This window comes from Microbacterium halotolerans, assembly GCF_003569805.1.
Lineage (GTDB): Bacteria > Actinomycetota > Actinomycetes > Actinomycetales > Microbacteriaceae > Microbacterium > Microbacterium halotolerans.
On sequence record NZ_KZ984051.1, the window covers coordinates 1,029,277 to 1,259,962 of the forward strand.

At 67.5% G+C, this 230,686-nt stretch carries 209 protein-coding genes, 1 tRNA gene and 1 other annotated feature (2 of these 211 running past the window's edge); of the genes, 147 read left to right on the forward strand and 63 right to left on the reverse strand.

Features of this window, described 5'->3' with window-relative positions; translation table 11 throughout:
* The 6 genes from DZG09_RS04615 to DZG09_RS04640 form a co-directional block, all read left to right on the forward strand.
* A protein-coding gene (locus DZG09_RS04615) for a PQQ-dependent sugar dehydrogenase (RefSeq protein ID WP_240423693.1) crosses the window boundary here: on the forward strand, positions 1–752 show its 3' portion. The gene continues 3,115 nt to the left of window position 1, outside the view; the window shows 752 of its 3,867 coding nt (coding positions 3,116–3,867); the start codon falls outside the window, past its left edge; the stop codon is at positions 750–752.
* A 117-nt stretch (positions 753–869) separates the two neighbouring features.
* The gene (locus DZG09_RS04620) at positions 870–2,087 is read left to right on the forward strand and encodes an amino acid ABC transporter substrate-binding protein (protein ID WP_205529059.1); all 1,218 of its coding nucleotides are present in this window, start codon (positions 870–872) and stop codon (positions 2,085–2,087) included.
* A 3-nt stretch (positions 2,088–2,090) separates the two neighbouring features.
* The gene (locus DZG09_RS04625) at positions 2,091–2,975 is read left to right on the forward strand and encodes a branched-chain amino acid ABC transporter permease (protein WP_119696495.1); all 885 of its coding nucleotides are present in this window, start codon (positions 2,091–2,093) and stop codon (positions 2,973–2,975) included.
* 16 nt (positions 2,976–2,991) lie between these two features.
* On the forward strand, positions 2,992–4,110 hold the full coding sequence (locus tag DZG09_RS04630) for a branched-chain amino acid ABC transporter permease (protein WP_240423695.1): 1,119 nt from the start codon (positions 2,992–2,994) through the stop codon (positions 4,108–4,110).
* On the forward strand, positions 4,103–4,846 hold the full coding sequence (locus tag DZG09_RS04635) for an ABC transporter ATP-binding protein (protein ID WP_240423697.1): 744 nt from the start codon (positions 4,103–4,105) through the stop codon (positions 4,844–4,846). The genes DZG09_RS04630 and DZG09_RS04635 overlap by 8 nt, the downstream gene beginning before the upstream one ends.
* Positions 4,836–5,570 carry an ABC transporter ATP-binding protein gene (locus DZG09_RS04640; protein ID WP_240423699.1) on the forward strand — a complete coding sequence of 245 codons (735 nt, stop codon included), beginning with the start codon at positions 4,836–4,838 and terminating at the stop codon, positions 5,568–5,570. The genes DZG09_RS04635 and DZG09_RS04640 overlap by 11 nt, the downstream gene beginning before the upstream one ends.
* A 240-nt stretch (positions 5,571–5,810) precedes the next feature.
* Here DZG09_RS04640 and pgm read toward each other — a convergent pair whose 3' ends face one another.
* Entirely contained in the window at positions 5,811–7,451 is a 1,641-nt protein-coding gene (gene pgm / locus DZG09_RS04645; protein ID WP_119697396.1) for a phosphoglucomutase (alpha-D-glucose-1,6-bisphosphate-dependent), read from the reverse strand.
* Positions 7,452–7,736: 285 nt separating this feature from the next.
* On the opposite strand from pgm, the gene pheA reads away from it, so the two are divergent.
* Complete coding sequence (gene pheA, locus DZG09_RS04650; protein WP_119696497.1) at positions 7,737–8,693, forward strand: prephenate dehydratase; 957 nt, start codon at positions 7,737–7,739, stop codon at positions 8,691–8,693.
* Between the two features lie 18 nt (positions 8,694–8,711).
* Here the strand turns inward: pheA and DZG09_RS04655 are convergent, their stop codons facing one another.
* Both DZG09_RS04655 and DZG09_RS04660 read right to left on the reverse strand, forming a co-directional pair.
* The gene (locus DZG09_RS04655; RefSeq protein WP_119696498.1) at positions 8,712–9,575 is read right to left on the reverse strand and encodes a hypothetical protein; all 864 of its coding nucleotides are present in this window, start codon (positions 9,573–9,575) and stop codon (positions 8,712–8,714) included.
* On the reverse strand, positions 9,560–10,060 hold the full coding sequence (locus DZG09_RS04660; protein ID WP_162893156.1) for a hypothetical protein: 501 nt from the start codon (positions 10,058–10,060) through the stop codon (positions 9,560–9,562). Before DZG09_RS04660 ends, DZG09_RS04655 begins: the two co-directional genes overlap by 16 nt.
* 318 nt (positions 10,061–10,378) lie before the next feature.
* On the opposite strand from DZG09_RS04660, the gene DZG09_RS04665 reads away from it, so the two are divergent.
* On the forward strand, positions 10,379–11,521 hold the full coding sequence (locus DZG09_RS04665; protein WP_119696500.1) for a hypothetical protein: 1,143 nt from the start codon (positions 10,379–10,381) through the stop codon (positions 11,519–11,521).
* Between the two features lie 44 nt (positions 11,522–11,565).
* Here the strand turns inward: DZG09_RS04665 and DZG09_RS04670 are convergent, their stop codons facing one another.
* Both DZG09_RS04670 and DZG09_RS04675 read right to left on the reverse strand, forming a co-directional pair.
* Positions 11,566–12,615, reverse strand: a complete 1,050-nt coding sequence (locus tag DZG09_RS04670; RefSeq protein ID WP_119696501.1) for an LLM class flavin-dependent oxidoreductase — start codon at positions 12,613–12,615, stop codon at positions 11,566–11,568.
* A 130-nt stretch (positions 12,616–12,745) separates the two neighbouring features.
* Complete coding sequence (locus DZG09_RS04675) at positions 12,746–13,108, reverse strand: hypothetical protein (RefSeq protein ID WP_119696502.1); 363 nt, start codon at positions 13,106–13,108, stop codon at positions 12,746–12,748.
* Between the two features lie 379 nt (positions 13,109–13,487).
* On the opposite strand from DZG09_RS04675, the gene DZG09_RS04680 reads away from it, so the two are divergent.
* Positions 13,488–15,296, forward strand: a complete 1,809-nt coding sequence (locus DZG09_RS04680) for a cation:proton antiporter (RefSeq protein WP_119696503.1) — start codon at positions 13,488–13,490, stop codon at positions 15,294–15,296.
* A gap of 84 nt (positions 15,297–15,380) precedes the next feature.
* Here DZG09_RS04680 and DZG09_RS04685 read toward each other — a convergent pair whose 3' ends face one another.
* A complete protein-coding gene (locus DZG09_RS04685; protein WP_119696504.1) occupies positions 15,381–16,157 on the reverse strand; it encodes an SDR family NAD(P)-dependent oxidoreductase in 777 nt (258 codons plus the stop codon).
* Between the two features lie 62 nt (positions 16,158–16,219).
* On the opposite strand from DZG09_RS04685, the gene DZG09_RS04690 reads away from it, so the two are divergent.
* Together DZG09_RS04690 and DZG09_RS16515 are read left to right on the forward strand one after the other, a co-directional pair.
* On the forward strand, positions 16,220–16,366 hold the full coding sequence (locus DZG09_RS04690; RefSeq protein WP_119696505.1) for a TetR family transcriptional regulator: 147 nt from the start codon (positions 16,220–16,222) through the stop codon (positions 16,364–16,366).
* Complete coding sequence (locus DZG09_RS16515) at positions 16,350–16,502, forward strand: hypothetical protein (protein WP_162893157.1); 153 nt, start codon at positions 16,350–16,352, stop codon at positions 16,500–16,502. Before DZG09_RS04690 ends, DZG09_RS16515 begins: the two co-directional genes overlap by 17 nt.
* A gap of 12 nt (positions 16,503–16,514) precedes the next feature.
* Here DZG09_RS16515 and DZG09_RS04695 read toward each other — a convergent pair whose 3' ends face one another.
* A complete protein-coding gene (locus DZG09_RS04695; RefSeq protein ID WP_119696506.1) occupies positions 16,515–20,243 on the reverse strand; it encodes a phosphodiester glycosidase family protein in 3,729 nt (1,242 codons plus the stop codon).
* Between the two features lie 247 nt (positions 20,244–20,490).
* Complete coding sequence (locus DZG09_RS04700) at positions 20,491–21,924, reverse strand: dicarboxylate/amino acid:cation symporter (RefSeq protein WP_205529060.1); 1,434 nt, start codon at positions 21,922–21,924, stop codon at positions 20,491–20,493.
* A 201-nt stretch (positions 21,925–22,125) separates the two neighbouring features.
* Here DZG09_RS04700 and DZG09_RS04705 point away from each other — a divergent pair, with 201 nt between their 5' ends.
* The 6 genes from DZG09_RS04705 to DZG09_RS04730 all read left to right on the forward strand — a co-directional run bounded on the left by DZG09_RS04705 (position 22,126) and on the right by DZG09_RS04730 (position 27,476).
* Complete coding sequence (locus DZG09_RS04705; protein ID WP_205529061.1) at positions 22,126–23,124, forward strand: ABC transporter substrate-binding protein; 999 nt, start codon at positions 22,126–22,128, stop codon at positions 23,122–23,124.
* On the forward strand, positions 23,121–23,942 hold the full coding sequence (locus DZG09_RS04710) for a class I SAM-dependent methyltransferase (RefSeq protein ID WP_119696509.1): 822 nt from the start codon (positions 23,121–23,123) through the stop codon (positions 23,940–23,942). Before DZG09_RS04705 ends, DZG09_RS04710 begins: the two co-directional genes overlap by 4 nt.
* A gap of 11 nt (positions 23,943–23,953) precedes the next feature.
* Positions 23,954–25,015, forward strand: coding sequence for a FecCD family ABC transporter permease (locus tag DZG09_RS04715; RefSeq protein WP_119696510.1), 1,062 nt, complete (start codon positions 23,954–23,956; stop codon positions 25,013–25,015).
* Positions 25,012–25,806 carry an ABC transporter ATP-binding protein gene (locus tag DZG09_RS04720; RefSeq protein WP_119696511.1) on the forward strand — a complete coding sequence of 265 codons (795 nt, stop codon included), beginning with the start codon at positions 25,012–25,014 and terminating at the stop codon, positions 25,804–25,806. Before DZG09_RS04715 ends, DZG09_RS04720 begins: the two co-directional genes overlap by 4 nt.
* Positions 25,807–26,020: 214 nt before the next feature.
* Positions 26,021–26,290 (forward strand): helix-turn-helix domain-containing protein, encoded by a 270-nt coding sequence (locus tag DZG09_RS04725; protein WP_240423700.1) that lies wholly within the window; start codon positions 26,021–26,023, stop codon positions 26,288–26,290.
* Positions 26,291–26,294: 4 nt separating this feature from the next.
* The gene (locus DZG09_RS04730; RefSeq protein ID WP_119696513.1) at positions 26,295–27,476 is read left to right on the forward strand and encodes a tyrosine-type recombinase/integrase; all 1,182 of its coding nucleotides are present in this window, start codon (positions 26,295–26,297) and stop codon (positions 27,474–27,476) included.
* Between the two features lie 92 nt (positions 27,477–27,568).
* Here the strand turns inward: DZG09_RS04730 and DZG09_RS16520 are convergent, their stop codons facing one another.
* The 3 genes from DZG09_RS16520 to DZG09_RS04740 all read right to left on the reverse strand — a co-directional run bounded on the left by DZG09_RS16520 (position 27,569) and on the right by DZG09_RS04740 (position 29,208).
* Entirely contained in the window at positions 27,569–27,784 is a 216-nt protein-coding gene (locus DZG09_RS16520) for a hypothetical protein (protein ID WP_162893158.1), read from the reverse strand.
* A gap of 221 nt (positions 27,785–28,005) precedes the next feature.
* Positions 28,006–28,539, reverse strand: coding sequence for a serine integrase family protein (locus tag DZG09_RS04735; RefSeq protein WP_119696514.1), 534 nt, complete (start codon positions 28,537–28,539; stop codon positions 28,006–28,008).
* A gap of 465 nt (positions 28,540–29,004) precedes the next feature.
* Positions 29,005–29,208, reverse strand: a complete 204-nt coding sequence (locus DZG09_RS04740) for a hypothetical protein (RefSeq protein WP_119696515.1) — start codon at positions 29,206–29,208, stop codon at positions 29,005–29,007.
* A gap of 87 nt (positions 29,209–29,295) precedes the next feature.
* On the opposite strand from DZG09_RS04740, the gene DZG09_RS04745 reads away from it, so the two are divergent.
* Positions 29,296–33,960 (forward strand): hypothetical protein, encoded by a 4,665-nt coding sequence (locus DZG09_RS04745; protein WP_162893159.1) that lies wholly within the window; start codon positions 29,296–29,298, stop codon positions 33,958–33,960.
* 390 nt (positions 33,961–34,350) lie between these two features.
* Here DZG09_RS04745 and DZG09_RS04750 read toward each other — a convergent pair whose 3' ends face one another.
* Positions 34,351–35,787 (reverse strand): P-loop ATPase, Sll1717 family, encoded by a 1,437-nt coding sequence (locus DZG09_RS04750; RefSeq protein WP_119696517.1) that lies wholly within the window; start codon positions 35,785–35,787, stop codon positions 34,351–34,353.
* A gap of 293 nt (positions 35,788–36,080) precedes the next feature.
* On the opposite strand from DZG09_RS04750, the gene DZG09_RS04755 reads away from it, so the two are divergent.
* Positions 36,081–37,345, forward strand: a protein-coding gene (locus tag DZG09_RS04755; RefSeq protein WP_240423702.1) for an IS3 family transposase whose coding sequence is annotated in 2 segments (ribosomal slippage) — positions 36,081–36,372 and positions 36,372–37,345 — 1,266 coding nt in all. Because the reading frame shifts where the segments join, the coding sequence is not laid out codon by codon here.
* Positions 36,365–36,493, forward strand: a sequence feature (AL1L pseudoknot). Its footprint overlaps the gene before it by 129 nt.
* Before the next feature lie 56 nt (positions 37,346–37,401).
* Here DZG09_RS04755 and DZG09_RS04760 read toward each other — a convergent pair.
* Positions 37,402–39,549, reverse strand: a complete 2,148-nt coding sequence (locus DZG09_RS04760; protein ID WP_119696518.1) for an acyltransferase family protein — start codon at positions 39,547–39,549, stop codon at positions 37,402–37,404.
* A gap of 223 nt (positions 39,550–39,772) precedes the next feature.
* Here DZG09_RS04760 and DZG09_RS04765 point away from each other — a divergent pair, with 223 nt between their 5' ends.
* The gene (locus DZG09_RS04765) at positions 39,773–41,053 is read left to right on the forward strand and encodes an ATP-binding protein (protein ID WP_119696519.1); all 1,281 of its coding nucleotides are present in this window, start codon (positions 39,773–39,775) and stop codon (positions 41,051–41,053) included.
* Between the two features lie 166 nt (positions 41,054–41,219).
* Positions 41,220–41,486 (forward strand): ribbon-helix-helix domain-containing protein, encoded by a 267-nt coding sequence (locus DZG09_RS04770; RefSeq protein WP_162893160.1) that lies wholly within the window; start codon positions 41,220–41,222, stop codon positions 41,484–41,486.
* Between the two features lie 154 nt (positions 41,487–41,640).
* Here DZG09_RS04770 and DZG09_RS04775 read toward each other — a convergent pair whose 3' ends face one another.
* Positions 41,641–41,925: a helix-turn-helix domain-containing protein gene (locus tag DZG09_RS04775; protein ID WP_119696521.1), complete on the reverse strand. Its 285-nt coding sequence runs from the start codon at positions 41,923–41,925 to the stop codon at positions 41,641–41,643.
* A gap of 94 nt (positions 41,926–42,019) precedes the next feature.
* On the opposite strand from DZG09_RS04775, the gene DZG09_RS04780 reads away from it, so the two are divergent.
* Genes DZG09_RS04780 through DZG09_RS04795 form a run of 4 tightly spaced genes read left to right on the forward strand, consistent with a single transcriptional unit; the run spans position 42,020 to position 47,782 of the window.
* Positions 42,020–42,646 carry an N-6 DNA methylase gene (locus tag DZG09_RS04780; protein WP_119696522.1) on the forward strand — a complete coding sequence of 209 codons (627 nt, stop codon included), beginning with the start codon at positions 42,020–42,022 and terminating at the stop codon, positions 42,644–42,646.
* Positions 42,643–44,310, forward strand: coding sequence for an Eco57I restriction-modification methylase domain-containing protein (locus DZG09_RS04785; protein WP_119696523.1), 1,668 nt, complete (start codon positions 42,643–42,645; stop codon positions 44,308–44,310). The genes DZG09_RS04780 and DZG09_RS04785 overlap by 4 nt, the downstream gene beginning before the upstream one ends.
* Positions 44,303–46,852 (forward strand): GIY-YIG nuclease family protein, encoded by a 2,550-nt coding sequence (locus tag DZG09_RS04790; RefSeq protein WP_240423703.1) that lies wholly within the window; start codon positions 44,303–44,305, stop codon positions 46,850–46,852. Before DZG09_RS04785 ends, DZG09_RS04790 begins: the two co-directional genes overlap by 8 nt.
* A 48-nt stretch (positions 46,853–46,900) precedes the next feature.
* Entirely contained in the window at positions 46,901–47,782 is an 882-nt protein-coding gene (locus DZG09_RS04795) for an FRG domain-containing protein (protein ID WP_119696525.1), read from the forward strand.
* Between the two features lie 106 nt (positions 47,783–47,888).
* Here the strand turns inward: DZG09_RS04795 and DZG09_RS04800 are convergent, their stop codons facing one another.
* Together DZG09_RS04800 and DZG09_RS04805 are read right to left on the reverse strand one after the other, a co-directional pair.
* Positions 47,889–48,185, reverse strand: coding sequence for a HigA family addiction module antitoxin (locus DZG09_RS04800; RefSeq protein WP_119696526.1), 297 nt, complete (start codon positions 48,183–48,185; stop codon positions 47,889–47,891).
* A gap of 10 nt (positions 48,186–48,195) precedes the next feature.
* Positions 48,196–48,477, reverse strand: a complete 282-nt coding sequence (locus DZG09_RS04805; RefSeq protein ID WP_119696527.1) for a type II toxin-antitoxin system RelE/ParE family toxin — start codon at positions 48,475–48,477, stop codon at positions 48,196–48,198.
* A gap of 84 nt (positions 48,478–48,561) precedes the next feature.
* Here DZG09_RS04805 and DZG09_RS04810 point away from each other — a divergent pair, with 84 nt between their 5' ends.
* Together DZG09_RS04810 and DZG09_RS04815 are read left to right on the forward strand one after the other, a co-directional pair.
* Entirely contained in the window at positions 48,562–48,888 is a 327-nt protein-coding gene (locus DZG09_RS04810) for a nucleotide pyrophosphohydrolase (protein WP_119696528.1), read from the forward strand.
* Positions 48,875–50,659 (forward strand): DUF2075 domain-containing protein, encoded by a 1,785-nt coding sequence (locus tag DZG09_RS04815; RefSeq protein ID WP_119696529.1) that lies wholly within the window; start codon positions 48,875–48,877, stop codon positions 50,657–50,659. Before DZG09_RS04810 ends, DZG09_RS04815 begins: the two co-directional genes overlap by 14 nt.
* Before the next feature lie 54 nt (positions 50,660–50,713).
* On the opposite strand, the gene DZG09_RS04820 is transcribed toward DZG09_RS04815, so the two are convergent.
* Positions 50,714–51,850 (reverse strand): ROK family transcriptional regulator, encoded by a 1,137-nt coding sequence (locus tag DZG09_RS04820; protein WP_119696530.1) that lies wholly within the window; start codon positions 51,848–51,850, stop codon positions 50,714–50,716.
* Positions 51,851–52,023: 173 nt separating this feature from the next.
* Here DZG09_RS04820 and DZG09_RS04825 point away from each other — a divergent pair, with 173 nt between their 5' ends.
* Genes DZG09_RS04825 through DZG09_RS04855 form a run of 7 tightly spaced genes read left to right on the forward strand, consistent with a single transcriptional unit; the run spans position 52,024 to position 60,540 of the window.
* On the forward strand, positions 52,024–53,838 hold the full coding sequence (locus tag DZG09_RS04825) for a peptide ABC transporter substrate-binding protein (protein WP_119696531.1): 1,815 nt from the start codon (positions 52,024–52,026) through the stop codon (positions 53,836–53,838).
* A gap of 6 nt (positions 53,839–53,844) precedes the next feature.
* Positions 53,845–54,879 (forward strand): ABC transporter permease, encoded by a 1,035-nt coding sequence (locus DZG09_RS04830; protein WP_476738594.1) that lies wholly within the window; start codon positions 53,845–53,847, stop codon positions 54,877–54,879.
* 5 nt (positions 54,880–54,884) lie between these two features.
* Complete coding sequence (locus tag DZG09_RS04835) at positions 54,885–55,712, forward strand: ABC transporter permease (protein ID WP_119697397.1); 828 nt, start codon at positions 54,885–54,887, stop codon at positions 55,710–55,712.
* On the forward strand, positions 55,709–57,376 hold the full coding sequence (locus tag DZG09_RS04840; RefSeq protein ID WP_119696532.1) for a dipeptide ABC transporter ATP-binding protein: 1,668 nt from the start codon (positions 55,709–55,711) through the stop codon (positions 57,374–57,376). The genes DZG09_RS04835 and DZG09_RS04840 overlap by 4 nt, the downstream gene beginning before the upstream one ends.
* Before the next feature lies 1 nt (position 57,377).
* Positions 57,378–58,880 carry a M81 family metallopeptidase gene (locus DZG09_RS04845; RefSeq protein ID WP_119696533.1) on the forward strand — a complete coding sequence of 501 codons (1,503 nt, stop codon included), beginning with the start codon at positions 57,378–57,380 and terminating at the stop codon, positions 58,878–58,880.
* A 29-nt stretch (positions 58,881–58,909) separates the two neighbouring features.
* Positions 58,910–59,632: a copper homeostasis protein CutC gene (locus tag DZG09_RS04850; protein WP_162893161.1), complete on the forward strand. Its 723-nt coding sequence runs from the start codon at positions 58,910–58,912 to the stop codon at positions 59,630–59,632.
* Complete coding sequence (locus tag DZG09_RS04855) at positions 59,629–60,540, forward strand: ROK family protein (RefSeq protein ID WP_119696535.1); 912 nt, start codon at positions 59,629–59,631, stop codon at positions 60,538–60,540. The genes DZG09_RS04850 and DZG09_RS04855 overlap by 4 nt, the downstream gene beginning before the upstream one ends.
* Positions 60,541–60,887: 347 nt before the next feature.
* On the opposite strand, the gene DZG09_RS04860 is transcribed toward DZG09_RS04855, so the two are convergent.
* Positions 60,888–62,141 carry a low temperature requirement protein A gene (locus DZG09_RS04860; RefSeq protein ID WP_205529062.1) on the reverse strand — a complete coding sequence of 418 codons (1,254 nt, stop codon included), beginning with the start codon at positions 62,139–62,141 and terminating at the stop codon, positions 60,888–60,890.
* Positions 62,142–62,189: 48 nt separating this feature from the next.
* On the reverse strand, positions 62,190–62,813 hold the full coding sequence (locus tag DZG09_RS04865) for an NAD(P)H-dependent oxidoreductase (RefSeq protein WP_119696536.1): 624 nt from the start codon (positions 62,811–62,813) through the stop codon (positions 62,190–62,192).
* A gap of 70 nt (positions 62,814–62,883) precedes the next feature.
* Between DZG09_RS04865 and DZG09_RS04870 the strand changes: the two genes are divergently transcribed.
* A complete protein-coding gene (locus tag DZG09_RS04870; RefSeq protein WP_119696537.1) occupies positions 62,884–63,462 on the forward strand; it encodes a TetR/AcrR family transcriptional regulator in 579 nt (192 codons plus the stop codon).
* Positions 63,463–63,485: 23 nt separating this feature from the next.
* Here DZG09_RS04870 and DZG09_RS16970 read toward each other — a convergent pair whose 3' ends face one another.
* Together DZG09_RS16970 and DZG09_RS04880 are read right to left on the reverse strand one after the other, a co-directional pair.
* Positions 63,486–63,614, reverse strand: coding sequence for a macro domain-containing protein (locus DZG09_RS16970; protein WP_276116171.1), 129 nt, complete (start codon positions 63,612–63,614; stop codon positions 63,486–63,488).
* 27 nt (positions 63,615–63,641) lie between these two features.
* Positions 63,642–64,394 (reverse strand): GntR family transcriptional regulator, encoded by a 753-nt coding sequence (locus DZG09_RS04880; RefSeq protein ID WP_119696538.1) that lies wholly within the window; start codon positions 64,392–64,394, stop codon positions 63,642–63,644.
* A gap of 210 nt (positions 64,395–64,604) precedes the next feature.
* On the opposite strand from DZG09_RS04880, the gene DZG09_RS04885 reads away from it, so the two are divergent.
* From DZG09_RS04885 to DZG09_RS17060, 10 genes are all read left to right on the forward strand, one after another.
* Complete coding sequence (locus tag DZG09_RS04885; RefSeq protein WP_119696539.1) at positions 64,605–65,681, forward strand: substrate-binding domain-containing protein; 1,077 nt, start codon at positions 64,605–64,607, stop codon at positions 65,679–65,681.
* Between the two features lie 35 nt (positions 65,682–65,716).
* Positions 65,717–67,240, forward strand: coding sequence for an ATP-binding cassette domain-containing protein (locus DZG09_RS04890; protein WP_119696540.1), 1,524 nt, complete (start codon positions 65,717–65,719; stop codon positions 67,238–67,240).
* Positions 67,237–68,220, forward strand: a complete 984-nt coding sequence (locus tag DZG09_RS04895) for an ABC transporter permease (protein WP_119696541.1) — start codon at positions 67,237–67,239, stop codon at positions 68,218–68,220. The genes DZG09_RS04890 and DZG09_RS04895 overlap by 4 nt, the downstream gene beginning before the upstream one ends.
* Positions 68,217–69,263: an ABC transporter permease gene (locus DZG09_RS04900; protein ID WP_119696542.1), complete on the forward strand. Its 1,047-nt coding sequence runs from the start codon at positions 68,217–68,219 to the stop codon at positions 69,261–69,263. Before DZG09_RS04895 ends, DZG09_RS04900 begins: the two co-directional genes overlap by 4 nt.
* On the forward strand, positions 69,256–70,128 hold the full coding sequence (gene lsrF / locus DZG09_RS04905; protein ID WP_119696543.1) for a 3-hydroxy-5-phosphonooxypentane-2,4-dione thiolase: 873 nt from the start codon (positions 69,256–69,258) through the stop codon (positions 70,126–70,128). The genes DZG09_RS04900 and lsrF overlap by 8 nt, the downstream gene beginning before the upstream one ends.
* A 67-nt stretch (positions 70,129–70,195) precedes the next feature.
* Positions 70,196–71,836, forward strand: a complete 1,641-nt coding sequence (locus DZG09_RS04910) for a glycerol-3-phosphate dehydrogenase/oxidase (protein ID WP_119696544.1) — start codon at positions 70,196–70,198, stop codon at positions 71,834–71,836.
* A 14-nt stretch (positions 71,837–71,850) separates the two neighbouring features.
* Complete coding sequence (locus tag DZG09_RS04915; RefSeq protein WP_119696545.1) at positions 71,851–73,344, forward strand: FGGY-family carbohydrate kinase; 1,494 nt, start codon at positions 71,851–71,853, stop codon at positions 73,342–73,344.
* The gene (locus DZG09_RS04920) at positions 73,341–75,251 is read left to right on the forward strand and encodes an SDR family oxidoreductase (protein WP_119696546.1); all 1,911 of its coding nucleotides are present in this window, start codon (positions 73,341–73,343) and stop codon (positions 75,249–75,251) included. The genes DZG09_RS04915 and DZG09_RS04920 overlap by 4 nt, the downstream gene beginning before the upstream one ends.
* Positions 75,252–75,405: 154 nt before the next feature.
* Positions 75,406–75,933 (forward strand): SecDF P1 head subdomain-containing protein, encoded by a 528-nt coding sequence (locus tag DZG09_RS04925; protein WP_162893162.1) that lies wholly within the window; start codon positions 75,406–75,408, stop codon positions 75,931–75,933.
* Positions 75,930–76,055 carry a TetR family transcriptional regulator gene (locus DZG09_RS17060; protein ID WP_119697400.1) on the forward strand — a complete coding sequence of 42 codons (126 nt, stop codon included), beginning with the start codon at positions 75,930–75,932 and terminating at the stop codon, positions 76,053–76,055. Before DZG09_RS04925 ends, DZG09_RS17060 begins: the two co-directional genes overlap by 4 nt.
* 22 nt (positions 76,056–76,077) lie before the next feature.
* Here DZG09_RS17060 and DZG09_RS04935 read toward each other — a convergent pair whose 3' ends face one another.
* The 4 genes from DZG09_RS04935 to DZG09_RS04950 all read right to left on the reverse strand — a co-directional run bounded on the left by DZG09_RS04935 (position 76,078) and on the right by DZG09_RS04950 (position 78,666).
* Entirely contained in the window at positions 76,078–76,413 is a 336-nt protein-coding gene (locus DZG09_RS04935) for a hypothetical protein (RefSeq protein WP_119696548.1), read from the reverse strand.
* 151 nt (positions 76,414–76,564) lie between these two features.
* Positions 76,565–77,779 (reverse strand): Fic family protein, encoded by a 1,215-nt coding sequence (locus tag DZG09_RS04940; RefSeq protein ID WP_119696549.1) that lies wholly within the window; start codon positions 77,777–77,779, stop codon positions 76,565–76,567.
* A 75-nt stretch (positions 77,780–77,854) separates the two neighbouring features.
* Positions 77,855–78,085, reverse strand: a complete 231-nt coding sequence (locus DZG09_RS04945) for a helix-turn-helix domain-containing protein (RefSeq protein ID WP_119696550.1) — start codon at positions 78,083–78,085, stop codon at positions 77,855–77,857.
* On the reverse strand, positions 78,082–78,666 hold the full coding sequence (locus tag DZG09_RS04950; RefSeq protein ID WP_205529063.1) for a hypothetical protein: 585 nt from the start codon (positions 78,664–78,666) through the stop codon (positions 78,082–78,084). The genes DZG09_RS04945 and DZG09_RS04950 overlap by 4 nt, the downstream gene beginning before the upstream one ends.
* Positions 78,667–79,109: 443 nt before the next feature.
* Here DZG09_RS04950 and DZG09_RS04955 point away from each other — a divergent pair, with 443 nt between their 5' ends.
* The 4 genes from DZG09_RS04955 to DZG09_RS04970 all read left to right on the forward strand — a co-directional run bounded on the left by DZG09_RS04955 (position 79,110) and on the right by DZG09_RS04970 (position 84,506).
* Positions 79,110–81,632 (forward strand): ATP-dependent Clp protease ATP-binding subunit, encoded by a 2,523-nt coding sequence (locus DZG09_RS04955; protein WP_119696552.1) that lies wholly within the window; start codon positions 79,110–79,112, stop codon positions 81,630–81,632.
* 335 nt (positions 81,633–81,967) lie between these two features.
* A complete protein-coding gene (locus DZG09_RS04960; protein ID WP_119696553.1) occupies positions 81,968–82,519 on the forward strand; it encodes an RNA polymerase sigma factor in 552 nt (183 codons plus the stop codon).
* The gene (locus DZG09_RS04965; RefSeq protein WP_119696554.1) at positions 82,519–83,616 is read left to right on the forward strand and encodes a DUF4349 domain-containing protein; all 1,098 of its coding nucleotides are present in this window, start codon (positions 82,519–82,521) and stop codon (positions 83,614–83,616) included. The genes DZG09_RS04960 and DZG09_RS04965 overlap by 1 nt, the downstream gene beginning before the upstream one ends.
* A 143-nt stretch (positions 83,617–83,759) precedes the next feature.
* The gene (locus tag DZG09_RS04970; protein WP_119696555.1) at positions 83,760–84,506 is read left to right on the forward strand and encodes a hypothetical protein; all 747 of its coding nucleotides are present in this window, start codon (positions 83,760–83,762) and stop codon (positions 84,504–84,506) included.
* Between the two features lie 281 nt (positions 84,507–84,787).
* Here DZG09_RS04970 and DZG09_RS04975 read toward each other — a convergent pair whose 3' ends face one another.
* The 8 genes from DZG09_RS04975 to DZG09_RS05010 form a co-directional block, all read right to left on the reverse strand.
* A complete protein-coding gene (locus DZG09_RS04975) occupies positions 84,788–85,474 on the reverse strand; it encodes a response regulator (RefSeq protein ID WP_119696556.1) in 687 nt (228 codons plus the stop codon).
* On the reverse strand, positions 85,471–86,649 hold the full coding sequence (locus DZG09_RS04980) for a sensor histidine kinase (RefSeq protein WP_119696557.1): 1,179 nt from the start codon (positions 86,647–86,649) through the stop codon (positions 85,471–85,473). The genes DZG09_RS04975 and DZG09_RS04980 overlap by 4 nt, the downstream gene beginning before the upstream one ends.
* Before the next feature lie 22 nt (positions 86,650–86,671).
* Positions 86,672–87,484, reverse strand: coding sequence for an ABC transporter permease (locus tag DZG09_RS04985; RefSeq protein WP_119696558.1), 813 nt, complete (start codon positions 87,482–87,484; stop codon positions 86,672–86,674).
* Positions 87,481–88,398, reverse strand: coding sequence for an ABC transporter ATP-binding protein (locus DZG09_RS04990; RefSeq protein ID WP_119696559.1), 918 nt, complete (start codon positions 88,396–88,398; stop codon positions 87,481–87,483). Before DZG09_RS04990 ends, DZG09_RS04985 begins: the two co-directional genes overlap by 4 nt.
* Positions 88,399–88,631: 233 nt before the next feature.
* Positions 88,632–89,408: a hypothetical protein gene (locus tag DZG09_RS04995; protein ID WP_119696560.1), complete on the reverse strand. Its 777-nt coding sequence runs from the start codon at positions 89,406–89,408 to the stop codon at positions 88,632–88,634.
* An 85-nt stretch (positions 89,409–89,493) separates the two neighbouring features.
* Positions 89,494–89,877, reverse strand: a complete 384-nt coding sequence (locus DZG09_RS05000) for a RidA family protein (RefSeq protein WP_119696561.1) — start codon at positions 89,875–89,877, stop codon at positions 89,494–89,496.
* 28 nt (positions 89,878–89,905) lie between these two features.
* A complete protein-coding gene (locus tag DZG09_RS05005) occupies positions 89,906–91,390 on the reverse strand; it encodes an MFS transporter (protein WP_205529064.1) in 1,485 nt (494 codons plus the stop codon).
* Positions 91,387–92,670, reverse strand: coding sequence for a metal-dependent hydrolase family protein (locus DZG09_RS05010; RefSeq protein WP_119696562.1), 1,284 nt, complete (start codon positions 92,668–92,670; stop codon positions 91,387–91,389). Before DZG09_RS05010 ends, DZG09_RS05005 begins: the two co-directional genes overlap by 4 nt.
* A 122-nt stretch (positions 92,671–92,792) precedes the next feature.
* On the opposite strand from DZG09_RS05010, the gene DZG09_RS05015 reads away from it, so the two are divergent.
* Complete coding sequence (locus DZG09_RS05015) at positions 92,793–93,806, forward strand: Lrp/AsnC family transcriptional regulator (RefSeq protein WP_162893164.1); 1,014 nt, start codon at positions 92,793–92,795, stop codon at positions 93,804–93,806.
* On the opposite strand, the gene DZG09_RS05020 is transcribed toward DZG09_RS05015, so the two are convergent.
* Complete coding sequence (locus DZG09_RS05020) at positions 93,797–94,417, reverse strand: TetR/AcrR family transcriptional regulator (protein WP_119696564.1); 621 nt, start codon at positions 94,415–94,417, stop codon at positions 93,797–93,799. The genes DZG09_RS05015 and DZG09_RS05020 overlap by 10 nt on opposite strands.
* Positions 94,418–94,518: 101 nt before the next feature.
* Here DZG09_RS05020 and DZG09_RS05025 point away from each other — a divergent pair, with 101 nt between their 5' ends.
* The 8 genes from DZG09_RS05025 to DZG09_RS05060 all read left to right on the forward strand — a co-directional run bounded on the left by DZG09_RS05025 (position 94,519) and on the right by DZG09_RS05060 (position 102,209).
* Complete coding sequence (locus DZG09_RS05025; protein WP_119696565.1) at positions 94,519–95,373, forward strand: enoyl-CoA hydratase/isomerase family protein; 855 nt, start codon at positions 94,519–94,521, stop codon at positions 95,371–95,373.
* Between the two features lie 97 nt (positions 95,374–95,470).
* Positions 95,471–96,124 (forward strand): TetR/AcrR family transcriptional regulator, encoded by a 654-nt coding sequence (locus DZG09_RS05030; RefSeq protein ID WP_240423705.1) that lies wholly within the window; start codon positions 95,471–95,473, stop codon positions 96,122–96,124.
* A gap of 368 nt (positions 96,125–96,492) precedes the next feature.
* Complete coding sequence (locus DZG09_RS05035; protein ID WP_240423707.1) at positions 96,493–97,488, forward strand: threonine ammonia-lyase; 996 nt, start codon at positions 96,493–96,495, stop codon at positions 97,486–97,488.
* The gene (locus DZG09_RS05040; protein ID WP_119696566.1) at positions 97,485–98,018 is read left to right on the forward strand and encodes a thiamine pyrophosphate-binding protein; all 534 of its coding nucleotides are present in this window, start codon (positions 97,485–97,487) and stop codon (positions 98,016–98,018) included. Before DZG09_RS05035 ends, DZG09_RS05040 begins: the two co-directional genes overlap by 4 nt.
* Entirely contained in the window at positions 98,018–98,608 is a 591-nt protein-coding gene (locus DZG09_RS05045; protein WP_119696567.1) for a thiamine pyrophosphate-dependent enzyme, read from the forward strand. The genes DZG09_RS05040 and DZG09_RS05045 overlap by 1 nt, the downstream gene beginning before the upstream one ends.
* On the forward strand, positions 98,605–99,978 hold the full coding sequence (locus tag DZG09_RS05050) for an aldehyde dehydrogenase family protein (protein ID WP_119696568.1): 1,374 nt from the start codon (positions 98,605–98,607) through the stop codon (positions 99,976–99,978). The genes DZG09_RS05045 and DZG09_RS05050 overlap by 4 nt, the downstream gene beginning before the upstream one ends.
* Complete coding sequence (locus tag DZG09_RS05055) at positions 99,975–101,174, forward strand: pyridoxal phosphate-dependent aminotransferase (RefSeq protein ID WP_205529065.1); 1,200 nt, start codon at positions 99,975–99,977, stop codon at positions 101,172–101,174. The genes DZG09_RS05050 and DZG09_RS05055 overlap by 4 nt, the downstream gene beginning before the upstream one ends.
* Before the next feature lie 24 nt (positions 101,175–101,198).
* Complete coding sequence (locus DZG09_RS05060) at positions 101,199–102,209, forward strand: hypothetical protein (protein ID WP_205529066.1); 1,011 nt, start codon at positions 101,199–101,201, stop codon at positions 102,207–102,209.
* Positions 102,210–102,401: 192 nt separating this feature from the next.
* Here DZG09_RS05060 and DZG09_RS05065 read toward each other — a convergent pair whose 3' ends face one another.
* Positions 102,402–103,130 (reverse strand): SDR family oxidoreductase, encoded by a 729-nt coding sequence (locus DZG09_RS05065; protein WP_119696570.1) that lies wholly within the window; start codon positions 103,128–103,130, stop codon positions 102,402–102,404.
* A 142-nt stretch (positions 103,131–103,272) separates the two neighbouring features.
* Between DZG09_RS05065 and DZG09_RS05070 the strand changes: the two genes are divergently transcribed.
* Positions 103,273–103,665: a MerR family transcriptional regulator gene (locus DZG09_RS05070; protein ID WP_240423709.1), complete on the forward strand. Its 393-nt coding sequence runs from the start codon at positions 103,273–103,275 to the stop codon at positions 103,663–103,665.
* Positions 103,666–104,058: 393 nt separating this feature from the next.
* On the opposite strand, the gene DZG09_RS05075 is transcribed toward DZG09_RS05070, so the two are convergent.
* The 3 genes from DZG09_RS05075 to DZG09_RS05085 are packed head-to-tail and all read right to left on the reverse strand — an operon-like array spanning position 104,059 to position 105,874.
* A complete protein-coding gene (locus DZG09_RS05075) occupies positions 104,059–104,991 on the reverse strand; it encodes an NADP-dependent oxidoreductase (RefSeq protein WP_119696572.1) in 933 nt (310 codons plus the stop codon).
* The gene (locus DZG09_RS05080) at positions 104,988–105,464 is read right to left on the reverse strand and encodes a DUF6640 family protein (RefSeq protein ID WP_205529068.1); all 477 of its coding nucleotides are present in this window, start codon (positions 105,462–105,464) and stop codon (positions 104,988–104,990) included. Before DZG09_RS05080 ends, DZG09_RS05075 begins: the two co-directional genes overlap by 4 nt.
* Positions 105,464–105,874: a nuclear transport factor 2 family protein gene (locus tag DZG09_RS05085; RefSeq protein ID WP_119696573.1), complete on the reverse strand. Its 411-nt coding sequence runs from the start codon at positions 105,872–105,874 to the stop codon at positions 105,464–105,466. The genes DZG09_RS05080 and DZG09_RS05085 overlap by 1 nt, the downstream gene beginning before the upstream one ends.
* An 84-nt stretch (positions 105,875–105,958) precedes the next feature.
* Between DZG09_RS05085 and DZG09_RS05090 the strand changes: the two genes are divergently transcribed.
* From DZG09_RS05090 to DZG09_RS05100, 3 genes are all read left to right on the forward strand, one after another.
* Positions 105,959–106,612 (forward strand): TetR/AcrR family transcriptional regulator, encoded by a 654-nt coding sequence (locus tag DZG09_RS05090; RefSeq protein WP_205529069.1) that lies wholly within the window; start codon positions 105,959–105,961, stop codon positions 106,610–106,612.
* A 280-nt stretch (positions 106,613–106,892) separates the two neighbouring features.
* The gene (locus DZG09_RS05095) at positions 106,893–107,399 is read left to right on the forward strand and encodes an amino-acid N-acetyltransferase (protein WP_119696575.1); all 507 of its coding nucleotides are present in this window, start codon (positions 106,893–106,895) and stop codon (positions 107,397–107,399) included.
* Between the two features lie 182 nt (positions 107,400–107,581).
* Positions 107,582–108,376: a flagellar basal body-associated FliL family protein gene (locus DZG09_RS05100; RefSeq protein ID WP_119696576.1), complete on the forward strand. Its 795-nt coding sequence runs from the start codon at positions 107,582–107,584 to the stop codon at positions 108,374–108,376.
* Between the two features lie 192 nt (positions 108,377–108,568).
* Here DZG09_RS05100 and DZG09_RS05105 read toward each other — a convergent pair whose 3' ends face one another.
* Entirely contained in the window at positions 108,569–111,343 is a 2,775-nt protein-coding gene (locus DZG09_RS05105) for a vWA domain-containing protein (RefSeq protein WP_162893165.1), read from the reverse strand.
* Positions 111,344–111,466: 123 nt separating this feature from the next.
* On the opposite strand from DZG09_RS05105, the gene DZG09_RS05110 reads away from it, so the two are divergent.
* The 6 genes from DZG09_RS05110 (at position 111,467) to DZG09_RS05135 (ending at position 117,870) form a co-directional block, all read left to right on the forward strand.
* Complete coding sequence (locus DZG09_RS05110) at positions 111,467–112,135, forward strand: hypothetical protein (RefSeq protein WP_240423713.1); 669 nt, start codon at positions 111,467–111,469, stop codon at positions 112,133–112,135.
* Between the two features lie 142 nt (positions 112,136–112,277).
* A complete protein-coding gene (locus DZG09_RS05115) occupies positions 112,278–112,688 on the forward strand; it encodes an SseB family protein (RefSeq protein WP_119696578.1) in 411 nt (136 codons plus the stop codon).
* Between the two features lie 292 nt (positions 112,689–112,980).
* Positions 112,981–115,452, forward strand: a complete 2,472-nt coding sequence (locus DZG09_RS05120; protein WP_119696579.1) for a glycoside hydrolase family 3 C-terminal domain-containing protein — start codon at positions 112,981–112,983, stop codon at positions 115,450–115,452.
* A complete protein-coding gene (locus DZG09_RS05125) occupies positions 115,452–116,090 on the forward strand; it encodes a hypothetical protein (RefSeq protein WP_119696580.1) in 639 nt (212 codons plus the stop codon). The genes DZG09_RS05120 and DZG09_RS05125 overlap by 1 nt, the downstream gene beginning before the upstream one ends.
* Positions 116,091–116,094: 4 nt before the next feature.
* Positions 116,095–117,120: a glycosyltransferase family 2 protein gene (locus DZG09_RS05130; protein ID WP_119696581.1), complete on the forward strand. Its 1,026-nt coding sequence runs from the start codon at positions 116,095–116,097 to the stop codon at positions 117,118–117,120.
* Positions 117,121–117,543: 423 nt separating this feature from the next.
* Positions 117,544–117,870: a heavy-metal-associated domain-containing protein gene (locus DZG09_RS05135; RefSeq protein ID WP_119696582.1), complete on the forward strand. Its 327-nt coding sequence runs from the start codon at positions 117,544–117,546 to the stop codon at positions 117,868–117,870.
* Between the two features lie 123 nt (positions 117,871–117,993).
* On the opposite strand, the gene radA is transcribed toward DZG09_RS05135, so the two are convergent.
* Both radA and DZG09_RS05145 read right to left on the reverse strand, forming a co-directional pair.
* A complete protein-coding gene (radA, locus tag DZG09_RS05140; protein ID WP_119696583.1) occupies positions 117,994–119,361 on the reverse strand; it encodes a DNA repair protein RadA in 1,368 nt (455 codons plus the stop codon).
* A 50-nt stretch (positions 119,362–119,411) separates the two neighbouring features.
* Complete coding sequence (locus DZG09_RS05145) at positions 119,412–120,770, reverse strand: MFS transporter (protein ID WP_119696584.1); 1,359 nt, start codon at positions 120,768–120,770, stop codon at positions 119,412–119,414.
* A 179-nt stretch (positions 120,771–120,949) separates the two neighbouring features.
* Here DZG09_RS05145 and DZG09_RS05150 point away from each other — a divergent pair.
* From DZG09_RS05150 to DZG09_RS05195, 10 genes are all read left to right on the forward strand, one after another.
* A tRNA-Ser gene (locus DZG09_RS05150) sits at positions 120,950–121,040 on the forward strand.
* A 197-nt stretch (positions 121,041–121,237) separates the two neighbouring features.
* Positions 121,238–122,332 carry an MSMEG_0568 family radical SAM protein gene (locus DZG09_RS05155; RefSeq protein WP_119696585.1) on the forward strand — a complete coding sequence of 365 codons (1,095 nt, stop codon included), beginning with the start codon at positions 121,238–121,240 and terminating at the stop codon, positions 122,330–122,332.
* Between the two features lies 1 nt (position 122,333).
* Positions 122,334–123,755: an MSMEG_0567/sll0787 family protein gene (locus DZG09_RS05160; RefSeq protein WP_119696586.1), complete on the forward strand. Its 1,422-nt coding sequence runs from the start codon at positions 122,334–122,336 to the stop codon at positions 123,753–123,755.
* Between the two features lie 46 nt (positions 123,756–123,801).
* A complete protein-coding gene (locus DZG09_RS05165) occupies positions 123,802–124,329 on the forward strand; it encodes an MSMEG_0572/Sll0783 family nitrogen starvation response protein (protein WP_119696587.1) in 528 nt (175 codons plus the stop codon).
* A gap of 8 nt (positions 124,330–124,337) precedes the next feature.
* Positions 124,338–125,246, forward strand: coding sequence for a carbon-nitrogen hydrolase family protein (locus tag DZG09_RS05170; RefSeq protein ID WP_119696588.1), 909 nt, complete (start codon positions 124,338–124,340; stop codon positions 125,244–125,246).
* Positions 125,239–125,538, forward strand: a complete 300-nt coding sequence (locus tag DZG09_RS05175) for an MSMEG_0570 family nitrogen starvation response protein (protein WP_119696589.1) — start codon at positions 125,239–125,241, stop codon at positions 125,536–125,538. Before DZG09_RS05170 ends, DZG09_RS05175 begins: the two co-directional genes overlap by 8 nt.
* Positions 125,535–126,794 (forward strand): MSMEG_0569 family flavin-dependent oxidoreductase, encoded by a 1,260-nt coding sequence (locus DZG09_RS05180; RefSeq protein WP_119696590.1) that lies wholly within the window; start codon positions 125,535–125,537, stop codon positions 126,792–126,794. The genes DZG09_RS05175 and DZG09_RS05180 overlap by 4 nt, the downstream gene beginning before the upstream one ends.
* 33 nt (positions 126,795–126,827) lie before the next feature.
* The gene (locus tag DZG09_RS05185; RefSeq protein WP_119696591.1) at positions 126,828–127,682 is read left to right on the forward strand and encodes a carbon-nitrogen hydrolase family protein; all 855 of its coding nucleotides are present in this window, start codon (positions 126,828–126,830) and stop codon (positions 127,680–127,682) included.
* Between the two features lie 34 nt (positions 127,683–127,716).
* On the forward strand, positions 127,717–128,859 hold the full coding sequence (locus tag DZG09_RS05190) for an MSMEG_0565 family glycosyltransferase (RefSeq protein ID WP_119696592.1): 1,143 nt from the start codon (positions 127,717–127,719) through the stop codon (positions 128,857–128,859).
* Positions 128,828–130,249, forward strand: a complete 1,422-nt coding sequence (locus DZG09_RS05195) for a class I adenylate-forming enzyme family protein (RefSeq protein WP_162893166.1) — start codon at positions 128,828–128,830, stop codon at positions 130,247–130,249. The genes DZG09_RS05190 and DZG09_RS05195 overlap by 32 nt, the downstream gene beginning before the upstream one ends.
* 110 nt (positions 130,250–130,359) lie before the next feature.
* Here the strand turns inward: DZG09_RS05195 and DZG09_RS05200 are convergent, their stop codons facing one another.
* Positions 130,360–131,901 carry an amidohydrolase family protein gene (locus DZG09_RS05200; protein WP_119696594.1) on the reverse strand — a complete coding sequence of 514 codons (1,542 nt, stop codon included), beginning with the start codon at positions 131,899–131,901 and terminating at the stop codon, positions 130,360–130,362.
* Complete coding sequence (locus DZG09_RS05205) at positions 131,898–133,235, reverse strand: cytosine permease (RefSeq protein WP_119696595.1); 1,338 nt, start codon at positions 133,233–133,235, stop codon at positions 131,898–131,900. Before DZG09_RS05205 ends, DZG09_RS05200 begins: the two co-directional genes overlap by 4 nt.
* A gap of 171 nt (positions 133,236–133,406) precedes the next feature.
* On the opposite strand from DZG09_RS05205, the gene DZG09_RS05210 reads away from it, so the two are divergent.
* Positions 133,407–134,492, forward strand: coding sequence for a PucR family transcriptional regulator (locus tag DZG09_RS05210; RefSeq protein ID WP_119696596.1), 1,086 nt, complete (start codon positions 133,407–133,409; stop codon positions 134,490–134,492).
* A 315-nt stretch (positions 134,493–134,807) separates the two neighbouring features.
* Here DZG09_RS05210 and DZG09_RS05220 read toward each other — a convergent pair whose 3' ends face one another.
* The gene (locus DZG09_RS05220) at positions 134,808–135,632 is read right to left on the reverse strand and encodes a phosphoenolpyruvate hydrolase family protein (RefSeq protein WP_119696598.1); all 825 of its coding nucleotides are present in this window, start codon (positions 135,630–135,632) and stop codon (positions 134,808–134,810) included.
* A gap of 11 nt (positions 135,633–135,643) precedes the next feature.
* Entirely contained in the window at positions 135,644–136,879 is a 1,236-nt protein-coding gene (locus tag DZG09_RS05225) for a Tm-1-like ATP-binding domain-containing protein (RefSeq protein ID WP_119696599.1), read from the reverse strand.
* Between the two features lie 113 nt (positions 136,880–136,992).
* Here DZG09_RS05225 and DZG09_RS16525 point away from each other — a divergent pair, with 113 nt between their 5' ends.
* From DZG09_RS16525 to DZG09_RS05250, 4 genes are all read left to right on the forward strand, one after another.
* Positions 136,993–138,384, forward strand: coding sequence for an aminotransferase-like domain-containing protein (locus tag DZG09_RS16525; RefSeq protein WP_162893167.1), 1,392 nt, complete (start codon positions 136,993–136,995; stop codon positions 138,382–138,384).
* 115 nt (positions 138,385–138,499) lie between these two features.
* Positions 138,500–138,847 carry an ArsR/SmtB family transcription factor gene (locus DZG09_RS05240; RefSeq protein ID WP_119696601.1) on the forward strand — a complete coding sequence of 116 codons (348 nt, stop codon included), beginning with the start codon at positions 138,500–138,502 and terminating at the stop codon, positions 138,845–138,847.
* A gap of 63 nt (positions 138,848–138,910) precedes the next feature.
* A complete protein-coding gene (locus DZG09_RS05245; RefSeq protein WP_119696602.1) occupies positions 138,911–139,885 on the forward strand; it encodes an SRPBCC family protein in 975 nt (324 codons plus the stop codon).
* Positions 139,886–139,917: 32 nt separating this feature from the next.
* On the forward strand, positions 139,918–140,208 hold the full coding sequence (locus DZG09_RS05250) for a DUF4287 domain-containing protein (protein ID WP_119696603.1): 291 nt from the start codon (positions 139,918–139,920) through the stop codon (positions 140,206–140,208).
* A gap of 358 nt (positions 140,209–140,566) precedes the next feature.
* Here DZG09_RS05250 and DZG09_RS05255 read toward each other — a convergent pair whose 3' ends face one another.
* From DZG09_RS05255 to DZG09_RS05265, 3 genes are all read right to left on the reverse strand, one after another.
* Entirely contained in the window at positions 140,567–141,193 is a 627-nt protein-coding gene (locus DZG09_RS05255) for an arsenate reductase/protein-tyrosine-phosphatase family protein (RefSeq protein ID WP_119696604.1), read from the reverse strand.
* A 22-nt stretch (positions 141,194–141,215) separates the two neighbouring features.
* Complete coding sequence (locus DZG09_RS05260) at positions 141,216–141,617, reverse strand: arsenate reductase ArsC (protein WP_119696605.1); 402 nt, start codon at positions 141,615–141,617, stop codon at positions 141,216–141,218.
* An 81-nt stretch (positions 141,618–141,698) separates the two neighbouring features.
* Positions 141,699–142,988: an NAD(P)-binding domain-containing protein gene (locus tag DZG09_RS05265; RefSeq protein WP_119696606.1), complete on the reverse strand. Its 1,290-nt coding sequence runs from the start codon at positions 142,986–142,988 to the stop codon at positions 141,699–141,701.
* 85 nt (positions 142,989–143,073) lie between these two features.
* On the opposite strand from DZG09_RS05265, the gene DZG09_RS05270 reads away from it, so the two are divergent.
* The gene (locus tag DZG09_RS05270) at positions 143,074–143,475 is read left to right on the forward strand and encodes an ArsR/SmtB family transcription factor (RefSeq protein ID WP_119696607.1); all 402 of its coding nucleotides are present in this window, start codon (positions 143,074–143,076) and stop codon (positions 143,473–143,475) included.
* A 49-nt stretch (positions 143,476–143,524) separates the two neighbouring features.
* A complete protein-coding gene (gene arsB / locus DZG09_RS05275; protein ID WP_119696608.1) occupies positions 143,525–144,595 on the forward strand; it encodes an ACR3 family arsenite efflux transporter in 1,071 nt (356 codons plus the stop codon).
* 22 nt (positions 144,596–144,617) lie between these two features.
* Here the strand turns inward: arsB and DZG09_RS05280 are convergent, their stop codons facing one another.
* Positions 144,618–145,451 (reverse strand): hypothetical protein, encoded by an 834-nt coding sequence (locus DZG09_RS05280; RefSeq protein ID WP_119696609.1) that lies wholly within the window; start codon positions 145,449–145,451, stop codon positions 144,618–144,620.
* A gap of 234 nt (positions 145,452–145,685) precedes the next feature.
* On the opposite strand from DZG09_RS05280, the gene DZG09_RS05285 reads away from it, so the two are divergent.
* From DZG09_RS05285 to DZG09_RS05300, 4 genes are all read left to right on the forward strand, one after another.
* A complete protein-coding gene (locus tag DZG09_RS05285) occupies positions 145,686–146,414 on the forward strand; it encodes a GTP pyrophosphokinase (protein WP_119696610.1) in 729 nt (242 codons plus the stop codon).
* 141 nt (positions 146,415–146,555) lie between these two features.
* Positions 146,556–147,665 carry a 5-methyltetrahydropteroyltriglutamate--homocysteine S-methyltransferase gene (locus tag DZG09_RS05290; protein WP_240423717.1) on the forward strand — a complete coding sequence of 370 codons (1,110 nt, stop codon included), beginning with the start codon at positions 146,556–146,558 and terminating at the stop codon, positions 147,663–147,665.
* Between the two features lie 35 nt (positions 147,666–147,700).
* Complete coding sequence (locus DZG09_RS05295; protein WP_162893169.1) at positions 147,701–148,228, forward strand: glutaminase; 528 nt, start codon at positions 147,701–147,703, stop codon at positions 148,226–148,228.
* Between the two features lie 131 nt (positions 148,229–148,359).
* Positions 148,360–149,163: a LysR family substrate-binding domain-containing protein gene (locus tag DZG09_RS05300; protein ID WP_119696612.1), complete on the forward strand. Its 804-nt coding sequence runs from the start codon at positions 148,360–148,362 to the stop codon at positions 149,161–149,163.
* A 90-nt stretch (positions 149,164–149,253) separates the two neighbouring features.
* Here DZG09_RS05300 and DZG09_RS05305 read toward each other — a convergent pair whose 3' ends face one another.
* Complete coding sequence (locus DZG09_RS05305; RefSeq protein WP_119696613.1) at positions 149,254–149,661, reverse strand: transferase; 408 nt, start codon at positions 149,659–149,661, stop codon at positions 149,254–149,256.
* 105 nt (positions 149,662–149,766) lie between these two features.
* On the opposite strand from DZG09_RS05305, the gene DZG09_RS05310 reads away from it, so the two are divergent.
* A complete protein-coding gene (locus DZG09_RS05310) occupies positions 149,767–150,423 on the forward strand; it encodes a YitT family protein (RefSeq protein ID WP_240423718.1) in 657 nt (218 codons plus the stop codon).
* Between the two features lie 12 nt (positions 150,424–150,435).
* Here the strand turns inward: DZG09_RS05310 and DZG09_RS05315 are convergent, their stop codons facing one another.
* A complete protein-coding gene (locus DZG09_RS05315; RefSeq protein WP_119696615.1) occupies positions 150,436–155,106 on the reverse strand; it encodes an ATP-dependent helicase in 4,671 nt (1,556 codons plus the stop codon).
* Positions 155,107–155,155: 49 nt separating this feature from the next.
* Positions 155,156–156,037 (reverse strand): helix-turn-helix transcriptional regulator, encoded by an 882-nt coding sequence (locus DZG09_RS05320; protein ID WP_119696616.1) that lies wholly within the window; start codon positions 156,035–156,037, stop codon positions 155,156–155,158.
* 101 nt (positions 156,038–156,138) lie between these two features.
* Here DZG09_RS05320 and DZG09_RS05325 point away from each other — a divergent pair, with 101 nt between their 5' ends.
* Positions 156,139–157,548, forward strand: coding sequence for an MFS transporter (locus tag DZG09_RS05325; RefSeq protein ID WP_119696617.1), 1,410 nt, complete (start codon positions 156,139–156,141; stop codon positions 157,546–157,548).
* Between the two features lie 253 nt (positions 157,549–157,801).
* Here DZG09_RS05325 and DZG09_RS16860 read toward each other — a convergent pair whose 3' ends face one another.
* Both DZG09_RS16860 and DZG09_RS05340 read right to left on the reverse strand, forming a co-directional pair.
* The gene (locus DZG09_RS16860) at positions 157,802–159,832 is read right to left on the reverse strand and encodes an ATP-binding cassette domain-containing protein (RefSeq protein WP_240423720.1); all 2,031 of its coding nucleotides are present in this window, start codon (positions 159,830–159,832) and stop codon (positions 157,802–157,804) included.
* 369 nt (positions 159,833–160,201) lie between these two features.
* Positions 160,202–160,414 (reverse strand): hypothetical protein, encoded by a 213-nt coding sequence (locus tag DZG09_RS05340; protein ID WP_119696618.1) that lies wholly within the window; start codon positions 160,412–160,414, stop codon positions 160,202–160,204.
* Between the two features lie 45 nt (positions 160,415–160,459).
* Here DZG09_RS05340 and DZG09_RS05345 point away from each other — a divergent pair, with 45 nt between their 5' ends.
* The 4 genes from DZG09_RS05345 to DZG09_RS05360 all read left to right on the forward strand — a co-directional run bounded on the left by DZG09_RS05345 (position 160,460) and on the right by DZG09_RS05360 (position 163,206).
* The gene (locus DZG09_RS05345; protein WP_119696619.1) at positions 160,460–160,894 is read left to right on the forward strand and encodes a MarR family winged helix-turn-helix transcriptional regulator; all 435 of its coding nucleotides are present in this window, start codon (positions 160,460–160,462) and stop codon (positions 160,892–160,894) included.
* Between the two features lie 189 nt (positions 160,895–161,083).
* Entirely contained in the window at positions 161,084–161,302 is a 219-nt protein-coding gene (locus DZG09_RS05350) for a glycine zipper domain-containing protein (protein WP_119696620.1), read from the forward strand.
* 198 nt (positions 161,303–161,500) lie between these two features.
* Positions 161,501–163,066 (forward strand): sodium-dependent transporter, encoded by a 1,566-nt coding sequence (locus tag DZG09_RS05355; protein ID WP_119696621.1) that lies wholly within the window; start codon positions 161,501–161,503, stop codon positions 163,064–163,066.
* On the forward strand, positions 163,063–163,206 hold the full coding sequence (locus DZG09_RS05360; RefSeq protein ID WP_119696622.1) for a methionine/alanine import family NSS transporter small subunit: 144 nt from the start codon (positions 163,063–163,065) through the stop codon (positions 163,204–163,206). The genes DZG09_RS05355 and DZG09_RS05360 overlap by 4 nt, the downstream gene beginning before the upstream one ends.
* A gap of 73 nt (positions 163,207–163,279) precedes the next feature.
* Here the strand turns inward: DZG09_RS05360 and DZG09_RS05365 are convergent, their stop codons facing one another.
* Positions 163,280–163,936, reverse strand: coding sequence for an alpha/beta hydrolase (locus tag DZG09_RS05365; protein WP_119696623.1), 657 nt, complete (start codon positions 163,934–163,936; stop codon positions 163,280–163,282).
* A 138-nt stretch (positions 163,937–164,074) separates the two neighbouring features.
* Between DZG09_RS05365 and DZG09_RS05370 the strand changes: the two genes are divergently transcribed.
* The gene (locus tag DZG09_RS05370; protein ID WP_119696624.1) at positions 164,075–164,659 is read left to right on the forward strand and encodes an NUDIX hydrolase family protein; all 585 of its coding nucleotides are present in this window, start codon (positions 164,075–164,077) and stop codon (positions 164,657–164,659) included.
* Between the two features lie 61 nt (positions 164,660–164,720).
* Here DZG09_RS05370 and DZG09_RS05375 read toward each other — a convergent pair whose 3' ends face one another.
* Together DZG09_RS05375 and DZG09_RS05380 are read right to left on the reverse strand one after the other, a co-directional pair.
* Positions 164,721–165,788, reverse strand: a complete 1,068-nt coding sequence (locus DZG09_RS05375) for a threonine aldolase family protein (RefSeq protein ID WP_240423722.1) — start codon at positions 165,786–165,788, stop codon at positions 164,721–164,723.
* A gap of 144 nt (positions 165,789–165,932) precedes the next feature.
* Entirely contained in the window at positions 165,933–166,595 is a 663-nt protein-coding gene (locus DZG09_RS05380; RefSeq protein ID WP_119696626.1) for an SDR family oxidoreductase, read from the reverse strand.
* A 174-nt stretch (positions 166,596–166,769) separates the two neighbouring features.
* On the opposite strand from DZG09_RS05380, the gene DZG09_RS05385 reads away from it, so the two are divergent.
* From DZG09_RS05385 to DZG09_RS05405, 5 genes are all read left to right on the forward strand, one after another.
* Positions 166,770–168,035, forward strand: coding sequence for a sensor histidine kinase (locus DZG09_RS05385; RefSeq protein ID WP_119696627.1), 1,266 nt, complete (start codon positions 166,770–166,772; stop codon positions 168,033–168,035).
* Entirely contained in the window at positions 168,032–168,676 is a 645-nt protein-coding gene (locus DZG09_RS05390; protein WP_119696628.1) for a response regulator, read from the forward strand. The genes DZG09_RS05385 and DZG09_RS05390 overlap by 4 nt, the downstream gene beginning before the upstream one ends.
* Positions 168,677–168,820: 144 nt before the next feature.
* Positions 168,821–169,696 carry an ABC transporter ATP-binding protein gene (locus tag DZG09_RS05395; RefSeq protein WP_119696629.1) on the forward strand — a complete coding sequence of 292 codons (876 nt, stop codon included), beginning with the start codon at positions 168,821–168,823 and terminating at the stop codon, positions 169,694–169,696.
* Positions 169,693–171,183 carry an ABC transporter permease gene (locus tag DZG09_RS05400; protein ID WP_119696630.1) on the forward strand — a complete coding sequence of 497 codons (1,491 nt, stop codon included), beginning with the start codon at positions 169,693–169,695 and terminating at the stop codon, positions 171,181–171,183. Before DZG09_RS05395 ends, DZG09_RS05400 begins: the two co-directional genes overlap by 4 nt.
* 273 nt (positions 171,184–171,456) lie before the next feature.
* Positions 171,457–172,920, forward strand: a complete 1,464-nt coding sequence (locus tag DZG09_RS05405; protein WP_119696631.1) for an NAD-dependent succinate-semialdehyde dehydrogenase — start codon at positions 171,457–171,459, stop codon at positions 172,918–172,920.
* A gap of 63 nt (positions 172,921–172,983) precedes the next feature.
* Here DZG09_RS05405 and DZG09_RS05410 read toward each other — a convergent pair whose 3' ends face one another.
* The 4 genes from DZG09_RS05410 to DZG09_RS05425 all read right to left on the reverse strand — a co-directional run bounded on the left by DZG09_RS05410 (position 172,984) and on the right by DZG09_RS05425 (position 175,874).
* Positions 172,984–173,493: a hypothetical protein gene (locus DZG09_RS05410; protein WP_119697407.1), complete on the reverse strand. Its 510-nt coding sequence runs from the start codon at positions 173,491–173,493 to the stop codon at positions 172,984–172,986.
* Between the two features lie 166 nt (positions 173,494–173,659).
* Positions 173,660–174,148 (reverse strand): SprT-like domain-containing protein, encoded by a 489-nt coding sequence (locus DZG09_RS05415; protein ID WP_119696632.1) that lies wholly within the window; start codon positions 174,146–174,148, stop codon positions 173,660–173,662.
* Between the two features lie 185 nt (positions 174,149–174,333).
* Complete coding sequence (locus tag DZG09_RS05420; RefSeq protein WP_119696633.1) at positions 174,334–174,858, reverse strand: hypothetical protein; 525 nt, start codon at positions 174,856–174,858, stop codon at positions 174,334–174,336.
* Between the two features lie 155 nt (positions 174,859–175,013).
* Positions 175,014–175,874, reverse strand: a complete 861-nt coding sequence (locus DZG09_RS05425) for a spermidine synthase (RefSeq protein WP_119696634.1) — start codon at positions 175,872–175,874, stop codon at positions 175,014–175,016.
* Between the two features lie 348 nt (positions 175,875–176,222).
* Between DZG09_RS05425 and DZG09_RS05430 the strand changes: the two genes are divergently transcribed.
* The 13 genes from DZG09_RS05430 (at position 176,223) to DZG09_RS05500 (ending at position 201,708) form a co-directional block, all read left to right on the forward strand.
* Complete coding sequence (locus tag DZG09_RS05430; protein WP_119696635.1) at positions 176,223–179,429, forward strand: Ig-like domain-containing protein; 3,207 nt, start codon at positions 176,223–176,225, stop codon at positions 179,427–179,429.
* Positions 179,430–179,637: 208 nt separating this feature from the next.
* A complete protein-coding gene (gene rpoB, locus DZG09_RS05435; RefSeq protein WP_119697408.1) occupies positions 179,638–183,120 on the forward strand; it encodes a DNA-directed RNA polymerase subunit beta in 3,483 nt (1,160 codons plus the stop codon).
* Between the two features lie 42 nt (positions 183,121–183,162).
* Positions 183,163–187,041 (forward strand): DNA-directed RNA polymerase subunit beta', encoded by a 3,879-nt coding sequence (rpoC, locus tag DZG09_RS05440; protein WP_119696636.1) that lies wholly within the window; start codon positions 183,163–183,165, stop codon positions 187,039–187,041.
* Positions 187,042–187,305: 264 nt separating this feature from the next.
* A complete protein-coding gene (locus DZG09_RS16975; protein WP_162893170.1) occupies positions 187,306–189,483 on the forward strand; it encodes a DUF7507 domain-containing protein in 2,178 nt (725 codons plus the stop codon).
* Between the two features lie 303 nt (positions 189,484–189,786).
* Positions 189,787–192,699 (forward strand): hypothetical protein, encoded by a 2,913-nt coding sequence (locus DZG09_RS05460; RefSeq protein WP_162893171.1) that lies wholly within the window; start codon positions 189,787–189,789, stop codon positions 192,697–192,699.
* A gap of 185 nt (positions 192,700–192,884) precedes the next feature.
* Entirely contained in the window at positions 192,885–194,165 is a 1,281-nt protein-coding gene (locus DZG09_RS05465; RefSeq protein WP_119696638.1) for an MFS transporter, read from the forward strand.
* Positions 194,166–194,341: 176 nt separating this feature from the next.
* Positions 194,342–194,809, forward strand: coding sequence for a hypothetical protein (locus DZG09_RS05470; RefSeq protein ID WP_119696639.1), 468 nt, complete (start codon positions 194,342–194,344; stop codon positions 194,807–194,809).
* Positions 194,810–194,969: 160 nt separating this feature from the next.
* Positions 194,970–195,620 (forward strand): spermidine/putrescine ABC transporter substrate-binding protein, encoded by a 651-nt coding sequence (locus DZG09_RS05475; protein ID WP_119696640.1) that lies wholly within the window; start codon positions 194,970–194,972, stop codon positions 195,618–195,620.
* A gap of 278 nt (positions 195,621–195,898) precedes the next feature.
* The gene (rpsL, locus tag DZG09_RS05480; RefSeq protein WP_119696641.1) at positions 195,899–196,267 is read left to right on the forward strand and encodes a 30S ribosomal protein S12; all 369 of its coding nucleotides are present in this window, start codon (positions 195,899–195,901) and stop codon (positions 196,265–196,267) included.
* A 5-nt stretch (positions 196,268–196,272) separates the two neighbouring features.
* Positions 196,273–196,743, forward strand: coding sequence for a 30S ribosomal protein S7 (gene rpsG / locus DZG09_RS05485; protein WP_087054868.1), 471 nt, complete (start codon positions 196,273–196,275; stop codon positions 196,741–196,743).
* Positions 196,744–196,837: 94 nt separating this feature from the next.
* Positions 196,838–198,952, forward strand: a complete 2,115-nt coding sequence (gene fusA, locus DZG09_RS05490) for an elongation factor G (protein ID WP_119696642.1) — start codon at positions 196,838–196,840, stop codon at positions 198,950–198,952.
* Positions 198,953–199,109: 157 nt separating this feature from the next.
* Entirely contained in the window at positions 199,110–200,303 is a 1,194-nt protein-coding gene (gene tuf, locus DZG09_RS05495) for an elongation factor Tu (protein ID WP_119696643.1), read from the forward strand.
* Positions 200,304–200,496: 193 nt separating this feature from the next.
* The gene (locus DZG09_RS05500; protein ID WP_205529071.1) at positions 200,497–201,708 is read left to right on the forward strand and encodes an MFS transporter; all 1,212 of its coding nucleotides are present in this window, start codon (positions 200,497–200,499) and stop codon (positions 201,706–201,708) included.
* A gap of 190 nt (positions 201,709–201,898) precedes the next feature.
* Here DZG09_RS05500 and DZG09_RS05505 read toward each other — a convergent pair whose 3' ends face one another.
* Complete coding sequence (locus tag DZG09_RS05505) at positions 201,899–203,203, reverse strand: UDP-glucose dehydrogenase family protein (RefSeq protein ID WP_119696644.1); 1,305 nt, start codon at positions 203,201–203,203, stop codon at positions 201,899–201,901.
* 514 nt (positions 203,204–203,717) lie between these two features.
* Here DZG09_RS05505 and rpsJ point away from each other — a divergent pair.
* The 32 genes from rpsJ to DZG09_RS05665 all read left to right on the forward strand — a co-directional run bounded on the left by rpsJ (position 203,718) and on the right by DZG09_RS05665 (position 225,838).
* On the forward strand, positions 203,718–204,026 hold the full coding sequence (gene rpsJ / locus DZG09_RS05510) for a 30S ribosomal protein S10 (protein WP_087054872.1): 309 nt from the start codon (positions 203,718–203,720) through the stop codon (positions 204,024–204,026).
* A gap of 8 nt (positions 204,027–204,034) precedes the next feature.
* Positions 204,035–204,694, forward strand: coding sequence for a 50S ribosomal protein L3 (gene rplC, locus DZG09_RS05515; RefSeq protein WP_119696645.1), 660 nt, complete (start codon positions 204,035–204,037; stop codon positions 204,692–204,694).
* Between the two features lie 5 nt (positions 204,695–204,699).
* Positions 204,700–205,359 (forward strand): 50S ribosomal protein L4, encoded by a 660-nt coding sequence (gene rplD / locus DZG09_RS05520; protein ID WP_119696646.1) that lies wholly within the window; start codon positions 204,700–204,702, stop codon positions 205,357–205,359.
* Positions 205,356–205,655 carry a 50S ribosomal protein L23 gene (rplW, locus tag DZG09_RS05525; RefSeq protein WP_087054875.1) on the forward strand — a complete coding sequence of 100 codons (300 nt, stop codon included), beginning with the start codon at positions 205,356–205,358 and terminating at the stop codon, positions 205,653–205,655. Before rplD ends, rplW begins: the two co-directional genes overlap by 4 nt.
* A gap of 23 nt (positions 205,656–205,678) precedes the next feature.
* The gene (gene rplB, locus DZG09_RS05530) at positions 205,679–206,518 is read left to right on the forward strand and encodes a 50S ribosomal protein L2 (protein ID WP_119696647.1); all 840 of its coding nucleotides are present in this window, start codon (positions 205,679–205,681) and stop codon (positions 206,516–206,518) included.
* A gap of 11 nt (positions 206,519–206,529) precedes the next feature.
* Positions 206,530–206,811 (forward strand): 30S ribosomal protein S19, encoded by a 282-nt coding sequence (gene rpsS / locus DZG09_RS05535; protein WP_087054877.1) that lies wholly within the window; start codon positions 206,530–206,532, stop codon positions 206,809–206,811.
* Positions 206,812–206,835: 24 nt separating this feature from the next.
* Positions 206,836–207,234 carry a 50S ribosomal protein L22 gene (gene rplV, locus DZG09_RS05540; protein ID WP_119696648.1) on the forward strand — a complete coding sequence of 133 codons (399 nt, stop codon included), beginning with the start codon at positions 206,836–206,838 and terminating at the stop codon, positions 207,232–207,234.
* Complete coding sequence (rpsC, locus tag DZG09_RS05545; RefSeq protein WP_119696649.1) at positions 207,234–208,004, forward strand: 30S ribosomal protein S3; 771 nt, start codon at positions 207,234–207,236, stop codon at positions 208,002–208,004. Before rplV ends, rpsC begins: the two co-directional genes overlap by 1 nt.
* A complete protein-coding gene (gene rplP / locus DZG09_RS05550) occupies positions 208,004–208,423 on the forward strand; it encodes a 50S ribosomal protein L16 (protein ID WP_087054880.1) in 420 nt (139 codons plus the stop codon). Before rpsC ends, rplP begins: the two co-directional genes overlap by 1 nt.
* Positions 208,423–208,725 (forward strand): 50S ribosomal protein L29, encoded by a 303-nt coding sequence (gene rpmC / locus DZG09_RS05555; RefSeq protein ID WP_119696650.1) that lies wholly within the window; start codon positions 208,423–208,425, stop codon positions 208,723–208,725. The genes rplP and rpmC overlap by 1 nt, the downstream gene beginning before the upstream one ends.
* Complete coding sequence (gene rpsQ / locus DZG09_RS05560; protein WP_087054882.1) at positions 208,725–209,009, forward strand: 30S ribosomal protein S17; 285 nt, start codon at positions 208,725–208,727, stop codon at positions 209,007–209,009. Before rpmC ends, rpsQ begins: the two co-directional genes overlap by 1 nt.
* A gap of 3 nt (positions 209,010–209,012) precedes the next feature.
* On the forward strand, positions 209,013–209,381 hold the full coding sequence (gene rplN / locus DZG09_RS05565) for a 50S ribosomal protein L14 (RefSeq protein WP_087054883.1): 369 nt from the start codon (positions 209,013–209,015) through the stop codon (positions 209,379–209,381).
* A 3-nt stretch (positions 209,382–209,384) separates the two neighbouring features.
* Positions 209,385–209,744 carry a 50S ribosomal protein L24 gene (gene rplX / locus DZG09_RS05570; RefSeq protein ID WP_119696651.1) on the forward strand — a complete coding sequence of 120 codons (360 nt, stop codon included), beginning with the start codon at positions 209,385–209,387 and terminating at the stop codon, positions 209,742–209,744.
* Between the two features lie 2 nt (positions 209,745–209,746).
* Positions 209,747–210,337 (forward strand): 50S ribosomal protein L5, encoded by a 591-nt coding sequence (rplE, locus tag DZG09_RS05575; protein WP_119696652.1) that lies wholly within the window; start codon positions 209,747–209,749, stop codon positions 210,335–210,337.
* Between the two features lie 89 nt (positions 210,338–210,426).
* On the forward strand, positions 210,427–210,825 hold the full coding sequence (gene rpsH / locus DZG09_RS05580; protein ID WP_119696653.1) for a 30S ribosomal protein S8: 399 nt from the start codon (positions 210,427–210,429) through the stop codon (positions 210,823–210,825).
* A gap of 5 nt (positions 210,826–210,830) precedes the next feature.
* Positions 210,831–211,367 carry a 50S ribosomal protein L6 gene (rplF, locus tag DZG09_RS05585; RefSeq protein ID WP_119696654.1) on the forward strand — a complete coding sequence of 179 codons (537 nt, stop codon included), beginning with the start codon at positions 210,831–210,833 and terminating at the stop codon, positions 211,365–211,367.
* A 2-nt stretch (positions 211,368–211,369) separates the two neighbouring features.
* Complete coding sequence (gene rplR, locus DZG09_RS05590; protein ID WP_087054888.1) at positions 211,370–211,729, forward strand: 50S ribosomal protein L18; 360 nt, start codon at positions 211,370–211,372, stop codon at positions 211,727–211,729.
* Positions 211,726–212,421, forward strand: a complete 696-nt coding sequence (rpsE, locus tag DZG09_RS05595; protein WP_119696655.1) for a 30S ribosomal protein S5 — start codon at positions 211,726–211,728, stop codon at positions 212,419–212,421. Before rplR ends, rpsE begins: the two co-directional genes overlap by 4 nt.
* A complete protein-coding gene (rpmD, locus tag DZG09_RS05600; protein ID WP_119696656.1) occupies positions 212,421–212,606 on the forward strand; it encodes a 50S ribosomal protein L30 in 186 nt (61 codons plus the stop codon). The genes rpsE and rpmD overlap by 1 nt, the downstream gene beginning before the upstream one ends.
* Positions 212,606–213,070: a 50S ribosomal protein L15 gene (gene rplO / locus DZG09_RS05605; RefSeq protein ID WP_119696657.1), complete on the forward strand. Its 465-nt coding sequence runs from the start codon at positions 212,606–212,608 to the stop codon at positions 213,068–213,070. The genes rpmD and rplO overlap by 1 nt, the downstream gene beginning before the upstream one ends.
* 164 nt (positions 213,071–213,234) lie before the next feature.
* Positions 213,235–214,560 carry a preprotein translocase subunit SecY gene (gene secY, locus DZG09_RS05610; RefSeq protein WP_119696658.1) on the forward strand — a complete coding sequence of 442 codons (1,326 nt, stop codon included), beginning with the start codon at positions 213,235–213,237 and terminating at the stop codon, positions 214,558–214,560.
* The gene (locus DZG09_RS05615; protein ID WP_119696659.1) at positions 214,557–215,147 is read left to right on the forward strand and encodes an adenylate kinase; all 591 of its coding nucleotides are present in this window, start codon (positions 214,557–214,559) and stop codon (positions 215,145–215,147) included. Before secY ends, DZG09_RS05615 begins: the two co-directional genes overlap by 4 nt.
* Positions 215,148–215,165: 18 nt before the next feature.
* The gene (gene map, locus DZG09_RS05620; protein WP_119697411.1) at positions 215,166–215,999 is read left to right on the forward strand and encodes a type I methionyl aminopeptidase; all 834 of its coding nucleotides are present in this window, start codon (positions 215,166–215,168) and stop codon (positions 215,997–215,999) included.
* A 31-nt stretch (positions 216,000–216,030) separates the two neighbouring features.
* The gene (locus tag DZG09_RS05625; protein WP_119696660.1) at positions 216,031–216,711 is read left to right on the forward strand and encodes a DsbA family protein; all 681 of its coding nucleotides are present in this window, start codon (positions 216,031–216,033) and stop codon (positions 216,709–216,711) included.
* A 170-nt stretch (positions 216,712–216,881) separates the two neighbouring features.
* Entirely contained in the window at positions 216,882–217,100 is a 219-nt protein-coding gene (gene infA, locus DZG09_RS05630) for a translation initiation factor IF-1 (RefSeq protein WP_087054895.1), read from the forward strand.
* Between the two features lie 61 nt (positions 217,101–217,161).
* Complete coding sequence (gene rpmJ, locus DZG09_RS05635; protein WP_087054896.1) at positions 217,162–217,278, forward strand: 50S ribosomal protein L36; 117 nt, start codon at positions 217,162–217,164, stop codon at positions 217,276–217,278.
* A gap of 248 nt (positions 217,279–217,526) precedes the next feature.
* On the forward strand, positions 217,527–217,901 hold the full coding sequence (gene rpsM, locus DZG09_RS05640; protein ID WP_119696661.1) for a 30S ribosomal protein S13: 375 nt from the start codon (positions 217,527–217,529) through the stop codon (positions 217,899–217,901).
* 26 nt (positions 217,902–217,927) lie between these two features.
* Positions 217,928–218,326, forward strand: a complete 399-nt coding sequence (rpsK, locus tag DZG09_RS05645; RefSeq protein ID WP_087054898.1) for a 30S ribosomal protein S11 — start codon at positions 217,928–217,930, stop codon at positions 218,324–218,326.
* 135 nt (positions 218,327–218,461) lie between these two features.
* Positions 218,462–219,451, forward strand: a complete 990-nt coding sequence (locus tag DZG09_RS05650) for a DNA-directed RNA polymerase subunit alpha (protein ID WP_119696662.1) — start codon at positions 218,462–218,464, stop codon at positions 219,449–219,451.
* 38 nt (positions 219,452–219,489) lie between these two features.
* Complete coding sequence (gene rplQ, locus DZG09_RS05655) at positions 219,490–220,074, forward strand: 50S ribosomal protein L17 (RefSeq protein ID WP_119696663.1); 585 nt, start codon at positions 219,490–219,492, stop codon at positions 220,072–220,074.
* A gap of 548 nt (positions 220,075–220,622) precedes the next feature.
* Complete coding sequence (locus tag DZG09_RS05660; protein ID WP_119696664.1) at positions 220,623–224,765, forward strand: DUF5979 domain-containing protein; 4,143 nt, start codon at positions 220,623–220,625, stop codon at positions 224,763–224,765.
* A 257-nt stretch (positions 224,766–225,022) separates the two neighbouring features.
* Positions 225,023–225,838 carry a helix-turn-helix domain-containing protein gene (locus DZG09_RS05665; RefSeq protein WP_162893172.1) on the forward strand — a complete coding sequence of 272 codons (816 nt, stop codon included), beginning with the start codon at positions 225,023–225,025 and terminating at the stop codon, positions 225,836–225,838.
* A 52-nt stretch (positions 225,839–225,890) separates the two neighbouring features.
* On the opposite strand, the gene DZG09_RS05670 is transcribed toward DZG09_RS05665, so the two are convergent.
* The gene (locus DZG09_RS05670) at positions 225,891–226,853 is read right to left on the reverse strand and encodes an LLM class flavin-dependent oxidoreductase (RefSeq protein ID WP_119696666.1); all 963 of its coding nucleotides are present in this window, start codon (positions 226,851–226,853) and stop codon (positions 225,891–225,893) included.
* A 339-nt stretch (positions 226,854–227,192) separates the two neighbouring features.
* Between DZG09_RS05670 and DZG09_RS05675 the strand changes: the two genes are divergently transcribed.
* Positions 227,193–230,686, forward strand: the 5' portion of a protein-coding gene (locus tag DZG09_RS05675) for a DUF7507 domain-containing protein (RefSeq protein ID WP_162893173.1). 2,899 nt of this gene lie beyond the right edge of the window; 3,494 of the gene's 6,393 nt are visible here — the first part of the coding sequence; its start codon is at positions 227,193–227,195; the stop codon falls past the right edge of the window.

The window sequence follows — 230,686 nt, forward strand, 5'->3', positions numbered from 1 at the left end:
ACGACGGCATCCGCCGTCCGTTCGAGTACGCCCTGCTCGACCACGAGCCGTTCGGATCGGTGCAGATGGAGGCGGACGTTCGCCTCGACGCCCCCGCCACGGTGAACAACCGCGACGTCATCCTGGTCTTCGGGCACCAGTCGGACACCGAGTACTACTACGCCCACCTCTCGCAGGACAACACGATCTATGCGCACAACGGCATCTTCAAGGTGGACGGCGCCGACCGGGAGCGCATCGATGACCAGTACGACGGCAGCGTGGGAGCGCCGCCGGCGGTCACCGATGAGGAATGGCACGACGTACGACTCGTCCACTGTGCCGAGACCGGTGAGATCGCCGTCTGGGTGGACGGGCTGGACCGGCCGCTGCTGACGGCGACGGACACCGCATTCGCCGAGGGCCGGGTCGGATTCGGCTCCTTCGACAACACTGGACGGATGAGAGACCTGACGGTGTCGACGTCGGCGGACGAGCCGGTCGGCCCGGCCCTGGCGCTCAGCGACGAGTCGGTCAGGGCGCACTCCTCCGTGACGGCCACAGGCGCCGGGTTCGAACCGGGGGAGCACGTGTTCCTGCGGATCGACGGGCAGCCGGGCGTCGCCGCCCGCGTCTTCGCCGCCGACGACGGCGCATTCGAGGTGGAGATGCGGATCCGTCCGAACACCTCACCGGGCGCGCATGAGGTCGTGGCCACCGGGCGCAGCTCGGGCGCGGAGGCCCGCGTGACTCTGGAGGTGCTGCCCCGATAGAGCAGGCACCCGCAGCGCGGCGACGGACGAAACGAGGATCGTCGCCGCAGCACCGAACCACACGCGGCGCCGCACGGCGCACGTGAGCACAGTTCCCACATCAATGAGGAGGATGGGATGTCGAAGAGGAGAGTTGTCGGTTCTGCGGCCGTGACGGCCGTAGCAGCCATGGCGCTCGTCGCCTGCAGCGGAGGCGACGGAGGAGGCGACGCAGCGGATGATCCGATCGTCGTCGGCATATCGCTGCCGCTGACAGGTGACTTCGCCGAGCCCGGGCAGGGCGTGCAGGCGGGGTATGAAACGTGGGCGAAGGTGGTCAACGACGGCGGCGGCCTGCTGGGGCGCGAAGTGGAGCTGAAGATCCTGGATGATGCGTCGGATGCCGACCGCGTGGTGCAGGACTACGAGGCCCTGATCGCACAGGACCAGGTCGATCTCGTCGTCGGACCGTTCTCCACCCGCTTGGTCGTGCCGGCCTCCCGCGTCGCAAACGAGTACGGGATGCTGTTCGTGGAGCCGGCGGCTGCGGCGGTGGAGGTGTTCGAGAACGGCTTCGACAACATCTTCTACGCCGCTCCAGCCATCGCGCCCGACCACTACAACCACCTGGTGGAGTACATCCTCGCCCTGCCGGAGGACGAGCGCCCGCAGACGATGGGCGTCGCGGCGATGGACGACCCGTTCGCACAGGGAACCGCATACGGCCTGCGCGATCAGCTCGAAGAGGCCGGCGTGGAGGTGGTGGTGGATGAGGTCTACCCGCCCAACCACACCGACTTCTCCGGTGTCGCCGCGGCGATCGCCGACGCCGATCCGGATCTGATCGTCGGCGGCTCGCAGTACCAGGACGGTGTGAACCTGATTCTGGCGCTGCAGCAGCTCAACTATCAGCCCCGGATGGTGGCCTTCTCCGGCGCCCCGACGAACGCGGAGTTCAGCGAGGCGATCGGCGGCGGCGTCGACGGGATCCTCGCGCCGACAGGCTACGACAATCAGGCGCCGTGGCCCTCGAACGAGGAGTTCGTCGCGGCGCACGAGGCGCTGCACGGTGAGGCGCCCCAGGAGGACGAGGCCAACGCGTACACGGCCGGCCAGGTGGTGGCCGCTGCGGTGGAGGAGATCGGCTGCGCCGAACAGGGTGAGTGCCAGCAGCAGCTGATCGACTACCTGCACGGCGCCACGGTGGACACCGTCGTCGGTCCGCTCGCGTGGGACGACGCGGGCAGGCCGGATGGGGCGCACCTGATCCTGCAGTACGTGGACGGCGAGATCACCACGGTGCTGCCGGAGGACGTGGCTGAGACCGAGCTCGTGCACCCGAAGCCGAAGTGGTGACCGGTGACCGGCGCCCTTCTCTTCCAAAGCCTGATCCTGGGCATACTGCTGGGAGGGCTGTACGCCCTCCTGGCAGCGGGCCTGACGCTCTACTTCGGGGTCATGCGCGTGGTGATGCTCGCCCATGCGGCGTTCGTCATGCTCGCGGCGTACATCGCCTGGTTCTTGACCACTCGGACCGGGTTGGATCCGATGCTCTCGCTGGTGATCAGCGTGCCGCTGTTCTTCGTGCTCGGGTACGCGATCCAGCGATGGCTCATCTCGCGGCTGAAACCGGCGACGATGACGATGATGTCGGTCCTGATCACCTTCGCCCTCGCGCTGCTCATCGAGGGCGGCCTCGGCATGGCCTTCACCGGCACCCAGCGCCGGCTCGATCTGTCGTACGGCACCTCGAGCCTGAACCTGTTCGGGGCGTCGATTCCCATCGTGCAGATCATCTCGTTCGGGCTGGCCGCCCTCAGCCTGGCCAGCCTGTACCTGCTGATGAAGAAGTCGAAGTTCGGGCAGGCGCTGCGGGCCACGATCCAGCATCCGGAAGCGGCCCGCCTTGTCGGCATCGACACCGGCAGGGTCGCGGGCCTCGGCTTCGGACTCGGCCTGGCCACCGCGGCAGTGGGCGGCGTGGCGATGTCGCTGCAGTACACGATCTTCCCGTCTCTGCACTGGCACTGGATCGGCCCGCTGATGGCGATCATCGTGGTGGGCGGGCTCGGGTCGATACCCGGTGCGGCCATCGCCGCGATGCTGCTCGGCATCATCCGGGTCATGCTCGAGATTCCGCTCGGCCCCACGTGGGCCCAGACCATCTTCTACGTCGCGCTGTTCGTCACTCTGATGGTTCGGCCGCAAGGATTCTTTGGAGGTCGTCTTGCGCAACGCTTCTGATACCGGATCCCCTGCCGTGACCTCGCGACTGGCGTTCCTGACCGGCAACGGCACCAGCAGGTGGCGCCCGCTCGTCGCCATCGCCGTCGTGATCGCGATTCTCGCGCTGTGGCCGCTGGTCGCACCGAACCCGTACATGCTCAGTGTGGGCGTGATCGTGCTCTATCACGCGGTGCTGGCGACATCGTGGAACGTGATGGGCGGCTTCACCGGGTACATCTCCATCGGGCACGCGGCCTTCTTCGGGGTCGGCGCCTACGGCACCGGACTGCTGGTCATCCACACCGGGATGAACTTCCTGCTCGCGACGCTGATCGCCGCGATCGGCACGGCGATTCTGACCATCCCCGTCGGGATGGCGGCGCTGCGGGTGCGCGGCGCCTCGTTCGTGATCGTGACGATCGCTCTCGTGCTGGTGCTGCTGCTCGTCTTCCAGAGCATGGGGTCGGTGACCGGCGGGTCGGATGGCCTCGTCGTGCCGCGTCCGTTCCCGGATCTGCTGCGGCCGGAGCATCACAGGGTCTTTTTCTTCCTGTTCCTCGGCCTGCTGACGCTGTGCCTGCTGGTGTGGACGTTCATCGACAGGTCGCGGTTCGGCGCGGCGCTGAAATCGGTGCGCGAAGACGAGGACAAGGCCGAATCGCTCGGGTCGCCGACCGCGGCCCTGAAGCTGACGGCCTTCGTGATCTCTGCCGGGCTCACCGCGATCTGCGGCGGCTTCTACGCCGTCTGGTTCGGGGACCTCGATCCGGTGTTCCAGTTCGACATCGTGCTCTGCTCCACCATCGTGCTGATGGCGCTGTTCGGCGGCAACCGATATCTGTTCGGACCGCTGCTGGGAGCGATCGTCGTCAGCGGGGCGGAGGAGTACTTCGTGCTCAACTTCGGCGACACCCAGTTCCACCTCATCGCCCTCGGTCTGCTGCTGGCGATCGTGGTCCTGTTCCTGCCGGACGGCGTGCTCACCGGAATCGCACAGCTCATCGCGCGGCTGCGACCGCAGGCGGCGTCGATCAGCGAGCTCTCTGCGGGGGAGCTGGCGGATCAGCGCGCGGGGCGAGAAGCGGATGCTCCGGAAGGCGGCAGCGGTGCAGCCGATGCACGCGACGCGACGAAAGGGGCGCCCCGTGAGTGAGACTCCCGTCATCCTCCAGACCCGTGATCTGCGCAAGTCGTTCGGCGGTGTGCACGCTGTCGACGGCGCCACCACGACCTTCTACGAGGGCAAGATCAACGGCCTGATCGGGCCGAACGGTTCGGGCAAGACGACGTTCTTCAACTGCGTCACCGGCATGATCCGTCCCGATTCCGGCACGATCACGATGCACGGCCGCAACGTCACGGGCTGGGCGCCGCATCGCATCGCCAGGGCGGGTCTGGGGCGCAGCTTCCAGCTGTGCCGCGTCTTTCCCCGGATGACGGTGCTGGAGAACATGCTGGCGGCCGTGCAGCCGGCGTCGTTGCGCGAATACATCGGCAACGCTCATCATCGCCGTACGGTCGAGCGGGCCAGGGCCATGCTCGAACGCGTGGGAATCGACCATCTGGAGAACTCCGAGGCGCGCGACATCTCGTACGGGCAGCAGAAGCTGCTCGAACTCGGCTCCACGTTGATGACCGATCCGCCGTTCGTGATGCTGGACGAACCGGCGGGAGGCGTGAATCCGTCGCTGATCGAACGCATCGCGGTGCTGGTGCGCGAACTCAATTCCGAAGGCACGACGTTCCTGATCGTGGAGCACAACATGGATCTGATCATGAGCCTGTGCGATCAGATCGTGGTCTTCGACCGGGGTGCGCAGATCGCCGCCGGAACCCCGGATGTGGTCCAGTCCGATCCGAAGGTCTTGGAGGCATACCTTGGCGTCTGACGTTGTTCTCGAACTGTCCGATATCGAAGCCGGATACGGCAAAGCGGCGCTCGTGCTGCGCGGACTGTCGGTGAAGGTTCGCCGCAAGGAGGTGGTCTGCCTCGTCGGGCCGAACGGTGCGGGCAAGTCGACTGTGCTGAAGGTGGCCAGCGGCATGCTCAGGCCCCGCTCGGGACAGGTGCTGCTGAGCGGGGAGGATGTCACCGGTCAGGGGCCGCAGAAGCTCCTGCGCGGCGGCCTCTCGCACGTGCTGCAGGGGCACTCGGTGTTCAAGGAGATGACCGTCGAGGAGAACATCCGTCTCGGCGGCTACGCGCTGTCGGACCAGTCGGCCATCGCGGAGCGGATCGATTTCGTGCGAACCGTGTTCCCCGTGGTGGCGGAGCAGTGGAAGCAGAGCGCCGGGGCGCTCTCGGGTGGTCAGCAGAAGCAGGTGGAGTTCGCGCGGGCGATGATCGTGCAGCCGGACGTGGTGCTGCTGGACGAGCCGTCCATGGGGCTCGACCCCAAGCGCACCGCCACGATCTTCGAAGAGGTCGATCGCATGCGCCGGAACGGCGTGGCGGTGCTGATCGTGGAGCAGAACGCCCGCCGCGCCCTGCAGATGGCGGACGTCGGCTGCGTGCTCGACCTCGGCCGTGTGTTCGCCACGGGCCCGGCATCCGAGCTCCTCGCCGACCCCAAGCTCAGCGAGCTCTACCTCGGAGGCCGCGCCGCAACCTGACCCCGCTGCCGAGATGCGCACTTGTCGTCGAGATGCGCCGCTTTTGACGCCCGGATGTCGAAAAGGTGCGCATCTCGCGAGCGGTCCGTGCAGCAGCGGAGTCGCTCGTGCCTGATCATCCGGGGCGGTCGGGGCGGTCGGGGCAGTCGTGCCCATCGTGCGGAGACGGCGGCGCTGTTGGCGTGACGGCCGCGAAGAAGCAGCAGCAGGAGGATCGCGCTTCGGCGCGGGTGAGTCAGGTCAGGCGCCGAGCACCTGATCGATGACGTCCTTGGCTTCGAGCTGCACCTGGTGCAGGTGCTCAGGGCCCTCGAGGCTCTCGGCGTAGAGCTTGTAGACGTCTTCGGTGCCGGAAGGACGGGCCGCGAACCACGACGTGGCCGTCTGCACCTTGAGCCCGCCGATGGCCGCATCGTTCCCCGGCGCGCGCGTGAGCTTCGCGGTGATCGCATCTCCCGCGAGCACATCCGCCGTCACGTCGTCGGCGGACAGCTTCTTCAGCGCGGCCTTCTGCTCCGGGGTGGCGGGGGCATCGACGCGCGCGTAGGCCGACGAGCCGTGCTCCGCTTCGAGCTCGCGGTACCGCTGCGACGGCGTCTTGCCCGTCACTGCGATGATCTCGGCGGCGAGCAGGCAGAGCAGAATGCCGTCCTTGTCGGTGGTCCACACGGAGCCGTCCTTGCGCAGGAACGATGCTCCTGCCGACTCCTCGCCTCCGAAGCCGATCGAGCCGTCGAGCAGGCCGGGCACGAACCACTTGAACCCGACGGGCACCTCGACGAGCCTGCGGCCGAGGGAGGCGGCGACCCTGTCGATGATCATCGACGAGACGAGCGTCTTGCCGACGCCCGCGTCCAGCCGCCATCCCGGCCGGTTGGCGTAGAGATAGTCGATCGCGACGGCGAGGTAGTGGTTCGGGTTCATCAGCCCGGCGTCGGGCGTGACGATGCCATGCCGGTCGGCGTCGGCGTCGTTGCCGGTGAGCAGGTCGAACTCGGAGCGCCTCGCCACGAGCGATGCCATCGCGGACGGCGACGACGGGTCCATCCGGATCTTCTCATCCCAGTCCAGCGTCATGAAGCGCCACGTGGGGTCGACATCCGGGTTCACGACCGTCAGGTCGAGGCCGTAGACCTCGCTGATCAGCTGCCAGTACTCGACCGAGGCACCGCCCAGAGGGTCGGCGCCGATGCGCACGCCGGTGGACTTGATCGCTTCGACGTCGATGATGCTCGCCAGGTCGCGCACGTACACGTCGCGGTAGTCGTAGGTGGCGAGGGAATCGTGGTCGAGATCGGCGAACCGGAGGCGGCGGACCGCTTCGAGGTCGTCGGTCAGCAGGTCGTTGGCGCGGTTCGCGATCCATTCGGTCGCGTCCGTGTCGGCGGGCCCGCCGTGCGGCGGGTTGTACTTGAAACCGCCGTCGCTCGGGGGGTTGTGGCTCGGAGTGACGACGATGCCGTCCGCGCGATCTGGGTCGGTGGTATCGCGGCCGGCGTTGTACGTGAGGATGGCGTGGCTGAGCGCCGGGGTCGGCACGTACGAATCGCGCGAATCGATGCGCACGTCGACGCCGTTGGCGACCAGCACCTCGATGGCGCTGTGCTGGGCCGGGAGCGACAGGGCGTGGGTGTCGCGACCGAGGAACAGCGGGCCTGCGATGCCCTGCTCCATGCGGTAGTCGACGATCGCCTGGGTGGTCGCGAGGATGTGGTGCTCGTTGAAGCTCGACTTCAGGCTCGAACCGCGGTGACCGCTGGTGCCGAAGGCGACGCGCTGCGTGTCGAACTGCGGGTCGGGAACAAGGTCGTAGTACGCACCGATGAGCTCATCGATGTCGGTCAGATCGGATGCTTCCGCGGGCTGTCCTGCGCGACTCATGATCATATTCTGCCAGGCATCGTTACCTTTCGGTTATGCATCGGGTGTGCGAATCGGTCACGATCCGTTCTTCGAGGTCGATTCCGGAGCAGCCGGATGTCGGTTCGGAGCGGTCGGCGCACTGACCTCGGGTCGGGAGCTGTCCGGCGCCGGTTGCACAACGCAGTCAGATCGGGATGATCAGGGCGTGCTTTCGGCACGCTCGCGACGGCCATCACGGGGGCGACGCCCGGATCGACTGCGTTGTGTGCGGCGGACGGCGATGGCGGCGCTACGCTTTTGGGCATGACGAACGAAGCTGCCGCCCCGCGTACGTACAGCTACTTGGGGCCGGCCGGAACGTTCACGGAGTCGGCGCTGGAGCAGGTGCCGGAAGCGCGCGGGCAGAATTGGAAGCCGGTGAGCAACGTCGGCGAGGCGCTCGGCGATGTCGCGTCAGGGTCCAGTGACGCGGCGATGATCGCGATCGAGAACACCGTCGAGGGCGGAGTGTCGAGCGCGCAGGACGCGTTGGCGGATGTGCCGGGCCTGCGCATCGTGGGCGAGTATCTGGTGCCGGTGTCGTTCGTTCTCGTCTCACCGCGCGGCGTCACGCTCGATCAGGTGACGGATGTCGCAGCGCACCCGGTCGCGTATGCGCAGTGCCTGAAATGGCTGGGGCAGAACGTGCCTGGGCACACGCAGGTCATGGCGGGCAGCAACGTCGCCAGCGCGATCGGCGTGCTCGACGGCACGCTCCCGGCGCAGGCGGCGATCGCCGCTCCCGGTGTGGTCGGCCACTACGACGTCGACGTGCTCGCCGAGAACATCGGCGACAACCACGAGGCCGTCACCCGGTTCGTGCTCGTGACCCGCACGGGCGCGCCGCCCGAGCCCACGGGAGCGGACAAGACCTCGCTCATCGCCGAGCTGCCGAAGGAAGTCGCCGGCGCCCTCGTCGAGATGCTGGAGCAGTTCGCGACCAGGGGCATCAATCTGAGCCTTCTGCAGTCGCGGCCGATCGGCGACAAGCTCGGCCGGTACCGCTTCGTGATCGACGCCGATGGGCACATCACCGACGAGCGGATGGCTGACGCCCTGATGGGCCTCAAGCGCTTCAGCCCCAGGGTGATCTTCCTGGGCTCCTACCCGCGCGCCGACCGCCAGATCGTGCAGTACTCCGAGCGGTACAGCGACGCCTCGTTCGCCGAGGCCCGCGACTGGATCCGGGGGCTGCTCTCAGGTGAGCCCACGGGGGAGTAGACGCGGCGGGCGAGTCGGTCAGCATCCGGGGCCCGTGGGGTTCTCGGCGCACGTTCTGTCGACGAGGGCGGTGTCGGCGGTGACGGCGCGGACCGACGTTGTGGACGCGGGAGATGTGACCAGCCCGGTGACAGGCACGGTGCCGTACCGACCGAAGTCGACGTACGCGCTGGAGAGCACGCGTGCCGTGATCGTGTAGGTGCCGCGCTGCTGGTACGCATGGCTGGTGGGTGTGGCGGTGAACTCCGCCTGGCCGAGGGAATCCCAGGTCGCGCTCTCTGCGGTGACCTCGACCGACGTGCCGTCGCCGTAGTCGAGGGCGAGCAGCTCCGGCGTGAAGTGGACCGTCACGGGGAAGCCGAGCAGGTTGCCGCTCGAGCTGCCGCCGGCGACGGGCACCACGACATTCATCGGCATGCCGACGATCGCGACGCCGTCGGGCTCGCTCGCAACGGAAGGGGTCGGCGGCGCGAACGACAGCACCTGCGTCGCCGTGACGACGGTCGGCGGCTCCGGATCATCCTCGACGTCTTCGTCTTCGGTGTCGTCGTCCGTGTCGAAGCAGAAGTCGGGCCGCTGAACGCCGGGGTGCCACTCGCACCGGGGGTCGTAGACGACCTCGGTGTCGGTGTCGTCGCCGCCGGTGCCGTCGCCACCACCGCCGGTGCCGTCGTTGGTCGGCGGCGGGGGAGGCGGAGGATCGGGGGTGTCGACGGTGGTGTCGTGCGTGCCGTCGATGGTGACATCGGTGCCGGTGTTGTTTACGTCGCACGTGTCAGTTGGGCCGGTGATCGGACAGCCGGCAGAAAGGGAGATCCCGGGTGTCGGTGCGCCGAGAATCCCGTTTGCGATGGTGACAGCGATAGCTATGCCGAGTCGCACTTGGGCTCGCCCTCCCTGCCATCGAGCGATTGAATCGCGAGTTGTGTGGGCGTGGTGTCTGATGACACCAGGACCACGACAACCGGTTGCACAGGGAGGCGGTCCTCGGAGACGACTGACTCGCCGGAAGCATTGCGGATATCGACGTCAGAAACATCGACGCAGGAGTTGAGCGTCACAGTCGGAACATCCAGATCTACTTCAGCGGACTCAGGCAACGTCACAACAGCCGTCCCAGAACGTTCACGCTCCTCGGCGTGGGACGTTGTGACTGATTCGCGTTCGGACGCCAGCGCGTCGCCGGTCAGCCAGGCGTACACGGGCTCCGCGGATTCGGGATCGCTGAAGTCGACGTCGTTCGTGGCTTCCACGTAACTTTCGAACGTCTCCCGCGCCGCCTCAAGCGCCTCCTCCTCGGTCGCGAACCCCGTCGGTTCCGGGTCGGGCTCGGTCTCGGGGGCGCACGCGGCCACGAGGGCGAGCACTCCCAGCGCGCCGAGTGCGGCGGCGATTCTGCGGCGCCGGTTTCGCGAATCGAAGGTGGGCATGTCGTCACGCTAGCGATTCAGCGTGCCGCGGATGCGGTTATCCACAGGGCAATTCGGCAGAACGACAGTTGTCCCCAGTCGAGCGCAGGACGTCGACCGCTATGTCACGGAGCATCTGATATCGCTCTGCACCGGGGCCTCGGGGACAAGTTCTGCATCAGGACATCGGCGACGGTTCCGGGGCACCTGGCGGCGACGCCTCGGACGCCGAGATCGATGGTGAAGGACGTCGACGGCGGCGGATAGTGTGGGCCCGTGGCAGAAACCGACGGCTTGCGCGCAGCGATGATCGCGGGCGATGTCTCATCGCCTGACACCGCGCTGTCCACGGTGGAGCTGCCCGTCATCCGGGAGGAGACGACCTGGGTCTTCGGCGCCGCGATGCCTCCTGCTTGGCGACTCGCCGTCTGGCAGGGGCCGGGCGCCACGCTCTGGTGGGACGTCGCCGCGCCGGAGACGGACCTCGGCATCGTCGTCACCGACGCGACAAGCGCCCTGCCGTGGATCAGCGAGGTCTTCGGCGACGCCGTCAGCCGCTTGCTCCGCTCACCGGACGACCCATCGGCAGAAGCACTCGCATTCGTGCGTCAGACCCCGCTGGCGACAGCCGCTCGAGACGTCGCCCTTGCGCGCTGGCGCCAGGCGTGGTGGCCCGCCTCTCGCGAGAAGCTGGTCCCGCCGCTCGACCCCCGTCTGCTCGCGGCCGAACGCGCCGACGCCCTCGACCGGCTGCGCGAGGGCGCTACGTCGGTCGCACTCGCCGATACGGCGGCTCTCGACTCTGCGCGGCACGACCTCGCGGCCGCCGAACGTCGTTTCGGCCGGCTCGATGACCACGACTCGCACCCGCACCGCAGCATCGGCGCAGTCACGACCGGCGCCGAGCCGGCTCCGGTCGACGCATCCCCGAGCGATGCCGGCGTCGTGCCGTCCACCGGCGACCTCGCCCTGCACCGTGCGCCCGAGCGCAGGCGCGCCCCACTTTCCGGAACCTTTCCGATCGACGTCAGCCTCATTCCGCACGGCGTCGTCGACGCCGCGGCCGAGGCTCGCTGGCACATCGCGTTCCAGGGCGCGGTTCCCTGGATCAACCTCGAGATCCTGGCCGCGCCGCGCTTCGCGAACGAGGCGCCGCCCGAGCCCGACCTGCACGTGAGCTTCGCCGAGATCAACGCCGAGCTCACGCTCACCGATGGCGCTTGGCGTGCCGAGCAGCCCGTCCCGCTGCACGTGCTCACCGACCCGCCCAGCGACAGCACGCTCGTGCTCTACCTGCCGGGCCGCGAAACGCGCAGACCGGCGCCCGACGCCGCCGAACTCATCCGGATCGCCCGTGAACGCCTCGTCGCGCCGACGTCGCCCTCCGAGGGAGAGGCAGCCTCTCGCGCCATCGTGTGAACCGGTCCGCCGTGGGCACGAACGCACCCACGTGCACCCCAACCTCACATGGCCGCGGCGAGCAGCTCCAGCGTCTGCACGCGCCCGGCCGGCGACTCCGGCGCCTCGCTCTCGTACGAGCCGGACGACGCTCCGAGCATGATCTCCTCGACCTGGTGCTTCGCACCGAACTCGCGCAGCTGGCCGGCCACGGCATCCGGAGTGCCGATGAACCAGCGCTGCTTGTTCTGGTCGATGAGCGACTGCTCGAGGGCATCCGACGGGTTCGCGAGCACCTCGTCGATCGTCTCGATGGGGCGCATCGGCTTGTTCGAGCGCAGCCGGGCGAACTGGCGCAGCTGCGGCAGCGCCCGCTCGTGCGCCTCCTCATCCGTCGGCGCGACGACCACATTCGCGGTGACGAAGCTCCGCGGCGCAGGACGCGCCTCGCTCGCCGTGAACTGGTCGCGGTACAGCGCCATCGCACGCTCGAGGCCGTCGCCGGCGAAGTGGTTCGCGAACACGTACGGCAGGCCCAGCTGCGCGGCGAGCTGCGCCGAGTAGTCGCTCGATCCGAGCAGCCACACGTCGGGGCTGCTGCTCGCGGCGGGCGTCGCGTGCACGTTGTACTCGCCGCCGTTCACGAACCGGACGGTCGCGCCCACCGGGCTCGCAAGCGCCATGATGTCGGTGATGTGATCGGGGAAGCGCTCGACCTCGCTCGTCGCACCGGATCGCCGCAGCAGCTGCGAGATCACCTGGTCGCTGCCCGGCGCGCGCCCGATGCCGAGGTCGACGCGTCCTGGTGCCATCGCCTCGAGCGCTGCGAACTGCTCGGCCACGATGAGCGGCGCATGGTTCGGCAGCATGACGCCGCCGGACCCGACCCGGATGCGCTCGGTCACGCCGATCGCGGCGGCGATCAGCACGGCGGGCGTCGTCGATGCCACGGCAGGCATGTTGTGGTGCTCGGCGAACCAGTATCGCCGATACCCGAGCTCGTCCGCGCGGCGCGCCAGCGTCATCGACGCGGCGATCGCCTGCGAGCTGGTCTGCCCGGTGCGCACCGGCACCAGGTCGAGCACGGACAGGGCGGGGCTGGCAGTCTCGGTCACCCCAGTGGCAACGCGGGGTCAGGGCGGCGTATTCCCGCGTGAGCGTGCGGTGCGGAAGCGGACCACCTCGGCGCGGGGCGGTTCCCTGAACTCGAGAAGGGACGGTTGTGCGCCGGATGTCGCGGCGGGCTCAGAACGACAGCTCTGCCGCGGGCGGGAAATCGAGGACGGGCTCGTCGAGCGGCGCGAGCTCCAGATAGCTCAGCCTCCCGGCGTCGATGAAGAGCATGAGGTACGCAGAGTCGGTCGAGGCGCTGAGCACCACACGAGGCTCATCGTCCGTCGCGGGCCCGGATGCGTCGCCGAGCTCGATCGACGGACACTCGCTGCAGCCGCAGGACCCGTACGCCAGCGTGTCGTCGACCTGAGCGAGCCACGTCTCGCGCTCTGCGGCGTCCTGGGCGTGCGGGATGTCGTCGTCTCGCTCGCCGCGTTCGATCATCGCGGCGAGCACGTCGCGCTCGCGCTGAGTGAGGTTCCGCGGAGATGTCACCGCTCCATCATCCCAGCGCATCGGTGCCGTCCGCGCCGGGTCAGCGACCCGCCGCTGCGCATATCGCAGCAGTGCGCGGCCCCCTCCCGCGGCTCGCCACCCGCGGACTACAAACCGCAGAATCTAGGAGATCGAGCATTATCTAGGACGAAAACCTCGATTCGCATCCTAGAAAATGCTCGTTCTCCTAGCGTTCGCGCCGCCTCTCGCGGCCTCGACCTGCCGACCATGCCCGCATCCCGGATGTTCGCACAGCGAATTGCGCACAGATCATCCGGATGCTTGTCATAACCTGCGCATCTCGGTGAAATGTGCGCATCTCGGCAGCTGGGCGTGGGCGCCAGGACCGGTGCAGGATCCGGCCCGCTATTCTCGGCACATGGGTGCGGAACTGTTCTACGTGCTGGTCGGGGCCGTCGCCGTCGGAGGATTCGCGCGATGGCGCGGATGGCCCGCGCCGCTGCTCGTGACCGGTGTCGCCCTGGCCGTTTCGCTTCTCCCGTTCGTGCCGGAGATCGAGATCGACGGGCATCTGCTGCTCAACCTCGCGCTGCCGCCGCTGCTGTACTCGGCCGCCCTCGACGCATCGTTCATGAGCTTCCGCCGCTCGCTGCCGCACATCCGGCGCCTGGGTGTCGGCCTCGTGCTCGTCACTGCTGTGGTCGTCGGGGTGGTCGCGTGGCTGATCATGCCTCAGCTCACGTTCGCCGGGGCGCTCCTGCTGGGTGCGATCGTCGGCCCGCCCGACGCGGTCTCGGCCGCCGCGATCGGCCGCAAGCTCGGGCTGCCGCGCCGTGTGATGAACGTGATGAGCGGAGAGAGCCTCATCAACGACGCCACCTCGCTGACCCTGGTGCGCGTGTTCGCCGCCATCGTCGCGGGCGCCACGGTCACGGTGTGGCAGGGGCTGTGGGAGTTCGTCGTCGCGGTCGTGGTGGGCGTCGGGGTCGGCCTCATCGCCGGGCTCCTGCTGCACCTGCTCAGGATGATCTCGTCCGACACCGTCCTGAGTGCCGCATTCGGCCTGCTCATGCCGTTCGCAGCATATGCGCTCGCGGAGCATCTCCTCGGTTCCGGGGTGCTCGCCGTCGTCGCCATGGGGCTGTACGTCGGGTACCACGCGCCGAAGACGAACTATTCGACCCGTCAGCACGACAAGCCGATCTGGCAGTCCGTCGACTTCCTGCTCGAGAGCTTCGTGTTCGCCTACATCGGCCTGCAGCTGCCGACCGTACTCGACGAGATCGCCGGGTCGCACTCCTCCGTCGTCATCTGGCTGGCGCTGGCGGTCTTCGCGGCCGTCCTGATCATCCGGCCCCTGTTCGTCTTCGCGTCGTACTCGTGGGGACAGGCGCTGCAGCGCCTGCGCCTGCTGCGGTTCAAACACGCTGCCGAGGAACGGCGAAAGCATCCGGACGGCAGGTACGCCCGTGCGTGGGAGGAGAGGAAGTCCCGGATGCGCGCGCGGAACGGCGGTGCGGAACCCACCAAGGAGGCGATCAAGCGACGGGTTCTCGAGCCCGCGCTGTCGAGGCGCGAGCGCGTCGTGATCTCGTGGGCGGGCATGCGCGGCGTCGTCACGCTCGCGATGGCCGCCGCCCTTCCCGACCTCACCGGGGGCGAGATGCCGCTCGGCAACGTCGAGGTGATCATCGCGGTCGCCTTCGTCGTCACCGTCGGGACGCTGCTGCTGCAGGGGCTCACGCTGCCGTCGCTCATCCGAGGGCTCGGAGTGTCGGCGGATGCCGAACGGGCGACCGACGCGCGCGAGGTCGAGCGGGTGCGCAAGATCAGCCGCGACGCCGGGCTCGACTTCCTGCGCGAGCGCCAGGAGGCGTGGGTCCGTGAGCACGGCGAGGGCGCTCGCGATCACTTCAACAAGTTCTCGCGCGGGCTGCTCCGGATCCAGCGTGACACCGACCGCACCGAGCGTGAGGCCGAGACCACCGAGCTCGAGATCGTCGAGGCCGAGCGCGCCTCCCGCCGTGATGCGAAGGCGAAGGCCCGTCGCGCTGCGTTCGACGAGTTCGACGAGCTCTCCCGCGGGTGGATCGAGGTCCGCAGGCGAGTGCTGATGAGCGAGTGCCGCGCGGGCAACGTGAGCGAGGAGGTCATGCGCGACCTGTTCGTCGCGATGGACGCCGAGGAGCTCGCCCTCGACACCCGCGTCCGCTTCCGCGACGAGTGACGCACGCCCGTACCTGCCGTCTGTGGGCGACTTCCGCGGGCACAACAGGGCGCGCAGCGACGGATATCACTCACAACGGCTGGATCAGCGGACGACTCGCCCGACGATCGCGAGGGCGGCGGGGCGGGGGAGGAGCCGGGACGCCGTCGTCATGGCGACGTTGCGCCACCCGGAGACGACGCTCGCCGGGCGTGAGCGTGCGTCGAGGGCGCGCATCGTGCGGGTGACGACCTGCTCGGCGGTCTGGAAGCCGCCGACAGCGGCACCGTCGCCGACCACGTCGAAGAACTCCGTGCGCGTCGGCCCGGGGCTCACGGCCAGCACCCGCGCACCCGTGCCGCGCGCCTCGTACGCGAGCGCCTCGGTGAAGTTCAGCACGAAGGATTTGCTCGCCCCATAGGCGGCCATCGTCGGCAGCGGCTGGTGGGCGGCGACGCTGGCGATGTTCACGAGTGTGCCGCCGGCGTCGAGGATGTCGGGCAGGAACTCGCGGGTCAGCGCGACGAGTGCGTTGATGTTGAGCCGCAGCATCCTCTCGAGCCCTGCGGGGTCGCTGTCGACCACGGCGCCGTGCATGCCGAAACCGGCGTTGTTGACGAGACCGTCGATGCGCAGGCCCTCGGCGTCGAGACGTTCGCGCAGTGCGGCGGCCGCGCCGTCCTGTCCGAGGTCGAGCGCGATGACGTCGGCCCGGATGCCGTGCTCACGGGTGAGGCGATCGGCGAGCTCGCGCAGTCGGTCTTCGCGACGGGCGACGAGCACGACATCGCTGCCGCGGCGGGCGAACTGCGCGGCGAACTCGGCACCGATACCCGAGCTGGCGCCGGTGATGAGCGTGGTGCGGGGTGTGATGGATGCCATACCCGCAAATGTAGACACTGACAGGATTGTTGTCAACGTCTACTTCACGCTATCGTGGCCGGATGACCGAACGCGCCTACCATCAGGGCGACCTGCGCGCGGCGCTGCTCTCCCGTGCCGTCGAAGAGATCGACGACCGTGGTGTCGAAGGCCTGTCGCTGCGGGCCATCGCGCGCGATCTCGGGGTGAGCCATGCTCACCGTCGATGAGCTCCTCTTCGACGTACCGTGGGAGCAGGCCGCCGACGAGGTCGTGGGGTTCCTCACCGTGTCGCTGCGCGCCGAACCAGCCGAGCAGGCACGCCAAGGGGCGGCCCCGCGTCAGCGGGGCCGCCCCTTGGCGTGAGCGTGCGGACTGCTATGCCGCCTTGCCGCGGCGGATCAGGATGATGCCGCCGCCGATCAGCGTCGCCAGCAGCAGCGACAACGGAAGAAGCGCGCGACCGAAGTCGGAACCTGTCGCTGGCAGAGTGTCACTGGCGTCCGCCGCTGCGCCGCTGTCGGTGTCAGTTCCCGTGTCCGAGCTCGGAGCGTCTCCGGCGTCGGTGTCGGCGCCCGGTGTTCCCGGGCCTCCGTCCGAGCCGTCACTTGAGTCTCCGTCGCCTGCGTCGCCGTCTCCGGGGCCGCCATCCGGACCGTCGTCTCCAGGGTCGTCGCCCGATCCGTCGTCGCCCGATCCGTCGTCCTGGACTGTGATCTCCGACGTCGTCGTGACGCCGTTGACCGTGACCGACACGGTGGCGGTGCCCGGGGCGACCGCTGTCAGCGTGCCCGTAGCCGAGTTGAGTCGTACGACGTCGGCCTCCGCTTCCAGCGCTGTCACGTCCGACGCCGCTGCGAACGCCGCCGTCGATCCGTCCCGAACCGAACCCGCCATGACGCTTCCGTCATCCACGACGACGCCGTCGCCGCCCCAGGTGGCCGACATCGGCCAGGCGACGGGAACCTCGCGAGTGTCGTCCTGGGTCACGACTGCCGAGACGTCGGCGGTGGCGCCTACAGGAAGCGATTCGGGCAGCTCGGCGAGGGCGATCGAGTCGATGCGCGAGACGATCTCGGTGCGCATCCATGCCGTACGGTCGGCGACCGCGATCGGGTCGGCTCCGACGACACCGTGGGCCGGGTCGATGCCGACCATGGCCCATCCGGTGAAGCCGCCGCGCTCGACGGGGCCCGACGGGTTCTTGCCCGAGTTGCCCAGCGTGACGTAGCTCACGCCCGAGTCGCTGCGGGCGTCGAAGTTGCCGACGTGACCGTTCAGCACGGCGATGGACTTGCCAGACGTCGCGCGGAAGTCGGCGAACGTCTGCTCGAGCCGCCGTGCCTCGACGCGATCGGACAGCTGGCTGTGCGCGCCGACGAGGTGATCGCGCGTCGGATGGTGGAAGAACACTGTGACGCCAGTGATACTCGGATCGGCTGCCGCGCCCGCGAGCTGCTCGTCGAGGAACGCGAGCTGGTCGACGTTGCTGCCGCGCCCGCCGAGGGTGCCAGGGGCGGAGTTCAGCGTGATGACCCGGGTTCCCTTGAGATCCTGCGTCGTCCGGGTGTCGCCGAAGGCGTCTTCGAAGTTCGAGATCTCACCGCCCATGATCTCGTGATTGCCCGGCACGTACACGTACGGCACCGCGTCGTCGATCGACTCGTCGATGATCTCCTGCGCGAGCGCGAAGTCGGCAGGTGCGGCCTCGTCGGTGAAGTCACCGTTGATGACGATGAGATCGGGCTCTGCCGCCGTCATCTCTCGCAGCGTCTCGCGAGCCGCCTCGACGATCGGGCTGTTCGGGTTGCGGGCGACGAACTGCGCGTCGTTCATCGTCGCGATGCGCAGCGGATAGGCGTCGGCGGTGCCGTTGGAGATGACCGCCTGGTCGTCGACCGGCAGCGGCGCCGGCTGGTCGACCTCGGGCGCGTAGACGATGCCGAGATCGGAGAACAGCAGGTCGCCGTCGTACGTGGAGGTCGAGCGGGTCTCCATGATGCGGATGCGTTCGAAGGTGAGCGGGTAGGCCGTGCCTGCGGGCACTGTGAAGGTGACCTTTCGCCATCCCTCCCAGGTGATGGTCGGGCCGTCGATGTTGGTCGCCGAGCCGCCCGCTGGCCGCACCTGCAGGCGCGGCCAGGCGCCCGTTCCGTCACCGTTGATCCACATGGTCACCGCGCGCGGCTGCCCAGGCAGCTCAACGGGTTCGGGTGCGATGGCGTACGAGCCGCGCGTCGCCGTGCTGGTGGTGAAGTCGTGCATGAGGCGCAGGGCGTCCTGACCTTCAGGGCCCTCGCCTGGCGCGCTCGACACCGAGCCGGTCGCGCGCGCGGTCGCGTGGCTCCAGTCGTCGGCGTCGTCGAAGTCGACGATGATGTCCTCGGCCAGGCCGATCGTCACGGCCGCCTCGAAGCGGTGCGGGCCGACGTCGACGCGCAGCGTGGTGGCGCCTGATGCGACGGTCGGTCGCAGAGTGAAGGCGTCGATGCCGGTCTGCTCGACCGTGATCTCCTCGCCAGCGGCGATGGTGATGTCGGCCGCCTCGATCGGGGCGGCGTGGCCGTCGCCGTCGAAGCCTGTCACGCGGAACGTCGCCTGCTCGTCCTGCTCGATGAACGACACGACCCCTGTCGAACCCTCGATGCGTTCGAGATCGCCCAGTACGCGCAGCGATGCTGTAGCGACCGAACCGGCGTCGCTCGTGAACGTCGCGGTGGCCTTGCCTGGCGCGGTGCCCGTGACGACCGCCGATGCGTCGTCCTGCGACACGAGCGACAGTCCGCGCCCGGCTCCGAACGATCCGGTCGCGGCGACTGCGCCGAAGTTCGCGTCCAGCCCCGTCGCGGCGAGCGTGCGCTCGTAGCCGGGGAAGACCTTCGACCCGCCGTCGACGGCAGGTGCGAGGTGCGCACCGGTCTCGATCTCGGGCTCGGCCGAGGAGAAGAACGCGAGCGAGTTCGCGACCGCACGCTCTGAGCCGTCTGAGGGGCGAGCGAGGTGCTCCAGCTCGGACGAGCCCGCGGGGCGCGCGAGCATCGTCGTCGAACCGCCGCCGTCGAGGTTCACAGCATTGTGCGCGCCGAGGTCGATCATGAGCTGTGCAAGCTCCTGCACGGTCTGTCCGCGGCTGTCGGCCGCACGGCCGTCGATCGCGACGACGTACACCTCGGTGCCGTCGCGGTTCACGCCGATCGCTGTGCGCGAGGCCTCGACCTGGTCGGCCGTGCCCTTCTCGCCATCGATGACGAGGCGCTGGCTGCCCGCGACGGCGATGTCGACGTCCTGTGAAGGACCGACCTCGATGGCGACCTCGTCGCCGATCTGGAGGGCGCCGATCGCGTCGGCGCCCTCCTCACGCCCGAGCAGCACATGGCCGCCTTCGGGGATCTCGGGTGCGCCTGCTGCGTCGTCCGTTGCCGTCACGATGCCGTCGACCACGGTTGCGCGCGCGAGGTGGCCGGAGATGTTCGACGGCCCGCCGACGGGATTGTCGAGCGTGTACTCGCCCCAGGCGGCCGTGTATACGCCCACGCCGTCGCGCGGGATCGACGGTGAGTTGAAGGAGCGGATGTCGGTGACGCCGTCGGCTGTGGTGATCGTGCCCTGTGCCGTGAGCGCCTGAACGGCGGCGACGCCGTTCGACACGGTGAATGTCTGGCGTGCGTCCGCGCTGCCGGTGCGGATCCCGGAGCTGGTCACGTTCGTGCCGATCGGCGCGTTCGTGGCGTTCATATCGAAGTAGTCGCCGTTGATCGCCGCGACGGCGTCGAGGCCTTCGACCTGCTGGCTCACGGGCATCGCTGTCGAGACGGCGCCCGAGTCGACGACATCCATCGACAGGGTCGGGGTCGTGAGATCGGCGACGAGGACGTTTCCGGTGACCCAGCCGCCCGACTCGATGCGCGAGAAGTTCACATGATCGAGTCCCGGCGCGATCTGCTGTGACTCTGACTGGACCAGCGCGGAGTCACCGCCGGTGAGGTTCAGACCGAGGGTGTCATCGGATGCCGCGGATGCGGGGAGGGTGACGAGCAATGAGCCGGCGAGGGTGGCCGCCGCGACGCCGGCGAGCGTGGTTCGCCCGGCGTGTGTCGTTCGGAGCATGGTGATCCTTGGGTGGGGGACAGAACCCTAAGACCGTAGGTACACAGCGTGGACTGCAGGTGCGGAACCGAGACGCGCAGATGAACGGAACGTGCACGAGCCGCGCGCGTCCGGGTGAACCGGACGCGAACGGATCATTCGAACCGGCGGCGCTCTTCGGGGCGACGACCCCGTGGAACACCGCGGTGGCCGCGTCCTCTGGCAGGAGGGGACGCGGCCACCGCGTGAGAGACACCCGCGCGACGGGCTACCGCGTGATCTGCTCTGCGGCGCCTTCGCTGCGCGTCTCGAGCTCCGCGCTCGACTCGGCTGCGGCATCCGGGGTCTCGTCGTCCTCGTCTTGGAACGGCATTCCCTCGCGGGGTGCGTTGTACAGGTCGAGGTCGAGGATGCGCTCGCGCTTGGCGACGAGGGTCGGCACGAAGGCCTGGCCGGCGACGTTCACGGCGGTGCGACCCATGTCGAGGATCGGGTCGATCGCGAGCAGCAGGCCGACGCCCTCGAGCGGCAGGCCGACGGTCGAGAGGGTGAGCGTGAGCATCACCGTGGCGCCGGTGGTTCCGGCCGTGGCGGCTGAGCCGACGATCGACACCAGGGCGATCAGCGCGTACTGGATGATCGACAGCTGGATGTCGAAGAACTGCGCGACGAAGATCGCGGCGATGGCCGGGTAGATGGCCGCGCAGCCGTCCATCTTGGTGGTCGAGCCGAACGGCACGGCGAACGAGGCGTACTCGCGCGGCACGCCGAAGTTCCGCTCCGCGACGCGCTGCGTCAGCGGCAGGGTGCCCAGCGACGAGCGGCTCACGAATCCGAGCTGCACCGCCGGCCACACACCGGAGAAGAACTGTCGGATGGACAGGCCGTGCGCCTTCGCCAGCAGCGGGTAGACCACGAACAGCACGAGCACCAGGCCCGCGTAGACGGCGACGGTGAACCACACCAGCGAGGTGAGCTTCTCCCAGCCGTACTGGACCACGGCGTTGCCGATCAGGCCCAGGGTGCCGATGGGGGCGATCCGGATGATCCACCAGACCACGCGCTGGATGACCTTCAGCAGCGACTCGGTGAAGGCCAGGAACGGTTCGGCCTTGCGGCCGGCGCGCAGCGCGGCCAGGCCCACCACGACAGAGACGACGATGATCTGCAGGATGTTGAAGCTGATGCCGCCGGAGAACTCGCCGTTCTCGTCGAGGCCGCCGCTGACGCCGAGGCCGAGGAAGTTCTGCGGAACCAGGCCGGTGAGGAAGCCGACCCACGAGCCCTGCGAGCTGGGGGTGCCCTCTTCGAGGCCCTCGCCGGCGTTGGCGCCCGGCTGGATCACCAGGCCGAGCGTGATGCCGATCGCGACGGCGATGCCCGCGGTGATGGCGAACCACAGGATGGTCTGCCCGGCCAGGCGCGCGGCGTTCTGCACGCGGCGCAGGTTCGAGATGCTCGCGACGATGGCGGCGAACACCAGCGGCACGACCGCGGCGCGCAGGATCGTGACGTACGAGCCGCCGATCGTGCCGAGCGTCTCGGAGAGCGGGTTCGACACGTCGCTGTTGGCGCCGAGAGAACGAGCGAGGAGACCCAGTGCGATGCCGACGATCAGCGCCGCGATCACCTGGAACCCGAAGTTCGCGTAGAAGGGGCGCTTCTTCTTCTGCGCCCGCGCGGGCGTGGTGGTTGTGGACATGTTCATGTCTAACCCGCGGCGCGGGCGCGGCATTCCGCGGCGAGGCGAATGTGTCGGGGTGTTACGGGCAGGCGAACCGTGAGCGGATCCTTTCGTCGCGCAAGAAAGGGCCCGCTCACGGTTTCATCAGACGCGGGGTTCGCCGAGGCGGCGTGTATTATTCCAATAATGAAAAAGAGAATGGTTATCAATAGGTTGTTGGTGGCGTCCGCGACACTGGTGCTCGCGGGCTGTTCATCCGGGGTGCAGAGCGACACCGCCGATTCCGCCACCGCCGCCGGGGGCCACTACCCCCTCGAGTACAGCAACTGCGACACGGACGTGACTGTTCAGAGTCCACCGGAACGGGCCGTCTCGCTGAACCAGTCCGCGACCGAGATCATGGTCAGGCTGGGTCTGGCCGACCGGATGGTCGGAACGGCATACGAGACGGATCCGGTGCCGGATGACATCGTCGACGAGTACGAGTCGATCCCGCTGCTCACCGACGGACTGCTCGAGCACGAGACGCTGCTGCAGGCGCAGCCCGACTTCGTGTACTCGTCGTTCGCCTCCTTCCTCACCGCCGAGAATGCAGGCGAGCGCGGGGAACTGCACGACCTGGGCGTGCCGACGTACCTTACGGAGTTCGACTGCACATATCACGCGGCCGTGGAAGGGGGAGCGACGTTCGAGATGCTCTACGACGAGATCGCGCAGATCTCGGAGATCTTCGATGTGACGGCCGAGGGCGAAGATCTCGTGTCAGAGCAGCAGGCGACGGTGGCAGACGGGCTGGACACGGCCGATGCCATCTCCGGATCGCCTGAACTGGTCTGGTTCTACTCCACTGCGGCATCGTCGTCGACGCCGTCGGTCGCGGGCCCCGGCGGGCTGCCGCAGACCGTCACGGAGATGCTCGGGGCGACGAACGCCTTCAGCGACGCGAGCACCAAGTGGCCGGAGGTCAGCTGGGACGAAGTCGCCGCGCGTGAGCCGGATGTGATCGTGCTCGCCGACCTGACCCGCGGCTACCCGGGCGACACCGCGGAGGAGAAGATCGAGTTCCTCACCAACGACCCGCTCACGTCGAAGATGGAGGCCGTGCGCGAGAAGCGCTTCATCGTGGTTCCTGGTCAGTATATGGATCCCTCGGTCCACAGCGTGCAGGCGGTTCCGACCGTCGCGGACGGCCTGGTGGAACTGGGGTTCACCGGATGAGCGGCGCAGCGGAGAGCACGGACGTCGTGGCAGCGAGGGACGACGTCGAGCGGATCGTCGCGCGCTGGGACGATCAGCAGGCGGCGTACATCACCCACCGCGAGGAGCGGTTCGAAATCATGCTCGACGTGCTCGCGCATACGATGGCGAGCACCGAAGGCGTCGAGAGCGACGGCACCGGCTTCGTCGTGGTCGATCTGGCGTGCGGGCCGGGCAGTCTCTCCCGCCGCGTGCTCGACCGTTTTCCCGGGGTCAGCGTGATCGGCGTCGACTTCGATCCGGTGCTGCTCTCCATTGCGACGGCGTCGCTGGGCCACGCGCACGGGTCGCGCTTCGCCCCGGTCGACGCCGACCTCACGGACACGAAGTGGGCGACTCGTCTGCCTCGCACTCCGGTGCACGCCGCCGTCTCGTCCACGGCGCTGCACTGGCTGGAGCCGGGGCACCTCGTCGGACTGTACGGAGTGCTCGGGGCCCTGCTGCGCGAAGGCGGAGTGTTCCTGAACGCCGACCACCTGCGCTTCGACCCGATCGCCCAGCCGTTCCTCACCGAGATCTCACGCATCGACGATGAGCGCACCCAGCACGCCGCGCACGCGAACGGCGTGCCGACGTGGGACGAGTGGTGGGCGGAAGCCGTCGCCGTTCCGGCGTTCGGTCGACACCTGCTGGTGCGCGAGGGGCGGTTCGCGGATCGGTCGCCGACGCCTCACGCGCCGCTGGAGCTGCATCTGCAGGCTCTGCGCGCCGGCGGTTTCGCCGAGGCCGGCACGGTGTGGCGGCACTACGACGACGTCGTCGTGCTCGGCAGACGGTGAGCGCGACCCGGATGACGACGGAGGCGGTCGCCGAGCCGCGGCGGGTGAGAAGGCTCGGCGCCGCAGGGCTCGTCGGTGCGCTGGCGCTGGCGCTGGTGCTCTCGATCGTGCTGGCGACGCTGATCGGCACCGCAGGCGTCAACCCGGTCGATGTCGTCGCGATCGTGCTGCGGCACCTCGGCGCGGGGGCGTTCGTGCCCGGCGATCCGGCTCCGCCACTGATCGACGCGCTCGTGTGGGAGTCGCGCCTCCCGCGGGTGCTGCTTGCCGCGGTCGTGGGCGCCGCGCTTTCCGTCTCCGGTGCGGTGCTGCAGGCGGTGACCCGCAATCCGCTCGCCGAGCCGTACCTGCTCGGCGTCTCGTCAGGGGCGTCGGCCGGAGCAGTCTCGACCATGCTGCTCGGCATCGGAGCAGGTGCGGTGACGCTGTCGGCGGGTGCCTTCGTCGGAGCTCTGACCGCGTTCGGCATCGTGCTCCTGCTGCTCGGCGGCGGTAGGGCGTCCGACCCGTCGCGCGTCGTGCTGACCGGAGTGCTCGTCTCGCAGTTCTTCTCGGCCGTGTCGTCGCTCGTGCTGATGCTGTCGGCCGACGCCGATGCGACCCGCGGTTTCACGTACTGGCTGTTGGGCTCGCTCGGAGGCGCCCGATGGGATCCGCTGCTCGTGGCCGGTGCGGTGATCATCGCCGCCGGTGTGTGCTGCCTGTTCTTCTCGCCCGCGCTCGACGCGTTCACCTTCGGCTGGGACGCTGCGGCATCGGTGGGCATCAACGTCGCACGCTCCCGCGGCATCCTGATGGTGCTCGCGGCGCTGATGACGGCCGCCGCTGTTGCGGCATCCGGAGCCATCGGCTTCATCGGGCTTCTGGTGCCGCACACGGTGCGCCTGCTCGGCGTGCGCACGCATCGACTGCTGCTGCCGCTGTCGGCGCTGGGCGGAGCCGTGTTCCTGATCTGGGTGGACGCGTTCGCGCGGTCGGCGTTCGCGCCGCACGAGCTTCCCGTCGGCGTGATCACCGCGCTGATCGGTGCGCCGGCCTTCGCGATCGTGCTGCGAAGGGCGCGCCGAGCATGAACGCACGCAACCCCCGCGCGGCTCGCCTCGAGGCGAGCGGAGTCACATGGCCGGCCTCGGGCGCGGCCATCCTTGACGACGTGTCCATCGCCGCCGAGCCGGGCAGCGTTCTCGGATTGCTCGGCCCGAACGGTGCGGGCAAGAGCAGTCTGATCCGCATCCTGGCGGGAGTGCAGGGCGCGCATCGTGGGACCGTGCGGCTCGACGGCGTCTCGATGGCGGAGATCGAGCGCCGTTCGATCGCCAGACGCGTCGCGCTGGTGGAACAGGCGCCGGAGGCGCACGCCGAGGTCACCGTGGAGGAATCGGTCGACCTCGGGCGCATCCCGTTCCGCGGGGCGTTCGGTGCGCCGCGCTCCGCGGACAGAGAGGCGGTCGACTCCGCGCTCGAACTGACGGGGATGAGTCGGCTGCGCCACCGCCGCTGGCACAGCCTCTCAGGCGGTGAGCGGCAGCGCGCGCAGCTGGCCCGCGCCCTCGCGCAGCAACCGGATGTGCTGCTGCTCGACGAGCCGACCAATCACCTCGACGTGCGCTACCAGCTCGAGACGCTGCAGCTGGTGCGCGGCCTGGGTGTGACGGTGATCGCCGCGCTGCACGATCTCGATCTGGCGGCCCGCTTCTGCGATGCGCTCTGTGTTGTCGATGCCGGACGCGTCGTCGCTCAGGGCAGTCCGGAAGAGGTGGTCACCCCGGAACTGCTCAGGTCTGTGTACCGCGTGGAGGCCGTGGTGGAGCGCTCGCCGCACACTGGGCATCCGATGGCGACGTTTCTTGCGCCGGTGGGGTGATGGGGAGGTCGCGAGGCGGGCGGAGTGACAAGGGGTCGCAGGTTCAAATCCTGTCAGCCCGACCGAGAGGTCCCGGAAACTCAAGGGTTTCCGGGACTTTCTAGTTGGTGAGACGTGATCCGGTCATCGAAAACCCATCACTTTGGCCCCCTCGCGGCCCTCTCGGGCCGTCGTGCTCCGGTAGCCGGTCGACCGCTTTGGTTGTCTCCGGTTCGTGTGGGGGAGTGCAGCGCACCTGTTCGGTATGGACGCCGATCACAGCCCGGCGGGCAACCCCTGGGGCCTGAAGCCGCTGCTCGACGTCGGCGAGCTCGCCGCCTATCTGGGTGTGCCGGTCTCGACCGTCTACGACTGGCGGACCCGGGGCCTGGGTCCGCGTGCGTATCGCTTCGGCAAGCACCTGAAGTTCGCCGTGGCCGATGTTCGGGCCTGGGTCGAGCAGCAACGCGACCCCGACCCGCCTGCGTCTTCGGAGGGGAGGTGATTCGATGGGCTGCCAGCGTCTGACGATCGGCACCTTCGGCGAGATCGGCTACCTGCGCACCGCCGGCGGGCGGAGCGTCGCGCGGGCGCGCTACCGGGACTGGGACGGCAAGACCCGGCTCGTGCAGGCCATCGCCAAGACCCGCAAGGCCGCGGAGCGGGCGTTGAAGGCGAAGCTCGCCGACCGCAGTCTCTTCCAACCCTCCTCGTCGGGGCTCACCCCGGACAGCCGGTTCCCTGACCTCGTGGCGTACTGGTTGGACGACCTCGACCTGGAGGGCCGGCTCTCCACGCGCACCCGCCAGCTCTATGAGCGGAACATGCAGACGCTCGTCCTGCCCGTTTTCGAGAATCTGACTCTGCGGGAGATCGGGGTGGCCCGCTGCGACCACTTCCTCAAACAGCTCGCGAAGCAGAGCTACAGCCGCGCCAAGCAGGCCCGCGTGGTCCTCCGGCTCGCGCTCGGCCTGGCCGTGCGGCACGAGGTGCTGCCTCGGAACCCGATGGATCACGTCTCCCGGCTGCGCCGGCCCGCCTCGACCCCGAACGAGCTCACTCCCGCCGAGGTGAACGCGATCCGCGCCGCGATCACCTACTGGGAGGCCGGCAGCTCGCCCTCGGGGCCTCGGCCGGACGGGCAGCTCGGCGCGATCATCGAGGTCATGCTCGGTACCTCGGCACGAATCGGTGAAGTGCTCGCCATCCGAAGCCGAGACATCGACGTCACGAGCGCAACTCCGTCGATCCGGATCACCGGCACCATCGTCTCCCATCGAGGTGAGCCGACGACGCGTCAGGATCATCCGAAGACGGCGAGGTCCAGGCGAACGGTCGCGATCCCGTCATTCACCGCTGAAGCCGTGCGGCGCAGACTGACCCGGCTGGAGAATTCATCGCTGGACGCACTGCTGTTCTGCAGTCGCGAGGGGACGCCGCTGACGACGAACAACGTCCGCCGCCAGCTCCGGCACGTACTCGACCTCGCCGGCATCACCGGAATCACACCGCACATGTTCCGCCGCACGGTCGCGACTGCGATCAACGAGCAGGGCGGCGTGGAGCTTGCCGCGGAGTTGCTGGGGCATACTGATCCGAAGATCACGATCCAGCACTACATCCGCCGCAGCGAGATGGTGAATCCCGCCACGGCGGAGATGCTGGATCGGGTGTTCGCGGAGGATGAGTGAGCTTCAGTGGGGAGGGTGTCACTGGCCACTACTGGCACGGGCAATGACCGGCTTCTATCGGTCAGTCTCCTGAGGCGTCGTCCGGAGGGTCATCATCGAGCGGAGAGGTCGCCGCTGGACAGGCGTTGAAGGTCGACACCTTCTTCGACGAGTTCATCGGCGACGCGGTCGAGCGCTTCACGCAGTAGCGGATATCGCTCAGTGATGAACGCAAGGTATGCGGCCACGTCGTCCTTAGAGATGGGTCCCTGGAGGCGCACATCGACATCAGAAGGATCGGTAGCGCCCTGGTTTGCCAAGTGAGTCATGGTCGGCCTCCTGGCGAGTACGAATGGACTGGAATCGTGTTGGTCGCCTGAGAGGTGCGCGTCCTCAGCCGAACTTGCCGATGGATAAGCTCCCGCGATCGTGGCACCTCTGGTCGCGGGTTCGAATCTCGTTAGGTACCCCTCGAAGGGCCCTATGAGAACTCTGCGATGGCATGCAGGAGGTCAGGGGTTCGAATCCCTTTAGGTCCACCCAAAGTCGCTTATGCGAACACCGCCGCCGCGCCATCGAGGCCCAGGATCTCAGCGATCTCAGGCCGAAGCTCGACGCGGATCTCTTCGCCTGCTGGGCCGACGAGGACGCGGCTGAACAGCGCGTTGTTCACCTGCTTCCGCTCGTGCGGTACAGCAGTGAAGTAGCGCGCATGGGCGCCCTCAAGAAGGTCGAGCGCGTCTCGTGCTCGCTGCAAACGGAGGACGTCGTCTTCTCGCAAACGCTCTTGGTCCGCGACGATCCGGGACAGCGCCTCAGCCAGCTTCCGCTGCTCCCGCACAAGCACATCGCGAGCGATCCCGTCTCCGTAGTAGCGGTCAACGAACTCAGCGGCGATGAGCGCCCCTAGCCCGTATGCGTGTCGCTGGTTCGCATTGCGCTGGGCCGGGATGGAGAAGCCGTCCCGCGCGCCTCCGCGATCTGCCTGACGAGCAGTAGAGATGCGAATGTAGGAGATCGCGGAACGTGGTGTGAATGAGTCGAGATCGTCGGTTGGAAGCTGCAGGGAGATGCCGTGGTTCACTCCGACAACGCTGGTCAAGGGATAGGTGGGAAGTTCCTGGTCGAGGAACCGGAAAGCAGTAGGTAAAAGAGACTGACGACCTGGCCCGCGAGCTGTTTAGGAACGACGAGGATGAAGTCTCAAACACCTTTACCGTATATGTCCAGTAATTTTGGACATATACGGTAAAGTGTGCGCATGGCAACGGCAGGAGAGTCGCTCGAGGCGACACTCAGTGCGACCGAGTTCGGCGCTTTGAGGGTGCTTGCTGAGAGCACCGTCCCGCTGTCCGGCCGCAAAGTCGCGACCGCCTTGGGGGTGTCGCCGACGACAGCCAACGACGCGTTGTCCACGTTGTCGGAAGCGGGGTTCGCCACCTCACGGAAGTCGGGACGGGCAACCCTGTGGCAGCTCGCTGTCTCGAACCCTTCCATCAGTGCATGGTTGGCGGAAGCCGTACCCGGTGACCGGGGAACCTCGACTGGGTCAAGCCCGTACTCGACGGGCGGGGGCGGCGTCCGTCTGGAGCACTCGTACGCCGCCTGCCTCGTTGCTGGCCTCCTCGCGGGTGACGTACTTCCGGAACTCGGCGATGCCAAAGGGGTGGACTCGATTCGGCTCCAGGCCAGCGATCTGAGTGATGCTGACGACATCGTTATCGAAGGCCGAGATGCTCATGGTCAACGGCATCGAGCCTCTATAGCTGTGCGAAGAAACCCGCTCCTGACTGCGAGCGACGATGCGTCAGTCCCCCTAGTCCGAGATTTCTTAGCGATCGTGACGGACCAGTGGACCGAGGTGCGTTCGGGGAGGTGGCAACTCGTCCTTGCAGTGTCCACCAACGCCAACGCGGTTGCCCAGCTCGCAGAGTTGGCGGAGCTTGCTCTTGCGCTTCCGACATCGGCTGACCTGATTGCTCGCTTGGCGCAATCCGGAAGAACCAATGTCGCCGTCCGTGGTCGGTATGACCATTTGAAAAGCCTGGTGGAACGGGCATCAAAGGGTCTGCTCTCAGCCAAGGGGCTGGCTGCGGAGGAGCTCACGTGGCGGCTTCTCTCGCATCTCAGCACACGCAACCTTCGCCTCGAGCGAACGGATCGTGCCGACCGAACGGCAGCGGTCAGCGCGCTACAGCGGGTGCTCGTTGACGGTACCCCAGCGGCGGCGGATGCGCTGTTCTCTCGTCTCGAGGAGCTTGTCGGTGAATGGGCGCCGCAGGGGGCTGTGCTCACCCAAGCGCTGGTTCGACAAAGGCTGAGCAACTACCCGCTGATGAGGTCTGCGTCGTTCGCATCCGCTTGGGGATTGTTCGATCGGCTAGGGACCCGACTTCGTGAATCTGTTCGCCCAGTTCTTCGGTCGGGCCAGCAGGCGCTCGAGCTTGAGCGCCCCGGTGAAAGGTCGCGGCTCATCGACGCCATGCGGTCCGCAGGCGAGTCCGCTGGCGCCCTAGTGATCACCGGTGACCCGGACGTCGGGAAGTCGGCCTTGTCCCTGCGCGTCGTGGAGGCCCTCGAGAAGGACGGCGCGGCCATCGTCAGCCTCAGTCTGCGCGACCTCCCGGTCACCGTGATGGAACTCGAGGCTCAGCTGGGTGGTCACTCACTCAATGACGTCATGGGATCCGGGGCCGTGGGACCTGTGCGGCTTCTCCTCGTGGACGGCGCCGAGTCAGTTCTCGAAGGCAAGGGGCAAGTGTTCCGCGCGATCGCTGAAGCCGGCCTGCGGGCCGGCTTCGGAGTGGTCAGCGTCGCACGTACCGACGGCTCACGCCAAGTTGGTGAGGAGATGGCTCGAGCCCTCGAACTGGTGGGGTCAAGCCTTTTGCCGGGCGAGCACACGGTCGGGCCACTGACCAACGACGAGCGTCAGGCTCTTCCAAAGGCGTTCACAGTGCTAACACGCCTGGGCGTTGATGCGCGCGCCAGCTGGGTGCTTGGACGCCCGGGACTGGTCGATGCGCTTCTGCGGACCGGCACCGCTCTCGATCCTGGCGATCTGCTGTGCGAGGCGGATGTGTACTCCACTGTGTGGCGGAGTCTTATTCGCCGCGATGAGATCCACCCTCCAGGAGCGGCGTCCCCGGACGATCGCGATCAGGCCACGCTGAGTGTCGCCAGGCAGACCCTCGGCATCGCTGCGGGCCCTCTTCACGGCACCGGGGCCGCCGAGTTGCGCTCCGACGGAGTCCTCCGGGCACCCGTCAATCCCGCGATCGCTCCCGGGGATGAGTTCGCCACTGACCTGTTCCGCGATTTCGCTCTGTGCCGACTTTTTATCACGCAAGGGTGGGATGCTCTCAGCTCTGCTGGGGCCCCGCGCTGGTCCATCCGCGCCGCTCGCCTCGGGTGCCAGGCCGCGCTGCTTGGCCCCAACCGCCTAAACGCCTGGGCCAATCTCTCGGCGAGGTTGGGCGAGATTGCCAGCGCCCAGGGTGATCGATGGTTGGAAGTCCCCTACGAGGCCTTGCTCACTCTGGGGGATGCGGAGCCGGCCCTCCGCGAGCTGTGGGGGACCCTGACCGACAACGGCTCAGCTGGCCTCGGTATTCTGCTGCGCCTCGCCGAGGTGCGGTACGTCCACGGGACGATCGGCGACGCGTTTGCTCTTGCGCCCTTGGTGAAGGTTGCATTTTGTGAGCGGCCCAAGATTGGGCGTAGTCCGCAGTTCGGTCACCGGACCGTCCACGAGGTCATCCGTGATCTCGTCTTGGCTTGGCTACGCGGAATGGCGACAGTTATTCCGCAGCCGGACCTTCTTCGTCAAGAAGTCCGCGACGTTATCCTCGCTGGCAATCCGCCGCTCTACGATGACTTCGCCATAGAGGCTCTCGCTTGTCTGGGCACAGACATCGACGACAAGGCAGAGGCGTGGCTGCGGCAGGTTGGTAGCGACCGGCCGGGAGACTTGAATGCGGCTGTAGAGTCGTTCGCTGTCGTTGCAAGCATGTCGCAAGCACGGCCCAAGCTGCTGCTGGACCTTGCGGAGGCCTACTACATCGAGCTTCCCGACCCAGACGACCACTGGCGCGGGGGCAGCCTCGACGATGGCATTCGAGACTTCAAGCATGGACTCGGCGTCGGTTTCGGGATCCCGGGAGCTGCGTGGTACTACGGGCCCTTCTTCAGGTTGCTGAACACGATTCCCCGTGAGGCAATCGGCTTCATCAACCGAATGCTGGACCATGCGGCGAGAGTGCGCGTCGAGAAGACCTACGGTTTCGGCGACAAGCCGCAGGAGGCCGCCGAGCCCGACGGCAGCGAGCTGGACGTAGCTGGAACTGGAATGCGTCGTTACATCGGCGATAGCCACGTCTGGGCCTGGTATCGGGGATCGAGCGTTGGGCCGTACCCGTGCATGAGCGCGCTGCTTGCTCTTGAGCGATTCATTGACCACATGCTGGAGAGCTTGGACATCCCGGCACGAACCATCCTCGAACTGCTCCTGCGCGATTGCCACAACCTCGCCGTGCCGGGGCTTCTCGTCGGGTTCCTCACGAGACACCCCGACCAGGTCAGTGATCTCCTTGACGCCTTCTTCGAGCGCCCCGAGATCTGGCACCTTGAGACATCCCGTGTCGTGGGCGAGCACTTTTATGTGCGTGACCCGGACGCAGACAAGCTCGCGGGCCGCGACCGCCGATCGAATACCCCGCACCAGACCGTGGCTGGCATGGTGGTTAACGCGCAAGTCAATGGCGATGAAAAGCGTCTCGCCCGGCTTGTCGAGGTCGGGACTCGCCTCGTAGACAACGCCAGGGCAACTCTTACTGGCGCAGCGGGCGATGCGGAGTACATCGCCATGATCGAAGGCTGGGCTGCTGAATTCCGATTCAACAATTACCGCGCCAACTCGACTCCCGACGGACTTCTAATCGAGTTCGAACGCCCCGCTGAAATCGAACAAATCCTCGCTCCCAGCAACCAGGAGCTGCAGACGACCAACTTGATGTACACGCTCCAGAATCGCTACGGACGCTACAACGATGATCCCGAGAACTGGCCAGTCGAATACCTCGAGGAGGACCTTGCCGTCGCCCGACGGATGGACGACGAGGAGACAGCGCCGAAGAATTTCTACGGTCCTGAGAATGCCTTGGTTGCCGTCGCGGCGGCCGCAGTACACGGTCAAGCCATGGGCCTGGTCAACCTGGATCGGTCTGACCTCGCCTGGGCGGCGGGCGCTGTTATCTGGGCTGGCGAGAACCCACGGGTCGACGGGATGGAGTACAGCGGCTCGATGTTCTCGATGGGTGCAGACAGAGCAGCAGCCGCGTCTGTGCCGCTGCTCCTTCTCGCCCCGTTCGACGACCTGGGGCTGGACCGCCAGCAGATCGAGCGTTGCGTGCGCTCCCTTGGGACCAGTGTCTTCGACGAGGTAAGAGCAAACTACGTCAAAGGCACCCTTCCGGTTTGGGGTGCACCGTGCGATTTCGACGTGGATACCAACTCCTGTCGTCGGCACGCCCCGGCCTGGGCCGCAGGAACGGCAGGCCTGATCGACTGCCGGCTCGGATCATGGAATCGAGACCGACAGCGGCGAGAGCATGAGCCGCTGCCGCCACCATTCCACGACTCGCTACTCCTCGTTTCCGACAACGACCTACTGGTCAACCGGCTACGCATGCCGCTGGCCTGCATGATCGACGCCCGCAACGTCCCTTGCCTTCAGAACGAAGTAGCCGCACTCTGGGCCCCCTTGTGGGACGCCCACCGTAGAGGCCTCGCTCACTGGTGGAAGGAAGGGTATGACCACCACGCACACATCACGCACGAACCCATCGCTCGTCGGATGATCGAGGTCGCGCTGGATGGCGACCGCGACATTGTCGGGTCGTACATCAAGACCTTCGCAGCAAACTTAAACGCCCTGCATCTCCTCTTCGACGGGTTCGCGACAGTATTCACCTACGACGAGGGCCTTCGGGCACATTTGGCGGACTTCTGGTCCTGGGCACTCAGGATCGCCTTGGACACCATCGGGGATGGAACCGAGCTTCGATCGCAACGGCACTGGTTCGACTACATGGCAGCGGCCTTGCTCCCCACCCCCAGCCCAAGATCGGCAGACCCAGACATCGACGGCACGCTGGCCAGATGCCACGTGGCTTGGATTCAACCGGCCGCCCTCGGCGAGCTCCCTGACCGCTGGCTGCGTATCGCGCGCGGGCAGGCCAAAGCTGTCGACGCAGTCGTCAAGTTTGCCAAAGGCACTACCCTTGAGTGGCAGACGACTGTCGCGCTGACGTGGATCGAAACGATCATCGACGGCCGCTTCGACCTCATCGCGAACCACCTTTGGCTTCTTGAAAAATGGCTGACTGACCTTCGTAGCGCCAGCGCGATCGTCGGGAAGGTCAAGAACCAATACCACCGAATCGTTGACGGGCTCGCCGCCGCAGGGGACCACGGCGCCGTCAGGCTCCAGCAACTGGATGAATAAGGTCGGTTAGTGACGGTACTTCCACAGGTCGGGTGCTCAGTGCCCTTCGTCAGCTAGTTTGCGTCCTACGGAGCCACGCTCTCGTGACTGCGGCGTCCAGCCGCGGATCGAACTCCCACTTGTTGTCGAGGTACAGGAAGACATCAAAGGGGGATTGACTTCCCTGCCAAGCGCCGAACGCGGAGACCGGACCAAGACCTGACGCGTACTGCCGAAATGTTGCGTACTGAAGGCACTGGGCCTCTATTGACTCTCTGGTTGCGTCGGTCTGGAAACTCATTGCGATGAAACCGAACCGTTCCCCGGCCGGGAAGAGACCTTGTTGTACATGGAGTGCACCAGGCGATCTTTACGGGTTGCCGCTCGAAGTCGTCGGGGCTGCTGTGCGTGTTAGGTCCAGGGCCGGTTCCATGCGCGTGTGAGCGCATCATGCAACATGAACTCGTACCGGGTGGTAAACCCTGCGCCGGAGGTGCGACGGAAGACGAAGTCGGTGTGTTGCCCGTTCTTTACCCCGATCCCACCTGTCTCAAACATCTGCTTTAGCAGACTCTTTATCTGGGAGGGATCGAGCTCGCCGGCCAGTTCATCGATCATGTACTGGAAGGTGAACAATCGCGTCGGGGCGGTCCGGAGAGCATCTTTGAAACTCGCGACCTGGCGCGCGTTCCCCGCTGGCAGCACTCCCGCGAGGTTGTCGAATATCTCCCCCACAAAGTACTGCTCGCAGTAGTTACGCACCGCCCGCTTGGCGTTGTCTTCAGGCACTCTCCCGTTGCCGCCGTACTCGAGTTGCAGGTGCCCAAGAAGCGCCACTAGATCGCGCGGCAACAGCCGAGTGTGGTCCAGCAAGAATTCCGCGAGGTTCCGATGTGGTCCGATCACGACGGGGCGGCTCAGATACTGGCCAACAACGCTCGTTACCTCGGGTTTGCCGACCGCTGCCTTGCGTGAGACAAGCTTCCACAGGTGGTTGTCAGCGCCGATCCCGTGAGCGTGCCAGTCGAGATGCACAGCGTGCGGCTTCAACTTGTTTATCTCCGGCCCTGGCAGGAGGTCCACGATGTCAGAGCGGGCGGCGACGACGATGGAAACAGGAAGAGAGGCTTCTCTCAACTCGCGATTGATCGTCCAGATCGCCTGCATCAATCCGGCTAGAGACGTCCATTCATCCTCTGCCTCGAAGAAGAAGGAATCGAGACCATCGATGGCGAGGATGTGCTTGCTGTCAGTCTTTGTCGTCGTGATCTGTTGGCGGACGTAGTGACTGACGTCTAGCGGGGTAATCGTTGAAGCATCGAACTGTGCCTCTGCTCCAATCACCTTCGCATCAAACTTCAGCTTGGTGCTCGACCATCGGGACACGTTTGCAGTCCAGTTGGTGCTGAGGTACCCGCTTGCTCGAAGTGCCTTGACCATCGCTCCGAACGTGGCAGGCGCCCGCAGTCCCTCGTCCGCATCGAGCGTCTCTAGAACTTGCAGAAGCAGGATGAACTCCCATGCTGCCTGCGCGCGTGCCCCTCCCCGCGACTGACCCGTAGTAATTCCTGCGACGTCGTTCACAGGGAAGCCGGCCAGATTCCAGTAGGTGAAGAAGCGATTCCATCGCGACTCCCAGTTGAGTCGTATGTTCTCCAACACGGCCGACTTTCCGGACCCCTTCGGCCCGAGGACCAGCCAAGCCGCGCCCTCGAGGATTCCCTGCACTGCCTGGCGATAGTCGTAATACCCATCCCGCAGAAGCTCCGGGGCGTCGGCGGCTTCCTGCGTGGCGTCGAGGTGGCCGAAGTGCAAGGTTGAGAACTTCGGCAGGGCAGCGTCGGGCATGTGTCGATACTAGCGAGCGATGGCGCACGGCCCCGTCGGCAACTTCGAGGGCTTGTTGCGCAGCCTTATTTTTCAGCGGAGAGGCTAGGCTCCGCTGCAATCAGGCCGGAGCGTCCAGCGCCAAGGTCCTCTTCCGAAGAGCCATCAAAGGTGACCAGACTGGTGACCAGAAGCCCCCGGAGTGGCCGGTATCAGCTGGTGGTTACCTGGTAGTGTCGTGGTCATGAGAACCGCAGAATTCTGAATCGCCCCGGGTCTCGTGGAGGGTCTGATTCCCCGAGAGGATGAGACCTATGCCAGCACCGAGGAGGTATCCGCAGGAGCTTCGTGAGCGTGCGATGCGGCTTGTTGCCGAGGCCAGGAAAGAGGATCCGGAGTTGTCGTTGAATGCGGCGGTGGTCCGGATTGGGCAGCGTGTCGGGGTCAATGCCGACACGCTGCGTGGCTGGTGCAAGCAGGCCGCAATCGACGCGGGCGAGCGTCCCGGGACCACGACGAGCGACGCGGCTCGGATCAAGCAACTCGAGGCGGAGAACCGTGAGTTGAAGCGCGCGAACGAGATTCTGTTGGCGGCGTCCTCGTTCTTCGCGCGGGAGCTCGACCCGCGACTGCCGTGGTAGTTCAGTTCATCGACGATCATCGTGACCGGTTCGGGGTCGAGCCGATCTGCCGGGTGCTGACCGAGCATGCCGTGCCGATCGCCCCGTCCGGTTACTACGCGTTCAAGAAACGGCCGCTCTCAGCACGGGCGGAGAGCGACGCGGAGTTGGTCGTGCAGATCGAACGGGTGTTCTGGGACCGGAAGCTGGGCCGCGGGGTCAGCGGCGCCCGGAAGGTCTGGCGCCTGCTTCGCCGCGAAGGGATCATCGTGGCCCGGTGCACGGTCGAACGATTGATGCGGCAACAAGGCCTGCGTGGTGTCCGCCGCGGCAAGCAGTTCGTCACCACTCGTCCCGATTCGTCGTCCACCCGGCCGCCGGATCACGTGCAACGCTGTTTCCGCGCTGACCGGCCGAACGAGCTCTGGGTGGTCGATTTCACCTATGTTCCGACGTGGTCGGGGATGGCGTTCACCGCGTTCGTCACCGATGTCTACTCCCGTCGGATCGTGGGCTGGCGGACCATGGACCGGATGCCCACCGACCTGCCCTTGGACGCCCTCGAGATGGCGCTCTGGATCCGCGACCGTGCGGGCGAGGACGTCACCGGAGTCATCCAACATTCCGATGCAGGGTCGCAATACACCGCTTTGCGCTACTCCGAACGGCTCGCAGACGTCGGCGCGATCGCCTCGATCGGGACGGTCGGCGACAGCTACGACAACGCCCTCGCAGAGAGCGTCGTGGGGCTTTACAAGACCGAGTGCGTGAAGATCGACGGCCCGTTCCGGACCGCCGATGAGCTCGAACTCGCGACGCTCTCCTGGGTGCACTGGTTCAACGAGAACCGGCTCCACTCATCGATCGGCTACCTCACACCCATCGAGAAGGAGAACGAGTACTACCGTGAGATCAACCCCCAGCACCAGCCGGCGCTGGGAGAACTCGCCCTCCACTAAACCCGGGGCGATTCATCTGCCGCGGCCCCGCGTTCACGCGCCCCGCACGGCCCCGCTCAGCCCCCCGGCAGCTCCTCATCCAGCGCCTTCCCCAACGCAGGAGCCACGTGCTCCACCCACAGTCGGTTCAGATGCGAGTCGTCCACGTACAGCGGCACGTCGCCGGCGAAGAGCGGGCACTCGTCCTCGACGCAGACGAAGGGCTCGGTGTCGAGGTAGATGGCACCGGCGGTGGCGACCTCGTGGTGGGTGATGTCGTTGCTGTGCTTCTCGATGCTCTCGCCCGTGACCACGCAGCCCTCCTGCGTGGCACCGGGCTCCTCCACGCAGTCCTGCGGGGTCGCGTCGGGGCGGGCGGGAACATCGCCCAGCGCGACGACCCGCGATGACACGCCCTGATAGAAGTCGACGGTCTCCGAGACTCCCGCGCGCCACTGCTCGTCGACGCTCTGACCGTCGCGGTCGGTCATATTGAGCATGCCTCGGGCGCCGAGGATGACGGCATCCGGATCGAGCTCGGTCACCTCGTCGCGCGTGAAGTTCCGGAACTCGTCGCAGTCCTCAGCGCTGTGGTTGTCGCCGTCCTGCACGACGTCGTACGCGCCGCAGGCGAGCTTGACGAACACCGCCAGCCGGAACCCGTGCTGCTTGCCGACGAGGTCGAGCGCCGGAGCCCACATCGCCGCGTGCGAGTCGCCGACGAGGGCGATCGTGGCGTCGGCGTCGGCGTCGCCGAAGAAGCAGACGTCGGCGTCCTGCTCACCGTCACCGGCGTAGCAGTCGGAGGAGACCAGATCGGTCCACTTGTCCTCCCTCAGCGATTCGCCGTTGTAGTCGGGAGGGATCGGAGCACCGTCCTCGGCGACGTTCACCGCTTCCTCGAGATCCTCCTGCACCGCATCCGGATCCTCCGTCGGCTTCAGATCCTGATAGCCGTGCTCATCGAAGTACTCCGCGGCCTGCTGCTGTTCGACGGCCTGGCGGTGCACTCCCCAGCTCGAGGCGGCGAACGCTATCGCGAGGATCACCACGACGCTGATCGGCCACAGCCACAGCGTGCGCTTGTCGACCGAGAACACGGGCACCTGCTTGCGCTGGAACGGACGCTCGACGAAGTGGAACGTCAGCGCCGCGAGCGCGACCGAGATGCCGACGGTCAGGCCCGCCTGCTGCAGGAACGGTGCCGTGTGCGGCATCACCTGCTGCACGCCCAGCGCCACCGGCCAGTGCCAGAGATAGAGCGAGAACGAGATATCGCCGATGTAGCGCAGCGGGCGCCACGACAGCACCCGGCCGGTGAAGGTGTCGGGCCCTGCGGCGAGAAGTAGCGCAGTGCCGACGACGGGTATGAGCGCGAGCGATCCGGGGAACGGAGTGGCCTCGTTGAAGGTCAGTGCCGCGTACATGATCAGTGCGATCCCCGCGAAGCCGGCGAGGTGGCGCCAACGTGAGCGAAGGGGCCCTGCGATGACGCACGCGAGGATCGCCCCGACCATCAGCTCGTAGGCGCGCGCCGGGGTGTTGAAGTACGCGGGCGCCGCGTCGTGCGCGGTGTAGAAGATCGACCAGCCGAGTGACGCGACGAGCAGACCGCCGGCCACGAGTGCGAAGGTGCGCTTCCGGATGCGCGGCACGAGTGCCAGCACCAGCAGCGGCCAGAGCAGGTAGAACTGCTCCTCGACGGCGAGCGACCAGAAGTGCTGGAAGAAGCTGGGCGCGTTCGTGGAGAAGTAGTCGGTGTCGTCAGCGGCGAAGCCCCAGTTGGAGAGGAAGAAGGCCGACCAGACGGAGTCCTGGGTGTTCTGCCCGAGGCGTGCGGTGGGCAGTGCGAGTGCCGCGTAGATCAGGATGCACACCGTCACGAAGGTCGCCGCGGGCAGGATGCGGCGCGCGCGGCGCACGTAGAACTGCGAGATGGAGACGGTGCCGGTCTTGTCGACCTCGCGCAGCAGCAGCTGGGTGATCAGGAAGCCCGAGATGACGAAGAACACGTCGACGCCGACGAACCCGCCCTCGAAGCCGGCGAGGTGCACGTGCGCGAGGACGACCAGCCCCACGGCGAGGGCGCGCATGCCCTGGATGTCGGGGCGCCAGTTCGCGCCGCCCGTGGCCTTCCCGCCCGACGCGGCACCGGATGAGGCCGCGCGGGAGCGCGCCGAGGTCGCGTCGGACGACGGCGCGGTCTCTTCCACCAGCGGAGCCATTACGCCAATTGTAGTTATCGTTTTGTGATATTTCTGGGTGCGAGTCAGCCGGATGCTTCCTGCGCGCTGAGCGGCACCTGCGCGGGCGGGGCACCGGACCGTCGCATGTTCGTGGGAGACGCAGTGTCGGATAGTTGAGATGACCGATAGAGAACTGTTGAGATGTTCGGTATGATGCTGTTGAAACACCTGGTAGAAATCTGTTGAGAGGTGTGATGGACTCATGGCGGACATCTACTCGCGCCGCGTCTTGGATGCTGAGCTCGATGAGCTCCAGCCGCTTCTGCCTGCTGTTTCGCTGCATGGACCCAAAGGTGTCGGCAAGACGGCAACAGCCTCACAGCGGGCGCACGCCATCATCGATCTGAGCGATGATGCCACCCGAGAAGCGCTTGCTGCGGACGCGGACAGGCTCACTCGCGAGCGGGGACCTGTCCTGATCGATGAATGGCAACGGCTGCCCCAGGTATGGGACATGGTGAAGCGCGCCGTCGACAACGGCGTCGCCGACGGGACCTTTGTACTGGCCGGATCCTCGGCGCCGCGCGGCGCCCGAATTCACTCTGGTGCCGCGCGGATCGTGCCCTTGCACATGCGCCCGCTGTCGTTGGTTGAACGCGGCCTGGTCGCTCCCACCGTCAGCTTGACGACGCTGCTCAGCGGTGGCGGTCGTACCGCAATCCAGGGGGAGAGTCCGCTCGGACTGCCCGAGTATGTGGAAGAGATCACAGCATCGGGGTTTCCAGGCATCCGGTCTCGCCCGGAACGGGTGCGGGAGCGTGCGCTTGACGCCTATCTCGACAACGTCGTGGAGCGGGAGTTCCCTGAGCAGGGCTATCCCGTGCGGAAACCGCAGACGCTGCGAGCCTGGTTGCGTGCCTACGCCGCGGCTACCTCGCAGACGACTGCGTACTCGAAGATCCTGGCGGCTGCGACGGAGGACAGGTCTTCGCAACCCGCGCAGTCGACGACGTTGCTCTATCGCGATGCGCTCACCGGACTGCACTTGCTGGACCCTGTGGAGCCGTGGCAGCCCGTGGGCGCCGGAGTGAAGAACCTGATCACAGCACCGAAGCATCATCTGGCGGATCCTGCTCTGGCCGTGCGGTTGCTCGGGTTGAACCGAGCACGTGTGCTGCGTGGTGAGCAGGGCGAGGTCGCGGTCGCAAGCGACAGTGTTCTAGGCGCGCTGTTCGAGGATCTGGTGACGCTCAGCGTGCGCACATACGCTCAAGCGAATGACGCCCGTGTCGCGCATCTTCGCACCTACGACGGAGGTCGGCACGAGGTCGACCTGATCGTGGAAGGCAGAGATGGGCGCGTGGTGGCGATCGAGGTCAAGATCGCCCCGTCGGTGGAGAAGGACGACGTGAAGCATCTGAACTGGTTGCACCGCCAGATCGGGGAACGGCTGGCTGACAAACTGGTCGTCACCACGGGGCCGCATGCGTACAGGCGAGAGGACGGTGTCGCGGTTGTGCCTGCCGCGCTGCTGGGACCTTGAGCGCTGGAGGGATGACGCCGTGATCTGAGGCGCGACTTATCCCGTAGATCGCGTTTGCGGACTCCAGGCAGGCTCGCCGCATCTGAACCAGGACGTGCGACTCCGCCCGGCGCGAATGGGCTCGCGATACTGCGAACGGCACGGTCGATCTGCTGCGGATGGCGCGATGAGCAAGCGCTACGACACTGTCGGCGGCGTGGAGGTCACGGAGGACGTGACTGCGCGCCTGGTGGCCAACGCAGAAGCAGGAATCCCAGGAATGACACCTCGCAAGGCTGGGCGGCCGGCGATGGGCGACGGGCCGGCCAAGACCGTGGCAGTGCGGCTCGACCCTGATCAGTACCAGGCGCTCATCGAGCAGGTAGAGGATGACGGCTCGAGCGCGCCCCAGATCATGCGTGACGCGCTGCGTCAGTACCTCGACGCTGCCTGACGGGGAGCAGTTCGAGCTGAGCATCTAAAGACTCGTGCAACCCTCGTTGTCGTCGGACTTGGATATGTAGTCTGCGCGGCCGCGGGGTGTCATCAGACCTCTCGCACCCAACAACGCCTCGCCTTGCGCGGGGCGTTGTGTCGTTCGTGCTTCACTATCGCCGCAGTGGCCGCGCCCTCCGCGCATCCGGCCGATCCGTCGCGAACATCTCCGACGTGACTCCGTCGAGCAGGTCGCCCGGCGTGGCCTCCAGCGCTTCCGCGATGCGCACGAGTGAGAACACGTTCATCATCGCGCGCCCGTTCTCGTAGCTGCGGATGTTCGACGAGTCGATGTCGCTGGTGACCGCGAGCTGGTCCTGAGTCATCGATCGGCGCCTGCGCAGTTCCGCGATGTGCGCGCCGATGTGAGCGGCGGCAGGGGACGGGACGCGAGGCATCGTTCTAGCGTCGTCGGCACCGGTGGCATGCGCCAGAGTGAATGTCACCGGGTATAAGTACACTGAGCAACATGCAGGGTGAAAGTACACGGTCGTGAGCGGCGAGAAGCTGGTCAAGTCACGGCAGCGAGTCGCGGATCATGGTGAAGTCTTCACGCCGCGCTGGCTGGTCGAGGACATGCTGAACCTGGTGCAGTCGGAGACCGAGCGGATCGACTCGCGCTTCCTCGAGCCCGCCTGTGGATCGGGGAACTTCCTGGTGCCGGTGCTCGAGCGGAAGCTCGCAGCGGTGCAGGTGAGGCACGGGCGCAGCGACTTCGAGCGGCGTCACTACGGCCTGTTCGCGCTGATGTGCGTGTACGGTATCGAGCTCCTGGCGGACAACGCGGAGGAGTGCCGCACGAACCTCTCGGGTACTTTCGCCCGGTTCCTGAAGGCAGACGCCCCGGATGAGTGGATCCGTGCGGCGGACGTCGTGCTCGCGGCGAACATCGTGCAGGGTGACGCCCTCGAGATGACGACGTCGACGCGGGAACCCATCGTCTTCCCGGAGTGGGGATATCTCGGGCGCGGCCGGTACCAGCGTCGTGACTTCGCCTACGACAGCCTGACTCAGCGCTCCTCGTTCCAGGGGACGTTGTTCGACGGGTTCGAGGAGCACGAGATCTTCACGCCCGTGCGGACCTACCCCGCGATGACGGTCTCGGAGCTGGCCTCATGAGCGCCCCGATCATCGACGAGCCTGTCGTCTCGGGGTTCCGCACGCATAACCCTGACGTTCTGACCTGCATCGCGAACCTGTCGAACGATGAGGTGTTCACGCCGCCCGGCCTCGCCAACCAGATGCTCGACGCCCTCGAGGAAGCGTGGGCCGAAGCAAACGACGGGGCGAGCATCTGGTCCGACTCGTCGGTGACGTTCCTCGACCCGTTCACCAAGTCGGGAGTGTTCCTGCGGGAGATCACGCGACGACTCACGGACGGACTCGCGGACGAGATTCCGGACCTCGACGAGCGAGTCGATCACATCCTCACGAAGCAGGTCTTCGGTATCGGGATCACTCAGCTAACGGCGCTGCTCGCCAGGCGCAGCCTGTATTGCTCGAAGGACGCGACGGGCAAGCACTCGATCGCGAAGTCCTTCGACCGCGACTGGGGGAACGTGTGGTTCGAGCGGACCGAGCACATCTGGGTGGGTGGCAGGCCCAAGCACGATCTGCTCGACGCAGAAGGTGATCCGGTGGTTGTGGGGCGTCGGTGCAGGTTCTGCGGGGCGCAGGAAGACGCGTACGGGCGTGGAGATGACCTCGAGAGTCATGCCTATGCCTTCATTCACACTGACGACATCAAGGCTCGCGTCGCCGAGCTGTTTGGGGGCGACATGCAGTTCGATGTGATCATTGGGAACCCGCCGTATCAGCTCGATGATGGCGGTTTCGGAACCAGCGCCGCGCCGATCTATCAGCTGTTTGTTGAGAAGGCTCTGTCGCTCGATGCTAGGTTTGCCGTTTTCGTCACGCCATCTCGATGGTTCGCGGGTGGTAAAGGGTTGGACGGTTATCGGCAGAAAATGCTGAACGAACATCGGTTGCGCACACTAGTTGACTTTCCGAAGCTGTATGACGGGTTTCCCGGCGTCAAAATTAGAGGAGGAGTCTCGTACTTCCTTTGGGAGCGCGATTATGACGGCCCGTGTGCAGTGCAGACGATGTGGGACGGCAAGTCGCTCGGGCCCAGCTTGGAGCGCTACCTAAACGCCTACGACGTTCTCGTACGTCGGAATGAAGCCGTACCGATCCTTGAGAAAGTCCGGGCGAAGGGCGAGCCGACGCTTGACTCTCGAGTGTCCAGTCGAAAGCCATTTGGGTTGGCTACCAACTATCGAGGGGAAAGCTCTCCGGTTGGGTTGGAGGATCCGGTCAAGTTGTTTGGCAATCAAAGAGTCGATTGGACGGAGCGGGACGATCTTCCGGCAAATCGGAACTGGGTCGACGACTGGAAAGTACTGATGACTCGTGTTCAAGGCACGAGCGCCGCGGTCGAGACGAAGTTCTTGAGTAAACCGATCATTGCTGGTCCTGGGACAGCATGCACTGAGACTTACTTGGTCGCCGGGAGATTTGACTCCCGGCAGGTGGCCAATCTGTACGCAGCTTATCTACGAACTCGGTTCGTGCGTTTCTTGGTATCCCTACGCAAGTCGACGCAAGATGCGGCGCGCGGTGTTTATGCGTTCGTCCCGGACCTTCCGCTTGATCAAGAGTGGACGGATGCGAAGCTTTACCTTCGGTACGGCCTGACCTCCGAGGAGATCGCCTTCATCGAAACGCAGGTGGCTTCGCATGTCGGCGACACTCCAGTAAATGAGGACGAGTTCAGTGACTGAGGGTACACGAGTCGTCTTCGTCGCCAAACCCGACGCTCGACCTCGGATCTACGCATACGCGATCCACGACGACGCGCACTCCGGCCTGCTCAAGGTCGGACAGACAACACAGGACGTCAAGGCGCGCGTCGCGCAGCAGCTCAGAACCGCGGCGATCCAGAACTTCACGATCGTGCTCGACGAGCCCGCGGACCGAGCCGACGGGTCTCTCATCACCGATCACGAGGTTCGCGCCCGCCTGAAGGAGAAGGGCTTCGAGAACACCCAGCTCGAGTGGATGCGGTGCGATCTCGACGATGTGCGCGCGGCGATCACGGAGCTGCGTCAAGGCAAGCCAGCGGGCGGGACGCACTACGCAACCTTTGGCATGCGCGACGAGCAGCGTGCCGCGGTCGACAAGGCATACGGGTACTTCCAGTCGATCTGGGCGGATGACGCCGACGACGTCCCCGAGTTCCTCTGGAACGCGAAGATGCGTTTCGGGAAGACCTTCGCGACCTACCAGCTCGCGAAGAGACTCGAAGCGAAACGGGTGCTCGTCATCACCTTCAAGCCCGCGGTCGAAGATGCATGGCGCACCGACCTGCAGTCGCATGCCGACTTCGAAGAGTGGCAGTACCTCTCGCGTGCGACCGGCGGAGACCCGAGCACGATGGATCCGGATTACCCCCTCGTCTTCTTCGGATCGTTTCAGGACCTGATGGGGCGTGACGCCGCGGGCAATTTCAAGGCCAAGCATAAGTGGCTGACCAACCTGGCCTGGGATCTCGTTGTGTTCGACGAGTATCACTTCGGCGCGTGGCGTGACGCAGCCAAGGAACTCTTCGAGGGTGAGGACGAGCAGACTGCGAAGGCTGAGGCGAAGACTGACAAGGACCAGGATGCCTTCGCTGAGCACGTCGAGGAGCTCGGCGACGACCCCGAAGCGTTCGTCCCGATCCGGGCGAACGCGTACCTGTACCTCTCGGGCACGCCGTTCAAGGTGCTCAAGGAAGGTCGTTTCATCGAGGAACAGATCTTCAACTGGACCTACAGCGACGAGCAGCGGGCGAAGGCAAGGTTCGCCAAGGCGCACCCGGAGACGAAGAATCCCTATGCCGCGCTGCCCGAGATGCGACTGCTCACCTATCAGATGCCGGAGGAGCTGCTCGTCGTCGCGAGCAAGGGCGAGTTCGATGAGTTCGATCTGAACACCTTCTTCGAAGCGAAGGGAGAAGGCGCCGACGCCGAGTTCGTGCACAAGGACGAGGTGCAGAAGTGGCTCGACATCGTCCGCGGTGCGCACCTGCCGACGCAGGTCGACGCGCTGAAGGCAGGGACGAAGCCGCCGTTGCCGTACTCGGACACGCGCCTTCTGCCGTACCTGCAGCACTCGATCTGGATGCTTCCGTATCGGGCATCCTGCTCGGCGATGGAGAATCTGCTCGCGGAGCGGCAGAACACCTTCTGGCACGACTACACGGTCGTCAACGTGTCCGCCCCGGGAACGGGCGTGGGGCTGGACGCGCTGCCGCCCGTGCGGAAGGCGATCGGCAGCGGGCACGATACCAAGAGCATCACCCTCACGGTCGGCAAACTGACGACTGGGGTCACCGTTCCTCAATGGTCGTCCATTCTCATGCTCCGCAATCTGCAGGCGCCAGAGACCTACTTTCAGGCGGCCTTCCGCGTGCAGTCTCCGTGGACCATCCGGAATCCCAATGGTGACGACCCGAACGAGGAAGAGATCCTCAAGCCCGTCTGCTTCGTCTTCGACTTCGCGCCGACCCGCGCACTGCGGCAGATCAGCGAGTACGGCCAAGGCCTCTCGCCTGAGACGCCCAACCCCGAGCACGCCGTCGCGGAGCTGGTGAGCTTCCTCCCCGTTCTGGCCTACGACGGGTCGCACATGACTCAGGTCGACGCGGGGCAGATCCTCGACATCGCGATGGCGGGCACTTCGGCGACCCTGCTCGCGAGGCGGTGGGAGTCTGCAACGCTCGTCAACGTCGACAACCTCACGCTAAAGAAGATCATGAGCAATTCCGACGCCATGGCCGCGATCATGAACATCGAGGGCTTTCGCGCGCTCGGCGACGGTGTCTTCGAGACCGTCGTCAACAAGAGCGAGGCCGTGCAGAAAACCAAGAAGGAGAAGGGCGACGACCTCGACAAGTCGGAGAAGAAGGAACTGACGGCCGAGGAGAAGGAATACAAGTCCAAGCGCAAGCAGATCCAGGAGAAGCTGGTCAAGTTCGCCACGCGCATCCCGGCGTTCATGTACCTCACGGACTACCGCGAGCACACCCTCAACGACGTGATCCGCAAGCTCGAACCAGAGCTGTTCCGCACCGTGACCGGCCTGACGATCGAGGACTTCGACCTGCTCGTCTCCCTCGGTGTCTTCAACGCCGGTCACATGAACCAGGCGATCTTCGCCTTCCGTCGCTACGAGGATGCATCGCTGCAGTACACGGGCATCGACTCGCACGAGGGGCTGCGACAGTACGGCGGGTACGATACGGTCGTGGCCGCTGAAGAGGTCGTGGGTGGTGGTGCCTAATCCTGCTGCGAATCTGAGTCAGTCCTCTGGAACCCGACAGGACGAGTCATGAGCGCACGACGATGGCGGGGCACCGGATGGTACGTGTCGCCGAACTCCGCGACCGAGGTCATGGCGATGATCGCTCGCGTAAGCACCCACAGCACGAATCACCGTTTTGCCTGGCGTGGGCTCGCGTCCGCAGATTTCACCTTGTCGTCTTCGTTGCATCGGCACCTCGCAGATGAAGGACGCGTCGTTACAGAGGACAGTCTGTTGGAGCGGGAAGAGCAGATTCTGCGCGAAGCGCGAAGATGGGGTCTGGGCGTCGAAGGCGGCCAATTCGTGGACGATCTTCAACTGCTTGCTGATCTTCAGCACTTCCGTGTGCCGACGCGGTTGATTGACGTCACCAGCAACCCGATGACGGCACTTTGGTTTGCAACCGCTGCGCTATCGCATGACGAGTCCGGCTTGGCTAGATCTGGTCTGCTGATCGCGATCAATATGAGCTGGTATAGACGAGAAGCGACGTCAGAAAGTCAACCCCAGACTGTGTTTAGAACGGTGGGAGCACCGGGCCAGCCACTCGACAAGATGCGACGTCAAGGGCTCGATCTGGATACGCCCTTCATCGTCAGCTCGAGCTTGCCGAACCCGCGTCTTCGCGCTCAAGAGGGGTACTTTCTAGCGAGCTCCCATCCTGCACGCGGCGAGCTCATGGCAAGCTTGAAGATAGACGTGCCGCCACCGCCCGCTGAGCCGCTCGTAGAAACTCTCAATCGGGAACGTGGTCGCGGGTACCCGATGAACCTCCCGTTCGTCGCAATCATGATCAGTCCGCAGTTCAAAGCGAAACTTCGTCGCTACTTGAAGCAGACGTACAGCAGAACGGAACGGAATCTGTTTCCAGACTTCACAGGCTTCTACGATCATGGCGCCTGGAGGTAGCGTGATCGCCTGTGCCCAGGCCAGGGGCGCGTGAGGGACCGTACGTCCGCGTTCTTCTGGTGATCCGCGCTGATCTCGCACACTTCGTTGGTGGGGCGTGATCCGTCTACGTCACCAGCGGAACGATCGCGTCGAACTCCTCCTGGTGTGCCTCCTTCTCGACGGCCAGGTCATAGTCGAGCTGCAGATCGAGGAAGAAGCGCTCGCTCATGCCGAGAGCTTTGGCGATCCGGACTCCCGTGTCAGGGGTGATGCGGCGCTTGCCGTGCACGATCTCGTTGATCCTGCGAGGGGGCACGCCGATGCTCTTCGCCAAGCGGTACTGGGAGATGCCCATCGGTCGCAGGAACTCCTCAAGCAGCACTTCACCGGGTGTGATCGGTGGGAATGCCTTGTCGTTCATCAGGTTCTCCTCAGTGGTAGTCAACGATCTCAACCTCCTCGGGGCCGTCCGCCGTCCAACGGAAGCAGATGCGGAACTGGTTGTTGATGCGGATCGAATGCTGCCCGGCGCGGTTTCCTGAGAGCTTCTCCAACCGGTTGCCGGGCGGCACTCGCAAGTCGTTCAGGTTCGCGGCGCGATTCAGGATCAGCAGCTTGCGGTGCGCCTGTCGTTCCAGCTCGATGCTCAACTTCCTGACTCGCTCGCGCCGCCAGACCTGTTCAGTCAGGGCATTCGCGAACGAGCGGATCATCACAGCAATGATAACGCGTAGCGTTACTAGTTGTCCATGGTTCGGCGTGACGCTTCCGTCCGACCCCACCGATACACTGACCCCGTGTCGATCGAAGCCGTGCAGCAAGAGCTGAAGGAGTTCGTAGCCGAGCGCGAGTGGGCGCAGTTCCACTCTCCCGAGAACCTCGCCAAGTCGGTCTCGATCGAGGCGGCGGAGCTGCTCGAGCACTTCCAGTGGGGCGTGCCGACGGACGACGAGCGCGGCGAGGTGCTCGACGAGCTCGCCGACGTCCTGACGTATTGCCTCCTGCTGGCGGACCGGCTCGGTGCCGACCCGCTCGAGATCATCCGGGCGAAGTTGGAGAAGACTCGCGCGAAGTATCCCGTGGGCAAGACCCGCGGGCGGAGCGCGAAGTATGACGAGCTTTGAGATCAACCGCGGTCCGTTCACCGGTACCGCGATTGAGGCGCTCGGAGGCGCCGGGAATCGACTCGCGAACTGGCCGGTCGTCTACGTGCTGAACGACGACAGATCTGTCTACGTAGGGGAGACGCTCAACGCAGCGAAGCGGATGCGTCAACATCGCGACCCGAAGTCGAGCAACCGAGCGATGAAGCAGTACCGGATCGTGCTGGGCAAGCGATTCAACAAGTCGGCCTGCCTCGATCTCGAGTCGCAGCTCATCCGATACTTCAGCGGCGACGGCGTGCGCCTGGTGCGCAACCGCAACGATGGCGTGACTGACGCCGAATACTACGAGCGCGCGTCCTATCAGCAGACATTCGCCGACGTGTTCGAGCAGCTCCGGGCGGAAGGCCTGTTCGCGCAGTCACGTCACGAGATCGAGAACAGCGACATGTTCAAGCTGTCGCCGTTCAAAGCGCTGGAGCCAGGGCAGCGGGCCACCGTCGAGAGCATCCTTGAGGCGCTGTTCGAGGACCTTCCGGAGAAGTTCGACCGCGACGACGCAGCGCGGACGGGCGAGAGGACTCGCACGAGCACCACGGTCGTCCAAGGCGCGGCAGGCACAGGCAAGACGATCGTCGCCATCTATCTGATCAAGCTGTTGCGTGACATCGGAGTCGCCGATGACGTCAAGGCGTTCGAGGCCGACTCCGTGTTCTCCGACTTCTTCATGAGCGGCTACCGCGACAAGGCGAAGGGGCTCAAGATCGGATTCATCGTGCCCCAACAGTCGCTCCGCGAAACCGTGAAGCGTGTGTTCAAGCGGACGCCCGGGCTCAGAGCATCGATGGTTCTGACCCCGTGGGACCTCGAGAAGCATGAGGGCGAGTTCGACTTGCTGGTCGTCGACGAGGCGCACAGGCTGAATCGGCGCGCGAGCCAGGCGCACCCGACCCTGACGACGCGCTTCGGCGAGGTCAACAGAGCGCTGTTCAAGCGGGACGACTACGCGTTCACCCAGGTCGATTGGGTGAAACGAAAGAGCAAGCACCAGATCTTCTTCCTCGACGATGGACAGACCGTGCGCCCGGCGGATATCTCGTACGAGACCCAGCGTGCGCTGATCTCGGACGCGAAGAATGACCATCGCTTCCACCGTCTGATGACGCAGATGCGCGTGAAAGCGGGCACTGACTATGTCTCGTACGTGCGCGGGTTGGTTTCGGGCAGGCGGCCAGCCCTCGTGGATATGGGCGAGTACGACTTCCGCCTGTTCGACTCCGCTGCCAAGATGCGCACGGCGATAGCGGACCGCGACTCAGAATTCGGGCTTTCGCGCATGGTGGCCGGGTACGGGTACAAGTGGGTCTCCCGCCACCATCCGGATCAGCACGACATCGTGATCGGCGATGACTTCGCGATGAGTTGGAACCGCACCGCCAAGGACTGGATCAACTCGTCGACTTCGGCGGACGAAGTCGGGTCGATCCACACAGTGCAGGGATACGACCTGAACTACGCCGGCGTGATCATCGGGCCGGAGCTGAAGTGGGACGCTGAAGCGCAGCGGATCGTTGTCGACCGTTCCAACTACTTCGACACGAAGGGCAAACAGAGCAGCCCGAAGTTCGGCATCACCACGACCGACGAGGACCTGGTCGAGCTGGTCGTGAACATCTACGTCGTCTTGATGACGCGCGGGATGCTCGGGACCTATGTATGGGTGCACGACAGGGGGCTGCGGGCCGTGATCGACGAGGCGCTGCGCCCGCTGCAGCTTCGCCCACGCTCGTGAGCAGGGCCTTCGGCTGCGGCTGTACCGGCCCCGAGCACGGTGCCCCGCCGTCACTCACCCGTGCGTCAACCGCGCAAGCAGTTCGTTGACCTCACGTGCGACACCCACCAGCGCGGCGTCCGCGCCGAGCGCTGCTGGGGCGATGGTCAGGTCCCGCGTCATCAGCGGGTGCGAGCCTTCGTATATCTCGCTGCGCAGGGCGGACATGAACGGTTCGAGCGACGTCAGCGCGCCGCTGACGTACAGCGCGCTCGGGTTGAAGAAGTTGACCACGGCGCACAGCACCTCGCCGAGGTGGTGGCCGGATTCCCTCGCCAGGCGCGTCGCGACCGGGTGGGCATCGCGCACGAGCGCGAGCACGTCGGTCGTCGACTCGACCTCGACGCCCTCCTCTTGAAGCAGACGGACGAGGGCGGCACCCGAGGCGACCGTCTCCAGGCACCCGCGATTGCCGCACGAGCACTGGCGATCGTGCGCCGCCGAGACTCGGGTGTGGGTGATGTCTCCGGCCACGCCCCCGGCGCCGCGGTAGGTCTGTCCCTCGATCACGATGCCGGCACCGATCGCGGTGCCCGCCTTCACGGTGATCGACGCTGTCGCCGACGGCGAGTGTGCGAAATGCTCGCCGATGGCCATCGCGTTGGCGTCGTTCTCGACGGCCGCGGGAACACCGGCGATCTCGCTCAACAGCGTGCTGATGTCGATATCCGCCCATCCGGGCATGCGCGACGGGCTCACGACGCCGCGCGTGTTCGTGTCGACCGGGCCAGGCAGAGCGATTCCGACGCCCGCCAATGGGGCCGCCCCGGCCATCCGGCGCAGTTCATCCACGCACGCGGTGAGCACGGTGCGCGGCCCGTCGCTCATCGTGACTGGGATCTCCGTGCTGCTTGCGAGCGACTTCCCGCGCGGCACGACCGCCAGGCGCGCGTGCGCGCCGCCGAGGTCGATCGCGCCGATCAGGTCGGCGTCACCGGCCAGGCGGAGCTCCTTCGCGCGGCGGCCACCCGTCGAGCCGCGGGCTTCCCCTTCTTCGACCAGACGCTGCGCCAAAAGCGACTGCACGTGCTGCGACACCGTCGACGGCGACAGGTTCAGGATCTGTGCGATGTCGCGACGCGAACGGGCGCGGCCAGACCCGATCACGGCGAGCACGTGGTTCTCGGCCGTGCTGTTGCTGGTGCGCGTCATGGTGCCCCCTCGCAGCGATACTTTGTGCGCGTCGACTTCTTACGGTATCGGATTAACTTATTCGTGACACTTCATACTATTTACGTAAGAACTTAGTTCGGCTACCGTAGTTACGGAACTGCTCCACATCCCATCGCCGCGCGACGCCGCGCGGGTATCCACCAGGAGGACACATGCGAGCGAACTTCGCATCTCGCGGCCGCAGGGCTGCACTGACCGCGCTCGGCGCGGCCGCAGCTGTCGGGCTCATCGCCGGCTGTACGGGCGGGGCCGGCAGCGGCACCGCGAGCGGTGATGACACGAACGAGGTCAACTACGCTCTTCCCGCCAACGCGACCCCCAACTGGATGATCCCGCTGGCCACCGCAGGCAAGATGACGTCGCACAACTCCGCCATGATCCGCTCGCTGTATGAGCCGCTCATCGCGTACGACGGCTCGGAGGGCGACGCCGTCGACCGCGTTCCCACGGCCGACCTCGCCGACACCGTCGAGTTCAGCGAGGACGATACCGAGGTCACGATCACGCTCGACGAGCGCACCTGGTCGGACGGCGAGCCGATCACATCCGCCGACGTCGCCTTCTGGCTCGACCTCGTCAAGGCGAACAAGGACGTCTGGGGCAGCTACCGCGCCGGCGCCATGCCCGACCTGATCGACACGGTCGAGACGCCGGATGACAAGACCGTCGTGCTCACCTTCGACGGTTCGTACAACGAAGAGTGGCTGCTCGCCTCGCAGCTCACCCTGATCGTTCCGATCCCGGCGCACGCCTGGAGCATCACCGAGGACGGCGGCACTCCCGATCCGGAGCTGGCGAAGTCCGAAGAGGGCGCGACGCAGATCTGGGAGTACCTGATCGCGGAGGGCGAGGACCTCGGCGGCTATGCCGGCAACCCGCTCTTCGACACCACGAGCGGCCCGCTCGCGCTCGAGAGCTTCAGCGACAGCGGCAAGGTCACCCTCGTCAAGAACGACGCCTATGACGGCGATGACGCGGCGCAGTCCGAGACGATCAACTTCCTGCCCTTCACCAGCGTCGACGCCGAGGTCGCGGCCGTGCGCTCGGGCGAGGTCGACTACGGCTACATCCCGACAAACGAGCTCGACAACTCGGCTCAGTACGAAGACCTCGGCTTCGACGTGGTCAACTGGGACGGCTGGGCGATCACCTACCTGCCGTACAACTTCAACAACCCCGAGATGGGCCCGGTCTACTCGCAGCTGTACGTGCGCCAGGCGCTGCAGCAGCTGATCGACCAGGACACGATCGCCGAGACGGTCTGGCACGGCGCAGCGAACCCGGGCTACGGCCCGGTTCCGCAGAACCCCGACAACAAGTTCCTCTCCGACGAGCAGCGGGAGAATCCGTACCCGTTCGACCCGGATGCAGCGGCCGCGCTGCTCGAGGACAACGGCTGGACGCTCGGCTCTGACAGCATCTGTGAGTGCGTCACCGGCGCCGACTGCGGTGAGGGAATCTCGGACGGGCAGAAGCTCGCCATCACGATCCTGACCCAGAGCGGCAGCACCGAGACGGACAACATGTTCGCCACGATGAAGTCGACCTTCGAAGAGGCCGGCGTCGGCGTCACCATCGAGGAGGCCCCGCTGAACACCGTGCTCGGATCGATCCCCGCCTGCGAGTCGGATTCGCCCGAGTGCACCTGGGAGCTGCCGTTCTTCGGGACCGCGGGCTCGTGGTACTTCCCGGCGTACTCGACCGGTGAGCAGCTCTTCTCGACCAGCGGCGGATCGAACTTCGGCTCGTACAGCGACGAGAAGATGGACGAGCTCATCGAGGCCACCCTCGCAGGTGGCGACGAGACCGCGATGCAGGAGTACTCGGCCTACGGCGCGACGCAGCTTCCCGTGATGTGGGTGCCGAACCCCGTGTACCAGATGTCGGTCATCAGCCAGGGCATGACCGGCGTCGAGCAGGACTCGCTGGGCAACTTCCACCCGCAGCGCTGGGGCTGGGAGAAGTAGAGCCCCGTGAGCTCGACTCCCGATTCGCTCCCCGCGACCGTCGCCGCTCAGGCGGCGGTCGCGGGCAAGCGGCCGCGCCGCCACCCGTTCCTGTTCTTCCTGCTGCGCCGCATCGCGCAGGCGCTCGTCGTGATCTTCGTGGTCACCATCGTCGTCTTCGTGCTGCTGCAGATGCTGCCGGGAGGCCCCGCGCGCGGCGTGCTCGGAGTGCAGGCCACGCCCGAGCAGATCGCGCAGTTCAACCAGCAGCAGGGCTATGACCGCCCGCTCTGGGAGCAGTACTTCGCGTTCCTCGGTCGCCTGCTCACCGGCGATCTCGGGCAGTCGTACCTGCTCAACATGTCGGTGGCCGATGCCATCAGCATGCGCCTGCCGAAGACCCTGCTGCTGACAGGGCTGTCGTTGGTGATCGCCCTGGTCATCGCCGTGCCGGTCGGCATCTTCCAGGCGGTGCGCCGCAACCGCGGTGCGGACTACACCCTGTCCGCGCTCGCGATCGTCGCGTACTCCACGCCGAGCTTCTTCCTCGGCATGCTGCTCATCATGATCTTCAGCCAGACGCTCGGCCTCCTGCCGGCCAACGCCCCGCAGGGCGAGACCGTCACCGCCGTCCTGGCCGAGCCCGCGCGACTCATCCTTCCGGTGCTCACCGGCGCGATCCCGCTCGTCGCCAACTTCAGCCGCTACATGCGCTCGTCCGCGCTCGACAACCTCAGCGAGGACTACATCCGCACGGCGCGTTCGAAGGGCACTCCGTTCAAGCGCGTGCTCTCCAAGCACCTCCTGCGCAACTCGCTCACGCCCGTGATCGCGATGCTCGGCTATCAGCTGCCGGTGATGTTCGGCGGCGCTCTCGTGATCGAGCAGCTCTTCAACTACCCGGGTATGGGCCTGCTGTTCTGGAGCGCGGCGCAGTCGAGCGACTTCCCGGTGCTGCTGGGCTGCGTGCTCGTCATCTCGGTCGCGACGGTCATCGGCTCGCTGCTGGCCGACATCATCCAGGCGGTCCTCGACCCGCGCATCCGGGGAGGCCTCGCGTGAGCTTCATGAAACGCTTCGCCCAGAACAGGCTGGCCGTCGTCGGCCTGGTCATCCTCGCCCTCGCGGCGCTGTTCGTGACGATCGGGCCGCTGCTGTACCCGACCGATCAGGTGCACACGAACCTCGAGATCGCCGATCTGAAGCCGGGCGAGCAGGGGCACCCGCTCGGCACCGACGCGCTCGGCTACGACGTGCTCGGCCGCCTCATGATCGGCGGACGCACATCGCTGCTCGTCGGTATCTTCGCCGGCCTCTTGGCCACCGTGATCGGCACGATGTGGGGCGCCATCGCGGGCTACGTCGGCGGGGTCGTCGATGCCGTGATGATGCGCATCGTCGACGCCGGAATCGCGATCCCGGCGATCTTCCTGCTGCTCGTGCTGTCGAGCATCGTCCAGCCCAGCGTGGTCATCATGATCGTCGTCATCGGTGTGGTGTCGTGGCTCGTGCCCGCACGCCTGGTGCGTGCCGAGGCGCTGTCGGTGAAGACCCGCGACTACGTGGTCGCCGCCCGCGCGATGGGCGCCTCGCACACGCGCATCGTCGGCCGCCACATCGTGCCGAACACCGTCGGAACCGTCGTCGTCAACGCGACCTTCCAGGTCGCGGACGCGATCCTGCTCGTCGCCTACGTGAGCTTCCTCGGCATGGGCCTGCAGCCGCCGGCCACCGACTGGGGTGCCATGCTCAGCGACGGCCTCGGTCTCATCTACCAGGGCGCCTGGTGGCTCATCCTGCCGCCCGGCATCGCGATCGTGCTCGTCGTCTGTGCGCTGAACTTCATCGGCGACGGCCTGCGCGATGTCTTCGACGTGAAGGGAAAGACGGCATGACCGAGTCCGTTTCCGCGGTCCTCCGCGTCGACGACCTGCGTGTGCGCTTCGCCGGGCAGGAGGAGGACGCCGTCCGCGGCGCTGCGCTCGATGTCCGACCCGGCGAGGTCGTCGCCCTCGTCGGCGAGTCCGGATCCGGCAAGTCCGTCACATCGTTCGCGGCGATGGGCCTGCTCCCGCGCACAGCGACGGCGCGCGGGTCGATCACCATCGGCGGCACTGAGGTGCTCGGCGCCGACACCGCCACGATGGACTCGCTGCGCGGCCGTGCCGCCTCGATGGTGTTCCAGGAGCCGATGACGGCGCTGAACCCGACGATGAGCCTCGGCGCCCAGATCGCCGAGGCCATCCGCAACCACACCCCCGCGACGAAGTCCGAGGCCCATCAGCGCGCCGTCGAGCTGATGGGCAAGGTCGGCATCCCCGAGCCCGAGCGGCGCGCCAAGCAGTTCCCGCACGAGCTCTCGGGCGGCCAGCGCCAGCGCGTCGTGATCGCCATCGCCCTCGCCTGCGAACCGAAGGTCATCATCGCCGACGAGCCGACGACGGCGCTCGACGTGACGGTGCAGGCCGAGATCCTCGACCTGCTGCGCCGGCTCGTGCGCGAGCGCAGCACCGGGCTGTTGCTGATCACGCACAACATGGGCGTCGTCGCCGATCTCGCCGACCGCGTCTTCGTGATGCGGCGCGGGGAGGTCGTGGAGTCCGGGCGGGCCGAGCTGGTGCTCACGGCGCCGACGCACGAGTACACCCGGAGTCTGCTCGCGGCGATTCCGGCCCTGCCGCCTGCCGCCTTCGGCGGTGCCGAGGCGGCCGGCGCCGCACACGAGTTCGAAGCGCCGGAATCGCCGGTCATCTCGTTCGCAGGCGTCACCGCGGGCTATCGCGTGAACGGCAGGTACGTCCCGGCTGTTCACGACATCAGCTTCGCCATCGGCGCCGGCGAGTTCGTCGGCCTGGTCGGCGAATCCGGTTCGGGCAAGTCAACCGTCAGCAAGCTCGCGCTGGGCCTGCTGCCCGCGGCATCCGGCGAACTCAGCCTGCTGGGCGAGCCGATGCACCGGATGCGCGGTCGCCGCGCACGCCGCATGCTCAGCGAGATCGGCGTCGTGTTCCAAGACCCCGGTGGGTCGCTCGACCCGCGGATGACCGTGGGCGAGTCGATCGCCGAGCCTCTCGCGATCCATCGACCGAGGCTGTCGGGCGCCGACCGCCGCGCGCGCGTCGTCGAGCTGCTCGACGCCGTTCGTCTGCCCGCCGACGTGGCCGGCCGCTACCCGCACGAGTTCTCGGGCGGTCAGCGTCAGCGCGTCGGCCTGGCCCGCGCACTCGTGCTGAAGCCGCGTCTGCTGGTCGCAGACGAACCCACGAGCGCCCTCGACGTGTCGGTGCAGGGCGAGGTGCTCGACGTGCTGCGCTCGCTGCACGCCGAACTCGGCTTCGGCTGCCTGTTCGTCAGCCACGATCTCGGCGTCGTCAACGAGCTCACCGAGCGCGTCATCGTGATGCGCGCTGGCCGCATCGTCGAACAGGGGCGCACCGCCGACGTGCTGCGCGCCCCGCGCGAGCTCTACACGCAGGAACTGCTGGCGTCTGTGCCTTCGCCCGACCCCGTCGCCCAGCGCGAGCGCCGTGCCGCCCGCGCTGGTCTCATGGAGATCTGACATGACCCTTCCCCGTATCGCCATCGTCGGCATCGCCATCGAGTCGAGCGCGTACGCGGCCCACAAGGCCGACTACCGCGACTTCCCGGTGCTGACGGGAGATGCACTGTTCGAACGCTACGCCTTCCTCGCCGAGGGGGCGCCGCTGCGGGAGGCGGCCGAGTGGCTGCCGATATTCATGGCTCGCGCCATCCCCGGCGGTGCTGTGCGCCGCGAGGTGTACGACGATTTCAAGCAGCGGATCGTCGCGGGGCTGCGCGAGGCCGGCCCCGTGGACGGCGTGTACTTCGACATCCACGGCGCGATGAGCGTTGTGGACGTGGACGACGCCGAGGGCGACCTCGTCACCGCGGTGCGCGAGGTCGTCGGCAGCGATGCACTGATCGCCGCGCCGATGGACCTGCACGGCAACATGTCGGAGACCCTCGCTCTCGCTCTGGACCTGCCGACGTGCTATCGCCTCGCGCCGCACGAGGATGCGTGGGAGACCAAGGAGCGCTCGGCCGCGCGCCTCGTCGAGTGGCTCGGCCGGGACGAGAAACCGATGACCGCATGGGTGCGGGTGCCGATCCTGCTGCCGGGGGAGAAGACATCGACGAGGGTCGAGCCTGCCCGCTCCCTGTACGCGCAGATCGACGACGTCGAGAAGAAGCCGGGCGTCAGCGACCTCGGCCTGTGGATCGGCTACGCGTGGGCGGACGAGCCGCGCTGCCACGCCACAGTCATGGTCACGGGCGACGAGATCGACGTCATCACGGCCGAGGCCGAGCGGATCGCCGGCGAGCTGTGGGACGCCCGAGAAGGCTTCGAGTTCGTCGGGCCTCCCGGCACGCTCGACGAGGCCGTGGCGGCGGCGCTGGCGCACGAGGGCGAGAAGCCCTACCTGATCAGCGACTCGGGTGACAATCCAGGCGCGGGCGGCTCGGGCGACGTGACGTGGACGCTCGCTCGCCTGCTCGGCAAGCCCGAGCTGACAGGTGCGGACGCGCCGGTGACGTATGTCGCGTCGGTCTTCGACCACGAGGGCGTCGCCGCGCTGGCCTCTGTCGCGGTGGGCTCGGAGGTCGACGTGACCGTCGGCGCTCGGGTCGATGACCGCGTCTCCGGTCCGGTGCGCATCGCCGGCGTGCTCGAGTCGTTCCACGCGGGCGACCCGGCCGCGGGCCGCATCGCCGTGGTCCGCGTGGGAGGCATCCGGGCGGTCGTCACGGAGTTCCGCAAGGCCTACCACGACGTCGCCGATTTCCGGGCGATCGGGCTCGAGCCGACCGAGGCGGACATCGTCGTGACGAAGATCGGCTATCTCGAGCCGACCCTGTACGACGTCGCGAAGGGCTGGACGCTCGCGCTGACGCCCGGGCCGGTGGACCAGGATCTGGAACGGCTCGGCCACAGCCGCATCGTGCGCCCGATGTTCCCCTATGACGACTTCGCCGAGCGGCCCGACCTGTCGGCGGCGGTGCTGCAGAACCGCGGCTACGTGCGCGGCTTCGCCGGCGCATGAACGCGCAGGCATCGGAATCAGGGGAACGGATGACCTTCTTCGAACTCGCCGTGCAGGATGCGCGGGGCCTCGTCGTCGCCGCGGATGTCCGCCCCGACCGGATGGAGCTGTGCACCGCGCTGTCGACCGGTGGCGTGACGCCGTCATCCGGGCTCATCGAAGCGGCCGTGGCCACGGGGGTGCCAGTGCACGTGCTGGTGCGCCCACGGGAAGGCGGCTTCGAGTACGAGGAGAGCGAGAAGGCACTGATCGTGGCGGATGCGGCGCGGGCCGTCTCGCTCGGCGTCGCGGGCGTGGTCGTCGGCGGGCTCGCGGACGGCGTGATCGATGAAGCCCTCATGCTGCGAGTGCGCGAGGTCGTCGGAGATGCAGAGGTGACGTTCCATCGGGCGTTCGATCAGCTCGGCGATCTGGAAGCCGGCATCGAACTTCTCGCCGGTCTGAGCGTGACGCGCGTGCTGACATCCGGGGGCGCTCCGTCGGCTCTCGAGGGCGTCGAGGTGCTCCGCCGGCTTGTGCAGCGTGCGGCCGGGCGGGTGCAGATCATGGCGAGCGCCGGCGTGACGTCGGTGAACGCCGGGACGCTGGCCGACACCGGGGTCGACGCCGTGCACGCGTCGGCGAAGAGGGCCGTGGTCGAGCGCTTGGCCGTCGGCCTCGGCAGCGCAGCCGGCGCAGGCGAGACAGTGTTCCACACGGCGGACGCCGACGAGGCCCGCGCGATCAAGGCAGTGCTGCGAGGAGAACGTTGAGCGCGCTCGGCATCGACTATGGCGGCACGCATACGAAGCTGCTGCTCGTCGACGAGGGTGGGGCAGTGCTCTCTCGGGAGACCGTGCCGACCGGAACGCTGGCGGAGCTCGGCGCTTCTGTTCGTCGCTTCCTCGAGACAGCGTCGGTGGCGGCGCAGTCGTTCGCCGTCACCGTGGCGGGAACGCTGGACCCGTCGACCGGAGTCGTGCGGCGCAGCGCGAACCTGCCGTGGCTCGACGGAGTGGCGCCGGCGGAAGTGCTGTCCGAGCTTCTCGGAATCCCAGGCGTGGCGGTGCAGGACGGTGAGGCGGGGGCGATCGCCGAGGCTCGCTTCGGCGCAGGCCGGGGCAGCGACGAGGTGTTCGTGATCGTGCTCGGCACCGGCATCGCCGGGGCCCACGTGCTGAGCGGCTCAGTGCAGCGCGGTGCCCACGGAGGCGCGGGCGAGGTCGGGCATGTCCCGGTCGCCGACAACGGCGTGACCTGCTCGTGCGGCCAGGTGGGATGCCTGGAGACCGCGATCGGCGGGCAGCAGGTGGGGCTCCGTTGGAGAGATCGTGGTGCCGAGAACCAGGACGCGAGCGCACAAGACGTCGTAGCAGCAGCGGCTTCGGGAGATGAGGCGGCGGTCGCCGTCCTGGACGATGCCGCCCGCGCCCTCGGCCGAGCGATCCTCAACGTGAGCGCTCTGGTGGACCCGGCGCTGATCGTCGTCGGCGGGGGTGTCTCCCGCTCGCCTGAGTGGACGGTCGAGCCGGCCGTCGCATACGCCCGGGAGAACGCGACCTTCCACGTCGTGCCCGAGCTGCGGCTGGCGTCTCTGGGCGTGTGGGCAGGGGCCCACGGCGCGGCCGCGGTGGCGGCGGATACGTTCGTCGGAGCGAGAGCGCAAGCCCACCGACCCTGAGCCGAGTGAGTCGTCGACAGTTCGGTGCTGACGCAGTGCTGCATATGCGGGCCGGGGTGAGCCACCCTTGGAGGCTCCCGTGTCCCGCACCCCGCTCCCGCCGTGACGCGCGTCAGGAAGCGCACCTCGCGGTCCGTGAGCGGAACTCGGTTTTCAGCGCGGAGTAGTGCCCTGGAGCCGTTGAATCGTCGGTGCGACCTCGAGCGCCGATACCGCAGCATCCATGCCGTACCGGTCGCGGAGGGCAGCGAGCATGTCTGTGGGAGTGAGCGCGGGGCCGTGACGCCCGCTCCGATCGCAGTATGTCAGGAGCCGAGGTTCGATTCGTGGCGGCTCCGCGCTGCCCCCTACCCGACCACCCGCTCCAGCGCCCGGGCGCGCGACCGGTGCCCCCACAGCTCATCCGCGACGATCTGCACGGCCGGGGCGACGGCGATGATCACCAGGCCGACGACGAAGGGCGCGCCGGCGACGGTGATCGCCACCGCGCCGACGATGAGCACGACGGCGATCGTCATCGTGCCGGTCTCGGCGCGGGAGTGCGCCCATCCGATGAGCGTGCTGCGCATGATCTCGAAGCCGACGAGCGCGATCACGAGCGGAACGGCGATGGCCAGCAGCGCCCCGCTCGAGGCGACGTGCTCGGGGTCTTCGATCGCGTACGCACCGACGTGCAGACCGGCGCCGATGGCAGCGATGGCGGCGTAGATGACGATGTGCCCGTAGCCCCATGCGAAGACGCGGCCGGGGCGCGCGTGCAGCGCCTCTCCCGTGGGGATGAGGAACCACAGCCACCACAGTGAGAACGTGATCGTGAGGCCGGCGAGAGCGAGCACGAGCAGTTCGGGGCTCCATCCGGACGACTCGAGTGCGGCCGAGACGGCGACCTCCGTGCCGACCACGCCCTCGCCCAGGGCGATGATCAGAAGCAGCCCGTATCGCTCGGCGATGTGGTGCGCGTGCCACGGAGTGCGACCGTGCCGCTCGGCGACCACCGGGCCCAACAGCTCCACGCAGTACAGAACGAGCGATCCGACGAGCATGGTGGTGACCGTCGTCTCGATGAACGCCAGTACCACCCAGCCCACCTGTGCGATCGCCAGCGCCGCCGCATAGCGCAGCGCTGTCTGCCGCATGGCGGAGTTCTGCACAGCGACGCGCAGCCACTGGATGAGCATGGCCACGCGCATCACCACGTAGCCGAGCACCATGCCCGTGTTGTCCAGCACCATCCGGCCTGTTTCATCCGGCTCGAGCGAGGCGAACATCTGCGGAATCGATACCGCGAAGATGACCACGCCCACCATCTGCAGCAGTGTCGCTGCTCGGAACAGCCAGTCGTCGGTATCGAATGCCGAGGAGAACCACGAGTAGTTGATCCACGCCCAGACCCCCGCGAACATGGCGAAGCCGAACCCGATCAGCCCTCCCGTGAGGTTCTCGTGGTGGATGAGGTTCGCGAGGCCGTTCGCCGCCTGCGCGAACGAGATGACGAAGACGAGGTCGAACAGCAGCTCGAGGGTGTTCGCGGCGCGACCGCGCTCGTGCGGATCGCGGCCTGTCATCCGCCGGATGTGATGGTGCAGAGAACCGGTGCTCATGCCTCGAATGCTAAGCGTTCATCCGGGTCTGCGCGTGCACCTCGCGACTCACACTCGTCTGTGCTCCTGGTTCAGCAGCGCGGCGTCCTGTGTTCCGGCGACTGCTCCTCCCGAAGCCCGATCCCGCCCCGCCGCCTTCGCAACGCGTTCGAGCCATCCGGTCCGCGTCGCCTCGCTCGCGTGGCGCACATTAGTGAATCGCATCGTGCGGACAGGCCGGATGCCGCAGAAGCTCAGCGTGTTCGCGCTGATCTGCTTCGCCGCAGTGTCGCCGGTGAGCGGCAGGATCCAGCGCGGGGTGTCGCTGGTGATGATCACGCGGCCTGTGCGGCCGGTGAGCAGGCCCTCCGGCAGGCCGTTGGACCGGTAGCGGTAGGTGACCTTCGGCAGCAGAATGCGATCGAAGAAGCCCTTCAGCAGCGCAGGCGTCGACGCCCACCAGGTCGGCGTGGCGACCACGATGCGGTCGGCTGCGAAGACGGCGTCGAGCGCGTCGGCGAGGTCGGGCTCGAGGGGCTGGTCGCCGCGGTAGCCGAAGTGGCTGATCGGGTCGAAGTCGAGCTCGCGCAGAGCGAGCAGGCGGGCGTCGCCGTGTGCATCGGTGTAGCGGCGGGCGAGTGCCGCGGTGAGGGAATCGGGGTTCGGGTGGCCGTCGATGACGAGCGCGGACATGGTGCCTCCAAGGTTGATCTTGACAGTGCCCACAATCTGGACAATGTCAGGATGAACTACAATCTTGCGCATGTCAAGATCGTCGGCGAGCTATCACCACGGCAATCTCCGCGCCGCGCTGCTCGACGCGGCCGACGCGATGCTCGCCGAGAGCGGATCCGCGTCGCTCAGCCTGCGCGAAGTCGCGCGGCGAGCCGACGTGAGCCACAACGCGCCCTACCACCACTTCGCCGATCGCACAGCGCTGATGAAGGCCCTTGCCGAACATCACATGGCGCGCCTGCTCGAGGCGCAGCGCGCAGCGGCGGCTTCGTCGGATGCGTCGACTCGACTGCGCGAGGTCGGGCGTGCGTACGTCGGCTACGCCGTCGCCCATCCGCAGGGGTTCGGGGTCGTCTTCGACCCGGAGGTGTGCGTGCCGGGGCAGCCGTCAGCGACGATGGCTCCGCTCATCGAGGCCAACGAGCAGATCCTCGCCGAGATCGTGCGCGACGTCGCTCCCGAGCTCGATCCGGATGCTCGCGCAAGCGCGGAAGCAGGGCTGTGGGCGTTCGTGCACGGGCTCGCGGAACTCATCATCGCGGGGCATCTTCCGCCCGAGTCGGCGGAGTCGGCCGTCGATGGGCTCGCGGCGGTCATCGCGCGGTAGTCGGCGGCTGCGGCGCCAGACGGTCACGGCTCGCCCGCACGATGGATCGCGCCGTCGATGCCGCCGCCGCGTATCGCGTTGCTCGCCGCGTTCACAACGGCGTCGGTGTGCTGGGTCGTGATGTCACCGAGGGCCGCGGCGAGGGTGGTCAAGGGGTCACTTTCCTCGGTGCGCCCGCGTCACCGAATCCCCACGTAGAAGCGCGAGGTGTCGCTGCGGTGCAGTGCGCTGTAGTGCTCGATCCGCGTGCCGTCGGCGTCCCACGCGACCGACTCGATGGACAAAGCGGGCTGTCCAGGGTCGAGCGACAGCAGCTCGGCCTCCTCTGCGCTCGGAATCACGGCCTGGAGCCAGCGGTCAGCGCCTGAGACTTCGGTGCGGTAGTTGCGACGCAGATGGTCGTAGAGGGAGCGATTCTCGAGATTCGCTTTCGGGACGCCCGGGAACAGGTCCAGCGGCAGTGTCGTCTCGACGAGCAACCAGGGCGAGCCGTCCACGAAACGAAGCCGCCGCAGGCGCGTCACACGCGCGTTCGGAGAGATCTGAAGGGCTTCTGCCTCACGTTCAGTGGCGTCGTCCTCGATCTGCGAGATTACCTGCGTGTGCACCGAGCGTCCGGTCGCCCGCAGGTCGGCGAGGGAGCCTGCGTTGGAGCCGATGAAGCTCAGATCCGATCGCGGCGGCGACACGAACGACCCCTTGGCGGCGATCTTGTAGATGTGGCCGCTGCGTACGAGTGCCGCAAGTGCTTCGCGCACTACCGTACGAGACACGCCGAACTGGTCGATGAGCTCTGCCTCCGACGGGAGCGCCTGATCGGGGCGCAGTGCGTCGTGAGCGATCGCGTCACGCAGCAGCGCGGCCAGCTGCTGCCACAGCGGCCGATCCGACGTGCGATCCAGGCTGTAGTCCCGCAGCGTCCGTGCGCTCATCGAAGGCCCCCTACTCGTCGCGCACTCGATTCCGGCGCGTCGCTTGCTTCATTCATGTTGACACCTCTCTCGGGCATCTCTATATTAGCGTCATGACCAACTTGTCATGATGAGTTGGTTGTTACAACCCGCAATCACACCGCCACCGGTCGTACCGGATGACGGTGACAACCGTCCACGCAACGCAGCGAAACCACAGGAGACACAACGATGTCGTTTCTCAAGTCATGGCGCACCGGCGCCGCCGTACTCGCACTCGGGGCGCTCGCCCTCACCGGCTGCTCGGGAGGCACGCCCGACTCCGACGCAGCACCGGGGGAGGGGGAGCCGATCTCGATCGCCCTCAGCAACGGATTCGTGAACGGTTGGCGTCTCACGCTCATCAACCAGGTCGAGCAGGTCACGGACGAGCTCCAAGAGCAGGGTGTCGTGAGCGACTTCAGCTCGGTGAACGCACCGGGCGAGAACAGCGCGACCGAGCAGGCATCTCAGATCCGCAGCCTCATGCTGGAGGATCCGGATGTTCTCATGGTCATTCCCGCGTCCTCGACCGCGCTCGTTCCCGTCGTCGAAGAGGCATGTGCGGCCGACATCACCGTCATCGTGCTCGACGCCGACATGGATGCCCCGTGCGCCACGGTCGTGCGCAATGACTATGCGAAGTGGGGCGAGGTGTCGCTCCAGCCCGCTCTCGACGCGATCGACGGCGAGGGCAACATCGTGCTCAACCGAGGTGTGATCGGATCGCAGCCGGACGAGGCCTTCTACGCCAGGCAGCAGGAGATCCTCGCCGAGTACCCGGATGTCGAGGTGGCCGCCGAGATCAAGGGATTCTGCGACAGCAGCACCGCGCAGAAGGAGATCACCGGCATCCTGGGCTCGCTTCCCGAGATCGCGGCGGTGCCCGGCTGCATCGGCGGGATGGGAATCGTCCAGGCGTTCGAATCGGCGGGCCGCGAGGCTCCCGCCGTCGTCTTCGACACCGACGGCAAGTCGCTGAAGTACTGGCAGGAATCGGGCATCGACAACGGCTCGTTCTCGGCGCTGACCGACCCAGGACAGGGCGTGGCCGCGATCTACGTCGCACTGGAGAAGCTGGCCGGGGAGGACGTTCCCGAAGAGCTGATCCTGCCGTTGGTCGAGATCACGCAGGACGACCTCGACTACTGGGTCGAGAGCCTCTCCGCCGACGAGTACGCGGCATACCCCTGGGATGAGGAGAGCATCGCCGCGGCGATCGATGCGGCCAATGCAGGGGAAGAAGCCGAGGCACCGGCGATCCGATAGCGATCAGAGAACCGGATGAGCAAGAGGACGAGACAATGGTGACAGGCGCGAAAGCCCCATCGCCGCCGCTGACCCGCGCGGAGCTGAGACCGCTGCTGGTGGCGAGCGGGCTCGAGAAGCGGTACGGCAGCACAACGGCGATCGGCGGAGTCGACCTCACGATCGCCCAGGGCGAAGTACTCGGCCTGGTGGGGCACAACGGTGCGGGAAAGAGCACGCTGACCCGTATCCTCGCGGCGCGTGAGCGGCCCGATCTCGGTACGGTCTCTCCATCCGGATCCGATGATGGATCCGGATGGACCGAGAACCGTGCCAGGCGATTCGGAGTGCGTACGGTCTATCAGGAGCTCGCTCTCTGCCCGGACCTGACGGCGGTGGAGAACGCCTACCTCTCCGAAACGCGGGCCACAGGGCCATTCACCTGGAATCGTGCATCCGAGGGCCGCCTGCTCGCGGTGCTCGACGACGTGTTCCCGGGGCACGGCATCACGGTGATCCGGCGCACGGGCGAGCTCTCGATGGCGCAGCGCCAGATGATCGAGATCGCCCGTGCGCTCTGCACCGACCGCCTCTCTCTGCTCATCCTCGATGAGCCGACGGAGTCTCTCGACGCCGATCGCGCGGCCCAGCTCTACGCGCATCTGCGCCGGCTGACCGCGGATGGCGTGAGTGCGCTGCTGATCTCGCACCGGATGCAGGAGGTCGTGGACAACAGCGACCGCATCCTCGTGATGAAGGACGGCAGGATGGTCGACACCTTCGATGCGGTTTCGGTCACCGAGGACGAACTGCTCGTGGCGATGGGCGGCAGCGTTCGGGCGGACACGGAGACCATCAGACGAGTGGCGCCGGAGGCTGCCGATCGCGCTCGTGTCGGTGCCGATCAGGCTGTCCTCGCCGAGATCCACAGCGGCGTCGGTGCGTCGTTGACCGCTCACCGGGGCGAGATCATCGGCCTGGCGGGCCTCGCCGGTCAAGGGCAGGATGAGGTTCTCGAGCGCCTCTGGCACCCTCGGATGATCGGGCGCGGCGTGCGCGTGCCCCGCGCGCGTGCCTACGTGCCGGGCGATCGTCAGACGTCAGGGATCCTGCCGCTGTGGAGCGTTGCGGAGAACCTGACGATCTCGGCAGGTCGTGTGATCAGTCGTTTCGGATTGATCAGCAGTCGGCGCAAGCGCGAGCTCGCGGCCCACTGGGTCGACCTGCTCAAAGTGCGCGGCGGTGCCTCTGCGCCGATCACGTCTCTCAGCGGAGGCAACCAGCAGAAGATGCTCGTCGCCCGCGCATTCGCATCCGACGCGGATCTCGTGCTGCTCGACGATCCGTTCCGAGGCGTCGACGTGGCCACCAAGAACGAGCTCTATGCGCTCATGAAGGCGGAAGCCGCACGCGGTCGATGCGTCGTCTGGTACTCCACGGAGAACAAGGAGATGGCGCACTGCGACCGCGTGTACGTCTTCCGCGCTCGCCGCATCGTCTCGGCGCTCGAAGGCGACGAGATCTCCGCAGAGCGCATCATCTCGGATTCCTTCGATGAGACCTCAGGAGAGGACAAATGACCACCGTCATGTCTCACCCACGTGTGCCGACCTCCTTCGGCACACGCGTCCGGGTCTCTGCGGCGCAGGGCTCACCCGCGCTGCTGTCTTTGATCGCCCTCGCCATCATCTTCGTCATCGCCGTCGCGATGCAGCCGGCGATTCTGAGCGTGAACGGCCTGACCCTGATGCTGATGTCGTCCGTGCCTCTCGTGTTCGCGGCCCAGGCTCAGATGCTGATCATGTCGGTCGGTGACATCGACCTCGGCATCGGCAATCTGATCGGACTCGTGACGGTGATCGCCGCGACCTCCCTGCAGTCGGCGCCGGTGATCGGCATGCTCCTCCTTCTCGGAATCGTCGCAGCGTACGCGCTCACCGGTCTCGTGATCCAGAAGCGAGGCGTTCCCGCGATCATCGTCACGCTCGGACTGTCTTTCGTGTGGCTCGGGATCGGCCTGCAGCTGCTGCCCACTCCTGGCGGACAGACGCCGGGTTGGGTGAGCGCGATCGGGAGCTGGCGGCCGGACTGGATCCCTTCGCCGATCGTGTTCATCGCGATCGCGTGCGTCGTCGGTTGGTACCTCGCCCGCTTCAGCCGGATCGGGGCCCGGATGCGTGCGCTGGGCAGCAGCCCCACAACACTCACGAAGCTCGGCTGGTCGCTGACCGCCACCAGAGTGACCGCATATGTGCTCGCGGCCGTGCTGATCATCGTCTCCGGGCTTCTGCTGGCATCGCAGACCCGATCCGGCGACATCAACTCGGCCGGGAGCTTCACGCTGATGACGATCGCCGCGGTGATCCTCGGCGGCGGGAACTTCGCCGGAGGCCGGGCGCTTCCGATCGGTGCGGCGCTCGGTGCCGTCACTCTCGGCCTGATCACCGTGCTGCTCAGCTTCGCCGATCTTCCGTCGAGCGTGCAATCCGCCGCACAGGGAATCGTCGTGCTCGCGGTGCTGGCAGGGCGCATCATCACAGAACGGATCGCTCGCGCATGAGTGCTGTCGAAACCTCGTCCCGACTGTCCTCTGCGGCCTCCCGCCGTGCTCGGCTCACCTGGCCCGCGTGGACATGGTCGGCGCTCGGCGTCATCGTGGTGTGGGCATCGATTCTGGTGCTGAACCCTGGCCCGCTGTTCGATCCGCTGTCGCAGGCGCTCACGCTCGCACCGTTCCTGGCGCTCGTATCGGTCGGGCAGATGCTGGTGATCACGCTGGGCCCGGGAAACATCGACGTCTCCGTCGGTGCGATCATCTCCATGGCTGCGTACGTCTCAGTCGCAATCGGCTCCGAGTCCGGCATCGTGCTGGGCCTCGTCGCGGCGGTCGCGTCTGGCCTGGCCGCGGCGCTCATCAGCGTCGTCGCCATCCTGGTGCTGCGGGTGCCCCCGATCATCGCCACGCTCGCGACCAGTCTGATCATCGCGTCGGTCGTGCTCGTCCTCGCCGATGCCAATCGCGGCGGCTCCATCGCAGGGCTGCGCGAGTTCATCAACGTTCGTGTCCTCGGCGTTCCCACCATCGCCCTCGTCGTGCTCGGGGCGACGCTCATCGTCGCGTTCCTTCTCCGGCGAACCATGTTCGGACGGAGCGTCATCGCCATCGGTCAGAGCGACAAGGCGGCCTCCAAGGCAGGCATCCGCGTGAAGCTCGTCTCAGGTTCCGTCTACCTCCTCAGCGGCGCAGTCGCGGGCCTGACGGGAGGGATTCTCGCGGCCCTGATCGCGCCGAGCACCGTGCTCGGAACCTCCTACATGCTCGACTCGATCGCGGTCGTCGTCATCGGCGGCACGCTGATCGCCGGAGGGCGTCCCGTCGTCACCGGTGTCTGGACCGGGGCGCTGTTCTTCGTGATGCTCTCAGGTCTGCTCAACCTGGCGGGCTGGAGCCTTGGCCAGCAGAACGTGCTCAAGGGTCTGTTGGTCGTGCTCGTCGTCATCGTCTCGAGCGGTGTCACCGGGACCGGTGCCACGACGCTGCGCAGGCTCACCCGAATGTTCACCCGACACACCTCACAGAAAGCAGGTACGGTACATGGCTGATCTCGACGACATCCGCGAAGGCACGGACTTCGGCGGCACTCAGACGACGGAGGCGTCCTTTCCGCTCAAGGGTGCGGCCGGTCAGGACTGGGGAATGCGCAGTCGCCTTTCGAGGATCTTCGACCCGCACGACGCCCGCACGGTCATGCTGGCCTTCGACCACGGCTACTTCCAGGGACCGACATCCGGTCTGGAGCGCCTCGACCGGTCGATCGTGCCGCTCATTCCGCAGTCGGACGCCCTGATGTGCACGCGAGGCGCGCTGCGCTCGACCGTTCCGGCGAACAGCGGCAAGGGCGTTGTGCTGCGTGCCAGCGGCGGGCCCTCGGTGCTCAAGGATCTCTCCGACGAGCGAGTCGCCGTGGCGATCGACGACGCGGTGCGCCTGGACGTGGCGGCGCTCGCCGTGCAGGTGTTCGTCGGAGGCGAGCACGAGACGCAGTCGATCGAGAACCTGACCACGCTCGTGGATCGCGGTCAGGCCGCAGGCATCCCGGTGCTCGGTGTGACGGCGGTGGGGCGCGACATGGTGCGGGATGCACGTTACTTCCGCCTCGCGACCCGCATTCCGGCGGAACTCGGAGCGAGCTTCATCAAGACGTACTACGTCGAGGAAGGCTTCGAGACCGTCACCGCCTCGTGCCCGGTGCCGATCATCATCGCGGGCGGGAAGAAGGTTCAGGAGAAGGAAGCTCTCACCGTCGCGTACCGCGCTCTCCAGGAAGGGGCGGCCGGCGTCGATATGGGACGGAACGTCTTCCAGTCCGAGCACCCGGCGGCCATGCTCGCAGCGGTGCGAGGCGTCGTGCACGACGATCTGTCGCCGGATGAGGCATTCGCTCTCTACGAAGACCTCTCCCACTGACCCCATTTCTCTGCTGCGGGCGCCGCAACGGCGGCGCCCGCAGCCCCCCTGCCTGAAAGAAGAACGTATGCCCTCCCTGTCGACCTATCGTGAGCACGTCGAGGACGTCGACGTCATCGTCATCGGTGCCGGGATCAACGGCCTGGCGACCGCGCGGGAAGCCGCGGCTCTCGGGATGAGCGTCCTGCTCATCGACCAGGACGACATCGGCTCGCGCACGACCGCGATATCGACCCGTCTGATCCATGGCGGCCTGAAGTACCTCGAGCGCATGGAGCTGCACCTGGTGCACGAGTCGATCCGCGAGCGCGACATCCTGCTCGCGCAGGCTCCGCACCTGGTGCATCGGTATCCGATGCTGATTCCGTTCGCCAAGAAGCAGAGCCGCCCCGGATGGCTCCTGGCGTGCGGTCTGATGGTGTTCAACGCACTCTCCCTCACCTCGAAGCTTCCCCTCAGCGGCGTGATCCTGCCCAGGAGACTGGCGAGAGAATGGCCATCCGTGACGGAGTCGGGCGTGAAATGGGGCGGCCTCTTCCAGGACGCGAACGTTCCGCTGACGGAACGGTTGACCTTCGAGCTCGCCAGCGACGTCGACAGGCGCGGTGGCACCGTGCTCACGCACGCTCCCGTGGAATCCCTCGTTCGTGACGGCGACCGCATCGCCGGTGTTCGCTACCGGGATCGCGTCGACGGCGCGCTGAAGACGGTGCGGGCTCGTGCTGTCGTCAACGCCGCGGGTCCATGGGTCGATGCCGTGCTGGATCTCCTCGGCGAGCACGAGCGCAGGATCGGCCCGACCAAGGGCAGCCACTGCGTCGTCGACTCGTTCCCCGGGGCTCCGGAGACGTGCATCTTCTTCGAGTCCCCGGTGGACCATCGACCGATGTTCGTGCTGCCGTGGCAGGGCCGGTACATGATCGGCACCACCGACCTGCCCTACGACGGGTCGATCGATGAGATGTCGATCGACAGCGACGAGACCGACTATCTGCTCGGAGCCGTCAACGATCTCATCCCGCGTGCCCGGCTCGAGCAGCAGGACGTGCTGTGGTCGTACTCGGGTGTGCGACCGCTTCCGTACGTGGGAGAACTCGACGATCCCTCGAAGATCAGCCGCGATCACCAGCTGATCGCGCACGACGGTGCGGACAGCGGACTGTTCACGATCATCGGCGGGAAGCTCACGACGCACCGCGCGCTCGGGGAGCAGGTCGCCCGAGTGGTTGCCCGTGCGCTGGGTCGCAAGAGGATGCCGTCGCCGACCCGCTCAGCTCGGTTTCCGGGAGCACCCGCCGGATCGTGGCCGGAGTATCGGTCCACGCAGATCCGTGACTGCGCTCTCCCGGAGGCGATCGCAGCGCGTATCGTCGACACGTACGGGGTCGCGTCGGCTGATGTGTTCTCCCTCGTCCGCGCTCATCCGGAACTCGGTGAGATCCTCGACGAGGACACGTCGGCGATCGCCGCCGAGGTCGTCCACGCACGACGCAACGAAGGAGCGCACACGCTCGAAGATGTGCTGCTGCGTCGAACGCTTATCGGCACCAACGCCGACGTGGGCCTGGCAGCGGCGCCACGGGCAGCGGCCGTGCTCGTAGAAGCCGGGGAGTGGACGAGAGAAGAAGCGGACGCGCAGATCGAGAAGTATCGACGGGCGGTTCGGCGGTTCACGCCTCGGGCCCTTGCACAATCGTCATCGGAGTAGAGGAGCAGAGTGCGATGAGGCACTGCTACATCGGAGTGGATGTGGGCCTGACGGCCGCGAAAGCCGGTGCGTTCGACAGCGAAGGCACAGAGATCCGGACGTTCTCCGCGCCCAACCCGCGCGAAGCGGTGGCGTCGGACCGGCAGGAGATCGACATGGATCGGCTGTGGCGAGTCGTCGCCGCGGTGCTCTACGAGCTGACCGACTGGCTTCGCGAGAACGAATGGGAGCCTGCGGCGATCGGAGCCACCGCTGCAGGGAACGGGATCTATCTCATCGACGACCGTCTCCGTCCGGTGCGTGCGGCGATCGCGTCCAATGACAGCCGTGCTGAGCAGATCGTCGCGGCACTGCCAGCGGACGAGATCGAGGAGCTGCGGCTGCGCACGGGGTCGGTCCCATGGGCCGGACAGCCCAGCGTGCTGCTGCGCTGGCTCGCAGAGCACGAGCCGGAGACGATCGACGCATCGCACGCGATCCTGTCCTGCAAGGACTGGGTGCGCACCTGCCTGACAGGTCAGCCGGGTGCCGACCTGTCCGACGCGTCGGGCTGCGGGTGGCTCAATCTCGTCGCCCGCGACTACGAACCCGGGGTCTTCGATCTGCTCGGCATTCCGAGGAGCCTGATGCGTCTGCTGCCTCCGCTGTCCGCATCGAACGATGTGGTCGGACATGTCACGAGCGAAGCCGCACATGCCACAGGCCTTCCCGAAGGGCTTCCCGTCGTCGCCGGATGCATGGATACGGTGGCGAGCCCGCTGGGAGCGGGGGCCACGGAGGAATCCGACGTCACGGTGATCGTGGGCACCTGGGCGATCAACTCGGTCGCGGTCGCGGCGACGGACGCACCGCCGCGTGTGACGCTCAACACTCTGCTGCCCGACCCGACTCTGATGCTGGCGCAGGAAGTCGCGCCCACGTCGGCTGCGAGTCTCGAGTGGTACTGCTCGCTGATGTCGACGCTGTCGACGGACGGCGTCACATCTCCGCAGCTGATGCACGCGGCCGCCAGCGTCCCGCCCGGTGCGGACGGTCTCATCTTCCTGCCCTTCATCCATGGCGCGCCAGGGCGTCCAGGGGCATCCGGCACGTTCCTGGGGCTGAAGGGAAGCCACGGGTACCGTGAGATGGCGCGCGCCCTGATCGAGGGGATCACGCACTACCACCGCGTCCAGCTCGAGCGGATGAGCGGCAGCTGCACCGACGTCTCCGACGCTCCGTGGACGCTGGCCGGAGGAGGGGCGAAGAGCCCCGTGTGGGCGCAGATGTTCGCCGACATCATCGGGCGTCCCGTGCGTCGGCAGCTCGGCACCGAGCTCGGGGCGCGCGGCGTCGCGTCGCTCGCAGCTGCGGGGGCAGGGGCGGACATCGCCTCGTGGGCGGTTGACCCAGACCCGGCGCTCGTGGTGTCTCCGGGCCCGGATCGCCAGTTCTATCGAACGCATGCTGACCGATTCGATCGCGTCCTCGACGCGATGGGCGAGGTCTGGAAGGAGAGCTTCGTATGACGTACTCGGATCCGCTCGGCCAGATCGTCGAGGTGTCGCGGCTGCTGGGGCAGGACCCGACGCTGGTGCTTCACGGCGGTGGGAACACCTCGATCAAAGGCACGCTCGACGACATCACGGGGCAAACGATCGACACCGTCTGGGTTAAGGGCAGCGGATGGGACCTGGCGACGATCGAAGCTGCGGGATTCGCCCCGCTTCGGCGCGAGAGGCTCCTCGAGGTGCTGTCGGTAGACTCCCTGTCGGACGAGCAGATGGCGAACGAGATCCGCCAGGCCTCGCTCCGCGCGGACGCACCGACCGCCTCGATCGAGGCGCTGCTGCATGCGCTGCTGCCCGCACGGGTCGTGCTGCACTCGCACGCCGATGCGATCGTCGCGCTGACGAACCAGCGGGTTCCCGACACCGAGGCTCTGGGAGACGGTGTACTGGTGCTCCCCTATGTGATGCCTGGGTTCGCGCTCGCGAAGACGGTCGAGGCGGCTCTGGCGGACGGGGCAGACGACGTGGATGCGATCGTCCTGTCGAATCATGGTCTGTTCACCTTCGATGACGACCACGAACGGGCGTACTCCCGTCATCGTGAACTCGTCGCGAGGGCAGAGGCAGTCGTAGGGCTGAGCGATGTCGGCGAGGAGCCGCTGATCCGGCGAGAAGGCGATATTCGACAGATCGCCCGCCTCAGAAGCGACATCTCGCGAGCGGCGGGTCGACCGATGATCCTCTCGCAGAGCACGCATCGCAGAGCGCGGGAGTGGGCCTGCAGGGCGGATGTCGATGCTGTGGTGTCACGGGGAACCGCGACGCCGGAGCACGTCATCCGTACGAAGCGGGAACCGCTCGTCGGTCGTGACGTCGAACGCTTCGCCGCCGCGGAGCATGAACGGTTCGTCAGAGAACGCGGAGATCGAGATCTCGTCGAGTTGGATCCGGCGCCCCGCGTCGTGCTCGACCCGGAGTGGGGCATGCTGACGGCGGGGGAGAGCGTGCGGGACGCGCGCATCGCCTACGACGTCTACGAGCACACGATCCGCATCGTCGACGCCGCCGACGCGTTGTCCGGGTACACGTCGCTCAGCGAATCCGAGAACTTCGACATCGAGTACTGGTCGCTTGAGCAGGCGAAGCTGCACCGCCGTCCGCGGCCTGAGTTCGGCGGCGAGGTCGCGGTCGTCACAGGTGCGGCGTCCGGAATCGGACGCGCCGTTGCAGCGCGCCTTCTGGACGGCGGCGCGGCCGTCGTCGGGATCGACCTCAACCCCGGCGTCGTCTCCGCATTCGAAACGGAACGATGGTGCGGTGTCGTCGGGGACGTGTCGTCGGAGGACGTGCTGCGCGGTGCGGCGGAGACCGCCGTGCGGGACTTCGGCGGTGTCGACATCCTGGTCGTGGCCGCAGGCGTCTTCCCGCCGAGCGCGGATCTCGCCGCGAACGACGCACGGGGATGGAGTCTCGCTCTCGAAGTGAACGCCACCGCCGTGGCGCGTGCGTTCTCCGAGTTTCATCCGTATCTGTGCCAGTCGCCGTTCGGCGGCCGTGCCGTGCTCGTGTCGACCAAGAACGTCGCCGCACCTGGACCGGGCGCTGCGGCGTACTCGGCCAGCAAGGCGGCTGCCGCGCAGCTCGCGAGGGTGGCCGCGCTCGAATGGGCCGGCGACGGCATCCGGGTCAACAGCGTCGAGCCGGACGCCGTCTTCGACACCGCGATCTGGACGCCGGAGCTGCTCGAGGCACGCGCGGCGAAGTACGGTCTCTCGGTGGCCGAGTACAAGACGCGGAATCTGCTGGGCATGGAGGTCCGCAGTCGCATGGTCGCCGACGCGGTCGCGCTGTTCTCCGGACAGCAGCTGCCCGCGACGACCGGAGCGCACCTGAGCGTCGACGGAGGGAACGACCGAGTGATCTGACGATGAGTGCGCCGGGCGCCTCCGATTCGCATCGACGGTCCTGAGCTCGAGGCGGCTCTTCGAACATCACCGGAATGCGAGTGGAGGTGCGGGCGCGGTGAATATTCGGCGAACGACCTTCGTCGCACATGCCTCATCCGGTTACGGTGGCAGGGTGATCCGCCGTGCCCTGCCGACCCTCGTCCTGCTCACGGCCGTTGTCGTGGGAGCTTCCGGATGCGCGATGCCCGTCACGCCTGCCGAGAGCCAGTCCGCGCCGCTGTCCACCGAACTGATCTTCGCGGCGGTGTCTGAGCAGACCGACCAGGACTGCCCGGATGGCGACGAGACCGCATTCGACACTTCTTGGCCGGGCGATGACGGAGCCGCCCAGTGCACGTTCGTCGTTCCGGATGAGCAGCTCACCGTGACCAGCGGTCAGATCGAGCTGACGGTGCCGGATGGCGAGGACGCCGCCGCGCAGAACTACGTGACGATCAGCCTCGAGGACGCCGACGCGGCCGCCTTCGGCGAGCTCACCGAGGCGCTCGTCGATCGCCCCCAGCCGCAGAACCAGCTCGCGATCGTCGTCGACGGCGAGATCGAGTCGATGCCCGCCGTGATGGAGCCGATCACCGACAGCGAGATCCAGATCTCCGGCGGCGACGACATGTCACCGGTCTACGACAAGCTCACCGGCTGACCCCCGCTGAGGGGTTCGCCGCGCCGTTCAGCGCGATCGCCCGTCGGGCCGGCGTCGGGCAGGGCAGTCTCTACCGCCACCCCGACGAAGATCGCGCTCGCCGCAGCCGTCGTCGACGATGACATCGACGAGCTCGAGCGGCTCTCATCGTCGCCGGACGCGACCTTCGACGGACTGCTCGACTTCGTCGTCGCGCGCGCGGCCGTCTCCGCCGCGCTGATCGAAGCGACCCTCGCCGAACGCGACCAGTCCGTCGTGCAGCACCTCGGCATCCGGATGTCCGATCTCGTTTCGCGCGTGGTTGCACGCGATGTCGAGGCGGGCCGGATGTCGCCGGACACCGATGCGCGAGACGCCCTCACGGCGGTGTCGATGCTCGCCCGCATCGTCGCCGACTCGTCCCAGGGTGAGCGGTCCGATACTGCCGCCCGCGCCCGTCGCGTCATCACGGACGGCCTGCGTCCGCGCGCCGATGCGCATGCATAGCGCAGTCCGTTCGCGGGTGGCGAGTGTGCGCGGGGCCGCTGGCACTGGGAAGAGCTGGCGACCCGACCGCGGATCGACTGCGTTGTGTTCGGCGTCGGCCGGTGTCGTCGAGCCGGTTCTATCGCAATATCGAGATGACCGAGGGCTATCGCGATTTCCCGATACCGGAGGCCCCTGCGCCTCGGCGGCGGGCCCGGGTCGCGAACGCTTCGAGTGCGTCGAGCACGTCGGGTGCCTGCCACAGCCTGTTGCGGGCACCGGAGTTGGCTCGAGTGAGGATCTCCGCCTCCTCGAGGCGCGTGAGCGCGGCTGTGGCTGCGGCTGGTGTGACCCCGAGGCGATCGCTGACCGTGGCGACGTCGAGCACGGGCTGCTGCACGGCCAGGTCGAGCAGTCGCCATGCGGCGGAGTCGGAACGGGCGCGGACGCGCGCCGCCCACGCCGAACGCGTCTCGCGCAGCGCCGCGACCAATGTTCGCCCGTTGCCCACACCGGCGAAGGTCGCCTCGGACATCCGGTTCACGATTGCGGCGGGGTCGCCTCGCCGGTACTGGGTCAGGGCGTCGAAATACGCGTCGACGTTCGCGAGCAGTCCGGCTGATACCGGGACGGCAACGTTCTGCGTGGCCCCGGCCGCGCGCAGCATCCCGTGCACGAGGGCTCGCCCCGTGCGACCGTTGCCATCGGTGAAGGGGTGGATCGTCTCGAACTGTGCGTGAGCGAGCGCGGCGTGCACGATGACGGGCAGGTCCGTGCGTGAGAGGAATCGCACGAGATCGTCCATCAGGCCGGACACTCGCTCGTGATGCGGCGGCACAAAGTCGGCGTTGTGCGGAGAGAAGGCGCCGCCGCCGATCCACACCTGTTCGTCGCGCCATGCCCCGACCTGCTCTGGGGAGCTGTGCTCGAGCAGGGCCCGCTGCATCTCGATGATGGCCCGCGCATCCAGGTTCTCGGCGAACGCGATCGCTGCCTGCATGGCCTCGACGTTCGAACGGACGAGTCGTGCGTCGCCGGACCGCGCGGCTCCCAGGTCGGCAAGCGCCAGCTGTTTCGCGCTTGTGGTGATCCGCTCGATCTCGGAGCTCGACGCGCTCTCCGTGCGCAGCAGGACGGCGGCGAACGGCGCGGCGAATGCGCCGGATTCGGCGTCGAAGCGCGCCAGCTCCCTGCTCGCGTCATCGGCGTGGGCGAGTGTGTCGGCGTCAAGGGCGGGGTGCGCTTCGGTGATCGTGCCGGGCACAGCGGTTCGGTACGGTCCGCGCGCGGCCAGGCGCGCTCGCCGCGACATCGGCTGATCGAGTCGCGGCTCCCACGGCCGCTTCTCGAAGGTGAGCTCTGGCCATCCGGAGTCTGTCATTCGACGCCTCCTTATTGAAGGATAAGTGCCTATCCTATAACAAGAGCTTAAACCGCTGTGCCCTGTGCCTTCCGCCTACCCGCGGTCGCGCACCAGCAGCTCGCCGACCTCGCAGCCGAGCACGTCGCAGATCGCGACCAGCGTCGAGAACCGGATGGCCTTGGCGCGGTCGTTCTTCAGCACCGACAGGTTCACGATGCTCACTCCGACCCGGTCTGCGAGCGAGGTGAGCGTCATGTCGCGGTCGGTCAGCAGCGCGTCGAGACGGCAGTGGATCCCGGAGACGTCGGTCTCGGCGGGGGTCACACCAGGCCCTCCGTGTCCTTCTGCAGGTGGGCGCCCGCCTCGAAGGCCGCGAGCAGCGCGGCGAGGCCGAGTGCGATTCCGAGCGGTGCGAGGTCGATCTCGAGGCCGAACACCATCGCTCCGTCCGGTAGGAACCCGGTGTCTCGGACGGGCGCGCTGACATCGCCGGAGATGTACATCAGTGTCTCGGCCTCGGTTATCGCCTGAACGATGGGGGCAGCCATGCCGCTGAGCAGCACCGCGATGCACACGACGAAGAGCGACCACACCGCAGAGCGCGCGAAGGGACGTCCGGCGAGCAGCCGTCGAGGCAAGATGAACGCAGCCAGGCACATGCCGAGCCCGAGGGTCGCCTCCAGGATCACCTGGCAGACCAGCAGCCAGCGAATGCCGTTGGGAAGCGCTGAAACGGTCATGGCAGAGTTGATCGAAGACAGCTCTTCAACGTGCTCCGGCAGCGAACCCGGTTGCGGTGCAGGGATGCCCTGCAGCGTCAATCCGAGGTCGGTGAAGTTCACCGAAGGCGACGAGAGCACGTGTACGGCCCGTATCACCAGTGCTGTCATGAGAATCGCTGCCACAGCGACGGCGCCCCAGGAAATGGTACGGAGTATCACCCGCTCCGTGCGTGAGGCGAGTGCCCCGTGCGCATCCGGTCTTCTGCTCATGATTCTTCCTCTCGATCGTCGTCCGAACATCCGGATGCCGTCCTGTCTCAGCAGGCTCACCTGCATCCAACTTCATGAAAAACGATAACAACGAATATCGATAAGTCAAGTCATCGGAGCGCGACGCAGGAGTTCTGCCGGTCCAGTCGTCGGACGCCGCGCGATCTCGGGGTCGCAGCTCGGCGTCGGATTCAGATCGACTGCGTTGTGTCCGGCGGGGGACCGCAACCGGACGTCATCCGGATATGCCCAGGGCGAACACGGCGCCATGGGCGGCCGTGTCTCGTTACCGTTGAATCACGGCGTCGGGTGTACTTCGGCACCCGGCGCAAAAGGCCTCGTGCCCAAGGAGTGACATGTTCGAGAGATTCACCGACCGTGCCCGTCGTGTGGTTGTGCTCGCCCAAGAAGAGGCGAAGATGCTCAACCACAACTACATCGGCACCGAGCACATCCTGCTCGGCCTCATCCACGAGGGCGAGGGTGTCGCCGCGAAGGCGCTCGAGTCTCTCGGCGTCTCGCTCGACGGCGTGCGCGAGCGGGTGCAGGACATCATCGGCCAGGGTCAGCAGCAGCCCACGGGGCACATCCCCTTCACGCCGCGTGCGAAGAAGGTGCTCGAACTGTCTCTGCGCGAAGCGCTGCAGCTCGGCCACAACTACATCGGCACGGAGCACATCCTGCTCGGCCTCATCCGTGAGGGCGAGGGGGTCGCCGCCCAGGTGCTGGTGCAGCTCGGCGCGGACCTGAACAAGGTGCGCCAGCAGGTCATCCAGCTGCTCAGCGGATACCAGGGGAAGGAGCCGGTCACCTCCGGCGCCCCGCAGGAGCAGGGTCAGCAGGGCCAGGGCGGCTCGCAGGTGCTCGACCAGTTCGGCCGCAACCTCACGCAGGCCGCGCACGACAACAAGCTCGACCCGGTCATCGGGCGCGAGAAGGAGATCGAGCGCGTGATGCAGATCCTCTCGCGCCGCTCGAAGAACAACCCCGTTCTCATCGGCGAACCCGGCGTCGGCAAGACGGCCGTCGTCGAGGGCCTCGCCCAGGCCATCGTCAAGGGCGATGTGCCCGAGACCCTGAAGGACAAGCAGGTCTACTCGCTCGACCTGGGTTCGCTGATCGCCGGGTCGCGCTACCGCGGTGACTTCGAGGAGCGCCTGAAGAAGGTCACCAAGGAGATCCGCACGCGCGGCGACATCATCGTCTTCATCGATGAGATCCACACGCTCGTCGGCGCTGGTGCGGCCGAGGGCGCGATAGACGCCGCCAGCATCCTGAAGCCGCTGCTCGCTCGCGGCGAGCTGCAGACGGTCGGTGCCACCACGCTCGACGAGTACCGCAAGCACTTCGAGAAGGACGCCGCTCTCGAGCGCCGCTTCCAGCCGATCCAGGTCAACGAGCCGGCGCTGCCGCACGCGATCAACATCCTCAAGGGTCTGCGCGACCACTACGAGGCGTTCCACAAGGTGCAGATCACCGACGGCGCGGTCGTCGCGGCCGCGAACCTCGCTGACCGCTACATCCAGGACCGCTTCCTTCCGGACAAGGCCATCGACCTGATCGACGAGGCAGGCGCCCGCCTGCGCCTGTCGATCCTGTCGTCGCCGCCCGAGCTGCGTGAGTTCGACGAGAAGATCGCCGACGTGCGCGAGAAGAAGGAAGCCGCCAGCGAGGAGCAGGACTTCGAGAAGGCCGCCGCCCTGCGCGACGAGGAGAAGCAGCTGCTCGGTGAGCGCCTGCGCCTCGAGAAGCAGTGGCGCTCCGGAGACATCGAGACCCCTGCCACGGTCGACGAGGGACTGATCGCCGAAGTGCTGGCCCAGGCCACGGGCATCCCGGTGTTCAAGCTCACCGAGGAGGAGACCAGCCGTCTCGTCTTCATGGAGCGTGCGCTGCACGAGCGCGTCATCGGCCAGGAGGAGGCGATCGCCGCACTGTCGAAGACGATCCGTCGTCAGCGTGCCGGTCTCAAGGACCCGAAGCGTCCGTCCGGCTCGTTCATCTTCGCCGGTCCCACGGGCGTCGGCAAGACCGAGCTCGCCAAGGCGCTCGCGGAGTTCCTGTTCGACGACGAGGACGCCCTGATCTCGCTCGACATGAGCGAGTTCGGCGAGAAGCACACCGTCTCGCGTCTGTTCGGCGCACCTCCCGGGTTCGTCGGGTTCGAAGAGGGCGGTCAGCTCACTGAGAAGGTGCGCCGCAAGCCGTTCTCGGTTGTGCTGTTCGACGAGATCGAGAAGGCGCACCCCGACATCTTCAACTCGCTGCTGCAGATCCTCGAGGAGGGTCGCCTGACCGACGGTCAGGGCCGCATCGTCGACTTCAAGAACACGGTCATCATCATGACGACCAACCTCGGTTCGTCGGCGATCGCCGGCGGTCCGGTCGGCTTCCAGGTCGAGGGCAACGAGCAGACGTCGTACGACCGGATGAAGGGCAAGGTCGACGAGGAGCTTAAGCGCCACTTCAAGCCCGAGTTCCTCAACCGTGTCGACGACGTGATCGTCTTCCCGCAGCTGTCGAAGCCAGAGCTCGTGCAGATCGTCGACCTGTTCCTGAAGCGGCTCAACGAGCGGCTGCTGGATCGTGACATGACGATCGAGATGTCGCAGCCCGCCAAGGAGCGTCTCATCGAGATCGGCTTCGATCCGGCGCTCGGTGCCCGGCCGCTGCGCCGCGCGATGCAGCAGGAGGTCGAGGACCAGCTCTCCGAGCGCATCCTCGCCGGAACGCTCGAGACGGGTCACCACATCAAGGTCGACGTCGAGGATCGGAAGTTCACGTTCGAGAACGCCCCGCGCGGCGAGCGCGTCGCGGTCGGGGTGAACGCCGGAGGCACGATCACCAACTCGCCGCAGATCGCCGCCCTCGGCGAGTAAGGCATCCGGAGCCCCACCGTCCCGCGGACGGTGGGGCTCCGTCGTGCGCCGGGGCATCCGGGGCTGCCGGCGTCTGCGCGGCGGGGCACCTGGCCTTGCCGCCTGCCCGGCGAGAGGTGCTGAGCCGCGGCACTATCGCCGAGATGCGGCAGAACCGCGCGGATTCTGCAGTGCCCCGGCGATTCTGCAGTGTCTCGGGCGCGGCTCTGCTTCGCACCCGCACCCTCGCCCGGCGTCCGGAACGAACGGCCGGGAACGCCGACCGAAACCGATCTGAGACGATCGTGCCCTTCCCGACACCTGCATAGTGAGAGACGATGACAGCGAGGGTGGTCATGACCGAGAACTCGAGCGATGCGGCACTGATCGCCGCGGCCGCGGGCGGCAGCGAGATCGCCTTCCGCGAGCTGTTCCGCGCCTATGTGAAGCCCGTGTTCTGGGTGGCGCACGGCCTGCTCGGCGACCGCGGCGATGCCGAGGACGCCGCGCAGGAGACGTTCGCGACCGCGTGGCGCAAGCTCGACGGCTTCGATCTGGCGGGCGAATCGGCGCTGCCGTGGCTGGCGACCATCTGTCGCAATGTGTCGGCCAACCGCATCCGGATGCGCCGGCGCGAGCGTGAGCACACGGCGGGTCCTGTGGACGAGCGTCAGCCCGACACGGTCGACGTCGAGCAGCAGGTGATCGACCAGGCCCTCGCCGATCGCATCACGGACGAAGTCGAGCGCATGTCGGAGGACGACAGGCGCATCTTCGCCCTCTGCGTGGCCGAGGGATATGCCTACCAAGCCGCAGCCGACGAGCTGGGGATCGCCCACGGCGCCGTGAGGAATCGTCTCTCTCGAATCAGAACGCGGCTGCGTTCCGTCGTGAGGGAGGAAGCGTGATGAACGTCACCGAGCAGCACACCGACGAGGCTCCGGATCTGCCTGAGCTGTCCGAGGACGCCGTCGATCGCATCGAGGCCGGAGTCTTCTCCGACATCGCGCGCGGCCGGGAGGACGACCGGCGCCGCGCCCGCAGACGCAGGGGATGGATCGGCGGGAGCGTCGGGGTCGCAGCGGCGCTCGTGGTCGGAGCCGTCGTCGCACCGGCGGTGATGTCGGGCATCGGGCTGACGAACGGCGCGGCCGACTCGGCAAGCACCGAGGCGGGGGAGCCCGGGGGCGGCGAGTCCCACGAAGTCGCGCCGGAGGAGCCTATCGCGAGCGACGACGCAATCGAATCGAGCGGTTCCGCGGTGGTCGAGGAGAACTCGGACGGGTCCGGCGCAACCGAGGAGGACCGTCTGGTCATCCGGAACGGCTCGGCTGTGCTGGTGGTCGACGACGTGCTCGACGCGTCCGATGCGCTGACGGCGCTCGCCGCGGAGCACGACGGCTACGTCGAAGAGATCGGTTCGTCGAGTGACGAGTATCGGTATGACGCGGAGACCGGCGAGGAGGTCGCCGCAACCGGCGTGCGCACCGGATGGGTGTCGCTGCGCATTCCCGCCGATCAGCTCGACGAGGTGCGGCAGGCGCTGAGCGACGTCGGCGAGGTGACCAGCACGCAGATCTCCGAATCGGATGTGACGGGGCAGGCGATCGACCTGGAGGCCCGGATCGACACGGCGAAGTCGTCGGTCGAACGGCTCACCGAGCTGATGGAGCAGGCCGGATCGGTCAGCGACCTGCTCGACGCGGAGACGGTTCTGACCGAGCGACAGGCGCAGCTCGAGTCGTACCAGCGCGAGCTGGAGCACCTCGAGGATCGGGTCGCGATGTCGAGCCTGCACGTCGAGCTGACGCGGGACCGCGAGGTCGCTGAGACCGACCCGGCCGGCTTCGGCGACGGCTTGGTCAGCGGATGGAACGGGCTGATCGGGTTCTTCAACGGCCTCGTCATCGCCATCGGGTTCATGCTGCCGTGGCTCGGCGTGATCGCCGTCGCCGGGCTGGTGGTCTGGATCATCATCCGGATCGTGCGCCGTCGCAGCGCCTGAGGCCGGGCACGATCGCTGCGCCCCCACCGGGTGCTCAGGAACAGGTGCGCCCGGTTCGAAGGACAGTCACGCCTCATCGAGACGATCAACGAGCTCGACAAGGCCGATATCCGTGGCTCAGCTTCCTCTGAGAGGCTGGAGACGTGTCTGACAAGAGGGAACCGGGAGCGCTGCGCTACGCGCGGCGTCTGAAGAGCCGCCGAGATCTGCGCCTGTCGCAGATCGAGTATCAGATTGCGACCGACGTCCCCGCGTTCAGGGCTCGCTTGGAGTGGGCGACGTTCGCGCCGATTCTCGGGGTGATCCTCACGGTGATGACGTTCGGCGCCGTGGCGACGATCGGTCCGCAGGGCGCGATTCCGGGGATCGTGGGGACGACGGGTCTCAGCAGCGCGCCCATGGACGACGAGCTGCGCGACGTGCTCATGCCGCTCAGCTTCTTCCTCGGCATCGCGGGACTGCTGGTCTTCCTCGTCGAGTGGAAGAGGCTCGGCCGCACGCGTGAGGGCGTGGCGATCATCGTCGCGGCGATCGCCCTGATCACGGACGTCGCGATCCTCAACTGGTTCTTCTCGGGTGAAGGCGAGGGGCTGCTGGCCTTCGTTCTCGCCTGCGTCAACGGCCTGCTGGCAGTCGCCGTCATCATCATCCATGCGTTCGTCTCGCCCGGTGGATCAGCAGAAGTCGCCCGCCACGAGCAGGTGGCGGATCTGCTCCGGACTCTGCCCGACGACGAGCAGCGGCGCGCGCTCGACGAGCGCGCCGAAGCCCTGTCGATCCTCGTTGAGCGCGGAATGACGGATGGTCGCGTCCGCTCGGCCGCTGACGCTCTGCCTCTGGGGGAACTCTGGACGGCGGAGCGGAAGCACAGGGGAAAGCGGCGGCGATGAACGGCGGCATGCCCGAGATGATGGCCGCGCGCGAAATAGGCTGGATCCGCCGCGAAAGCGGCGGGACACGGGGGTACCGGTGGGTCGGACGACGAGGCGCGCGTGTGTGCGGTGATCGCCGCGGCGACGGCGTCGCTCGCGACATGCGGGTGTCCGGGCTATCCCCCGACCGTGTTCGAGGGCACCGCGGCAGTCGTCGCGTGGGACGGGGCCCTGACGAGCGTCAACGCGGCCAGCGCGAGCGGCGCGACGCCCGGATATGTGGGGACGCGCTCCGGGGCCTAAGCATCCACGAGGCCGGCGCGGAAGGCGAGAATGACGGCCTGCACACGGTCGCGGGCGCCGATCTTGGTGAAGATCCGGCCCACATAGCTCTTCACCGTGGACTCGGCGAGGAACAGTCGCCTGGCGATCTCGGCGTTCGTCAGGCCCTGCCCGATGGCGACGAGGATATCTCGTTCGCGGGCAGTGAGCTGCGCGACCGTCACGTCTTCGCGGGGTGTCGAGTGCTGCTCGGAACCATCGGATGCGAGGCGGTGCAGCAGGCGACGAGTCGCGCTGGGAGCGATCACAGCGTCGCCCGCGGCGACAGCACGGATCGCAGAGAGGAGGTCGCCGGGCTCGGCGTCCTTGGTCAGGAAGCCGCTGGCGCCGGCCTCGAGCCCGGCGAGCACGTATTCGTCGAGGTCGAAGGTGGTCAGCAGGAGCACTCGCGGACCCGATTCTCCGAAGTGCTCGACGATCAGACGCGTGGCGGCGATACCGTCGAGGCTCGGCATGCGGATGTCCATCAGCACGACATCAGGACGCAGCTTCTCGGTCAGCCGCACGGCATCGCCGCCGTCGGCGGCTTCGCCGACCACCTCGATGTCCGGCTGTCCGCCGAGGAACATCTTCATGCCCATCCGCTGCAGCGACTGGTCGTCGGCGATCAGCGTCCGAACGGGGGCTGGTCGTGATTGCGTCATCGTCCCTCGCTCCGTTTCCGCCACGCGGTGTCCTCCAAGGGAATGCGCGCCCACACGCGCCAACCGCTGACTGTCGGACCGGCCTCGAAACCGCCGCCGTACGCCTCGACCCTCTCGCGCATGCCCAGGATCCCGTGTCCCTTCGCAGTCGTCGGCGCGGTGCCGACACCGTTGTCGGACACCGTCACTACGACGGCGTCCGGTTCCCGCGCGACCCCGACCGACGCGCGAGCCCGCTGTCCGGCATGCCGTAGGACGTTGGTGAGCGATTCCTGCACGATCCGGTAGACAGCCAGCTGTCGTCCGGTGTCGAGCCCGCCCAGGTCGCCGCTCTGCCGCAGCACGACCTCCATGCCGGTGCCTCGCATCGCGTCGAGCAGAGGAGCCAGGTCACTGAGCCCTGGCTGCGGGCTGAGCGGCGCGCCGTCCGCACTGGCGTCGTGCCGCAGCACGCTGAGCACACGGTGCACCTCCCGTACCGACGACCGACTCACCTCCCCGATGGCTTCGAAGGCGCGAACGGCGTCGTCCGGCGAGGTACGCGCGGCCACAGTTCCTCCCGCGGAAAGCGAGGTGATCACGGAGAGATTGTGCCCGATGACATCATGCATCTCCTGCGCGAGCCGCGACCGTTCGGCGACGGCGGCGGCTCGGGCGATCTCAGCCTGCTCAGCCGCGAGCCGGTCGCGTCGCCCGCGCAGCTGCAGTCCGAGCAGGAACGATGCGGTGCTCATCCCGACGACCGCCACGGCGAGGCTGATGCGTTCGCGGGACTCCGTGAGACCGACGTCCGGAGGCGCGATCAGCGCAAATGCGGTCACGATCGCCATGATGACGGACGCGGTCGCGATGACGGTGCGCCGACTCTCACGCATCGCAGTGCCGAACAACAGCACCCAGATCGCGAGATACAGCCATGGCGGAGGCGCGCCGGTGAGCAGGGTGCCGACAGTAGCGACCACGATTCCCACGAACGCGACGAGGAGGGCGATGAACGGACGTCGGCGGTGGAACGCGACTGCGACGTGGACGACCGTGAAGATCGCAAGTCCGAGCGGCCCGAGACCAGGGCCGGCGTTGTACGAGATCAGCGCCACAAGCGTCGCAAGCCCCAGATCCCACCACAAGGGATGGCGCCGGTCGAAGGCGCGCACCCCCCGCAGCGGATCGGTCATGATGACATCCTCACATCGCTCGTCACACGTCGCGGCTCTTCAGCAACCACCACGACGAACAACCGAGCGCCACGAGCCAGGCGATCAGCACCACCACAGCGGTCCCCATACCGTACGGCTCGCTGCTCAGCCCCGCCGCGCGCATCACGTTGATCGCCGCAAGAGGCATGTAGTCGACGGCACCGGCCAGCTCTCCTGGCAGGAAGGCGGGGAAGATCTGCGGCCCCATCTGGAAGACACCGAAGTACAGCGCGATCGCGGCGGCGGCGTTGCGGACCAGGCCCCCGAGCAGGATCCCGAACAGCGCACCGTACGGCAGTACGAGCGTGCCGCACAGGACGCCCCAGAACATCGCCGGGTCGAACAACGACAGCCCCTGTGCCGACGGCACCGTGCCCGCGATCTGCAGCAGCAGGTACAGCAGCACTGAGGTGACTGCGGCGAGCACTGCCGTCACGGCGGTCAGCACGGCCATCTTCGCGAGCAGCACACCAGTGCGCCGCGGCACGGCGACCACGCTGCCGCGGATCGTTCCGCTGCTGTACTCGCTGGTGACGGTCAGCACGCCGAGGATGACCAGGACGAGCATACCGACCGGGTAGATGGCGGTGAAGCCGAACGGGATGTCCCCTGCCTCGTCGCCGCCGAGCATGTTTCCGTCGAAGATCATGTAGCCGCACAGGCCGATCACCAGTGCGAACGCCGCGGCGAGCGTGATCCAGAGAGAGCGGACGGACCAGAGCTTGGTCCATTCCGAGCGCAGCACCCCTGCGGCACTGATCCGGGTTCCGGCGAGGTCGACTGCGGGAGCGGCGGGCAGAGTGGCGGCGCTCATCGGGCGACCTCCTGGGACGTGCCGTACTCAACGGCGTTGCGGGTGATCTGCATGAAGGCCTCCTCGAGGGAGATGCGGCGGGTGGTCAGTTCGTGGAGCGTGAAGCCACGGGCGCCGGCGAACTCGCCGATCTCACGCGCGGAGCGGCCCTGCACGTCGAGCGTCTCGCGATCGGGCGAAGTCACTGTGACGTCGGCACCCTGCAGTGCAGCAGCCAAGTCGGCTGCATCCGGGGTCACAACGCGCACCGTGCTGGGTGCGACCGAAGAGACGACGTCCGATACGGACCCGGATGCCAGCAGCCGCCCCTGGCCGATCACCACGAGGTCATCAGCGATCAGCGACAGTTCGCTCATCAGATGCGAGGAGAGGAACACCGTGCGCCCGCTCGCGGCGAGATCGGACAGCATCCGCCGGATCCACAGCACACCGTCGGGATCGAGGCCGTTGACCGGCTCGTCCAAGACGAGCACCCTCGGATCGCCCAGCAGCGCTGCCGCGATGCCGAGTCGCTGCCCCATACCGAGGGAGAAGCCGCCCGCTCGCTTGCGCGCAACGGAGCTCAATCCCACCATCTCGAGAACCTCGCCGACACGTGCGGCCGGGATCCGGTGAGTCTGCGCTATCGCGAGCAGGTGGTGGTAGGCGCTGCGGCCGGGATGGACGGCCTTGGCGTCGACCAGCACGCCCACGTGCCGCAACGGGTCGGGCAGGTCCCAGTAGCACTGCCCGTCGACGGTGATGGAGCCGGAAGTCGGCTCGTCCAGGCCCACGAGCATGCGCATCGTGGTGGACTTGCCTGCACCGTTCGGGCCCAGGAAGCCGGTGACGACGCCTGGGCGAACGGCGAAGGAGAGGTCTGCGACGGCGGTCTTCCCGCCATATCGCTTGGTCAGATGCTCTGCAACGATCATGCTTCTCACGTTAGGAACATGCGGTCTCCCGCACATCCGTCGCCGGTATCCTCTCCGGTTGCGTTCCCTACCACGGAAGGAGTCCCGTGGTACCGGGTCGGCGGTGGTGCTCTCGCCGACTGAGGAGAGGTGTCCTATCCGGAAGACGGCGATCCGATGTGGGTTGCCACCGGGCGGAGAGGCATCTCCTCGATCATGCTCACTGCGGAGAAGGGCCGGTCAAGCTCGGCAGGTTATGGCCGAGAGGGCACGCCGATCGCGTCGGCCCAGGCGAGGATCCGACCGCCGAAGCCTGTGAAAGCGCTCCGCCGCAGCGCCCCAGAGGAATCGATGTGCCGATCACCTGCGAGGCCATACGGGCGCAGGACGCCGACGACGAGGGGCCGCGCGACGCCGACGAGTTCGGCTGACAGACATCGCGTGAGTGCGACCGTTCCGTGCACCGGAGGCGCGGAACGCTTACGGTTGCCCGCGGGCGCGTGGTCGCCCCGATCATGGTTCCAGATCTCGATGGGGGTGTGGGCTGGAGCGACGATCCTCGCCTCTACCAGGAGGTCGCCGGAGCCGCCGTCGCGAACCGCATACGCCGCGCCGAGACGCAGCGCAGCGACGACGATCCAGGCGACCGCGCCTTCGCCGACTGCCCACACCTCCTCGCCGTCCACAGGGCTCTCCCGCCGCGCACCGATGGCGAGTGCGATGAACGAGGAGCCGTCTCGCCCGAATTCCGCGCGATACCGCGGGCCCGGAGCATCCGTGGACCCGGCGGGCAGGAAGACGATCTGTTCAGCCCCGACGAGCTGCGCCCCGTTCGCGACGGGGATCGGGGCCGGCCACTGCGAGATCTCCTCGCGGATCCATGCCGCGAGCTCAGCGGGCTCTGTCGTGAGCTGTGCCTCATCAACAGGTGCGGCGGCGAGGACGAACCAAGCGGAATCCTCGTCGAGTTCCGAGAGATCCCCGACCAGGTGCACCCGGTCTTCCGCCTTCACGAGGTCGGTGCGGCTCATGCGTGAGCACCGCGGCGACGGCCGGCGTGCACGGGCCGATGGAGCGCACTCTGCGGATTGCGAGGGAATGAGAGCCCAGACCGACTCATTCCTGCAGGCTCCGCACCGCAATCGCGTCGAACTCGACACGGGCAGCATAGGGGAGCTCTGCGACCGCTATGCATGTGCGGGCGGGAAGAGGCTCCGGCAGTGATCGCTGGTACACCTCGTCCATCGCGTTCCGGTCGGACATCGAGGCAAGGTACACGGTGATCTTCGCGACGTCCTGCAGGCCGAGGCCGACCGTGGCGAGATGAGCGGCCAGGTTGGCAAAGGCCTGCCTGGTCTGGCCGACGACACCGCCTTCGACGAGGGCGCCGTCGGCCAGACCGAGCTGCCCAGAGACGAACACGAGTCCGGACGGGGTCTGGCGAACCGAGCTGTACGGATGGCGTGCCTGCGCGGGGCTGGTGGGTGCAGAGTGCGTCATGGTTCTCCTGGGTGGTGTGGCTGCGCGATCAGAGGTGGCTCATGGAAGTCGTCTCGGTGCCCATGACGGCGACCCGGCCACGCATCCGGCGGATCAGGAACACTGCCGGGATCGCCGCGACGACGAACACCCCGCCGATGGTGGCGATGTAGGAGAAGATGCCGACCACGGAGTTGACGCTCTCCCCGTCGACGACGATGGCGGTGCCGCCGAGGATCGCCGACCCGACGAAGTTCATCGTCACCGACCCGACGGCGATCATGACCATGATCATGCTGGACACGGTCGCCTGTCGCTCCTTCGGCGCGAGGATCGAGGCCAGATTGAAGCCGGAGGTGACGAGGTTGCCGGCCGTCAGGCTCAGCAGGAACGACGCGGGCACGGCCACCGCAAGGTTGTTCGGGCCGTCGCCGAAGAGCATGAGCGCGGTTGCCAGCGTGCCGGTGAGGATCGCGACACCGAGGCACCAGGCCGGGCCGACGCGCTTGGCGATGTAGCCGGCGCCGATGCCGCCGAGAGCGATGCCGATGGAAGGGACCCCGAACAACAGACCCAACGCCAGAGGGCTCGCGAGCCCGTATCCGAGGCCCTCGTCGGGGGAGACGTCTACGAGCATGCTGATCAGCTGCAGCTTGCTCTGGTAGGCGCCGGTGCCCATCACCACGACGAGCAGGCCGAGGCCGAGTGCCAGTGAGATGCCGCGGATATCGATGATGGGCTCCGGCCGGCGGCTCAGTGCGAAGAACCAGAACAGCAGCGCAGCCGCTCCCAATGCGAGCACGAGGAGAGACCCGACACCTGCCCACCCGATCACCTGGCCGAGGCTGATGTAGCCGAGCACACCCGCGAGCCCGATGCCGAGGACGATCGCGCCGAGGACGTCGACTCTGCCGGGCGTGCGGTTGCGACTCTCGGGAACCACGAGACGCACGAGCAGTGCGGCCACGATGGCGAACGATCCCGAGATCACGAACACCGCCTGCCAGCCGAATATCTCGATCACCGGTTCGAGGATGAACGGCGTCGCGATGCCGAACAGTGCGGATCCGGTGGTGACGATGCCGGTGACTCCCAGCGCGAACTTCGGCGCGCAGATATCGCGGATGATCGCGACGGTCAGAAACAGGGACGCGACTGCAGCGCCTTGCAGGAGTCGTCCGACCACGAACACCCATAGGACCGGCGCGGACAGACAGACGACGCTGCCGATGGCCGCGACGAGCAGGGTGATCACGAGTACGCGGCGCTTGCCGTAGATATCTGCGCTCTTGCCGAGCAGCGGCGACCACATGGCACCGGCGAGCATCGCACTTGCTCCGACCCACGCGAACTGGTTCGTGTCGAACGCCCGTGCGAGATGAGGGAGGACGTACGTCGGCGCCGCGAGGACGCTGTCGACCATCACGTTGACGAGGATCAGGATCGCGACGTAGGCGACGACACGCGCGGTCCAGCGTTCGTGGAGGGTGCCGATCGGTGTGCTGGTGGTGATGGGTTGACTGACGTCGGTCATGAGTGGCTTCTCTCTGCGTTGAGGGCGTCGACGGTCGGGTCGCCGAGACGAGTGGAGCGCACGACGCCCTGTTGGGCGACGAGGGTGATGCGGGCTGGGTCACCGAGCGCGCGAATGTCTTTCAGAGGATCGGTCGCGCACAGAACGACGTCGGCCAGGCGACCCGGCTGAAGGGTGCCGAGCCGATCGTCGACGCCGAGCAGGCGGGCGCTCGTCGCGGTCGCGGCGCGGATGGCATCGATCGGTGACATCCCGAGCTCGACGAGGTAGGTCAGCTCGAGGGGGTTCTCGCCGTGCGGAGTGATACCGGCATCGGTTCCCACGGCGATCTGGACTTTCTGCTCGATCGCGCGAGCGATGTTCTCCTTCGCGATGCCGTTCCAGCGCAGCTTCTTCTGGTATCTCCATGGCGTGGTCTCAGACGGGTCAAGCGGCTGGAAGACGGCCGAGAGGGTGGGGACGAGAAACGCGTCGCGCTCACCGAGGGCGTCTATTCCCTCCTGCTCGATTCCGAAACCGTGTTCGATCGACCGGACGCCGTTGCGGGCGGCTGCGAGGATGCCAGCCCTGCCCTGGGCGTGCGAGGCGACCGCACGCCCACCGTGTCTGCCTGCTTCGTCCACGACCGCCCGGATCTCGTCGTCCAGCAGATCCTGGTCGTCTGGATCATCGCGAGCGCTGCTGATGCCACCGCTCGTGCAGATCTTGATCACGTCCGCCCCGGCGCGCAGCAGCTCGCGGACCGCGACGCGAGCTTCCGTCGGGTCGTCTGCGATGACGCACGACTCCAAGTCGAGTCGCTTGCCGCTCGGGAGGGTGGTGTCCGCGTGGCCCCCGGTATGGCTGATCACGGCCACCGAGGTCTGGATTCGCGGACCTGCGATGCGCCCCGCTGCGACAGCGTCGCGAAAACCGACAGGGAGGGCGCCGAGGTCACGCACCGACGTGATGCCGGACTGCAGCGTGCTCTCCAGTCTGGTGACGGTGTCGAGCATCGTGAGCACTGGGTCGCTCATGAGCGCGACCTCCAGGATCGAGCGGTCCGAGGGCATGCCGAGGTGGGTGTGGCAGTCGAACAGTCCCGGCAGCAGAGTGCCGCCCCTGCCATCGATCTCCCGCTGACCGAATCGGATCGGAGGCGCCCCTGCGGCGGGGCCGGCATACGTGATGAGGCCGTTCTCGTCGGCTTCAAGCACGGCCTCCTCGACGGTATGGTCGCGGACGCCGTCGATGAGGCGGACGTTGCGGATCCGTAGAGCGGCGGTATCGGCGGTAGGCATAGCGCGGTCGATCCTTCGGGTTTCGGTGAGTGACAGCGACGCTAGAGTTGTCCACCATGGGTGCCGACAGATTGCATGAAATCTTCCGGAGAACCCATGATCATGCAAGAAAGGATCGCATCATGGCGCAGATCGAGGCTGACGAACTCGACATCGCAATCGTCGATGCCGTGCGCACGGCGCCGCGCGGCAGCTGGCGCGAGCTCGGGCTCGCGCTCGGTGTCGATCCATCGACTGTGAGCCGTCGGTGGACACGAATGGAGTCGTCGGGTGTCGCCTGGGTGACGGCGCATCCGTCAGGCAATGCCACCCCTGTGTGCGCGATGGTGGAGATCGACTGCGAGCCGGGCCGTTCGATCGAGGTGGCGCGTGGTCTCGCGCCCGACCGCGAGGCGGCGACGATCAGAGTCACCAGCGGCGCCCGCGACGTCATGGTCCTCGTGCAGGCGGCGACGTTCGAGGCCCTGTCGACTTATCTGCTGGGCCTCGTGCCGCGAGTCCCCGGCATCGCATGCGTCCGCAGCCACCTCCTGACCCACTCCGCTCTCGAGGCGAGTCACTGGCGGGACAGGGCCCTCAATCCGGAGCAGCAGCGTCGCCTGGTCGGCCGATCAGCGACAGGATCCGCCGTGACCGATGCGCTGGATGAGGTGGACCGCCGGATCGTCGCTGTGTTGCACGAGAACGGGAGGATGCAGTTGGAGCGGATCGCCGAACGTGTCGATGTGGGTCCTCTCGCCGTACGGCGGAGACTGACTCGTCTGCAGAGCGGCGGGCTGGTCACGTTGCGCTGTGACGTGGCGCACGAACTGTCCGGCCGTTCCGTGTGGGCAATGTACTTCGGTTCGCTTGACGCCCAGGACCTGGGTTCCGCCGCGGAGCGGCTTCGTGTGCTCCCTGGCATCCGCACCGTGAGCATCGCTGCGGGGCCGTTCAACGTCATAGTCGACGCCTGGCTGCGCTCAGCTCCGGAGGTGCATGATTTCGAACGGCGCCTAGGTCAAGAGCTGCCCGAGATGCGAATTCTGGATCGGATCGTCGTGCTGCAGATGACGAAGCTGCTCGGACGGGTGCTCGATGCGGATGGCCGCGCGGTGGGCATCGTGCCGCTGGCGGCCGACATGGCTCAGGAGTAAGCGCGCAGGAAGGCGGCGACACCGCTGTCGACGAGGTAGAGGATCTCTGTCTCGTTCGCCCCCGAGTCGAGCGCGTGCAGCGCCAGCTCGACGGTGAGGGCAGAGAAGTGCCGTGCGGCGAGTTCGGGGGCGTCGGTGCGCAAGGTGCCCTCCTCCGCCAACTGTGCGAATCGATCGGCGAGCATTCGTTCGGGGCGGTCGTTCGTGGTGAGCCCCAGGCGGGGCGCGGCGCGCTCTGCCGTGAGTCGTCGGAACGTCACGTAGCTCGACGAGGGGAAGGTGTCCGTGATGATGCGCCGCGCGAATGCCTCGAGCCCTTCGCGCAGGTTGCGTCCCGCCGACAGCTCTTCATCGATCGCGGCACCTGCCGCGGCCACGAGCAATGCGTGCACGCGCTCCACGGCGCGAAGATAGATCGCACCCTTCTCGCCGAAGTGGTCGTACATCGTCCGTTTCGAGACACCGGCCTGCGCAGCGATGGCATCCACGCTGGCCTGCTCGTAGCCATCCGCGAGAAAGCGGGCTTCGGCGGCATCGAGGATCGCCGCGCGCTTGGCTTCGGAGCGTCTGCGACGACCCGGTGTCTGCTCCTCGGCGATGACTCTGGACATGCGGACAAGCGTAGTCATTTACAAACCACACTGACCGGTGTACTTTATCGAGCACGCCTGAACGTCCGAGTCGGGCGACGAAGACATGGAGGTACTGCACAGTGGCATTCGATCCCGCAGCCGAGTGGGAGGGCTACCTCGCCCCGCCCGCGTTCGAGGAGTACTCAGTGAGGTATGCCGACTTCTTCAAGATGCGCCGGGAGAACGGCATCATCGAGGCCCGGCTGCACACGAACGACGGCCCGTACGTGCACACGCACGCCGCGCACAACGTCTGGCCGCGAGTCTGGCAGGACATCGGCAACGACCCGGAGAATCAGGTGCTGATCGTCACCGGCACCGGCGAGAAGTGGATGGTGGGGGACCCGAAGGGCCACAATCCGAAGCCGGCCTCTGACCTCGACCCGGATCTGCTGTACCAACGGTTCTACGACGGCTGGAAGGTCATCGAGAGCTTCGTCGGCAGCATCGACATCCCCACCATCGCCGTGGTGAACGGACCCGGCGTGCACACCGAGTTCGCTGTGCTGTCTGACATCACGCTCGCCGCTCCGGATGCCGACTTCATGGATCCGCACTTCTGGCTCGGCACCGCACCTGGTGATGGGCAGGCGCTGGCACTGCAGGCGCTGATGGGACCGAAGCGCGCCGCGTACTACATCTACGGGGCCAAGTCGATCCCCGCAGACAAGGCCCTCGAGTGGGGCGTGGTCAGCGACGTCCTGCCTCGGGAGCAGTTGATCGAGCGGGCCTGGGAGCTCGCCCGCTTCATCATGAAGCGCCCGCGCTTCGCCCGCTGGGCGGCACACAACATCCTCTCCCGGCCGCTCAAGAAGGCGGTCGCTGAGGACCTCGGTTTCCATATGCCTCACCAGTCGGTGGCGACGGTCGCGAGCAAGGCGCTCGTTCCGGATCCGGATCTGCTGAACGACTCGGAGGCGCGCACCCTGTTCTGAACCTACGGGAGGGGCGTGCTCGAGCGTCCGAGCTCGCCCCTCCCTGTCGACTCGGCGGTGCGGCGGTGCATGGATGCGTCTGGCTACCATGTTCCCTATGGCTTCGAGGACGCGCGCAGAGACGGTTCCTGCGACACCTTCCCGCAAGAGGCGACTGCGCAGCGACGCCATCCGGAACGAGCGCGAACTGGTGGCGGCCATGGGCTCACTGCTGAAAGAGAGCCCTCAGACGGCCACTATGCCCGCCGTTGCGAAGGCGGCGGGGCTGTCTCCGGCGACCGCCTATCGATACTTCCCCACGCTGGATGCCCTGCACCGCCGGTTCATGCTCAGCACGATCGAAGAACTGCAGGAGGCGACGGCTGATCTGCGTTCGTCTGGGTCTGAGCGATTCGGCGACGTCCTGCGATGCTGGCTCGACATCCTCAGTGAGTACGGGTCAGCGATGGTCCATGTGGCTTCGCGCGAGGGCTTTCTCACGCGCCTCAAGGCAGATGAGCCGCACACGCGCGCGATCAAGGCGGCATGGGGGGAGGCGATCAGCGGAATGCTGGCTGAATGCGGCGAAGAGCCGAGCATGCTCGACCTGGCTCTCGCCTTGTTCAACAGCATGGTGAACGCGCGCGAGATCCTTGATCTGCGCGCCTCCTCGGGTCTATCGGATGAACAGGTCGTCGCCTATCTCACCGCGGCCTTCGCCGGTGCACTCACTGGCCTGAGGGCCGTGCACTCGGGCGACTCGGAGCGCTGACCTTCGACGCGCGGGTGTGACCGGGCCGCCTTCGTCGTGTTCGCGCCATACTTCGCGACGACTCTGTTCCCCGGTGGCGCAGGTGCTGAGCGCCTGTCTCGTCTTCGCAATCAGCTTCATCGTTCGTCCCCTCGGTGCGGTGTTCATGGGAAGACGGTCGAGGACCGTCGCGGCCGGGACTTCGGGCGAGTCGCTGCGGCGATCGACTCGACGGCTGATGAGGCGGACAACGGCGCCCATGTGAGTTCCGAGGACGCGACGGGGTCGCGGCAGTCGAGTCGCTAGGATCAGGACGTCGAACATTAACTAAGACTTGACTCTTACTTATTCATATGTAAGAGTCAGTCCTAGTTAAGAAAGGGGGCGGCGTGACCGAACTGCGCACCGTGCCGACTGGATCCGCGGCAGTGACAGGCGAAGACATCGTCGCTGCCCGCACTCGGATCGGTGATGCCGTCGTCCGGACGCCGCTGCTATCCGCACCGTGGGCGACGGGAGACCTGTGGCTGAAAGCTGAAAGCCTGCAGACGATCGGCGCGTTCAAGATCCGCGGCGCGGTGAATGCGATCCGACGGCTGGTTCCCGAGCAGCGGGCACGCGGGGTGATCACGCACTCGAGCGGCAATCACGGTCAGGCGGTCTCATGGGCCGCGCGTGCCGCGGGGATACCCGCGGTCATCGTCATGCCGGAGAACGCGGCGGAAGTGAAGATCGTCGCGACCAGAGCGCTCGGCGCCGAGGTGGTGTTCGCCCCCGGCGACGGCCGTGAGGCTGTCGCCGGGGCGATCCAGCGGGAGCGCGGGCTGGTGATGATCCCGCCCTATGACGCGCCTGACGTCATCTCCGGCCAGGGAACGCTCGCCTTGGAGGTGCTGGAGGATCTCGAGTCCGTCGACTCCGTACTCGCGCCTGTCGGCGGCGGCGGCCTGATCTCCGGTGTCGGCGTCGCTGTGCGGCACCTCTCTCCCGCGACGCGGGTGGTCGGCGTCGAGTCGGAGCTCGCGGCCGATGCGCGTGATTCGCTTGCCGCCGGCCGCCGGGTCACCTGGGATCCGCGCGACGTCGCCCGCACGATCGCGGACGGCACCCGTGCGCCCGTGCTGGGCAGACTCACTTTTCCTCTCATCCAATCGACTGTCTCCGAGATCGTCACGGTGAGCGAAACCGAGATCCTCGCTGCGATGTCCTTGCTCGCTCGCCGCTCTCGCCTCGTCGTCGAGCCGAGCGGCGCACTCGCTGTCGCGGCATTTCTCCGAGACCCGAACCGGTTCGGCCGCACGGTCGCGATCCTGTCGGGAGGCAACGTCGAACCCGACATTCTCGCCGACGCTCTCACCTCTCTTCCTGGAAGGACCTTCTCATGACATATGCCGAGGCCGTCGCCGACGGCATCTGGGCGGCCGACGCGGCACGGGTCGGGTACATCCCGTCCGTGACGGTGGCCCCCATCATCAACGCCCTGGTGGCATCCGACGGCGGCGACGCCGGCGTCTCGACACGCGTCACGCCCCTGTCGCGTGAAGAGGAGGCGATCGGAGTGATGGGCGCAGTGTCTCTGACCGGACGCCTCGGAGCTGTGGTCATGCAGGACAACGGCTTCGGCAACGCGCTCACCGCGCTCACGACGTTCGCGCTCTCCTATCACCTGCCGCTGCTGATCTTCGCGAACACCCGCGGCGGGCTCGGCGAGTACAACTCGATGATCCACTCAATCAGCCAGCCGACGCCTGCGCTGCTGAGTGCGGTCGGCCTGCCGGTCATCGAACTCGACCGACGCAGCAGCGCCGACGACTGGCGTGATGCAGTTCAGGAGGCCGGCGTCCACGCGGTCACGACCTATCGACCCGTGGTCGTACTCGGGTCGTTCTGGAACACGGATGGGAAGGTCGCCTGATGAAGCGGCTCGAAGCACTCGAGGTCCTCGCGCGGCTGACGGAGCAGCACCCCGTCGTGGTGACGTGCGCGGCGACCAGCCGCGAGCTCGCCTCGGTGAAGGACGGCGACAACCACTTCTACCTGCTCGACTCGATGGGTCTCGTCGGCTCGGTGGCCACAGGGCTGGCGCTGAGCCTCGACGATCGGCTGCCCAAGGTCGTCGGCATAGAAGGCGACGGATCGCTGCTGATGAACCCGAACGTGCTGCCCACCGGAGGGTTCCTCGCCCCTGACAACCTGCTGCTCGTGCTGCTCGACAACGGCGTGTACGGGTCGACCGGCGCGCTCCCGACATACTCGTCGCGTGTGGACCTCGAGCGGCTGGCCGCCGCGGCCGGTTGGACGACACGGTCGGTCGACACGGTCGAGGGCCTCGATGCCGCGTATCGCGAGCTGCTCGACGTGAAGGGCCCGGCGTTCCTTTACGGGCGAATCGAGGAAGGCAACGCACAGGGCATCGCGAAACTCCTGATCGACCCCGTCTCCATCACCGGGCGCTTCTCGCGCTGGCTACGCGACGTCCACGCTGTGAACGAGGTGACGGCATGAGCAGACAAGGCATCCTCACGATCGACCCTGCCTCCGGTGACGAGCTGACCTTCTACCGCTATACGACGCCTGAGGAGATCGACAGCGTGCTCGACGCCGTCTCGACGTCGGGGTGGGCGCGCACGTCCACAGAGGTGCGCGCAGCGGCGATCCGACGACTCGGCGATCAACTGGCGCAGGAGCGGGACGCGCTTGCGGCGCTGATCACCCTCGAGATGGGCAAGCCGATCCGGCAGGCTCGGGCCGAGGTCGACAAGTGCGTCGACGCGTGCCGCTACTACGCGGACCGACTTCCTGGTTTCCTGGAACCGGAGACGTTCGATCTCGACGGTGACACCGGCATCGTCCGGATCTTGCCGCTCGGCGTGGTGTTCGCCATCCTCCCTTGGAACTATCCGCTCTGGCAGGTGATCCGGGCGATGCTCCCGGCGATCGCCGCAGGCAATACGGTGGTCCTCAAGCACGCCGAGTCCGTCACCGGCAGCGCAAAGGAGATCGAGCGGATCTTCGAGAGCGTCTTCGGCCCGGAGGTGCTGCGCGTCATCGTGGTGGACGGCGCGACGGCCTCGGACGTCATCGACGATCCGCGGATCGCGGCGGTCACCTTCACCGGCAGCGACCGAGTCGGCGCGCTCGTGGGCGCCCGCGCGGGCGCGGCGCTGAAGAAGTGCGTGCTGGAGCTGGGCGGTTCGGATCCCTTCATCGTGTTCGCGGACGCCGACATCGACGCCGCCGCTGCGGGGGCAGTGCGCTCTCGCTTCCTCAACAACGGGCAGAGCTGCATCGCCGCGAAGCGCATCCTCGTGCACCGCGACGTCCGCGACGCCTTCGTGGACGCGATGCTGCCGCATGTCCGCGACCTGCGGGTCGACGACCCGTCGGAGGAGGCGACCGACGTCGGGCCACTGGCCCGGCACGACCTGCGCGATGCGCTCCGCGCCCAGCGCGACCATGCCCTGACGCACGGCGGCCGGGTGCTCGCGACGGCGGACGTGCCGGCGGACGGGCGCGGTGCCTGGTTCTCGCCATCGATCGTGGAGGTCGACGAGCGCGACTCGATCCTGCTCACGGACGAGACGTTCGGCCCGCTCGGAGCTCTGACCACGGCCGCCGATGACGATGAACTCATCGCGATCGCGAACGCGTCGCGCTACGGGCTCAGCAGCAGCCTCTGGAGCGCGGATGAGGAGCATGCGATCGCGCTGAGCGCTCGGATCGACGCGGGAGCGGTGTTCGTGAACACGATCTCCGCCACCGACCCCCGCCTGCCCACCGGCGGCGTGAAGGCCAGCGGCTACGGCCGCGAGCTCGGACGCTGGGGCGTGCGCGAACTCGCCAACCTACAGTCGCTCCGGGTGCGGAAGGCATGATGTCCTCGCTGACCGAACCCGCTGAGCGGCTCGCGGAGATCGTGCCGTCGCGGATCCGCGCGATCTTCGACCGCGCGGCCGAACTCGAGGCGGAGGGCGCCCACGTGCTGCACTTCGAGATCGGAAGGCCCGATTTCGACACGCCCCGCGTGGTCAAGGACGCCGCGGCGGATGCCCTCGCCGCGGGGCGCGTGCACTACGGGCCCAACGCCGGCACGCCCGAACTGCGCGACGCGATCGCCGATCACCTCGGCGCCGCGTCTGGGCTCACGTACGAACGCGACCAGGTGCTCGTCACGATCGGCGCGAGCGAGGCCGTGTTCCTCGCCATCATGGCGTTCTGCGGCCCGGGCGACGAGGTGATCATCCCGGTGCCCGCGTGGCCGGCATATGAGGCAGCCGTGCGGCTGGCCGACGCGACCCCTGTGTTCCTCCCGCTCCGCGCATCCGACGGCTATCGGCTCGATCCGGAGCGGGTGCGACAGACGCTTACACCGCGTACCCGCCTCGTGGTGGTCTGCTCGCCGCACAACCCGACTGGCGCCGTGCTCGATGCGGAGCGGCTGGTCGCGCTCGCCGACGTGCTGCACGGGACCCGCGCACTCGTCCTCTCGGACGAGATCTACTCCGAGCTGGTCTACGACGCCGTCCACGTGCCGGTCGCGGCCGTCTCGGACCTGCGCGAGCGCACGCTCACGGTCGGCGGCTTCGCCAAGGCGTTCGCGATGGACGGCTGGCGGTTGGGCTGGCTCGCCGGGCCGCGGGCCCTTGTGACGACCGCACTGCGGGTACGGCAGTTCACCACGACCTGTCCTCCGACGTTCGTACAGGATGCCGCCGTGGTCGCACTGAGGGAGACAACGGACGAACGAGCCCGGATGCGCGCCGCGTTCGCGGAGCGTCGCGCGGCGGCGCTCGAGATCCTCGCGCGGCAGTCCATCTTCCAGGTGGCAGGAGCGGACGGTGCCTTCTATCTCTATCTCACCTATGCAGAGCGGTTCGGCGCTTCGGACGGGTTCGCCGCCCAACTCCTCGAAGAGGCGCACGTCGCCCTTGTCTCCGGAACGGCATTCGGTCCCACCAGAGCGGAGGACTACGCGCTCCGGGTCTCGTACGCCTGCTCGGTCGACGACGTCCGTGAGGGCATCACACGTCTCGTGCAGCATGCCGAAGCGATGGTACTGTCCGGACGCTGAAGTCAACGAGAAGGAGGAACGAACATGAACACATACATGACGGACACCCCACTCGTGCTCTCCGGCTACGGACCTGTCGGGCAGGAGTTCCTCGCGCACCTCGCGGCGCATCGCGCGGAGCTCGCAGACGCATACGGCGTCAACCTCCAGGTCGCCGCGATCCGCGCGCGCACCACGGAGACGCGGGTGCGTCACGGGGATCCCCTGCCCGGCCGTGATCACTGGCGGACAGTCCGCCCGCTGGCGGCGACGCTCGAGGAAACCGGCGCGCGAGTGCTGGTGCAAGCGGTCCCGTCGTCATCCGCATTGCGAGAGGCTGCCGCGGAGGATGCCCTCGCGGCCCTGCGGCGAGGGATCCACGTCGTCACCGCTACGAAGGTGCATCTGCTCAGTCACTGGTCGCAGCTGGACTCGGCCGCACTCCGCACCGGGGCGATGATCCGGATCTCCGGCGCAACCGGCGCCGCCCTCCCGTCCGGCGACCTGGCGCGGAGCGGCATGCGCGGCATGGACTGCGACATGATCCGCGCCTGCCCGAACGGCACCGTCACGTACGTGCTCGACCGGCTTGCGGACGGCGTCTCCCTGAGCGACGCCGTTGCGGTGGCACAGCGTCAGGGAATCGCCGAGGCTGATCCTTCGGCTGATCTCTCCGGAGCGGACTCCGCGACCAAGACGAGGCTGCTGACGGCGCTGCTGTGGGGCTGGGATCCTGCCGCAGTCGTGGTGGAGGCGGAGAGCATCGACGCTGCCGCAGCCGCCGCGGCTGCGGCAGCGTCCGAGGGCGGGCGGCGATTGCGAGCCGTCGCGAGCGCGCGGCGGGACGACCCGCTTCGCATCCGTATCCGTCTCGAGGCGACAGAACCTGGCGACCCGCTCTATGCGCTGGTCGGGCCGGAGAAAGCGGCGGTCTTCGGCTGCAGGCAAGCCGGCGACATCGTCGTCAGCGGTGGTCGATCGAGCCCGATCGGTGCGGCGCTGGCCATGGTCAAGGACGTTATCGACGTGACCGCTCCGCGCGGCGGGTTCCGTTGACGGGGCGGCGCTGCCTGGCGTGATGCAGCGTCAAGAACACGAAACGACATTCATGAGAGGAGCGAGAGCCGGTAGGCCCATCACCATGCGCTTGATCGTCGGGCTCGACCGTCCGACCTCAGACCTTCGCCGCTCGATTCTCGGCTCTCAGCGACTGACGAGACGGAATGAGATGACCGAAGGGCGTATGTCTCAACTCGCGCCGAGCAGTTCGGTGATCTTCGCGTAGAAGACGGTGGGGTCATCATCGGCGAGCGATGCTTTCACCATGGCGGTCCAATCATCGACGATCACCTCGACCAGACCTGATTCCAGGCCATCCAGTGCTCGACGCGGCACCTCGCGCGGGTCGACCTTCGGGCCATCGTAGCTGGCCGTGATGTCGGTGTCGGCGGCGCCGAGGAGGACCCCTTGGACGAGCGTGCCCTGAGCTTCGAGTTCGAGGCGCACGGCGTTCGTCATGTTCCACTCCGCCGCCTTGGCTGCGGCGTACGCGCCGGCGCCGGGGCTGGCGAACCACGACAGCGCGGAGAGCACGTTCACGATCGCGCCGCCGCCGTTCGCTGCGAGGACGGGGCTGAACTCGCGGATCACGTCGAGCGTGCCCCAGAAGTGCGTGTCCATCTCGCGACGGATCTCGGCGAGATCGCCTGTGATGAGGGCGGCACCGGTCGCGATGCCGGCGTTGTTGACGAGGAGTGTCACGTCCCGGGCGGTCGACGCCGCCTCCACGACGGACTCGTGGTCGAACAGGTCGAGTCGCAGCGGCACCACTCGGGTGTCGTCGAAGTCGAGGCTCTCGGGACGGCGAGCCGTCGCATAGACCTTGCTCACGCCGCGCTCGAGCAGTTCGAGCACGAACTGACGGCCGATACCGCGGTTGGCTCCTGTGACGAGGGCGATCTGATCGGTGACGTTCATGGGGTCCTTGCTTCCTGAGTGGATCTGAAGTTCCGCGACCCGGATCGGGTCGGTCATGACTACGCTAAGACTTGACGTTGGCGTCAACGTCAAGTCGAGAAACGGATTCAGGATCATGGCGGCTCAAGTGCGGATAGGTGAGGTGGCACGCCGTGCTGGCGTCAGCACCAGGGCACTCCGGTACTACGAGGAGCAGGGTCTGCTCGCGTCGGAGCGCACCCACGGCGGACAGCGCATGTACCCGGAGTCAGCGGTGGAACGGGTCCGACTCATCCAGCAGCTCTTCACCGCCCGTCTGTCCAGCCGCACCATCCTGCAGCTGATGCCCTGCATCGAGTCCGGAGAGGCCTCCCCGGAGGCTCTCGATCTGATGGCCGCAGAGCGTCATCGGATCGACGCGGCACTGTCGGAACTCAGCGCCGCACGCGATGCTCTCGACCGCATGATCGACATCGCGAACCATCCGACTCCCGAACACTGCCCTGCACTCCGTGAGCCCGCCTGGACGGCCTACAAAGCACCCGCACAGCAGTGACTCGCGGGAAGGCCTCAGCTCGACGACGTGCCGTCGAACGCGGGAAGCCTGAACCGCCGAATCGCGCAACGCACCGTCGCATACATCGATCGATGTGCCCCTGCTCGAATGTCCGCCAGGGGGCGCGTCCTGAGGAGTCCAGCAGGCAGGGCGGCTCAGGAGCTCGAACTTCTGGGACAGGAGCGGTCAACTGCTCGTCAACGCTACGCTGCAAACGCACCGATCCGATTCCTTCCGCTTCGAATGCTCTGGCGAGCAGATCATGAGCCTGAGCTGCGCGATGCACCAAGCGCTGTGTGTGCATCAGAGCCGAGACGTGCCACTGCGTCATCGATGCCGTGGTAGCTCATCTGGACCGATATCTGCAGTCCTGGCGGTGCTGTTCGCAGCGAGTCAGTCGATGATGATGACGAGCTTCCCGCCGCTGGAAGTGGGAGCGTTTTCGAGATCGATGAGGGCCGGGATGGCGTCGGCAAGAGTGACAGTGCGGGAGATGCGGGTGGTGATCTCCCCTCGTCCAGCGGCATCCGCGACGTGTTGAAGGTCGTTGCTGTCAGGCCGGCCCATGAATGCGGTGTAGGGGCCGGGCAGGATGCTGCGTGCGAACTTTGCTGCCGAAGGGACTATGTCGATGATTCGCCCGCCGGGCTTGAGCATCCGGCGTGCGGTGACGAAAGGCAGGGTGCCCGCAGTGTCGAAGACGACATCGAACCGACCGGTCGGGGGTACGGGGTCAAGATCGAAGGCGATGACAGTATCGACGCCAAGCTGGCGAGCATCTGCCTCTGACCCCGACCGGCAGCTGCCGGTCACGGAGGCGCCTGCACCGGTTGCGACCTGCACGGCTACTCGGCCGACGCCACCAAGACAGCCATTGATGAATATGTCTTGCCCGGGCTGCAGCCTGCCGGCCTTGGTCACAGCCTGGTAGGCGGTGAGCCCGATGACGGGCAGGGTGGCGGCTTGGGCGAAGGAGACGGCGTCGGGCTTGTGAGCGACGGACTGTTCGTCTGCGATCACGAGCTCTGCGAACGCTCCCGCCTGTCGCAGACGCGCGGCACCCAACACTTCATCACCGACCTCGAGGCGGGTCACACCCTCTCCGACCTGTTCGATGATCCCGGCGAAGTCGTGGCCGACACTGCGAGGGAACCTTCTTCCGGTCATCGTGCGCATCTCCCCGCGGCGGATCTTCCAGTCCATGGCGTTCGCAGCGGCTGCACGCACTCGTACCAGCACCTGACCTCGGCCCGGCGTCGGGGTATCCGCGTCTCCAAGGGCAAGAACGTCGGGTCCTCCGTAGCGGTGGTACTCCAAGCGCTTCATCGTGTTCTCGTCGCAGCGTTCAGCCCGCGACGCGCCAGGGCGTAGCCGGTGCCGATGGCGGCCAGGATGGGGATCGTGTACCTCAGCTGCGGCCAGTTGTCCTTCCCTGGCGGGTCCATGCTCGCCGTTCCGGGGTAGAAGAACGCGGACAGCTGGCTCACCCAGTACACCGACGCGGAAAGGGCAGCCGCGTCCAAGCCCACACGCCCAGAGCCGGGCCGCCACAGGTTCACCAGCGTGGCCACCGACAGCGCCACCCCGGAACTCATCGTCTGCGCGTTGTGGAATTTGGCGTGCGGAGGCCAGGACGCGTTGTAGATGTGGGTCTCGTTGAAATCGAACACGAACGGGCCGATGATCTGCCCTGCGGCGGTCGCCGATATCAGGGTCTTGCCTACGATCGCGGACGTCGCCCGAGCGGCCGGTGCTGGGCGCGACGAGGTGCGGGTGGTCCAGGGTGCTTTCGCTTTCATCAGTGCTCGTCGACGGCGGCGGCATGGATGGGCGAGATGACCCGGCTCGCGATCAGCCAGCGACCCTCATGCAGAGCAACCGTATCGTCGTAGACGACAGCGTGCAGGGCGCCATCGTGCATGATCATCAGTCCCTTGGACCGCACTGACGCCGTCGACTCTCCGGTCTCTGTGATGACTATGTTGGTCACGAAATGCGACAGGGGCGCGAACCCGGAAGCGAACATCTGCCCCGCAGCGGCACTCAAGGCTTCGATGCCATGGAAGGCGCCCATCCCCGAGCGAGTCATGTCATACGTCGCCTCCGGGATGAACACCTCCCCGAGCTGGTCCAGCAGATTCTCGTCGGCAACAAACGCATGACGGGCGAGAGTTTCAGCGATCTGCTGACGATCGACGGCTGTGAGCATGATTTCTCCCTTAGTTGGTACTCAGTACCGTATCAGACTCAGTCCACTTTGGGACGCTGGTCAAGCGTGCGCTAGCATGTCGTCATGCCCGAGCGACCCTCTGAGGTGAAGAGACCTCCGCTGTCCTTGGTCGAACGGAAACAGCGTGCAGCACGCAGCCGGATCATCGATGCTGCGGATGCTCTCTTCGCCGAGCGAGGCTTCGACAGCGTCTCCGTCACGGACATCGCAGAGCGTGCTGAGGTGGGACGCACCACGTTCTTTCGGCATTTCGGGGACAAAGCTGAGGTCGTCTTCGCCAAAGAGCAGGCGATGTTCGACACAATCGCCGATGCGACATCCGTGATGCGGATTCCCGCACAGTCCGCGGACTCCCTTGCAGGCGCTTTGAGTGCACTCGAACCTCTTGTGATCCAACTGTGCAGGCAGGCGACTGCCGACCTCGCTGCCTACCAGCGGCACACGCTCCTCCTCGACGCGCACGAGGAACTGCGCGCACGCGACGCGCTGAAGAACCAGTACATCTCGAACGAACTCGCGAAAGTGCTCCTCAAGCACGACGTTCCCCCCGCCATCGCCACCATGGCGGCGCAGCTTGCATTGTCCTGCTACTCCAGCGGCCGCATCCTGGCCACTGCCCCTAGCGACCTCATCCCCAAGACACGCGCCGCCTTCCGCAGCACGCTTGCGATCAACTCAGCGCCCGACGAGGTGCTCATGCAAGATCTGCCTGGCTAACGGGTTATTCGCTCGCGCGGATCAACGCCCCACGTCCCGACCAACTGCGGCGCAGAGCCGAAGCCGACCACGATCTGCTGACCGCGCGGGGCCGCGCCGTGCGTCACACAGAAGCGGCAACGACCGGGCCCAGTCTCCAGAAGGTCGCCGACGCGGTGCACGGCGCGCTGCTCCGACAGCCCTTCGACACACGTGCCACAGATTCGCCGCCCGCGCTGCCTCGAGACAGGGAACGGCGCGTCTCGGGGCGCCCTCAGGCGCCGGGCGTAGCCTGTGGGCGATGAGCGACTACATCGTCCGCCCCGCGACCGCACCCGACATGGCAGCGGTGCACGAGATCCTGCAGCCGTACGTGATGAGGCGCATCCTGCTCGGCAAGGATCTCGTCGTGCTCTACGAGGCGACGCAGGAGTTCGTCGTCGCGGTCGACGATGCCGGCAGCGTGATCGGCTGCGGAGCTCTCCACGTGATGTGGCAGGACCTCGGCGAGATCCGCACGCTCATCGTCACCGACGAGTGGCTGCACCACGGCGTGGGCGGTGCGATCGTCGAGGCGCTCGAGGGGAACGCCCGCAGACTGGGTCTCACGCGTCTGTTCTGCCTCACGTTCGAGACCGGCTTCTTCGAGCGTCGCGGCTTCGCCGAGATCGGCGAGCAGGTCGTCTCACCCGACGTCTACTCGCAGCTCGTGCGCAGCCCCGACGAGGGCATCGCCGAGTTCCTCGACCTGGCGCACGTGAAGCCGAACACCCTCGGCAACAGCCGGATGCTGAAGGATCTGCGGTAGCGGCACCCGCCGAGCACGGTCGGTGCCGCTGCTTCATCGCGCTGGGCGGCACGCACCGAGGCTCCTCGCCACAGGCTAGGAAGAGCACGTGCCGGATGCACAGCGGATCCGAAAATCTCCTAGTCTGAATTCTGACGACTGGATGCCGCCGTCGTGCGGCCGGGCACGGACGGGGCGCTGCGATGGCGAAGGCATTGATCTGGACCCTGACGGGCGTGATCGTGGTCGGGGCCGGCATCGCGGGCGTCGCCGCATGGTCGCTGATGTCGAGCCCGGATGCCCCTGCCGCGGGTGACGAAGAGGCAGGTGCCCCGGTCGCCGGAATCGTCGTCGAAGATGAGGTCCCCGCGCTGTACACGGGCAATGAGCTCGAGTGGTTCTTGCTGGGTGCGAAGGAATTCGGCTCATTGACGGGGCAGCCCGGCCTCGTGGCGGGCGATGTGAGCAGCGAACTATGGTCCGTGGGAGAGTCCGAAGGATGGACCGTTCAGGAGGAGCACTGCCGCGCCGAGTTCAGCGGGACCGATGAGCTTGTGATCGGTGAACGCAGCGCGCGGTTCGCCGAGGAGGGCTCTGAGTCGGCGGTCAGCGGCGGCATCATCCGGGCGAGTCAGTACGCGACACCGGAGCTGGCTGTGGAGCGCACGGTCGAGCGAATGGACCCCGCGGGGTCCTGCTCGCGCACGACCTTCGGCTACTACGACGGCTCGGAACTCCAGTCGGAGAGCTCACGCACGCTGCTCGCAGAGCGCAAGGCCGAGGGCGTGCAGGTGGTGGTGGAGCGCGAAGAGACCGTGGAGGTCGCATCGCAGGTGTCCTCGGAGGCGATGATCGGTCGGATGGTCGCGGGAAACGTCTACGTCGAAGTGTGGTCGAGCCATGATGACCTCGCCGCGATGGACCCGGAGGGCCTCGCCGAAGCCCTGCTCGAACGGGCCGCGCACGCCCACGAGCAGCTGACCCAGCACAAGCGCTGACGCCGGAGGCGTGTGAGTCTCGGGACGGATGAGGGTGACCACGACAACCGGAGTGAGAGCGCTCGACTCCGGCTGATGCCCTCGGCCCCGACCGTCGCCGTATGCCGGGCTGTCGGCTGAGCAGCCGACGAGCCGCAAGACCGCTCCAGCGCGCGTATGCGGCGCACGGCGGAGGCGTTGGCTCGTAGGGTGCTAGTCGCCGCCCTTGCGGTACATCAGCTCGCCCTCGCAGAACTCGGGCTCGCAGTGCTGGTGCAGGGCTTCGAACACGAGGCGCGATTGTGACGTGTCGTAGTCGAAATCGTTCCAGCAGCCCGACCAGTCCTCCTTGACCGCTTCTTCACATGCGTCAGGAACGCCCGGAGGATAGTAGGTCAGAATCATCGTCGTCGCAGTCGCGGTGCATCCCCCACCGGGAGTGCCCTCAGAGCAGAGCGTCGCGCTCGACGTGCCGTCGATCTCGTACCACGCGCTTCCCTTGTCGATTTCGAGCAGGAACCCATCCGGATTCTCGGCAAGCCATTCGTCCACGCTGAAGCACTCGGAACGGTAAGTGTTCTTCTCATCCGGGCACCATTCGCCCTGGAACTCGACCGGGAAGCCGTTGCGTTCGGCCGCAGCTTCGAAATCGTCCGCATCGTCTGTGCCTCCGTTCGACCCGGCGTCGCTGCGTGGAACGTTCTCGGCCTCCACACCCTGTGCATAGGTGCTTTCGAGAGAGGCATCGATCACGCGGATCTCGTCGACGCGCGCGCCGGGCTGGCGTGCCTCGAGCCACTCGTGCTTGCTGCCGTCGGTTGCGAAGACCACACTCCGGCCGAGGCGATCGGACACCACGTAGTTGTAGATCGCCGCGGCATGGAAGCCGAAGTCCGTTCCTCCGGGCATCACGTTCGCCGCCGTTTCGACGGAGTCTCCGATCCGGATGCCCCTCATATGCGGCAGCGCCGACCCCGCCGAGTAGTCGACGGGGTATCCGGTCAGTGCCCGCGCCGACGCTGTGACCCCCGCGACAGCCCCGTCGATGACGTCCACTCGCAACCACGGCTGATCAGGGAACGGCGTCCAGGTCACGACATCGGTCCACTGCATGTCGCTCGGCGACGGCTCGGCGTAGGGCAGTGCGTCGGGGAGCACGGTCAGCACCTCGTCGACCGTCATGCCGAGTCGGATGGGCCCGAGCCCATCGAACGTGGCCTCCCACGAGGCGAACTCCCCGTCGTCGGGCAGACAAGCGCACACGATGACCTTGGTGATCGTGTCGTCGCCGTAGACCCGGTAGGCGTACGGGCTGTCGTCCGAGATCCGGTACACGCCGAAGGAGCCGTAATCGTCCTCGCCCGAGTCGACGGGGTCGCCGTAGACGTCAGCGGCTCTGCTGATCGCGTTGCCGACCGCGACGCCGTCGAGCGTGGCGACCTCGTGAGTCGGTGCGATTGCTGCTGCCACGCCCGCGCGGAACTCGATCGTTCCCCACGAGCAGTCGACGTACACGTACTCGATGCCGTCGATCGTGCGCTCGTCGACGATCTCGAAGCCCGGCAGACCGCGCACCTCGTCGAGCGGCATGCCGAGCCGCACGCCGCCGAAGCCGCGGTCGCTGAGCACCGCATCGGATTCCACACCTGCCGCGCGCGAGACGCGGGGGCCGAGCTGCTGCACGTTCGCTGCCGAGATGTACCCGCCGCCGCCTACGCGTCCGATGCACTGCAGCTGCTGCTGTGCCTGCTCGTCGTCGTCGATCGCGAAGCCGACGGAGTGGATCGTGAGCTGCGGGTTCGCCGCGCGCAGATCGCTCGCGACTTCGCATGCCGGTGGCGGTGAGCAGGTGTCGACGCCGTCGGAGACGAGCACGATCGTGCCTGGCCCGTCGGCGGGCAGCATCTCGGCGGCGGTGCGCATCGACGGGCCGAGCGGAGTGAATCCAGATGCCTCGATGCCGTCGAGCGCCGACGCGAGTCCGTCGCGGTCGAGCGCGCCGAGCGGCTGCACCGTCTTGACGTCCTCGCAGCCGTGCTCGCGCTCGCTCTCGTCGTTGCCGGTCCCGGTGCCGAACACGAGCAAGCCGACCTCTGCTGAGTCAGGCAGCAGTCCGATCGCCTCGGTCATCGCGTTGCGGGCGTCGTCCATGCGGTTCCGGTCGCCCGAAGTCAAGCGCAGCATCGAGCCCGACGCGTCGAGCACCAGCACGATCGGGCCGGTCTCGTCAGCGCGGGCGTCGTCGGCGAGGTCGGCGGCACTGGACGCGGTGTCGGTGTAGGGGAGGACTCCTCCGGATGAGTCGTCGCCCGACTCGCCGGGGGAGCCGCCGTCAGACTGGCCGTCGGTGTCATCGTCGGCTGCGCTGCCAGGATCACTGTCGGCGCCCGTCGTTCCGTCGGGGTCGTCCGCACCGGTGGCGCCGGCGGCCGAGGACTGTTCCGCTGCCGCAACCGCGCGGTTCACGGCCAGAGTCCCCGTGACAGCGGCGGCGGCGACGACGAGCGCGGCGACCACGGCGAGTGCGCCGACGAGCAGGCCGCGTCGCCTCCGTGGAACGGGGGGCGTGCCCGCGGGCGAGCCAGATGGAGCGGGTGCGGAATGCGGAGCCGGATCGGAGGACGGGGCCGGTGCGAGTTCCGATACCTCGGCATCCTGCATCGTTTCGGCCGGGTGGGGAGCCGCGTCTTGGGGAGGCGGGTCTGCCTCAGGCATCCGTTCTGCAGGCACGGTCGTCGGTGCGGAGGCAGGCGGCTGCGGATTCTCGTGCTGCGGGTGCGACGGCACGGCGCTTCCCGTCTGGGCCGCAGTCGGCACGGGGGCGATGTTCTGCTGCACCCAGTCGATGAGCGCGGGGTACGCGTTCGGATGACGCGCGGCGAGGTGCCCGAGCAGCGGGTACTCCGAGACGATCTGCGCGAGGGCGACGGCGGGCGTGGTCGGGTCGACGAGCGCCTGCTCGGCCGCTTGCTGTCTCGGGTCGGGCACGGTGACCTCCTGGTGGAAGTATATTGGCGTCTTCGCGGTTGATGCCAGGTGCAGTTCCGCGGCAAAGGTCGCCGCGCCGGACCATGCCAGCGCCTCACAGCGATCGCGGCTTAATCTGGAACCGTGAACGCTCGTCGCCATTCTCCCGCCGTGTATCGGCGGCGTCGGCTGATGGTGCTGGTGCTCGCGATCCTGGCGATCGCTGCGCTGGTGTGGCTGTTCGTCGCCCAGCCGTGGAGCGCCTTGGGCGGCGGGAGCGATGAGACGCAGTCCGAGCCGACCCCGTCGGCGAGTGAGACGACCGCGTCTGACGATGCGGATGCGGCGGACTCCGAAGACGCGGATCCGACGCCGTCGCCCACGCCGACCGATGACGGGTCGCCGAAGGAATGCGATCCGAATGCGATCACGGTCAAGGGCGTGACGGACAAGCGCGAGTACGGCGGCGACGAGAAGCCCAAGCTGTCGATGAGCCTCGAGAACACCGGTGACGTCGACTGCATCTTCAACGTCGGCACCACCCAGCAGGTGTACACGGTGCTGAGCGGCAACGACGTGTGGTGGCGTTCGACCGACTGCCAGAAGGAGCCCAGCGACATGGAGGTGACGCTCGAGGCCGGCCAGAAGGTCTCCAGCGCCGAGCCCGTCGTATGGGACCGCACGCGCTCGAGCGTCGACAGCTGCGGCGACGAGAGCCGCCCGGTCGCACCGGGTGGAGGCGCTTCGTTCCACCTGCGCGTGGCGATCGGCGGCATCGAGTCGGAGCACACGCGACAGTTCATCCTGCGCTGAACCTTCGGCACATCCGGCCCCGTCGGAGGCTCGCGAGATGCGCATTTATCGCCGAGATGCGCCGTTTTTGACGCGACTTCGTCGAAAAAGTGCGCTTCTCGCGAGCGGGGCGTGGGGAGCACCCGCCGGTAGGGTGGGGGTGATGGGGAAGAAGCGCAACAAGGCCGCCGCACTGACCGAGCAGGACACCCGCTCGGAGGCGCTCGCGCAGGCTCTGGAGAAGCAGGACATGGCGGCCGTCGCCCTGGCGCTGCGCAACGGCAACACGATCGTGCCGCTGATGAAGCCCGGCGCTCGCGACAACCCGCTCGATTCCGGCGAGGTCTGGACGTTCCGCGACCCGAAGACCGGTCAGGTCGCGCTGCTCCTGTTCAGCGATGCCCGCAACAAGCCGGAGAACCTCCCGCCGGCGATCGGCGTGTACTCGCCGGCGTGGCTGAAGGCCTTCCTTGCGCGCCACGCGTCCGAGATCACGACGGTGTTCCTCGACATCGCCGGTCCGCACCCCATGCAGGCCCCGCCCGCCGAGCTGTTGGCAGCTCTCGAGGTCTGAGCACCCAGGCGGCAGCGCGACAGTCTGCGAGCTCGGAGGGCTTCCGGGGGTCCCGCGGAAGCCGCGGATGACGACGGGCCGTCCGAGTGCGTATGACATTGCGTAGGCGCTCGCGGCGCTCGCCGGTGCGCACGGCGCGACAGGTGCGTGCCGGCGGCTCTGTTTCGACGTGCGGCAGATCATCCGGTGAATTCGACGTGTTGTGCGGCCGAACCGACGCCCGACGCGGCGAAGGAGCAAGCTGGTTCAGCGCACGGGGAGGATCCCGCGCGCACGATCGAAGGGGACAAGCGTGAAGGACACCGCGCAGCTCGTCGCTGAGCTCAGCGTGCTTGAGAAGGCAGCACTGCTCAGCGGTGAGAACACGTGGGAGACCCGCACGATCGACCGCCTCTCCGTGCCGTCGATCTGGATGGCGGACGGGCCTCACGGCATCCGGCGGCAGGTCGGATCCGCCGACCACCTCGGCATCAACGGCTCGGAGCTGGCCACCTGCTTCCCGACGTCGGCGACCATCGCCAACACCTGGGATGAGGATCTCGCCGCCGAAATCGGTTCCGCGCTCGGCCGAGAGGCGTCGTCGCAGGGCGTGAACGTTCTGCTCGGCCCCGGCCTGAACATCAAGCGCAGCCCGCTCGGCGGCCGCAACTTCGAGTACTTCTCCGAAGATCCCGTGCTGTCGGGCCGTCTTGCCGCGGCGTACGTGCGCGGCATCCAGTCGGAGGGCGTGGCGACGACGCCGAAGCACTTCGCCGTGAACAGCCAGGAGCTGCGCCGGATGGTGACGGACTCCGTCATCGACGAGCGCACACTGCGCGAGATCTATCTGACGGCGTTCGAGATCGTTGTCCGCGAGGCGAACCCGTGGGCGATCATGACGTCGTACAACCTGATCAACGGCACATACGCCCACGAGAACGCGCACCTGCTGCGCGACATCCTGCGCGACGAGTGGGGCTTCGACGGTGCTGTGATCACCGACTGGGGCGGCGGGAACGACGCAGTGGACGGTGTGCGCTCAGGCGGCACGCTTGAGATGCCGTCGCCCGGCTTCGACTCGGTGCGCAGAATCGTCGCCGCGGTCGAGAGCGGCGAGCTGGATGAGGCCGACCTCGACGCCCGCGTCGCCGAGCTGCTGAACCTCGTCGCCCGCGTCACCGCCCGCGCTGTGCGTGCGAGCGTCGACCAGGAGGCGCACCACGCACTGGCCCGCCGCGCCGCGGCCGAGTCGGCTGTGCTGCTGCGCAACGAGGACGCCCTGCTGCCCCTGGCATCCGGAACGCGCGTCGCCCTGATCGGAGACTTCGCCGAGACGCCGCGCTACCAGGGCTCCGGCTCGTCGTCGGTGAACCCGACGCGAGTCACCTCGCTCGTCGAAGCGATCGGCGCCACCGACCTCGATCTCGCCGATTTCGCCAGCGGCTATCGACGCGACGGCGCGGCTGACGCGCAGCTCGTCACTGAGGCCGTCGCCGCCGCCGAGCGGGCCGACGTCGCCGTGCTGGCGCTGGGCCTGCCTGAGATCGCCGAGTCGGAGGGTCTCGACCGCTCGAGCCTCTCCCTGCCCGACGTTCAGGTGCGGCTGCTGCGTGCGGTCGCCGCGGCCAACCCGCGCACCGTCGTCGTGCTCTCCGGCGGCGGCCCCGTGGCGATGCCGTGGCTGCGCGACGCGCAGGCGCTGGTGCACGGCTACCTCGGCGGCCAGGCAGGCGCCGAGGGCATCCTCGACGTGCTCACGGGTGCTGTGAGCCCCGGAGGGCGCCTCGCCGAGACGCTGCCCATCGCGCTGGGCGACACCCCCACCGTCGGCCGGTTCCCGAGCACGAACCGCACCGCCGAATACCGCGAGGGCCCGTTCATCGGCTACCGCTACTACGACACTCGCGGCATCGAGGTGACCTTTCCATTCGGATTCGGCCTCAGCTACACGTCATTCGCGTACTCCGACCTGTCAGCCTCGGAAGAGCGCGTCACGTTCACCGTGACGAACACGGGAGGCGCGGCCGGATCGGATGTGGCGCAGGTGTACGTGGGGAAGAGCGGTTCCAGCCGGGTGCTGCGGCCCTCGCGCGAGCTGAAGGGCTTCGTGAAGGTGAGCCTCGAGGCAGGGGAGTCACGCGAGGTGACGATCGAACTCGGCGATCGGGCGTTCCGATTCTTCGACGTCGACTCCGACGCATGGCAGACGGAGGCGGGCGACTATGAGATCGCCGTCGGGTCGAACGTGGCAGATCTGCCGCTTGCGGCGACGGTCGAGATCGACGGCACCGTGCCATCCGGAGCCGTCGATCCTGAACTCGAGTGGTACCGGACAGGGGACATCCGGAATGTGCCGGATGACGCGTTCGAAGCGCTGCTCGGCCGCCGTGCGCCCGAAGCGGCGTGGGGATCTGGCCCACTCGGATACAACGACCCGATCGACCGGCTCGACGTGGCGCGCAGCCCGCTCGCGCGGCTCGCGTTCCGGATCATCGACAAGCGCCGCCGCGCCGCGGAAGCCAAGGGCGAACCCGACCTGAACATCCTGTTCCTGTTCAACGGCCCGTTCCGCGTGATCTCCAAGATGAGCGGCGGACTGGCCACGCAGCGGCTCACCGAGGCGCTGCTCACCCTCGTCAACGGACAGACGTTCCGCGGCCTCGGCCGCGTCATCGCCGCGTTCCTGCGCGGCCGCCGCGCGGAGAAGCGCACGGGCGACGCGTTCCGCGCCGCCGCGGGCAACAGCAGCAACCGCGCCGACGGCGCCGGGAAGGAAGACGACTGATGTTCGCAGCGATCGCCCGCTGGTGGCGGGGCTTCCAGGTCTCGCATCCGGAACTGTCGAAGTTCGCGATGTTCTTCATCCTGTCGAACGGCGTGACCGTGCTGCAGCTCTCGCTGATGCCGGTGTTCCGGTGGGGCTTCGAGACCTACACCGACCTGATGAACGTCGGCTTCCAGGCGCTGCCGGTCGGCAGCGACGTCGATGGCAGCCAGTACTACATGTTCGACTACGCCGTGGGCGCGCTGCCCGCGGGCGGCGGCGGACTGGCGTACTTCCTGTCTGTGCAGATCACGCTGCTGATCGCACAGGTGCTCAACTTCTTCGCTCAGCGGAACATCACATTCAAGTCGAACACGTCGGCGTGGGTCGCCGCCGGGTGGTACACGCTGGCGTACATCGTGATCACGTTCATCGCCGCCGCGGCGCAGGGCTTCTACAAGGCGCCCATCTACGACCTGCTGATGAACGCATGGGGCTGGGGTCCCACGGGTGAGCTCGTGGCCGACGTCGTGACGATGATCATCAACGCGGCGATCTCGTTCTGGGTGTTCTACCCCATCTTCAAGCTGATTTTCCGGCAGAAGCCGGAAGAAACCGCGGACGCTCCCGCGGAGGACACCGAACTCCAGGCACACTAGTGTCATGCCGCTTCTGACGATCGTGGTCCCCGCCTACAACGCGGAGGCCTATCTTCGACGGGCGCTTGAGCCGCTCGTCCGCGTGAAGCGAGGCATCGAGGTGATCGTGGTCGACGACGGGTCGACCGACGCGACCGCCTCGATCGCCGATGGCTTCGCTTACAGGCGGCCGGAGACCATCCGGGTCGTGCGCCAGCACAACCGCGGACACGGCGGTGCCATCAACACCGGCCTCGTTCACGCCACGGGTACCTACCTGAAGGTGCTCGACGCTGACGACTGGCTGAGCGTGCCCGCGCTCGAGAAGCTGCTTCGCACGCTGCAGACGATCGAGGAGGGCGGCGGCGTCGACGCGGTGTTCACGGACTACGTGCGCGACCGCGTCGGCAAGAACAACCGCGTGACGACGTTCGATACGGTCTTCCCCGAGCACCGCATCTTCTCGTGGGAGCAGACCGGGCGCTTCGCCAGGCGCCAGATCCTGATGATGCACGCGATCGTATATCGCACCGAGGTCGTGCGGCGCAGCGGCATGGTGCTGCCCGAGCACACCTTCTACGTCGACAACCTGTACGTCGTCGAACCGCTCTCGCACGTGCGCAGCATGTACTATCTGCCGGTTCCGCTGTACCACTACTTCATCGGCCGGGCGGAGCAGTCGGTCGACCCCGCGGTGATGCTGCGGCGCGTCGACCAGCAGCTGCTCGTGAACAAGCTCGTGCTGAAGGCGATGCCATCGCTCGAGGACGTCGCGACAGGACGTGTGCCCGTGGAGCTGCAGGGTGCGCTGCTGCACTACGTCGAGCAGATCTGCGCCGTGACGTCTGCGACGCTCGCCAGGGGCGGCACCGTGGAGCACCTCGCGGCGCGCGACGCGTTCTGGCGCGAGGTCAAGGCCGAGAGCCCGTGGCTGTACACGCGGCTGCGGCGCACGTTCCTCGGGTCGACGAGCAATCTGCCAGGTGGTGCGGGGCGGCGCGTGACGTCGCTGGCGTACAGCGTCGCGCGGCGGGTCGTCGGCTTCAGCTGAACCGGGGCCCACGGGCGAGGAGGGCAGCGTGAACCGGATCGGCGTGGTCGAGGACGATCCGGCCGGGTTCGGAACGGTGGTCGGTGCAAGCGGCGGCACTCGTGCACCGATGATCCGTCATGCTGCGTGTCGAGAACCTCTACGGCGGCACGGTCAGACGTTCCGGAGTACGCATCGCGTCGTGCAAAGCAGAGCAGGGGCGCGGCTACGGCAGAGGCAGCATTCGTGCGATCGCCGAACGCCACGGTCTCGATGGTTCCGGGCGGAGCAGCAGTTCTCACCGCACGTGCTGATACCGCGGTCGGGGAAGTGAAGCTGAAAGGGAATGCCGCTCCGGATACCCCCAGGGGGTATATAGTGGGGTGCGAGGGCAGCGGTGGCGATCCGGATGCCCTGACGGACTTTCGAGGAGAGGACACAACCATGGAGACTCAGCGGATCGAGCTCGGGCTGACGGACGCGACGCAGGAAACCAGCTGCGGCTGCGGTGGATGCGGTGACGCTGGAGCGGCCGAAACCGCGGCTCCCGCGGCAGCCGAGACCACGACGGTGCAGGTCGAGGGCATGACCTGCGGACACTGCGTCTCGGCGGTGACCGAAGAGGTCAGCAAGATCGACGGCGTCGAGCAGGTCTCGGTCGACCTGGTTGCAGGCGGCATCTCGACCGTCACGATCGGCAGCGCCGCAGCGGTCGACCCTGCCGCGCTCCGCTCCGCCATCGACGAGGCGGGCTACTCGATCGCGGCGTGACCCGGTGAGCCGGGTGGCGCGGCGCGCTGAGCAGGGCTCGCGAGATGCGCACTTTTCGCCCGAGAAGCGTCGAAAACGTGCGCATCTCGGCGAGAAGTGCGCATCTCGGCAGCGGGGCGTGGGTCAGAACGGTGAGGGGACCTCGTCGGTGACGGCGCGGAGCGCGCGGGGACGGGGCTGGATCCGGATCGTACGGATCGCCTCTTTGACCGTCGCGGACTCGGCGTCGACGACGCGCCCGTAGCCGAGGCGCGCCGCTTCCGAGCGGCGCTGCGCGGACTGGGTGACGGGGCGCACCTGCCCGGCGAGGCTCAGCTCGCCGACCGCGGCGACGTCCTTGCCCACGCTCCAATCGCCCAAAGCGCCTGCCACAGCGACGGCGATCGCGAGGTCGGCGGCCGGTTCGGTGAAGCGCACACCCCCGACGGTCGAGACGTAGACGTCGCAGTTGCTGGTCGTGATGCCCGCGCGCTTCTCGAGCACCGCCAGCACCATCGCGACTCGTGACGCGTCGACGCCGTGCACGATGCGGCGCGGGTTCGGAGCGGACGTCCCGATCGTCAGCGCCTGCACCTCGACCGGCAGGGCGCGCCGCCCCTCCATCGAGATGCCGACGCACGTGCCGTTCTCCGGATCGCCTCCAGAGAGGAACAGCCCGCTCGGGTCGGGCACCTCGGCGATCCCGTCGCCGGTCATCTCGAAGCAGCCGACCTCATCCGTCGGCCCGAACCGGTTCTTCAGTGCGCGCACGAAGCGCAGCGCCGTCTGGCGGTCGCCCTCGAAGTGGCACACGACGTCTACCAGGTGTTCGAGCAGACGGGGGCCGGCGACCTGGCCGTCCTTCGTGACGTGCCCGACGATGATCATCGGCAGGTTCCGCTCTTTCGCGATCCGGATGAGCGTGGCCGCGACCTCTCGCACCTGGCCGGGCATGCCGGCCGCCCCGTCCGACTCGGACGATGACGCCGTCTGCACCGAGTCGACGATCATCAGCTCGGGTTCGACGGAATCGATGTGGCCGATGATCGTGCCGAGATCCGTCTCGCTCGCCAGGAACAGCTCGTCGTGCATCGCGCCGGTGCGCTCGGCGCGCAGCCGCACCTGTGCGGGAGACTCCTCGGCGCTGGCGTACAGCACGCGCCGCCCGGTCGCCGCAGCGCGCGCCGCCACCTCGAGCAGCAGCGTCGACTTGCCGACGCCGGGCTCGCCCGACAGCAGGATGGCCGCACCCGGCACGAGGCCGCCGCCGAGCACCCTGTCGAACTCGCCGATGCCGCTCGGGCGCCGCGGAGCCTCTTGGGTGACGACTTGCGTGATCGGTGCGGCGGCCGATGTCGGGATCATCGACTTCACGCGCTTCGGCGCCGCCTGCTGCGCGACCTCGACGACCGTGCCCCACTGCTGACACTCGCCGCAGCGGCCGACCCACTTCGCTGTGGCCCACCCGCACTCGGAGCAGACGTACGCGGCGGTGGAACGTTTCGAAGCCATGGGTCCAGCGTATGCGGGGCCTGCGACATCCGGTCCCGTGGCCCCGTGGGCTACTCCGCTTCGCTGGGTGCGCGGGCCGGGTTCCTGATGCCGGCGAGTGAGACGAGGCCGCCGACGATCATGAGGCCCGCGACCACGACTGCCGCCCGGTAGAACCCGTCGAGGTCGAGGGTGCCCCCGACGATCGTTCCCACAGCGGCGACCGCGATCAGCCCGGCGACGCGTGAGATCGCATTGTTGACCGCGCTGGCGATACCGCTGCGCGCCGGCTCGATCGCGCCGAGGATCGCGGCGGTGAGCGGCGAGACCATGATCGACAGGCCGAGCCCGAACACGATCATGCCAGGCAGCACCTGCCACCAGTAGGAGAAGTCCTCCCGCACGGAGAGGAACAGCAGCGAGCCGATGCCCATCAGCACAGGCCCGATCGTCATGAACAGTCGGGGCCCCCAGCGGCCGGCGAGAGCGCCGATGCGGGAGCTGAGCAGGATCATCAGGATGGTCATCGGCAGGCTCGCCAGACCCGCGAGTGTGGCGGGCAGGCCAGCGCCCTCCTGCAGATAGATCGCCATCACGAAACCGTTCAGCGACAGCGCCGCGTAGATCAGCGTCGTGGCGATGTTGCCCACCCAGAAGTTGCGCACGCGGAAGAGATCGAGCGGCAGGATCGGCGAGCGGGCGGTGCGCTGCCGGATGAGGAACAGCACGAACAGCACCCCGCCGCCGGCGAGCGTGATCGGTATCGCGGGGTGCGCCCAGCCGAGGCGGGGCTGTTCGATCAGCCCGAACACGAGTGCGCCGAGGCCCACAGTGCACAGCACAGCGCCGATCAGGTCGATGCGGGCATCCGGCCGTCGCGGAGGGTCTTTGACACCTCGCAGCAGCCACAGCGTGATCGCAATGGGGACCACATTGATCAGGAAGGCCAGGCGCCAGCTGGCGAGATCCACCAGCGCGCCGCCGGTCAGTGGGCCTGCGACCATCGCGCCTGTGGTCAGCGCCGTCCACGTGCCGATGGCCTTCGCCTGGGCTGCGCCGGAGAACGTCGAGGTGATCAGCGCGAGGGAGCTGGGCACCAGGAACGCACCGGCGGCGCCCTGCACGAGGCGCGCGACCACGAGGATGAGCGGATCGGGTGCGAGCGTGATCGCGACCGAGGCCACGCCGAAACCGACAAGGCCGATATTCATCACGAGGCCGCGTCCGAACGCGTCGCTGATCGACCCTGCGACCAGCATCAGGGCGCCGAGGGTGATCAGATAGCCGTCGACCACCCACTGCTGCGTGGCGAGGCCGCCGCCGAGTTCGCGATCGATCGCCGGGAGCGCGACGTTGACGACCGTGCCGTCGAGGAACGCCACGAACGACGCGAGGATCGCAATCCACAGGACCCGTGTTGACGATGGCACGTGGTCAGCGTACGTCAGGCATCAGACAGCGGCTCCGGATGATTCTCATGAGTCCGCACCTTCGCTCGTCTCACTCATCCGGAGACGTTCTCTTCGGACGTCAGCGCGACGCGCCCGGGAGCGATGCGGCCGGACCCGCCGATTCGCGCATCGGGCGAGCGATGCGTAAACTTGTCCGCGGTGACGTGTCCGAGCGGCCGAAGGTGCAACACTCGAAATGTTGTGTAGGGTAACCCCCTACCGTGGGTTCAAATCCCACCGTCACCGCCATTGAGAACCCCTGTCAGCGCAGGGGTTCTCTGCTGTCCGGATGACCTTCTGGCGCTGCGTCCACAGCGATGGCCGTCCGCAGCCACCGCGATCTCGCATCTATGGCACTTCGCTGCGTAACCCAATCTTCTTCGGCGGAAACATGAGTGCATTCCGTTCGTAGCCATATTGAAACAACGCAGCCGTCTACTGGAGTCATGACTCCCGCCACCGAAGTCTCGACTGACGCAGTACCTCGCGTCTCGACCCGCGTGAACATCGCACTGCTGGGCGTGCGAAGCGATGCTCCGGTCCGCCGGGCGGGGGGTGCCGGCCCCAGTGACGACGGTCACTTCATCCTGGACGGGGAGGGCGCTGCCATCCCGCTCAACCCCGAGAGCCCGTATGTCGTGACGCCGAACGGTCGGCTGACCCATGACGGTGCCGATCTCGGGTTCGACGTTGCGCCGGTGGTGAGGCCGCGGTTCTACGACCTCGAGACGGCTGATGGCGTGAACTACGAGATGATCGCCAAGCTCCACGGAAGGAACGTGCTTGCGACCACGGTCGTGCAGACCTGTGTGCGCTATGACGAGAGCGAGCGATGCCGGTTCTGTGCGATCGAGGCCTCGTTGGATGCGGGACTCACCGTCGCGGTGAAAACGCCATCGATGCTGGCAGAGGTCGCCGAGGCCGCGGTGCGACTCGACGGCGTCACGAGCATGGTGATGACAACGGGCACCTCGAACGGCTGGGACAGGGGCGCGAAGCATCTCGCCCGCTGTGTACGGGCCGTCAAGAAGGCTGTGCCGAGCATCGAGATCCAGGTGCAGTGCGAGCCGCCGGCTGATCTGCAGGCGATCACCGATCTCTACGACGCCGGGGCACGCTCCATCGGCATCCATGTCGAGTCGATGGACGACGAGGTGCGCGCCAGGTGGATGCCGGGCAAGTCTCGCGTGAGCATGGACGAGTACCGGGCCGCATGGCGCGAGGCGGTGCGGGTGTTCGGGCGCAACCAGGTCTCGACGTATCTGCTGGTAGGGATGGGCGAGGACCCTGACGAGCTCGTCGAAGGAGCCAGAGAGCTCATAGAGATGGGGGTGTATCCGTTCGTCGTCCCCTTCCGGCCGCTCAAAGGCACGCTGGCCACCGACGTCGACAAGGTGCAGGCTCCGCACCGCTCGGTCCTCGCCTCGGTCACCAGCCGCGTCGCAGCGCTCCTCAGCGCCGCGGGGATGCGCGGCGAGGACCAGCGGGCCGGTTGCGTTGCGTGCGGTGCCTGCAGCGCACTGAAGACGGCTGGCGCCTGACATGTTCGAGGTCCCGATCATCACGGGCGGCCCTCGGCGGTCGCATCCGGCGGCTCAGGCCGAGTGGCGCATCGAGCGCGCGACGCCGCAGCAGGTCGAGGACTACCGTGCCATCAGGCGCGACGTGTTCATCGCGGAGCAGGGGATCTTCGACGCGGATGACTCAGACCGCATCGACGACGACCCGAGGACGACCGTCCTCGTCTGCGTCGACCGCGAAGGGACTGTCCTGGGCGGGGTGCGACTCGCACCTGCTGTCGAAGGACGCGACATCGGCTGGTGGACGGGGAGCCGTCTCGTGGTGCGCCGCGACGCCCGTGGTGCAGGCGGTATCGGCTCGGCTCTTGTCCGCGAGGCGTGCGCGACAGCGCTGGCATCTGGCGTCCTCCGCTTCGAGGCGACGGTCCAGGAGCGCAACGAGCCGCTGTTCCTGCATCTCGGCTGGCACACATGGGGGCGGACGGCTGTCGGGGGTGTCCCTCACGTGCGCATGCGCTGGCCGATCGACCGCGTCCAACGCCTCCTGCAGGCGACGAAAGGTCCGATCGGCGACCTGATAGGCACTTTTCGGCGTGACGATCCGAGCTCCCTCGGCGGCGCGGGATTCGTCGGCGACGACGGCGCGCACCTTCCGGGGACGGACGTGATCGCCGCCTGCGACGCGATCCTTCCCGCCATGGTGGAACGTGATCCGGAATGGGCGGGGTGGTGCGCCGTGCTCGTCAATGTCAATGACCTCTCGGCAATGGGCGCGAAGCCCGTCGGGCTGCTCGACTCGGTCGCCGCACCGACGGCCTCCTTCGCTCGCCGCATCCTTGCGGGGCTCCGCAGCGGAGCAGACGCGTGGGGCCTGCCGATCCTCGGCGGCCACACGCAGCTCGGCGTCGCCTCCACGCTCTCGGTGACCGCTCTCGGGCGGACGAAGCGACCGGTGCCGGGTGGGGGCGGCCGCCTCGGTGACGCCCTCAGTCTCACAGTGGATCTGCGCGGTGGGTGGCGCCGCGGTTTCGAGGGGCGGCAATGGGACACCACATCGGCACGGTCGAGGGCAGAACTGCGCGAACTGGGCTCTACCGTGCGCCGTGCCCGACCGGCCGCGGCGAAGGACGTGAGCATGGGCGGCATCGTCGGCAGCGCCGCGATGCTCGCCGAGGCGTCTGGTGCGGGCCTCGCGATCGACGTCGCGGCGATTCCCGCCCCTGCCGACGTGACCTTCGGCGATTGGCTGACCTGCTTCCCCGGCTTCGGGATGCTGACTTCTGATCGCCCGGGACATTCGCGCATGACCTCCGAGATCGCCGACACCGCGGTGATCGGCGCGCTCACCGCCACCACTGACGTAACTCTTCGCTGGCCCGACGACGTCGAGACCTTCGTCTGCACGACATCGCCGACCGGACTCGGAAGCGCGTTCGGCCGATAGCCTCCTCCGTCCATTTCATGACCCATCCCAACGAAAGAGACGCATCATGCCTGAAGACATCGACGCCCAGATCGCTGAGAACATCGCAAAGTCGCTCGGCGAGATCCCGCACCCGTCGCTCCCCAAGGGGAGCAACATCTACGGGTCGACGAAGCTCTTCCCCGATTTCCAGGCCGAGGACGGTGAGACCTACTTCACGCTGATCCACGGAATCCCCCACGAGTCCTCGGTGAGCTTCGTCGCGATCCTGCAGGCAACGAGGGCTCTGCGAAAGGGGTTCGAATCGGCGATCTACTTCTACGGTCCCGGGACATTGGCCTGCACGGCAAACCGCGGGTTCCCCGCGACCGGAGATGCGGGCTTCCCCGGCGAGCTGAACATGAACGGGTCCCTCGAGACGTTCATCGAGGAAGGCGGAACGGTCTACGCCTGCCGCTTCGGTCTCGCGCTGCACGGCGTTCGCGAGGAGGACCTCATCGAAGGCGTCATCCCGGCGCATCCGCTCGACGTGCAGGACGCGCTGATCTACTACGCGCGCAAGGGCGCGATCATCAACTCCACCTACAACCTCTGAGGCTTCCGATGGCTCTCACTGTTGCGTCGGTCTCGGCGAACTTCACGCGAGATCTCGACCAGAACTACACTCTCATCGAACAACTCCTCGAAGACGCCAGAGCGCAGGGCGCGCAGCTCGTGACGTTCCCTGAAGCTGCGATCGGCGGGTATCTGTCGTCGCTCGGCAACCACGACGACACGGTCGCGACCACCAAGCGATCGCTCCCGCCAGCCATCCGCATCGACGGCCCCGAGATCAGACGGGTGCAGGAACTGGCGGGCGACACGATCGTGACCATCGGGTTCTGCGAACTGGGCGACGACGGCGAGACGCGTTACAACGCGGCGGTCTGTCTCGATGGGACGACCGTCTACGGCTCGTACCGCAAGGTTCATCAGCCGCTCGGCGAGCACATGTCGTACTCGGCGGGCTCAGAGTACTGCGCGTTCGACACTCCGCTCGCCAGGGTGGGCATGCAGATCTGCTACGACAAGGCCTTCCCCGAAGCGGCGCGGATGCTTGCGCTCGACGGCGCGGAGATCATCGTGAGCATGTCGGCATGGCCAGCCGCCCGCACGGCCGCAGCAGAGAACCTGCAGGACGACCGGTGGACCTACCGCTTCAACCAGTTCGACATCGCCCGCGCGCTCGACAACCAAGTGTTCTGGATGGCGTCGAACCAGTCAGGCACGTTCGGGTCGCTCCGGTACGTCGGCAACGCGAAGATCGTCGACCCTGGTGGCAACGTCCTCGACACGACTCTGCTCGGTGCGGGACTGGCCGTGGCCGAGATCGACGTGGACGGTACCTTCCGCTCCATGCGCGGAGGCATGTTCCACCTGCGCGACCGCCGCCCCGACGTATACGGCCCGGTCACCGACGCCGCGTCCGACTCCGCGCAGGCCAATCGATGGAGGGAACTCGCGCATGCCTGAGATGACGTTCGCCGTCCGCTGGCCCGATGGGGAGCAGACCTCGCACTACTCGCCCAGCCTCGTGATGCACGACTTCATCGCCGTCGGCGAGCGCTACTCGGTCTCCGATTTCGTCCGCCGCGCCTGCGAGGCGCTCGGCCTCGCAGGCGACCGGGTTCTGGCCAAGTACGGCTTCGCCTGCACCTCCGCGAAGCACTCGGAGGAGACGATCATCGCTGCCGCGGATTCGTATGCCTCGGGCGACGTCGAGATCGTCGCGATGCAACCGCCTCTCCAGGTGAGCGCCGAATGATCCCCACGCGCCTGCACGACGGCGAGCATTTCGACGCCGTCGTCGTCGGAGGCGGACAAGCGGGACTGGCAGTGAGCTGGCACCTGGTGCGGTCCGGCGTGCGTCATGTCGTCATCGAACGCGAGACCGTCGCACACGAGTGGCGCGAGGGCCGATGGGACAACTTCACCCTGGTCACTCCGAACTGGCACTGCCGCCTTCCCGGCTATGCCTACGAAGGGCCTGACCCTGACGGCTTCATGGCGCGGGACGAGGTCTTCGCATGGACGCGACAGTACGCCGACACGTTCGATGCCCCGGTGGCCGAGGGGGTCTCGGTCACGCAGATCGAGCTGCGGCCGGGCGGTGGCTTCGTCGTGCATACGAGTGCCGGAACGATCACCGCCGACTCTGTCACCTCCGCGACGGGCGGCTACCACCTTCCGGTCACCCCGGCGTGGGCGGGCGACATTCCAGCCGGGGTGTTCCAGTTGCACTCCCACGAGTACCGCAATGCCGCCCAGCTGCCCGATGGGCCCGTCCTCGTGATCGGTTCCGGCCAATCAGGTACCCAGATCGCAGAGGACCTCCTCCTCGAGGGACGAGAGGTGCACCTGGCACTCGGGCGCGCCCCCCGCGTCGCCCGCTTCTATCGGGGGAAGGACTGCATGACCTGGCTTGCCGAGATGGGCGTGTACGACGTCGCCGTCACGACGAGGGGTCTCGCCAAACGGGAGTCGACCAACCACTACGTCACAGGACGCGACGGCGGTCGCGACATCGATCTGCGCGAGTTCGCGCTCCGTGGGATGCGGCTCCACGGGCGGGCGACGAGCTTCTCCGGCGGCGCGTTCCGCTTCGACGAGTCTCTCGGCGACAACCTCGACTATGCCGATTCCGTGGCCGAATCGATCAAGAACGACATCGACCGCTATATCGAGCGCGAGGGGATCGAGGCACCCTTCGAGCCTCGCCGCCCCGCGGTGTGGCATCCGGGCGCTGCTGCCACATCACTTCCGGCGACGGAGGTCGCGAGCGTCATCTGGTCGATCGGCTTCCGCGCCGATTGGTCGTGGCTCGGTGACCTCGACGTGCTCGACCACGAAGGACATCCCGTCCATTCGTGGGGCGCAACGCAGGTGGCCGGATTCCAGTTCATCGGACTTCCGTGGATGCGCACGTGGGGGTCAGGACGTTTCCACGCCATCGCCCGCGATGCCGAGCACATCGCCGACGTGATCGGCGCGACGCTGGATGAGCGTGCCCGCGTCTCCTGAGGAGGTCCGGATGCAGCGCTATACCCTGAAGCAATGGTCACTGTCACGATGGCGGGAGTCGCCGCGCACTTCGGCCGAGACATCGAGCGCACACTCGCGAAGCTGGCAGGAATCGTCGAACAGGCCCGTGAGAAAGGCGTCGACCTGCTCGTCCTTCCGGATGCGACGATCGGCGGCTACCTGCACGACTTGCAGCACCCGGCAGGCGGAGAGGACAGCACGCCGGACGCCGTCGACCTCGACGGGCCGGAGGTCGCGTCGGTGATCGCCCTCGCCGGCGACATGACCGTGTGCTTCGGCATCGCAGAGCGGGCTCTCCTCGACGGCGCCGAGGTGCGATACAACACGGCGGTGTGCGTGACCGGCGATGGCATCCTCGGTACGCACCGGAAGGTGCACCTGCCACTCGGAGAATCCAGCGTCTATCGTGCAGGCGATCGATTCGCGGCGTTCGACACACCGGTGGGACGTCTCGGCATGCTCATCGATTTCGACAAGACGTTTCCGGAGTCGGCTCGCTCGCTGGCGCTCGACGGGGCGCAGATTCTCGCATGTCTGAGCGCATGGCCGGCCAGCACCACCGACCGCTCCGACCGCATCAGGAACGACAGGCAGGCGCACCTCTTCGACCTCTACGACTGCGCGAGGGCGGCCGAGAACCAGGTCTATCTGGTCTCGTCCAACCAGACCGGCGTGCTCGGCGGGCTCCGATTCCTCGGACAGGCGAAAACAGTCGACCCTGCTGGCGAGATCATCGCCAAGACCTGGGCAAAGGGCGGTCTCGCCATCGCCGGAGCGGACGTGACGGCGTCCGTCTCGCGCGCTCGCCGATCGCTTCACCACATCAACCAGCGCGCGGAACACGCCTACCGGACCACTGTCGCATAAGAGGCAGTCGCATGCGCCATTCGAAGGGAGCGACGTGAGAGTCGCGCAGGTCACATACTCCACGAAGCCTCGTGGGGGCGTTGTCCATACCTTGGCCGTCTCAGAGGCGCTCGCGGCGCTCGGCCATGACGTCGAAGTCTGGACTCTCGGACGCGGTCAGGACACGGCGTTCTTCCGCGAGGTCGATCCGAGGGTGCGAGTGCGCGTCGTCCCGTTCGACGGATGCGACGGCGAGACCGTCGCAGAGCGCATCGAGCGATCGATCGACGCCATGTCGCGCGCCTTCTCGAGCGACGCCGACATCGTGCACGCTCAGGACTGCATCTCCGCGAATGCCGTCGGCGCCGCGGGGAGGCCATATGTGCGAACGATCCACCACCTCGATGCGTTCACCACTCCACGGCTGGTCGAATGCCATGAAAGAGCGATCCGCGATCCGATCGCGCGCATCTGCGTCTCGCGTGCCGTCGCCGCTGAGGTCGCGCGCGGATATGGTTGTGCACCGACCGTGATACCCAACGGCGTCGATGCGGCGCGCTTCGCCGCTGCCGCAGGATCCGCAGGCGATGCGGGGCGGGAGCGGTGGCGCGCCCAGTTGGGCGATTACGTACTCGCTCTCGGCGGGATCGAGCCGCGCAAGGGATCGATCGACCTGCTCGAGGCCTTCGCGCTCGCGCGGGAGAGCAATCCCGATCTCCGCCTCGTCTTCGTCGGCGGAGAGACGCTGTTCGACTACCGTCCGTATCGCGAGGAGTTCGAGCGTCGGGCCACGGAGCTCGGTCTGCAGCCCACCGTGCTCGGCGTCCTCCCGGACGACGAGGTTCCGGCCGTTGTGGCTGCCGCGCGTGCACTCGGCTTCGTATCCACGAAGGAGGGCTTCGGTCTGGCCGCGATGGAGGCGCTCGCGGCCGGTGTGCCTGTGGTGGCGCGCGACCTTCCGGTGCTGCGTGAGGTCTTCGGCGATGCCGTGAGCTACGCCGAGGACGTGCCGGGGATCGCCGCCGCGCTCGCCGCCGCGACGAGCACCGTTCGTGTGCACGATCCTGAAGGAGGACGACGGTTGGCGGCGTCGTACACGTGGGATGCGGCGGCGTACGCTCATGTGCGGTTCTACGAGTCCCTGCTCAGGGCGAAGGGCGGCCACGATGCGGCAGTCGATCTCCTCCATCATCACTGACCTCGCGAGGACCGACCCCTGCCGCGTCGTCGTGGTCGACCCCGCAGGGGAGCTCACGGCGCGAGCGCTGGACGACGCTTCGACTCGCTTGGCGCACGCTTTTCGCGCACGCGGCGTCGACCAGGACGACCTCGTGATGGTGTCTTTGCCGAACGGCGGAGACTTCGTCATCGCGTGCGCTGCGATCTGGAAGGCCGGCGCGACGCCTCAGCCTGTGTCCACTGCGCTCACCGCCGCGGAGCGAACCGCACTCGAACGCCTCTCGAAACCGTCGGCGTCCATCGGATCGCCCCCGTTGACTCCCGGTATCGCCTGGTTCGGATCGGTCGATGCGCCGCCGACCGGGCTCGTGCTGCCGGATCTGGCGGCCACCAGCTGGAAAGCAGCGACGACGTCGGGGTCGACGGGGACTCCCAAAGTGGTACGTTCAACGGCCGCCGCACTGCTCGACCCCACGCAACCCGTTGCTCCGTTCCTGCCGCTGCGTGCGACCCAACTGGTGTCCGGTCCGATGACGCATTCCGCCACCTTCACGTATGCTTTCCGCGGGCTGCTGACAGGCCATCGCCTGGTCATCCTGCATCGCTTCGACGAGCGTGCGTGGCTGGACGCCGTGGAGGAGCACCGGATCACATGGGCGCTCGTCGTTCCTACGATGATGCATCGACTGCTGCGCCTTCCGCCGGAGGAGCGTCGTCGCGACCGGCTGCGATCGGTCGAGTCGCTGCTGCATATGGGCGCCCCGTGCGCAGCCGACCTGAAGCGGGCCTTCCTCGACTGGGTCGGCGCTGCCAGGGTCGTCGAGGTCTACGCGGGGTCGGAGTCCAACGGGCTCACGATGATCCGGGGCGACGAATGGCTCGCTCACGAGGGGAGCGTCGGCAGGCCCATCGGAGGGACAGAGGTGCAGATCCGCTCCGCCGCCGGTGAAGCGGCAACAGGCAAGATCGGCGTCGTCTGGATGCGCAGAGGGCCGCATCCGTCCTACGAGTACATCGGAGCGGAGTCCAGGCGGGACGATGCGGGCTGGGACACGCTCGGAGACCTCGGCCATGTGGACGACGCCGGTTATCTCTACCTCCACGACCGAGAGGATGATGTCATCAACCGCGGCGGCGAGAAGATCTATCCGGTTGCTGTCGAGCAGGTTCTCGAATCCCATCCGGATGTGCGCAGCGCTGTCGCGTTCGGCATTCGGGACGGCGTGCTCGGCCAGACGGTTGCGGCTGTCGTCGACGTCGGAGAAGCGATGGTCGGAGTCGATGATGTGGCTGCATGGGTCAGGCCCCGGCTGGGTCACCGTGCGCCGTCATCGATCGAGATCGTTCACGAGCCCATCCGCAACGACGCAGGCAAGACCTCCCGCCACGCCTGGGCGCTCCGGGCGTGACCTGTCCCGAGACACATCTCACGACGCCCTGAGATCTGACACCATCGTCCCCGTCGGTGAGGCCTCTCCGCGCGCCTGGGACATCCGCATGTGGGGCGGGAATCGGCCCTCTACATCCCGGCCGCCTGCCGCACCCACGCGCTCTCGTCGCCCGACCACCGGTTCACCGGCATCTCGCGTGCGGCCGTCTCTGCGTGCATCCGGGTGAAAGCAGGTGCGAACACGGCGTTGAGCGCATCGAGTCTGTCCTGCTCCTCGCGGATTCCCGGCATCTCCTCGCGGAGGGTCGCGATGACGGCGTCCTCGTTGATCCGGGTGAGGCGGCCGTTCTCCACGGTGACCACACCGTCGACCATCACGCGCACGATCGACGAGCCGTTCTCGCTGTAGACCAGCTGGTTCTCCAGCCGATTGCGCGGCATGAACGCGAGCGTCTCGGTGTCGAACATCACCAGGTCGGCGCGCTTGCCCACCTCGAGCGACCCGATCGCATGGTCGAGCACGCCGCTGCGGGCGCCGCCGATCGTCGCGGCTTCCAGCACCTCAGGCACGGTGGGCCAGCGCTCGAAGTCGGGTTCGGTGACCTTGTGCAGCAGCGCTGCCGTCTTCATCACCTCCAGCAGTCGCGGCGAATCGCTCGAGGAGCATCCGTCTGTGCCGAGACCGAGGTTCACGCCCGCGTCGCGGTAGCGGCGCCACGGCAGGATGCCGGAGCCGAGCTTGAGATTGGAGATCGCGTTGTGCGACACCGAGACTCCCGCCCGCGCGATCCGCTCGATGTCGTCGTCGGTCACCCAGATGCCGTGCGCGAAGGTCGTCCGCTCGCTGAGAGCGCCGATCTCGTCGAGATGCTGCACCAGCGTGCGCCCGCCGTAGAGCTCGTCGCCCGTGACCGCCTGGGTCTTCGTCTCCAGCACGTGCACGTGCACCTCGGCGTCGTGCTGAGCGGCGAGCTCCGTCGCCCCGACCAGCAGGTCGTCTGTGCAGCGCTGCGGACCGGACGGGGCCAGCATGTATCGGATGCGCCCGCCCGCGGTGCCGTGATGCCGCTCGAACGCGGACCGCGAGAAGCCGAGGTACTCGTCGGCGGTCAGTGCGGGCTCCGCCCGCACCTCGCGCACCAGCTCATCCGGCAGCCAGTCGGCCACGAACGGCAGCGTGTCGACGAACGGCCGGTTGATGATGTGGCCGGACACATTGGCACGGATGCCGATATCCGTGTACGCGTCGACCACGGCCGCCAGCTGGTCGACGTCCTGCCCCGGCGTCTCGAGCACGTCGTCGATCAGCGTCGTCACGCCGGCCTTCATAGACTCCATCGCGAACATCAGCGACCGCAGCCGGATCAGATCCGGGCTCATCCGGCCGGCGCCCAGGATCGGGTACGAGCACAGCATCCACAGTTCGAGCGGCACGTTGTCGTACCGGCCCTTGGCGAAGTACTCCCAAGAGTGCGTGTGCGCGTTCACGAAGCCCGGTGTGATCAGCAGGCCGTTGGCATCGATCACCTCCTCACCCGGGTGCGCCTGCAGAGCCGGGCCCATCTGCGTGATCCGGCCGTCGGAGATCCGGATGTCCGTGCGCACGGGGGCGGCATGGGTGGCATCGTCCATCGTGATGACGTCGCCGCCGCGGATCAGGGCTGCGCTCATTCTGGGGCTCCGATCCTCTCTCGCTGCGTGCGTTCGGAGCCATCGACGCTCGACCCGCCTCTGCTCATCCGTGAGACGGCGTGGCAGATGGGCGCGGCGACGATCGCCACGATCACGCCCTGCACGGCAGGGCTGCCGATGCCGGTCACCGTACCGAACACAGCGGCTCCGGTGCCGCACAGGTAGGCGATGACGCCTGGCCAGACGAATGCTGTCGCCCGATCGACGAGCGTACCGGGGTCGCGCGTGCGCCACACGAACAGGAAGGTGCCGATGATCACGCCGCCCAGGGGCGGGATCACGGTGCCGAGCAGCACGAGGAAGCCGGTCAGCGCGTCGGCGAGCCCGGTGACCGCGAGGGCGGTGCCGATCACGACGCCGCCGACGATGAAGGGCCGCTTGGTGCCCCTGCCGAACATCTCGGCGCCCGCGACGCCGAAGGCGTACGCTGCGTTGTCGTTCGTGGTCCAGAGGTTGAACGTCAGCATGAACACGCCGAGCCCCGCGAGCCCGAGCGTCATCAGCAGCGCGGTGAAGTCCGGCTCGCCGAAGGCGACGGCGCCGGCCCCGCCGAAGAAGAGCATCGCCGTCTCGATCACGATCAGCGAGCCGAAGCTCACCAGGAACGCGACGCGGGCGCTGCGGGCGAAGCGCGCCCAGTTGCCGATCTGCGTGCCGCCCGAGATGAAGGTGCCGATCATCATCGTCAGGGCGAGCCCCGGCGGAATGGACCCGTCACCGGTCGTGGCGAACATCCCGTCCCATCCGCCGATCTCGTCGACCGAGACCGTCGTGATCCAGATGCACAGGGCGAACATCAGCGGAACCGACACCCACGACAGGATCTCGATGCCTTTGAATCCCCAGTACGCCGTCGTCGCCATCAGCACGCCGCCCAGAACGGACAGCGGCCACGAGACGCTCCAGCCCAGCGCGGAGGAGAGCAGGTCGGAGAAGATGCCGACCGTGATGCCGTACCAGCCGATCTGCGTTCCGCCGAGCACGAGCGATGCCCACTTGCCGCCGACGCGGCCGAGCACCAGCCGCGAGACGAGCACGGTCGACAGCCCGGTGCGCGCGCTCGCCGCGGCCAGTGTCGCGACGTATGCGGCGAGCACCACGGAGGCGACGACTGCCAGGCCCAGGAACGGCCCGAACCCGAATGCGCCGGCGACCTGCCCGCCCGTGACCATCGTGGGTGTGAAGAAGACGAAGCCCGCCACGACGACGAGCAGTGAGAACCAGCTCCGTCTGGCGTGCGCGGGAACTCGGGTGAGGGGATAGTCCTGATCGACGGGTGCGGCTGGTGCCGGAGGGGGAGAGGTCGTGGTCATGTGACGCTCCTTTCGCTGCCCGCCATTCGAGCCGGTGATTGTTTCGTCGCCGTTGCGTCGCCGGATGGAGTGGGCGACCCACCCCGCACGCGCGAGGTGCGGTGTGGGGACGCACACCCGTGGAAACACGGGCGATATTGATCGGCAACGGCGCAGTCGTAGCGTGGCGGCATGCCGACGATCCCGGATGTCCTGTACGAGCGGATGCCGGATGCCATCCGGGTCGACGACGTGCTGCGATGGGCTCAGCCGCATGTCGATCTGGTCGGGTTCGCGGTTGGGCGGGACAGGATCATCCGGTGGCCGCTGCCCACGGACCTGCTCGACCCGAGCCCGTTCCTGCGCGGCGGCGAGCTCGTGCTCACGTCGGGCATCTCGATCCTCGATGCGGCGTCGCAGCGTCAGTTCGTCGAGGTGGTGTCAGCGGCGGGGGCGGCAGCGATCGGCTACGCGCTCGGTGTGGTCACCGACACCGTGCCTTCCGCGCTGATCCGTGCGGCGAACGAGCGCGGGCTCGCGGTGATCTCCGTGCCGCACGACGTGCCGTTCGTCGAGATCATCCAGCAGTTCTCGGTCGAACGTCATCGCCGCGAGGGCGAGTCCCGCGAACGCGCCAGGGTCGGTGCGATCGTCGAGATGGTGCGCCGCGGGCAGGCGAGTGCACGCGTGCTGGTTCCCGAGCTCGAGGACTCTTCCGCTGCGGTGCATATCGTCGTCTCGAAGGGATCGCCGCTGCCCGTTGAGGGATCGCCGCTTCGAGGGGCATCGGGGCCGTACGAGATCGCGATCGTGCCGGTGGGGGAGACGACGGCGGGTGCGCCTCCGCTCGTGTCGGCGGAGGTTCCGTTCGGATGGAGCGGACCCGTCGAACTCGACCGCGCGGCAACGAGCATCCGCGAGGCCTTCGCCGCCGCGGCAGTGGCCGAACGGACCGGCACACCGGCCGGGCCGCGTGACCTGGCCACTCTCGAAGGCCTCGCGCGTCGGCTCACGCCGGAGCAGGCCGCACCGTTCGCGCGGCACGTGATCGGCCCGCTGCGCGACTACGACGCCCGGCATCGAACACGGCTGCTGCACACCGTCGAAGTCGCCTGCCGGACGGATGGCGCGATCGCGCGGGCGACCGACGAGCTGTTCGTGCACGAGAACACGCTGCGCAAGCGGGCCGCGCGTATCCACGCGCTCACCGGCCTCAACCCGCTGCGCGGCGTCGACCGCGCCGCGTTCGTCATCGCGCTGCTCGCCGACGCGGGGTGAAGGCACGGGGCGCCGACGAACACGCTGCGCCGCGAGGTACTGCTTCATCTGTGCCGCTCGTCGGTTTGCGGCGCCCAGACGCCGCGGACGGCGCAGATGAACGCGGTGCGGACGGGCCCTGGTGTGCTCGGCGTCGACGCGGCGCCTTCGTCTGTGCGCTTCGCCGGTTCTGCGGCGCCGAACACCGCGTTCGGCGCAGACGAAGCGTGCGGGTCAGACCGTGTGCGCGTCCGACCCGGCGACGATGTGCGCCGCACGCTCTGCCGGCTCGTCTTCTCCCCCGTGCGGCGGAGAAGACGAGCCGGCTCGCCATGATCAGTCGAAGGTCACGGCCTTGAACCTCTCCGTCTGCTCGCGGATGCCGATCTCGGTGGGGAGGCGCTCGATCGAGCTGGCGCCGAAGAAGCCGACGATGCCCTCCGTGTGCGAGAGCACGTACTGCGCGTCACTCGGCTCGGCGATCGGACCGCCGTGGCACAGCACGAGGATGTCGGGGTTGACGGCGACGGCCGCATCGCGCATCGCCTGCACGCGCTCGACGGACTCGTCCAGCGTGAGCGCGGTGCTCGCGCCGATGGAGCCCTTCGTGGTCAGCCCCATGTGCGGCACGAGGACGTCGGCGCCGGCCTCGGCCATGGCGGTCGCCTGCTCCGGATCGAACACGTAGGGGCTCGTGAGCAGGTCGCGTTCGTGCGCCTGACGGATCATGTCGACCTCGAGATCGAAGCCCATGCCGGTCTCCTCGAGGTTGGCGCGGAACGTGCCGTCGATGAGCCCGACGGTGGGGAAGTTCTGCACGCCGGCGAAGCCTGCGCTCTTGACCTCGTCGAGGAAGCGACCCATCACGCGGAACGGGTCGGTGCCGTTCACGCCGGCGAGCACGGGGGTGTCCTTCACGACGGGAAGCACTTCGTTCGCCATCTCCATCACGATCGCGTTGGCGTCTCCGTACGCCATCAGACCGGCCAACGAGCCGCGCCCCGCCATCCGATAGCGGCCCGAGTTGTAGATGATGATCAGGTCGATGCCACCCGCCTCAGCCGACTTCGCAGAGATGCCGGTGCCTGCGCCGCCGCCGATGACGGGTCGGCCAGCGGCGACGGTGGCATTCAGCCGCTGCAGTGCTGTGGTGCGATCCATGGTGTGGTTCCTCACTCCTCGTTGTGGTCCTGTGCGGAGATCAGGGCGTGCAGCCGACGCGCGGCGTCTCGCCCGAACCCCTGGTCGTTGATGTGACGGTCGTCCTCGGCCACGTCGACGTGGGACCCGGCCAGCGTGCTGCGCACGGCGTCGAACAGCGCGGTGTCGGCATCGGAATCATGGAATGGGGCACCTTCGACATCGATACCGCTCACGCCGCCGCGGGGGATGATCATGTTCACCGGCCCACGCGCATCCGCGAGCTTGGCTCCGATGCGGCGGCCGAGCTCCGCATTCTCCTCGCGCGTGGTCCGCATCAGTGTCACGGTCGCGTTGTGCACGACGAAGTCGCGATCGTCGAACTGCGCTGGCACGTGCTCACGCGGCCCGAAGTTGACCATGTCGAGAGCGCCGAGCGAGACCACCTGCGGCAAGCCGGCCCTGCCCGCGGCCGTGAGCCGGTCGGGTCCGGCGGTGAGGACACCGCCGACCAGATCATCCGCGAGCTCGGTGGTGGTCAGGTCGAGCACGCCGACCAGCTGCCTGCCCCCGGCGAGCTTCTCCAGCGCACGTCCGCCGGCGCCCGTGGCGTGGAATACGAGCGGTTCATAGCCCAGGGCGACCAGCTCGGCGCGCGCCTCGTCGACGGCGGGCGTCGTCAGCCCGAACATCGACAGGCCGACCAGCGGACGGTGCGCGGCGCCGCTGCGCGAGCGCCGAGCGTGGTGGGCCGCCGCCATCGCGGCGATCGCGGCGGCGGCGTTGTCGAAGACCTGCTCGGAGATCGAGTTGATCCCTGCGACGTCGACCACGGAGTACATCAGGGTGACGTCGGATTCGCCGACGTACGGGGAGACATCTCCAGAAGCCATGGTCGACACGAGCAGCTTCGGCACGCCGATGGGCAGCGCCCTCATCGCGCGGGACGCCACGGATGAGCCGCCCGAGCCGCCGACGGCGAGCACACCGTCGACCTCGCCCTGTTCGTGCATCCGGATGAGCGTCGCCGTTGCGCCGTCCGCCATGGCATCCATGGCGGCGCCGCGATCACCTGCGTCGCGCAGCTGCTGCAGGTCTCCGCCTGCCGCCGCCGCGACCTCGGCCGGTGACACGTCAGCACGCGCCTCCGAGAACGGGCCGACGTCGATCGTGACGACCTCGGCGCCGTGTGCTCGCACATGTTCGGCAAGCCATGCGTACTCGCTGCCCTTCGTATCCATGGTGCCGATCAGCACGACAGTGGTCATGGCCGCTCCTCTTCGTCGAGACGTGTGGGGGAAGTCCTCAGGCCAGCATGCGCGGTCAGATGGGGTGGCGTGTGGTCCAATTGACGAGAATTGGTTCAGAGGTTGGAGTGAGCGTGGAACAGGCATCGGCGAGTCGTGTCGCGCGGCTGCTCGGCGCGTGGCAGACGGATGAGACTCCGTCCGCGAGCGCGCTGCGGACGGCGCTAGCCGATCTCATCGAGGGCGCTCATCTGCCATCCGGTCAGATGATGCCGACCCAGCGCGCTCTGGCAGAAGCGCTGGGCGTCGCGCGAGGGACGGTCGCGCGCGCGTACGCGGGGCTCGTCGCGAGCAGTCACCTCTCGGCGCGTCAGGGTGCGGGAACCGTCGTGCGCTTCGGGCGCCGCGGTGCCGGCTTCGGGCACGGGCGGCTTGCGTCGTTCGACGAGGAATCGCCGACCGTGCCGATCGACCTCGCGTCAGGGGCGCTTCCCGGCAGCGAAGTCGTGGCTCGGAGCATGCCGGAGATCGGTCGTCTGCTGCACGAGCACCATCTTGCGGGTGACGGCTACCATCCGGCAGGGCTGCCTGAACTGCGCGCCGCGATCGCGGCCACGATCTCTCGGTCGGGGCTCTCCACCCAGAGCGACGAGGTGCTGATCACGGCGGGTTCGCAGCAGGCAGTGCGATTGATCTCGGCGGCGTTCGCGGGTCCTGGCAGCCTCGTGGTCGTGGAGGACCCCACCTATCGCGGTGCGCTCGAGGCGTTCTCCGGGGGCGGGGCGCGGCTTCGGGGCGTGCCGATGTCACCCACCGGTCTCGCCCCGGATCAGCTCGCCGAGGCTGCGAGGAGTGCTGACCTCGTCTACCTGCAATCGGCGCTGCACAACCCGACCGGCGTGCACACAAGCGGCCAGCGCCGGAGCGAGATCGCCGCCGCGCTGCGCGGTCACCGCTCGATGGTCGTCGACGACCAGTCCAGCGCCGATCTGTCGTGGACGCGCTCCGGGCGGCTTCCGGGGCTTGAGCGGTACGTCGACTCGGAGCGGCTGCTGCTGGTCGGCACTCTGTCGAAGCTGTTCTGGGGCGGGATCAGGGTGGGATGGATCCGTGGCCCGAAGGCGACGATCTCGCGATTGACGGACATGCGTCGCGGTCTCGATCTGTCCGGCTCCGTGCTCGACCAGCTCGCCGCCGTTCTCGTGCTGCCGCACGCCGAGGCGCAGCAGCGAGGGCGGCGGGAGTGGCTCGCGTCGCAGTTCTCCGCCGCGACGACGGTGCTGCGTGCCGCGCTGCCGTCGTGGGAGTGGTGGCTTCCGGCCGGCGGCTCCGGCTTCTGGGTCGACACCGGAGCCGACGCGGTCGCTCTGGCGCAGCGCGCACTCGCGCGCGGGGTGCGGATGACGGCCGGCCCCGCCTTCTCTCCGCACGAGGGGCATGGCACGTTCCTTCGCCTGCCGGTGTGGCATCCGGACGGACAGTTCGCTGAGGCGATGGAGATCGTCGCCGACCTCGTGCGCCGGTAGCGGCACGCCGCGTTCCGGGCGAATGGACCGTGGTCACGGGGCGCGACTCCCAGGAGAACACCGGAATCTGCCGCACCTCTTGACATCCGGATTCACCGCGGTAACCTACAACCAAATGGTTGCATATATTGACACGCGAATCGAGCTGAGCGACGACGAGGTGGACCGGATGTTCCGGGCCCTCGCCGATGCGACGCGCCGCGACATCGTTCGTCGCACCCTCGAGGGTGAGGCGACCGTGTCGCAGCTCGCCGCCACCTATGACATGTCCTTCGCGGCGGTGCAGAAGCACGTCGCAGTACTCGAGGAGGCGGGCCTTGTGACCAAGAACCCGCGCGGCCGCGAGCGCATCGTGCGCGGTGAGCCCGCGCGCATCCGGCAGGCGCAGCGGCTGCTCGATCAGTACGAGCGCATCTGGCGCAGCCGGATCGACAGGCTCGACGAGCTCCTCGCCGGGTCGTAGCCGAAGCCATCAGGGCCCGCACAGAGGCGGGCACCGCACATCACCATTCAGGAAAGGCACACAATGCCCGTTGCATCGATCGAGAAGGATCTCGACGCACTGACCATGACCATCGTCGCGGACTTCACCGTGCCGGTCTCCCGGCTGTGGAACGCGTACGCCGACCCGCGTCAGATCGAGAAGTTCTGGGGACCGCCGGAGTACCCCGCGACGTTCACCAGGCACGACGTGGCCGTCGGCGGCCGATCGGACTACTTCATGACGGGGCCCGACGGCTCCAGTCACGGCGGCTACTGGGAGTTCCTCGACGTCGTCGAGGGGGAGTCGTTCACCGTGCGCGACGGCTTCAGCAATGACGACGGCACCCAGAACACCGACATGCCCAGCATGGAGATGGCGTTCACCTTCGAGGAGGCGCCGCAGGGGTCGCGCCTGGTCACCGTCACGAGCTTCGGCTCGCTCGAGCAGCTCGAACAGCTCATCGCCATGGGGATGGAGGAGGGCACGCGAGAGGCCATGGGGCAGATCGATGACGTGCTCGCCGACCTCGCCTCGTTCGCGGTCGGTCGCAGCGCCGAGGCTCAGGTCCTCAGCGACACGAAGGTGCGGGTCTCCCGCGTCATCCGTGGCAGCGTCGAGCAGGTCTGGCGCGCCCACCACGACGCGGATCTGATGAAGCGCTGGCTGCTGGGCCCTGACGGCTGGGTCATGGTCACATGCGACCTGGCCGATTCCGTCGGAGACACGTTCACGCAGGAGTGGGAGCGCGCAGGCGGCGGCGACCGCTTCGGCTTCACGGGCGAGCTGCTCGAGAGCGCCCCGCCGCACCGCGAGGTCACCACGGAGTCGATGATCGGAATGGAGGGAGACCCATCGACCAACGAGCTCACGCTCACGGCGGTCGACGGCGGCACCCTGCTCGCGCTCGTGATCACCTACCCGTCGAGCGAGGTGCGTGACATCGTGCTCGGCACCGGCATGGTCGACGGCATGGAGTCCAGCTACGCCCGGCTGGAGAGCGAACTCGTCGCGGTGTGAGGGATCGCGCACGGTCGACGAAGGGAATCAGGATGTCGTTTCAGGCGTACCTCGACGCGGTCGAGGACAAGACGGGGCTCACGCCCCGGCAGCTCGTAGAGATCGCGCGGGGCAGGGGATTCGACGAACCGACGGTGAAGGCCGGCGCGATCCTCGATTGGCTCAAAGCGGACTACGGGCTCGGTCGCGGGCACGGCATGGCGCTCGTGCACGTCATCAAGAAGGGGACGACGATCGACAGCAAGCACGTCGGATCGAGCGGCAGCCACCGTGACGAGAGCGACACGCTCTGGCTCGACGGCAAGGCGACCAAGCCCGTCTGAACCACCCGGCAACGAAGCGACCCCGCCGGAGAGGCGGGGTCGCTTCGTGCTGTGCGGGGTGCGTCAGGCGTCTTCGCCCTCGGCCTGCGACGGGCGGTCGAACCAGTACGGGCGGCCGATGAAGTCGAGAGCGTCGGTGTCCTCGTCGATGAGGTTGGCGGTAAGCGACATGATGTCCTCCTTCGGTGGTGCACCCAGCTTGCGCCGCTCTGAGGTGGCCGGATGACGTAAACCCGGATCAAGAAGTGCGATTCTTGATGAATCTGGAAGGAATCGGCCTGTCTGCGCATGGAGATCACGAGAAACCGCCCGCGAATCCTCCGTGGGGAGGTCGCGGGCGGTTCGTTTGACGGTGTCGTCAGGAGGGTGTGATCTCCGAGACGAGAGTCTCGACCCGCGCGCGGATCTCGTCTCGCACCCGACGAACCCCGTCGAGGTCGAGGTCGGCGGGGTCGTCGAGCTGCCAGTCCTCGTAGCGCTTTCCCGGGTAGATCGGGCACGCGTCCCCGCAGCCCATTGTGATGACCGCGTCCGCGGCTCGCACGACGTCGTCGGTGAGCGGTTTCGGGTACTCCTGCGCCAGATCGACACCGAGTTCCGTGAGCGCCTCCTGCACGTTCGGAAGGATGAACTCGCCTGGCTGCGAACCGGCGGAGCGCACGTGCACGCGGTCGCCGGCCACCATCGTGGTCAGCGCGGCAGCCATCTGAGAGCGGCCGGAGTTCTGCACGCAGACGTACAGGATCTCGGGGTGAGGCTTCGCGATCAGGCCCTTCGACTGTGCAAGCGCGGTCAGTCGCTCGTAGGCGAAGTGCTCGCTCAGCGGTGGGAGCAGGTCGGTGACCTTGGCCGTGCGCCCGAGCGCGGCGTGCGACTCGAACACGACGCGCTCGACGGTCTCGGCGTTCACGACGCCCTCGAAACGGGCGGCGAGGCGTTCGGCCGCCCTCGTGAGCACGGCGTGCGGGTCGAGCAGACTGGTCATGGCGGTGTCGTCCTGTTCTCGATCAGGCCGCGAGCTCGGTGACGAGCTTCTCGACGCGGCCGCGGATGTCGTCTCGGATCGGGCGGACCGCGTCGATGCCCTGCCCTGCCGGGTCGTCGAGCTCCCAGTCCTCATAGCGCTTGCCGGGGAAGATGGGGCACGCGTCGCCGCAGCCCATCGTGATCACGACGTCCGACTCGCGCACGGCGTCCGTGGTGAGCAGCTTCGGGGTGTTGTTCCGGATGTCGATGCCGACCTCGTTCATCGCCTCGACGGCGACGGGGTTGATCTGATCCTTCGGCTCGCTCCCTGCCGAAAGAACCTCGACGGCGTCTCCCGCGAGGTGCTGCAGCCATCCGGCGGCCATCTGCGATCGTCCTGCGTTGTGCACGCACACGAACAGAACGGTGGGCTTGTCGGTCATTTCTCTCCCTCGGTCAGGCGAAAAGGCTAGATGGTCTCGGCGCCGTCCAGGTGAACGGAAGGCGAACGGATAGTGGTGGCATCAGCAGCAGCCGCCTCCCGCATCGCAGACGCCGGTGGCGGGCAGCGTGAGCTCGATGCGCCCCGCCGACTCGGCGTCGCCGGCGAGCCAGGCGACGACGCTGCGCACCTGCTCGTACCCGGTGCGCAGCAGGAAGGTCGGGGCGCGGCCGTAGCTCTTCATCCCGACGATGTAGAAGCCGGCCTCGGGATGCGACAGCTCGCGATAGCCGTGCGGCTCCACAGTGCCGCACGAGTGCACGTTGGGATCGATCATGGGCGCGAGGCGGCGGGGTGCCTCCACGATGTCGTCGAGATCCAGGCGCAGCTCCCGCAGCATGGCCAGGTCGGGGCGGAATCCTGTGCTGGTCACCACGAGATCGCTGTCGTGCGTCTGCCCCCGCGTTCCGGAGAGCCGGACTCCGCCGTTGTGCGGGGCGGCCGATGCGATCTCGAACGAGTCGACGACCTCGACGCGGCCGGCCGCCACGAGCTGCTCCAGCCGGGAACCGAGCGCGCCGCGGCCCTCGAGGTCGTCGTCCGCGGTCGTCACGCGCTTCGCCGCGCGGTTCCGGATGAGCCACGTCGTGCGGGTGCCCGGCGCCAGCTGCGCGAGCGTCGCGAGGGCGATCAGCGTGTTCGCCGCGGAGTGACCCGCGCCGACGACGGTGGTGTGCCGACCGGCGAAACGCGCGCGGTCTCGGCCGAGCACATCGGGCAGCGCGGGCTCGACGTGCTCGGCGACCGCGTCGAGCCCGATCGGGTCGAGCCCGTTGGAGCCGAGTGCGGCGGGAGTCGCCCACGTGCCGGATGCGTCGATCACGGCGCGAGCGAGGGTATCGACTGCCGTACCGTCCGATTCCGTCACTCGCAGGACGAAAGGTGCGCGGCCGCGCCCCGCGGTGCGCGTGCGATCCATTCCCTCGCGGGAGACCGCGGCGACAGTCGCGCCGAACCGGATGTGCGGCGCGACCGCCGGATGCTCGGCGAGCGGGGTGAGGTATTCGTCGACGAGGGCATCGCCGGTGGGGGCGACGTCACCTGGCGGCTCCTGCCATCCGGTGTCCGCCAGAAGTGCGCGCGCGGCGTCGTCGATCAGGTGCTCCCACGGGGAGAACAGTCGGGTGTGGCCCCATGCCCTGACCGCGGCGGCGACGGTGTCGGCCCGCTCGAACACGCAGAACGGGATGCCGCGCCGGGCGAGGTGCGCGGCCGCGGCCAGGCCGACCGGGCCGCTCCCCACGACGGCGATGGGCAGCGCGTCGAGGCGCGCGTCAGCCTGCACGCGCGGAGTGAGGTCGAGAAGGGTCATGTGTCGTTCCTTGCATCGAGGATGATCGATGAATCCATCGTGCCCTCATCTATCGAAGATTGTCAATATTTACTATCATCGATGTATGACCGCTGAGATCCCCGTGCTGATCGACCGAGCAGACCGCGCGCTCGCGACAGACGATGCCGCATCGGCGCAGGAGCCGAGCGCCTCGGCCGTGTGCTGCGCACCCCTCGTGCGCGAACCGCTCGGGGTGGACGAAGCAGACGACTTCGCGAAGACGATGAAGGCGCTCGCCGACCCGACTCGGCTGCGACTGCTGTCCATCGTCGCCGCGACAGCCGAGAAGGAAGCGTGCGTGTGCGACCTCACCGAGCCGGTGGGCCTGAGCCAGCCGACCGTCTCGCACCATCTGAAGATCCTCACGGACGCGGGCTTCCTCGCGCGCAGCAAGCGCGGCACCTGGGCGTACTACTCGCTCGTGCCCGGCTCGCTCGAGCGCGTCGCCGACGTGCTGAACCCGTGACCTGCGTGACCGTGCCGACGTCCCGCTCCCGACCATCTGGAGAACATTCATGACCGACACCGCAACCCGCCAGGTGCCGCGGCGCCTCAGCACGCTCGACAGATGGCTGCCCGCCTGGATCGGACTGGCGATGATCGTCGGCCTCGCGCTGGGCAGCTTCGTGCCGGCGATGTCCGGGTGGCTCGCCGCGATGGAGGTCGGCGGCATCTCGCTGCCGATCGGCCTCGGTCTGCTCGTGATGATGTACCCTGTGCTCGCGAAGGTCCGCTACGACCGCGTCGCGGCCGTGACGGGTGACGTGAAGCTGCTGGTGTCGTCGCTGCTGCTGAACTGGCTGCTCGGGCCCGCCGTGATGTTCGCGCTGGCGTGGCTGCTCGTGCCCGATCTGCCCGAGTACCGCACGGGCCTCATCCTGGTGGGTCTCGCCCGCTGCATCGCCATGGTCGTGATCTGGAACGACCTCGCGTGCGGCGACCGTGAGGCCACCGCCGTACTGGTCGCGATCAACTCGGTTTTCCAGGTGGTCGCGTTCGCCTTCCTCGGCTGGTTCTACCTCACGGTGCTGCCGGGGTGGCTCGGCCTCGACACGCAGGGGCTCGAGGTGTCGGTGTGGCAGATCGCGCTGAACGTGCTGGTGTTCCTCGGGGTCCCCCTCGTGGCGGGGTTCGCGTCTCGCTTCATCGGGGAGCGCACCAAGGGGCGTGACTGGTACGAGGGCTCCTTCCTGCCGAAGATCGGGCCGTGGGCGCTGTACGGGCTGCTGTTCACGATCGTGCTGCTGTTCGCGCTGCAGGGCGAGGCGATCCTCGCCAAGCCGCTCGATGTCGTCCGGATCGCCCTGCCGCTGCTGGCCTACTTCGCGATCATGTGGTTCGCGGGACTGCTGCTCGGGCGCGGCCTCGGCCTCGGCTACGCGCGCTCGACGGCCTTGGCGTTCACAGCGGCCGGCAACAACTTCGAGCTCGCCATCGCCGTGGCGATCGGCACATTCGGCGCCACCAGCGGGCAGGCGCTCGCCGGGGCCGTCGGCCCGCTGATCGAGGTGCCCGTGCTGGTGGGGCTGGTGTACGTGTCGCTGTGGGCGGCGCGGGCGTGGTTCCACGAGGAGCCGGCGCGGTAGCGAGCGAAAGTCGGGGTGCGGGTCAGGATGAGCGGTGGCGGTGGGGCAGGTTCGCCAGGATGAGGGCGAGGCCGAGCACGGCCAGGGCGATGCCGATGGAGAACGGGAAGGTCGGCCAGAAGACCACGTCGATCGCCCGCGTGCTGCCCCACTGGCAGTCCCAGCCGAGCGGGAACCAGCTCCATCCGCCCGAGAAATCCCCTTCGACCGGCATCTGCGCCGAGTAGCCGGAGCAGCGGGCGAGTGCCGAGTCGCCCGACGGGTCGCCGTGCGCGATCCAGGCCGCCGCCGTCGCCACGACGGCGCCGATCGCTGCGGTCGCGAGGCCGAATCGCCACAGGTCGGCGCGGCGTTCGACGCCGACGATGCGCGCGCCCGCGACTGCCCCGGCCGCCGCCCACAGCGGTCCGCCCAGCGTGCAGAAGTAGAAAGCGGCCATCATCGTGCCCACCGCGCCGAACCAGAGGCCGAGCCATCCGGACTGCAGGCCCGCGATCAGCGCGAACGCGATCATGGTGGCTGCGATCGAGAGCAGGCATGAGCCGATCGCCATCACCGCCCACACGGTGCGCGAGTGCCACCGCGACCGCCGGACGAACAGCGTCATCGCCGCGACCGACACCAGCGCCATCGCGACCGGGAGCAGCGGCGAGAGGAACGCCGACGGCCCAGCACTGGGGTGCGAGAGGGCGATGAGCAGCGCGAGCACGAACCCCGCTGCCACGAACGGCACTCCGATCGACGCCATCGCGAAGGCGAGCGAACGCCGCCACGTGCGTTTCCACGGCCGACCGCTCGTCGGAATCGGAGCGGGCTCATCGCGGCCGAGCGGGGAGCCGTCTTCGTCGTCGTGCACACCTCGACGCTACCGGTATTGTCGCGCTGGCCATCGCCTTCCGGTGCGCCGCAGTGCGGTTCCCGTTCCGGCCGGCCGGTTCCGGTGTGGGGGGCGTGCCGAGTTCGCGGCGGTGGTGCACTTCGGGGAACCGGAGTGGGCGGCAGAGCCTGCAGCCGGCGGGGAGCTGCTCGGCTCATCCGGAGCATAGAGATCTCACAGCGCATGCCTACGCCATCGTCGTACGGTGAAGCCATGACAGCGGAGCCACTGGACCAGGGGATCGTCGTCGACCCGCGGGAGCTGATCCGGGCTCGCCAGATGCGCGACGACCTGTCGAAGTTCCTCTCGCAGTACCGATTCGGCATGCGCGAGATCGAGACCAAGATGCTCATCCTGCGCGAGGACTTCGAGAACGACCACGCCTACAACCCGATCGAGAACGTCGAGACGCGGTTGAAGAGCGTCGACTCCATCGTCGACAAGGTCACGCGGCGCGGCATCGAACCCGACCTCGAATCGGTCAGGCGCAACATCCTCGACATCGCCGGCGTGCGCGTGACCTGCAGCTTCGTGACCGACGCGTACCGGATGTTCAATCAGCTCCGGATGCAGGACGACGTCCAAGTGCGCGAGATCAAGGACTACATCGCCAACCCCAAGGCGAACGGCTACAAGAGCCTGCACGCGATCGTCGACGTTCCGGTGTTCCTCTCGACGGGGAAGATCCGGGTACCGGTGGAGGTGCAGTTCCGCACCATCGCGATGGACTTCTGGGCCAGCCTCGAGCACAAGACCTACTACAAGTACGACAAACAGGTGCCGTCGCGCATCCTCGAGAGCCTGCGCGACGCGGCGATCACGGCGAGCGAGCTCGACGAGCGGATGGAGCGCATCCACCGCGAGATCCACGGCAGCGACTCGACCCCCGTGCGCCCCCTCTCCCTGGTCGAGGACGATGAAGGCGAAGCGCGCCTGGCCTGACCCGTCCGTCTGCAGGTGATCTCTGCTGGTATGCGGATGCCGATGCTGACGCAGATCACCCACAGACGGCATCCGGCGCGAGGGTTGCGATGTGTTGCGCGCGGCTCGAAGCGTCGGCGTCGGCCGCGTACGGTTGAAGGCGTGACCGTGAATCCTCCATATCGTGCAGACATCGTCGGCTCGTTCCTGCGCCCCGACGCCATCAAGACCGCCCGCGCCGCCCACGCCGCAGGTGACATCGACGCCGCCGCGCTCCGCAGCGCGGAGGACGAGCAGATCGCCTCCCTGGTGCGCAGGCAGGCCGACTCGGGGCTCCAGCTGGCCACCGACGGAGAGTTCCGCCGCGCGTGGTGGCACTTCGACTTCTTCGGCGGTCTCGACGGCGTCGACATCATCGAGACCGACCACGGTCTGCCGTTCCAGGGGGCACAGACCAAGCAGAAGGCCGTGCAGGTGAACGGCCGCATCGGCTTCTCCGACCACCCGATGCTCGATCACTGGCGTGCGCTGAAGCCCGTGGCCGAGGCGGCCGGCGTGCAGCCGAAGTTCTCGCTGCCGGCGCCGACCGTGCTCGACTTCCGCGTGGAGCCGCAGAATCTCACCGCCGACGAGTACGAGACCCGCAGCGACTACATCGACGATCTGGTGCAGGCGTACCGCGACGCCATCAGGGCGTTCTACGACGAGGGCGCGCGCTACCTTCAGCTCGACGACACCGCGTGGGCGTACCTGTGCAGCCAGGACGAGCTCGACCGTGCGAAGAACGAGCGCGGCATCGAGACCGAGGGGCTCGGAGAGCGCTACGCGTCGATCCTCACCCGCGTACTCGAGGGCAGGCCGGATGACCTGGTCGTCGGAACGCATATCTGCCGCGGCAACTTCCGGTCGACGTGGATCTCGTCGGGAGGGTACGAGCCGATCGCCGAGCACCTGTTCGCGGTTCCGTACGACGGGTTCTTCCTCGAGTACGACAGCGAGCGAGCGGGCGGCTTCGAGCCGCTGCGGTTCCTGCAGCCGGGCGACCAGACGGTGGTGCTGGGACTGGTGACGTCGAAGGCCGGCGAGCTCGAGCCCGTCGACGAGATCACGCAGCGCATCGCCGAGGCCGCGCAGTTCGCCGATCTCAGTCAGCTCGCGCTCAGCCCGCAATGCGGCTTCGCCTCGACGGAGGAGGGCAATGTGCTCACGGAGGAGCAGCAGTGGGCGAAGGTCCGTCACGTCGTCGACATCGCCGCCGACGTCTGGAAGTAGCACGTTCGACTCAGCGCCCGGCGTAGCCTGGTGGGGTGGCGGAGAACCGGATGAGCGATGGCTCCGATGATCGCGCCGCCGCCGATCCGGCCAGCGCCGCCGCGCTGTTCGACAGGGCGCGGCAGCGGCTCGGCCGCGCTCCGCGTGAGCACCTCGGCAGGCTCATCGTGCCGGGTGCGCTGCGCGCGGCGATGGGCGCTCGGCCCCGTGTCGTTCCGGACGGGCGGGCCTGGCGCGTCGGCACGCTGCTGATCGGCGACACCGCGGTCCACGAGGTCGGCGACGTTCTGCGCGCGTCTGAGGAGCGCCGACGCGGCTTCACCTCCGACGCGGCCAGGCGACGCGCGGAGGCGGAGGCGATGTGCGTGCGCGGCGGGTTCGAGCCGGGCACGGTCGTCAACGTCGACCACACCGGGATCGACCTGTCCGCGCTCGCGGCGGAAGGAGCATCCGGCCCCCTCAGCGTGCGCGACGGCACCGTCGTCATCCGGTGGACCTCGTCCGGTGCCGTCATGCCGCTGGAGGCGTACCTGCGCGAGAAGATCGACATGCTCCCCACCTGAGCCCTCGGGCTCCGCGTGGGATGCGAAACGATGGGCGCTGGCACTGACTCACGCGGTCGTGGTCCGCTCGGCAGAGCCTGTGGTGGCGGGGTGCAGGTCGGGCACGGGGCGTTGGCCGTACGCTTTCAGGCATGGCGAGGCAGAACCCGAAGCGTCGGGCGGGAGCGCGGCGAGGCGGTGCGCCCGGCGGCGCAGGACACCGTGGAGCGCCCCGTGTCGGCAAGAAACCCGGTGCATCGGGAGCGGGGAAGCGGACGGGCGGGAACGCCGGAGCGGAACGCAACGAGACCGTCCGTCCGCAAGGTGCGGGCGCAACAGGTGACGATCTCGGCGCGGCGCCTGCCGTGTTCCGGCTCGGGGCGGTGCCCGGGGCGATGCCGGGGAAGTGGATCGAGCGGTGGCGCGAGCAGAGGCCGGAGACCCGACTCGAACTCGTGCCGATCAGCGCCGACGGCCAGCGTGCTGCGCTCGACGCGGGAGAGGTCGACGCCGCGATCGTGCGCCTGCCGATCGACGGAGACCCGGATGGGCTGCACACGATCCGTCTGTACGACGAGGTGTCCGTCGTGGTCGCCTCGAAGGAATCATCGCTGATGGCAGCGGACGAACTCGCCCCGGAGGACCTGGTCGGCGAGGTGCTGATCACACCGGCGGACGATGTGATCGGCGACCTCGGCCTTCCGACCGAAGCGGCGACGTTCGGCGCACCCGCGACGACGGAGGATGCGATCGAGATCGTCGCGTCGGGCGTCGGCATCGTGGTGGTGCCGATGTCGCTGGCGCGCCTGCATCATCGCCGTGACGTCGACCATCGCCCGCTCGTCGACGGACCGGTTCTGCCGGTCGCGCTCGGGTGGCTGCGCGAACGCGATGCCGACGACGTGCAGCACTTCGCTGCGATCACCCGCGGTCGAGGCGCACGCTCGTCGCGCTGAGCGCACGGTCGGCGCCCGCCCGGGAGACGACCGAGCGCCCGCCGCGGCTGGATGCAGCCAGGCGACGGGCGCTCGGGTCGGTATGTGCGGTCAGGCGGCGAGTCTGAACCCTCTGCTGTCCGTGACGATGCGCGCCTTCGTGGCGATCTTCTCGTCGTCGCGGATGATCGCGCCGTCGGCGACGAGCGCATCCGCGCCGATCATCGACCGGATGCCCACGTGCGCCCGCGCGCCGATTGCGGCGCCGGGTCCGACGTGCGCGTTTGCATCGATGATGGCGTCGGAGCCGATCTGCACGTTCGGTTCGATCCAGGCACCCTTCGCGATCTTGGCGCCGGCGGCGACCCGCACGCCGGGTTCGACGTACGCCCCGGATTCCACGCGCGCCTCGGGGTGGACCTTCGCGCCGTGCGCGACCAGTCCGCGGCCGTTGATGTGCTTGCGGTACCGCAGTGTTTCACCGTTGTCGTTCTCGATGTCGACGTAGTTCTTGCCCACGATGTCCTTCCGTGGCCTGGACTTAGGCCTGCCTAACTCCTCAACGCATGCCGTGCCGCGGATATTCCCGAAGCCGGAGAATATTCGCGGCGTACGATGGGGCGAGTGGCTGCCACTCCTCATCTCGACGATCGATCGGACGACGACGCGCTCGTGTTCGAATGGGAACAGACCAGGCACACGCCGACGGAGGACGTCTTCGGCATCGCGACCGGCACGTTCGTCGCGGCGCTGGGACTGCACCTGCTGAAGTCCGTCGACGCCGTCACCGGCGGCACGGCAGGTCTCGCGCTCCTGCTCGACCAGGTGCTGGCAGCACCCTTCTGGCTCGTGTTCGCGCTCGTGAACGTTCCGTTCATCGCGCTCGCGCTGTGGAAGAAGGGCCTTCGGTTCACACTGCTCACGCTGTGCTCGGTCGGCATCGTCTCCGCATTGTCGAGCGTGAACGCAGCGCTGATGCCGCTTCACGACATCGTGCCGGTCTATGCCGTGCTCGGTGGGAATCTGCTGGTGGGCGTCGGCATGCTCATCCTGTTCCGGCATCAGGCGAGCCTCGGCGGCGTCAATGTGGTCGCGATCCTCATCCAGGAGAAGACCGGGTTCCGTGCCGGATGGGTGCAGATGATCGTCGACGCACTGATCGTGGCATCCGCGCTGTTCGTCGTGCCGTGGACGCTGGTGCTGCTGAGCGCGCTCGGCGTCGTGGTCGTGAATCTCGTCCTCGCCGTCAATCATCGCCCCGGCCGCTACATCGGCCACTGATTCGGGAGCGCCTCAGGAGCGGCGCAGCGTGAGCCCCTTCGTCGACTCTGCGAACCCCGCCGCACGCAGTGCCCTGCCGAACGGCGCCGTGTAGACGAACTCGCCGTTGGCCTGCTCGACTGTGAGGGTCTCGAGTCGGCGGGCACGGGCACCCTCTGCAAGGCCTCGGCACGCGGCGAGCACAACGGACTCGTCGTCGGCGAAGACGAGCGCACTCTTCCCTCCGCGCTCCAGGTACAGCACCAGCTCCCCGTCGACGAGCACGACGATTCCTCCCGCCTTGCGCCCTGGTCGGTGCTTCACGCCGTCGATCGTCGGCCACGCGAGCGCCGCCCCGTACGGGTTGGCGGGGTCGGTCGCGGCGAGCATCACGGCGCGCAGGGGCGCCGGATCGTCCTGAGCGGCGAAATGCCGCATCCGGTCGATCGTCGTCGACGCGGCGAACTGCGCCGCGCCGAGCTTCTCGATCAGATACCCGCGCCTGCAGTGCCCCGCCTGTTCGAGGCCGGCGAGCGTGCGGTACGCCTGGGCGAACCCACCCGGCGTGCCCTCGCTCTGCACCGCACCGCGTGTGACGACTCCGTATCGGTCGAGCAGCAGGGAGGCGGTCGCGGCCTGCCGCACCGCGAGGTCGGATGCGCGAGCGGGCAGCACGGACCAGCGCCCGCCGATCGTCGGCCGAGGGGCGGGTCTGCGCAGTCCGCCGCCTCGGTACGCACGAGCCCGCGGCGGGCGTCGTTTCGCGCGGTGCGCCTGCGTGCCTCCCGCCAGCAGGGTCCGCACGGGCGAGAACGTGTCGTTGGTCGCCCTGCCCGCCCATACCAGGTTCCAGAGCGCGTCGACGACGGATGTCTCCGATACCGCCGCGGCCTCATCGTCCGGCATGCGCGAGCGGATCATGTCTGCCAGCTGGGGCGCGAAGTACGCGCCCCCGAACGACAGCACGCCGAGAATGCGACCTTCGAGGGACTCAGGTGCGAACTCCGCCGCATCGTCCGGATCGGCGAGCGTCACGTCTGCGGCATCCGCGGCGTGCAGCGCCACCCAGCCGTCGCGCCCAGGAAGAGTGCCGTGGCCCGACCAGATCACCTCACCCGTCGAGGTGAGCTCGTCGAGCATCGACGGCGCGTAGTCGCGCACACGGCTCGGCAGGATCAACGACTCCCACGCGCTCGCAGGTGCAGGCACTCCCGCCAGCTGTTCGACCACCGAGAGCACGCCGTCGATACCCTCCAGCGGACGCTCGAGATGCTGCCAGTCGACGAGGAACCGCGCGTACGACGGCTGCGGCACCGGCTCGACGCTGCCCCGCAGAGCGGCGAGCGAGCGCATCCGGATGCGCCGGAGCGCTTCGCTGTCGCACCATTCCTTCTCGTCGGAAGAGGCCCCGGAGAGCGTGCCCTCCGGCAGGAAGAACCCGCTCTGCAGGCGTCCCTGCGCCTCGAGCCGCTGCAGCGTGTGGCGGGCGACCGCGACGCCGATGCCGAGGCGTTCCGCCACGGCGCTGGTCGTGAACGGGCCGTGCGTGCGGGCGTAGCGCGAGACGAGATCTCCGAGCGGATCCGAGACAGGCTCGAGGAAGGCGTTCGGCAGTCCGATCGGCAGCGCCGCACCCAGTGCATCGCGCAGGCGGCCCGCGTCCTCGACGGCGGCGAAGCGACTCGCGCCGGCGAGCGCCACCCGGATCGCGCGCCGCTGCTGCACCAGGTGATCGAGATGCTCGGTCGCCGTCTCGACCGAGGCGGTCGCCGGTGCCTGGCCGGCCCCGGACGGCACTCCCGGAGCATCATCGCCGACGAGGCGCACCGCGAGCTCTTCCGGTGTGAGCGGCCCGAGCAGGCGCAGCAGATCGGCTGTGCCCTCAGTGCCCCTCGCCCTGCGATCCGGCGCGAGGCGCTGAACCTCCGCCTCGTACTGGGCGATGACGTCGGGATCGAGCAGCTCCCGCATCTCCACGCGCCCGAGCAGTTCGCTCAGCAGCGCGGGGTCGACCGAGAGCGCCGCGGCACGGCGTTCGGCGAGCGGGGAGTCTCCCTCGTAGACGAACGCGCCGACGTAACCGAACAGCAGGTCGCGCGCGAAGGGGGATGGCTGCGGCGTCTCGGTCTCCACGAGCCGGATGCGGCGCTCCCCGATGCCACGGATGAGCCGCAGCAGGGCAGGCAGATCGTAGACGTCCTGCAGCACCTCCCGCAGGGTCTCGAGGATGATCGGGAACGTCGGGTGGCGCTGCGCCACCTCGAGCAGCTGCGCCGCCCGCTGGCGCTGCTGCCACAGCGGGCTGCGCTTGCCCGGCTGGGTGCGCGGCATCAGGAGCGCGCGGGCGGCGCACTCGCGGAAGCGCGACGCGAACAGTGCGGAGCCGCCGACCTCCTCAGTGACTATCTGCTCGAGCTCGTCGGGTTCGAAGACGAAGAGCTCAGCGCCTGGCGGATCGGATTCCGCATCGGGAATGCGCGCGATGATGCCGTCGTCGCTGGCGACTGCCGACCCGTCGACGCCGAGTCGTTCTCTGATGCGGGCGCCGACCGCCAGCGCCCACGGCGCATGCACATGCATGCCGTACGGGGAATGCAGGATGATCCGCCAGTCGCCGACCTCGTCCTTGCCCCGCTCGACGGTGAGCGTGCGATCGGTGGGGAGCGACCCCGTCGCCTCTTTCTGCTCGGCGAGGTAGTCGAGCAGGTTGCCGATCGCGCGCTCGTCGAGCCCTGCGTCGGCCAGGCGATCGGCTGCTTTCTCACGCGATGCCGACGCCAGCTCACGCGACATCGCTCCGAGCGCCTCGCCGAGCTCCGCAGGGCGACCGAGCCCGTCGCCGTGCCAGAACGGCACGCGCCCGGGCTGGCCGAACGCCGGCACCACGTTCACGCGGTCGTGGGTGATCTCGACGATGCGCCAGCTCGTCGTCCCCAGCGTGAACACGTCGTTCACTCGCGACTCGTAGACCATCTCCTCATCGAGCTCGCCGACCCTGGCACCTCGCGTCTCACCCGCGACGAACACGCCGAACAGTCCGCGATCCGGGATCGTGCCGCCGCTGGTCACCGCGAGGCGCTGCGCACCGGGCCGGCCCTCGAGCGTGCCGGCGTCGCGATCCCACACCAGACGCGGGCGCAGCTCGGCGAACTCGTCGGAGGGGTAGCGCCCCGCGAGCAGGTCGAGCGTCGCCTCGAACGCGCTGCGCGGGAGCGACCGGAACGGCGCGGAGCGGCGCACCGTGCTGAACCAGCCCTCCACGTCGACGGAGTCGGTGGCGCACACGGCGACCGTGTGCTGGGCGAGGATGTCGAGCGGGCTCTGCGGAACCTCGATCGCCTCGATGCGCCCCGTCAGCATGCGCTCGGTGACGATCGCCGTGTGCAGCACGTCCGCCCTGTGCTTCGGGAACAGAGCCGCCCGGCTGATCTCGCCCACCTGGTGCCCCGCACGCCCCACGCGCTGGAGCCCGCTCGCGGCAGAAGGCGGCGCCTCGACCTGGATGACGAGATCGACGGCACCCATGTCGATGCCGAGCTCGAGGCTGCTGGTCGCCACGACGCATCGCAGCGCCCCCGACTTCAGCTCGTCCTCGACCTGCGCGCGCTGCTCCTTCGACACCGACCCGTGGTGCGCCTTCGCCAGCACGGGCGCGACGCCCGCCGTCTCCGACGTGGTCGGCCCGCTCAGCGCGGCCTTCGCGGGCGGAGGCGGTTCGAGCCCCAGTCTGTCGGCGTAGATCTCGTTGAGCCGACCCGTGAGCCGCTCCGCCAGCCTGCGCGAGTTCGCGAACACGATCGTCGATCTCTGCTCGACGATGCGGTCGACGATCGCCTCCTCCACGTGCGGCCAGATCGATCCGGTCATCTCCGTCGACTCCGGAGGCCGGAACCAGTCGTCCTCACCCTCATCGCTGCCGTGGGACGCGTCGGCTCCCGCACCGGCGGGCGGCGGGTTCTGCATATCGTCCACGGGCACGGTGACCCGCAGGTCGAAGGTCTTCGACGCCCGCGGCGCCACGATGTCGACGGGCGCGACGCCGCCCAGGAACCGCGCCACCTCGTCGATCGGCCGCACCGTCGCCGACAGGCCGATGCGCTGGGTCGGGCGCCCCGCGCCGCCGGGGCCCGTGACCACGTCGTCGAGGCGCTCGAGCGACACCGCCAGGTGCGCTCCCCGTTTGGTCGCCGCCACTGCGTGCACCTCGTCGACGATCACCGTGTGCACGCCGCGCAGGGTGCGCCGCGCCTGGCTCGTGAGCATCAGGTACAGCGATTCGGGCGTCGTGATCAGGATCTCCGGCGGGGTGCGCACGAGCTTCTGCCGCTCGGACGACGGTGTGTCGCCGGAGCGGACGCCGACCGTGACGTCCGGAACATCGATTCCCAGACGCTTCGCAGCCTGCGAGATGCCGACCAGCGGTGAGCGCAGGTTGCGCTCGACGTCGACGCCCAGCGCCTTCAGCGGCGAGACGTACAGGACCCTGGTGGTCTTCTCGTCCGGATCGCGCGGCTCGCGGAAGGCGCGGTCGATCGCCCACAGGAACGCCGACAGGGTCTTCCCCGAGCCGGTCGGGGCCACGACGAGCGCATGGCGACCCCGCGAGATCGCCTCCCATGCGCCGATCTGCGCGTCGGTCGGGGCGGGGAACGCGCCGCGGAACCACTCCCGCGTCGCCTGCCCGAACCGATCGAGAACGTCCATTCCCCCATCCTGCCCCGTGGCTCAGACATCCGGCGACGAACGAGCAGGGTCAGCTCGCGACGTCGGCGAGTACGTCCTCCCTGGCCGTCCACGCGGGCGCCGAGGCGACGAGCGACGACAGCCGCTCAAGCCGTTCGCGGGTGGGAGCATCGGCCGGGGACATCACGATCATCCGGGAGCCGCTGGACTGATCGAGCCACAGGCTCTGGAAGTGCACGTTCAGCACACCGACGCGCGGTGAGCGATAGCGGCGCAGGCGCGGGCGCTCGTCGGCCACGTCGTAGTCCTCCCACAGTCGACGGAAGTCGTCGGAATGCTCGATGAGCCGTTCGACCAGACGCGCCCACCGGGGCTCGTCGCGGTGCTCCGCCTGGTGCGCGCGGAGCCGGGCGGCGATATCGGGGAGCACGAGCGACTCATCGACGATGCTGCCGCGCCAGACCGGATCGGTGAACATCAGCCACGCACAGTTGCGGTCGTCAGGGGCGTACCGATCGAGGTCGTCGAACACGAACCTGTAGGCCCGGTTCGATGCGACGATCTCGTAGCCATCGGTCTGCACCGCGGCGGGGAAGGGCAGCATCTGCTCCAGGATCGCGGCGTGCGCAGGCTGCAGCGTCATCGGCGGGGCCTGCTTCACAGGAGCGTGCCCTGCCAGCACGAGCGCGTGGTGCTTCTCTGCGTCGGTCATCCTGAGCACGCGTGCGACCGCGCCGATGACCTGTTCCGAGACGCCGGACGCACGGCCCTGCTCGAGCCAGGTGTACCAGGTGATGCCGACACCGGCGAGTTGGGCGACCTCTTCCCGGCGCAGCCCCGGGGTGCGTCGCCGACCGCTGGTGGCCAACCCGATGACAGCCGGAGTGACCCGCTCGCGCCTGGCGCGCAGGAATGCGCCGAGTTCGCGCAGCTGAGGGTCCGCTGGAGGCATGCCACCAGTCTGCGTCAGTGCGATGATCTCTGCCAGGTGTCAGCAGTAATAGCATCAGCGGGCTTCTGGTAACAGGATGCGGCGGCCGTGATCGTGGGATCATGACATCCCTGACCGCCCCCACCAGACCGCTCACGCGCTCCGGCCTCGCCGTGCTGCTCGTCGCCTTCGTTCCCGTCAACTTCACGTTCGGATCGGTGAACGTGCTCGCCGATGACATCGGCCGTGATCTCGGCACGGGCAGCGCGGGCGAACAGCTCGTGCTCTCCGCCTACACCGCGGCCTTCGCCGCCTCGCTCGTGATCGCCGGGCGTCTCGGGGATCGGTGCGGCAGGCGCCGGATGCTGATCGTGGGCGGTCTCGGTGTCGCAGTGCTGAGCATCGCGGCGGCGTTCGTGACGAGCCTCGTGGCGCTCGTGGCACTGCGGGTTCTGCTGGGCGTCGCGGCCGGCCTGCTGACGCCACAGGTGCTGTCGACCATTCAGACGACGGCGGAGGGCCCGACGCGGCGCACCGGCCTGATGCTGTTCGCTGCGATGAGCGGAGTCAGCACGGTGCTGGGACAGGTCGTCGCCGGCGGCATCGCGGCGGCAGCGCCCGCCGACCTGGGCTGGCGCATCGTGCAGGTCGTGACGGGTGCGATCGCTCTCGTCGGCGTCGTCGGTCTGCGCGCGGTGCCGGAGTCGCGCTCGCCGGAGCCGCTGGCCATGGATGTCAGGGGAGCCGTCACCATCGGCGCCAGCCTGCTCCTCGTGATCGTGCCGCTCACGATCGGGCCCGGAGAGGGCTGGCCCGCCTGGAGCATCGTCGCGATCTTCGTGGGAATGACCGCTCTGCTCGCGTTCTGGCAGCTGCAGCGCCGGTCGGAGCGTCAGGGCGTGACTCCGGTCGTGCCGCCCTCTGTGCTGCGCATCAGGGTCGTGCGGCGCGGACTCGTGATGACGCTGCTGTTCTTCGCGACCTACGGCGCGTTCCTGTACGAGCTGTCTGCGCTCGCGCAGGCGCGCTTCGGCATGGGCGCGCTGGGGGCATCACTGCTGGTGCTCGGCTTCGGGGCGGCGTTCGTCGCCACATCGGTGATCCTCCCCGTGCTGCTGCCGACGGCGGGATCTCGCACGATGATGTTCGCCGCGCTCGGCCAGGCGGCGACGTTCGCGGGCGTCGGCATTCTGGCCTTCTCCGGGCGTGATGACCTGTGGTCGCTGCAGTTCGTGCTGATCCCCCTTGGCGTGGCTCAGGCCATGATGTTCGGTCCACTGCTGCACACCGTGCTGTCACGGGCGCCGCACTGGGCGGCTGGCGCCGCGAGCGGGCTGTTCACCACGATGCAGCAGGTCGGTCTCAGCGTCGGCGTCGCGCTGCTCGGCGGCGCGTTCTGGCAGATCGCCGGCGACGACAGCGCCGCGATCGACACCGCCCTCGGCGCGGTCTTCGCCGTGCACGCACTGTGCGCCCTCGCCTTCGCCGCCCTCGCCCGCACCCTCGACCGCCGCCCGCAGCCCGCCGTGTAGCCCTCGCACGTCCGGCTGCCGAGATGCGCACATCTCGCCGAGATGCGCCGCTTCTGACGCCCGGATGTCGGAAACGTGCGCATCTCGCGAGCCTCGAAACGGGGCGGGTCGGGTCGAGGTGCGCCGGGCGACCAAGCCCCTGGCCGCGCGGCCAGTTGCGCGCAACGCAACAGAATGCGCACTCCCGAACACGCCGCAGCGCACAGCGTGTTGACCTATGCGCACTCTGTTGCCGAACGCGCGCGAACCGGCCTCACACCTGCCGCATCACGCCGTCGCACAGCTCGAGAGTCAGGTCGACGCCGAGCCGTTCCAGGAACGCATCGTCGTGGCTGACCACCACGATCGCGCCGCGGTAGACCGACAGCGCTCCGACCAGCTGGTCGATCGTATCGAGGTCCAGGTTGTTGGTGGGCTCGTCGAGGACGAGCAGCTGCGGCGGCGGGTCGGCGAGCAGCAGCCGGGCGAGCAGCACACGGAACCGCTCGCCGCCCGACAGTGTGCGAACCGGTCGATCGACCATCGCACCTCGGATGAGGAATCGCGCGAGCCGGTTGCGCAGCTCGCGATCCGGCACATCCGGCGCCGCGGCACGCACCGTGTCGAGCACGCTCTCATCGTCGTCGAGCCCGTCCAGACGCTGCGGCAGGTAGCCGATCCGTTCGGTGTGTGCGGTCGCGCTCGGAAGGATGCCGGATGAGGCAGTCGCGGGGGCGGCGCCGCTCTCGGATGACGCGGGAGCGGCTGCGTTCGGAGCCGGACCGGCTGACGCAGTCGCGGATGTGCGGTTGCGCCAGGAGGAAGCCGTCGCGGACGGGTCATCGTCTCCGGATGAGGTGGGAACCGCCGTGCCAGCGGACTCGGTGATCGCGCCGACGAGCGCCTGCAGCAGCGTCGTCTTGCCCGACCCGTTCGGCCCGATCAGTGCGATGCGCTCCGGCCCCTGCACGATCCAATGCCGCTCGGTGATCTGCGGCGCCGAGGGCGGTCGTCCATCCGGGGCCGTTCGATCCTGGACGTTCGCACTCGCATCGCCTGCCGGCTCTGCCGGATCGGTGACGAGCGCCGCCGACGACTCCGGTTCGCCCCGGTCCACGACGGCCGTGGCCTTGCTCGCCGCCGTTCCACGTTCATCCGGATCTGAAGCGCTGTCGGCAGGCCCGCCATCCGGGTCATGCGTCGCGGACCGCCATGGAGCATCCGGCCCCGTACTGTCGGGAGCAGACACGCCATCCGGATCCGGCGCCGCTGCGCCGCTCGCGAACGTCGCGATGCGGCGGCTCGGCGGGACATCCGGATCGGGCAGGTCGAGGCGGATCGAATCGTCGTCGCGCACGCGCCGCTGGGCCGCGTCGTGCGCGGCTCTGGCTTCGGCCTCCTTCTCGGCGACCTCGGTGCGCAGTCGCCCAGCCGACACCTGCGCGGCCTGCTTGCGTCCGTGCGCGACGATCTTCGGCACGCGCTTCTCGACCTCGGCCCTATGCGCCGTGCGTGCCCGCTTGGCCAGCTTCGACTCGGCCTCTGAGCGCTGTCGCTTCTCCTTCGCGAGCGATTTCTTCGCATCGACTTCGGCCTGCTGCGCTGCCTGCTGCTCGGTCTCGAGCCAGGCGCGCCACTCGGAGTAAGGACCACCGAACACGCTCAGTTCGTGCGCGTGCAGCTCGGCGGTGTCGTCCATCAGCTCGAGGAGTCGGGTGTCGTGCGAGACCACGACGAGAGCGCCGCGCCATGCCCGCACGACGCCGTAGAGACGCTCGCGGGCATCGCGATCGAGGTTGTTCGTCGGCTCATCGAGCAGGGTGATGGGTGCCCGGCGCATCCGCAGCCCGAGGGTGGCGGCGAGGATCGCCTCGCCGCCCGAGAGCGTGCCGACCGTGCGATCGAGCGCCTCAGGCGGCAGACCCGCTTCGGCGAGGGCTGCGTGCCCGCGTGCTTCGACGTCCCAGTCGTCGCCGACGGCATCGAAACGTCGCGGATCGGCGTCGCCCGACTCGATGGCGCGCAGCGCGGTCAGCGGCTCTGCGATGCCGAGGAGGTCGGCGACGCCGGCGTCGACGTCGAGAGTGAGCCGCTGCGGAAGGTATGCGACGTCGCCGTCGCGGGTGACAGTGCCGCCCGTCGGGGCGAGTGCTCCGGCGGCGAGCTTCAGCAGGGTGGACTTGCCCGTACCGTTGCGGCCGACGAGCCCGGTGCGGCCGTCGCTGAAGGAGCCGGAGACGCGATCGAGGGCGATCGAGCCGTCCGGCCAGCGGAACGAGACGGATGAGAGAACGAGAGACGGCATCAGGAACCTCCGTGGAATCTGCGTGCGGGTGCGCTGAATCTACGGAGGGGCGAAGGCCTGTCGCGGGTCAGCGCGGGTGCGCGGATCCGCGACGCTCACCGGGCGAATACCCTATGGCGGCTGCCAGAGGCCCTGCAGAGGGTACGGCGGCGTCGTCGGTTCAGCGCGAGAGCGCGGAAGCAGCGACGATCTTCACCGTTCGTATCCTTCGTTCGACGACAGGGGCTTCTATGATACACACCCGTGGGTCGCTGGGCGGCGCGCTCCTCGTCGAACTGCACACGCTCTCGGTGCGTCTCGCGCGGCACCGGCTGTACACCGCCGGGCGCGCTGCGGTGGGAACCCGGCCCAGTGGTCCGCGAAGCGACGCTATGCCGGTGTGGAATCCGGGCAGCCCAGTCCGTCGTCCACCAGCACGTGCTCATACTTGAGCGCTCCGCAGCTGCGGCATCGCGGCTGCGTGCCCACGCCGATCTGCGGAGGCCCAGCGGCGCGGATGAGAGCTGCGTTGACCCACAGGTAGAAGCCGCCCGCGTCGCGGATCCGCTGACGAAGGGGCTTCTTGAGGGGTGGCTGCCACATATGATTAGTGTACTAACTTTATGCGGGCGATAGAATCACCGAGTGATGAATCGTGACGAACTTCTCAAGCTCGAGAACCAGCTCTGCTTCGCGATCGTCACGGCTGCGCGCAACGTCGTCTCGATCTATCGCCCCGTCCTGGAACCGCTGGGGCTCACGCACCCGCAGTACCTCGTGATGCTCTCCCTGTGGGAACGGTCCCCGCAGACTCTCGGCGATCTCGCGACAGCGCTTGCGCTGGAACCCGCCACGGTCTCCCCGCTCGTGAAGCGGCTCGAGGCGCAGGGGTACGTGCGCAGGGAGCGGCGCACCGACGACGAGCGACGGCTCGCGATCGGCCTCACTGATGAGGGCGCCGCGCTGCGTGAACGGGCGCTCGCGGTTCCCGAGCAGATCATGGCCAGCGTCGGTCTCGACGCGGAGCAGCTCGCGTCGATCCGCGATTCCCTTGCCCCGTTCGCCGGTCGCTTGGACGCGTGACTGCCGCGCACGGCGTGTGACGTCCGGCCCACCGCGTACCGCCCGGAGACCATCAGCGCCTCGCGAGCATCCGGATGCGCTGCCACGATCACGGTGCGGATCTCCGTCGCTCGGGGGAGGCGCGCAGTCGTGGCCGCGCGTAGCGTGAAGCGCACCGGATGGATGCCGAGTGAGGCGAGGAGGTGCCGGATGAGCGGCGAAGGATCCCACAGCGACAGGCGCCCTGCGCGTCGGCCCAACTGGGGTGTCGGAATCGGTATCGGTGTCGGAATCGGCGTTGCCATGGGGGTGGCGCTCGATCAGATCGGGATCGGCATAGCGATCGGTATCGCGCTCGCCGCAGCGTTCGCGCTCGTCTTCGCCACCCCGCGCGACGGCGGCGACCCGCCTGTGCCCCCTGCTCGCTGACCCGGGGCGCGTCGCCCCGATGGGAGGTGATCGTCGATCTGCGCGGGCATCGCCGTCGCCATGAAACGGAACAGCGCACACTGCGAGCTCGTGACTTCGGATCGGCTCTTTCATCCGGAGCTCTCACAGATTACGCTCAGGATCTGACGTCGATTCGAAACACGTCCGCGGCGTCACGCATACGGCAGAAGGATCGCCATGACGCGAGCAGACCCCACAGCGGCCGTCCCACAGCGCGAGCAGTGGACGGGCCAGTTCGGATTCATCATCTCGGCCATCGGCTCCGCCGTCGGTCTGGGAAACATCTGGCGCTTCCCCGGTGTCGCGTACGAATCGGGCGGCGGCGCCTTCCTCATCCCGTACCTCGTCGCGCTCGTCACGGCGGGAATCCCGATCCTGTTCCTCGACTACGCGATCGGTCACCGGTTCCGCGGTTCGGTTCCGCTGGCGCTCAAGCGCCTCGGCGGCAAGCTGGGGGAGGGGCTCGGCTGGTTCCAGGTGGCGATCTGCGTCTTCATCGCGGCCTACTACACGGCGGTGCTCGCGTGGTCGTCGAGCTACTTCGTGTTCTCGTGGGATCTGCGTTGGGGCGACGACACCGCGGGGTTCTTCGTCGGTGAGTACCTTCAGACGTCGGCGAGCCCGTTCACTCTCGAATTCGTGCCTTCGGTGATGATCCCGCTGGTGATCGCGTGGATCGTGACTCTCATCATCCTCGCGGCCGGCGTCGTGAAAGGCGTGCAGCGGGCGAACATGATCGTCATCCCCCTGCTGATCATCGGCTTCCTGGTGCTCGTCGGCTTCGCACTCACCCTTCCCGGCGCGGTCGACGGACTGAACGCCTTCTTCACACCGGACTTCTCCGCGCTCGCCGATCCGAACGTGTGGATCGCCGCATACGGGCAGATCTTCTTCTCCCTGTCGATCGCCTTCGGCATCATGATCACGTACTCGTCGTACCGCAGGCGTCGTTCGAACATGACCGGTGCCGGCCTCGTCGTCGCCTTCGCGAACTCCTCGTTCGAGCTCATCGCCGGCATCGGCGTGTTCGCCACGCTGGGCTTCTTCGCCTTCCAGCAGGGCATCGCCGTCGGCGACCTGGAGGGGCTCACCGGCGTCGGACTGTCGTTCATGACCTTCCCCGCGATCGTGAGCCAGATGCCGGGCGGGGCGTGGTTCGGCGCGCTGTTCTTCGGTTCGCTGACGCTCGCCGGGCTCACCTCGCTGATCTCGATCCTCGAAGTGGTCATCGCCGCGCTGCGCGACAAGTTCGGTTGGACGCGCCGCGGCACAGTGCTCGGCTTCGGAGTCCCTCTGGCCGTCATCTCGCTCGTGCTGTTCGGCTCGACGTCGGGGCTCACCGCCCTCGACACGATCGACGCGTGGTCGAACCAGCTCGGCATCGTCGGATCCGCCGTCGGCATGTCGATCATCGTGCTCTGGGTGAACCGCAAGGGCCCGGTGCTGGCCCGCCATCTCAGCACGGTGTCGACCTTCAAGGTCGGCATCCTCTGGCAGATCTTCACCACCGTGCTCGCACCCGTGGTGCTCGGCTACATGCTGATCACCAAAGCGGTCGACTTCCTGCAGAACGGGTACGAGGGATATGACACCTGGTACCTCTGGGTGGCCGGATGGGGGTGCATCATCGTGATGCTGATCGCCGCGTTCGTGCTGCCCCAGCTGCGCTGGAGCCACGACCCCGACCGATTCGACGCATGGCCGACCGATGCCCAGCTCCGAGTGAAGGGAAGCGCCAGATGAGCGCCATTGCCGTGACCTTCTTGATCATCGCCGCAGTCGTGATCTGGGGCGGGCTCATCTCGAGCGCCGTCTTCCTCGCGCGCAAGCCCGAGACGGCGTACCCCGAGGGCGGCGCCGAGGACGAGAGCGACGTGGAGTAGAAGCAGGGACGACTCCGGATGGGCGGCCGCGGCGGTGCGATGCGCACCCCGCGGCCGTTCCCGTCAGAACATGTCAGCCGCCGAGCGTCTTGAGCTGTTTGGCGAGGAACACGTTCAGATCGGCCACCTCATCCGGAGCGACCGCGTGACCCAGGCCGGGGTAGGTGCGGCCGACGACGTCGGCGTGACCGGGAAGCCAGTCGGTCGTGTGCACGACCAGACCCTCGGGGATCACATCGTCGGATGAGCCCCTGCCCCAGAACACGGGAAGGCGACGCTCGGCCAACGACTCGTCGCCCGGCATCTCGTCGCCCGGCATCACGTAGCCGGAGAGGTTGCCTGCGAACGCGAACGCCTCCGGCCGCAGCCGCATGGCGTGCACGGCGAGCACACCGCCCTGCGAGAACCCGACGAGGCCCACGGGCCCGGTGCGCCCCAGCGAGTCGAGCCAGGCCAGCAGTCGGTTCGTCGACTCTGTGATGACGTCGATGTCTCCCGAACCTTCACCCTCGAGCGGGTACCAGGAGTATCCGGGCAGGGGGAACGGCGGCGCCAGCGGACCGCGCACCGCGGCGTAGTCGAAGCCCGTCGGCAGCGACGACGCGAGCGCGATGAGGTCGTGCTCGTCAGCGCCGTAGCCGTGGATCAGCACGGTGAGCGGTCGTGAGGGGTCGGCGCCCTCGCCGTGCCATCGCGTGGACGAATCGTCGATCTCGGGAATCGGAATCATGGCACCATCATGCCTGCGGCGTCCGACATTGTGAGAAGCTGCGCGGACGGGGCGTCGATGAGGCGTGCCATGCGGCCCGTCGGCGCGGCTTGTCCCTGAGCGGTGCGGAATGTCGGCTCCAGCGGGTATACAGGAAGCATGACCGTTCGCACGCCTGATCCGGATGATCTGCCAGACGACCCCCTCGTGAGCGATGAGGCTGAGTCGAACCCGGCATGGCTGAGCGAGATCGAGCTGGCGGAGGCGCGTCGTCGGCTGCCGTTCCTCTACGTCGAGGGCGTCCCGGTCCGCACCGACGGCGTCGGGCAGGTCACGGAAGTCGGACTGCTGCTGCGGGCGAGCCCGATGGGCGAGATGAGCCGGACCATCGTCTCCGGCCGCGTCCGCTACGGCGAGACCGTGCGCGACGCCCTGTTCCGCCACATCGAGAACGATTTGGGGCCGATGGCGTTCCCCGTGATCCCGCCGTCGCCTGTGCCTTTCACGGTGGCGGAGTACTTCCCGCTGCCCGGCCTGTCGGCGTACCACGACGAACGCCAGCATGCGGTCTCGCTCGCCTTCGCCGTCCCCGTCACGGGCACGTGCGAGCCGCGTCAGGACGCTCTCGAGGTCACCTGGATGCCGCCGGAGGAGGCCGCCAGCGACGCGCTGGCCGCTGAGATGGAGGGCGGTCGCGGGGCGCTGGTGCGCACCGCCCTCGCCCACCTCGGCGCACTCCGCTGACCGAGCGGTCCGCGGGCACTGCCCTGCCTGCGTTGTCGTCAGTCGCCGCCCGGCGGAACCCTTAGGCGGCGCGCGTCTCCTCGGCGACGGCGGCGATGAGGGCATCGACGTCTTCCTCCGTCGTGTCGAAGCTGCACATCCAGCGCACCTCGCCGCGCGAGGCATTCCAGTCGTAGAAGTGGAACCGGTCGCGCAGCCGGTCGGCGACGCCGTCGGGCAGCGTGGCGAACACGCCGTTCGCCGGCCCGTCGGCGACCGAGACGCCCGCGACCGTGCCGTCGTCGATCATCCGGCTCAGCCCGGAGCGCAGCCTCGCGGCCATCCCGTTGGAATGCTGCGCGTTGCGCAGGAACAGGTCGCCGTCGTACAGCGCGAGCAGCTGGGCCGACACGAACCGCATCTTGCTGGCCAGCTGCATGTCGAACTTGCGCAGGTAGATCAGTCCGTCCGCGGCATCCGGGTCGACCGCGACGACGGCCTCGGCGGCCAGCGCGCCGTTCTTCGTGCCGCCGAGGCTCAGCACGTCGACTCCGGCGTCTGTCGTGAAGGCGCGCAGCGGCAGATCGAGCGCCGCTGCGGCGTTGGCGATGCGCGAACCGTCCATGTGCAGCTTCATGCCCGCGGCATGTGCGCGGTCGGCGATGGCGCGGACCTCGTCGGCCGAGTAGAGCGTGCCCAGCTCGGTCGACTGCGTGATCGACACCACGAGCGGCTGCGCGTTGTGCTCGTCGAGGCGGCCCGCCGTGACCCGGTCGATGTGCTCAGGGGCCAGCTTGCCGTCCTCGGTCGGCACCGTGATCAGCTTGATCCCGGCGACCCGTTCGGGCGCTGCTCCCTCGTCCGTATTGATGTGCGCCGTCTCCGGCGCGACGACGGCGCCCCAGCGGGGCAGCATCGACTGCAGCGAGACGACGTTCGCTCCGGTGCCGTTGAAGACGGGGAAGGACTCGGCGCGCTCGCCGAAGTGAGCGCGCATCACCTCCTGCAGACGCTCGGTGTACGCGTCGTAGCCGTACGCGCTCTGGTGGCCGCCGTTGGCCGCGGCGATCGCCGCGAGCACGTCCTGGTGGATTCCTGAGTAGTTGTCCGACGCGAAGCCGCGCTCCGTCGTGCTGTGCAGAGGTGTCACCGATCCAGCGTAGTTCGCGCCGCGGGGAGCGGCGCTCCGCCCGGCGCGCACGATGTGTCGTCGGCGCCCGCGACGCATCGTCGGTCATTGCTCAGTCGCGGCATCGCCTGTCGCGCACGGGCGACCACCCGACGCGCCGCTCGTTCACTCCTCTGCGAGGTCGAGGATGCGGTCGTTGACGTCGGCGGCAGACACGTTCCACAGCGCGACGAACTCGTCGGCGAGGCGCTGCTCGAGCCCCGACAGCGCCTTCACTCGGAAGATCGATGCGGCTCCGGATTGGTCGATGCCTGCGTCGCGCGCGTGCTTGCGGAAGCCGTGGGCGAGAGCGCGGGTCCACGCCTCGAGCGCCGCCTTGGTCGCCGCGTAGTTGGCGCCCCCGGCCAGAGGCCTGGCAACCGCGGTCGACGACACGACGGCGACTCTGCCGGCGGGCGAGGCGGTCAGGCCGTCCCAGAAGGCGCGCGACACGTGCCGCCACGCGGTCAGCGACGGCTCGAGGGCGCGCCAGTCCTCCTCGCTCTGGCCGGGCACTCCGCCGCCTCCGCGCCAACCGCCGACCAGATGCAGGATGCCGTCGACGGCACCGATCCGCAGCGCCATCGCGAACACGGCGGACTCGTCGGTGAGGTCGAGTTCCGCCGTGTCGAATCCATCGGCCTCGAACGCCGCGAGCTTGTCCGCGGAATGTCCGGAGACCGTCACGCGGGCGCCAGCGTCGCGCAGGGCGCGCGCAGTCGCCCATCCGGCTTCGCTCGTACCACCGGAGAGCAGCACGCGCCGCCCCGCCGCACCTGTGTCGCTCATAGCGCTCCTCCGTCAGCTGCTCCGTATGTGCCCAGCGTATGACCGATCGTGCCAGGTGCGGCGGAACTCCGTCGCTCCGGATGTTCTCGCTCCGTCAGCCGCGGCCGGAGCCGACCCCGTGGAATACATCCGGAGACGGATGACCGAATGGACGCGCGGCCGTAACGTAGGAGGATGCGCACGAGCCTGCTACGACCGTTGAGAACGGGTCAGCTCGTCTTCGACATCTTCGCCGCCGCGCTGTTCGTGCCGGTCTTCGCGTTCTCGTTCCTCGAACCGCTGCCGACCACGAACTACGGCCAGGACATCGTGCCGTGGCTCGGCATCGCCGTCACACTCGTCTTCGCCGGGGCGCTCGCGATCAGACGTCTGTCCCCCGCGCTCTCGCTCGGGATCGCGTGGGCCGGTGCGATCGCGCAGATGGCAGTGCTGATCGGGCCCCAGCCGGTCGACGTCGCGGTGTTCGGCGTGCTGTACGCGACCGCCGCGTACGGCACGCGTCTGGTGATGTGGCTCGGCCTCGCGTCAGCGGTCGCGGGCGCGGCCGTCGCGGCCGTCTACACGGTGCTGATGACCCAGTACGCGTCGCCGGCCGAACCGTTCTCGTACGAATGGATCCTGCGCGGCGGCAGCTGGTTCGCGATGATCGTGTTCGCGCTGCTGCTCTCGTGGACCACGGGCGCGCTCGTTCGTGCGTCGCGTCAGGCACGGGCGAACCGGGAGGCGCGCGATCGCGCGGAGTTCGAGACCGCGAGCGAGCAGGAGCGCGGCCGCATCGCGCGCGACATGCACGACGTCGTCGCGCACTCTCTCGCCGTCGTCGTGGCGCAGGCCGACGGCGCCAGGTATGCGGCCGACGCCGATCCGGATGTGGCGAAGCAGGCGCTCGGCACCATCAGCCAGACGGCGCGCTCAGCGCTGAGCGACGTGCGACTGCTGCTGGCGCAGCTGCGGCACAGGCAGGGCGATGGACCGCAGCCAACGCTCGCCGATCTGGAGGGGCTGTTCGCACAGGTGCGCTCCGCCGGCGTCGAACTGTCGGTCGATGTCGACCCGACGCCGCCGGGCGAGCCACCGGCCGCGGTGCAGCTGGCCGTGTTCCGCATCCTGCAGGAAGCGCTCACGAACGCCCTGCGGCACGGAGACGGGCGCGACGTCGACCTCCGGATGGCATGGGCAGTCGATGCGGTGGCGATCGAGGTGCGCAATGCGGTCGAAGTCGGCGCCCACCGACCGCATTCCGAACACGGCATATCCGCAGAGAGCGGAGCCCCTGTGCCGTCCCGCGGGCACGGCATCGTCGGCATGGCAGAGCGCGCGCAGCTCGTCGGCGGCTCCCTCACGGCGGCTCCCGATGGCAGGATGTTCGTGGTGCGCGCACAGATCCCGGTCTCGGGCTACGCAGCCGCCCACCCGACGAACCAGGAGAATCACCGGTGAGCGACCCGATCCGCATCGTCCTCGTCGACGATCAGGCGCTGTTCAGGGCGGGCATTCGGATGCTTCTGAACTCCCAGCCCGACATGGAGGTGGTGGGCGAGGCGGGTGACGGCAGAGAAGGCGTCGCCGTCGTGACCGCGACCGGGCCCGACGTCGTCCTCATGGACATCCGGATGCCCGTGATGGACGGCCTCGCCGCGACAGCCGAACTGCTGCGCGATCCCAGCGCGCCGCGCATCGTGATGCTCACGACCTTCGATCTCGATGAGGCGGCCGCCCGTGCGATCCGGGAGGGGGCGAGCGGATTCCTGCTCAAGGACGCCGATCCCGAGTTCCTGCTCGCCGCCGTGCGCAGCGTGCATTCCGGGTCCGAGGTGATCGCGGCGTCGGCGACGCGGGAGCTGTTCGCGCACTTCGCCGCTCCCGTGAAGCCCGCGCCGCCCGCCTACGACGCTCTGACGGAGCGCGAGCGCGAGATCTTCTTGTATGCCGCGCGCGGTATGAGCAACTCGGAGATCGCGGCACAGGAGTTCCTGAGCGAGGCGACTGTGAAGACGCACGTCAGCCGGGTGCTCACGAAGCTCGCGCTGCGCGACCGCGTGCAGCTCGTCGTGTTCGCACACGAGCACGGTCTGGTCTGACGAAGACCGCCGAGATGGCGATAGGTGCTCCGGATCTGGGATCGCAGGACACCTGTCGTCATTCGAAGGCAGTCATCCCCCAGACTGACCAGGATCATCCTCCAGCCGGATGACCGCGCCGCGGGCGCTTCGTAGCGTCGAGATATGAACATCACCAGCAGCGATATGGGGCTTGCCGCCCGCGTCACCAATCTGACCAAGACGTACGGCGCCGGGGGGTCGCAGGTCACGGCCCTCGACAACGTGAGCGTCGGTATCCGGCGCGGCCAGTTCACTGCGATCATGGGGCCGTCCGGTTCCGGGAAATCGACGCTCATGCACGTGATGGCGGGGCTCGACGCCCCGACGAACGGCGGCGCATGGATCGGTGACACCGAGATCACGAGCCTCGCCGACGGCCAGCTCACGGTGCTGCGCCGGCGCAGGGTCGGGTTCGTGTTCCAGGCATTCAACCTGGTGCCCACGCTCGACGTGCGCGGCAACATCATGCTGCCGTTCGAACTCGACGGCCGGCGCCCCAGCGCGGATGAGCAGGCGCGCATCGATGGACTGATCTCATCGCTCGGCATCGGCGACCGTCTCTCGCATCGGCCCCACGAGCTGTCGGGCGGTCAGCAGCAGCGAGTCGCGATCGCCAGGGCGCTGGCGACTGCGCCCGACCTGGTGTTCGCCGATGAGCCGACAGGCGCTCTCGACTCCCGCACGAGCCGAGAGGTGCTGGCGCTGCTCGCCGATGCGAGCAGGCGCCACGGTCAGTCGATCGCGATGGTCACGCACGACCCGATCGCCGCGAGCCACGCCGACCGCGTGCTGTTCCTCGGTGATGGCCGGCTCGTCGCCGACAAGCCGCGGCAGACGCCGGAGCAGATCTCGGCGCACATGCTGCATGCCGAGGACGATCGTGCCGACGGGCATCCGGCTGCGGATGCCGCACGCTCCGGCGGCGAGCACATCGGAACATCCGGCGTGAGCTTCCCTTCGGTGTCCGGGCCCGCTCCCTCGCGAGGGAGCGTCGCATGAGCGTCGCGATCGAGACCGGGCGGTCGGCCGCCCCGCAGGTACCGAGCCGTCGCCCGACGTCGCTGCTGCGGGAACGGGGCATGGGCGCGAGCGTGCTCGTCGCCGCGCTCTCGGCAGGATTCGGCGTCGTGCTGCTGACGACGACCGGATACCTCGCAGATCTGCTCACCCTCGTGTTCGGAGAATCCGGCACGCTGGCGGTCGTGATCGCGATGCTGGCGGTCGTGTTCGTCGTCATCGCGATGTACGTCGGCGCGATCGTGACCAGCAACACCTTCTCCACGGTGGTCGCGGGGCGCACGCGGCAGATCGCACTGATGCGGCTGATCGGGGCATCCGCCCGTTCGCAGCGCTCCGCCGTCGCGCGCCAGGGGCTCGCCGTGGGAGCGCTCGGCGCGACCATCGGGCTCATCGCAGGTCTCGGGCTCTCCGCGGCCGGAACGCGCATCGCCGACGCCGTCGTCGCGGAGCAGGTGGCGGGCGCCGGACTGCCCGCACTGCCCGCCGTCGACTACAACGTGCTGCAGCCGTGGGTGCTGCTGCCGACGGTCGCCGTCGTGCTCACGACGTGGCTCGCGGCATGGGTCGGGTCGCGACGGGTCATCGACGTCACCCCGCTCCAGGCTCTCGGCGGTGCCGCACCGCGCTCGGCCGCGGAGGCCCGTGGGGGTGTGAAGCGCAATGTCGGAAGCATCATCCTGCTCGCCATCGGGTTCGGGCTGCTCGGCCTGGGTGTGGCGATCGGGCTGGAGTCTCCGCTCGGTCTGCCCGTGGCGTTCCTCGGCGGGCTGCTGTCATTCACCGGGCTGGTCACGGGCGCGACGCTCGTGATGCCGCCCGTGCTGCGCCTCGTCGGCCGGGTGTTCGGAGGCGCGGCTACGGCGCGGATGGCGGCGGAGAACGCGCTGCGGTACCCGGAGCGGTCGAGTCGTATGGCCATCGGCGTGGTCGTCGGCGTGACGCTGGTGACCATGTTCGCCGTGGCGACGGAGTCGGCGAAGTCGGTGCTGATCGCGAACTCCGACCCCGGCGACCTCGCCGAGGGGCTCGTCGCTCTCGACATGTTCTCCGCCGTGATGATGGGGCTGGTCGCCGTCGCCGCGGTGATCGCCGCAGTGGGGCTGGTGAACCTGCTCACGATCGGGGTCGTGCAGCGGCGCACCGAGCTGGGTCTGCTGCGGGCGATCGGCCTGTCGAACCCGCAGATCCGCCGGATGGTGCTGCTCGAGGCCGCCCACGTCACGATTGCGGCTGTCCTGTTCGGACTGATGCTCGGGGCCTTCTACGGGTGGGCGGGCGCGCAGTCCCTGCTCGGCGCCGTCTCTCTGACCGGGAGCCCCTCCGGGTCGCTTGTGGTGCCCGCCGTGCCGTGGCTGGTGGTGGCGGTGATCGTCGTCGCGACCGTCGTGCTCACACTGGTCGCCGCCGTCGGCCCGACGCGCCTGGCGACCCGCGTCTCACCGGTGGAGGCGCTAGCCGCGGACTGACCGCGCATCCGCACTGTCCGTTTGTGGTGATCTCTGTTGAGATGACGGCGCTCTTACCCGCAGAGATCACCCACAAACGGTGGGACTGGTGGCGATGCGATCGCGTGCGCTGTACACCGCGGCGATCCGCTCTGCACTGATGCGGCGCGGTGTACAAGCGCGCACCGCGCCGGTGTGCGTAGTCTCACGGCATGACCACTCCGCAGATCGTCGGCCGCGCCATGGCGGAAGATCTTCGGAGGATCTGATCTGCCTCAGGAAGGGAATGCGCGAATGAATGACAGTGAGAAGACGCTGCTCCATGGGATCTCCGGTCGATTGTTCATCGGCGGAGAGTGGGTCGACGCGACGGGAGGCGCGACGTTCGCCGTTCGCGACCCGGCCACGAACGAGGTGATCGCCCGTGTCGCCGATGCGACGGCAGACGACGCGACGGCCGCGCTCGATGCCGCGGTCGCGGCACAGGACGAGTGGGCGGCGACGTCGCCCCGCAGGCGCAGCGACATCCTGCGCCGCGCATGGGAGCTGGTGCAGGAGCGCAAGGGGGATCTCGCACTCGTGATGACCCTCGAGATGGGCAAGCCGTACCAGGAATCGCTCGGCGAGGTCGCCTACGGCGGCGAGTTCCTGCGCTGGTTCAGCGAAGAAGCCGTGCGCATCTCCGGGCGCTACGGATCCACCCCGGAGGGCACAGGGCGGATGATCGTGTCACAGCGCCCCGTCGGACCCTGTTTCTTCATCACGCCGTGGAACTTCCCGCTCGCGATGGCGACCCGCAAGATCGCGCCGGCGCTGGCCGCTGGGTGCACCAGCGTCATCAAGCCGCCTCAGCTCACACCGCTGACGACAATGCTGTTCGTGCAGCTGCTCGAAGAGGCCGGCCTGCCGAAAGGCGTAGTCAATGTGGTCACCTCGTCGAGCTCAAGCCGCGTCTCGGAGCCGATCATCGGCGACAGGAGACTGCGCAAACTGTCGTTCACCGGATCCACCGGAGTCGGCAAGCGCCTCATCGCGCAGGCCGCGGAGAATGTGCTGCGTGTGTCGATGGAGCTCGGCGGCAACGCTCCGTTCGTCGTCTTCGAAGACGCCGACCTCGACAAGGCGGTCGACGGCGCGATGGCGGCGAAGTTCCGCAACATCGGACAGGCGTGCACGGCTGCGAACCGGATCATCGTGCACGAGGACGTCGCCGCGGAGTTCACGAGACGGATCGCCGAGCGCGTCTCGGAGATGAGGATCGGGCGCGGCACGGAGGAGGGCGTGCAGATCGGCCCCCTCATCGACGATGACGCGGTCGCGAAGGCGTCGGAGCTCGTGGAAGACGCCGTGGGCAAGGGGGCGACGCTCGTGCACGGCGGGAAGCGGATCGACGGTGCAGGCAGCTTCTTCGAGCCGACCGTCCTGTCCGACCTCACGCGCGACGCCTCGATCATGTCGGAGGAGATCTTCGGGCCCGTGTTCGCGGTCGTCACCTTCTCGACGGAGGACGAGGCGGTCGAGATCGCCGACGACACGGAGTACGGGCTGGTGTCCTACGTCTTCACGGAGGACCTCGCCCGCGGCCACCGCATGATCGACCGCCTCGACACGGGCATGATGGGCCTCAACGCGGGCGTCGTCTCGAACGCGGCCGCCCCGTTCGGCGGCGTCAAGCAGTCGGGCATGGGCCGCGAAGGCGGCCTCGAGGGCATCCACGAGTACCTGTCGACGAAGTACACGCTGCTGCCGAACGCATAACCACCGGTCCCCTGCACCGTCCGTCCGTCCGTTCGTGGGCGATCTCCGTCGGCAAGACGGCGCTCATTCCCGCAGAGATCCCTCACGAACGGCAGGGTCGTGCTCCCAGGTGGGGGCGAGGCGCTTGAGGTGCGCGGCGCGCCACTGCCAGAGCAGCCAGAGGGCGGGCCAGCAGAGCGGGGCCGCCGCACCCGCGAACACGAGGCGCTCGCGCCAGAGGGTCTTCTTCTCGTCGCTCGGCGACGGCGAAACGGCCATCTGATGGTCCCACGCGTCGAGCAGCGCGAGCGGGCCGGTGAGGGCGTCGCCCCAGTCTCGGAAGATGCGTACGCGTCCGTTGCTGTCGCGCTCGTCGCGATGCGCGATCCGGATGAGGTGAGACCCCAATCGGAGGGGGCCGACGGCGTACCGGATGGCGGCGTCGCCTCCCGGTTCCCACTGCGTCGGCAGGGTGGAGAGCGGTTCGATCCGGATGAGCGGCCCGTGGATCTCGCCGAGCGCGGCAGGCGACTGCACCGCGCGCCACGCAGCGGACGGCGTGCAGTCGAGCTCGAGCTTCAGAAGCACTCGCATGCGGCCAGTCTGCCATCCGGGAGCGTCGACCATCCGGTCGTGCCCGGCATGGTCGGGCTGCCGAGATGCGTACTTTTTCGACGCAACAGCGTCAAAACCGGCGCATCTCGACGATATGTGCGCATCTCGCGAGCCGGGCGCAGGGTCCACGGGGCGGGGCGTCGGGTCAGCGTGGGGCGGAGGCGAGGCGGCGGGTGGCGGGGGTGATCTCGCGCTTGAACCAGGTGAACTCGAAGCGGCGGTCGAAGCGCGGGGAGCACCTGGGGCACGAGGAGGGGCGGGACGGGCGGCGGTACCGGTAGATCGTGTGACCGCTCGGGCACGTGCCGACCCACGGTGCGAGCTCGGTAGGCGTATCGCCGTAGTGCAGCGTGCCGCCGACGTAGCCGATCTCGCGCGCGATGCGCTTCCATTGGCGGCCGTGCCCAGCGCCTGGGCCCGCCAGGGCGTGCGCCACCTCGTGCAGCAGCGTCTGGTGAACCTCGTCGTCATCGTTCCGGGCCGAGATGTACCGTGACACCGAGATCCGCTTCCGCGAGAAGTCGCACAGCCCCGCACGCCGCTTGGCGTTGTCGAACGCGAACGACCACGTGTCGTCGAGGTGCATCCGGATGAGGGCGTTTGCCCACACGGTGACGCGACTCAGATCCGACATACGAAGATGCTAATCGGAGCCTCGGACATCCCGGTCGCCGCGCCCGGCGATCATCCGGAATCGCCTCGCCTTGCCGTGTGCCACGTTGCGCCACCCCGCTGGGAGCCACCGCTCAGGTATGGCAGAGTGCGCCACCTGTTGCCGAGTACCGCAGCTCGGCATATGGGAAGGGCGGGTGCGCCCCGTCAGCTTGCGAGGGCAGCGCCACGGCGACGTTCGGCCGCCTCGACCATGCTCATCGCGACCTCGAGCTGCGAATCGGGCGCGCTCAGCTCCTGGCGCAGGAACAGCACCCGTTTGAAGTCGCTGCGCGCGCCGTCGGCGTCGCCAGCGTCGTACCTGGCGCGACCGCGATGGCTCAGTGCGAACGCCGTGATCGACGGCCACTCCTGACCCTCGGCCTCCTCCGCGCAAGTCGACAGCTCGCTGTCGGCCGCGTCGTATGCTCCGCGCTCGATGAGCACGGATGAGTGCAGAATGCGGGAGCGGAGCAGATCCTTGCGCGTGCCGGCCATGCGCGCGACGCGCACCGACTGCTCAGAGAGGGCGATGGCCTCGTCGAGTTCGCCGAGCACCTTCAGCAGCCACACGCGCTCGAGCAGTGCTGGCAGGCTGCGCTGCTGTCCGATGTCTTCGAGCCGCTGGCGGCATTCCGCCTCGTCGACGATCTCGCGCAGGCTCTCTGAGTCGTATCCCCGGATGTAGCTCAACCCGACTCCCTTTCACTCGCGCGTTCCTCTCCCAGTGTGCAAGACGCGTCTGGGGGAGTCCTGGCGGCGCGCGGAGACGCTCCGAAACCGAACCGTTACCTGCATCGACGTCTGCCGAGCTGAACGCGTCGGCTCCGGCGCATCCGGATGCTCCGCTACCGCTCGAACAGCTTCAGCGAGGGTTTCGGGGAGTCGGTGGCATCGCCGTCGCTGGCGGGTCTGGCGCCGGCGACGAAGCGCTCGATCTCGTCGCCGTGCGCGACCTTGGCCGGATGCGGGCCCGCCGCCATCAGGCGCGGCAGCCATTCCACAGGCAGTGACTGAGCAGATGCCGCGATCACCAGATTCCCGAACCGGCGCCCTTTGAGCACCTGCACCTCGGCGAGGACCGCGACCTCCGGCAGCACCTCCCTGATGGTGGCGACCTGTCGGCGAGCGAACGCCAGGCCGGCGCCGTCCGCGGCGTTGACCAGCAGCACCCCCGATGCCGAGAGCATCTCGGCGCACGCGGAGTAGAACTCGACAGTGGTCAGGTGCGCCGGGGTCTGGGCGCCCGAGTACACGTCGCTGACCAGCAGGTCGACGCCGCCGTGCATGGCGCTCGGGAGGCGGCCGAGACCCTCGCGCGCATCGCCGATGCGCATCCGGATGGACGCTCCGCGCGGCAGCGGCAGATGCTCGCGCACGAGATCGACCAGCGGCTGCTCCAGTTCGATCACCTGCTGGCGGGACCCCGGTCTGGTCGACGCGATGTAGCGGGGGATCGTGAGCCCGCCCGCGCCCAGGTGCACCGCCGTGAGCGGGCCGTCCGGGAGCTGATCGATGACGGCGCCCATCCGCGCGACGTACTCGAAGTGCAGGTGCGTCGGGTCGGCGAGGTCGACGTGAGACTGCGGTGTGCCGCCGACGTCGACTTCGAAGCCGGAAGTGATCTCGCTGGGCAGGATCCGGACGATCCGGCCGTCCGTCAGCCGCGCCTGCGGCGCCTCATCCGGTCTGTCGCGCTTCCTGCCCACGCACTCAACCCTAAGAGGTCGCGCGAACAGATCGCCTCGCGTCACCGGCACCCATCCACGCGATCTCTCAGCGGCGGCGGAGGGCAGGGCTCGAGTCGCACTTCTGAGGGGCGAGCGGGGACAGCACCCCAGAAGTGCGATTCGAACACGGCTGGCCCGCCGTGGGGTGGAGCTGGACGCCGAAGGCGGTGGGGTCTTGCGGATGCCGCAGGCTGAGGCTAACGTCAGAGACGGACATCTAGTCCGTTTAAGATGATGCGATCTGCTCCGTGGCACGTGGGAATCTCCGGGAGGGTCGCTCTCCGACTCTGCGCCGATTCGTCCTCGTGACATCAGAGGAGACCGATTGTGACCTTCACGTATGACCACAAGCGCGCCGGTGCGGCGCATCATCGCTGGGCTGTCGCAGCGATGGGAATGCTGGCCGCTGTGACCATGCTCATCGCTTTCCCCGCCCCGCCGTCGACGGCGGCGCAGAGCATGGATGGGACGTCCGAGGCGGTGGGCGCACCATCCGATGAGAGCGGGTCGGCTGGCGACGTCGCGTCGCCGGATGCTCCCGGCAGCGTCGCCGGAAGCACCGCTGCCGTAGGCGCTCCGGCTGCGAGCGAAGTGGTCGAGGTGGCGGACTGGGACCAACTGGTCGACGCAGTCTCCGTCTCGTGCGCGGAAGGGAGCACGGTGCGACTGACCTCCGATATCGCCAAGGCTCTGGTGGACCTCGACATCGCCTGCTCCCTCACAATCGACCTGAACCAGAACAGCCTGTGGGTCTGGTCGGCGGTGACTGCGATCGCATCGGGCAAGCACCTGACGGTGACCGACAGCAGTCCTGCGCGAGACGAAGCGGGCAAGCTCGACGTATCGCTTCTGCGCACGGCCGGAGCGCACCTCACCATCACCGGCAATGCGAAGGTCATCGGCAGGATCGGCGGGGACGCTGAGGCCGGTATGGCGGACGGCGGCACGGTGGACATCGCTGGGAACGCCGTGGTCGAGGCATCCGGAACCTTCTACGGCGCCGCGATCGGCGGTGACCAGGGCGGATCCGGTGGCGAGGTGAACATCTCCGGCCAGGCCGTGGTGGCCGCTGAGAGCTCGTCCAACGGTGCAGGCATCGGCGGTGGTATGTCAGGGGTGGGCGGCACGGTCACGATCTCCGGCGACGCCAAGGTCACAGCGACCGGATACAGCGGTGCAGGCATCGGCGGCGGCACAGGACGCTGGGGCGGCGACGTAGAGATCTCAGGAGGGGCCGTAGTGGAGGCCAGCAGCTGGCTTTCCGCAGGGATCGGTGCGGGGAGCGGTGGCCAGGGCGGGACCGTCTCGGTATCCGACCATGCTGAGGTCACCGCTTCCGGAGGGGCATACGGTGCAGGCATCGGAGGCGCCGGCGAAGGTGGTGCCGGCGGGCCCGTACGGGTCACGGGGGAAGCAAGAGTGGTGGCGAGTGCAACATTCGCCGCTGCGATCGGTGGTGGTTCGCCAGCAGTCGGCCGCTCGGGCGCCGGTGGCAGTCTCTTCGTCGGAGAAGGAGCAGTTGTATCTGCCGTCGGCGCATCTCATCGAGGCGGTGCCGGTGCCGTCGGTCCGGGACCGGGTACGACCTCGAGCGGCGACGTTCGCATAGACGGCACGCTGCGCGTTCCTCAGGGGTCGTTGCATGTGTACGACGCACCGGACTTCGGAACGTTCGTGGTGGGGTCGACCGGTCGGATCCTCGGTGCAGAAGGCGACCCCACCGGGGCAGCCGGAGTGCAGATCCTCGGCGGAGGAACCATCGTGAACGACGGCGTGATCGGCCCAACCGACGTGTCGGACGATACGACCATCACGCACAACAGCTTCCGGGTTTCGTTCCTGCGTGCAGGCGATGACACGGCCTCACCGGAGTTCCAGCGCGTGGTGTACGCGCCGTCCTTCGCTGACGGATACCGCGAATTCCCCGACTACGCGGAGGGCAACGGCTGGTTCATGGAACCGGGCGGGGCAGGAGAGGCCTTCACGGAGACGACGCCGCTCGACCCGCTCGCCGTCGGGGCACCCGGCGCGCGCGCAGTCGAGGTCCATGAGGCGGTGCTCGACACCCGCATCGAGTTCAGCGCACGCTCGGCAGCCGGTGGCGCCCCGGTGTACGGGGACGCCGTCGAGCTCAGCGCGACGGTCATCGCCGGTGAGGACAGAGCGGCATCGGGCGAGGTGACCTTCAGCGCCGCAGTCGCGGGTGGCAGCGAGTACGAGGAACTCGGTGCAGCAGTGCTGGGTGCTGATGGCACCGCGATCCTCGAGCGCACGGTCGCGTTCGAGGCAGGGGAGCAGCGTGTGCGAGTCGACTTCGACAGTGCTTCGCCGCGCTTCGCCGATTCGCAGGGGGAGTTCAGCGCAGACATCGCTCGGGCCGAGCCCGCCATCTCGCTGGAGACAAGCGAGACCGGGACCGTCGGCGATGCAATCGCGGTTGCGGTGTCGGTGAGCGCCTCGCCTGATGATGCGGCAGCCGTCACCGGCGACGTGCGTCTGCGGGTAGATGAGGTCAGTGGCGAGGTGCGGGATGCGGCCGAACTCGAACCGGACGGCACCGCCATGCTCACTGCGAGGCTGGAAGAAGTCGGCGAACATGGCTTCGTCGTGGACTACGTCGGCGACGACAACGTACGACCAGGCGCTTCCGAGGGGTTCGTCGTCACGGCTGAGCCGGCTGCGACGGCGACGACGCTGGAGGTGACGGGGCCGGCACCGGATGCGCTCACCTACGGTGAGGAGACGTTGCTGAAGGCGACGGTGACCTCCCAAGACGGCGAGGCGCCCTCCGGGCACGTATCGTTTCGCGTCGTGCCCGCGGACGGCGCCGCCGAGGCCGGAGTGGGCCCCTCGGGTACGGAGCCTGCTCCTGCGGCCTCAACCGGAGGTGCCGATGCCGACCCGTTCTCCGGGGACGAACTCATCGGCACGGCACCCGTCGGCGCCGACGGCATCGCTGAGATCGACGGAGTGCGCTTCGCCGCAGGCGTCCAGCAGGTGCGTGCGGTATTCGTCAGCGATCGGACCAGACACCTGGACTCGGAAGCCGCACAGCGACTCGACGTCGCCAGGGCAGAGCCGGTCATCGTCCTGAGCGCACCGGACGTCGCCGACATGGGCGAGACGATCACGGTCGACGTGAGAGTGTCCCCTGCGACATCCGAGATCGCTCTGGTCACCGGCGATGTGGCACTCCACGCCGGAGGTGAGCGGGGCGAGGTCCTCGCTGTCGAGGAGCTCGGTCCGAACGGGTCAGTGTCGCTGAAGGTGACGATGGAAACGGTCGGCGAACATCATCTCGTTGCCGTCTACAGCGGAGACGACAACGTCGCCGCAGGCGTCTCGGATCGGGCTGCCGTCAGGGCGGCCGCCGTCGACGTGAGCGGCGAGCTGGCGGTCACCGGTGCGGATCGGACGGCAGGAGGGCTCATGCTGGGTGTGCTGGCTGCCGTTGTGGGGGCCGTGCTGCTGGCGCTGCGACGGCCTGATCGAGCCGACCGCGGCGAATCGGACACCCAAGCACATCCGCAATGAAACTCCCGCTGGACATGCCGGGAAACAACGGGTACAGTTGACAGTTGCGCTTCCTGGATTTTCCCTGCCTTCATATCGTGGTCGGCTGGCGCCTGTGGGTCCCCGCATATTGCGGCGGGTGGACCGAGGCGAGGAATCCAAGTGCACCTCACCTGTCGACAAGGAATCTAGCAGTCCGTTTGACCACGGGCTCATGGAGGTCATCCCCTTGGCTGCTGCGCGCAACAACGCATCCACCAATCCCAAGAACGGCCGCGGGGCTTCCCGCCTCTCGTTCGCCAAAGTCAACGACACGCTGACCGTCCCCGATCTGCTCGCACTGCAGACGGAGTCGTTCGACTGGCTCGTCGGAAACGACGCATGGCGCGAGCGCGCCGCTGAGCCGCGTCGCAACGAGTCGGAGCAGAGCGGTCTCGAGGAGATCTTCGAGGAGATCTCACCCATCGAGGACCTCTCCGAGACGATGCAGCTGTCGTTCGCGAACCCTTACCTCGAGCCGGAGAAGTACTCGGTCGAGGAGGCGAAGGAGCGCGGCAAGACGTATGCGGCGCCGCTGTACGTCGAGGCCGAGTTCATGAACCACCAGACCGGTGAGATCAAGACTCAGACGGTCTTCATGGGCGACTTCCCGCTGCAGACCGTTGACGGCACGTTCGTCATCAACGGCTCCGAGCGCGTCGTCGTCTCGCAGCTCGTGCGCTCGCCCGGTGTCTACTTCGACAAGACGCCAGACAAGACGAGCGACAAGGAGATCGTCTCCTCGCGCATCATCCCGAGCCGCGGCGCGTGGCTCGAGTTCGAGGTCGACAAGCGCGACCAGGTCGGTGTGCGCATCGACCGCAAGCGCAAGCAGCCCGTCACCGTCTTCCTGAAGGCCCTCGGCCTGACCACGGAGGACATCGAGCGCGAGTTCGCCGGCTTCACCTCGATCGAGGAGACCCTGGCGAAGGACACGATCCTCACCCAGGAAGAGGCTCTGCGCGACATCTACCGCAAGATCCGCCCGGGCGAGCAGGTCGCTGCCGAGGCCGCGCGGAGCCTGCTCGACAACTTCTACTTCAACCCGAAGCGCTACGACCTCGCGAAGGTCGGCCGCTACAAGCTGAATCAGAAGCTGGGCATGGCGACCGACATCAGCGCTTCGACGCTGACGGTCGAAGACATCGTCGCGACCATCAAGTACCTCGTGCGCCTGCACCGCGGCGACGAGAGCTTCGAGGGCGTCAACAAGTCGGGCGAGATCATCGATCGCCGCATCGACGTCGACGACATCGACAACTTCGGCAACCGCCGCATCCGCGCTGTCGGCGAGCTCATCCAGAACCAGGTCCGCACGGGTCTGAGTCGGATGGAGCGCGTCGTCCGCGAGCGCATGACGACGCAGGACATCGAGGCCATCACGCCGCAGACCCTGATCAACGTGCGCCCCGTCGTCGCCGCGATCAAGGAGTTCTTCGGCACCTCGCAGCTGTCGCAGTTCCTCGACCAGAACAACCCGCTCTCGGCGATCACGCACAAGCGCACGCTCTCAGCGCTCGGTCCCGGCGGCCTCTCCCGCGAGCGCGCCGGTGTCGAGGTGCGAGACGTGCACCCGTCGCACTACGGCCGGATGTGCCCGATCGAGACGCCTGAAGGCCCGAACATCGGCCTGATCGGCCGATTGGCGACCTTCGGCCGGATCAACTCCTTCGGCTTCATCGAGACGCCGTACCGCCAGGTCATCGACGGCAAGGTCACCGATCGGGTCGACTACCTCACGGCCGCCGAGGAGGAGAGCTTCGTCATCGCGCAGGCGAACGCGAAGCTCACGGCCGACGGCACGTTCGCCGAGGCACAGGTGCTCGCCCGTCAGCGCGACGGCGAGGTCGACCTGGTCGCCGCGGCCGAGGTCGGCTACATGGACGTCTCGCCGCGTCAGATGACGTCGGTGGGCACGGCTCTGATCCCGTTCCTCGAGCACGACGACGCCAACCGCGCCCTGATGGGTGCCAACATGCAGCGTCAGGCGGTGCCGCTCATCGAGAGCGAGTCGCCGTTCGTCGGCACGGGCATGGAGGGCTACGCCGCTGTCGACTCGGGTGACTCGATCATCGCCGACAAGGCGGGCGTGGTCACCGAGGTCTCGGCCGACTCCGTCACGCTGCAGCTCGACGAGGGCGGCACACAGGAGTTCTTCCTGCGCAAGTTCGACCGTTCGAACCAGGGCAACAGCTACAACCAGCGCGTCATCGTCGCCGCGGGCGAGCGCGTCGAAGTCGATCAGGTCATCGCAGACGGCCCGTCGACCCAGGACGGCGAGCTCGCAATCGGCAAGAACCTGCTCGTCGGGTTCATGTCATGGGAGGGTCACAACTTCGAGGACGCGATCATCCTGAGCCAGAATCTGGTCAAGGACGACACCCTCACGTCGATCCACATCGAGGAGTACGAGGTCGACGCCCGCGACACCAAGCTGGGCAAGGAGGAGGTCACCCGTGACCTCCCGAACGTCAGTCCTGACCTGCTGAAGGATCTCGACGAGCGCGGCATCATCCGCATCGGCGCAGAGGTCCGTCCTGGCGACATCCTCGTCGGCAAGGTCACGCCGAAGGGCGAGACCGAGCTCAGCGCCGAGGAGCGCCTGCTCCGCGCGATCTTCAACGAGAAGAGCCGCGAGGTGCGCGACACGTCGCTGAAGGTGCCTCACGGTGAGCAGGGAACCGTCATCGCGGTCAAGGAGTTCGACGCCGAGGAGGGCGACGATGAGCTCGGCAGCGGTGTCAACCGCCGCGTCGTGGTCTACATCGCGCAGAAGCGCAAGATCACCGAGGGTGACAAGCTCGCCGGCCGCCACGGCAACAAGGGCGTCATCGCGAAGATCCTGCCGATCGAGGACATGCCGTTCCTCGCCGACGGCACTCCGCTCGACGTCGTGCTGAACCCGATGGGCATCCCCGGCCGAATGAACTTCGGCCAGGTTCTCGAGACTCACCTCGGCTGGATCGCCAGCAGGGGCTGGAAGATCGAGGGCGAGCCGGAGTGGGCAGTCCGCCTTCCAGAGGAGCTTCGTGAGGCGGAGGCCGGCACGAAGGTCGCCACCCCGGTGTTCGACGGCGCCAGCGAGGTCGAGATCTCGGGTCTGCTCGACTCGACGATCCCGGCCAGCGACGGCAAGCGGCTGATCGACAGCACCGGCAAGGCCGATCTTTTCGACGGCCGCACCGGCGAGCCGTTCCCGAAGCCGATCTCGGTCGGCTACATGTACATCCTGAAGCTGCACCACCTGGTCGACGACAAGATCCACGCGCGTTCGACGGGTCCGTACTCGATGATCACCCAGCAGCCGCTGGGCGGTAAGGCGCAGTTCGGCGGTCAGCGCTTCGGTGAGATGGAAGTGTGGGCCCTCGAGGCCTACGGTGCCGCGTACGCGCTGCAGGAGCTTCTCACGGTGAAGTCCGACGACATCCTCGGGCGCGTCAAGGTGTACGAGTCGATCGTCAAGGGTGAGAACATTCCCGAGCCCGGCATCCCCGAGTCCTTCAAGGTGCTCATGAAGGAGATGCAGTCGCTGTGCCTGAACGTCGAGGTGCTTGCGGCCGACGGCACGGAGGTCAACCTTCGCGACACCGACGACGAAGCCTTCCGCGCCGCGGAAGAGCTCGGCATCAACATCTCCAGCCGGTTCGAGTCCGCCTCGATCGACGAGATCTGAACCAGCCAGCCGATTTCGAGATTTCCGACACAGGAGAATTAAGTGCTCGACGCAACAACTTTCGATGAGCTTCGCATCGGCCTGGCCACTGGCGACGACATCCGTCGCTGGTCGTACGGTGAGGTCAAGAAGCCCGAGACGATCAACTACCGCACCCTGAAGCCCGAGAAGGACGGTCTGTTCGGTGAGCAGATCTTCGGTCCCTCACGGGACTGGGAGTGCTCATGCGGCAAGTACAAGCGGGTCCGCTTCAAGGGCATCGTGTGCGAGCGCTGCGGCGTGGAGGTCACCAAGAGCTCCGTCCGTCGTGAGCGCATGGGGCACATCGAGCTCGCGGCCCCCGTCACCCACATCTGGTACTTCAAGGGCGTGCCTTCGCGCCTCGGCTACCTGCTCGACATGGCGCCGAAGGATCTCGAGAAGGTCATCTACTTCGCCGCCTACATGGTGATCTCGGTCGACGAGGATTCGCGCCATCGCGACCTCTCGACGCACGAGAACAACCTGCGTCTCGAGATCAAGGCGCTCGGCGACCGCCGTGACGCCCGCATCGCCGAGAAGATGCAGAAGCTCGAGGACGACCTCGCCGCCCTCGAGGCGGAGAGCGCCAAGGCCGACCAGAAGAAGAAGGCCAAGGACGGCGCCGAGAAGGAGATGGCGACGATCCGCAAGCGCGCGGACGAGTCGATCGCGCGTCTCGAGCGCGTGTGGGACGAGTTCCGCAACCTCGAGGTGGGTCAGCTCAAGGCGGAGGACGATGTCTTCCAGGAGATGCAGGACCGCTTCGGTCAGTACTTCGAGGCGCTCATGGGCGCCGAGGGGCTGCAGCGTCGCCTCGCGGAGTTCGACCTGGAGGCCGAGGCCGAGGCACTGCGTCTGCAGATCGCCGAGGGCAAGGGCCAGCGCAAGATCCGTGCGATCAAGCGCCTCAAGGTCGTGCAGTCGTTCCTCGGCTCCAGCACGTCGCCGGCCTCGATGGTCCTCGACGTCGTTCCGGTGATCCCTCCGGAGCTGCGTCCGATGGTCCAGCTCGACGGCGGTCGCTTCGCCACGAGCGACCTGAACGACCTGTACCGTCGCGTGATCAACCGCAACAACCGCCTTCGTCGTCTGATCGATCTCGGTGCGCCCGAGATCATCGTCAACAACGAGAAGCGCATGCTGCAGGAGTCGGTCGACGCCCTGTTCGACAACGGTCGCCGCGGGCGTCCGGTCACGGGCACGGGCAACCGTGCGCTGAAGTCCCTCAGCGACATGCTGAAGGGCAAGCAGGGCCGGTTCCGTCAGAACCTGCTCGGCAAGCGCGTCGACTACTCCGGCCGTTCGGTCATCGTGGTCGGCCCGCAGCTCAAGCTGCACCAGTGCGGCCTGCCGAAGCAGATGGCGCTCGAGCTGTTCAAGCCGTTCGTCATCAAGCGCCTGATCGACCTCGGTCACTCGCAGAACATCAAGGCGGCCAAGCGCGCCGTCGAGCGCACGCGCCCCGAGGTCTGGGACGTGCTCGAGGAGATCATCCGCGAGCGCCCCGTGCTGCTGAACCGTGCTCCCACCCTGCACCGCCTGGGCATCCAGGCCTTCGAGCCGCAGCTCGTCGAGGGCAAGGCGATTCAGCTCCACCCGCTCGTGTGTGCGGCGTTCAACGCCGACTTCGACGGTGACCAGATGGCCGTGCACCTGCCGCTGTCGGTCGAGGCTCAGGCCGAGGCCCGCGTGCTGATGCTCGCATCGAACAACATCCTGAAGCCGTCGGACGGCCGTCCGGTCACCCTGCCGTCGCAGGACATGATCATCGGTCTGCACCACCTCACGACGATCATCGAGGGTGCCGCGGGCGAAGGACGTGCGTTCGGCTCGGTGTCGGAGGCGCAGCTGGCCAAGGACGAGGGAACGCTCGACCTGCAGGCGAAGGTCCGCATCCGGATCGCCGGGCTCACCTTCCTCGAGGGACAGGCGCCTGAGGGCTACGACGAGCACGGTCTCGTCGACACCTCGCTCGGCCAGGCGATCTTCAACGACAACCTGCCCAAGGGCTATCCGTTCGTGCGCGAGCAGGCGGACAAGGGCAAGCTGTCGCAGATCGTCAACAAGCTGGCGGAGGAGTACCCGAAGACGGTCGTCGCCGCGACGCTCGACAACATCAAGGACGCGGGCTTCTACTGGGCGACGCGCTCCGGTATCACGGTCGCGCTCTCCGACGTGCTCACGCCGCCGGAGAAGGCCGAGATCGTCGCCGAGCACGAGAAGCTCGCTGCGAAGGTCAACTCGCAGTACGCGAAGGGTCTGATCACCGACGGTGAGCGCCGCCAGGAGCTCATCCAGGTGTGGACCGAGGCCACGGACAAGATCCAGCAGGCCATGCGCGACAACTTCCCGGAGGACAACACCATCAACCGGATGGTGTCGTCGGGTGCGCGAGGCAACTGGCTGCAGATCCGGAACATCGCCGGTATGCGCGGTCTGGTGAACAACCCGAAGGGCGAGATCATCCCGCGCCCGATCATCTCCTCGTACCGCGAGGGGCTGTCGAACGCGGAGTACTTCATCGCCACGCACGGTGCCCGCAAGGGTCTGGCGGACACCGCCCTCCGTACGGCCGACTCCGGTTACCTGACGCGTCGTCTCGTCGACGTCTCGCAGGACGTCATCATCCGCGAGGACGACTGCGGCACGTCGAAGGGTCTCGAGTACACGATCGCGGCTCCGGATGCGTCCGGCACGCTGGTCGCGGACGCCAACGTCGAGAACGCGGTCTTCGCCCGGTCGCTTGCGGCCGACGTGGCTGCAGATGACGGCACGGTGCTCGCCGAGGCCGGTCAGGACATCGGCGACATCATGATCGAGAAGCTCGTCGCCGGCGGCGTCGAGAAGATCAAGGTCCGTTCGGTGCTCACGTGCGACTCGGCGGTCGGCGTCTGCGCACAGTGCTACGGCCGCTCCCTCGCGACCGGAAACCTGGTCGACATCGGCGAGGCCGTCGGCATCATCGCGGCGCAGTCGATCGGCGAGCCGGGCACGCAGCTGACGATGCGTACGTTCCACACCGGTGGTTCGGCGTCGGCGGACGACATCACGCAGGGTCTGCCCCGCGTGCAGGAGCTGTTCGAGGCGCGCACCCCGAAGGGGGCGTCCCCGATCGCCGATGCGGATGGTCGCATCACGATCGAGGAGACCGAGAAGCAGAAGAAGGTCATCCTGACGCCGGACAGCGGCGACGAGGTCAAGTCGTACCCGGTGCTGAAGCGCGCGACGCTTCTCGTCGAGGACGGCGACCGCGTCAAGGTCGGTCAGCCGCTCCAGGTCGGCACGCTCGACCCCAAGGAGATCATGCGCGTGCAGGGCGCCCGTGAGGTGCAGAAGTACCTCGTCGGCGGCGTGCAGCGTGTGTACGGCTCGCAGGGTGTGCCGATCCACGACAAGCACATCGAGGTCATCGTGCGGCAGATGCTGCGCAAGGTCACCGTGGTCGACCACGGCGAGACCGAGATGCTCCCCGGTGAGATGGTCGATGTGAAGCGCTACCAGGAGCTCAACCGTGCGGCGGTCGTCGACGGCAAGCGTCCCGCCTCGGGGCGTCCGGAGCTGATGGGCATCACGAAGGCGTCGCTCGCGACGGAGTCGTGGCTGTCGGCCGCGTCGTTCCAGGAGACCACCCGCGTCCTCACGGAGGCGGCGCTCCAGGGCAAGCGCGACCCGCTGGTCGGTCTCAAGGAGAACGTCATCATCGGAAAGCTGATCCCTGCGGGAACCGGCCTTTCGAAGTACCGCGACGTCGTCGTGGAGGCGACGGAGGAGGCGAAGAGCGAGCGGTACCCCAACCGCATCTTCGCGTCGGACGGTGCGTTCACCGAGGGCGACTACGGCTTCGTGGACTTCGACGCATTCTCGTCGGACGACTTCACAACGCCGGGCCAGTACAACTGATTGAGGCGAGAGCCGAGGGAGCTTGCTCACTCGGCCGAGCCGATTGAGGTTGTTGAGCGAAGCGGCCCCGGATCTTCGGATCCGGGGCCGCTTCGTCGTATCCTGACGCGGTCGTCGCCTCCTGACCCCCGTCCGGGGGTCATTTCGCTCGCGGAATCATCCATCTGGCGCAGGCATCCATAGCATCGCATGGGCGTGTCTCGGTTCCCATCTGAGACGAGCCCTACTGGCACATGTCGGTCCTGATCCTTATGGAGGTCATCTATGCCCGCTCACGCACGCTCGACACGAATGCGGAGGTGGGGCGGGACGGTGCTGATCTCCGGCTCCCTCGCCGTCGCATCGTCGTTCGCCTTCGCTCCCGCCGCCATGGCGGATCCTGCACCGACTCCCGACACGGTTCAGCTGATCCCGGGCGAGCACACCGTCGATGTCCCCAACGGCGTCTGCGCGGTCGAGTTCACGGCAGCAGGCGGATCGGGCGGCACGGCGATCACGGGGCTGAGCGAGTCCGGCGGAGCAGGCGCGATCATCACCGGCGGGATGTCCGTCTCTCCTGGTGAGAGCTTCGATGTCGCGGTCGGAGGGGCTGGTGCCGTCTTCGGCGGATTCAACGGCGGCGGCGACGGCGGCGGCGGCGGCCACAGCGGTGCCGGCGGCGGCGGCTACACGGAGATCTCGATCGACGGAGAGCTGCTCGTGCTCGCGGGCGGCGGCGGCGGCTCCGGCGGCGGTCACTCCACCAACTTCGGCGAGGGCGGCGACGCCGGTCTTCCCGACGGTGTGGGCGTCTTCCCCGGCCAGGATGGCCAGGACGGCGAGGACGGCATCAACCACGACCCGGACAACCGTCCGGGAGGCGGCGCCGGTGGTGGCATCGACGCGTCCGGCGTCGGCGGCACGAACTACCAGAGCGATCCGACCGTCTTCGACTGGGACGGCAGCGACGGCGATGGCCGCACCGGCGGCACCGGCGGTCCCGACAACTCGCCCGATTCAGGCGGCGGCGGTGGCGGCGGCTACTTCGGCGGCGGCGGCGGCGCCGGCACGGTCGGCAACGGCGCCGGAGGCGCGGTTCCGGATGCACCAGTCGGCGGCGGCGGTGGCGGCGGCAGCAGCTACGTCGCAGACACTGACACGGTCGACTACGTCGCAGCCGACCTCGGCAGCCGGGCGCACGGCACGAACGGCTACGCGACCTTCACCTGGGTGATGTGCGACTACGACCTCGCCCTCACCAAGACGAGCCCGAACGAGGCGTTCGAAGCGGACGTCCCGGTGACGTACCTCGTCGAGGTCACCAACCTCGGACCGGAGGACATGGCTGTCGGCGACACCGTCTCTGTGGCCGATGCCCTCGCCACCGGCGGCACGCTCGTCAGCGCGACGACCACGGCGTCCGAGGACTTCGTGTGCGACACCGAGTTCGGCGGCACGATCGCCGGCTCCGAGATCGACTGCTGGATCCCGGTGGACGGCTCCGACACGGGCAAGGGCCTGGCCGTCGGCGAGTCGCTGACGCTCGAATACACGCAGGTGCTCTCCGGCACGGATCCGGTGGAGAACACCGCGTCTGTCACCGACCGCGGCGACCAGTCGAACAACACCGCATCGGCCATCCTCGACCCGGCGATGCCGTCGCTCGGCCTGGTCAAGTCGGCCGCCCCGGAGGAGATCACCGAGGCCGGTGAGGAGGTCGAGTACTCCTTCGCCGTGACGAACACGGGGAACATCACGATCGCCGACCTCGTCATCACCGAGGGCGACTTCAGCGGCACCGGCGAGATGAGCGACATCGTCTGCGAGCAGACGGTGCTGAGCCCGGACGAGGCCACCGACTGCACCGCGACGTACGTCGCCACGCAGGCGGATGTCGACGCGGGCGAGATCAGGAACACGGCGACGGCGAACGGCGTCACGCCGGGTGGCAACCCGGTGGCCTCCGATCCGTCTTCGGCGCTCGTCGGCGTGGATCAGCAGCCGTCGCTCGGCCTGGTCAAGACCGCCTCGACCGATGAGGTTACGGCGGCAGGTGAGGACATCGACTACACATTCGCAGTGACCAACACGGGGAACGTCACGATGACCGACATCGCGATCGTCGAAGGCGAGTTCAGCGGAACCGGGGAGCTCTCGGAGATCGTCTGCTCGACCGAGCCTCTGGCGCCGGGCGACACGACGGAATGCAGCGCTTCGTACGTGACGACTGCTGCCGACATGAAGGCCGGTTCGATCGAGAACACGGCGACCGCGACAGGGGCGGACCCGAGCGGCGCCCCGGTCGAGTCGGATCCGGCAGCTGCTGAGGTCGACGTGGTGCCGCCGCTGGCTGTGACCGGCCTCGACACCGGCGCCAGCGTAGCTCTCGGCGCAGGTGCGCTGGCGCTGATCGTCGGCGGCGCATGGCTCGTCGTCTCTCGCGCACGCCGCGTGGAGGCCTGAGCGAATCGCACATGAGGAAGGGCCGGCCACCGCATCTCCTGCGGTGGTCGGCCCTTTCGCGTGCAAGTCGTCAACCCGGCGAGGCGAACGGATGACGGAGATGCGGCGCGACGCGCTCGTCACAGGGGATATCGACTCTCTGTGAGGAGTGCGGGAGATGAGTGACGCCATGACGGGCGAGAACGACCTGAAGCTCGTCAGCGTCGTTCAGGTGGGGTGCCGGCGGAACGGTCGCACGAGGGTCGGAGGCTTCCGATAATGTGTGGGATTGTCACGCCGATATACCTGGGGGAGCACGCTGACATGAGAGAACCGACAGGCGTCGCGCCGGAAGACGATCACGGGCGCAGCGCCCCGGATGTCCCTTCCGGGGGAAGGCCGGATGGGTGGGCTGCGGAGACAGCCGGAACGGATGGGGCTCGTACCGCTGGACACGAAGCGCCCGCGCCGCCTGTCGGCACCGAGACCAGGGCGGTGCCGCCCGCGCCGGGGCTGCCCGCCGGCTACGGGCTGCCGGAAGCGCATCCGGCGCCCGGATACGACGGGCAGGGCGGTCAGCCGGGCTGGGCGGGTTCACCGCGGCAGCCTCAGCCGTCGCCGCTGGCCGCGAAGGAGCCGTGGGTCGCCGCGCTCGTCCACTCGAGTCTGGGGCTGGCCGGAGCCGCCGCCGCGAGCGTCGTCATCGTGGTGCTCGGCGTGATCGGTGTGCAGTTCACCGGAGACGACGATATCGCCGCGGCGGTCGCGTCGCAGTGGTTCCCGATGATCGTGCAGTTCCTCGGGGCCGGCTTCCTCGGCTCCTTCGGCACCACGGTGTCGGCGATGGGCTTCACGGTGTCGGCGAGCCTGTTCTTCGTCCCCTTCGTCGTTCCGGTCTGCGCGGTGCTCGCCGTTCTGCTCTTCGGCAGGCGGGCAGCCGGGACGCTGCACGTGTCGACGCTTTGGCGAGCCGTGACAGCGACGATCGCCGGCGCAGGCTTCGCAATGGTCGTGCTCGTGCTGCAGCTGGCTGCGCCGATCTCGGTGGTGGTGCCGGAGGCGCCGGGCGTGAGCATCCGTGCGATCAGCGCGTGGAGCATCCTCCTCGGCATCGTCATCGTCGCCGCGGCGACGTTCGTGTCGCTGAGCCCGCGCGGTGCGACGCGCAGCAGGTGGCGCTCCGGGGCGCTGCAGGCGATCGAGCACCTCGGCGGGTTCGGCGCGGTCCTCGCGGTCGCGGTGCTCGTCGTCGCCATGATCGACTCCGGGGGCGAAGCGGGAGGTCTGCTGCTGTTCGCACCCGCACTGCTGCCGCTGCTGGCGGCCGATGCGACTGCGCTCGGCGCGTTCTCCACCGTGTTCGCCACGGCGCAGGGCGACATCGACTCCTACCTGCCCGTCGACGTGCCGTCGGCGAGCCTCACGGTGTTCTCCGACGTCCTCCCCCTCGGGCTGCGCATCGCCGTGCCCGTGCTCGCACTCGTCGCGATCGCGGTCGCGAGCGTGCGCTGGCGCGTCCGCCGTGGCGCGGCCACCGATCCGGTGAACTGGTTCGTGCTGCCCGCCGGGTACGCGGCGTTCGGCATCGTCGTCATGATCGCCGGCCGGATCTCCGGAAGCGGCAGCATCGGAAGCGACGGGGCGGGTCTCGCAGGCCTGTTCGGCGGCGGGGGAATGGCAGGAATGTCCTTCGGCATCGCACCGGCGGCATGGACGTTCGTGCTGTTCGCCGTGTTCGGCGTCGCCGTCGAAGCCCTCGCCCGTCTCGTCGTGCCGCGGGCGGCGCGCTCGATGCCGCTCGGGCTGCTCAAGGCACTCACCTTCGGCGCGACCGCCGCGCCGGCCACGGGGCATGCACCCGCGGCCCAGGCGCCGGCATGGCATCAGTTCGCGCAGGGCGGCCGGCCCGCACAGGGCACGGTGCCCCCGCCTCCCGGTGAGGTGCCGCCGCCTCCGCTCGGCGTGAACGTGCCGCCGAGGCCGCCCGCTCCTGGTGAAGCGGTTCCCGCTGGGGGAGCGGGTGCCGGTGCCGAACCGATGCAATCGCCCGTCGGCGCATCGCCAGCTGCTGCCCCGACCTCCGCCCAGACGCAGGAGACAGACGATCCCTTCCACGACCTGCTCAGCGGCGACGAGAGCCAGCGCGAGCCATTGGGCCGCGGAGCCAAGACCGCTTGGCTGGTCGGCGGGCTGTCCGTGCTCGGCATCGTCGTCCTGATTGTCGCCGGACTGCTCGTACGCGGCTACTTCGCCGGCACGCAGTACTCACCGCAGGCGAAGGTCGAGAACTACCTGCAGGCGATCGTCGACGGAAACGCGTCAGATGCCCTGGAGCTGTGGGAGCCGAACGTCACCTCGGCGGAGCGCGTGCTGCTCACGGACGAGGTCTACGCCGCCGCCGAGAACCGCCCGACCGCGTTCGAGATCGGCACGGTCACCGAGATCGATGGCGGCGCATCGATCGCGGCGACCCTCACGGTCGACAGCAAGAGATACGACGTGTCGTTCGAACTCGAGAAGGCTGGCTCCGCCGCCGTTGTGTTCGACGACTGGAAGATCGTGTCGGGACCGGAGCAGACCGTCAGGATCGGCGATGTGTCGCAGGTCGTCCAGGTCAACGGTGTCGGCGTCGACCTCTCGGAGATCGCGGTCACCGAGTTCGCCGACGAGAACGATCACCAATGGTCGGAACTGACCGACATCCCCGTCCTGCCGGGCGACTACACCTTCACCGCGCCGGAGGCGGACGGCCTGTTCACCTACGGCGATGACCAGGTGGCGACGGCACTGCCGAACGCCGACTTCCAGACGGGCTGGGAGCAGCTGGAGGCACCGCAGTTCGCCTCGTTCACCGTGAAATGGACGGACGATGCGCAGCAGCAGGCCATCGACCAGGTGCAGGCACGCATCGACGAATGCATGAAGTCCGACCAGTTCGTGCCGAAGCTGTGCCAGAACTCGCTGGTCATGAACGATCCGTCGTTCATGGCGATCACGAGCATCACGCGCTCGTGGGAGCAGGAGCCCACGCTCACCTTCGAGAACCTCGAGGGCCGACCGGTGGTGGCCGTCGAAGGCGGTGAGCTGCGCATCGACTACAAGGAGCGGTACAGCGAGGACGACGCCTGGGAGCCGGACTACGACACCAGCAGCTCGCCGTTCGGATGGTCGGGGCTGGAAGTTCCCGTCTCCGCGAACGACGACGGCGAGGTCGAGGTCGATCTCTCGGTCTTCTGAATCGTGGGGCCCGGGGCGCGTGCGCCTGGTTCCACCCGGACGAGTCGGCAGGGCATTCGGAGCGAGCCCGTCGCGAAGGTGGGCGGCGCGCCGCCCACCCGTGCGGCGAGGCGCCCACGCGGCGGCGGCGCGGCGCGTTACGCTCGCCGCGTGGGCATACAGACTCGCCGTGAGGAGTGCATGAGATGAGTGACGCCAAGGGCGACGACAACGACCCGACGACCGGCGAGCCCATCGAGGCCGCCGACCGTCCGGACGACGGCGCCGCGGAAGCCCGACTTCCGCAGGAACCGGCCGCGCACACCCCGGATGACGACCAGCGCCAGGGCGCCGCAGCGGACGCGACAGCGCCCGATGCGACCGCGGAACCCGCGAACGGCCAGGCTCCAGGGGCCGAGCAGACGCTGAGCGGGCAGACGCCGGATGATGCGGATGCCGCCCCTGCGGAGCGGTCCGAAGGATCCGACGCAGACCACTCGGCAGATCCGGCCGCGAGCACCGCGCCGGACACCGCCGTGTACGATCTCGACGACGATGCGCCGTCCGGCGACGCCGCGACGAAGCCCACGGCATCCGGGGCCGACGCCCCTGTCGGCGGCGCGAGCACGACCGATCCCGCCCCGACGTCGGAGGACACCGAGGCTATCGGCTCCGAGGGGGCGGACGAGCCCGACTACGCCGCGCTCGCCGCGGAGCTCGAGGAGTTCGAGGCGCGGCAGGGTGGTGCGGCGGGTGCGGCGCCTCCTGCGCACACGGCGCCGACGGCCGTCGGCAGCGGCTGGTTCGAGGAGGCGCCGGAGACGTTCAAGGCCACGGAGCCCGACGACGCCCCCACCGAGGTCGTCGACCCGGTCGAGGGGGCAAAGCCGGCCGTTGTGCCGAACGAGCCGGCCGCGTACGCCGCTCCCGCACCGGAAGCGGTGATCACGGAGAGCTACGAACCGCCGCGCAAGCGGGGCAACCGCGTCGCCGCGCTGCTGATCGGCGTCCCCGCGACGATCGCGTTCACGATCCTGTACGCGCTGGTCGATCTCGCCTACGGCTGGTTCCAGAACGAAGTGGCGCCGGAGTCGCTCGTCGCCGACCTGCTCGAGCGCATCGCGGAGCCGGCGTTCTGGGTGCCCGTCGTCGTGTTCTTCCTCGCGTTCTGGCTTGTGGGCGTCATCGTCAACCGTGCCAGCGCCGGCTGGTGGGTCGTGTTCGGCTTCCTGGTCGCCGCGGTGTCGTACGCCGGGTTCGTCGTGGCGCCGGTTCTCACCTACCCGTTCTGGATGATCACTCCCGGCGCCGCGAACGAGCAGATGCAGTCTCTGCTGCTGAATCCCGTCGCGATCGGTGTGTTCATCATCGCCCGCGAGGTGACGGTGTGGTTCGGCGCGTGGGTCGCGGGGCGCGGGCGCAAGATGAAGCGTCTCAACGCCGACGACCGCGCGGAGTACGAGAAGGCGATCGCCGAAGACGAGTGATTCGGCGGGGCCGGGCCGTGATGCCGCAGAGTCGGCCCGTCGCGTCGGCTCGGCCGAGCGGGTGCCGAGCCGCGATGGTGCGCCGAGAGCCGGTCGGTCGTTCCGTCCGACGGGCTCCGCGAGCAGCATCCAGGGCCCGGGGGCGCTCGGGCGGCGCGTGAAGGAGGGACGACCGGATGAGCAGCCAGCGCATCAGCCCAGCCGTGGCGACGGCCTTCTCATCGGCGGCATACGGAGCGCTGCTGGTGTGCGTGACGGGGTTCGTCTCGCTGTGGACGGACTCTCCCGTGCTCGGTTCCTCGCACATCAGCGTGGTGCCCGCGATGCTCGCCGGCGTCGTCGCCGTTCTCGCCTTCGCCGGGATGCTGCTGCGGTCGCTGCGGGATGCGCGTCCGAAGTACCCCGCGGCCGCCCTCGTCGCGCTCGTCTCCGGTCTCGCCCACATCGTCTCGCTGTGGATGCTCGCTGTGGCCTTCGGTGAGGGCGCTGTCGCCGCGACGGCGGCCGTCGGTGCGTCGGTCACGGGCTGGGCGTCGCTGTCCTTCGTCCTCGTCGCCGCCGTGTGCGCGTGGAGCGGCGTCGCACTGCGTCGCACCCGCGCCGATCGACCCCGCTGGCCATGGGAGCGCCGCGACGACGAGTGACCGCGCCCGCTGCCGAGATGCGCCGATATCGTCGAGATGCGCACGTTCCGACGCTTCTCGGACGAAAAGTGCGCATCTCGTGAGCCGGCGGTCGGGTCGCAATGATCGGAATCCCACCGATCTCCCCGCAATCGGCGCCGGATGTGCCTACCCTGGTGAGGTGGAGCGCTCGCTGGAGACGCAGGTCAGCCAGGCTGTTGATGCCTGGCTGCGCTGGCTGCCGCGCTGGGAGCCGGCCACCCACCGCGGTCGTGTCGCTCCGTGCAAGCGCTGTCTCGGCTCCCCCGTCCTCGAGGCGGCGGGGCTGGGCTCTGACGTGCCGCACGGCGTGCAGCACGGGCTGTCCACCAGGGTGAAGACGATCATCGATCGTCGCGTCGCCCGCTATACGGAGCTGAACCTCCCCATGCTGCAGGCGGAGCTCGACCAGCAGACGGCCCGCAACCGGGCCCGCAGCTATCGCCCGGACGAGGGGCTCGAACCGGAGCACGAGGGCATGCCGCTGGACCCGGAACCGGTGCCGGGGGCACCGTTCCTGTTCACGATCGAAGGGTTCGCGACCGAAGCGGCTGCCGATGTGCCGAGCCTTCCGCCACTGTCGGAGGAGGCGAAGGCCGCGCTGCGGCAGGAAGTCGCGCTCGCCGACGACTACGCGAACATGGTCGGCCGCGAGGTGTGCCAGCTGCTGGCGGAGCACCGGATGCGCGTTCAGCGAGCCGTCTCGAAGTTCGTCGAGCCGCAGGTCGAGAACATGCTCTCAGAGCTCACGCAGTCGCTCGACGCCCCCTTCGACCCCCGCGACTTCCACTAGGTTGTGTCGGCGTACACCCATCTGGCGCGTCGGCAGTGCATTGCTTTTGACCCGGCGTGTCATTCCGCGTAATATGAATAGGCGTGCGCTTGAGCGCGCCCAACTCCGTGCCCCGGTGCGGCCACGGGCGCTGGGCGCCGCATCGGGACCGGGTTGCGAACAGCCCACCCCCACGGCATACCCGCCACGTTCCAATCACACCGGGCTTCCCGGGGTCCAGACGGGTCTTACGTGAAACTTCACGAGCTGTCACCGTGCAGCACTGACAAGGAGAACTAGTGCCAACTATTCAGCAGTTGGTTCGCAAGGGGCGCCAGTCGAAGAAGACTTCGACGAAGGCGCCTGCTCTGAAGGCGAACCCACAGCAGGCCGGGGTGTGCACCCGCGTGTACACCACCACCCCGAAGAAGCCGAACTCGGCGATGCGCAAGGTCGCTCGTGTGAAGCTGCGCAACGGCACGGAGGTCACGGCCTACATCCCCGGTGAGGGCCACAACCTCCAGGAGCACTCGCTGGTGCTCGTCCGCGGTGGTCGTGTCAAGGACCTCCCCGGTGTCCGTTACAAGATCGTCCGCGGTGCTCTCGACACCCAGGCCGTCAAGAACCGTGGCCAGGCTCGCAGCCGCTACGGCGCGAAGAAGGGCTGACCGCAATGCCACGCAAGGGACCCGCTCCGAAGCGTCCGGTCGTCAACGACCCGGTCTACGGCGCTCCGATCGTCACGCAGCTCGTCAACAAGATCCTCGTCGACGGCAAGAAGTCGCTCGCCGAATCGATCGTGTACGGCGCGCTGCAGGGCGTCGAGGCCAAGAGCGGGCAGGACGCCGTTCCCACGCTCAAGAAGGCGCTCGACAACGTCCGCCCGACCCTCGAGGTCCGCAGTCGCCGCGTCGGCGGCTCGACCTACCAGGTGCCGGTCGAGGTCAAGCCGCACCGCGCGAACACCCTCGCGCTGCGCTGGCTCGTGAGCTACGCCAAGGGTCGTCGTGAGAAGACGATGACCGAGCGTCTCATGAACGAGATCCTCGACGCCTCGAACGGCCTCGGTGCCGCGGTCAAGCGCCGCGAAGACACCCACAAGATGGCCGAGTCGAACCGCGCCTTCGCGCACTACCGCTGGTAACCAGCTGTTCACGCAGGTTCCGGATGATCGGAGCCACCGATCATCCGGAACCTGCCTGGAATTTTTCAGCCCTCCTACACGTAAGGACACGCCCGTGGCACAAGACGTGCTCACCGACCTCAAGAAGGTCCGCAACATCGGCATCATGGCGCACATCGATGCCGGCAAGACGACGACGACCGAGCGCATCCTGTTCTACACGGGTGTGAACCACAAGATCGGCGAGACCCACGACGGTGGCGCGACGACTGACTGGATGGAGCAGGAGCAGGAGCGCGGCATCACGATCACGTCCGCCGCCGTGACGTGCTTCTGGGACGACAACCAGATCAACATCATCGACACCCCGGGTCACGTCGACTTCACCGTCGAGGTGGAGCGCTCGCTCCGCGTGCTCGACGGCGCTGTTGCCGTCTTCGACGGCAAGGAGGGCGTTGAGCCGCAGTCCGAGACGGTGTGGCGCCAGGCCGACAAGTACAACGTGCCCCGCATCTGCTTCGTCAACAAGATGGACAAGCTGGGCGCCGACTTCTACTTCACGGTCGACACCATCATCAACCGCCTGAAGGCGACCCCGCTCGTGATGCAGCTGCCGATCGGCGCTGAGAACGACTTCGTCGGCGTCGTCGATCTGCTGCACATGAAGGCGCTGGTCTGGCCGGGCGACGCCAAGGGCGATGTGACCATGGGTGCCGCGTACGAGACGCAGGAGATCCCCGCCGACCTCCAGGCCAAGGCCGAGGAGTACCGCCAGAAGCTGGTCGAGGCCGTCGCCGAGACGGACGACGAGCTGATGGAGAAGTTCTTCGGCGGCGAGGAGCTCACTCTCGACGAACTGAAGGGCGGCATCCGCAAGCTCACGATCGCGGGCGACGCGTACCCGGTGTTCTGCGGTTCGGCGTTCAAGAACCGCGGCGTGCAGCCGATGCTCGACGCGGTCGTCGACTTCCTGCCGGCTCCGGTCGACGTTCCGGCCATCGAGGCGCACGACCCGAAGGACGAGGAGAAGATCATCGAGCGTCACTCCGACGCCGAGGAGCCCTTCGCCGCGCTCGCCTTCAAGGTCGTCTCGCACCCGTTCTTCGGTCGCCTGACCTACGTGCGCGTGTACTCGGGCCACCTCGACTCGGGCGCACAGATCATCAACTCGACCAAGGGCAAGAAGGAGCGCATCGGGAAGATCTTCCAGATGCACGCCAACAAGGAGAACCCTGTCGAGTCGGTCACCGCCGGTCACATCTATGCGGTCATCGGCCTCAAGGACACCACGACGGGCGACACGCTGTGCGACCCGAACTCGCAGGTCGTGCTCGAGTCGATGACGTTCCCGGAGCCGGTGATCGAGGTCGCCATCGAGCCGAAGACCAAGGCCGACCAGGAGAAGCTCGGCGTCGCCATCCAGAAGATGGCGGAAGAGGACCCGACGTTCCGCGTCGAGAACAACGCCGAGACCGGTCAGACCACGGTCAAGGGCATGGGCGAGCTGCACCTCGACATCATCGTCGATCGCATCAAGCGCGAGTTCCGCGTCGAGGCGAACGTCGGCAAGCCCCAGGTGGCGTACCGCGAGACGATCCGCAAGGCCGTCGACCGCCACGACTACACGCACAAGAAGCAGACCGGTGGTTCCGGCCAGTTCGCGAAGATCCAGTTCAAGATCGAGCCGCTCGAGGTCGAGGGCGACAAGATCTACGAGTTCGTGAACTCCGTCACCGGCGGTCGCATCCCGCGCGAGTACATCCCGTCGATCGATGCCGGTTTCCAGGACGCCATGAACGTCGGCATCCTCGCCGGCTACCCCATGGTGGGCGTGAAGGCGACGCTGAACGACGGCCAGTCGCACGATGTCGACTCTTCGGAGATGGCGTTCAAGATCGCCGGATCGATGGGCTTCAAGGAAGCCATCCAGAAGGCCGGCCCCGTGCTGCTCGAGCCGCTCATGGCGGTCGAGGTGCGTACTCCTGAGGAGTACATGGGCGATGTCATCGGCGACCTGAACTCGCGCCGCGGTCAGGTGCAGTCGATGGAGGACGGCCAGGGCGTGAAGGTCGTCTCGGCCCTCGTTCCGCTCTCGAGCATGTTCGGCTACATCGGTGATCTGCGCTCTAAGACCTCGGGTCGTGCGGTCTACTCGATGGAGTTCCACAGCTACGCCGAGGTTCCGAAGGCCGTCGCCGACGAGATCATCCAGAAGGGCAAGGGCGAGTAAGCTCGCCAGCCCCTTTGGTCAACGGGTGGGCCGTTCGTATGATGGCCCACCTGCGAAAACTTCACACTGACTGTCTATTAGACTGAAATCACCCATGTAGCAGGCCGGTCGCAATCCGGTGCCCGGTGCTGTTACTCGACCGTCCTAGGAGGACATAGTGGCTAAGGCCAAGTTCGAGCGGACCAAGCCGCACGTCAACATCGGTACGATCGGGCACGTCGACCACGGTAAGACGACGCTGACTGCCGCGATCTCGAAGGTGCTTGCGGAGAAGTTCCCGTCGGATGTCAACGTGCTGCGCGACTTCGGCTCGATCGACTCGGCTCCTGAGGAGCGCCAGCGCGGCATCACGATCAACATCTCGCACGTCGAGTACGAGACCGAGAAGCGTCACTACGCGCACGTCGACGCCCCGGGCCACGCTGACTACATCAAGAACATGATCACGGGTGCCGCCCAGATGGACGGCGCAATCCTCGTGGTCGCTGCGACTGATGGTCCGATGGCTCAGACGCGTGAGCACGTCCTTCTCGCCAAGCAGGTCGGCGTTCCCTACCTGCTCGTCGCCCTGAACAAGTGCGACATGGTCGACGACGAGGAGATCCTGGAGCTCGTCGAGCTCGAGGTGCGCGAACTGCTGTCGTCGCAGGACTTCGACGGCGACAACGCTCCCGTCGTGCAGGTCTCGGGCTACCAGGCGCTCCAGGGCGAGGAGAAGTGGGTCAACTCGATCCTCGAGCTCATGGAGGCGGTCGACAACTCGATCCCCGACCCGGTGCGCGACCGCGACAAGCCGTTCCTGATGCCGATCGAGGACGTCTTCACGATCACTGGTCGTGGCACGGTCGTCACGGGCCGCGCCGAGCGCGGTACCCTCGCGATCAACTCGGAGGTCGAGATCGTCGGCATCCGCGACACCCAGAAGACCACGGTCACGGGTATCGAGATGTTCCACAAGCAGCTCGACGAGGCATGGGCCGGCGAGAACTGCGGTCTGCTGCTTCGCGGTCTGAAGCGTGAGGACGTCGAGCGCGGCCAGGTCGTCGTGAAGCCGGGTTCGGTTACGCCGCACACCAACTTCAGCGGCACCGCCTACATCCTCTCGAAGGACGAGGGCGGCCGTCACAACCCGTTCTACACGAACTACCGCCCGCAGTTCTACTTCCGCACCACGGACGTCACGGGCGTCATCACGCTGCCCGAGGGCACCGAGATGGTCATGCCGGGCGACACCACTGACATGACGGTCGAGCTGATCCAGCCGATCGCCATGGAGGACGGTCTCGGCTTCGCGATCCGTGAGGGCGGCCGTACCGTCGGCGCCGGCACGGTGACCAGCATCATCAAGTGATCATCTGATTGCTGCGAAGGGCCCGAGCATCATGCTCGGGCCCTTTTCGCATGCTATGACGCCCTGAGACGAGGTTCGCGAGATGCGCGCTTCTTCGACATCCGGGCGTCAGAACCGGCGCATTTCGACGAGGAGTGCGCATCTCGGCAGCGGTGTGTGTCAGGGATCCGTGAGAATGGGGAGGATGCGGGAGATGTCGGGGCGGTCCGGGTCGGTGTGGCGTGCTCCTGGCATGCGGGCGCTGCTGGCGATGTCGGTGCTCGGGTTCGCGGGGTACGCGATGCTGCTGCCGACGGTTCCGCTGTGGGCACGGAGCGGTGGAGCGGACGAGGCGGGCGCGGGGCTCGTGAACGCCGTGCTGATGCTGGCGACGGTCGTTGTGCAGACGACCGTGCCGTGGGCGCTGCGCACGATCGGGTGGCGCGCCACGATGATCTCGGGAATGCTGCTGCTCGGAGCGCCGTCGGTGCTGTTCATCCTCACGGACGCGCTCTGGGGGATCCTGGCGCTCTCTGCGGTGCGCGGTGCCGGTTTCGCCGTGCTCACCGTGTGCGGGGCGAGCGCTGTGGCGCACCTCGTGGCGGAATCCCACCGCGGCCGCGCGATCGGGGTCTACGGACTGTCGATCGCCGTCCCACAGTTCTTCCTGATGCCGGTGTCGGCCTGGATCGCCGAATCCGTCGGTTTCCGCGTCGTGTTCGCGCTCGGATGTCTGCCGGTGCTCGCTGTGCCGTTCGTCGTGCTGCTCGGCGCCCGTATTCATCGAGGCGACGACGCGACTGCGGAAGGCGGCTGCTCCGCGGACGCGGTCGGGAGAGGAGGCGTCCTTCTCTCACTGGCGGTACCGGCGCTGGTGCTGCTTGCGATCACCGCTCCGGGTGGTGCGATCCTCTCCTTTGCGCCCCAGTTCGGATACGCGGCGCTCACGGTCGTCGTCGGACTCTTCGCCTTCACCGGTGTGGCGGCCTTCACCCGATGGCTTGCCGGCGGACTCGCCGATCAGTTCGGACCCCACCGATTCATCCCGCCGCTGCTGTTGATCGGCGGGATCGGCCTCGCTGTCGCCGCGTGGGCCGTGGCCGCGCCGGATCGCAGCCCGGTTGCACTCGTCGGCGGCATGGTGCTCACGGGCGCCGCGTACGGCGCGCTGCAGAACCTCACCCTCGTCGTGTCCTTCGCCGTGGTGCCGAACCGGCTCCGCGACGTCGCGAGCACGATATGGAACATCGGGTTCGACACCGGCACGGGGCTCGGGTCGCTCGCCATCGGGTTCATCGCCGCCGGAACGAGCTTCACCATGGGGCTGGCGGTGACCGCGGCGTTCTGCCTGGTGGTTGCGATCGTCTACGCGCTTCGCCTCGTGAGCCTGCGCCGCCGGGCCCGCGAAACGCCGCCGACGTTCTGATGCGCCGCCCACACTCCATCCGGACACCGCGAACCCGCAAACGCAAGCTCGCGAGATGCGCACTTTCGCGACACCTGGGTGTCAAAACCGGCGCATCTCGACGAGAAGTGCGCATCTCGGCAGCCACCGGCCCGGGCGCCACCGCAGCTGCGACGGTGACAACGCAGCGATGCACGTGCTCAGGAGCGAATCAGGCGCGGCCCATGGCTCGGTAGGTCCAGCCGGCGGAGCGCCATGCGGCGGGATCGAGGACGTTGCGGCCGTCGAAGATCGAGCGGCGGGCGACGAGCTCCGCGGTCTGCTCGGGATCGAGGTCGCGGAACTGACGCCATTCCGTGACGAGCACGACGGCCTCTGCCCCGGTCAGGGCGGACTCGAGCGAGTCGGCGTAGCCGAGCTGCGGATGCGTCCGCGACGCGTTCGGGATCGCCTCGGGGTCGTAGGCGACGACTTCGGCGCCGAGTTCGTGCAGGCGGGTGGCGACCTCGAGCGCGGGCGAGTCGCGGATGTCGTCGCTGTCGGGTTTGAACGCCAGACCGAGCACGGAGATGCTACGACCCGTCACGTCGCCGTCGAAGGACTCCGCGACGATGTCGACGAGGCGCCGCCTGCGGCGCAGGTTGATCTGGTCGACCTGCTTGAGGAACGCGATCGATTCGCCGTTGCCGATCTCCTCGGCACGGGCGGCGAACGCTCTGATGTCTTTGGGAAGGCAGCCTCCGCCGAACCCGACGCCGGCATTGAGGAACTTGCGGCCGATTCTGTCGTCATGCCCGATCGCGTCGGCGAGTGTGGTCACGTCGGCGCCTGTCGTCTCGGCGATCTCCGCCATCGCATTGATGAAGGAGATCTTCGTGGCGAGGAACGCGTTCGCTGAGACCTTCACGAGCTCTGCCGTCGCGTAGTCGGTGACGATTCGCGGAGTGCCGCGCTCGACGATCGAGACGTACACCTCGTCGAGCAGCGCGACGTCCTCGTCGTGCGTCGCGTCCGCGACGCCATAGACCAGTCGGTCGGGGTCGACGGTGTCCTTCACCGCGTAGCCCTCGCGCAGGAACTCGGGATTCCACGCCAGGTGCGCTCCGGTGTCGGCGATCTCGACCGCGAGGCGCGATGCCGTGCCCACCGGAACGGTCGACTTGCCTACGACGAGCACACCGGGGCGCAGGTGCGGCACCAGCGAGGCGACTGCGGCGTCGACGTACGTCATGTCGGCTCCGCCGCCCGAGCTGCTCTGCGGTGTGCCGACACCGATGAAGTGCACGGCGGCGTCGGCGGCGTCGGCATAGTCTGTCGAGAAGCGCAGACGGCCGGATGCGAGACCCGCCTGGAGAGTCTCCGCGAGGCCTGGCTCGAAGAACGGAGTCTCGCCTCCCGAGAGCTTCGCCACCTTGGCCTCGTCTACGTCGATTCCGACGACGTCGTGTCCGAGCGATGCCATGGCTGCCGCATGTACGGCGCCCAGGTAGCCGCATCCGATGACCGAGATTCGCATCCGTTCTCCTTCTGGTCCCACACGGGCGCACGCGTGCGCGGCGTACCTCCGACAACGATACGTGGTCTTGGCGAGGTGATCGGTCCGTCGGCCACGGTGTGCGAGGAAGGGACCGGATGTCGCGACGCGCGACAAGGGAGACCCGCACGATGACGGGGCTCAGAGCGCGACACGCCCGGGTTGCAGGAAACCCGGGATCGATGGCAGAATAAACAGGTTCGACATTCTTGTGCCCACTCCGGTGCCGGCACAGGATCACTGCCAGGGCAGTGCATAGGCGGCGAGGGTTCCTTCAGAACCGCGCGACGAGTCTAGGCCGCGGGCAGCAGGACGATCCACAACCACTTTCGAGCGCGATCCGTCGTGCCCTGGAAGCGGTAGGGCGCTGTACAGCGTCCGGCTGACAGCAGAACAGCGGTGCGAACGCGTACAGCGCGGCACGTGCCAGGCATACGAACCGTGTGCCGATGTGCGTCCAATGCCCTCGAGGTACGACGCGAGAAAGAGAGTGAACATGGCGGGACAGAAGATCCGCATTCGCCTGAAGTCGTATGACCACGCCGGTCTCGACTCCTCGGCGCGCAAGATCGTCGACACGGTCACGCGGGCAGGCGCCCAGGTCGTGGGCCCGGTGCCCCTTCCTACTGAGAAGAACGTGGTGGCGGTCATCCGCTCGCCCCACAAGTACAAGGACAGCCGCGAGCACTTTGAGATGCGCACGCACAAGCGTCTCATCGACATCGTCGACCCGACGCCGAAGGCCGTCGACTCGCTCATGCGTCTCGACCTCCCGGCTGACGTCAACATCGAGATCAAGCTCTGAGGTTCGACATGGCTGACATCAACACAAAGACTTCGAAGGGTCTGCTCGGCACCAAGGTCGGCATGACTCAGGTCTGGAACGAAAACGGCAAGCTCATCCCGGTCACCGTGATCGAGGTTGCTCCGAACGTCGTGACCCAGGTTCGCACTCCCGAGAAGGACGGCTACAACGCCATCCAGATCGCTGCCGGCGCCATCGACCCGCGCAAGGTCACGAAGCCGCTCGCCGCCCACTTCGAGGCAGCCGGTGTGACTCCGCGTCGCCGCCTCACGGAGATCCGCACCGCTGACGCTGCCGAGTACGCACTCGGCCAGGAGCTCACGGCCGACGGAACCTTCGAGGCCGGCCAGCTGGTCGACGTCGTCGGGACGAGCAAGGGCAAGGGCACCGCAGGTGTCATGAAGCGCCACAACTTCGCAGGTGTCGGTGCATCGCACGGTGCGCACCGCAACCACCGCAAGCCCGGCTCCATCGGTGGCGCGGCGACTCCGGGCCGCGTGTTCAAGGGCATGCGCATGGCTGGCCGTATGGGCCACGAGCGCGTGACCGTCCTCAACCTCACGGTGCACGCCGTCGACGCCGAGAAGGGTCTGCTGCTCGTCAAGGGCGCCGTTCCCGGCCCGCGCGGCCGCGCCGTGTACGTCCGCAACGCTGTGAAGGGGGCCTGAGTTAGATGGCTGACTCGACTCTCGCTCTCGACGTCCACAGCACTGACGGCAAGAAGGTCGGCTCCGTCGACCTTCCCGCCGAGGTGTTCGACGTCAAGACGAACATTCCGCTGATCCACCAGGTCGTCGTCGCGCAGCAGGCCGCCGCGCGTCAGGGCACCCACTCGACCAAGCGTCGCGGTGAGGTCTCAGGCACCGGTGCGAAGCCGTTCCGCCAGAAGGGCACCGGCCGCGCTCGTCAGGGCTCGATCCGCCAGCCCGAGCACCGCGGCGGCGGCATCGTGCACGGCCCGAAGCCGCGCGACTACTCGCAGCGCACCCCGAAGAAGATGGTCTCGGCCGCCCTCGCCGGCGCGCTCAGCGACCGTCTGCGCGGGGAGCGCATCCACGTCGTCGACGCGTTCGGCTTCGAGGCGCCTTCGACCAAGGCCGCCGCCGGCTACATCTCCGCCGCGGCCCCGGGCAAGCGCGTCCTCGTCGTGCTCGACCGCACTGACGACTTCAGCTTCCTGAGCGTGCGCAACCTGCCGAACGTCCACATCGTGACGCCCGATCAGATCAACGCCTACGACGTGATCGTCTCGGACGACATCGTCTTCACCAAGGCCGCCATCGATGCGTTCCTCGCGCTCAAGGTCGGCGTCGCAGAGGAGGTCTCGGCATGACCGCGATCAACAAGGACCCGCGTGACATCATCCTGAAGCCGGTGGTGTCGGAGAAGAGCTACGGGCTCATCGACGAGGGCAAGTACACCTTCATCGTCGACCCGAACGCGAACAAGACCGAGATCAAGCTCGCAATCGAGAAGATCTTCGATGTCAAGGTCGCCTCGGTGAACACGATCAACCGTGTCGGCAAGTCCCGCCGCACCCGCTTCGGCACAGGCAAGCGCAAGGACACCAAGCGCGCGATTGTCTCGCTCAAGTCGGGCACCATCGACATCTTCACGGCAGTCGCCTGATAGCCGGAAGGATCTGAACAACTATGGCTATTCGCAACCACAAGCCCACGACCCCGGGTCGTCGCGGCTCCTCGGTGGCTGACTTCGCGGAGATCACCCGGTCCACGCCGGAGAAGTCGCTGCTTCGTCCGCTGCCCAAGACGGGCGGCCGCAACAACCAGGGCCGCATCACCACGCGTCACATCGGTGGTGGGCACAAGCGCCAGTACCGTGTGATCGACTTCCGTCGCAACGACAAGGACGGCATCAACGCCAAGGTCGCGCACATCGAGTACGACCCCAACCGCACCGCGCGCATCGCGCTGCTGCATTTCTTCGACGGCACGAAGCGATACATCCTCGCGCCGAACAAGCTGAAGCAGGGCGACGTCGTCGAGTCGGGCCCGAACGCCGACATCAAGCCGGGCAACAACCTGCCGCTGCGCAACATCCCGACGGGAACCGTCGTGCACGCGATCGAGCTCCGCCCCGGCGGCGGCGCGAAGATGGCACGCTCGGCCGGCGCCGCCGTTCGCCTCGTGGCGAAGGACGGCCCCTACGCCCAGCTGCGCCTGCCCTCGGGCGAGGTCCGCAATGTCGACGCCCGCTGCCGCGCCACGATCGGCGAGGTCGGCAACGCCGAGCAGTCGAACATCAACTGGGGCAAGGCAGGCCGCAACCGCTGGAAGGGCATCCGCCCGACCGTCCGCGGTGTCGTCATGAACCCGATCGACCACCCGCACGGTGGTGGTGAGGGTCGCACATCCGGTGGTCGCCACCCCGTTTCGCCGTGGGGCCAGGCAGAGGGCCGTACCCGTCACGCCAACAAGGAAAGCGACAAGCTCATCGTGCGTCGCCGTACTGCAGGCAAGAAGCGTAAGTAGGAGTCAAGAAGATGCCACGCAGTCTGAAGAAGGGCCCCTTCGTCGACGAGCACCTGCTTCGCAAGGTTGTCTCGCAGAACGAATCGGGCGCGAAGAACGTCATCAAGACCTGGTCGCGTCGCTCGATGATCGTCCCCGCCATGCTGGGTCACACGATCGCCGTGCACGACGGACGCAAGCACATCCCCGTGTTCGTGTCGGAGTCCATGGTCGGCCACAAGCTGGGCGAGTTCGCGCCCACCCGCACCTTCCGCGGCCACGTGAAGGACGACAAGAAGGGCCGTCGCCGCTAACCCGGCGACGCAAGAGGAGAAGAAATGGTGGAGTCCATCGCACGCGTGCGACACATCCGCGTGACCCCTCAGAAGGCTCGTCGTGTTGTTGCGCTCATCAAGGGCAAGCAGGCCGAGGAAGCCCTCGCCATCCTGAAGTTCGCCGCGCAGAGTGCCAGCGAGCCGATCTACAAGCTTGTGGAATCGGCCATGGCCAACGCGCAGGTGAAGGCTGAGAAGGACGGCGAGTACCTCGACACTCAGGATCTGTTCGTGAAGAACGCCATCGTGGACGAGGGCACGACGCTGAAGCGTTTCCGCCCCCGTGCGCAGGGTCGCGCCGACCAGATCAAGAAGCGCACGAGCCACATCACGGTCGTGCTCTCGACGCCGGAGATCGCGGAGTCCGCGGCCTCAGGCAGCGACAAGAAGGCGAGCAAGTAATGGGCCAGAAGATCAACCCTTACGGCTTCCGCCTCGGTGTCACGACGGACCACGTCTCGCGCTGGTTCTCTGACTCGACGAAGCCGGGCCAGCGGTACGCCGACTACGTGGCCGAAGACATCAGGATCCGCGAGATGCTGCAGAAGTCGCTGGATCGCGCCGGCGTCAGCCGCATCGAGATCGAGCGCACGAAGGATCGGGTCCGGATCGACATCCACACGGCTCGCCCCGGCATCGTGATCGGTCGTCGCGGCGCGGAGGCCGAGCGCATCCGCGGTCAGCTCGAGAAGCTGACCGGCAAGCAGATCCAGCTGAACATCCTCGAGGTGAAGAACCCCGAGGCTGACGCCCAGCTCGTCGCGCAGGGCGTCGCGGAGCAGCTCGCTGCTCGCGTGGCGTTCCGTCGCGCGATGCGCAAGGGACTGCAGGGCGCCCAGCGCGCCGGTGCCAAGGGCATCCGGATCCAGGTCTCCGGCCGTCTCGGCGGCGCTGAGATGAGCCGTTCGGAGTTCTACCGGGAGGGTCGTGTTCCGCTGCACACGCTGCGCGCGAACATCGACTACGGCTTCTACGAGGCGAAGACCACCTTCGGCCGCATCGGCGTGAAGGTGTGGATCTACAACGGCGACCTCACCAACAAGGAGCTCGCACGCGAGCAGGCCAACCAGAAGCCGGCACGCGATCGCGGCGGTGCTCGCCGCGGCGGCGCTCCGCGTCGTGGTCAGAACGACGCGCCGGCGCAGAAGGCACCGGAAGGAGCGTCAGCCTGATGCTTATCCCACGCAAGGTCAAGTACCGCAAGCAGCACCACCCGAAGCGTTCGGGCCAGGCGACCGGCGGCACCAAGGTCACGTTCGGTGACTACGGCATCCAGGCGCTCACACCCGCGTACGTGACGAACCGTCAGATCGAGGCGGCTCGTATCGCCATGACGCGTCACATCAAGCGCGGCGGCAAGGTGTGGATCAACATCTACCCCGACCGTCCGCTCACCAAGAAGCCCGCCGAGGTCCGTATGGGCTCCGGTAAGGGTTCGCCGGAGTGGTGGGTCGCCAACGTCAAGCCGGGTCGCGTCCTCTTCGAGGTCGCCGGTGTCAGCGAGCAGCTTGCTCGCGAGGCTCTGACCCGCGCCATGCACAAGCTGCCTCTCAAGGCACGCATCATCACTCGCGAGGAGGGCGACGCGTAATGGCCGTCGGCACTAAGGAGCTCGCCGTTGCCGAGCTCGACACGTACGAGGACCAGCGCCTCATCGAGGAACTGCGCAAGGCCAAGGAGGAGCTGTTCAACCTCCGCTTCCAGTCGGCCACCGGCCAGCTGGACGCTCACGGCCGCATCCGCGCCGTCAAGCGTGACATCGCGCGCCTCTACACCGTGATCCGCGAGCGCGAGCTCGGGATCCGCGCCACTCCGGCTCCGGTCGAGAAGAAGGCAGCGAAGAAGAAGTCCAAAAAGGCCGAGGACGCCCCGGCCGAGGGAGAGACTGACTGATGGCCACTGAGAACAAGACCGAGGAGACCGTCGAGCGCGGCTACCGCAAGTCTATTCGCGGCTACGTTGTGAGCGACAAGATGGAGAAGACCATCGTCGTCGAGGTCGAGGATCGCGTGAAGCACCCCCTCTACGGCAAGGTCATCCGCCGCTCCAGCAAGCTGAAGGCTCACGACGAGCAGAACTCCGCCGGCATCGGCGACCTCGTTGAGATCCACGAGACCCGTCCGGTCAGCGCCTCGAAGCGCTGGCGCCTGGTCGAGATCCTCGAGAAGGCGAAGTAAGCGATGATCCAGAACGAATCCCGCCTCAAGGTCGCAGACAACTCCGGCGCCAAGGAGCTGCTCACCATCCGCGTGCTCGGCGGCTCGAGCCGTCGTTACGCCGGCGTGGGCGACACCATCGTGGCCACCGTCAAGGACGCGATCCCCGGCGGCAATGTCAAGAAGGGCGACGTGGTCAAGGCCGTCGTCGTCCGTGCCGTCAAGGAGACCCGTCGTGCTGACGGCTCCTACATCAAGTTCGACGAGAACGCCGCCGTGATCCTGAAGAACGACGCGGAGCCCCGCGGCACGCGTATCTTCGGGCCGGTCGGCCGTGAGCTGCGCGACCGTCGGTTCATGAAGATCGTCTCGCTCGCCCCGGAGGTGCTGTAACTCATGGCGAAGATCAAGAAGGGTGACCTCGTCGAGGTCATCACCGGTGCCAAGCAGGATCGCGGCGGCGACCGCGGCAAGCAGGGCAAGGTGCTCGAGGTCATCGAGGGCGGCAACCGCGTCGTCATCGAGGGCGTCAACTACATCACCAAGCACACGCGCGTCGGCCAGACCCAGCGCGGCACGAAGACCGGCGGCATCGAGACGCTCGAAGCTCCGATCCACGTGTCGAACGTTGCGGTCGTCGATCCCGAGACGAAGAAGCCGACCCGCGTCGGCTTCCGTCTCGAGGAGCAGGTCAAGGACGGCGTCAAGAAGACTGTTCGCGTTCGTTACGCGAAGAAGTCGGGTAAGGACATCTGAGAATGAGTGACAACGCTACGCAGGCTGGCAAAATCCAGCCGCGGCTGAAGTCGGTTTACCGCGACGACATCCGTCAGAAGCTGCAGGACGAGTTCGGCTACGAGAACGTCATGCAGATTCCGGGCCTGGTCAAGGTCGTCGTGAACACCGGCGTCGGTGAGGCTGCGCGTGACAGCAAGGTGATCGAGGGTGCGATCAACGATCTCACCGCGATCACCGGTCAGAAGCCGTATGTCTCGAAGGCGAAGAAGTCGATCGCCCAGTTCAAGCTCCGCGAGGGCCAGGCCATCGGCGCGCACGTCACCCTTCGCGGTGACCGCGCGTGGGAGTTCCTCGACCGGCTCATCTCGCTGGCGCTGCCGCGCATCCGTGACTTCCGCGGCCTGTCGGAGAAGCAGTTCGACGGCAACGGCAACTACACGTTCGGCGTTCAGGAGCAGTCGATCTTCCACGAGATCGACCAGGACAAGATCGACCGCGTCCGCGGCTTCGACATCACCGTCGTGACCAGCGCGAAGTCGGACGACGAGGGTCGCGCACTCCTGCGCCACCTCGGCTTCCCCTTCGTGAACAAGGCGACGCAGGAAGCCTGATCGGGTCCGCCCGCTTGGGCGGACCCCGTCATAGAAGGTCGTCTGTCGTGTAACGGCAGCCGAAACCTCATGAACAAAGGAAACAAATCATGACAATGACAGACCCGGTCGCAGACATGCTGACCCGTCTGCGCAACGCGAACTCGGCGCACCACGACTCCGTGACTCTGCCGTCGAGCAAGCTGAAGACGCGGATCGCAGACCTCCTCCAGGCGGAGGGCTTCATCTCGGGCTACGAGGAGTCCGACGCGCGCGTCGGCAAGAACCTCACGCTGACGCTGAAGTACGGGCCGAAGCGCGAGCGCTCGATCGTCGGCATCAAGCGGGTGTCGAAGCCCGGCCTGCGCGTGTACGCGAAGTCGACTGAGCTGCCCACGGTGCTCGGCGGCCTCGGCGTTGCCATCCTGTCCACCTCGTCTGGGCTTCTCACGAACCGCCAGGCCGAGCAGAAGGGCGTAGGTGGGGAAGTCCTCGCCTACGTGTGGTGATCTAAATGTCGCGTATTGGACGTCTTCCCATCGACATCCCCGCCGGCGTCACCGTGACGATCGACGGGGACCAGGTTGCAGTCAAGGGTCCGAAGGGCGAGCTCACTGCTCGCGTGGCCGCGCCGATCGAGGCCAAGGTCGAGGAGAACCAGGTTCTCGTCACCCGCCCCGACGACGAGCGCGAGTCGCGTGCGCTGCACGGCCTGACTCGTACCCTCATCAACAACAACATCATCGGCGTCACCACGGGTTACTCCAAGAGCCTCGAGGTCGTCGGCACGGGCTACCGCGTGCAGCAGAAGGGCCAGAGCGTCGAGTTCGCCCTCGGCTTCTCGCACCCCGTTCTCGTCGAGCCGCCTGCAGGCATCACGTTCCAGGTCGAGGGCAACAACAAGCTCACGGTCACCGGAATCGACAAGCAGGCTGTCGGCGAGGCCGCCGCGAACATCCGCAAGATCCGCAAGCCTGAGCCCTACAAGGGCAAGGGTGTGCGGTACGCCGGCGAGCAGATCCGCCGCAAGGCCGGAAAGGCTGGTAAGTAATCATGGCTGTGAAGTCGAAGTCCGTCGCGCGCAAGCGCCGTCACGCTCGCCTTCGCAAGAAGGTCGTCGGCACCGAGGAGCGTCCGCGCCTGGTCGTGACCCGGTCGTCGCGCCACGTTTTCGTGCAGCTCATCGACGATGGCGCCGGTCACACCGTCGCCAGCGCCTCGACGCTCGAAACCGACCTTCGTGCCGCTGAGAGCGACAAAACCGCCAAGGCGCGCAAGGTCGGCGAACTCGTCGCCGAGCGTGCGAAGGCCGCTGGCATCACCGACGCGGTGTTCGACCGCGGCGGAAACCGCTACGCCGGTCGTGTTGCCGCGATCGCCGAGGGCGCCCGCGAAGGAGGGCTGAACCTGTGAGTGACAACAAGGAGACCGAAGTGACCACCGAAGCAGCCGCTCAGGCCGCCGCCCCAGAACAGGGCGCAGGCGAGCAGCCGCGCGAGGAGCGCCAGCAGCGTCGTGGCGGTCGTGGCGAGAAGCGCGGCAATGACCGCGGCGGCCGCGGCAACGACAGCCAGTTCCTGGAGCGCGTCGTCACGATCAACCGCGTGTCGAAGGTCGTCAAGGGCGGTCGCCGCTTCAGCTTCACGGCCCTCGTGGTCGTGGGTGACGGCAACGGACTGGTCGGCGTCGGCTACGGCAAGGCCCGCGAGGTGCCTCTGGCCATCTCCAAGGGCGTCGAGGAAGCCAAGCGCAACTTCTTCCGCGTGCCGCGCGTCGGCAACACGATTCCTCACCCGATTCAGGGTGAGGCCGCCGCAGGCGTGGTGCTGCTCCGTCCGGCCGCAGCCGGTACCGGTGTGATCGCGGGTGGCCCGGTGCGCGCCGTGCTCGAGTGCGCAGGCATTCACGATGTGCTCTCGAAGTCGCTCGGTTCGTCGAACACGATCAACATCGTGGGCGCGACCGTCGCGGCGCTGAAGGGACTCGAGGAGCCGCGTGCAGTCGCTGCGCGTCGTGGTCTCGAGTACGACCAGGTCGTGCCGGGAATCATCATCCGTAACGAGGCGAAGGCCGTCGCTGCCGCCGCCGAGAAGGCAGGTGCGTGATGGCCGAGCGTCTGAAGGTGACGCAGATCAAGTCCAAGGTGAGCGAGAAGCAGAACCAGCGTGACACGCTGCGCAGCCTCGGCCTCAAGCGGATCGGCGACTCCGTCGTCCGTCCGGACGACGCGCAGACGCGCGGTTACGTCAAGGCCGTTGCTCACCTCGTGAACGTCGAGGAGATCAACTAATGGCTGAGAACAGCGAAGAGAAGCGCCCAGGCGTTCTCAAGGCGCATCACCTGCGCCCGGTTCCCGGCGCCCACGCCGCGAAGACTCGTAAGGGCCGCGGTGAGGCTTCGAAGGGCAAGACCGCAGGTCGCGGTACCAAGGGCACGCGGGCACGCAACACGGTGCGCGTGGGCTTCGAGGGCGGCCAGATGCCGCTGCACATGCGCACGCCGAAGCTGCGCGGGTTCAAGAACCCGTTCCGCACGGAGTACCAGGTGGTCAACCTGGCCAAGCTGGCGGAGCTCTACCCGTCTGGCGGCGACGTCACCCGCGACGACCTTGTCGCGAAGGGCGCGGTTCGCAAGAACCAGCTCGTCAAGGTCCTCGGCGACGGGGACATCACGGTTGCGCTCAACGTGACGGTCGACAAGGTCTCGGCATCCGCCGGGCAGAAGATCGTCGCCGCGGGCGGCAGCGTCAACTGAATGTTCTGAGGGGTCGGGGGCCGAGAGGCGCCCGACCCCTCAGTCGTATCCCGTGACCGTCGCAGCGCACCGCTCTGCGACGCAGATCCTGCGACACGCCCTCGTGCGTTAGGCTGGTCCAGGTTGCGCCGCCGCGCAACTGTGTTCCCCAGGGAGGCTCTCCTTTGTTCAGCGCCATCGCGCGAATCTTCCGTACGCCCGACCTGCGTCGGAAGATCGGTTTCACTCTCGGCATCATCGTGCTCTACCGCCTCGGTGCGCACGTGCCGGCCCCGTTCGTCAACTTCGTCAACGTGCAGACCTGTGTTGCCGAGACGTCGGGGACCGACGGCCTGCTCTCCCTGGTCAATCTCTTCTCCGGCGGCGCACTGCTGCAGCTGTCGATCTTCGCACTCGGCGTGATGCCCTACATCACCGCGACGATCATCACGCAGCTGCTGCGCGTCGTCATCCCCCACTTCGAGGCGCTGCACAAGGAAGGGCAGGCCGGCCAGGCCAAGCTCACCCAGTACACGCGCTACCTCACGATCGCGCTGTCGGTGCTGCAGTCGACCACCCTGGTCACCACGGCGAGAACGGGCCAGCTGTTCGGTGTCAACGACGTCACCGAATGCACCCAGGTGCTCACCAATGACGTGTGGTGGGCGCAGCTGCTCATCATCATCGCGATGACCGCTGGCACCGGTCTGATCATGTGGTTCGCCGAGCTCACCACGGAGCGCGGCGTCGGCAACGGCATGTCCCTGCTGATCTTCACTTCGATCGCCGCGACGTTCCCGTCCGCACTGTGGGGCATCTGGCAGGCGCGCGGCTTCGAGTTCTTCCTGCTCGTCGTCGCCATCGGCGTCGTCATCATCTGCGCCGTCGTGTTCGTCGAGCAGTCGCAGCGGCGCGTTCCCGTCCAGTACGCCAAGCGCATGGTCGGCCGTCGCACATACGGGGGTACGAACACCTACATCCCGATCAAGGTGAACATGGCCGGTGTCATCCCTGTCATCTTCGCCTCGTCGCTGCTTTACATCCCGTCGCTGATCGCGCAGTTCAACGCGACTCCGGACGCCGACGGCAACGTGCCTGCCTGGGTCAGCTGGATCAACAACTATCTCGTCTCGGGCGACCACCCGGCGTACATGGCGCTGTACTTCCTGCTGATCATCGGATTCACCTACTTCTACGTCTCGATCACCTTCAACCCGGTCGAGGTCGCCGACAACATGAAGAAGTACGGCGGGTTCATCCCCGGCATCAGGGCGGGGCGCCCCACTGCGGAGTACCTCGACTACGTGATCACGCGCATCACGCTGCCCGGTTCTGTGTACCTCGGCCTCGTCGCGCTGATCCCGCTGATCGCCCTCGCGACGGTGCAGGCGAACCAGAACTTCCCGTTCGGCGGCGCCTCGATCCTCATCATGGTGGGTGTCGGCCTCGAGACGGTGAAGCAGATCGACGCGCAGCTGCAGCAGCGCCACTATGAAGGGCTTCTTCGATGAGCAGGCTTCTCATCGTCGGACCGCAGGGGTCCGGCAAAGGCACGCAGGGTGCGGTGATCGCGGAGGAATACGGCATTCCCGTCGTCTCCACGGGCGACATCTTCCGCGCCAACATCAAGAACGACACCGAGCTCGGCCAGAAGGTCAAGGCCATCACCGCAGCGGGAGACCTCGTTCCGGATGAGCTGACGGGCGAGATCGTGCGCGACAGGCTCCGCGAGGCCGACGCCGCGGAAGGCTTCCTGCTCGACGGCTATCCTCGCAACACCGCGCAGGTCGCGCACCTCGATGAGTTCCTCTCCGGCCGCGGAGAGCAGCTCGATGCGGTCATCCTGCTCGATGTGCCCCGCGAGGAGAGCCTGAGCCGGCTCAAGCTCCGCGCAGAGAAGGAAGGGCGCGACGACGACACGGAAGATGTGATCGCCAATCGGCTCGACATCTACGAGTCGGAGACGGCGCCGATCATCGACGTGTACGAACGTCGCGGCATCGTCGACCGGATCGACGGCGTCGGTTCGCTCGACGAGATCACCGAGCGCATCCGCACGGCTCTCGCGGCTCGCGGGATCGTCCTCCCCGCCAGCTGACCCGTGTTCCGCCGCTCGATGTACAAGAGCCCTGCGCAGCTGCGGGGGATGCTCGAACCGGGGCGCATCACGCGGGAGGCTCTCGAGGCCGTTCACGGCGCCATCCGGCCCGGTATGACCACGCTCGAGCTCGATCGAGTGGCCGAGGCGTCGATCCGTGCACAGGGTGCTCGGCCGAACTTCCAGCTGGTGCCGGGCTACAGCCACACCATCTGCGTCTCGGTGAACGAGGAGGTCGTGCACGGGATCCCGGGGGAGCGTGTGCTCGAGCCGGGCGACATCGTGTCCATCGACTGCGGCGCGGAGACGGACGAGGGCTGGAACGGCGATTCCGCGATCTCCATCGTGCTGCCCGATCCGGATCGTCCCGAGCCGGTCGCCGAGCGCGAGGAGCTGTCCAGGATCACGCGCGAGTCGATGTGGGCGGGAATCGCTGAACTGGCGTCCGCTCGCGGCCTCGGCGAGGTGGGAGCGCGGATCGAGGAGTTCATCGACGAGAACCCGCACCCCGCCACCGATCGCCCCCTCGGCATCTTGCGCGACTACGTCGGGCACGGCATCGGCCGGAAGATGCACGAGTCGCCCACAGTGTTCCACTACGCGACGCCGCAGCCCGGCGCGCGGGTGAAGCCTGGCCTGTGCGTGTGCGTCGAACCGATGATGGTCATGGGCGACGAGCACGTGCTCGTCGCTGACGACGAGTGGACGGTCGTCGCCGCCGACGGTTCGTCCGGCGCACACTGGGAGCACAGCGTCGCCGTGCATGATGGTGGTATCTGGGTGCTGACCGCCGCAGACGGCGGAGCGGAAGGCCTGGCGCCCTTCGGGGTCATCCCGGTTCCGATTGACTGAGGCGCCCGCGCCGAGAACGAAAGAGCAACTCATGGCAGCTGCCCGCAGAATCAACTGGTTGGCGATCTCGATCACGGCTGGGGTGGTGGTGATCGTGGTCGCGATCGCCGCCGTCGCGGTGTGGATGAACAGGCAGGCGCTCGCGCTCGCGGAATCGCCGGGCGCGGCTGTCGTGAACGAGGAGACCGGCGCGATCGCCATCGGTGATGGGCCGAACGTGCTCGACGAGTACGTCGACTTCATGTGCCCGTTCTGCGGCCAGTACCACGACTCGTTCGGCGAGACGGTCTCCGGGCTCGTCGAGGACGGAGACGTCACGCTGAACATCCATCCCATCGCGATTCTCGATTCCCGTTCGCAGGGCACACAGTTCTCAACCCGTGCAGCGAGCGCCATGTACTGCGTGGCGGACGACAACCCCGACGCCGTGTACCCGTTCATGGACGCATTGTTCGCCAACCAGCCGAATGAGAACACGGCGGGCCTCGACAACGACGAGATCATCGGATATGCGAAGGACGCCGGTGCGTCCGACGCGGTCGAGAGCTGCATCGAAGATGTGGAGTACGCGGACTTCGTCGCGGCTCGCACTCAGGAGATCCCGGCCAACCCGTCGACCGGGAACGTGTCGACGCCGACGGTGGTGCTGAACGACGAGTACCTCAATCTCACGATGGACCCCGAGGTCGACCTGCTTCCGAAGCTGAAGTAGTCGGTCGGCGCGATGCGCACCGGACAGCATTTGCCGATTCGGGGCGCGTCGTCTAACATAGATCTTTGGTGCTTTGCGCCTCATCTCGGTGTGTCCTCAGACCCCGTTGAGAGCAGGACACACATTCACCCACCGCAGACCGATCGGTCTGCTTGAGCGATAGCGAGTTTATGGCTAAAGACGGTGTCATCGAGATCGAGGGCACAGTGTCCGAGTCGCTGCCGAACGCGATGTTCCGCGTGGAGCTGTCGAACGGTCACAAGGTGCTCGCCACGATCTCGGGGAAGATGCGGCAGAACTACATCCGGATCATCCCCGAGGACCGCGTGGTCGTGGAGCTCAGCCCCTACGACCTCACACGCGGGCGCATCGTCTACCGCTACCGCTGAGCCCGATCGGAAAGTAACGTCTCCCGATTCCGGGGGAACGAAGACAGCGAACAGGAACATCATGAAGGTTCAGCCCTCCGTCAAGCCGATCTGCGACAGCTGCAAGGTCATCCGTCGCAACGGTCGCGTGATGGTCATCTGCAAGAGCAACCCGCGCCACAAGCAGCGCCAGGGCTGACGCCCCGTCACAGCTTGTGGCTCAGGCCCGGTGCTCGTCTGATCTGCTCCGCAGATCTGCTTGCGCGAAGCGCAAGCAGGCAGCGCCAGGACTGATTCGGTGCCCCGGATGACCCGGGGCACGCAGATCGCACAACTCAATATCTGAAACGGCAGGATCAGAACCCGCGCACTGCGGGGGACACCTCGGGTCGGAGGCCCGGGCACCGATTCTGCTCCACACCTCCACAGACCACAGGAGAAAGTCGCATGGCACGTCTCGCCGGCGTCGACATCCCGCGTGATAAGCGCGTGGTGATCGCCCTTACGTACATCTACGGCGTTGGCCGTACCCGCTCGAACGAGATCCTCACCGCCACGGGGATCGACGAGAACATCCGGGTCAAGGACCTCACGGACGAGCAGCTGATCGCGCTCCGTGACCACATCGAGGGCACCTACCGCGTCGAGGGTGACCTTCGTCGCGAGGTCGCCGCTGATATCCGCCGCAAGGTCGAGATCGGCTCCTACCAGGGTCTGCGCCACCGTCGCGGCCTTCCTGTGCGCGGTCAGCGCACCAAGACGAACGCTCGCTCCCGCAAGGGCCCGAAGCGCACCGTCGCCGGTAAGAAGAAGGCCCGCTGAGCGCGGATAAGTAGGAGACGAGAGATATGGCTACCCCCAAGACCGCCGCGCGCAAGCCGCGCCGCAAGGAAAAGAAGAACATCGCGTTGGGCCAGGCCCACATCAAGTCGACGTTCAACAACACCATCGTTTCGATCACCGACCCGGCAGGTGCTGTCATCAGCTGGAAGTCGTCGGGCGGCGTGGGCTTCAAGGGCTCGCGCAAGTCGACGCCGTACGCCGCCGGTATGGCCGCGGACACGGCTGCCAAGGAGGCTCAGGCTCACGGCGTGAAGAAGGTCGACGTCTTCGTGAAGGGCCCCGGTTCGGGTCGCGAGACGGCGATCCGTTCGCTGCAGGCTGCAGGCCTCGAGGTCGGTTCGATTCAGGACGTGACGCCGCAGGCACACAACGGCTGCCGTCCGCCGAAGCGCCGCCGCGTCTGATGACGGGTGCACCCCGGAGGCCCACCGAGGCTTTCGGGGCACACTCGTTCTCGCGGGCGTCGCTCCGCCTGCGCTAACTCAACACCTCATTCACCAAGTGTCATATAGCGGTCACTTGATCGAAAGGAACACATAGTGCTTATTGCACAGCGTCCTACCCTGACCGAGGAGAAGGTCTCGGAGTTCCGCAGCCGGTTCGTCATCGAGCCCCTGGAGCCCGGCTTCGGGTACACGATCGGCAACTCGCTGCGCCGCAGTCTGCTCTCGTCGATTCCCGGCGCGGCCGTCACGAGCATCCGGATCGACGGCGTTCTGCACGAGTTCAGCACCATCCCCGGTGTGAAGGAAGATGTCACTGAGATCATCCTCAACATCAAGCAGCTCGTCGTCTCGAGCGAGCGGGATGAGCCGATCACCGCGTACCTGCGCAAGACGGGTGCCGGCGAGGTCACCGCTGCGGACATCTCCGCTCCGGCCGGCGTCGAGGTGCACAACCCAGAGCTCGTCATCGCCACGCTGAACGACACCGCGAAGTTCGAGCTCGAGCTCACGATCGAGCGCGGCCGCGGCTACGTGTCTGCCGTGCAGAACCGCAACGAGTACGCAGAGGCGGGCCAGGTGCCGATCGACTCGATCTACTCGCCCGTCCTCAAGGTCGCCTACCGCGTCGAGGCGACGCGTGCCGGTGAGCGCACTGACTTCGACAAGCTCGTCGTCGACGTGGAGACCAAGGCGTCGATGGCGCCGCGCGACGCCGTCGCCTCGGCCGGACGCACGCTCGTCGAGCTCTTCGGTCTCGCCCGCGAGCTGAACGAGGAGGCCGAGGGCATCGAGATCGGTCCCGCGCCGGTCGCCGAGGTCCTCTCGAACGAGCTGTCCATGCCGATCGAGGATCTCGACCTGTCGGTCCGCTCCTACAACTGCCTCAAGCGCGAGGGCATCAACACGGTCAGCGAGCTCGTCGCCCTCTCGGAGACGCAGCTCATGAACATCCGCAACTTCGGACAGAAGTCCGTCGATGAGGTGCGCGACAAGCTCGTCTCGCTCGGTCTGTCGCTGAAGGATTCGGTGCCCGGCTTCGACGGCGCCAACTTCTACAGCGGCTACGACGAAGAGCAGATCTGACCCGGCCTCGCCCTTCACCAAATCTGGAGTAAACGAAAATGCCTAAGCCCACTAAGGGTGCCCGCCTCGGTGGCGGCGCAGCCCACGAGCGTCTGCTCCTCGCGAACCTCGCGTCGGCGCTGTTCACGCACAAGTCGATCAAGACGACCGAGACGAAGGCCAAGCGCCTGCGTCCCGTCGCGGAGCGCCTGGTCACGTTCGCGAAGCGCGGCGACCTGCACGCGCGCCGTCGCGTGCTGTCGGTTCTGGGGAACAAGGAAGCCGTGCACATCCTGTTCACCGAGATCGCTCCGCTCGTCGCCGATCGTGAGGGCGGCTACACCCGCATCACCAAGATCGGCCCGCGCAAGGGCGACAACGCGCCGATGGCCGTGATCGAGCTCGTCACCGAGCCCGTGACCCCCAAGGCGAAGAAGTCAGCCGCGACTGAGGCACCGGTCGCGGACGACGCTCCCGCCGAAGAGGTCGTCGAGGAGACCGAGGCTGCGACCGAGGCACCGGCCGCAGACGAGACCGGCGACCCGGCAGCGGACGCCGGCGCTGAGTCGCCCGAGGAGGGCGAAGCCGCGGCCGAGATCGCTGAGGACGCCGTCGTCGACAAGGACGAGGAGAAGTCGGAGTAACATCCGCTCACCCGATAGAAGTGGCCCGCACCGAATGGTGCGGGCCACTTCTGCGTTCGCACGCGGCATCGCTGCCGAAGCAGGACGGGCCGCGGGGAACGCGTGAAGCCGGGGCGGCCACTCTGGGGGCCGGGCCCGCCCCCGACTTCCAGCGAGACGTGTCGTCTTCGCCGTGCCGATGCTGTCAAGAAGCGTCCGTTGGATGTCGTTCGATGCGCTGATCGACACCCTCTGTGCAGGAAACGCACCCCCATCGACCGCTCATGGCGGACGCATCGCCCTGGCGCAATGAGGGCGTCGTGTCGGTTTCCGCAACAGGGCCGTCACTTCCCGCACCCCTCGTTCCGTGCCTTCGCTCCCGCGACATCGTAGGTGTATATGCCCTGATCCCGGCGGGCAGACATCTTGCCTTCGCGCTGTTTCGCGCTGCGCCTGGGGCGGTGTCGTCGCACGTCGCGTATTCGCGTGCCCGAACGAACAAAGGAATCCACACCCGTATGTCATTTCAGCATCCATCGGCCTCGACGCCAAGACCAACGGCTCCGTTCGTGCGCATAGCCGTCGCAGTCTTCGCCGTCGTCGTGCTCCTCGCCACCGGCGTCGTGTTCGCGCCGCAGACGGCGCATGCCGCGACGAATCCGGGCATCGTCGTAAGCGGGGTGCAGGTCGAAAGCTCCGACGGCGGCCAGGCCACGGTGGGCGATGTGCTCACCGTCAGCGGGGAGTGGGATGCCACGGATGCGAACCCTCAGCCGGGCGAGACGTTCACGATCGGGCTTCCGCGCGAACTCGGATTCGACCAGGCGGTTCCGTTCAGCCTCACAGGGCAGAACTCCGACGGCATGATGGCGACGTGGGCGGAGTGCCTGACCGACCCGACGACCGGCGAGGCGACCTGCACGCTCACCGACGCGGTCGTCGACTATCCGGACCAGGTCACCGGAACCTTCGAGTTCGAAGTCCGCGCGGTGGAGTCGACGACCGAGGAGGATGTGGTCTTCGACCTGAACGGGGTCGAGATCTCGGTGGAGCTGCCGGGAGACGGCGGCATCGACGATGGCATCGAGGTTCCGGACGAGTGGTCGAAATCCGGGGAGATGAACGCCAATCGCTGGTCGATGTCCTGGACGATCGACCTTCCCGGCGCGGGTCTGGCCGGCCAGGACATCGTGAACGTGTTCGAGGACCTCAGCGAGAACCACGTTCTCTGCGAAGCCTCCGGTCTGACGGTGACGACTGTTTACGGCGATGACATCGAGGATGTCTCGGACATCGCGACGGTGTCGACCGAAGTGGCGGACCCGTACGACTTCAGCATCGCGCTGGAGCCCGGATCCGAGGGATTCGACTCAGGTGTTCTCTACCGGATCACCTATGACACGTGCACTCCCGACGGCGAGATCGATGAGAAGGGCACCGAGTACACCAACGAGGCCCATGTGGACGTCTGGGGCGAGAGCTCCGGCGTGATCGGCGTCGAGCAGCCATGGTCGATCTCCGACACGATCTCCAAGAACGGCAGCGTGCTCGGCGGCGGACAGCGCAACGGTGCCGTGGGGTGGACAGTCACGGTCCCGGGCGATGTGCTCGTCGGCAAGGAGTCGTTCACGCTCTCGGAGGCGCTCACGGGCGAGCACGAGGTGTGCTCCGACACGATCTCGGGCATCCGGATCGTCGAGCGCTACGGCCCCAGCGGCGACATCCAGTCGGACATCACCGGTGATCTGACGGCGACGGCCGTGTCGCAGTCGTCCGACGCGTTCGAGGTCGAGTTCGCGCTCGCCGATGCGTCCGATGATGCGTTCAAGGGCAACGACTGGATGTACATCATCCGGTACGACACCTGCGTGACGACAGACGGTCTCCCTGAGGCAGGCACGGAGTTCGGCAACTCGGCCGACGTCGATGGCAGTGTTGCGACCACGACGGCGGACGCTCCCGCGCGCAGTGAGGGCAAGTCGGGCCGTATCAATGGATCGACCGTCACGATCGACGGTGTCGACCACCTGCCGCAGACGACGATGGATTGGCGGATCACGGTCCCCGGCGAGAACCTCGACCAGATCGAAGGCGAGCTCACCGTATCGGATGTGCTCTCCGACTCCCATCAGGTGTGCACGGCCGACGACGGGCCGCTCTCCGACCGCCTGGCGCTGCGCGTGCGGGCGATCGATCAGATCGACGGGGGCGGACTGGCCGCCGTCGATCTCACCGACAGCGTGGCCTCGGCGGCGAACGGGAACGAACTGACCTTCACGATCCCGGAGCCGACGCTTCCTCTGCCCGACGGCTCGGAGGCGACCGGCTTCAGCCGTGAGTACGCGTACGTGATCGACTACACCACCTGTACGACCAGCGGCGGAATGGACGCTCCCGGTACGACGTACGGGAACGACGCGACTGTCGCCGGAAAGAGCTACTCGCGCACAGTGGAGCAGAGCAACAGCGGCAGCGGCACCGGAACCGGTGTCGCCCGAGGCTCGGTTGCGGTCACGAAGTCCCTGGAGCAGAACGCAGCGGCCGAATTGGTTCCGGAAGCCACGACGTTCACGGTGCACGCGAAGGAGATCGATCCGTCGGGAACCGTGCAGAACGAGTACGACCTGAGCGTTCCGCTCAACGGCGACCCGGTCAGCGGCTTCACAGCGCGCGGCGACGGCTGGACGATCGAGCTGACCGAGCCGGCGTTCCCGAACGTGCCAGGAGTCTCATTCGGCGCACCGACGTTCGAGGCAGCCGATGGCGTGACGGTGAGCGAGGACGGAACGGCGGCCACAGCCGCGCTCAGACCGACGGCGAACATCGCCGTCGGTCTGACCAACACGGCGGTGCTCGGCGCTGTGCAGGTCACGAAGGCGATTGATGGTGCCGCAGCGGATCTCGTCGACCCTGAGCGCGAGTTCCCCGTCACGGCGGCAATCGACGTCAGCGGTCTGGACGGCGTTCCGGAACAGGACGACCGCGAGATCGTGCTGATGGCGGATGAGGCCGTCACGCTGAACGACATCCCGGTCGGCGCTGTCGTCACCTTCAGCGAGGACACTCCCGCCACCGATGACGCCTTCACGTGGGGAAGCCCGACGATCGCGCCCGCGGAGGTCGAGATCGGCCCGGAGAGTGCTCAGCAGCCCGCGATGGTAACCGTGACCAACCACGTCGAGCGCACCGTCGGCACGTTCTCCGTGGCGAAGCAGGTGGAGGGAGCGGAGTCCGGCAGTTCGGCTGTGCCCGACGAGTTCACCGTGGTGGCCACCTGGAATCAGGAGGGTGTGCCAGGCGAGAAGACGCTCACACTGCCCGCCGACGGCACGGAGGTGCCGCTCGGCGAGGACCTGCTGATCGGCACGGAGGTGGCCTTGGTCGAACAGATTCCCGCGGACGGTGACGGTATCGCCTGGAGCGCGCCGATCTGGGAGGGCCCTGGCGTGGAGACGGCTGAGAACGGCGCGGCCATCGTCGCAGTTGGCCGTGACGCTGACGCCGCGGTCACGGTGACCAACCACGCGGCGACGTCCACGGCCGGTATCAGTCTGATCAAGGGCGTCGCAGGTGAAGCGGCCGGCGAGGTCGACCCGACGGCCGAGTTCCCCGTGACCGCGTCGTGGACGGACGCCGAAGGCGTCGAGCACACGGTCGACCTCCTGATCGGGCAGACCGAACCGACCCCGCTCGGTGCGGAGCTTCCGGCCGGCACAGTGGTCACGATCACGGAGCACGAGCGTCCCACGATCGACACGGTGGACTGGGGGCCGGTGTCCATCGTCGGTGATGGGGTCGACGACAACGGCGACGGTTCGGCGGAGGTCATCGTCTCCGACCAGCAGGACGCGATGGCACTCGTCACGGTGACGAACGAGGCGACCTGGGCGCCCGGCGGATTCTCGATCGTCAAGAGCATCGAGGGTGTCGCGACGGATGATCCTGAGGTGCCAGCTGCGGTGACGGTCGTCGCCGAGTGGGACGACGCGAACGGCGAGGCCCAGACACGAGAGATCGTCGTCGCGACGGATGGGACTCCCACGGAGTTCGAGGACGCGCTGCCTCACGGAACGGCCGTGACGCTCACCGAGGTGCCTCTCGCCGACTCCGAGCGATTCTCCTGGGGCGCACCGATGTGGCAGGGCGAGCGCGTCTCCGCTGACGGAGCGTCTGCGGTCGTCACCATAGGGGCGGCCGATGTCGCCTCCGTGACGCTGGTCAACCGAGCGGCACCATCGCTCGGCGCCGTGGCGATCACCAAGGAGCTCCAAGGGACGGGTGCAGGTGCGGTCGGCGGCGTCGAGTACCCCGTGACGCTGACATGGACCGACCTGCTCGGCGAGACCGAGACCCGCGAGGTGCTCGTGACGGCGGACGCTCCCGCGATCGTCGCCGACGTGCCGGTCGGCACGGACATCAGCGTCGCAGAAGGCAGGGCCGCTCTTCCTGAGGGCGTCCGCTGGCAGGGTGCGTCGTGGAAGAGCGATGACCAGGCGACGATCGTCAGCGCAGACGGTGCCGAGGCGGTGGTGATGCTGTCAGACGGGCATCGTGCAGAGGGCGAACTGGAGCTGACGAACACGCTCACGAAGGAGCCGGGCCTCGCAGTGACGGGAACGGACGCCGCTGCCGTCGCAGCTGTGGGCGCGGCCGGACTGCTGATCGCGAGCATCGGAGCCGGTCTGTTCGTTCTGCGCCGTCGTAGAACATAGGCTGACGCCGATATGATGCGGCGGGGAGTCAAGGGACTCCCCGCCGCATCCGGATCTCGACAGTTGCCGAGATCCGGATGAGATATCGGGCCGGAGCTCTGAGAGAGCCGGGCGCGTACTGCGCGACGGAGAGGAAGAGCAATCGAATGCGAGACCCTCGGTGGGCCAGTAGCAAGTCACTGGTCGGATTCCGACGCACGTCGTTCCGACACCCGGACAGGGCATCCTTCGCGGGCCGCGGAGCGCTCGACGCCTATATGGCATCGGCAAACATCCGCTTCTCAGAACTCGACGACGACGGCATGTTCCATGTCAGCCTCGTACAGGTGCCGCAGATCACCTTCAGTCGCGCGGCCGTCTCACCGTTGACGCTCGAATGGCCGCGGGACTCGGCTTCGCGCGATCGTGCGGTGATTCTGGTCGCGAGGACAGGGGGGCTCAGCATCGAGACCGAGGCGCCGGTGTGGCGGGCGAATCCCGGCCTGTTCCTGGTGCCTCCCGGTGATGCTCCTGTCACCTTCCGGGTGTCGAAGACGATCGACGAGCTGCTCTGGATCGGTGCGAGCGCGGCTGTTGTGCGCGGCATCGATCTTCCCGATGCGCGCGGACGCAGCCCTCGCCCGATACACGTCGACGAGCGTGCGCTCGATGTGCTGCTCTCCTTCGTGAGATCGCTGCACGAAACAGAGCTCGACTCGGGCAGCAGCCCCCAGCTGGCTTCCGTTGCGACGGAGGTCGTCCGTTCCCTGGTCGCGCTGATCGCGGACGCGTCGGGGCCGGAGCTCGACACCTTCGAGCTCGGGATGAGGACGATCCAGCGTGAGTACGCCAATCCGTATATCGGAGTGACGGATCTGGCCGCCGCCATCGGCGTGTCCGAGCGGTCCCTGCAGGCTGCCTTCTCCGAACGGGGGACGACCGTTATGCGTGAGCTCCGTTCCAAACGGACCTCGGTCGCGCTGGAGACTCGCAGGCAGTTCCCGGCGATCAGCCGGGCGGACTTGGCAAGAACAGCCGGCTTCGGGTCTCTCTCATCCTTGATGCGCGCCATGCGCGCCGATGAAGGGCTCTGATCGCCCGTTCTCGTCGCGAGCGGGGCCCGTCCGGTTCCGCACGGAGCCGGGCTCAGAGCACAGTCGCGAGTCGGCTCAGAGCCGCGAGGGGGTCGTCAGCAACGGGGATGAGCACGCTCGTGGATGCACCGGCTGCGCGGCGGGCGGCGAGAGCGGAGCGAACGCGCTCGACCGTGCCGGCGAGCGCCAGCTGGGGGATCCACTCGTCGGGCAGCGCGGCGGCGAACTCGTCGGGTCCGCCGCAGGAGGAGCGCAGCGCCGCGAGATCGTCGACGAACGGCAGTGCCAAGAGGTGCGGGCGCCAGTCCGGCTCTCCGAGCGGCGCAAGCGCCGGGCGAACCTGCGCATACGCCTCCTCGTCCGTGCCGGCGACCGCTGCCAGGTCATACGCGACGACGCGGTGAGGGCCGCTGCCGCCTGCGTCCATGCGGGCGATCGCGGATGCGATGTACGGCGGCGGCGACGGCTCGGCCAGCACGACGCCGTCAGCGACGTCGCCGGCGGCCTCCAGAGAGCGCGGTCCTCTGACGCCGAGCAGCACTGACGGCGGCGACGACGGGATCTCGGTCAGCGCGGTCCCTTCGACGTGCACATGCTGCGCGTCCGAGGCGACGTCGCCGCGCAGCAGCGTCCGGAAGACTCTCGTCCAGTCGCGCAGCAGCCCGAGCGGGCTGGCGGGCCATGCGCCTACCTGCCGCATCCACTCCGGCATTCCGTGCCCGATGCCGATCGTCACCCGGTTCGGATGAAGCTGTGCCAGCGTCGCCGCCTCCATCGCGGCGAAAGCGACATTGCGCGCTCCGGCCGGAAGGATCCCGACGCCGACGCGAATGGTGGTCGTCGCCGAGAGCACAGTCGCGGCTTGGGCGACGCCGCCTCGGAACCCGAGATCCTCGACGACCCAGAGCTCGACGAACCCTAGCTCTTCCGCTCGCCGAGCGAACGGCAGCACCTGGTCGATGGGAAGGTCGCGGGGGAGCATCACTCCCACGTCGGGCAGATCGGAGACGGTCATGACCTCACCGTATCGGACGCAGGGGTTCGGACATTCGGGAGCAGGCAGCACACACAGTGGAGAGTGATGTGCGGAGCTTTGAGGTCCGAGATCGTTCTGCTCGCATTGTGACCGCAGAGCTCTACAGAGCGCCGTAGCGGGACGCTTCGCCCTCGTCGATCCGCAACGGGCCCCGGGTTTTCAGGGCTGATATGCGGAAGATCGCAACACTAGTATTTCGACCTTCCAGCATGTAGAGTCATCACAGTTCGCGCCCTGTCGGATGCGTGACTGCCGCTTGAGATGCCTGAATCACTAGCCAGTGCACCCGATGGGCGCTGGTGCAGGAGAGGGAGAGCAATGTCCATGAAGGTTCAGCAAGCGCGTTCATCCTTGCGACCGCATCAGTGGTTCATCGCCATCGCCGCGGCGATCGTCACGGTGCTGGTCGGCAGTCTCGCCACGGCACTGCCTGCGCAGGCGGCGACGGTCTACGAGCTCGAGGGCGAGTGGGGGGCGGAGACGCCCGATACGGTGCAGACGGGGGACTCGATCGCAGCCACGTGGTGGGCGAACGTCAACGACGACGCCGAGGCCCCAGGAAATGAACCGGTGGACAATATCACGATCACGGTCACGGCCGTCGGGGCGGTATTCGAAGATGTTCCGCCTGTCTGCCTGACCCACGATGACGATCCCTCGCTCGATCCGGAATCGGAGATCATCGACGACGGCGCCACCCTCGTGTGCAACCGCGGCACCATCGATGAGGGCACCGCGCTGACGCTTGATACGACGGTGCGTGTGACGGCTGTGGATGGTGAGCCGGTCTCGATGTCGGCGACGATCGCCGACCAGGATGCAGAGCTTCCAGAGCTTGCGGTGCAGAACGAGTTCGTGCAGGACATCCGGTGGGAGGAGAACGTCTCGGGGAGCACCCGGAACGACAACTCGCGGGACTTCACGTTCAACTGGACGTTGTTCCACGGCGGTACCAGCCCGGCTGGTGCGGACGAGCCGATCGTCTATCAGCTGACGGTGGACAACAGCCTGGGTGCGGTCACTCAGCTTGGGCCGGACGGGTGCACGGCGTTCGAGAGCGGCACGGCGAACGGTCACCCGTGGTCCGGTGGCGGCCATGACGCGAGCCAGATGGCCCCGTTCGTGGGTGATTGCACGCTGACGCGCAACAGCTCGACTTCCTACACGCTGTCGTTGTCGGGAGTCGATTACAGCCATGTGCAGGTGCCGACGACGGATTCGGCGGGCAACTCACTCCCGACCGACCGGGTGGCGGTGGCTTCGGGGCAGATCCAGCTGCGGTTGATTACCACAGCGAACTCCGGGAACATTTCTGTCACCTCGGATGCGCCGGAGTACACGGCGGTCGATGGGCAGACGACCCAGGATGACCCCGCGAACAACACCTCGACCAAGACGTGGACGACTGGGATCTGGAACCACCAGTGGCAGTATGGGTATACCGGACAGGGCGGTGGAGGTTCCTGGGCTGACATCTATCGAGTGGCGCCTGAGACGGAGGTCGCCGCCCAGGTATTCTTGACCTATCCGAACGTTGCGAGCCAGAACGCGACCCAGGGTGGCATGTGCCAGGTGCTGGACACTCGGTACTCTCAGTTCGTCGATGCAAACGTGCGGTACGACGGCGCCCAGAGCGGGGAGCTGGCGAATCTTCCGCTGCAGTACTACGTCGGGGGCTCGGCGCTCCTTGACCCGAACAGCGGTTCCTATGACCCGAACGCCTCGACCGTCTGTGAGGGGGCTGCAGGGTGGGTCAGTGAGCCGCCGGCCGACCTGTCCACGGTCAGGGCGGTGCGCACCACTTACTCGATGGCGGATGTCGGCTGGAGCCGCATCATCGCGCTACAGGTGATTCAGCAGCTCCAGCCGACGGCGGAGCCTGGTCAGGACGTGTGGACGTGGGGGTCCTACATCACCCCGACGTCGTCGACGAACAACTGGGTGCACGGCAATCGCTCCCTTGATGTGGGCGACATGCCGGCGTTCGGTACCGCAACGCCTGATGCGCGGTACCCCTTCGCTGCGTCGGGCCGTGACATCATGCGGGTGATCGGTGTGTCGCCGCATGTGGAGAAGTCGGTGTCGCCGGGGACGGTGGATCCGGGTGGCCTGGCGACGTACACACTGGACTATTCCGCGGACGGCACCGGTGCGGTGGCCGAGACAGTGGATGGCTACGAGCTGGTCGACACGTTGCCGTTGGGCGTGACGTATGTGGCAGGTTCTGCTGATCCGGAGCCGAGCATCGAGACCGATGGTGAGGGCCGTCAGGTGCTGACTTGGGTCCTGGACGACGTCGCGACCAATCAGGTGCACTCATTGTCCTATGACGTGGAGTTCGCTGACGACCTGCCGGGAGGGTCGCGTCATGTGAACTCGGCTGTCGCTTCGGTGGAGGGTCTTCCGTCCGATCCTGCAACGGCATCGGTCACGATCAACGCGGCAGGTTCGACGTCGATTGTGAAGACGGCGGATCAGGCGTTCATCCCGAATGTGAGTGGTGATGGTGTCGGTGCGGGGTCGTGGACGGTGGATGTGGTCTCGGAGGACTCGTTGCCGCAGGAGTTCACCGACACGATCGATATCCTGCCGTACAACGGCGATGGTCGTGGGACCGATACGGCTGGCACCTATGAGCTGAGCGGTCCGGTCACTGTGAGCATGGGCGCGACGGTGTACTACACGACGGCGGACCCGGCGACTCTGTCGGATGATCCGGCTGATGCGGCCAATGGTGCGTCGGGTGATCCGGCGGGGAACACCGTGGGCTGGTCGACGACATTCACGGCGGATGCGACGGCTGTGCGGGTGATCACTGATGAGCTCGAGGCTCGTGGTGCGTTCAACTTCACCATCCCGATCGTCACGGAGGGGATGGACAGCGGTGACACGCTGGTCAACCGAGCACAGGGCCGGGCGGAGAACACCCGTCTGGTGATGCGCACCTCTGCCGAGACGCAGATCGCGACGTACTACTCGGCGAACCTGAAGAAGTACATCTTGGATCCGGAGGTGGCGCTGGAAGATGCCACTGATGAGGATTGGCTGGACGCGCAGGAGGTGGAGACCTATCCCGAGCACCACATCGGCGACACGGTCTCGTACCGGATCGTGGTCGAGAACACCGGTCAAGGCACTCTGACGAACATCGTGATCGACGATGACCTCTTCCCTGCAGGGTCCTTCACGATCGATTCGCTCGCTCCGGGGGCGTCCGAGTTCCATGAGTTCTCGTTCGTGTTGGAGGAGCCGGTCGGTGAGGACGCTGTGGTGAACACGGCCTGTGCTGAGGCGGATATCCCATCGGATTCGGTGGACGAGAACGGTGACCCGTTGGCGCCTGACATCAACTGCGACCCGGCTGGCTTCACCCCGCGGGGTGATACCGAGCACGCGAAGGAGCTGATCTCGGCCACTCCGATCGGCGACGGGCAGTGGGAGATCGTGTATGGGATCACGGTGGAGAGCATTGAGACTCCGGCCACCGACTACTCGTTGGTCGATGAGCTGCACTTCAGCGATCAGGTCACGATCACTTCAGCGGAGGTGACAGCGTCTCCGGATGATGTGTTGTTGTCCGATCCGGCGTGGGACGGGCAGGGCAACCTGACGATCACCGACTATGCCGAGATCGAAGGCATGGAGAACCCGGAGTATGCCCCGCACGTCTACGAGGTGACGGTGGTCGCCGACGTGCCGTTGCAGCTCGACGGTGCGGGGTCGGGTGCCGACGACCCGACGGCATGCGGCGCGGATGGTGAGACGACCGATCGGGCGTTCACCAACACATCCGAGCTGACCAAGTCCAATGG

Coding starts and splice junctions, on each gene's coding strand:
- DZG09_RS04685 (WP_119696504.1), bottom strand. CDS start 16,157: ATGGCATCCATCACACCCCGCACCACGCTCATCACCGGCGCCAGCTCG.
- DZG09_RS05045 (WP_119696567.1), top strand. CDS start 98,018: ATGAAGCGGCTCGAAGCACTCGAGGTCCTCGCGCGGCTGACGGAGCAG.
- rpmJ (WP_087054896.1), top strand. CDS start 217,162: ATGAAGGTTCAGCCCTCCGTCAAGCCGATCTGCGACAGCTGCAAGGTC.
- DZG09_RS05395 (WP_119696629.1), top strand. CDS start 168,821: ATGAACATCACCAGCAGCGATATGGGGCTTGCCGCCCGCGTCACCAAT.
- DZG09_RS04750 (WP_119696517.1), bottom strand. CDS start 35,787: ATGCCCGACGCTGCCCTGCCGAAGTTCTCAACCTTGCACTTCGGCCAC.
- DZG09_RS05505 (WP_119696644.1), bottom strand. CDS start 203,203: ATGCGAATCTCGGTCATCGGATGCGGCTACCTGGGCGCCGTACATGCG.
- DZG09_RS04880 (WP_119696538.1), bottom strand. CDS start 64,394: ATGAGCGCACGGACGCTGCGGGACTACAGCCTGGATCGCACGTCGGAT.
- arsB (WP_119696608.1), top strand. CDS start 143,525: ATGACCGACACCGCAACCCGCCAGGTGCCGCGGCGCCTCAGCACGCTC.
- DZG09_RS04845 (WP_119696533.1), top strand. CDS start 57,378: ATGACCCTTCCCCGTATCGCCATCGTCGGCATCGCCATCGAGTCGAGC.
- DZG09_RS05320 (WP_119696616.1), bottom strand. CDS start 156,037: ATGCCTCCAGCGGACCCTCAGCTGCGCGAACTCGGCGCATTCCTGCGC.
- DZG09_RS05370 (WP_119696624.1), top strand. CDS start 164,075: ATGACCGTTCGCACGCCTGATCCGGATGATCTGCCAGACGACCCCCTC.
- DZG09_RS05265 (WP_119696606.1), bottom strand. CDS start 142,988: ATGACCCTTCTCGACCTCACTCCGCGCGTGCAGGCTGACGCGCGCCTC.
- rplB (WP_119696647.1), top strand. CDS start 205,679: ATGGCTATTCGCAACCACAAGCCCACGACCCCGGGTCGTCGCGGCTCC.
- rpsC (WP_119696649.1), top strand. CDS start 207,234: ATGGGCCAGAAGATCAACCCTTACGGCTTCCGCCTCGGTGTCACGACG.
- DZG09_RS04940 (WP_119696549.1), bottom strand. CDS start 77,779: ATGACAGACTCCGGATGGCCAGAGCTCACCTTCGAGAAGCGGCCGTGG.
- DZG09_RS04720 (WP_119696511.1), top strand. CDS start 25,012: ATGAACGCACGCAACCCCCGCGCGGCTCGCCTCGAGGCGAGCGGAGTC.
- DZG09_RS05210 (WP_119696596.1), top strand. CDS start 133,407: ATGCCGACGATCCCGGATGTCCTGTACGAGCGGATGCCGGATGCCATC.
- DZG09_RS04765 (WP_119696519.1), top strand. CDS start 39,773: ATGGCGGACATCTACTCGCGCCGCGTCTTGGATGCTGAGCTCGATGAG.
- map (WP_119697411.1), top strand. CDS start 215,166: ATGTACAAGAGCCCTGCGCAGCTGCGGGGGATGCTCGAACCGGGGCGC.
- rplQ (WP_119696663.1), top strand. CDS start 219,490: ATGCCTAAGCCCACTAAGGGTGCCCGCCTCGGTGGCGGCGCAGCCCAC.
- DZG09_RS05665 (WP_162893172.1), top strand. CDS start 225,023: ATGGCATCGGCAAACATCCGCTTCTCAGAACTCGACGACGACGGCATG.
- DZG09_RS04935 (WP_119696548.1), bottom strand. CDS start 76,413: ATGCGCATCGGCGCGCGGACGCAGGCCGTCCGTGATGACGCGACGGGC.
- DZG09_RS04805 (WP_119696527.1), bottom strand. CDS start 48,477: ATGATCCGCTCGTTCGCGAATGCCCTGACTGAACAGGTCTGGCGGCGC.
- DZG09_RS05000 (WP_119696561.1), bottom strand. CDS start 89,877: ATGACGCACTCTGCACCCACCAGCCCCGCGCAGGCACGCCATCCGTAC.
- DZG09_RS05095 (WP_119696575.1), top strand. CDS start 106,893: ATGAGCGACTACATCGTCCGCCCCGCGACCGCACCCGACATGGCAGCG.
- DZG09_RS04700 (WP_205529060.1), bottom strand. CDS start 21,924: ATGTCCACAACCACCACGCCCGCGCGGGCGCAGAAGAAGAAGCGCCCC.
- DZG09_RS05030 (WP_240423705.1), top strand. CDS start 95,471: ATGGCTTCGAGGACGCGCGCAGAGACGGTTCCTGCGACACCTTCCCGC.
- DZG09_RS05155 (WP_119696585.1), top strand. CDS start 121,238: ATGACTCCCGCCACCGAAGTCTCGACTGACGCAGTACCTCGCGTCTCG.
- DZG09_RS05255 (WP_119696604.1), bottom strand. CDS start 141,193: ATGACCAGTCTGCTCGACCCGCACGCCGTGCTCACGAGGGCGGCCGAA.
- DZG09_RS05670 (WP_119696666.1), bottom strand. CDS start 226,853: ATGACCGTCTCCGATCTGCCCGACGTGGGAGTGATGCTCCCCCGCGAC.
- DZG09_RS04835 (WP_119697397.1), top strand. CDS start 54,885: ATGAAACGCTTCGCCCAGAACAGGCTGGCCGTCGTCGGCCTGGTCATC.
- DZG09_RS04840 (WP_119696532.1), top strand. CDS start 55,709: ATGACCGAGTCCGTTTCCGCGGTCCTCCGCGTCGACGACCTGCGTGTG.
- DZG09_RS04920 (WP_119696546.1), top strand. CDS start 73,341: ATGACGTACTCGGATCCGCTCGGCCAGATCGTCGAGGTGTCGCGGCTG.
- DZG09_RS05130 (WP_119696581.1), top strand. CDS start 116,095: ATGCCGCTTCTGACGATCGTGGTCCCCGCCTACAACGCGGAGGCCTAT.
- rpsM (WP_119696661.1), top strand. CDS start 217,527: ATGGCACGTCTCGCCGGCGTCGACATCCCGCGTGATAAGCGCGTGGTG.
- DZG09_RS05285 (WP_119696610.1), top strand. CDS start 145,686: ATGACAGCGGAGCCACTGGACCAGGGGATCGTCGTCGACCCGCGGGAG.
- DZG09_RS05055 (WP_205529065.1), top strand. CDS start 99,975: ATGATGTCCTCGCTGACCGAACCCGCTGAGCGGCTCGCGGAGATCGTG.
- DZG09_RS05625 (WP_119696660.1), top strand. CDS start 216,031: ATGGCAGCTGCCCGCAGAATCAACTGGTTGGCGATCTCGATCACGGCT.
- DZG09_RS04865 (WP_119696536.1), bottom strand. CDS start 62,813: ATGTCCGCGCTCGTCATCGACGGCCACCCGAACCCCGATTCCCTCACC.
- DZG09_RS04710 (WP_119696509.1), top strand. CDS start 23,121: ATGAGCGGCGCAGCGGAGAGCACGGACGTCGTGGCAGCGAGGGACGAC.
- DZG09_RS04815 (WP_119696529.1), top strand. CDS start 48,875: ATGACGAGCTTTGAGATCAACCGCGGTCCGTTCACCGGTACCGCGATT.
- DZG09_RS05135 (WP_119696582.1), top strand. CDS start 117,544: ATGGAGACTCAGCGGATCGAGCTCGGGCTGACGGACGCGACGCAGGAA.
- DZG09_RS04730 (WP_119696513.1), top strand. CDS start 26,295: ATGGGCTGCCAGCGTCTGACGATCGGCACCTTCGGCGAGATCGGCTAC.
- DZG09_RS05010 (WP_119696562.1), bottom strand. CDS start 92,670: ATGCCTACCGCCGATACCGCCGCTCTACGGATCCGCAACGTCCGCCTC.
- DZG09_RS04910 (WP_119696544.1), top strand. CDS start 70,196: ATGCCCTCCCTGTCGACCTATCGTGAGCACGTCGAGGACGTCGACGTC.
- DZG09_RS05360 (WP_119696622.1), top strand. CDS start 163,063: ATGAGCGCCATTGCCGTGACCTTCTTGATCATCGCCGCAGTCGTGATC.
- DZG09_RS04770 (WP_162893160.1), top strand. CDS start 41,220: ATGAGCAAGCGCTACGACACTGTCGGCGGCGTGGAGGTCACGGAGGAC.
- DZG09_RS16975 (WP_162893170.1), top strand. CDS start 187,306: ATGCCCGCTCACGCACGCTCGACACGAATGCGGAGGTGGGGCGGGACG.
- DZG09_RS05065 (WP_119696570.1), bottom strand. CDS start 103,130: ATGAACGTCACCGATCAGATCGCCCTCGTCACAGGAGCCAACCGCGGT.
- DZG09_RS05020 (WP_119696564.1), bottom strand. CDS start 94,417: ATGTCCAGAGTCATCGCCGAGGAGCAGACACCGGGTCGTCGCAGACGC.
- DZG09_RS05315 (WP_119696615.1), bottom strand. CDS start 155,106: ATGGACGTTCTCGATCGGTTCGGGCAGGCGACGCGGGAGTGGTTCCGC.
- DZG09_RS04860 (WP_205529062.1), bottom strand. CDS start 62,141: ATGAGCACCGGTTCTCTGCACCATCACATCCGGCGGATGACAGGCCGC.
- DZG09_RS05075 (WP_119696572.1), bottom strand. CDS start 104,991: ATGAAGCGCTTGGAGTACCACCGCTACGGAGGACCCGACGTTCTTGCC.
- DZG09_RS04690 (WP_119696505.1), top strand. CDS start 16,220: ATGACCGAACGCGCCTACCATCAGGGCGACCTGCGCGCGGCGCTGCTC.
- DZG09_RS05460 (WP_162893171.1), top strand. CDS start 189,787: ATGAGAGAACCGACAGGCGTCGCGCCGGAAGACGATCACGGGCGCAGC.
- DZG09_RS04955 (WP_119696552.1), top strand. CDS start 79,110: ATGTTCGAGAGATTCACCGACCGTGCCCGTCGTGTGGTTGTGCTCGCC.
- DZG09_RS04915 (WP_119696545.1), top strand. CDS start 71,851: ATGAGGCACTGCTACATCGGAGTGGATGTGGGCCTGACGGCCGCGAAA.
- DZG09_RS16860 (WP_240423720.1), bottom strand. CDS start 159,832: ATGCCGTCTCTCGTTCTCTCATCCGTCTCGTTCCGCTGGCCGGACGGC.
- rplW (WP_087054875.1), top strand. CDS start 205,356: ATGACCGCGATCAACAAGGACCCGCGTGACATCATCCTGAAGCCGGTG.
- DZG09_RS05005 (WP_205529064.1), bottom strand. CDS start 91,390: ATGACCGACGTCAGTCAACCCATCACCACCAGCACACCGATCGGCACC.
- DZG09_RS05615 (WP_119696659.1), top strand. CDS start 214,557: ATGAGCAGGCTTCTCATCGTCGGACCGCAGGGGTCCGGCAAAGGCACG.
- DZG09_RS05175 (WP_119696589.1), top strand. CDS start 125,239: ATGCCTGAGATGACGTTCGCCGTCCGCTGGCCCGATGGGGAGCAGACC.
- lsrF (WP_119696543.1), top strand. CDS start 69,256: ATGGCTGATCTCGACGACATCCGCGAAGGCACGGACTTCGGCGGCACT.
- DZG09_RS05325 (WP_119696617.1), top strand. CDS start 156,139: ATGACATCCCTGACCGCCCCCACCAGACCGCTCACGCGCTCCGGCCTC.
- DZG09_RS05355 (WP_119696621.1), top strand. CDS start 161,501: ATGACGCGAGCAGACCCCACAGCGGCCGTCCCACAGCGCGAGCAGTGG.
- DZG09_RS05080 (WP_205529068.1), bottom strand. CDS start 105,464: ATGAAAGCGAAAGCACCCTGGACCACCCGCACCTCGTCGCGCCCAGCA.
- DZG09_RS05245 (WP_119696602.1), top strand. CDS start 138,911: ATGCCCGTTGCATCGATCGAGAAGGATCTCGACGCACTGACCATGACC.
- rpsG (WP_087054868.1), top strand. CDS start 196,273: ATGCCACGCAAGGGACCCGCTCCGAAGCGTCCGGTCGTCAACGACCCG.
- DZG09_RS05240 (WP_119696601.1), top strand. CDS start 138,500: ATGGTTGCATATATTGACACGCGAATCGAGCTGAGCGACGACGAGGTG.
- rpsS (WP_087054877.1), top strand. CDS start 206,530: ATGCCACGCAGTCTGAAGAAGGGCCCCTTCGTCGACGAGCACCTGCTT.
- DZG09_RS05465 (WP_119696638.1), top strand. CDS start 192,885: ATGAGTGACGCCAAGGGCGACGACAACGACCCGACGACCGGCGAGCCC.
- DZG09_RS05220 (WP_119696598.1), bottom strand. CDS start 135,632: ATGGATCGCACCACAGCACTGCAGCGGCTGAATGCCACCGTCGCCGCT.
- DZG09_RS05165 (WP_119696587.1), top strand. CDS start 123,802: ATGCCTGAAGACATCGACGCCCAGATCGCTGAGAACATCGCAAAGTCG.
- rpsH (WP_119696653.1), top strand. CDS start 210,427: ATGACAATGACAGACCCGGTCGCAGACATGCTGACCCGTCTGCGCAAC.
- DZG09_RS05250 (WP_119696603.1), top strand. CDS start 139,918: ATGTCGTTTCAGGCGTACCTCGACGCGGTCGAGGACAAGACGGGGCTC.
- DZG09_RS05340 (WP_119696618.1), bottom strand. CDS start 160,414: ATGTGGCAGCCACCCCTCAAGAAGCCCCTTCGTCAGCGGATCCGCGAC.
- DZG09_RS05350 (WP_119696620.1), top strand. CDS start 161,084: ATGAGCGGCGAAGGATCCCACAGCGACAGGCGCCCTGCGCGTCGGCCC.
- DZG09_RS05050 (WP_119696568.1), top strand. CDS start 98,605: ATGAGCAGACAAGGCATCCTCACGATCGACCCTGCCTCCGGTGACGAG.
- DZG09_RS04900 (WP_119696542.1), top strand. CDS start 68,217: ATGAGTGCTGTCGAAACCTCGTCCCGACTGTCCTCTGCGGCCTCCCGC.
- rplD (WP_119696646.1), top strand. CDS start 204,700: ATGGCTGACTCGACTCTCGCTCTCGACGTCCACAGCACTGACGGCAAG.
- DZG09_RS05400 (WP_119696630.1), top strand. CDS start 169,693: ATGAGCGTCGCGATCGAGACCGGGCGGTCGGCCGCCCCGCAGGTACCG.
- DZG09_RS05500 (WP_205529071.1), top strand. CDS start 200,497: ATGTCGGGGCGGTCCGGGTCGGTGTGGCGTGCTCCTGGCATGCGGGCG.
- DZG09_RS04795 (WP_119696525.1), top strand. CDS start 46,901: ATGAGCGCACGACGATGGCGGGGCACCGGATGGTACGTGTCGCCGAAC.
- DZG09_RS04775 (WP_119696521.1), bottom strand. CDS start 41,925: ATGCCTCGCGTCCCGTCCCCTGCCGCCGCTCACATCGGCGCGCACATC.
- rplC (WP_119696645.1), top strand. CDS start 204,035: ATGGCTGACATCAACACAAAGACTTCGAAGGGTCTGCTCGGCACCAAG.
- rplX (WP_119696651.1), top strand. CDS start 209,385: ATGGCGAAGATCAAGAAGGGTGACCTCGTCGAGGTCATCACCGGTGCC.
- DZG09_RS16520 (WP_162893158.1), bottom strand. CDS start 27,784: ATGACTCACTTGGCAAACCAGGGCGCTACCGATCCTTCTGATGTCGAT.
- DZG09_RS05100 (WP_119696576.1), top strand. CDS start 107,582: ATGGCGAAGGCATTGATCTGGACCCTGACGGGCGTGATCGTGGTCGGG.
- DZG09_RS05090 (WP_205529069.1), top strand. CDS start 105,959: ATGCCCGAGCGACCCTCTGAGGTGAAGAGACCTCCGCTGTCCTTGGTC.
- rpmD (WP_119696656.1), top strand. CDS start 212,421: ATGGCCGAGCGTCTGAAGGTGACGCAGATCAAGTCCAAGGTGAGCGAG.
- rpsJ (WP_087054872.1), top strand. CDS start 203,718: ATGGCGGGACAGAAGATCCGCATTCGCCTGAAGTCGTATGACCACGCC.
- rpsQ (WP_087054882.1), top strand. CDS start 208,725: ATGGCCACTGAGAACAAGACCGAGGAGACCGTCGAGCGCGGCTACCGC.
- DZG09_RS05040 (WP_119696566.1), top strand. CDS start 97,485: ATGACATATGCCGAGGCCGTCGCCGACGGCATCTGGGCGGCCGACGCG.
- DZG09_RS05060 (WP_205529066.1), top strand. CDS start 101,199: ATGAACACATACATGACGGACACCCCACTCGTGCTCTCCGGCTACGGA.
- rpsK (WP_087054898.1), top strand. CDS start 217,928: ATGGCTACCCCCAAGACCGCCGCGCGCAAGCCGCGCCGCAAGGAAAAG.
- DZG09_RS04985 (WP_119696558.1), bottom strand. CDS start 87,484: ATGAGCGCCGCCACTCTGCCCGCCGCTCCCGCAGTCGACCTCGCCGGA.
- DZG09_RS16515 (WP_162893157.1), top strand. CDS start 16,350: ATGCTCACCGTCGATGAGCTCCTCTTCGACGTACCGTGGGAGCAGGCC.
- rplR (WP_087054888.1), top strand. CDS start 211,370: ATGGCTGTGAAGTCGAAGTCCGTCGCGCGCAAGCGCCGTCACGCTCGC.
- DZG09_RS05470 (WP_119696639.1), top strand. CDS start 194,342: ATGAGCAGCCAGCGCATCAGCCCAGCCGTGGCGACGGCCTTCTCATCG.
- DZG09_RS05300 (WP_119696612.1), top strand. CDS start 148,360: ATGGCGAGGCAGAACCCGAAGCGTCGGGCGGGAGCGCGGCGAGGCGGT.
- DZG09_RS04825 (WP_119696531.1), top strand. CDS start 52,024: ATGCGAGCGAACTTCGCATCTCGCGGCCGCAGGGCTGCACTGACCGCG.
- DZG09_RS04850 (WP_162893161.1), top strand. CDS start 58,910: ATGACCTTCTTCGAACTCGCCGTGCAGGATGCGCGGGGCCTCGTCGTC.
- DZG09_RS04995 (WP_119696560.1), bottom strand. CDS start 89,408: ATGAGCCGCACCGACCTCGTGAAGGCGGAAGACCGGGTGCACCTGGTC.
- DZG09_RS04885 (WP_119696539.1), top strand. CDS start 64,605: ATGTCGTTTCTCAAGTCATGGCGCACCGGCGCCGCCGTACTCGCACTC.
- DZG09_RS04980 (WP_119696557.1), bottom strand. CDS start 86,649: ATGACCGATCCGCTGCGGGGGGTGCGCGCCTTCGACCGGCGCCATCCC.
- DZG09_RS05225 (WP_119696599.1), bottom strand. CDS start 136,879: ATGACCACTGTCGTGCTGATCGGCACCATGGATACGAAGGGCAGCGAG.
- DZG09_RS04820 (WP_119696530.1), bottom strand. CDS start 51,850: ATGACGCGCACCAGCAACAGCACGGCCGAGAACCACGTGCTCGCCGTG.
- pgm (WP_119697396.1), bottom strand. CDS start 7,451: ATGAGTCGCGCAGGACAGCCCGCGGAAGCATCCGATCTGACCGACATC.
- DZG09_RS05380 (WP_119696626.1), bottom strand. CDS start 166,595: ATGAGCGACACAGGTGCGGCGGGGCGGCGCGTGCTGCTCTCCGGTGGT.
- DZG09_RS04695 (WP_119696506.1), bottom strand. CDS start 20,243: ATGCTCCGAACGACACACGCCGGGCGAACCACGCTCGCCGGCGTCGCG.
- DZG09_RS04870 (WP_119696537.1), top strand. CDS start 62,884: ATGTCAAGATCGTCGGCGAGCTATCACCACGGCAATCTCCGCGCCGCG.
- DZG09_RS04620 (WP_205529059.1), top strand. CDS start 870: ATGTCGAAGAGGAGAGTTGTCGGTTCTGCGGCCGTGACGGCCGTAGCA.
- DZG09_RS04965 (WP_119696554.1), top strand. CDS start 82,519: ATGAACGTCACCGAGCAGCACACCGACGAGGCTCCGGATCTGCCTGAG.
- DZG09_RS05410 (WP_119697407.1), bottom strand. CDS start 173,493: ATGCGAGTGCTTCTGAAGCTCGAGCTCGACTGCACGCCGTCCGCTGCG.
- DZG09_RS04975 (WP_119696556.1), bottom strand. CDS start 85,474: ATGACGCAATCACGACCAGCCCCCGTTCGGACGCTGATCGCCGACGAC.
- DZG09_RS05085 (WP_119696573.1), bottom strand. CDS start 105,874: ATGCTCACAGCCGTCGATCGTCAGCAGATCGCTGAAACTCTCGCCCGT.
- DZG09_RS05115 (WP_119696578.1), top strand. CDS start 112,278: ATGGGGAAGAAGCGCAACAAGGCCGCCGCACTGACCGAGCAGGACACC.
- DZG09_RS05160 (WP_119696586.1), top strand. CDS start 122,334: ATGTTCGAGGTCCCGATCATCACGGGCGGCCCTCGGCGGTCGCATCCG.
- DZG09_RS04800 (WP_119696526.1), bottom strand. CDS start 48,185: ATGAACGACAAGGCATTCCCACCGATCACACCCGGTGAAGTGCTGCTT.
- DZG09_RS05125 (WP_119696580.1), top strand. CDS start 115,452: ATGTTCGCAGCGATCGCCCGCTGGTGGCGGGGCTTCCAGGTCTCGCAT.
- rplN (WP_087054883.1), top strand. CDS start 209,013: ATGATCCAGAACGAATCCCGCCTCAAGGTCGCAGACAACTCCGGCGCC.
- DZG09_RS04990 (WP_119696559.1), bottom strand. CDS start 88,398: ATGATCGTTGCAGAGCATCTGACCAAGCGATATGGCGGGAAGACCGCC.
- DZG09_RS04890 (WP_119696540.1), top strand. CDS start 65,717: ATGGTGACAGGCGCGAAAGCCCCATCGCCGCCGCTGACCCGCGCGGAG.
- DZG09_RS04895 (WP_119696541.1), top strand. CDS start 67,237: ATGACCACCGTCATGTCTCACCCACGTGTGCCGACCTCCTTCGGCACA.
- DZG09_RS05195 (WP_162893166.1), top strand. CDS start 128,828: ATGCGGCAGTCGATCTCCTCCATCATCACTGACCTCGCGAGGACCGAC.
- rpmC (WP_119696650.1), top strand. CDS start 208,423: ATGGCCGTCGGCACTAAGGAGCTCGCCGTTGCCGAGCTCGACACGTAC.
- pheA (WP_119696497.1), top strand. CDS start 7,737: ATGACGAACGAAGCTGCCGCCCCGCGTACGTACAGCTACTTGGGGCCG.
- DZG09_RS05405 (WP_119696631.1), top strand. CDS start 171,457: ATGAATGACAGTGAGAAGACGCTGCTCCATGGGATCTCCGGTCGATTG.
- rplP (WP_087054880.1), top strand. CDS start 208,004: ATGCTTATCCCACGCAAGGTCAAGTACCGCAAGCAGCACCACCCGAAG.
- infA (WP_087054895.1), top strand. CDS start 216,882: ATGGCTAAAGACGGTGTCATCGAGATCGAGGGCACAGTGTCCGAGTCG.
- DZG09_RS04760 (WP_119696518.1), bottom strand. CDS start 39,549: ATGGCTCCGCTGGTGGAAGAGACCGCGCCGTCGTCCGACGCGACCTCG.
- DZG09_RS05170 (WP_119696588.1), top strand. CDS start 124,338: ATGGCTCTCACTGTTGCGTCGGTCTCGGCGAACTTCACGCGAGATCTC.
- rplO (WP_119696657.1), top strand. CDS start 212,606: ATGGCTGAGAACAGCGAAGAGAAGCGCCCAGGCGTTCTCAAGGCGCAT.
- DZG09_RS05345 (WP_119696619.1), top strand. CDS start 160,460: ATGAATCGTGACGAACTTCTCAAGCTCGAGAACCAGCTCTGCTTCGCG.
- rplE (WP_119696652.1), top strand. CDS start 209,747: ATGAGTGACAACGCTACGCAGGCTGGCAAAATCCAGCCGCGGCTGAAG.
- DZG09_RS04785 (WP_119696523.1), top strand. CDS start 42,643: ATGAGCGCCCCGATCATCGACGAGCCTGTCGTCTCGGGGTTCCGCACG.
- DZG09_RS05260 (WP_119696605.1), bottom strand. CDS start 141,617: ATGACCGACAAGCCCACCGTTCTGTTCGTGTGCGTGCACAACGCAGGA.
- DZG09_RS05415 (WP_119696632.1), bottom strand. CDS start 174,148: ATGTCGGATCTGAGTCGCGTCACCGTGTGGGCAAACGCCCTCATCCGG.
- DZG09_RS05205 (WP_119696595.1), bottom strand. CDS start 133,235: ATGACCACGACCTCTCCCCCTCCGGCACCAGCCGCACCCGTCGATCAG.
- radA (WP_119696583.1), bottom strand. CDS start 119,361: ATGGCTTCGAAACGTTCCACCGCCGCGTACGTCTGCTCCGAGTGCGGG.
- rplV (WP_119696648.1), top strand. CDS start 206,836: ATGGTGGAGTCCATCGCACGCGTGCGACACATCCGCGTGACCCCTCAG.
- DZG09_RS05180 (WP_119696590.1), top strand. CDS start 125,535: ATGATCCCCACGCGCCTGCACGACGGCGAGCATTTCGACGCCGTCGTC.
- DZG09_RS05385 (WP_119696627.1), top strand. CDS start 166,770: ATGCGCACGAGCCTGCTACGACCGTTGAGAACGGGTCAGCTCGTCTTC.
- DZG09_RS04680 (WP_119696503.1), top strand. CDS start 13,488: ATGGGTGCGGAACTGTTCTACGTGCTGGTCGGGGCCGTCGCCGTCGGA.
- rplF (WP_119696654.1), top strand. CDS start 210,831: ATGTCGCGTATTGGACGTCTTCCCATCGACATCCCCGCCGGCGTCACC.
- DZG09_RS05200 (WP_119696594.1), bottom strand. CDS start 131,901: ATGAGCGCAGCCCTGATCCGCGGCGGCGACGTCATCACGATGGACGAT.
- DZG09_RS05365 (WP_119696623.1), bottom strand. CDS start 163,936: ATGATTCCGATTCCCGAGATCGACGATTCGTCCACGCGATGGCACGGC.
- DZG09_RS05015 (WP_162893164.1), top strand. CDS start 92,793: ATGGCGCAGATCGAGGCTGACGAACTCGACATCGCAATCGTCGATGCC.
- DZG09_RS05270 (WP_119696607.1), top strand. CDS start 143,074: ATGACCGCTGAGATCCCCGTGCTGATCGACCGAGCAGACCGCGCGCTC.
- DZG09_RS04740 (WP_119696515.1), bottom strand. CDS start 29,208: ATGCCGTTGACCATGAGCATCTCGGCCTTCGATAACGATGTCGTCAGC.
- DZG09_RS05185 (WP_119696591.1), top strand. CDS start 126,828: ATGGTCACTGTCACGATGGCGGGAGTCGCCGCGCACTTCGGCCGAGAC.
- DZG09_RS04715 (WP_119696510.1), top strand. CDS start 23,954: ATGACGACGGAGGCGGTCGCCGAGCCGCGGCGGGTGAGAAGGCTCGGC.
- DZG09_RS04960 (WP_119696553.1), top strand. CDS start 81,968: ATGACCGAGAACTCGAGCGATGCGGCACTGATCGCCGCGGCCGCGGGC.